The organism is Candidatus Lokiarchaeum ossiferum, assembly GCA_025839675.1.
In the GTDB taxonomy this organism is placed as follows: domain Archaea; phylum Asgardarchaeota; class Lokiarchaeia; order Sigyniarchaeales; family Promethearchaeaceae; genus Lokiarchaeum; species Lokiarchaeum ossiferum.
The window spans coordinates 4,842,590-5,073,275 of record CP104013.1; the positions used below are offsets into that span (position 1 = coordinate 4,842,590).

General features: G+C 31.9%; 190 protein-coding genes and 1 tRNA gene (2 of these 191 cut by a window edge). 97 read left to right on the forward strand and 94 right to left on the reverse strand.

Going from position 1 to position 230,686, the window contains the following annotated elements:
- The 5 genes from NEF87_RS20760 to NEF87_RS20780 form a co-directional block, all read left to right on the forward strand.
- Positions 1-894, forward strand: the final stretch of a protein-coding gene (locus tag NEF87_RS20760) for a V-type ATP synthase subunit I (protein ID WP_457917325.1). It extends 1,230 nt beyond the left edge of the window; 894 of the gene's 2,124 nt are visible here — the last part of the coding sequence; its start codon lies beyond the left edge, outside the window; its stop codon occupies positions 892-894.
- 14 nt (positions 895-908) lie between these two features.
- Entirely contained in the window at positions 909-1,325 is a 417-nt protein-coding gene (locus NEF87_RS20765) for a hypothetical protein (RefSeq protein ID WP_457917326.1), read from the forward strand.
- 70 nt (positions 1,326-1,395) lie between these two features.
- Complete coding sequence (gene endA / locus NEF87_RS20770; protein ID WP_457917327.1) at positions 1,396-2,022, forward strand: tRNA-intron lyase; 627 nt, start codon at positions 1,396-1,398, stop codon at positions 2,020-2,022.
- A 5-nt stretch (positions 2,023-2,027) separates the two neighbouring features.
- Positions 2,028-2,855, forward strand: coding sequence for a carbon-nitrogen hydrolase family protein (locus tag NEF87_RS20775; RefSeq protein ID WP_457917328.1), 828 nt, complete (start codon positions 2,028-2,030; stop codon positions 2,853-2,855).
- Between the two features lie 78 nt (positions 2,856-2,933).
- A complete protein-coding gene (locus NEF87_RS20780; protein ID WP_457917329.1) occupies positions 2,934-4,016 on the forward strand; it encodes a 4Fe-4S dicluster domain-containing protein in 1,083 nt (360 codons plus the stop codon).
- 33 nt (positions 4,017-4,049) lie between these two features.
- Here NEF87_RS20780 and NEF87_RS20785 read toward each other — a convergent pair whose 3' ends face one another.
- Entirely contained in the window at positions 4,050-5,216 is a 1,167-nt protein-coding gene (locus NEF87_RS20785) for a hypothetical protein (protein ID WP_457917330.1), read from the reverse strand.
- A 44-nt stretch (positions 5,217-5,260) separates the two neighbouring features.
- Between NEF87_RS20785 and NEF87_RS20790 the strand changes: the two genes are divergently transcribed.
- Positions 5,261-5,878 (forward strand): hypothetical protein, encoded by a 618-nt coding sequence (locus NEF87_RS20790; RefSeq protein WP_457917331.1) that lies wholly within the window; start codon positions 5,261-5,263, stop codon positions 5,876-5,878.
- A 22-nt stretch (positions 5,879-5,900) separates the two neighbouring features.
- Complete coding sequence (locus NEF87_RS20795) at positions 5,901-6,800, forward strand: YlqF/YawG family GTPase (RefSeq protein ID WP_457917332.1); 900 nt, start codon at positions 5,901-5,903, stop codon at positions 6,798-6,800.
- On the opposite strand, the gene amrB is transcribed toward NEF87_RS20795, so the two are convergent.
- Positions 6,792-7,718: an AmmeMemoRadiSam system protein B gene (amrB, locus tag NEF87_RS20800; RefSeq protein WP_457917333.1), complete on the reverse strand. Its 927-nt coding sequence runs from the start codon at positions 7,716-7,718 to the stop codon at positions 6,792-6,794. The two genes, NEF87_RS20795 and amrB, sit on opposite strands and share 9 nt — an antisense overlap.
- A gap of 92 nt (positions 7,719-7,810) precedes the next feature.
- Here amrB and NEF87_RS20805 point away from each other — a divergent pair, with 92 nt between their 5' ends.
- The 4 genes from NEF87_RS20805 to NEF87_RS20820 all read left to right on the forward strand — a co-directional run bounded on the left by NEF87_RS20805 (position 7,811) and on the right by NEF87_RS20820 (position 11,099).
- A complete protein-coding gene (locus NEF87_RS20805) occupies positions 7,811-8,824 on the forward strand; it encodes a PfkB family carbohydrate kinase (RefSeq protein ID WP_457917334.1) in 1,014 nt (337 codons plus the stop codon).
- Positions 8,825-8,834: 10 nt separating this feature from the next.
- Positions 8,835-9,533: a CPBP family intramembrane glutamic endopeptidase gene (locus NEF87_RS20810; protein ID WP_457917335.1), complete on the forward strand. Its 699-nt coding sequence runs from the start codon at positions 8,835-8,837 to the stop codon at positions 9,531-9,533.
- Positions 9,534-9,641: 108 nt separating this feature from the next.
- Complete coding sequence (locus NEF87_RS20815) at positions 9,642-10,457, forward strand: metallophosphoesterase family protein (protein ID WP_457917336.1); 816 nt, start codon at positions 9,642-9,644, stop codon at positions 10,455-10,457.
- 27 nt (positions 10,458-10,484) lie between these two features.
- Complete coding sequence (locus tag NEF87_RS20820; RefSeq protein WP_457917337.1) at positions 10,485-11,099, forward strand: HD domain-containing protein; 615 nt, start codon at positions 10,485-10,487, stop codon at positions 11,097-11,099.
- Here NEF87_RS20820 and NEF87_RS20825 read toward each other — a convergent pair.
- The 8 genes from NEF87_RS20825 to NEF87_RS20860 form a co-directional block, all read right to left on the reverse strand.
- Positions 11,088-14,012: an ABC transporter permease gene (locus tag NEF87_RS20825; RefSeq protein ID WP_457917338.1), complete on the reverse strand. Its 2,925-nt coding sequence runs from the start codon at positions 14,010-14,012 to the stop codon at positions 11,088-11,090. The two genes, NEF87_RS20820 and NEF87_RS20825, sit on opposite strands and share 12 nt — an antisense overlap.
- The gene (locus tag NEF87_RS20830) at positions 13,999-19,086 is read right to left on the reverse strand and encodes a S8 family serine peptidase (protein ID WP_457917339.1); all 5,088 of its coding nucleotides are present in this window, start codon (positions 19,084-19,086) and stop codon (positions 13,999-14,001) included. Before NEF87_RS20830 ends, NEF87_RS20825 begins: the two co-directional genes overlap by 14 nt.
- The gene (locus NEF87_RS20835; protein WP_457917340.1) at positions 19,023-23,015 is read right to left on the reverse strand and encodes a hypothetical protein; all 3,993 of its coding nucleotides are present in this window, start codon (positions 23,013-23,015) and stop codon (positions 19,023-19,025) included. The genes NEF87_RS20830 and NEF87_RS20835 overlap by 64 nt, the downstream gene beginning before the upstream one ends.
- 17 nt (positions 23,016-23,032) lie before the next feature.
- A complete protein-coding gene (locus NEF87_RS20840; protein WP_457917341.1) occupies positions 23,033-25,897 on the reverse strand; it encodes an ABC transporter permease in 2,865 nt (954 codons plus the stop codon).
- Positions 25,898-25,911: 14 nt separating this feature from the next.
- Positions 25,912-26,940 (reverse strand): ABC transporter ATP-binding protein, encoded by a 1,029-nt coding sequence (locus tag NEF87_RS20845; RefSeq protein WP_457917342.1) that lies wholly within the window; start codon positions 26,938-26,940, stop codon positions 25,912-25,914.
- A 340-nt stretch (positions 26,941-27,280) separates the two neighbouring features.
- Positions 27,281-28,822, reverse strand: a complete 1,542-nt coding sequence (locus NEF87_RS20850) for an ADP-ribosylation factor-like protein (protein WP_457917343.1) — start codon at positions 28,820-28,822, stop codon at positions 27,281-27,283.
- Between the two features lies 1 nt (position 28,823).
- Positions 28,824-29,177 carry a hypothetical protein gene (locus tag NEF87_RS20855; RefSeq protein ID WP_371803448.1) on the reverse strand — a complete coding sequence of 118 codons (354 nt, stop codon included), beginning with the start codon at positions 29,175-29,177 and terminating at the stop codon, positions 28,824-28,826.
- 118 nt (positions 29,178-29,295) lie between these two features.
- Positions 29,296-30,759, reverse strand: coding sequence for a CoA-binding protein (locus tag NEF87_RS20860; RefSeq protein ID WP_457917344.1), 1,464 nt, complete (start codon positions 30,757-30,759; stop codon positions 29,296-29,298).
- Between the two features lie 319 nt (positions 30,760-31,078).
- Between NEF87_RS20860 and NEF87_RS20865 the strand changes: the two genes are divergently transcribed.
- The 5 genes from NEF87_RS20865 to NEF87_RS20885 all read left to right on the forward strand — a co-directional run bounded on the left by NEF87_RS20865 (position 31,079) and on the right by NEF87_RS20885 (position 35,725).
- Positions 31,079-31,321 (forward strand): hypothetical protein, encoded by a 243-nt coding sequence (locus NEF87_RS20865; RefSeq protein WP_371803450.1) that lies wholly within the window; start codon positions 31,079-31,081, stop codon positions 31,319-31,321.
- 140 nt (positions 31,322-31,461) lie between these two features.
- Entirely contained in the window at positions 31,462-32,931 is a 1,470-nt protein-coding gene (locus NEF87_RS20870) for an RAD55 family ATPase (RefSeq protein ID WP_371803451.1), read from the forward strand.
- 14 nt (positions 32,932-32,945) lie between these two features.
- Positions 32,946-33,446 (forward strand): Rab family GTPase, encoded by a 501-nt coding sequence (locus NEF87_RS20875; RefSeq protein ID WP_457917345.1) that lies wholly within the window; start codon positions 32,946-32,948, stop codon positions 33,444-33,446.
- 272 nt (positions 33,447-33,718) lie between these two features.
- Positions 33,719-35,050, forward strand: coding sequence for an ADP-ribosylation factor-like protein (locus NEF87_RS20880; protein WP_457917346.1), 1,332 nt, complete (start codon positions 33,719-33,721; stop codon positions 35,048-35,050).
- A gap of 12 nt (positions 35,051-35,062) precedes the next feature.
- Positions 35,063-35,725, forward strand: a complete 663-nt coding sequence (locus tag NEF87_RS20885) for a TATA-box-binding protein (RefSeq protein ID WP_457917347.1) — start codon at positions 35,063-35,065, stop codon at positions 35,723-35,725.
- Here NEF87_RS20885 and NEF87_RS20890 read toward each other — a convergent pair.
- The 5 genes from NEF87_RS20890 to NEF87_RS20910 all read right to left on the reverse strand — a co-directional run bounded on the left by NEF87_RS20890 (position 35,722) and on the right by NEF87_RS20910 (position 39,492).
- The gene (locus NEF87_RS20890; protein ID WP_371803455.1) at positions 35,722-36,069 is read right to left on the reverse strand and encodes a cupin domain-containing protein; all 348 of its coding nucleotides are present in this window, start codon (positions 36,067-36,069) and stop codon (positions 35,722-35,724) included. The genes NEF87_RS20885 and NEF87_RS20890 overlap by 4 nt on opposite strands.
- Before the next feature lie 5 nt (positions 36,070-36,074).
- Positions 36,075-37,748: a hypothetical protein gene (locus NEF87_RS20895; RefSeq protein ID WP_457917348.1), complete on the reverse strand. Its 1,674-nt coding sequence runs from the start codon at positions 37,746-37,748 to the stop codon at positions 36,075-36,077.
- Between the two features lie 12 nt (positions 37,749-37,760).
- Positions 37,761-38,186, reverse strand: a complete 426-nt coding sequence (locus NEF87_RS20900; RefSeq protein ID WP_457917349.1) for a hypothetical protein — start codon at positions 38,184-38,186, stop codon at positions 37,761-37,763.
- A gap of 80 nt (positions 38,187-38,266) precedes the next feature.
- Positions 38,267-38,935, reverse strand: coding sequence for a TBP family protein (locus tag NEF87_RS20905; protein WP_371803458.1), 669 nt, complete (start codon positions 38,933-38,935; stop codon positions 38,267-38,269).
- A gap of 278 nt (positions 38,936-39,213) precedes the next feature.
- Positions 39,214-39,492, reverse strand: coding sequence for a hypothetical protein (locus NEF87_RS20910; protein WP_371803459.1), 279 nt, complete (start codon positions 39,490-39,492; stop codon positions 39,214-39,216).
- Between the two features lie 370 nt (positions 39,493-39,862).
- Here NEF87_RS20910 and NEF87_RS20915 point away from each other — a divergent pair, with 370 nt between their 5' ends.
- The 3 genes from NEF87_RS20915 to NEF87_RS20925 are packed head-to-tail and all read left to right on the forward strand — an operon-like array spanning position 39,863 to position 42,711.
- Positions 39,863-40,621 carry a glycerophosphodiester phosphodiesterase gene (locus NEF87_RS20915; protein WP_457917350.1) on the forward strand — a complete coding sequence of 253 codons (759 nt, stop codon included), beginning with the start codon at positions 39,863-39,865 and terminating at the stop codon, positions 40,619-40,621.
- A gap of 60 nt (positions 40,622-40,681) precedes the next feature.
- A complete protein-coding gene (locus NEF87_RS20920) occupies positions 40,682-41,524 on the forward strand; it encodes a hypothetical protein (RefSeq protein ID WP_457917351.1) in 843 nt (280 codons plus the stop codon).
- A 59-nt stretch (positions 41,525-41,583) separates the two neighbouring features.
- A complete protein-coding gene (locus tag NEF87_RS20925; RefSeq protein WP_457917352.1) occupies positions 41,584-42,711 on the forward strand; it encodes a GDP-mannose 4,6-dehydratase in 1,128 nt (375 codons plus the stop codon).
- A 43-nt stretch (positions 42,712-42,754) separates the two neighbouring features.
- Here NEF87_RS20925 and NEF87_RS20930 read toward each other — a convergent pair whose 3' ends face one another.
- The 3 genes from NEF87_RS20930 to NEF87_RS20940 are packed head-to-tail and all read right to left on the reverse strand — an operon-like array spanning position 42,755 to position 46,127.
- A complete protein-coding gene (locus NEF87_RS20930) occupies positions 42,755-43,315 on the reverse strand; it encodes a DUF1667 domain-containing protein (protein ID WP_371803463.1) in 561 nt (186 codons plus the stop codon).
- Between the two features lie 2 nt (positions 43,316-43,317).
- Positions 43,318-44,646, reverse strand: coding sequence for an NAD(P)/FAD-dependent oxidoreductase (locus NEF87_RS20935; RefSeq protein ID WP_457917353.1), 1,329 nt, complete (start codon positions 44,644-44,646; stop codon positions 43,318-43,320).
- Between the two features lie 14 nt (positions 44,647-44,660).
- On the reverse strand, positions 44,661-46,127 hold the full coding sequence (locus NEF87_RS20940) for an NAD(P)/FAD-dependent oxidoreductase (RefSeq protein WP_371803465.1): 1,467 nt from the start codon (positions 46,125-46,127) through the stop codon (positions 44,661-44,663).
- Positions 46,128-46,335: 208 nt separating this feature from the next.
- Here NEF87_RS20940 and NEF87_RS20945 point away from each other — a divergent pair, with 208 nt between their 5' ends.
- The 8 genes from NEF87_RS20945 (at position 46,336) to NEF87_RS20980 (ending at position 55,677) form a co-directional block, all read left to right on the forward strand.
- Positions 46,336-47,694: an NAD(P)-dependent malic enzyme gene (locus tag NEF87_RS20945; protein WP_457917354.1), complete on the forward strand. Its 1,359-nt coding sequence runs from the start codon at positions 46,336-46,338 to the stop codon at positions 47,692-47,694.
- A 260-nt stretch (positions 47,695-47,954) separates the two neighbouring features.
- Complete coding sequence (locus tag NEF87_RS20950) at positions 47,955-48,446, forward strand: hypothetical protein (RefSeq protein WP_371803467.1); 492 nt, start codon at positions 47,955-47,957, stop codon at positions 48,444-48,446.
- Between the two features lie 226 nt (positions 48,447-48,672).
- A complete protein-coding gene (locus NEF87_RS20955; protein ID WP_457917355.1) occupies positions 48,673-49,845 on the forward strand; it encodes an Ldh family oxidoreductase in 1,173 nt (390 codons plus the stop codon).
- A gap of 78 nt (positions 49,846-49,923) precedes the next feature.
- Positions 49,924-51,480, forward strand: a complete 1,557-nt coding sequence (locus NEF87_RS20960; protein ID WP_457917356.1) for an NAD(P)H-hydrate dehydratase — start codon at positions 49,924-49,926, stop codon at positions 51,478-51,480.
- Between the two features lie 52 nt (positions 51,481-51,532).
- Positions 51,533-52,312 (forward strand): hypothetical protein, encoded by a 780-nt coding sequence (locus tag NEF87_RS20965; protein ID WP_371803470.1) that lies wholly within the window; start codon positions 51,533-51,535, stop codon positions 52,310-52,312.
- 38 nt (positions 52,313-52,350) lie between these two features.
- Positions 52,351-52,764, forward strand: coding sequence for a hypothetical protein (locus NEF87_RS20970; RefSeq protein WP_457917357.1), 414 nt, complete (start codon positions 52,351-52,353; stop codon positions 52,762-52,764).
- A gap of 96 nt (positions 52,765-52,860) precedes the next feature.
- Positions 52,861-55,152 carry a VWA domain-containing protein gene (locus NEF87_RS20975; protein ID WP_457917358.1) on the forward strand — a complete coding sequence of 764 codons (2,292 nt, stop codon included), beginning with the start codon at positions 52,861-52,863 and terminating at the stop codon, positions 55,150-55,152.
- Positions 55,153-55,188: 36 nt separating this feature from the next.
- On the forward strand, positions 55,189-55,677 hold the full coding sequence (locus tag NEF87_RS20980; RefSeq protein WP_457917359.1) for a ribonuclease H family protein: 489 nt from the start codon (positions 55,189-55,191) through the stop codon (positions 55,675-55,677).
- Between the two features lie 14 nt (positions 55,678-55,691).
- Here the strand turns inward: NEF87_RS20980 and NEF87_RS20985 are convergent, their stop codons facing one another.
- On the reverse strand, positions 55,692-56,342 hold the full coding sequence (locus NEF87_RS20985; protein WP_457917360.1) for a hypothetical protein: 651 nt from the start codon (positions 56,340-56,342) through the stop codon (positions 55,692-55,694).
- A gap of 90 nt (positions 56,343-56,432) precedes the next feature.
- Here NEF87_RS20985 and NEF87_RS20990 point away from each other — a divergent pair, with 90 nt between their 5' ends.
- From NEF87_RS20990 to NEF87_RS21010, 5 genes are read left to right on the forward strand one after another with little or no spacing between them, the layout of a single operon-like run.
- Positions 56,433-56,939, forward strand: coding sequence for a hypothetical protein (locus NEF87_RS20990; protein ID WP_457917361.1), 507 nt, complete (start codon positions 56,433-56,435; stop codon positions 56,937-56,939).
- A gap of 5 nt (positions 56,940-56,944) precedes the next feature.
- Positions 56,945-58,882: a hypothetical protein gene (locus tag NEF87_RS20995; protein WP_457917362.1), complete on the forward strand. Its 1,938-nt coding sequence runs from the start codon at positions 56,945-56,947 to the stop codon at positions 58,880-58,882.
- A 20-nt stretch (positions 58,883-58,902) separates the two neighbouring features.
- The gene (locus NEF87_RS21000; RefSeq protein WP_457917363.1) at positions 58,903-60,666 is read left to right on the forward strand and encodes a hypothetical protein; all 1,764 of its coding nucleotides are present in this window, start codon (positions 58,903-58,905) and stop codon (positions 60,664-60,666) included.
- Positions 60,667-60,711: 45 nt separating this feature from the next.
- Positions 60,712-62,295 carry an amidohydrolase family protein gene (locus NEF87_RS21005; protein ID WP_457917364.1) on the forward strand — a complete coding sequence of 528 codons (1,584 nt, stop codon included), beginning with the start codon at positions 60,712-60,714 and terminating at the stop codon, positions 62,293-62,295.
- Between the two features lie 56 nt (positions 62,296-62,351).
- A complete protein-coding gene (locus tag NEF87_RS21010; RefSeq protein WP_457917365.1) occupies positions 62,352-63,026 on the forward strand; it encodes a DUF998 domain-containing protein in 675 nt (224 codons plus the stop codon).
- Between the two features lie 54 nt (positions 63,027-63,080).
- Here the strand turns inward: NEF87_RS21010 and NEF87_RS21015 are convergent, their stop codons facing one another.
- Entirely contained in the window at positions 63,081-63,863 is a 783-nt protein-coding gene (locus NEF87_RS21015) for a hypothetical protein (protein WP_457917366.1), read from the reverse strand.
- Positions 63,864-63,922: 59 nt separating this feature from the next.
- Between NEF87_RS21015 and NEF87_RS21020 the strand changes: the two genes are divergently transcribed.
- Positions 63,923-65,065 (forward strand): hypothetical protein, encoded by a 1,143-nt coding sequence (locus NEF87_RS21020; protein WP_457917367.1) that lies wholly within the window; start codon positions 63,923-63,925, stop codon positions 65,063-65,065.
- 28 nt (positions 65,066-65,093) lie between these two features.
- Here the strand turns inward: NEF87_RS21020 and NEF87_RS21025 are convergent, their stop codons facing one another.
- A complete protein-coding gene (locus tag NEF87_RS21025) occupies positions 65,094-66,860 on the reverse strand; it encodes a hypothetical protein (RefSeq protein ID WP_457917368.1) in 1,767 nt (588 codons plus the stop codon).
- A 65-nt stretch (positions 66,861-66,925) separates the two neighbouring features.
- Positions 66,926-67,849, reverse strand: coding sequence for a DMT family transporter (locus NEF87_RS21030; protein WP_457917369.1), 924 nt, complete (start codon positions 67,847-67,849; stop codon positions 66,926-66,928).
- Positions 67,850-67,930: 81 nt separating this feature from the next.
- Between NEF87_RS21030 and map the strand changes: the two genes are divergently transcribed.
- Together map and NEF87_RS21040 are read left to right on the forward strand one after the other, a co-directional pair.
- On the forward strand, positions 67,931-68,896 hold the full coding sequence (map, locus tag NEF87_RS21035; protein ID WP_371803484.1) for a type II methionyl aminopeptidase: 966 nt from the start codon (positions 67,931-67,933) through the stop codon (positions 68,894-68,896).
- A 14-nt stretch (positions 68,897-68,910) separates the two neighbouring features.
- Positions 68,911-69,690 (forward strand): NTP transferase domain-containing protein, encoded by a 780-nt coding sequence (locus NEF87_RS21040; protein WP_457917370.1) that lies wholly within the window; start codon positions 68,911-68,913, stop codon positions 69,688-69,690.
- A 10-nt stretch (positions 69,691-69,700) separates the two neighbouring features.
- Here NEF87_RS21040 and NEF87_RS21045 read toward each other — a convergent pair whose 3' ends face one another.
- On the reverse strand, positions 69,701-70,885 hold the full coding sequence (locus tag NEF87_RS21045) for an FAD-dependent monooxygenase (protein WP_457917371.1): 1,185 nt from the start codon (positions 70,883-70,885) through the stop codon (positions 69,701-69,703).
- Between the two features lie 98 nt (positions 70,886-70,983).
- Here NEF87_RS21045 and NEF87_RS21050 point away from each other — a divergent pair, with 98 nt between their 5' ends.
- Positions 70,984-71,151 (forward strand): hypothetical protein, encoded by a 168-nt coding sequence (locus NEF87_RS21050; protein WP_371803487.1) that lies wholly within the window; start codon positions 70,984-70,986, stop codon positions 71,149-71,151.
- A 1-nt stretch (position 71,152) separates the two neighbouring features.
- On the opposite strand, the gene NEF87_RS21055 is transcribed toward NEF87_RS21050, so the two are convergent.
- Positions 71,153-72,529 (reverse strand): C45 family autoproteolytic acyltransferase/hydolase, encoded by a 1,377-nt coding sequence (locus NEF87_RS21055; RefSeq protein ID WP_457917372.1) that lies wholly within the window; start codon positions 72,527-72,529, stop codon positions 71,153-71,155.
- A 177-nt stretch (positions 72,530-72,706) separates the two neighbouring features.
- Between NEF87_RS21055 and NEF87_RS21060 the strand changes: the two genes are divergently transcribed.
- Complete coding sequence (locus NEF87_RS21060; RefSeq protein ID WP_457917373.1) at positions 72,707-75,421, forward strand: Ig-like domain-containing protein; 2,715 nt, start codon at positions 72,707-72,709, stop codon at positions 75,419-75,421.
- 136 nt (positions 75,422-75,557) lie between these two features.
- On the opposite strand, the gene NEF87_RS21065 is transcribed toward NEF87_RS21060, so the two are convergent.
- Positions 75,558-75,634 (reverse strand) — tRNA-Arg (locus NEF87_RS21065).
- 75 nt (positions 75,635-75,709) lie between these two features.
- Between NEF87_RS21065 and NEF87_RS21070 the strand changes: the two genes are divergently transcribed.
- Complete coding sequence (locus NEF87_RS21070; RefSeq protein WP_371803490.1) at positions 75,710-76,918, forward strand: alpha-hydroxy-acid oxidizing protein; 1,209 nt, start codon at positions 75,710-75,712, stop codon at positions 76,916-76,918.
- A 5-nt stretch (positions 76,919-76,923) separates the two neighbouring features.
- On the opposite strand, the gene NEF87_RS21075 is transcribed toward NEF87_RS21070, so the two are convergent.
- On the reverse strand, positions 76,924-79,242 hold the full coding sequence (locus tag NEF87_RS21075; RefSeq protein ID WP_457917374.1) for an N-6 DNA methylase: 2,319 nt from the start codon (positions 79,240-79,242) through the stop codon (positions 76,924-76,926).
- 100 nt (positions 79,243-79,342) lie between these two features.
- On the opposite strand from NEF87_RS21075, the gene NEF87_RS21080 reads away from it, so the two are divergent.
- From NEF87_RS21080 to NEF87_RS21105, 6 genes are all read left to right on the forward strand, one after another.
- Entirely contained in the window at positions 79,343-79,969 is a 627-nt protein-coding gene (locus NEF87_RS21080; RefSeq protein WP_457917375.1) for a histidine phosphatase family protein, read from the forward strand.
- Between the two features lie 245 nt (positions 79,970-80,214).
- On the forward strand, positions 80,215-80,709 hold the full coding sequence (locus NEF87_RS21085; protein ID WP_371803493.1) for a 50S ribosomal protein L11: 495 nt from the start codon (positions 80,215-80,217) through the stop codon (positions 80,707-80,709).
- A gap of 1 nt (position 80,710) precedes the next feature.
- Positions 80,711-81,436 carry an uL1 family ribosomal protein gene (locus NEF87_RS21090; RefSeq protein ID WP_371803494.1) on the forward strand — a complete coding sequence of 242 codons (726 nt, stop codon included), beginning with the start codon at positions 80,711-80,713 and terminating at the stop codon, positions 81,434-81,436.
- Positions 81,437-81,443: 7 nt separating this feature from the next.
- Positions 81,444-82,403 carry a 50S ribosomal protein L10 gene (gene rplJ, locus NEF87_RS21095; protein ID WP_457917376.1) on the forward strand — a complete coding sequence of 320 codons (960 nt, stop codon included), beginning with the start codon at positions 81,444-81,446 and terminating at the stop codon, positions 82,401-82,403.
- 49 nt (positions 82,404-82,452) lie between these two features.
- On the forward strand, positions 82,453-82,749 hold the full coding sequence (rpl12p, locus tag NEF87_RS21100; RefSeq protein WP_371803496.1) for a P1/P2 acidic ribosomal protein: 297 nt from the start codon (positions 82,453-82,455) through the stop codon (positions 82,747-82,749).
- A 248-nt stretch (positions 82,750-82,997) separates the two neighbouring features.
- Complete coding sequence (locus tag NEF87_RS21105; RefSeq protein ID WP_457917377.1) at positions 82,998-84,059, forward strand: hypothetical protein; 1,062 nt, start codon at positions 82,998-83,000, stop codon at positions 84,057-84,059.
- Positions 84,060-84,080: 21 nt separating this feature from the next.
- On the opposite strand, the gene NEF87_RS21110 is transcribed toward NEF87_RS21105, so the two are convergent.
- From NEF87_RS21110 to NEF87_RS21120, 3 genes are all read right to left on the reverse strand, one after another.
- Positions 84,081-84,875 carry a winged helix-turn-helix transcriptional regulator gene (locus NEF87_RS21110; RefSeq protein WP_457917378.1) on the reverse strand — a complete coding sequence of 265 codons (795 nt, stop codon included), beginning with the start codon at positions 84,873-84,875 and terminating at the stop codon, positions 84,081-84,083.
- Between the two features lie 110 nt (positions 84,876-84,985).
- Entirely contained in the window at positions 84,986-85,363 is a 378-nt protein-coding gene (locus tag NEF87_RS21115; RefSeq protein WP_457917379.1) for a hypothetical protein, read from the reverse strand.
- Positions 85,364-85,462: 99 nt separating this feature from the next.
- Positions 85,463-86,581, reverse strand: a complete 1,119-nt coding sequence (locus NEF87_RS21120; protein ID WP_457917380.1) for a nucleotidyltransferase domain-containing protein — start codon at positions 86,579-86,581, stop codon at positions 85,463-85,465.
- Positions 86,582-86,651: 70 nt separating this feature from the next.
- Here NEF87_RS21120 and folE point away from each other — a divergent pair, with 70 nt between their 5' ends.
- Entirely contained in the window at positions 86,652-87,194 is a 543-nt protein-coding gene (gene folE / locus NEF87_RS21125; RefSeq protein ID WP_457917381.1) for a GTP cyclohydrolase I FolE, read from the forward strand.
- An 11-nt stretch (positions 87,195-87,205) separates the two neighbouring features.
- Here folE and NEF87_RS21130 read toward each other — a convergent pair whose 3' ends face one another.
- Genes NEF87_RS21130 through aepX form a run of 4 tightly spaced genes read right to left on the reverse strand, consistent with a single transcriptional unit; the run spans position 87,206 to position 91,566 of the window.
- The gene (locus NEF87_RS21130; protein WP_457917382.1) at positions 87,206-87,931 is read right to left on the reverse strand and encodes a phosphocholine cytidylyltransferase family protein; all 726 of its coding nucleotides are present in this window, start codon (positions 87,929-87,931) and stop codon (positions 87,206-87,208) included.
- A gap of 16 nt (positions 87,932-87,947) precedes the next feature.
- A complete protein-coding gene (locus tag NEF87_RS21135; protein ID WP_457917383.1) occupies positions 87,948-89,117 on the reverse strand; it encodes an iron-containing alcohol dehydrogenase in 1,170 nt (389 codons plus the stop codon).
- A 16-nt stretch (positions 89,118-89,133) separates the two neighbouring features.
- Positions 89,134-90,264: a phosphonopyruvate decarboxylase gene (gene aepY, locus NEF87_RS21140; protein WP_457917384.1), complete on the reverse strand. Its 1,131-nt coding sequence runs from the start codon at positions 90,262-90,264 to the stop codon at positions 89,134-89,136.
- The gene (gene aepX, locus NEF87_RS21145) at positions 90,265-91,566 is read right to left on the reverse strand and encodes a phosphoenolpyruvate mutase (RefSeq protein WP_457917385.1); all 1,302 of its coding nucleotides are present in this window, start codon (positions 91,564-91,566) and stop codon (positions 90,265-90,267) included.
- Positions 91,567-91,942: 376 nt separating this feature from the next.
- On the opposite strand from aepX, the gene NEF87_RS21150 reads away from it, so the two are divergent.
- Positions 91,943-92,875, forward strand: a complete 933-nt coding sequence (locus tag NEF87_RS21150) for a phosphocholine cytidylyltransferase family protein (RefSeq protein ID WP_457917386.1) — start codon at positions 91,943-91,945, stop codon at positions 92,873-92,875.
- A 1-nt stretch (position 92,876) separates the two neighbouring features.
- Positions 92,877-94,187: an MFS transporter gene (locus NEF87_RS21155; protein WP_457917387.1), complete on the forward strand. Its 1,311-nt coding sequence runs from the start codon at positions 92,877-92,879 to the stop codon at positions 94,185-94,187.
- 124 nt (positions 94,188-94,311) lie between these two features.
- Here the strand turns inward: NEF87_RS21155 and NEF87_RS21160 are convergent, their stop codons facing one another.
- The 5 genes from NEF87_RS21160 to NEF87_RS21180 are packed head-to-tail and all read right to left on the reverse strand — an operon-like array spanning position 94,312 to position 98,978.
- A complete protein-coding gene (locus NEF87_RS21160; RefSeq protein ID WP_371803510.1) occupies positions 94,312-94,899 on the reverse strand; it encodes an NUDIX domain-containing protein in 588 nt (195 codons plus the stop codon).
- Complete coding sequence (locus NEF87_RS21165) at positions 94,884-95,654, reverse strand: alpha/beta hydrolase family protein (protein WP_457917388.1); 771 nt, start codon at positions 95,652-95,654, stop codon at positions 94,884-94,886. Before NEF87_RS21165 ends, NEF87_RS21160 begins: the two co-directional genes overlap by 16 nt.
- 31 nt (positions 95,655-95,685) lie before the next feature.
- On the reverse strand, positions 95,686-97,311 hold the full coding sequence (locus NEF87_RS21170) for a DUF4346 domain-containing protein (protein ID WP_457917389.1): 1,626 nt from the start codon (positions 97,309-97,311) through the stop codon (positions 95,686-95,688).
- 8 nt (positions 97,312-97,319) lie between these two features.
- Positions 97,320-97,889 carry a flavoprotein gene (locus NEF87_RS21175; protein WP_457917390.1) on the reverse strand — a complete coding sequence of 190 codons (570 nt, stop codon included), beginning with the start codon at positions 97,887-97,889 and terminating at the stop codon, positions 97,320-97,322.
- Positions 97,890-97,910: 21 nt separating this feature from the next.
- Positions 97,911-98,978: a DUF1464 family protein gene (locus NEF87_RS21180; protein ID WP_457917391.1), complete on the reverse strand. Its 1,068-nt coding sequence runs from the start codon at positions 98,976-98,978 to the stop codon at positions 97,911-97,913.
- 86 nt (positions 98,979-99,064) lie between these two features.
- Between NEF87_RS21180 and NEF87_RS21185 the strand changes: the two genes are divergently transcribed.
- The gene (locus tag NEF87_RS21185) at positions 99,065-99,775 is read left to right on the forward strand and encodes a hypothetical protein (protein WP_457917392.1); all 711 of its coding nucleotides are present in this window, start codon (positions 99,065-99,067) and stop codon (positions 99,773-99,775) included.
- On the opposite strand, the gene NEF87_RS21190 is transcribed toward NEF87_RS21185, so the two are convergent.
- Positions 99,765-100,172 (reverse strand): dihydroneopterin aldolase family protein, encoded by a 408-nt coding sequence (locus NEF87_RS21190; protein ID WP_457917393.1) that lies wholly within the window; start codon positions 100,170-100,172, stop codon positions 99,765-99,767. The two genes, NEF87_RS21185 and NEF87_RS21190, sit on opposite strands and share 11 nt — an antisense overlap.
- Before the next feature lie 49 nt (positions 100,173-100,221).
- Complete coding sequence (locus NEF87_RS21195) at positions 100,222-101,226, reverse strand: beta-ribofuranosylaminobenzene 5'-phosphate synthase family protein (RefSeq protein WP_457917394.1); 1,005 nt, start codon at positions 101,224-101,226, stop codon at positions 100,222-100,224.
- An 83-nt stretch (positions 101,227-101,309) separates the two neighbouring features.
- Here NEF87_RS21195 and NEF87_RS21200 point away from each other — a divergent pair, with 83 nt between their 5' ends.
- On the forward strand, positions 101,310-102,701 hold the full coding sequence (locus tag NEF87_RS21200; protein WP_457917395.1) for an AIR synthase-related protein: 1,392 nt from the start codon (positions 101,310-101,312) through the stop codon (positions 102,699-102,701).
- Positions 102,702-102,718: 17 nt separating this feature from the next.
- Here NEF87_RS21200 and NEF87_RS21205 read toward each other — a convergent pair whose 3' ends face one another.
- Entirely contained in the window at positions 102,719-103,246 is a 528-nt protein-coding gene (locus NEF87_RS21205) for an arsenate reductase/protein-tyrosine-phosphatase family protein (RefSeq protein ID WP_371803519.1), read from the reverse strand.
- Between the two features lie 154 nt (positions 103,247-103,400).
- A complete protein-coding gene (gene rpsB / locus NEF87_RS21210; protein ID WP_371803520.1) occupies positions 103,401-104,159 on the reverse strand; it encodes a 30S ribosomal protein S2 in 759 nt (252 codons plus the stop codon).
- A gap of 254 nt (positions 104,160-104,413) precedes the next feature.
- Between rpsB and NEF87_RS21215 the strand changes: the two genes are divergently transcribed.
- From NEF87_RS21215 to NEF87_RS21230, 4 genes are all read left to right on the forward strand, one after another.
- Complete coding sequence (locus NEF87_RS21215; RefSeq protein WP_457917396.1) at positions 104,414-104,962, forward strand: hypothetical protein; 549 nt, start codon at positions 104,414-104,416, stop codon at positions 104,960-104,962.
- 97 nt (positions 104,963-105,059) lie between these two features.
- Positions 105,060-106,595 (forward strand): acetyl-CoA decarbonylase/synthase complex subunit gamma, encoded by a 1,536-nt coding sequence (acsC, locus tag NEF87_RS21220; RefSeq protein ID WP_457917397.1) that lies wholly within the window; start codon positions 105,060-105,062, stop codon positions 106,593-106,595.
- Between the two features lie 55 nt (positions 106,596-106,650).
- Positions 106,651-108,681 carry a glycoside hydrolase family 127 protein gene (locus NEF87_RS21225; protein WP_457917398.1) on the forward strand — a complete coding sequence of 677 codons (2,031 nt, stop codon included), beginning with the start codon at positions 106,651-106,653 and terminating at the stop codon, positions 108,679-108,681.
- A gap of 46 nt (positions 108,682-108,727) precedes the next feature.
- The gene (locus tag NEF87_RS21230; RefSeq protein WP_371803524.1) at positions 108,728-109,123 is read left to right on the forward strand and encodes a signal recognition particle subunit SRP19/SEC65 family protein; all 396 of its coding nucleotides are present in this window, start codon (positions 108,728-108,730) and stop codon (positions 109,121-109,123) included.
- Between the two features lie 121 nt (positions 109,124-109,244).
- On the opposite strand, the gene NEF87_RS21235 is transcribed toward NEF87_RS21230, so the two are convergent.
- From NEF87_RS21235 to NEF87_RS21250, 4 genes are all read right to left on the reverse strand, one after another.
- Complete coding sequence (locus NEF87_RS21235; RefSeq protein WP_371803525.1) at positions 109,245-109,625, reverse strand: 30S ribosomal protein S8e; 381 nt, start codon at positions 109,623-109,625, stop codon at positions 109,245-109,247.
- Positions 109,626-109,729: 104 nt separating this feature from the next.
- Positions 109,730-110,977 carry a hypothetical protein gene (locus tag NEF87_RS21240; RefSeq protein ID WP_457917399.1) on the reverse strand — a complete coding sequence of 416 codons (1,248 nt, stop codon included), beginning with the start codon at positions 110,975-110,977 and terminating at the stop codon, positions 109,730-109,732.
- 63 nt (positions 110,978-111,040) lie between these two features.
- Positions 111,041-111,733 (reverse strand): HAD hydrolase family protein, encoded by a 693-nt coding sequence (locus NEF87_RS21245; RefSeq protein ID WP_457917400.1) that lies wholly within the window; start codon positions 111,731-111,733, stop codon positions 111,041-111,043.
- A 116-nt stretch (positions 111,734-111,849) separates the two neighbouring features.
- Positions 111,850-112,959 (reverse strand): glycosyltransferase family 4 protein, encoded by a 1,110-nt coding sequence (locus NEF87_RS21250; protein WP_457917401.1) that lies wholly within the window; start codon positions 112,957-112,959, stop codon positions 111,850-111,852.
- Positions 112,960-113,012: 53 nt separating this feature from the next.
- On the opposite strand from NEF87_RS21250, the gene NEF87_RS21255 reads away from it, so the two are divergent.
- From NEF87_RS21255 to NEF87_RS21265, 3 genes are read left to right on the forward strand one after another with little or no spacing between them, the layout of a single operon-like run.
- Positions 113,013-114,038: a mannose-1-phosphate guanylyltransferase gene (locus tag NEF87_RS21255; RefSeq protein ID WP_457917402.1), complete on the forward strand. Its 1,026-nt coding sequence runs from the start codon at positions 113,013-113,015 to the stop codon at positions 114,036-114,038.
- A gap of 42 nt (positions 114,039-114,080) precedes the next feature.
- Complete coding sequence (locus tag NEF87_RS21260) at positions 114,081-114,632, forward strand: AAA family ATPase (RefSeq protein ID WP_371803530.1); 552 nt, start codon at positions 114,081-114,083, stop codon at positions 114,630-114,632.
- Positions 114,619-115,065 (forward strand): RNA-binding domain-containing protein, encoded by a 447-nt coding sequence (locus tag NEF87_RS21265; protein ID WP_371803531.1) that lies wholly within the window; start codon positions 114,619-114,621, stop codon positions 115,063-115,065. Before NEF87_RS21260 ends, NEF87_RS21265 begins: the two co-directional genes overlap by 14 nt.
- A gap of 24 nt (positions 115,066-115,089) precedes the next feature.
- On the opposite strand, the gene prs is transcribed toward NEF87_RS21265, so the two are convergent.
- Entirely contained in the window at positions 115,090-116,001 is a 912-nt protein-coding gene (prs, locus tag NEF87_RS21270) for a ribose-phosphate diphosphokinase (protein WP_371803532.1), read from the reverse strand.
- 74 nt (positions 116,002-116,075) lie between these two features.
- On the opposite strand from prs, the gene NEF87_RS21275 reads away from it, so the two are divergent.
- Entirely contained in the window at positions 116,076-116,483 is a 408-nt protein-coding gene (locus tag NEF87_RS21275; RefSeq protein WP_457917403.1) for a hypothetical protein, read from the forward strand.
- Between the two features lie 20 nt (positions 116,484-116,503).
- Here the strand turns inward: NEF87_RS21275 and NEF87_RS21280 are convergent, their stop codons facing one another.
- Together NEF87_RS21280 and NEF87_RS21285 are read right to left on the reverse strand one after the other, a co-directional pair.
- The gene (locus NEF87_RS21280) at positions 116,504-119,407 is read right to left on the reverse strand and encodes a cation-translocating P-type ATPase (RefSeq protein ID WP_457917404.1); all 2,904 of its coding nucleotides are present in this window, start codon (positions 119,405-119,407) and stop codon (positions 116,504-116,506) included.
- A gap of 150 nt (positions 119,408-119,557) precedes the next feature.
- Positions 119,558-119,983 (reverse strand): adenylyltransferase/cytidyltransferase family protein, encoded by a 426-nt coding sequence (locus NEF87_RS21285; protein WP_457917405.1) that lies wholly within the window; start codon positions 119,981-119,983, stop codon positions 119,558-119,560.
- A gap of 407 nt (positions 119,984-120,390) precedes the next feature.
- On the opposite strand from NEF87_RS21285, the gene NEF87_RS21290 reads away from it, so the two are divergent.
- Positions 120,391-122,358: a transketolase C-terminal domain-containing protein gene (locus NEF87_RS21290; RefSeq protein WP_457917406.1), complete on the forward strand. Its 1,968-nt coding sequence runs from the start codon at positions 120,391-120,393 to the stop codon at positions 122,356-122,358.
- A 65-nt stretch (positions 122,359-122,423) separates the two neighbouring features.
- Here the strand turns inward: NEF87_RS21290 and NEF87_RS21295 are convergent, their stop codons facing one another.
- Positions 122,424-123,521 carry an NAD-dependent epimerase/dehydratase family protein gene (locus NEF87_RS21295; protein WP_457917407.1) on the reverse strand — a complete coding sequence of 366 codons (1,098 nt, stop codon included), beginning with the start codon at positions 123,519-123,521 and terminating at the stop codon, positions 122,424-122,426.
- Positions 123,522-123,531: 10 nt separating this feature from the next.
- Positions 123,532-124,179, reverse strand: coding sequence for a hypothetical protein (locus NEF87_RS21300; RefSeq protein ID WP_457917408.1), 648 nt, complete (start codon positions 124,177-124,179; stop codon positions 123,532-123,534).
- A gap of 130 nt (positions 124,180-124,309) precedes the next feature.
- Here NEF87_RS21300 and rpe point away from each other — a divergent pair, with 130 nt between their 5' ends.
- Both rpe and NEF87_RS21310 read left to right on the forward strand, forming a co-directional pair.
- Positions 124,310-124,963, forward strand: coding sequence for a ribulose-phosphate 3-epimerase (gene rpe, locus NEF87_RS21305; protein ID WP_457917409.1), 654 nt, complete (start codon positions 124,310-124,312; stop codon positions 124,961-124,963).
- A gap of 114 nt (positions 124,964-125,077) precedes the next feature.
- Positions 125,078-125,869, forward strand: coding sequence for a hypothetical protein (locus NEF87_RS21310; RefSeq protein WP_457917410.1), 792 nt, complete (start codon positions 125,078-125,080; stop codon positions 125,867-125,869).
- Positions 125,870-125,971: 102 nt separating this feature from the next.
- Here NEF87_RS21310 and NEF87_RS21315 read toward each other — a convergent pair whose 3' ends face one another.
- The 3 genes from NEF87_RS21315 to NEF87_RS21325 all read right to left on the reverse strand — a co-directional run bounded on the left by NEF87_RS21315 (position 125,972) and on the right by NEF87_RS21325 (position 128,076).
- On the reverse strand, positions 125,972-126,592 hold the full coding sequence (locus NEF87_RS21315) for a Rab family GTPase (RefSeq protein WP_457920142.1): 621 nt from the start codon (positions 126,590-126,592) through the stop codon (positions 125,972-125,974).
- A 141-nt stretch (positions 126,593-126,733) separates the two neighbouring features.
- Positions 126,734-127,621, reverse strand: a complete 888-nt coding sequence (locus tag NEF87_RS21320; RefSeq protein ID WP_371803542.1) for a hypothetical protein — start codon at positions 127,619-127,621, stop codon at positions 126,734-126,736.
- Positions 127,622-127,797: 176 nt separating this feature from the next.
- Positions 127,798-128,076 (reverse strand): hypothetical protein, encoded by a 279-nt coding sequence (locus NEF87_RS21325; RefSeq protein ID WP_457917411.1) that lies wholly within the window; start codon positions 128,074-128,076, stop codon positions 127,798-127,800.
- A gap of 157 nt (positions 128,077-128,233) precedes the next feature.
- Between NEF87_RS21325 and NEF87_RS21330 the strand changes: the two genes are divergently transcribed.
- Together NEF87_RS21330 and NEF87_RS21335 are read left to right on the forward strand one after the other, a co-directional pair.
- A complete protein-coding gene (locus NEF87_RS21330) occupies positions 128,234-128,473 on the forward strand; it encodes a hypothetical protein (RefSeq protein WP_457917412.1) in 240 nt (79 codons plus the stop codon).
- Between the two features lie 19 nt (positions 128,474-128,492).
- Entirely contained in the window at positions 128,493-129,134 is a 642-nt protein-coding gene (locus NEF87_RS21335) for a CDP-alcohol phosphatidyltransferase family protein (protein ID WP_457917413.1), read from the forward strand.
- Between the two features lie 36 nt (positions 129,135-129,170).
- Here the strand turns inward: NEF87_RS21335 and NEF87_RS21340 are convergent, their stop codons facing one another.
- A complete protein-coding gene (locus tag NEF87_RS21340; RefSeq protein WP_457917414.1) occupies positions 129,171-130,202 on the reverse strand; it encodes a Rab family GTPase in 1,032 nt (343 codons plus the stop codon).
- Between the two features lie 320 nt (positions 130,203-130,522).
- Here NEF87_RS21340 and NEF87_RS21345 point away from each other — a divergent pair, with 320 nt between their 5' ends.
- Complete coding sequence (locus NEF87_RS21345) at positions 130,523-131,359, forward strand: glycosyltransferase family 2 protein (RefSeq protein WP_457917415.1); 837 nt, start codon at positions 130,523-130,525, stop codon at positions 131,357-131,359.
- Here the strand turns inward: NEF87_RS21345 and NEF87_RS21350 are convergent.
- The 8 genes from NEF87_RS21350 to NEF87_RS21385 form a co-directional block, all read right to left on the reverse strand.
- The gene (locus NEF87_RS21350) at positions 131,351-132,526 is read right to left on the reverse strand and encodes a glycosyltransferase family 4 protein (protein WP_457917416.1); all 1,176 of its coding nucleotides are present in this window, start codon (positions 132,524-132,526) and stop codon (positions 131,351-131,353) included. The genes NEF87_RS21345 and NEF87_RS21350 overlap by 9 nt on opposite strands.
- A gap of 5 nt (positions 132,527-132,531) precedes the next feature.
- The gene (locus tag NEF87_RS21355; RefSeq protein WP_457917417.1) at positions 132,532-133,647 is read right to left on the reverse strand and encodes a glycosyltransferase; all 1,116 of its coding nucleotides are present in this window, start codon (positions 133,645-133,647) and stop codon (positions 132,532-132,534) included.
- A gap of 21 nt (positions 133,648-133,668) precedes the next feature.
- Complete coding sequence (locus NEF87_RS21360; RefSeq protein WP_457917418.1) at positions 133,669-135,066, reverse strand: phenylacetate--CoA ligase family protein; 1,398 nt, start codon at positions 135,064-135,066, stop codon at positions 133,669-133,671.
- A gap of 136 nt (positions 135,067-135,202) precedes the next feature.
- On the reverse strand, positions 135,203-136,210 hold the full coding sequence (locus NEF87_RS21365) for a glycosyltransferase family 2 protein (RefSeq protein WP_457917419.1): 1,008 nt from the start codon (positions 136,208-136,210) through the stop codon (positions 135,203-135,205).
- A 106-nt stretch (positions 136,211-136,316) separates the two neighbouring features.
- A complete protein-coding gene (locus tag NEF87_RS21370; RefSeq protein ID WP_457917420.1) occupies positions 136,317-137,816 on the reverse strand; it encodes a lipopolysaccharide biosynthesis protein in 1,500 nt (499 codons plus the stop codon).
- A gap of 8 nt (positions 137,817-137,824) precedes the next feature.
- Positions 137,825-138,898, reverse strand: a complete 1,074-nt coding sequence (locus NEF87_RS21375; protein WP_457917421.1) for a glycosyltransferase — start codon at positions 138,896-138,898, stop codon at positions 137,825-137,827.
- Positions 138,895-142,488, reverse strand: a complete 3,594-nt coding sequence (locus tag NEF87_RS21380; RefSeq protein WP_457917422.1) for a hypothetical protein — start codon at positions 142,486-142,488, stop codon at positions 138,895-138,897. Before NEF87_RS21380 ends, NEF87_RS21375 begins: the two co-directional genes overlap by 4 nt.
- Positions 142,489-142,710: 222 nt before the next feature.
- On the reverse strand, positions 142,711-143,727 hold the full coding sequence (locus NEF87_RS21385; RefSeq protein WP_457917423.1) for a glycosyltransferase family 2 protein: 1,017 nt from the start codon (positions 143,725-143,727) through the stop codon (positions 142,711-142,713).
- A gap of 271 nt (positions 143,728-143,998) precedes the next feature.
- On the opposite strand from NEF87_RS21385, the gene NEF87_RS21390 reads away from it, so the two are divergent.
- The 3 genes from NEF87_RS21390 (at position 143,999) to glf (ending at position 148,431) form a co-directional block, all read left to right on the forward strand.
- Positions 143,999-145,786, forward strand: a complete 1,788-nt coding sequence (locus tag NEF87_RS21390; protein WP_457917424.1) for a right-handed parallel beta-helix repeat-containing protein — start codon at positions 143,999-144,001, stop codon at positions 145,784-145,786.
- Between the two features lie 604 nt (positions 145,787-146,390).
- Positions 146,391-147,320 carry a hypothetical protein gene (locus NEF87_RS21395; protein ID WP_457917425.1) on the forward strand — a complete coding sequence of 310 codons (930 nt, stop codon included), beginning with the start codon at positions 146,391-146,393 and terminating at the stop codon, positions 147,318-147,320.
- Positions 147,313-148,431 carry a UDP-galactopyranose mutase gene (gene glf / locus NEF87_RS21400; protein ID WP_457917426.1) on the forward strand — a complete coding sequence of 373 codons (1,119 nt, stop codon included), beginning with the start codon at positions 147,313-147,315 and terminating at the stop codon, positions 148,429-148,431. The genes NEF87_RS21395 and glf overlap by 8 nt, the downstream gene beginning before the upstream one ends.
- Position 148,432: 1 nt before the next feature.
- On the opposite strand, the gene galE is transcribed toward glf, so the two are convergent.
- The 3 genes from galE to NEF87_RS21415 all read right to left on the reverse strand — a co-directional run bounded on the left by galE (position 148,433) and on the right by NEF87_RS21415 (position 152,047).
- Positions 148,433-149,407, reverse strand: coding sequence for a UDP-glucose 4-epimerase GalE (gene galE / locus NEF87_RS21405; protein ID WP_457917427.1), 975 nt, complete (start codon positions 149,405-149,407; stop codon positions 148,433-148,435).
- 172 nt (positions 149,408-149,579) lie between these two features.
- Positions 149,580-150,806 (reverse strand): glycosyltransferase, encoded by a 1,227-nt coding sequence (locus NEF87_RS21410; protein WP_457917428.1) that lies wholly within the window; start codon positions 150,804-150,806, stop codon positions 149,580-149,582.
- 170 nt (positions 150,807-150,976) lie between these two features.
- Positions 150,977-152,047, reverse strand: coding sequence for a glycosyl transferase family 90 (locus tag NEF87_RS21415; protein ID WP_457917429.1), 1,071 nt, complete (start codon positions 152,045-152,047; stop codon positions 150,977-150,979).
- A gap of 94 nt (positions 152,048-152,141) precedes the next feature.
- On the opposite strand from NEF87_RS21415, the gene NEF87_RS21420 reads away from it, so the two are divergent.
- Complete coding sequence (locus NEF87_RS21420) at positions 152,142-153,374, forward strand: glycosyltransferase family 4 protein (protein ID WP_457917430.1); 1,233 nt, start codon at positions 152,142-152,144, stop codon at positions 153,372-153,374.
- 3 nt (positions 153,375-153,377) lie between these two features.
- Here NEF87_RS21420 and NEF87_RS21425 read toward each other — a convergent pair whose 3' ends face one another.
- Positions 153,378-154,139, reverse strand: coding sequence for an ABC transporter ATP-binding protein (locus NEF87_RS21425; RefSeq protein ID WP_457917431.1), 762 nt, complete (start codon positions 154,137-154,139; stop codon positions 153,378-153,380).
- Complete coding sequence (locus NEF87_RS21430; RefSeq protein WP_457917432.1) at positions 154,140-154,994, reverse strand: ABC transporter permease; 855 nt, start codon at positions 154,992-154,994, stop codon at positions 154,140-154,142.
- Positions 154,995-155,295: 301 nt separating this feature from the next.
- On the opposite strand from NEF87_RS21430, the gene NEF87_RS21435 reads away from it, so the two are divergent.
- Positions 155,296-156,555 carry a glycosyltransferase family 4 protein gene (locus NEF87_RS21435; protein ID WP_457917433.1) on the forward strand — a complete coding sequence of 420 codons (1,260 nt, stop codon included), beginning with the start codon at positions 155,296-155,298 and terminating at the stop codon, positions 156,553-156,555.
- A 58-nt stretch (positions 156,556-156,613) separates the two neighbouring features.
- Positions 156,614-157,807, forward strand: coding sequence for a glycosyltransferase family 4 protein (locus NEF87_RS21440; RefSeq protein ID WP_457917434.1), 1,194 nt, complete (start codon positions 156,614-156,616; stop codon positions 157,805-157,807).
- A 110-nt stretch (positions 157,808-157,917) separates the two neighbouring features.
- Here the strand turns inward: NEF87_RS21440 and NEF87_RS21445 are convergent, their stop codons facing one another.
- From NEF87_RS21445 to NEF87_RS21470, 6 genes are all read right to left on the reverse strand, one after another.
- The gene (locus tag NEF87_RS21445) at positions 157,918-158,868 is read right to left on the reverse strand and encodes a hypothetical protein (RefSeq protein WP_457917435.1); all 951 of its coding nucleotides are present in this window, start codon (positions 158,866-158,868) and stop codon (positions 157,918-157,920) included.
- A gap of 451 nt (positions 158,869-159,319) precedes the next feature.
- The gene (locus NEF87_RS21450) at positions 159,320-159,724 is read right to left on the reverse strand and encodes a hypothetical protein (protein WP_457917436.1); all 405 of its coding nucleotides are present in this window, start codon (positions 159,722-159,724) and stop codon (positions 159,320-159,322) included.
- Between the two features lie 8 nt (positions 159,725-159,732).
- Positions 159,733-160,347 (reverse strand): hypothetical protein, encoded by a 615-nt coding sequence (locus NEF87_RS21455; RefSeq protein WP_457917437.1) that lies wholly within the window; start codon positions 160,345-160,347, stop codon positions 159,733-159,735.
- Positions 160,348-160,350: 3 nt separating this feature from the next.
- Complete coding sequence (locus tag NEF87_RS21460) at positions 160,351-160,584, reverse strand: hypothetical protein (protein ID WP_457917438.1); 234 nt, start codon at positions 160,582-160,584, stop codon at positions 160,351-160,353.
- Positions 160,585-160,711: 127 nt separating this feature from the next.
- The gene (locus tag NEF87_RS21465) at positions 160,712-164,392 is read right to left on the reverse strand and encodes a hypothetical protein (RefSeq protein WP_457917439.1); all 3,681 of its coding nucleotides are present in this window, start codon (positions 164,390-164,392) and stop codon (positions 160,712-160,714) included.
- 262 nt (positions 164,393-164,654) lie between these two features.
- Positions 164,655-165,890: a right-handed parallel beta-helix repeat-containing protein gene (locus NEF87_RS21470; RefSeq protein ID WP_457917440.1), complete on the reverse strand. Its 1,236-nt coding sequence runs from the start codon at positions 165,888-165,890 to the stop codon at positions 164,655-164,657.
- Positions 165,891-166,109: 219 nt separating this feature from the next.
- Between NEF87_RS21470 and NEF87_RS21475 the strand changes: the two genes are divergently transcribed.
- The 6 genes from NEF87_RS21475 to NEF87_RS21500 all read left to right on the forward strand — a co-directional run bounded on the left by NEF87_RS21475 (position 166,110) and on the right by NEF87_RS21500 (position 174,233).
- Positions 166,110-167,144, forward strand: coding sequence for a glycosyltransferase family 2 protein (locus NEF87_RS21475; protein WP_457917441.1), 1,035 nt, complete (start codon positions 166,110-166,112; stop codon positions 167,142-167,144).
- Positions 167,145-167,248: 104 nt separating this feature from the next.
- On the forward strand, positions 167,249-168,352 hold the full coding sequence (locus NEF87_RS21480; RefSeq protein ID WP_457917442.1) for a glycosyltransferase: 1,104 nt from the start codon (positions 167,249-167,251) through the stop codon (positions 168,350-168,352).
- Positions 168,353-168,549: 197 nt separating this feature from the next.
- On the forward strand, positions 168,550-169,287 hold the full coding sequence (locus NEF87_RS21485; RefSeq protein ID WP_457917443.1) for a VTC domain-containing protein: 738 nt from the start codon (positions 168,550-168,552) through the stop codon (positions 169,285-169,287).
- Positions 169,288-169,308: 21 nt separating this feature from the next.
- Positions 169,309-172,158 (forward strand): CotH kinase family protein, encoded by a 2,850-nt coding sequence (locus tag NEF87_RS21490; RefSeq protein WP_457917444.1) that lies wholly within the window; start codon positions 169,309-169,311, stop codon positions 172,156-172,158.
- A gap of 113 nt (positions 172,159-172,271) precedes the next feature.
- The gene (locus NEF87_RS21495; protein WP_457917445.1) at positions 172,272-173,054 is read left to right on the forward strand and encodes a DUF4956 domain-containing protein; all 783 of its coding nucleotides are present in this window, start codon (positions 172,272-172,274) and stop codon (positions 173,052-173,054) included.
- A gap of 111 nt (positions 173,055-173,165) precedes the next feature.
- Complete coding sequence (locus NEF87_RS21500; RefSeq protein WP_457917446.1) at positions 173,166-174,233, forward strand: glycosyltransferase family 2 protein; 1,068 nt, start codon at positions 173,166-173,168, stop codon at positions 174,231-174,233.
- 9 nt (positions 174,234-174,242) lie between these two features.
- On the opposite strand, the gene NEF87_RS21505 is transcribed toward NEF87_RS21500, so the two are convergent.
- The 3 genes from NEF87_RS21505 to NEF87_RS21515 form a co-directional block, all read right to left on the reverse strand.
- Positions 174,243-175,475, reverse strand: coding sequence for a glycosyltransferase family 4 protein (locus NEF87_RS21505; protein ID WP_457917447.1), 1,233 nt, complete (start codon positions 175,473-175,475; stop codon positions 174,243-174,245).
- Positions 175,465-178,005 carry a hypothetical protein gene (locus tag NEF87_RS21510; RefSeq protein WP_457917448.1) on the reverse strand — a complete coding sequence of 847 codons (2,541 nt, stop codon included), beginning with the start codon at positions 178,003-178,005 and terminating at the stop codon, positions 175,465-175,467. Before NEF87_RS21510 ends, NEF87_RS21505 begins: the two co-directional genes overlap by 11 nt.
- Positions 178,006-178,466: 461 nt before the next feature.
- The gene (locus tag NEF87_RS21515; RefSeq protein ID WP_457917449.1) at positions 178,467-179,585 is read right to left on the reverse strand and encodes a hypothetical protein; all 1,119 of its coding nucleotides are present in this window, start codon (positions 179,583-179,585) and stop codon (positions 178,467-178,469) included.
- A gap of 1,420 nt (positions 179,586-181,005) precedes the next feature.
- Here NEF87_RS21515 and NEF87_RS21520 point away from each other — a divergent pair.
- The 4 genes from NEF87_RS21520 (at position 181,006) to NEF87_RS21535 (ending at position 188,290) form a co-directional block, all read left to right on the forward strand.
- Entirely contained in the window at positions 181,006-182,151 is a 1,146-nt protein-coding gene (locus tag NEF87_RS21520) for a glycosyltransferase family 4 protein (protein ID WP_457917450.1), read from the forward strand.
- 662 nt (positions 182,152-182,813) lie between these two features.
- A complete protein-coding gene (locus tag NEF87_RS21525; RefSeq protein ID WP_457917451.1) occupies positions 182,814-183,941 on the forward strand; it encodes a glycosyltransferase in 1,128 nt (375 codons plus the stop codon).
- A gap of 14 nt (positions 183,942-183,955) precedes the next feature.
- Positions 183,956-184,981: an ATP-grasp domain-containing protein gene (locus NEF87_RS21530; RefSeq protein WP_457917452.1), complete on the forward strand. Its 1,026-nt coding sequence runs from the start codon at positions 183,956-183,958 to the stop codon at positions 184,979-184,981.
- A gap of 738 nt (positions 184,982-185,719) precedes the next feature.
- Positions 185,720-188,290: a right-handed parallel beta-helix repeat-containing protein gene (locus tag NEF87_RS21535; protein WP_457917453.1), complete on the forward strand. Its 2,571-nt coding sequence runs from the start codon at positions 185,720-185,722 to the stop codon at positions 188,288-188,290.
- A 146-nt stretch (positions 188,291-188,436) separates the two neighbouring features.
- Here NEF87_RS21535 and NEF87_RS21540 read toward each other — a convergent pair whose 3' ends face one another.
- From NEF87_RS21540 to NEF87_RS21570, 7 genes are all read right to left on the reverse strand, one after another.
- Positions 188,437-188,754, reverse strand: a complete 318-nt coding sequence (locus NEF87_RS21540) for a hypothetical protein (protein ID WP_457917454.1) — start codon at positions 188,752-188,754, stop codon at positions 188,437-188,439.
- A gap of 145 nt (positions 188,755-188,899) precedes the next feature.
- Positions 188,900-189,322, reverse strand: a complete 423-nt coding sequence (locus tag NEF87_RS21545; protein WP_457917455.1) for a hypothetical protein — start codon at positions 189,320-189,322, stop codon at positions 188,900-188,902.
- 6 nt (positions 189,323-189,328) lie between these two features.
- Positions 189,329-190,594, reverse strand: a complete 1,266-nt coding sequence (locus NEF87_RS21550) for an IS110 family transposase (RefSeq protein WP_457917456.1) — start codon at positions 190,592-190,594, stop codon at positions 189,329-189,331.
- A 1,111-nt stretch (positions 190,595-191,705) separates the two neighbouring features.
- Complete coding sequence (locus NEF87_RS21555) at positions 191,706-191,831, reverse strand: hypothetical protein (protein ID WP_457917457.1); 126 nt, start codon at positions 191,829-191,831, stop codon at positions 191,706-191,708.
- 387 nt (positions 191,832-192,218) lie between these two features.
- Complete coding sequence (locus NEF87_RS21560) at positions 192,219-192,458, reverse strand: hypothetical protein (protein WP_457917458.1); 240 nt, start codon at positions 192,456-192,458, stop codon at positions 192,219-192,221.
- A gap of 493 nt (positions 192,459-192,951) precedes the next feature.
- Positions 192,952-194,622, reverse strand: a complete 1,671-nt coding sequence (locus NEF87_RS21565; protein ID WP_457917459.1) for a hypothetical protein — start codon at positions 194,620-194,622, stop codon at positions 192,952-192,954.
- A gap of 117 nt (positions 194,623-194,739) precedes the next feature.
- Positions 194,740-195,711 carry a class I SAM-dependent methyltransferase gene (locus tag NEF87_RS21570; RefSeq protein ID WP_457917460.1) on the reverse strand — a complete coding sequence of 324 codons (972 nt, stop codon included), beginning with the start codon at positions 195,709-195,711 and terminating at the stop codon, positions 194,740-194,742.
- Between the two features lie 1,395 nt (positions 195,712-197,106).
- Between NEF87_RS21570 and NEF87_RS21575 the strand changes: the two genes are divergently transcribed.
- Complete coding sequence (locus NEF87_RS21575; RefSeq protein ID WP_457917461.1) at positions 197,107-198,078, forward strand: hypothetical protein; 972 nt, start codon at positions 197,107-197,109, stop codon at positions 198,076-198,078.
- Between the two features lie 28 nt (positions 198,079-198,106).
- On the forward strand, positions 198,107-199,252 hold the full coding sequence (locus tag NEF87_RS21580; RefSeq protein WP_457917462.1) for a CapA family protein: 1,146 nt from the start codon (positions 198,107-198,109) through the stop codon (positions 199,250-199,252).
- A gap of 643 nt (positions 199,253-199,895) precedes the next feature.
- Here the strand turns inward: NEF87_RS21580 and NEF87_RS21585 are convergent.
- On the reverse strand, positions 199,896-200,822 hold the full coding sequence (locus tag NEF87_RS21585) for a glycosyltransferase family 2 protein (RefSeq protein ID WP_457917463.1): 927 nt from the start codon (positions 200,820-200,822) through the stop codon (positions 199,896-199,898).
- Positions 200,823-201,039: 217 nt separating this feature from the next.
- A complete protein-coding gene (locus NEF87_RS21590; protein ID WP_457917464.1) occupies positions 201,040-202,473 on the reverse strand; it encodes a lipopolysaccharide biosynthesis protein in 1,434 nt (477 codons plus the stop codon).
- 203 nt (positions 202,474-202,676) lie between these two features.
- Here NEF87_RS21590 and NEF87_RS21595 point away from each other — a divergent pair, with 203 nt between their 5' ends.
- From NEF87_RS21595 to NEF87_RS21605, 3 genes are all read left to right on the forward strand, one after another.
- Positions 202,677-203,642: an NAD-dependent epimerase/dehydratase family protein gene (locus NEF87_RS21595; RefSeq protein WP_457917465.1), complete on the forward strand. Its 966-nt coding sequence runs from the start codon at positions 202,677-202,679 to the stop codon at positions 203,640-203,642.
- Between the two features lie 217 nt (positions 203,643-203,859).
- Positions 203,860-204,801, forward strand: coding sequence for an NAD-dependent epimerase/dehydratase family protein (locus tag NEF87_RS21600; RefSeq protein ID WP_457917466.1), 942 nt, complete (start codon positions 203,860-203,862; stop codon positions 204,799-204,801).
- Positions 204,802-204,813: 12 nt separating this feature from the next.
- Positions 204,814-205,848 (forward strand): NAD-dependent epimerase/dehydratase family protein, encoded by a 1,035-nt coding sequence (locus NEF87_RS21605; RefSeq protein WP_457917467.1) that lies wholly within the window; start codon positions 204,814-204,816, stop codon positions 205,846-205,848.
- 5 nt (positions 205,849-205,853) lie between these two features.
- On the opposite strand, the gene wecB is transcribed toward NEF87_RS21605, so the two are convergent.
- Entirely contained in the window at positions 205,854-207,194 is a 1,341-nt protein-coding gene (wecB, locus tag NEF87_RS21610; protein ID WP_457917468.1) for a non-hydrolyzing UDP-N-acetylglucosamine 2-epimerase, read from the reverse strand.
- Between the two features lie 174 nt (positions 207,195-207,368).
- On the opposite strand from wecB, the gene NEF87_RS21615 reads away from it, so the two are divergent.
- Together NEF87_RS21615 and NEF87_RS21620 are read left to right on the forward strand one after the other, a co-directional pair.
- Positions 207,369-208,541: a glycosyltransferase gene (locus NEF87_RS21615; RefSeq protein ID WP_457917469.1), complete on the forward strand. Its 1,173-nt coding sequence runs from the start codon at positions 207,369-207,371 to the stop codon at positions 208,539-208,541.
- 163 nt (positions 208,542-208,704) lie between these two features.
- Positions 208,705-210,258 carry a glycosyltransferase family 2 protein gene (locus NEF87_RS21620; RefSeq protein ID WP_457920143.1) on the forward strand — a complete coding sequence of 518 codons (1,554 nt, stop codon included), beginning with the start codon at positions 208,705-208,707 and terminating at the stop codon, positions 210,256-210,258.
- 259 nt (positions 210,259-210,517) lie between these two features.
- On the opposite strand, the gene NEF87_RS21625 is transcribed toward NEF87_RS21620, so the two are convergent.
- The 5 genes from NEF87_RS21625 to rfbC form a co-directional block, all read right to left on the reverse strand.
- Positions 210,518-211,336, reverse strand: coding sequence for a glycosyltransferase family 2 protein (locus tag NEF87_RS21625; RefSeq protein ID WP_457917470.1), 819 nt, complete (start codon positions 211,334-211,336; stop codon positions 210,518-210,520).
- Between the two features lie 336 nt (positions 211,337-211,672).
- Positions 211,673-213,028, reverse strand: a complete 1,356-nt coding sequence (locus tag NEF87_RS21630) for a nucleotide sugar dehydrogenase (RefSeq protein ID WP_457917471.1) — start codon at positions 213,026-213,028, stop codon at positions 211,673-211,675.
- A 110-nt stretch (positions 213,029-213,138) separates the two neighbouring features.
- A complete protein-coding gene (locus NEF87_RS21635; protein WP_457917472.1) occupies positions 213,139-214,992 on the reverse strand; it encodes a hypothetical protein in 1,854 nt (617 codons plus the stop codon).
- A gap of 376 nt (positions 214,993-215,368) precedes the next feature.
- Positions 215,369-216,322, reverse strand: a complete 954-nt coding sequence (locus tag NEF87_RS21640) for an SDR family NAD(P)-dependent oxidoreductase (protein ID WP_457917473.1) — start codon at positions 216,320-216,322, stop codon at positions 215,369-215,371.
- 181 nt (positions 216,323-216,503) lie between these two features.
- Positions 216,504-217,046 (reverse strand): dTDP-4-dehydrorhamnose 3,5-epimerase, encoded by a 543-nt coding sequence (gene rfbC / locus NEF87_RS21645; protein ID WP_457917474.1) that lies wholly within the window; start codon positions 217,044-217,046, stop codon positions 216,504-216,506.
- A gap of 432 nt (positions 217,047-217,478) precedes the next feature.
- Between rfbC and gmd the strand changes: the two genes are divergently transcribed.
- Together gmd and NEF87_RS21655 are read left to right on the forward strand one after the other, a co-directional pair.
- Positions 217,479-218,543 carry a GDP-mannose 4,6-dehydratase gene (gene gmd / locus NEF87_RS21650; protein ID WP_457917475.1) on the forward strand — a complete coding sequence of 355 codons (1,065 nt, stop codon included), beginning with the start codon at positions 217,479-217,481 and terminating at the stop codon, positions 218,541-218,543.
- An 87-nt stretch (positions 218,544-218,630) separates the two neighbouring features.
- Positions 218,631-219,575 carry a GDP-mannose 4,6-dehydratase gene (locus NEF87_RS21655; RefSeq protein WP_457917476.1) on the forward strand — a complete coding sequence of 315 codons (945 nt, stop codon included), beginning with the start codon at positions 218,631-218,633 and terminating at the stop codon, positions 219,573-219,575.
- A 141-nt stretch (positions 219,576-219,716) separates the two neighbouring features.
- On the opposite strand, the gene NEF87_RS21660 is transcribed toward NEF87_RS21655, so the two are convergent.
- Entirely contained in the window at positions 219,717-220,601 is an 885-nt protein-coding gene (locus NEF87_RS21660; protein ID WP_457917477.1) for an SDR family oxidoreductase, read from the reverse strand.
- Between the two features lie 219 nt (positions 220,602-220,820).
- Between NEF87_RS21660 and rfbA the strand changes: the two genes are divergently transcribed.
- On the forward strand, positions 220,821-221,696 hold the full coding sequence (gene rfbA, locus NEF87_RS21665) for a glucose-1-phosphate thymidylyltransferase RfbA (protein ID WP_457917478.1): 876 nt from the start codon (positions 220,821-220,823) through the stop codon (positions 221,694-221,696).
- 44 nt (positions 221,697-221,740) lie between these two features.
- On the opposite strand, the gene rfbB is transcribed toward rfbA, so the two are convergent.
- Positions 221,741-222,757, reverse strand: a complete 1,017-nt coding sequence (rfbB, locus tag NEF87_RS21670; protein ID WP_457917479.1) for a dTDP-glucose 4,6-dehydratase — start codon at positions 222,755-222,757, stop codon at positions 221,741-221,743.
- A 172-nt stretch (positions 222,758-222,929) separates the two neighbouring features.
- On the opposite strand from rfbB, the gene NEF87_RS21675 reads away from it, so the two are divergent.
- From NEF87_RS21675 to NEF87_RS21710, 8 genes are all read left to right on the forward strand, one after another.
- Entirely contained in the window at positions 222,930-224,372 is a 1,443-nt protein-coding gene (locus tag NEF87_RS21675; RefSeq protein ID WP_457917480.1) for an acyltransferase family protein, read from the forward strand.
- A 416-nt stretch (positions 224,373-224,788) separates the two neighbouring features.
- The gene (locus NEF87_RS21680; RefSeq protein ID WP_371803617.1) at positions 224,789-225,418 is read left to right on the forward strand and encodes a class I SAM-dependent methyltransferase; all 630 of its coding nucleotides are present in this window, start codon (positions 224,789-224,791) and stop codon (positions 225,416-225,418) included.
- A gap of 38 nt (positions 225,419-225,456) precedes the next feature.
- Complete coding sequence (locus tag NEF87_RS21685) at positions 225,457-226,566, forward strand: TIGR00180 family glycosyltransferase (RefSeq protein ID WP_457917481.1); 1,110 nt, start codon at positions 225,457-225,459, stop codon at positions 226,564-226,566.
- 94 nt (positions 226,567-226,660) lie between these two features.
- The gene (locus NEF87_RS21690; protein WP_371803619.1) at positions 226,661-227,695 is read left to right on the forward strand and encodes an NAD-dependent epimerase/dehydratase family protein; all 1,035 of its coding nucleotides are present in this window, start codon (positions 226,661-226,663) and stop codon (positions 227,693-227,695) included.
- Between the two features lie 4 nt (positions 227,696-227,699).
- The gene (gene rfbD / locus NEF87_RS21695; RefSeq protein WP_457917482.1) at positions 227,700-228,569 is read left to right on the forward strand and encodes a dTDP-4-dehydrorhamnose reductase; all 870 of its coding nucleotides are present in this window, start codon (positions 227,700-227,702) and stop codon (positions 228,567-228,569) included.
- A 191-nt stretch (positions 228,570-228,760) separates the two neighbouring features.
- Positions 228,761-229,210: a dTDP-4-dehydrorhamnose 3,5-epimerase family protein gene (locus tag NEF87_RS21700; protein ID WP_371803621.1), complete on the forward strand. Its 450-nt coding sequence runs from the start codon at positions 228,761-228,763 to the stop codon at positions 229,208-229,210.
- A 28-nt stretch (positions 229,211-229,238) separates the two neighbouring features.
- Complete coding sequence (locus NEF87_RS21705) at positions 229,239-230,465, forward strand: class I SAM-dependent methyltransferase (RefSeq protein WP_457917483.1); 1,227 nt, start codon at positions 229,239-229,241, stop codon at positions 230,463-230,465.
- A gap of 92 nt (positions 230,466-230,557) precedes the next feature.
- On the forward strand, positions 230,558-230,686 hold the 5' portion of the coding sequence (locus NEF87_RS21710; RefSeq protein WP_457917484.1) for a sugar phosphate nucleotidyltransferase. The gene runs 642 nt beyond the window's last position; the window shows 129 of its 771 coding nt (coding positions 1-129); the start codon lies at positions 230,558-230,560; its stop codon lies beyond the right edge, outside the window.

Consider the following 230,686-nt stretch of genomic DNA (forward strand, 5'->3'; position numbering starts at 1 on the left):
CTTCTTTTTGGATTTATGTTCGGTGATATAGGTCATGGATTGATCTTGTGTACAGTAGGTTTAGTCTTAATTTTTCTAAATAGATCGGACAAAGAAAATTCCATGTATGATGCAGGTTTCTTGTTCATATGGCTTGGAATTGCTGCAACTGGTGCAGGTGCATTATACGGTGAGTTTTTCGGATTTCCACTTGCTTATGCTGAGCATCTTGGATTTAATCCAATGCATGAAATTATTCCAGTTTTGAAAATTTTTGTTTTAGTGGGTGTTGCTCATATCTCATTAGGATGGTTATTATCTATGATCAATTTCATTCAAAAGAAAAGAGTATTCCTCGCAATTGCTGATCCATTCTTAAAGATTTTAATTCTTATTGGAGGAACCATAATGATTTTCACCTATATGTTCGAAATTTCTGCTTGGGTTGCACCTCCATATCCAATATTACTTCCTGTAATCCCTACGCTATTGTTTGTTATTGTTAAACCTCTTGGCCGGATTTTTGGTATAAAGTATCTTCAAAAAGATTCTGTTGGTGAATTATTTGGAGAACAAGCTTTAGATTTGAGTGAAACTTATTTAGGTATTGTATCAAATGTAGCAAGTTACTCGCGTCTTCTTGCTCTTTCATTGGTTCATATGAGTTTAATGCTTGTTTTCACAACAATTGCGGATATTATATTGGAAAATGAATTTTTCGGGGATATTGTGGTTGTGTCAATTGTTCTAGTTATCGGAAACATTTTTGTTATTGTTTTAGAAACTCTGATGGCAGGTATTCATGCTTTACGGTTGACTTTTTATGAATTTTTTGGAAAATTTTTCCATGCTGATGGAGTTCCTTATTCATTCACAACAATTGATTCCGATTTTAGTTCTATCGAATTTGTGTAAGGGGAAAAAAAAGATTGACCAAAGAAAAAGAATCTCCGAAAAAAAAAAAGAAGAATGCTCTTTTTTTCTTGTCTTCCATTTTTTCATTAATCCTTACATTTGTACTAATTACCTTGCTAATTCAAAACGTTGAAGCATTTTCTCATGGAGAATCTTCGGGTAGTTTGATAATCTATACTCTTCTTGAAGCTATTGGGTTATTTTTTATTCCAATCATATTCAATCCAAGAGCTGTAAAAAAAAGATTAAATCGAAATTCAAAATCTCCAAAATCTAAAGCAAAAAGTGATCTTGATCTCCGAATTGCTCGAATGGTCCGCTTGAATCCAAAATACAGCCCAAATTTAATTGTTAAATGCCCTAAGTGTGGTTTTGATAATCCTTCCAAGACTAAAATTTGTTTCAATTGTGCCTTCAATTTAAATTTCTAATTCCTTCTTTATTGCTCTGGTTTTTCTATACCATTAAATTTATTCCAATGAAAACATTATTTGTAGGTATATGTGTCCTTTATCCTACCAAGGTGAAACAGTCGAGGATCAATTGACAAATGCACAACTGCTCGAATCAGGGGAGTTCCCATTGACTCCTATATCTGTTTCTCTGCTTGGAACTAAACTCGTTGTTTTCAATAATATTCATGGCTCCTTATTGTATGGATATGGGAGATATTTTGGAATCCCAACGGGAATTCGAAAACCTCGGAATCATATTTTCGATCGACCCCTAGAACTCACCTTATTTGAGGGTGTTTATCTCTTGAAGCATAAAAAAATCGCTGTTAGAGACCATGATTCTTCGGGTTTCATAACCTTTGAAGATCTTTATGCTTTGGCTGAGACAAAATTTCCAGAATTTACGGATAAATACTTAATTTATGAAGATTTACGCAATAAGAAGTACATTCCCCGCCCAGGGCAAAAATTTGGTGCAGATTTTATCGTTTATCGTCAAGGGCCTGGTATCGATCATTCCAGTTTTTGTATTCAAGTGTTATCTAAACACACTAAAATTTCTTCAATTGATGTTGTACGGAGTGCTCGATTAGCCACTAGTGTCAAAAAACGTTTTATTTTAGCAAATCCCGTGAATAAATCTTATTTTTCATTCAAATGGTTTAAACCGTGATTTATATGAAACCACCTAAAGAAATTACAATTAGTCTTATCCAACCTTTCGTAGATCAAGATAATTCTAAGAATTTCCAAAAAATGGAAATGCTTATTGGATCTGCTATAAAGGATGGGGCTAAAATAATTTGTCTTCCTGAACGGTGGTTTTTCTTAGATTTTTCAAAAGGTCTAAATGAATATATCCAACCGATTCAAGGTATTCAGTACCAATATGTGAAAAAATGGTCCAAAATGTTTCAAACTTCAATTATTTCAGGAGGAATTTGGGAACACCATGAAAATACCAAGCAATCTTTTGTATCTTCCTATTATTTTAAAAATGGTGAGGAAATCTTCCGACAGGACAAAATTCATCTCTATGGAGCTGAAAAATCCATACTTACTCCAGGGTCTGAACTTGTTTGTTTTTATGATTCTGAGTTTGATGTAACATTTTGCATTCTAATTTGTTTTGACCTACACATTTCTTCATCTCTCTCTTCCATGGCTGTGAAAAATAATTGTGAGATTATTTTTTCCCCAACATTGATCCGGAACGATGGAGAAAATAACTGGAAAACTTATGTACAAGCGCGTAGTTTGGAAAATCGTATTCCGATCGTGTCTTGTAATTCTATTTTTAATCAATTAGGTAGGGATTTCTGTGGAAAAAGTAAAATTATTCATTTTAATCAAGGATTATCTAGTCCAGTTACGCTTGTTTCTGAAGAAGCATCAACTAGTGAAGAAGTTCTTACTCGTACAATAAATTTGGAATTTTGCAATAAACTAAGAATTGATCGTATGAAAGATATTGTTGATCCAAATTCAATATTGGTGATAAAATAGGAATATTGCATTCCTTTTGGGAATAAGAAAGATTTTTGAAGAATCACTAGTTGGTTTTCTCATTGGAAAGTGACTTTAATGGGAAAAACAACTGCTGAAATATTTGAGCTCGATACTGATCAATATCAAAGATTTCCGGAAGAAAATAATTGTTTCTTACGGGCACTATATGATAAAGAATTTCCCTCTTATCAGAAAGATCTTCTAACAAATATGGTCGAACTGGTGGATTCGGGTGAAAAAGGGTATCGTCGTCTCGATTTAGCCCTATATGCGGCTTCTTGGACTATTGATCAACATATGCCATTTGCGGCTAAGTGGTTTCCAAAACCCTCATCCAATGATTATATTCCTATTGATATTGTTAAACGACCTCCTGATAATATACCTGTTGATGAATTAACAAAATATACCAAACGTGCAGCGAGATTTTTGGGTGCTTCAGATGTTGGTATTGCGAAGGTAGATCCAAATTGGATCTTGAAAAATTCAGCAAAAGCAATGGGTCCTGCAGATGAATTAACGAAAGAAAAATTGCGATTAACTAATGTTGAATTACCCGAAGGGGTAACAAATTGTATTGTGTGCGCCATTGAAATGGATCCCTCAGGTATTAGAAATGCTCCAAATTTCTTAGAAGTCGCAAGTGTTGGAATGGGTTATTCAAATATGACTGCTCTTTCTGTGAGCGTTGCTCAATTTATTCGAAACTTAGGTTATATTGCAATTCCTTCCACAAATGATACGGGTTTTTCAATTCCTCTAGCAATTGATGCTGGTTTAGGTGCTTTTGGGCGTAACGGACTTTTGATTCATAAAAAATGGGGGCCGCGTATTCGGTTGTGCAAAATTTTTACTAATATGCCTCTAAACACGGATGAACCTGATTATGGATATATTGGTAAAATTGCACAATATTGTAAAGGATGTCGAAAATGTGCTGAAGAGTGTGAAGCTGAAGCAATTTCCTTTGCTGATGGGCCCGATCGTAGAGTACGCTGTTCTTCAAATAATCCGGGGGTAAAAAAATGGTATGTTGACACAAATGCGTGCTATGGAATTTGGGTAAAACATGGAACGGATTGCGGAAATTGTATTCAAGTCTGTCCCTTTAGTAAAACCCCAAATAAACTTACTCCCGATGAATTTTGGGACATGTAAGTTCTTATATCTTTCTTTTTTTTTCTTTAATGTTTATGGGAAGAGGAAATCATTCATTTCTTTGAGATCATTTTCAAGATTTTGACCCCAAGCATGGATCCCACTCCGAAATTTATTTCCTACAACAATTGCACGTTGTTTGATGATAACTGGTTTACCATGAATGTCTTGATACACAACCGGAACTGGTTTTTCAGTAATTCCCCAGAGTAATAGCAATCCAGTCGGTTCTAACGTGCAATAAAAATAATCATCCAGCACTTTCATTGCATCTTGAATATGTTTTGCTGTCATCGGTTGATTTGATTTTGGAGTAACTCCTTCACTCAAAGCAAGTAAACTTCCTTCATCGAGGGTGTTTATTTGTTCTATGCTATCCATATAATCGACTTCAATTAAACTTCCTCGGTAAGTTTGATGAACTTTTGAGTCCATCATTAGTTGAATTGCTCCCGATTGCCATCCAGCATATTTTTTTTCATGAGAATCCCGATCGACAAAGGTTAGGTCTGCGGGATGGGTATCATTAATATGCGGGAGTTTATTCTTTTGATTTAAAAACAAATTACTGCAGAATTGAAAGTTATAACCTCGGGCGCTAACAAGGTTCGTTGGAACAGTGGTTTGTTTTGCAATTAATTCTCCCAAGGATTTATGAAATTGATCTTGTCGAATTTTAAATCGGTTGTGAATTTCGCTTATTGGAGGGTTATTATCATCGTGGGTTGTATACCAATAACGGGTGGCTCTTATAGGATTTTGTTCACTTTTATCAATAAATTCATGATACCAATCAATAAAATCAAGTTCAATTAGGGGGACTTTATATTTATCGCAAACCTCTGAAGCATTGCATGATCGGTCTTTAGATTTATTACTAACAATTCCTTGTAATACAATTGGAGAATTCAAGGTATAAGATTTAACTTTTTCATACTGTTTTGCTTGAAATTCGCCTGTCGAAAAACTTCCTGAACCAAATATTAGATTTGAAATTGGTTGGTTTTCTTCAAGTGAAATTAATGGCACGATAGAACAATTTAGATCACCGCTCATTTCATCCCATATATCTAAGCATTTATTACGCAATTCTATGGGCGCCCATGCACGATTTTCCCATATTTTTTTGCTTAAATGATGTATTTTCTTTATACGTTCTTCGCTTTTTAATTTAGTTTCAGCCAGAAATTCTTCCATCATGAATACATAATTTTTTCACATATTTTGCTTTTACTAATTTATAAATGCATTCATCAGTACATTGGGGGCTTGGAATAATTATTGCTGGAATCACATCCTTATATATTTCAGTTAATTTTTGGATTGTTGGTTTAATTATTTTGAGTTCAATTTTCGCGGATTTTGATATATTTTTAAGAAAATATGCCCAAAATGGCAATCACCGCATGCTCTTTACTCATTCTATTTATCTTCCTATGATCCTAATATTAATTGGATTTCTTTCTTCAAAAATTGTTATTATTGTAATGGGTTTTTCGTATTTAATCCATATTTTGATTGATCTTCTGGATTGGGGGACCAACGCCCTTTTTACAAATAGAATTTTTGGGATTCGCTTTTTACTTAAGAGAGATGAGCATTTGAGAGTCCCTGAGATAATAGATCAAGAAAAAATACCTCAATGGTTTTTTGTTAAACGATACTATAACTCTGTCATTATGATTGGTATTGAAGTTTTTGTGAGCATTATCATGTTTATTACCTTATTTCTCTATATTCCCCAGTTTTGGTATTTTCTGGCAGGTTATTTTTTGACAATGATATTTCACATCAGCGAATACCTTGAATTAAAACATTTGAGCCAAGGAGGCTCTCCACGTATAAAATTACTCAAACATTAATATTAATTTCACAAGTGATTACATGAAAACCGGAAAACATTGGCAAGATATATTTGCAACTGTGATAAAAGAGACTGACTTTGTTCTTGAGATTTTAGATTCTCGGAACCCCATCGGTACACATAACAAGATGATTGAAACTTTTTTACTAAAGAATCGACCTGAAATCCAGCTCATTCTTATACTAAATAAATCTGACATTATCCCTCGAGAAGTTTTGAAAGAATGGAAACTTTATTTCAAGTCCCAAGGGTATAAAGTCTTTAGCTGTAGTGCAAAACATCATAAAGGTGTCATGAACTTATTGAAAGAAATTCGACATCTTGGAACTCGTCCAAATACAAATATGCTTATTGTAGGATATCCAAATACTGGAAAGTCGACCCTAATTGAATCACTAACCAAGAATGAAAAGAAAGTGGGAACTTCTGCTCGTGCAGGATTTACCCGGGTAATACAAAAAATTAGATTAACTAATAATGTTTTTTTAATTGATACTCCTGGAGTTATTCCAATCAATGAAAAGGATGAAACTGATATGGCCATCAAAGCTTGTATGGTGGCTGATAAGGTTAATGATCCTATGGGGGTGGTTGAAGCTATTTTTAAATTACTACCAAAGAAACAATTCAATTCCATCTACGGGATAAATCTCGACAAAAATGATGGACCTGAAAAGTTAGTTTTTGAAGTGGGAAAAAAATCGGGATTATTGATCTCAGGGGGAAAAATTAATGAGCCAGAAGCTCAAAAGCTTTTAATTAGGGACTGGCAATCTAATAAACTGAAATACTACTCTCTTCCTCCATCCATGATAAAAAAAGAAAAATCGGAACCAATCCTTACAGAACAACCTAAATATCAGAAAAATGCCCAAGGTATACCCAAATCATTGAGAAAAAGAAAAAAAAAGTCATCTTGAAATAATCCCTGAAAAATATCCGACGCTATAATCACTGGGGCCTGTCCCGCCTATTTTTTCATAACTTGTATAATATTGCAGTTTTTTTGCGGTGGTATAACCCATTTCTTTTCCTATTATCATTAAGGTTGCTATACATTGAGGTCCGCACACTGATGTATCGGTCGCTTTTTCCAAAGTTTTTTGCCAATTAAATTGTTCAAAGGCTTCCATCACTGCTTCATCTCGCTTGTGTTGAATTTGAAGTATTTCTTCTTTGGGATTTCGAGGATTTTGGGGTTGATAGTGCGTCATATCTGAAGAAGCAATAATTGCAATGTCCTTATTGTTATTTGAATCCAAAACTGAAGCTATATCCTTTCCTAAGGTTTCTAAGACATTTTGATTCATTTTTCCAATTTTAATTGGAAGAATTTTAACCGATTTTTGAGCCTTTGTTGCTGCATATTGAATGAAGGGGATTTGAACTTCAATATTGTGTTCTCGTCCATGGGGGAAACCATTAAAGGCTGAATCATCTTCTTTAACTACTTTTGATTCTTTTAATAACTGGATTGCCAAATCTGTATCAATATCCAAAGTCCCAAATGGAGTTTTCCAAGCGCCTTCTTTCATGATTCCAATTTCGTAATAACCAGTATGTTGTGTTCCTAAAATTATAACTGTGTCTGGAACTTTTTGACCAAAAACTTCTTGAATTGTATGAGCAGTCGCACTTCCGCTATACATATATCCCGCATGGGGGCTAACTCCTCCTAGTACTTTTCTATCTCCTCCATTATTATCTGTTGTTAGATTGAGATCGTGGGATAAGCCAAAAGAAGAATTAACAAAATTCTCATGAATTGTGTCTAGAAGTTCCCCTTTGAAACGGGGGTAAAATCTTCCTGCTGCTGAAGGGTTTCTTATGATCGCCATAAAATAAATCTCCTAAGTTTACTTTAAATCTTATCCTAAAAAAAGCTAATATAAGCTTTAATTGAAATGCCGAATTTTCAATTTTAATTGCAATGGAAAAATCAAATGATAGTAATACACCTTTTGATTTAGTTTTAGTTGGCCATTTTGCCTTTGATACTATTGTTCTTCAAAATCCTTATTCAAAATCTCAATCTTTAGGTGGGGGGGTCACATATGGTAGTTTAGCGGCAAGGTTCTACCAGTCAGATGCACTCATAGGGATAATTTCAAAAATTAAAGCAAATGAATCCCTCAATTGTTTAAAGCCAATTTCCAAAAATAAGATAAATATTGATGGTGTACGACAAGAAGGCTCATATAATACAGAATATTTGCTAAAATATCATGATCATGGAAGAGATTTACAGCTAATTTCCAAGGCAAATGAAATTGATATTCATGATTTTCCTCCATCGTATTTTAACACTCGAGCAATCCATCTTACTCCTATCGCTGATGAATTTACCCCAGAATTTCTAAACGATCTGTCAAAACATCAAGAAATTCAAGATGCTATTATTGGAGTGGATGTTCAAGGGTTCATTCGAGGGTTCGATGAATGCGGAAATATAACTATCAAAAATGGAACCGCAGATCACCAACAAATATTTGATATGTTGAGTAAATTCGGTTCGCGAATGTTCTTTAAAGCAAGTGATCTTGAAGCTCAAGGTGTTACCCATGAAAAAGACTTGAAAAAAGCAACTGAGTTATTAGGTTTAACCGGCGCTTACATTTTGACTACTTTAGGAGATAAAGGGCTCTATTTTAAAGCTCCAAACCATCCATTAATTCACATCAATGCTTATCGTCCCATCCAGTGTGTTGATGAGACAGGTGCTGGAGATTGTTTTATGGCTGTTTTATTATTACAAATCGGACAAATTGCTCCAAATGAACGTTCTTTCGAAAATATCGTTGAAGCAATACAGATTGCTTCAAGTGCTTCATCATTTCTAATTGAAAAAAAAGGTCCAAATGGTTTCCAAACCAAATGGAAGATTCTTTCCCGAATTAAGGCTGAAAATGAAATTTTGTTTAAAGAAGATAACCTTAAATCATAGTTTTTTTTCTATGTTCATATTAATGGATGTGGCTTCCTCAAATTTAGCTTTTTTACTGTTTAGCGTTGGTGAGATCATTTTCGTCATTATTCCAATGATTGTTTTCAAGTTACAGAAAAAAGATCTCAAGTATGAATTTCGCCATCGCATAATTCCCAATGAAATGCTCACTCGATCAAAATACTTACGTTTTTTAGATATTTTAATTGGTATATCAGTAGGAATTTTATTTTACTTTTTTGGGGGGTATCTGACGATAACAATACGAAAAGTTATTGTTGAAACCAAAGGGGAAGAATATTATGAAACCGCATCTGAAGGATCTGTAAATACTACTCCACCACCTCCTGAATCTCCAAATAACACCTTAATTTGGTTTTTGATTATCATAGGTGTTGTAATAATGTTCTGCTTTGTAGCATTATCGGAAGAATTCTGTTTTCGTGGAGTTCTACAAAAAGAATTTGGTCACATTTCTCCAATTCTTGGTATTTTGCTGAGCAGTTTTTTTTTCATGATATATCATGTCTTTCCAGGGGTAGTGCCTTGGGTGACCTTTCTTACTTTTTGGCTCTATTATTTGGCTTTCGGAATTCTTCTTGCTTTGATCACTTATTTTCAGAAAGGAGATTTAGTCATTTCAATTATTGCCCATGGAACGTTTAATTCTATTTTATGGGTTCAGCTTTATTTGCCCTATCTTCAATAATCTTATCAAAGAAAATTACTTCTCAGTTTAAATGTTTTAAAGCAAATCAAAACACACTTAAACATTTAATGACTATTTTATTTTTAACAGAAAATAACGGTATCCAACATGGTAGAACATAAAAAAATCCTCGTGATTTCGGATGTGCATGGAAAAATTCCAGAAATGATCGATTTTATGAATATGATGATAAATACTAAAGGAGAAAAGATCGATTTTGCAGTCCATTTAGGGGATTTTTGGTCTGGAAGGAATTACGACCCTCGAAGTGGAGAACAAATTCGAGGGGAATTTCAAGAATTCGACCTTTTTAAAAAGTTACCAATGCCCTTGTACTGTTTACGTGGAAATGAAGATTTGATACAACCAGAAGATGTTTGGCACTTAGAGAATCTATGGTTGATGGAGGATCAAGAAATATTTAAAATGAATGATTGGAATGTTTTGTCTATTGATTATCAATACCCTGGCGAACCCAGTGATTCTGAACCGAAGCATATAGATTACTCTTCGAAAGATGAAATTGATTTCATTTTCTCTCATCGACCTCCGTATGGCATTTTGGATGATACACTTCATTTTAAAACTCATAAAAAGTTAAAAAACACTGGTTCCCCCATGGTTCGTTCGTATTATGATGCCTTGAAACCATCTCTCTTCCTTTTTGGACATTTTCATTATTCAAATTTCTTTCAAACAGACTGTGGATTAGTTGCTTGTTTAGATAAACTTGTTCGGCTTGGAGGTGCTAACCAAGATGAGTTCAAATATTCTTATGCTTTATTAGATCCATTTGACCAATCTCTCGAAGTTTATTGGAAAAATCGGTTATTTTTCAAGTATAGCATCTTGGAACAAAAATTATCCGATGTTTCTCATTTTGATAAGCGAAATCTTTATTTTAGAAGGCGAAGAAGAAAGTAAATATAGTCTTTTTGTCTTTTTTTAGGTATGGTCATAGAAAAAGGAAATAATCCCTTTGATTTATTTGAAGTGTTTCAAGAAGCGTTTCCTGGTGAAATATCTTCCATTTTTAAAGTTTATTTGCAATTCAATCACTTAAAACGTGTTTATCGAAAAGGTTGGCTAAAAAGTGGAATTTCGCCTCAAATTTGTGAATCTGATGCGGATCACTCCTTAGGCGTTGCTTTCTTGGGATTAATTTTAGCACAAAAATACGCCCCATCATTAAATCAAGCGAAACTTTTGAAAATGGCAATTATCCATGAATTAGGAGAAACCGTAGTTGGAGATATCACCCCTGATGAGGATTATCCTACCCGAAAACAAGAAGAATTTTCAGTCGTCCAAAAAATTCTACACGATTTACCAAATAGTAGAGAATTGGTTGGACTCTACTCAGAATTTGAGAATAAATCGTCTCCAGAAGGAAAGTTTATGAAGGAAATTGATTCGCTAGAAATGGTCTTTCAAGCCTTGATTTACGAAAAGGAGTTTAATTTTGACTCTATTCAATTTTTAGAGTCTGTGCAAAAAAAAATTATGAACCCACATCTAAAAACAGTATTCGAGCAAATTAAAAAAATTAAAAAATTAGAAAGTTGAGCGCAGAACTTCAATAATGCTCCATTTTTCCACTTTTCTGGTAATAAAGAACATTCCTACTATGGAGATTGTAATTGACACTAAGAATGTGCTTAGGAGTGTACCGATATTCACTGCTGTCACCACTGGCATTTCTGAAATGATGGCAACATTGGTTTGCATTAAATATGCAATTAACCATCCTACAACAGCTCCTAATGAACCGGATGATAACATCACAGTTACTGCTTCAAACATCAACATTGATCGCATTTCATGGGGTTTCAACCCCATTGCACGCATTATTCCGATCTCATACATTCTTTCCATTAAGGTTGAGTACATCGATGCAATAAGTCCAAATAAACTCACTAAAATCGAGAAGAAAAGGATGGCTTGCATGATCAAATTTGAAGTATTGTTATTTTCTTCCATCATGTTGATCAAGGTAACTGATTCTTCCAAAAGAAAGTCATAATCGTCTCCAAAGTAGTTTTCAATGTATGTTTGAACATCTTGAATGTTTTCATAATCATTATTGGCTAAATTAATAAGGATTTTGTCAATTACCATTTCTGGATCTGTTGGTTCACCCCAATTCATGAGACGGCTATAATCTTCAAGATTTACTAATATTCCTGCACCAGTGTTTAAACTTAATTCAGAAGAACGAAAATTCCAGACTCCGGGCATTCCTCTTGATACGCCCACAACGGTAAAGACTGAAATGTTTTTGTAACCTCCATTGTCTGGATCGCTCATTGTAATACGAATATCTGCAGGTAATTCAGTTATTCCTAAATGATCCGCTAAAATCTTGGCAATAATACAATGATTTGAATTTTGCATTACTTGATTTATTGCTTCAGCGGAGCTTCCAGTATCCCGATCCCACATTAAAAGAGATTGATCAACGGTTTCATAATAATTCTCATCAATTCCAATTAAACTACTATAAAAACTATTATATCCTCCGATATCACCTATATATGCTTCATATTTCGGAATGTCACCAAATAAATTCCCAAAGAAATCTCCCATATCGCCATCAAATCCATCTTCCGACATAGAAAATATCATGGATGTTAGTCTGGTCATATCTAATGAATTATGGTTGATAATGGCTGTATTTTTAATTCCCGGCAATTCTTGAAGTTCTTCATATAATTTCATGTTGACTGCATCATTTTGATCAGGATTGCCAGAATTCGACATGACCAGATCTGCTCCATATTGAAATTGAAGGTTCATGGCTGAATTTGCAGATTGCATTTCTAATTGGGATGATATAAAGAATATAAATGAGAAGGTTAATGAAAACATGACAATTGTGGAAAGATTACGTCTTCGATATCGATAAAGATTAATTCTATACACTGGATAATATTTTCGCATAAAGGGTTTGAAAATGTTTGCAATTAATCCTTCTAGGACAGGAACAAAACCGATCGTAGCAAAAACTAACCCAATTAATACAGCAAGTAACAATCCTATCAATACATAATTGGTTACATTGGGTCCACCAGATCCTGTAAGTAATCGGGGGAGAATTAAGAAGAGAAAAATCCCCACTGCTGCTATTCCTAATCCAATTCCCATTAATTTTCCATTAATAGTTCCTTCTTTAGTAATTTTATATTCATCTTTGGTTGAATTTCGACTTGGATCTATCGCATCAGAAATTACCACTTTACCTGCTTTCATTGCTGGGATGATAGATACGATAGATGTGACCCCTACTCCAATAAGAATAGATCGTAATATTGTGATAGGAAGGATTATGAAATCTAATGAAATTCTCCACAACTGAAAATACGTAAATGTCCAAGTTAATAAGGGCGGTGCCGCAAGAGCTCCTACCAGTGTACCTATAAATGTGCCCAATATTGACATGATAATCCCCGAAATCAACACCATTTTAAATGTGAATTTTCGCTTTCCCCCTAAAACACGTAAAACTCCAAATTCTCTAACTCTTTCTTCAACCGATGTGGTCAAAATTGAATTAATTAAGATTCCCGTTATTAACATTGAAAAGAATGAAATAAAACTGAAAGTCATTGTCAAAGTCATTGTCTGCTGTTCAGAGTTCTGTAATTCTTGTAGTTTAGGAAGAGTGACACTAAATTCAAAACCTACTTCTATTTGGATTTGCTCGGCTATTAATCTCATTTCTCGCGTTGTTCCCTGAACATCTCGGGTATCATAGATCAATTCTGGATTTGCTAAAGTGGTGTGTATGGAATTTACCTTTCCTATTTGATTCATAAATTGTTGTAACCAATGTAATTCGAAAATAATAAGGGTTGATTCGATGCGTGAAAATCTTAGGTCTTGATCAACAATGGCTTGGATTGACAACGATGCCTCGTAGCTCGCATATTTGATATCAATAACATCTCCGACCTTTAAATTAAATAATCTGGCGGCTCCACGTGTCAGAATACATGAGCCATCCTTTATTGGACCTTTAAAAAGTTCATCGATTCTATCATATTCTGCATTATCGTCGCATAACCAAAGGTTTCCCATTGCTCCAGAATCTTGTTCCAAAGTAGAATTAATTCCATAGCCAATAATTTGTTTTTTAATTGTTTTATTAATCTCATTATCAAAATGTGATATTGAGATAAAAGTGTTCAATCTCGGATAATAAGTCTCAATTCCTTCAATTTTACCCCTTAATCGGTCTTCCACAATATTTTGATCGAAATATGGGTCAAAATTGAAATCTTGAGCAGAAAGTTTTTGAAAAACAATATCACTTGAACCCGATTCATTTGTTGCTTGATCAAGATATGAATAGCTTAGAGAATCTGCCAAACATCCTACAATTGTCAGTAATAAGATTGAGATTGCGATCCCACTGATACCAAAAATAGTTTTGACTTTTTGTCGTTTTAGATCTTGTAATGCGTATTTAAACACGTCCATTGTTGCTGTTATCCTCCTTTTTGCTTATAATTTTCTCTGTAATCTCTTTAAATTGCTTCGTTGGTATCTTATTTGCTATATCCTCAATTAATTCTTCTTCTTTTTCAAATGAATCAGTGATTTGATTGTCGTGTTCTCGGGAAGATATGATCTCTTGTTTCGCCTTTGAAAAGTCTTTCAGGAGTAATAGTTCACACGATTTACATTTATGGCCTGTGGATTCTTCGTCAAAATAACTCCACTTCTTACAAGCGGGACAAAATTTGGCAATGAACAAATTATCTTTCTTACATGACGGACAAAATATTTCAAAATCAGGGGCCAAATAGTATTTTTTGCATTTCTTGCAATAGAGTTTATAGGGTTGGTCTTTTTCCCAATTTGGATCGGTTTGACTTGAGATTATTTCAGCTTCTTGAAAATTCTGATTTTTCTCAAATTTCCGTTGATTATACCGCTCTATCATTGATAGGCTTTTAATAATTTCACCCGCTAAAAGTTTCTTCTTAATTTTTCTCTCATGAAGAATTTTTGCTCCTACCATTATTCCGATAAGTGCGATTCCTGCTGAAATCATTACTATTCCAAGTGTGGATATCGGATTGTGAACTTCTACGACTATTTTTTCTACCTCACGATTTCCTTGGATATCTACAACAACACAAATAATTTCTATTTTTTCTCCATTTTCAAATTCAGTGGTATCTAAACTATATATTATTTTATTATCAATTATATCAACTTCATAGAGGTTATTATTTATCCAAAATTCTGTTCGACTGTTATCTATGGATGAATCATCTAGAATTAATATTTCAATAGAAATTTCTCCCGAAATTTCATCTCCACTTTCAAGTCCGATGAATTGAATTGTTGGGGGTAAATAATCTTTCGTATGGTTCATATCTATGACTAAATTAGAAATTTTCCAGCCAGAATTCGCAATTTGGGTTCCAATATCATCTGAGGTAAATTTAAACCGGAAAATTGCTTCACTTCCCATAAAATCGGATATATCAATCGAAACCTTCTCTATACCTGTTCCTTTTGTGTCTTCATCATAGGTGTGTAATCGTTTCCATGATTTTCCAACATCAACTGAAATAAAAACTTCTGCATAATCTCCATATTCTTCTCCATCTGTCTCAAAACGAAGTCGATGTTCAAAGTTCAAGAAAATTTCATTCGTTCCTTCCAATTTTATTAGAGGTGAGATCAAATTTGCAGTTATATTATGTCCATAACCCAAGTAATTTCCTTCTCCGCAGTACCAGCTTCCTTGAACTTTCTTGTTTTCGAAAATTGTTGGTTGATGCCAGCTACTATTAGATTTAACCCACAATGACGGTGTGTTTGGAGAATTTGCTTCGATTATTGTCCATAATTCAGGTTTTATTTCCGTTGTTATTGGAAAATTTTCTGCAGTGGCTTCTTTAAATTGAAGTTCTGATTGCCATGCTGTAGATTTTTCATATTTACCATCAAAAGCAATAAATCTAAAACTTGTGTTATGCATTAAATACACTGAAATTACACAAACAAACACAATTTCATTCCGAATATCCATTGAATTCATTTTCTTTGGATTATATCGACCATATTTGTTTGTCATGTTATAAATATTCTCGTCAATTTCGAGATTTACCCATAAAGGCATATCACCATCTAAATCAGAATACGCAACTTGGAAGGTATAGGTTCCGAATTTCGTTTCTGTATTAGATTCAAAGAAAGGTTGGTCAACATTAGGTTGCGATAAATCATGAACAGGTGAAAGAATTGGAGAATACATATTTATACCAGAAATATCCTCTATTGTAAAATGATCTAACATTACTCCTCCGCCATATACTTCATTTTTATTTTCCCAATGTGTGAGGAACCGAATTTGAGTGTAGTTGTTCATATGTTCGGATAAATCATATTCTCGATAAATCCAATCACTTTCTATATCGCTAAAATAATCAAGTTGTTCCCATCCGGTTCGATTTATTCTAATTTCGATTGAAAAATCATCCAGTTCTCCAAGACTTAAACGGAATCCAATTTTTAATGTGGGGTTGATCGATTCACTCTCATTTAAAAATACAATAGGGGATGTTAATTCATAGGTTTCGGAAGTATTGCCAGTATAATATATGGGTTTTTGGTCTATTTCAAATACTGATCCATTAAAACCTTCTAAGTGAGAATATCCACAATATAATGCTTTCCATGAATTCTCGCTTTCCGACACATTGCGAAATTCTAACGTGTCTGAAACCGAAATATGGTTCCATCCTGCAACGGAAGGTGTTGTCATATCTTGAAATATTATGTTTTTTTGTTCATTATCCAGATCCCAAAGTTTATCTTCATGATCAAAATCTGTTGTATATCCATAATCTGCTTGATTATGAATTGGGTTGATAAAAATCACATTTTCGTCTGGATCTACATAATCTGTCTGATATTCTCCTATAATAGATGTGAAATTATATGAAAATGAACCTGATTGTGGAAAATCCAGTAGGGCATAGTAAAGGCATCCATTAGTATAATTTCTATCAGAAGCGATTCTTTTTATCATAGGTACGGGTCCCATTGAATTATTGAAATGTATATATAATTCACTTGCGGGATAATTTTCTGCATTGGTATAGTTTACTTCAAAATAATAGCTGTCTAGAATATCTTGATATTCGTAGGAAGATTCAATTGTGTAATTTGCATTTTGTAATATGGTAGTGTTAGAATAGAGTTGTTCTGTTACATTTAATTCTGCGGTACCCTCTCCAGATATTGCCTTGGCGATCAAATAATATGTACTAGTTTCATGAAGGTTGGAATAGTAAAAATATTCATCTATGCCACCTGTTTGAGGTTCTGCTGCAAGAATCACCGGTCGACCATATTGATCTCCTAAACTATCATACAAGTAGAGATCTGCATCCAAGTCCGCAAAAAATCCGCCTTCAATATTTAATTCGAATCGATATAGTTTATATTGTTCTAAAGTTATATTAATTGCATAAACATGGGTTGCTTGAGGGTCGTCAGATGAACTTGTTAAAGAAATGCCTATAGTATCATTAATGGGGTAACTTCGCGTAAATAGATCACCAATTGCTGAAGGGTTTACTCTTCCATAACCCTCATTTAAATCGGCAGTACCACGATTAATTTCTGGTGATTCCAAGGATTCATCGTAAGAAGTGCTTGGATCATCTTCTCGTTGCAAATTTGTTTCTGAAGCTGTCATGAGAAGCAATGCTTTTGCTCTTAAAGCATCATAACCTGCAGTAGAATTCCCATTTTGCCACATTCCAAAGAGTTCGACTATATTGCTGTATATACCTGCGACAATTCCCGCAGATACGGAAGTTCCACATATCGGAGATATGTCATTAAGTATCTCTTCGGTAATTTGTCCATTATCTTCTCCATCATTAGTGTCTGCGGCTAAAATCATTGCGGAATTTTGTAAATAACTCCCTCCTGGTGCGACGATATCAGGTTTAGCTACATCGTCTGAATCATACCAAAACTTACCTTGACCATCCAAATTTTCACCTTGACTACTATAATAGGTAATTTGATCTTGATCATTTGTTGCTCCTACAACAATTGCCTTTTGATTTTTTGCAAGCATATTCATGTTGGAATTGATTCCGTTATTGCCTGCTGCAATAATCACCATTGTACCATTATCAATGACGTTATCTATCAAACTTGATATTTTTTGAGCAAGTAATTCATCCATATCGAAATTTCCAACGCTAAGAACCGTCACAAAAATACGATATTTCGTATTGTTATGCCAGACCCATTCTAAAGCAGAAAGTAAATCTGATGAATATCCTAGCCCAGTCGAATTTAAAACTTTTAATGAAGTTATTTTAGTTTCTGGGGCAATACCAGCGAAATTTGCAAATCCCTTTTCATAATTTTCAGGAGTAAAGGTAATATTAAGTTGGAGATCAAATTGAGGGTTTTTTCCCAGTTCTACTGAATATACAATGTAGATGTCAAATAAACCCACTTTTTTACTTTCATCAAAAGGTCCAGAAGTATCCCAAGATACGTCTAAAGAATTAGATGCGCTAGTATTAATTAATTGACCATCTTTATAAAATTTTAAATTATATTTCGAGAGATCGATTATATTACTCATCTTTCCCTTAATTTCAAGGTTATCTAATGCTTCAGAGTCCATTTCAAAGGAAGCTAATTTAAGAGAATAGTCTTGGGGAATAATGTGATGAGGGTAAAAAAGATCAAAATGATTAAACCTACCTCCAACGCTTATATAATATCCATCCCCGCTGTGATTCATCTCAAAAGATTTATTTGCAGATCCAACTGCAATGGATGCAATGCTAGTTCCATGTCCATTAGAATCAATTGGTTCTGTCTCATTTTCTTCTGAAAAATCTTTCCAACCAATAATAGATCTAGAGAAGTTTAAGTCTCCAAACCCATTTTCAAATCCAATGAATGCATCATCAATACCAGTATCTAAAAATGCAATCGAACCATTAGATGTTCCATTAAATATCATATTATCTCCTACTGTTGCAGGATAGATATTCAGCTGGTCATGAACTGTATTCATCTGAGTTTGGATCATTGAATCTTCTACAACTGTCATATTAGGGGTTTGAGATGTAAATAATTTTAAGTTACCTTCAGAATTATTTATCTGGCCAGCAAAACCAACGATATTTTCCCAAGGACCTTCCATCAAAATACCCCCACAATTGGAAAAGTTGCTTAAAATGTCATTCATATTAGATTCCATAGAATCAAACAAAAAGACATATCTATGAGATTCATTATCATAAACTGAGTTATCTTCTAAAATACTCTGAGATTGAATTTGTGTTACTGGAGTTATTATCTCTTCACTTAATTCTATATTTTTGTTGGTGGAATAATCCAATGCTTCTGTCAAATCAAAAATTGGTGTTGAAAAGAGAATCATTACAAATATTATGATTATATTCATAGGCTTTTTTTTAGACAATGCTTTCATGATCCATTCTCCTCCGTTGTGAGTTCTTCTAAGAATTCTTTTAGATTTTTCTTTTTCCATGCAATATCTCTCAAGGATTGGCCAAAAAGGAGAGATTCCCTTCTCTCTAATTCTAAATCTTCCCTTGAATATTGTGATTTTTTATAATATGTAAATCCGATTACACTCGCTCCCACAATTATAGGAAGAATTATAATCAAAATGGATTCAAAATAAGATTGCCTAACCATTATTGTCATAACTGGGCTTTCGATAGTCCTTTTATAAATATAACAATAGTTTAATTCTGCAGGGTTGATCTGATAGATTCCATTTTTGTTTAAGGTTCGTAAATGATATGTGAAGGTGATAGAATCACCCGGTTTTAACAATTCATAATTTCTAATCATACTTCCATCTTCCAACGTAAATCCTTCTGCACTATAACATCGTGTATCATCGATTGTAAAATTACCCATATCAATATTTCCAGTATTGATTAAGGTTACAGTAATAGAAATGATATCTCTATGCACTGCATTCACAGTATTTAGATCTTTTGACAGAGATGCATTAAAAACTCCTAAATGGAGCAGATTACTGAATGACTGCTTCATAAATTTTGTTTCTATTTTTGAATTTATTGTCAATTGAGGGAGTGTGTATCCTCTATAGTTATCTTTCCGATAACTTAAAGTGATTAATCGGTCTTCTGATGGGACTAAAGAAGATATCCAGATTAAATCGGTCTCATTTAGAAGTGTAAATCCCGTGATATTAGAGTTAAGAGGTATTTCAATATCTAAGAATGTTGTGGGTTCCAAATTCTTTATTCTAATTTGAACTTCAAATACATCATTTATTTCTGGCGCATTTTGGTCAAAATTGGAGATATATTCAATGCTTAGGGCATGTTTATGCGGAGTATCACTCGCTGAAAAGTATCTCACAGGTGCGGAGAGGTATTGGTTATTACTCTGTACTCTTTTTATGGTGGAATTTTCCATTCTTTCTTCATCTTGCCAAGTTACTGTTGCACTTGGTAAAATTCTGCTATTAGGAACAATAAAATCGAAGGTAATATTTTCATATGAATCTCCTGCATTTAGAAAATCAAAATAAATGAACAATTTATCACCTATTAATGTAAAATTTCCTGCTGTTGCAACTAAATAGTAACTTTCATCTGTAAATACTTCGGCAATATTGTTAATTTCTTTGATTTTACCTGGTAAATCCAGTTCTAAGCTTATATTTTTTGCAGAAGTCATCCCTACATTTGAGATCGATATATTGTAGGTCATTGTTTCTCCAATTTTTTTATTATATTCATCCATATGCACGAGGGTATTGAGAGAACTTCTATCATCAGTATTTAAAATAAAACTATTAGAATGACTTAGATATTGTGTTCCTAACTCCGAACAATATTGAATAATCGCTTGATCATGAAAGATTTCTTGATTGAGTCTCGTTTGAAAAAGCAGCTGAAAATAATCAATATCTACTGTAAATTTTTCAGAATTTTCAAATGTAACACGAAGAATTATCGAATAATTTTGATTTTCTCGGTAAAATTCTGAAAGTTCATAATTAATGCTAGAAATTGTGAAGTTAATTTTTTCAGGCTCATTTACAGAATAAATTCCAGGAATTGAGATAAATTCATCCCCTTCCTCCCCAGTATCCTGATCAAAATTATAAATCTCCAAAGATAAAGTTGTTGAGTTTAATGAATTTTTAAAATACGCTTCAATACCTAACCCATCCAAGCTATTACTTGAATTAATATCAAAACTACTTTCATTTTGGAACATAAAATATGTTTGAATTTGATAGGAAGACCCAATTTTTTGAGATTGAAGATTTAAGGTCGTCGAATCATTTTCTTGATATGTTCCAGAAATATAAGTATTATCAATTATCGAACCGTATGAAATGACGGGCGATATCCCTTCTATTGAAGAAATATTTAGTGAATTGAATGATTCAAATTGATCTTCTAAATTTCCTGTTGCTGCAGATATAGGAATTGTAAAATTATCTCCAGGCATAATTTTCCAATTAGATGGATTAAAAATACTGTCCGAAGAATTAAAGGATTGAGGATTGTTTGCAATGGTACCAAATGCCTCTGGATTGTCTTCTAAGATTTCTGCAAATTCTGGAGAATAAGGATAGATCATTTCTAAATTTGTTAGAATATTTGTCATTTGAGGGTATGTAATATCATAAGTGCCCGAATTATTTGAATCTATATTGAAAAATCGAGGTTCTTCATTGTGAAAAAGATCAGTTAAATTATATCCAAGGGTTTCAGTAGTATGAATAATGGCATCACTATCATAACCCAAAAGCTCAAAGAAATTTTGATTAATATCTAAAAGAGTGATTTCTTTTGTTGGATCATTAGTTATACCTAAATTGGAAATATCTCTTTTTTGACCCCAAATTTCATCCAATCCACGATTTTCCACAAATATTTCGATTGATGGTTGTTCATCATCAAATAATACATTAGATGCGTTTCCTTCTGCTATTTTTTTTTCAATATATAATGAAGGTTCATTTATAATAGGGCGATAGATACAAACAAATTGATCCAGTGGGGCGATCGTTGAACCTGGAATTCCGAAATTACTTCCAATTCCGCCTAATAGGCTAAGAAAATTAATCGGATCTGAATCATTTGCCAAGTTTTGGACCGTTGTTGTCAATCGCGTCAAAGATTCGTTTGTTGACCACTGAATCTTGAAGGAATAATTCTTAAAACTCGATAAATCAAATTCATCATCAAATAAAAATAGAATACTTTCTATCCGTTGGAGATTATAATCTTCAAAGTCAAAGTAACTCGGTTGAGTGGAAATGATTTCAGATGAGATAAACCCAATGTCAATTAAACTAAGTGAGATTCCATCCATGGAATTGAAACATTTTGAAGAAATTGCTAAATTTTCTCCTTTATAATTGAGTGCTGTAAATAGATCAAATTTATATTCATGTTCCCCCACTTCTGAAAATCCTTCTTTATTGCCTTCGTATTGAACTGAATAAATTACAACGTTATCCAGTTCATCTAAATAGGATATTGTGTTATCGTCTTCTTCATCTTCTTCCTCAATTTCTTCTTCTTCTGGAGGTAATAATTCATTGGGTGAAATATTATCATTGGATGGCCCTTGGGATGAACCTCCACCATCCAGTCCAAAATTAAATAGTGATGATGAAGTATCAATTGCTGATAGATCCATATTAATTGGAGTATTATAGGGAGCAATTGCTTCTAATTCATTTTCCAACATCGAATAATGTTTCAAGAATAGAAGACTTGAGCTGAGATGCTGATTATCTAGATAATTTTGGCTTAGAAGTCGATTATCATCGAAAGCACCCCAGTATCCATCTTGAGGGGTATTTGAAATTGTCGTTTCAAAATAATTTTTCCAATTTGGGGTGGCACCGTAAAAAGGATAGAAATATCCTCGTTGAGAATCTTCAATAACATCATGAAACAAGAGATCTACTTCAAATAAATCCTGAAATATATCTAACGCTCGGGTTTTACGGGTCTGAACTAAATCGTAGGTGGATCTATTGTCATAATATAAAAAGCCCGTTAAGGATAAATATGAGAGTTCAATGGTCTTCAAATCATTGGTGGTTGCCAATTCCGGATTAAGTACTGGTGAAATTCCATTAGAGATAGAAAAATAGAATGAACTCCGGAAAAAAGCTGGATCTGAAAGATCGACTCGTTCAAAAATATTTGTGTCATTTGTGATATAAGATTGACGCACTAAGCTCTCTTTACCTGCTATATTTACAGCAATTTGTTCCGCAAATAATTCATTACCTGATATATCTGATGTTTTTGGGGATTGATGTCTTTCACTATCCTTTACTGGAATAATTTGTTCAATATTTTCTGTAATTGCAATAGAACTCAATGGAAATATGCATAAGACCATCAAAAGGATTCTAAGATATTTTAATTTGGTTGATTTCACTTTTCATTTTCCCCTCCCTATAATGTTTCCCTAAATATTTCAATTAGGTTTTTATTCCGAAGTTTTCTCATAATTAACTTCAACCCTAAGTAAAGTGATAATATTGACACCCCGTAAATAATTCCAACAATATCCCATGGTATTTTTATCATTTGGGGTGTCTGTGTAAATAATGTCATGTTTTCAGATAATCCTAAAGCCATAATTGTTCCAATTATTCCTCCCGAAGTAGAGGATGCCAATAGAATAATCAAGTTTTCTACTAAAAACAAATTTTCTACTTCACGACCATGCAAACCTAAGGTTCTTAAAATTCCTATTTCACGAGTTCTCTCTAAAATAGATGAGTAGGCAGAAGTCAAGAGTCCAAAGATAGCAATAATAATTGTTCCTAATTGAATTAACAAAAACATATATTTGATTACTAAAAATTCAGACTCGGCGTATTCGATGTCCTCGCTTGTTCTATCAATTCTGAGATTTTCTTCTTCAAAAATAGTTTCTAAATTTTGTTCAATTATGGTGTGATTATATCCTTCTTTGACTTTAACAAAAATCTTGTCTACAAATGCATCATCTCCGCCTGGAATATTTAAACATTTTATATAATTTATATTGGACATGATAACTCCTCCTGTTCCTCCTCCAAAAAGGCCTGCTTCTCTAATCCGGGATAAACCTGGACAATTTTTAAGAACACCTACTACTTTACAAATATATGCGCTTTCTTCTGTTCCTCGAGTGAAGGTTAATCTTGCAAGATCATCTTTTCGGATTTTTAATTGACTTGCAGTTGATGAAGATATAATGATGTTAATGATCTCTTGATTTTCCTCAAAAATCTGGCTGAATGCTTCATCTTTGTTTCCAGTGGCAAAAACCAAATGAGACTGCATCTCTGTTGAGATTGTATCCTTAAAATTTTTATCTATTCCATAGAGCCATATATTGGTGGATGTAAAATCGATATAATCCCCCATGGTGACTCCAAAATCTTTATTTTCTTCTGAGTAAATATTTTCAAGATCATTTGTTGATGCTAGTAAGGATGATGCTCTCTCAATACCCTCGACTTGCATTATTTGCTCTTGCAATTCAACAGTGGGTGCATTAATATTATAAGTGCGGGGGCGAATCACAATATCAGATCCACTTTCATAGGCAATTAAGCCTCCAATTTGATTTACTTGAATTTCCACCATACTAGTCGCGAACATGATGAAACTGAAACTAAGTATAAACATAATAATTGTGCTTAAATTTCGACGTTGGTGGCGATGAATTGTGATTTTAACAATATTCATAATTTTTTGCATCAAAGGTTCGAAAATCATCACCAGCAATTTTAAAAAGAAGGGCATTATTCCAACTGCCATTAAAGATACTCCAACTAAAAATGTAACAAGTGTTCCCACTAAGATACTTGCTAATAATGCAATTTTAAGTGACAGCATTATTTTTGGAAGTAAAAAGAATACAAAACCACTGTTGGCAGCTACAAAGAATCCAAAGACAATCAATTTTACATTTGCACTACCTTCTTTTTTAATTTTATATAATTCATCACTATGACGATAAGGGTTTATGGATTCTACTATGCTCATTCGCATTACTTTTACTGCGGGGGCTATTGATACAATTAGACTAACGCCGATACCGATTAAATAACTCATCAAAATGGATGTTGGTTGTGCCACAAAAACAATATTTGACGCATAACCGTCAGGTATTTCTCTTTCTAACAATGTAAGCGCGACTTTATCAACAAATATTCCTGCGCCGAATATTCCCAATGTGGTTCCAATTAAAATTATGAGCATTGCTTGCAAAACAACTAACTTTATGTTGTAACTCTTTCTGGCTCCTAAAACTCGATTGATCCCATATTCTCGTATTCGCTCTTCAACCGATGTAGATAAAATTCCATTTATTAAAATTCCGCTGATCAACATTGAAACAAATCCAATTACGACAAATAATATATTCATTCCCAATGAGAACATTTCAGAGACATAAAGTAATTCTAACTTTGGATACTCAATATTCCATGGATCCAATCCGATTAATAATTGCATGTCTGCCCCTAATTTAGTTATTAAAGCTTCTGTGTTTTCAATATCTCGAATATCATAAATATCTTCACCATTTTTGAATATCATGACGAGTGAATTTGTTTTATTAACCCAATCCATTTCTCTATATGCAACATTATAGAGTTGATTTGCTGTCTCACCCCACCAACTCATATCTACGACTATATCACTTTCGCGTCCAAGTGGAAATTTCAAATCGGAATTAAATCTGCTTAGAATTGTTAAATTTACAGAAGAATTTAACCCTGGTAAAAAAATATTAAATATTTGTCCTTCAGTTAGATTAAATCTCTCCGCAAATTCCATTTCCACTAAACAACTATTCACCGGGATACCTTCACTTAAATTAAGGGTTGGGGATATATCTATGAATGAACCGAACGAAATATCCTCTTCAAGCTTTACATCAAGCGCCCCAAGTTGAGCCCACCTTTCATCTTCCATCGGATTTGATATTGACCCATTTGTTCGGCCCCACATTGTTGTTCTTGGGAGAAAATGTTCTATTTCGTCAAATTCCTCATGAATTAAGGCTTTAATATTGGGATAATCAAAATAATCTGATCTATTTTCTTCTTCCCCTGCATAATGTCGAACCGAGAGTCGTAGGTCTTGGTTTCCGCAATCTGCCGTTAAAAAATCAATAAATCCGTATGAAACAGAATCTGTTATAAAAGAGACGGAGGTAAGCAAGAATAAACTAACTGCAATCCCCATTACTCCTAAAATTGTTCGAGTTTTTTGTCTAAATAAATCTTTAAAGGCGTACGAATAGAGAAATGAATCCATTTTGCTTTCCTCAATCAATCATCGAGATTTGATCTTTCCTTGGATATGTATAAAACACCGCTGTTGATTTTTCCTTTGATATCTTCCTTCTCAACTAATTCTGCCATTAGATCATCAAAATGTAATGGGAGATTGCTGATAATATCTGGATTTATTTGTTCTCTAATTTTAGAGAATCTTATCTCATAATTATGGTCTTTAATAGACTCGCGAACTGTTTTTAATATTTCAACTTCACATTTTTCCTTGTATTTTGCTTGTAAATCCAATCTCGCAGAGCGCATTTCTTCTGTCTCTTTTAATCCCGAAACTTCGAGTCCTTTAACTATTTTCCCATCTCTAATATGGACAATACGCGTGCAATATTCTGAAACTGCTGCATCATGGGTTGCAGCAATAAATGTGGCTCCTTTTCTATTTAAATCTCTTAATAAGTTAAGAATTTCAATTCCTGTTTTTGAATCTAAATCACCCGTAGGCTCGTCCAGCATAACAATGGACGGATCATTAGCAAAAGCACGGGCAATGGCAACTCTTTGTTGTTCTCCTCCTGATAACTCGGATGGTGTGTGGTGTGCCCGTTCATCTAACTTTACTAATTTTAAAAGTTCCATTGCCTTGCGTTTACGTGCTCTTTTAGATAATGTACCTTGAAAATGTAATGGGATCATAACATTTTCCAATGCGCTCAAAAGGGGTAAGAGATTATAAAATTGGAAAACATAACCGATCTTATCTCGTCGTAAATCCGCAAGTTGATTTTCATTCAATCGGCTCATGTCCTGTCCATCAAGATAGATTTTACCCCGAGTGGGATAATCTAAACCACCAATTAAGTTGAGGAGAGTTGTTTTTCCACATCCGCTAGGTCCCATTAGCCCGGTAAATTCTCCCGGTTTAATTTTTAAATCGATTCCTCGAAGTGCAGGAACGGCAGTAGCCCCGAGAAGGTAAGTTTTATGCACTCCTTCTACTAAGATTTTATAAGGCGTATTGATGGTTGAAATATCATCAGTTTTACTAATTGGTTTTTTGATTACCATGGAGAGTCATCTTTTTTTTTATCAATGGATCAGATATATAGATTCAATCCTAAATGCATTATTTTATTTAAGACATCACTAAAAAATGACATTGATCGGTTTTTATTAAATGAAAAAAAGTTGATCTAGTTAAAAAACTTATTTCCTTCATTTTTTAAGAAAAAAAGGGGTGAATTTGTTATGCTTTTAACTTAAATAAAAAAGATAAATATTTTGCAGAATTATAAAATATTCGTTCTGTCGATAATCTTCTCTAAAATCTCAGAAATCTTCCGATTGGATTATTTGAGAAAAATTGATAAAAATAAAAATGATTTGGGAAAATTATGTTCTCTTTTCATTAAATAAATTGCAGTACATCTTTTTCAATAAGTGAGAAACCTTGTGCATCTTCAGCCAAAATTGTTTCTAATAATTTCACCTTCAGTGATTTTATCTGCAATTGGCTTTCCATGCTAAGAGCATTTTCATCAACTTGATTAAGTTTACTGTATATTCCTTTTGCCTCATTTAAATCAAAGGGAGTAATGTCTGACGTTATTTTCAAATACTTTGCAACAATGGATTTAATGAGATCAACAGCATCAGGAATAAAATCCAAAAATTTCGTGGCATTGCCTGTTTTCATAAAACTCGCTAAATAAGGCTCATAATTCTGCATAAAATCTTCAAACATTATCGAAAAATCTTCCTTAACAAACTCCATATCCAAATCTGGGTGGGTGAAAATTGTTAAAGTTAGATTTTTTTTCGAGAGTGAAGACATTTTTATATTCCCTCCTTGAACTCGAAAGCTAGATAGATCTTGAACATTTATTTCTTCAGCAAATTTAGACATTGCATTCAAAAACATTGGAATTAATTCTAAATCAAATTGGGGATTATCGGCTTTATTCAATGCGTCTCTCAAAGAACATTTCTTTGTTTCTGCAACAATCAACGTTTTTCCATTAGAATCACTGATCATAATGCCGTAAATTAATTTTTCTGGTTCAAATTTCTGGTCTTCACTCACTGGGGCTGCTTTTTTGCTAGCCAGATCCTTATTAGAGAGATCCAAGAATGATTTTAAGACTTGTTCGTAATATACCTCACCTTTTTCTGTTAAATAGACCAGGGTTTGTTTATCCATTTTTTTAGTTCTTAGAAAATTTGCTGTCTCATAAGAGCTAATTAAGGTTTGTAAAGTTGATTTTGAAGTTTCAAGATTCGATATCAGCCGTTCTAAACTTAAAACTTTTTGAGTTTTCAATGTATTGAAGAGATTAATATTTAATTGAATAAGTTTTGTGTCCATTTCACCTTCATTATCAAGTCCCGATTTTCTGAAAACATCTACAAATGCATTGATTGTTGTGTAAAGATGTTCTGGCTTAATGGAAGTATAATATATGTTTAAATCTGTTTTGTAGTTCTTTTTTATTTCCTTTTTATAAGCTTCAATATGATCTTTAATTTTTAATAATTGAATTTCATCAATTAAATCAATTTTATGGATAAGAAAGAAAATATTTGCTTGTTTGGATTGAACTGGTTGTAAAGCAATTGCTTTTCTTATATAATCAACAGTGATTTTTGGAGCATGCCTTGAATCCAAGATATTTAAAATTATATCACTATCATTGAAAACATTTTTATCTTCAGAAAACCATCTTTCTTGTTCTTGACCTGCTAAGTCAAAAACACCTAAGTTTTGTAATAAATTATACGAATAGTTTTCAAATCCATAAGTTGGTTCAATAGGATTTTCTAACAACTTAAATAATGATTCTCCTTCAAATAACCATTTCCGGATAGTTGATTTTCCAACACCCGAAGGTCCAACAAATACAATTTTTTTTGACAGTATAGATCTCTTCCTTTTAATTGAATGTAATAACAACTTATTGATTCTTTTTTTTCAAATCTGTAATTGAACTTTTTAAATCGGATATCCCATCACGATATTTTTGATTTAATCGTTTAAATTCTTGTTCAAGTTTGATTATCTCATTTAGTAGGGGGTTTTTAATAATTTCTGTTTTATATTTTGATATAACTTTTTTCAATTTATAATTTTGGTCTACATAAATGATGGAACAAATTTCTTCGCTTGATAAATCTTTTTTGTGAATGTGAACTACTGGAAATGGTTTTTTTTTAAATTTTGGGTTGTTGGAGTGTAAAATCTTGTGAGTATGTTCTTTTTTACATAATTCACAAAAATATGTAATATTTATCTCTTTCTCAACAGCCATTCAAAAACTTCCTATTTTTATACCTTTGTTTGGTCCTAACTTTGTTTTATTTATTGCTTTTAGAAATCTTTTGAGAAAAATTAGAAAATATTTTGTAAATTAAAAATTAGAGAAAAAATTAGTTATTTGAATTCCAGGACATTTTCTTTCGAATACCACCTATGCCTTTTAATTTCAATGCGTTGGCCATTTGAACGGTTTCTTCAATCGTATGAGCACATGGAATGTGCTGAAGTTCTAAAGCGTCTCGAATTAAGTCATATTTTGGAGTCCAAGGAACATAGGCAATGATTGGTTTTTTGTATTTATTTCCAACTTTGTTGATAGCTCTCCCTAAACCCATGGTTAACTGCGGTACTTGAGGTACCAATAAAGTTAGTATCATTTCAACATTTGGAGCATTAAACAAGTATTCCAGAATATTCACAATATCGTCGTCTGTTCCTGATCCAGTAATATCTATTGGATTGTTAAGTCCTGCAATTCGAGATGCAATTGGATTCAATAAAAATGATATGTCTTCTTTTTGTCTTTCTGTGAATTTTGTAAGGCCTAAACCATATTTGTCCAAGAGATCTGCACAAAGAACGCCGTGTCCTCCTGATACTGATAAAACTGCAATTCTATCCCCATGAATGGCCATAGTTGAATATTTTCTGAATGGATTTGCAAGCATAGAGTAGGTTTTCAATGTCATCTGCAGATCTTGTTCGTTAATTGGGTTTACAATACTATATTGTTTGTAAGCTCCCTTCATAATGCTACCGTCTGCGGCTAAAGAGCCTGTGTGTGAACCTGCTGCCGCTTTTCCTGCAGAAGTTGTCCCTCCCGAATAAACAACCACGTCTTTTCGAGATTTTCGTGCCTCTTCACAGAAACGTCTTCCATCTCCCAAATGAAAGCCTTCCAAGTAAAATGTGATGACGTCTGTGGTATTATCTTTTTCAAAATATTTAAGGAGCATCGCTTCGTTCACCATTGCTTTGTTCCCAATGGATACAGCTGTGCTTACACCAATATTTCGTTCTTTGAGACTAATAAAAAATTGATCAATTAAAACTCCTCCACTTTGGCTAATTACAGCAACATTTCCCGCTTTTGGTTTAACCAATCGTTCAGATGGGAGAAATAATGTGTCTAATATCGGAGGACTGTATATACCGACGCAATTTGGGCCTATGAAAGGCATATTATAATCAGAGCATATCTTAACTAATTCATTTTGCATTTTCATACCTTCCCGCCCTGCTTCACTGAACCCTCCTGCAATAATAACTGCTCCCTTAACACCTAATTCTGCTGCCTCTTGAATCACACTTTTAGTATTCTTGGCGCTAACGGCAACTACTGCTAGATCTGGAATTTCTGGTAACTTATCAAATGACCGGTAAACTTTATGGCCATCAATTTCATCAGCACGTGGTGTTATTCCATAGGTTTTAACACTCATTTCCATAAGATTTTTAGAAAATATGGCATTTCCAGGGTTGTCCGAATTTCTGGTCGAGAGGCCTATTACGGCCATTGACTTAGGTTTAAAGATGAAATCCAAATTATATTGCTGATCGTCATCTGATGGCATAAAGAAAATAAATCTTGCGCAAAAATTAAATCTTCCGAACTAATATCCTTAACATTGAATTTACGTGCAATTTGAATGAAACCGAAATAAGTTTCGTATTAAGTGATCAAAAAACCAAATTACCATCGGAAAAAAATTGAAAAAATTCTGTTGAAAAACTTAGAAATCTTTTACTTTTTAATGGAATTTTCCATCAAAAAGTTTGCAAACAGATGGTATTAAATATTTTGTTGAAAAAAAAAACTTAGGAAACTCAACATACAAAAAATGGAATTTCAAATGAGATTGTTTTTTTTTTGTACCGAAATGTTGCAAACAGATGGAAACACTTGATAAAGGCGAGAAAATGACTAAAAATTTGAATTTGAAGGTTGATGAAAGTTTATTTTATGAATTTCATAGACTTAAAGGATTATTAAGGGCGGGAACAAATCAAGATTGTTTAAGGAAATTACTTCAGATATCGGATGAAAAAATGAAAGATTTTGAGTTTAAACCAGATCGGGATGAGTATTTAAAAACTTTGGATCTGAAATATGTTCCTCTTTCTGAGAAAATTTAAAGATATCTTGTAGATCTAATTTTTTTTTTTCCATAGTTTTATTCAAAACTTTTTCTCACATTACTTACATTGGTTTATGAAAATGTTTATAGGGTTCGTAATTCATGTTTCATTATAGAAAAAGAAAGGTATAGTAAAAAATGTCTAATCTTAATTCGAATGAAGTTTCCATTCCACCAGAAATTATTGATACTTTTAAAAAAACGGGGTTAGGATATTCTTGGTTGATCAAAGGACAAGCGGGAGTAGGGAAAACAACCTTCGCTCTTAGTCTATTACACTTTTTTAAAAAATATGAGCCTATATATTTATCCACGCGTGTGGCTCCTGCGAGCATATATGCACAATTTCCTTTTTTGGAAGGCAGATTGCAGGATTTTAACATTTTGGATGCAACAAGGACTTATATTCCTCCCGTAAATCAACCTGAGCGTATGAAAGATCATTTGAACAATACTCTTAGGTTTTCATCAGTTCCCGATTTCTTAAAAATAATATACGAAAAAGTGGCACAATATGAATCCCCCGTTATAGTAATTGATTCTTGGGATGCGATTGTTGGTCAAAGTAATGATGAAAGGAAAAATATTGAAACCTTATTAACTGAATACATCCGCAACACTAATGCAAAATTGATCTTTATTGCTGAATCTGATAGTATAAGCCTTTTGGATTTTATTGTTGATGGTATTCTTACTCTCAAGGATGAATCCGTCGCGGGAAGAACCCTTCGAACAATCGAAATAAATAAAATTCGTGCTGTGGAACGCCGTCAAAAAGCGTATGCATATACTTTATTCAATAATCAATTCCAATATATTTCTCTCTTTGAAAAGGATAAACAAATCCCAATAACACCTTTTGAAATAACAACGGATAAAAACGATTTATTTTCAACAGGAAATGCACCTTTAGATGAGATTTATAATGGAGGTTTACGTCCAGGAACTTTTAATTTATTAGAAGTAGAATCAACCGTTCCAATATCATCAATTTCATCGATCTTCATTGGCATGTTATGTCAATTTATTCAACAAGGAAGAGGTGCTATTGTACACACGACTGATGGGATTAATTCTGATTTAATTGACAAGAAACGCCTATTTCTCTATTTACAAACAGATACCATTAGTAGAAACATGCGAATACTACAAACTCAAATCAGCGATAGAAAAGAGATTCGCCCTTATATTCGGTTGGTTGACGATGTTTCATACAATGATATCTTTTTTGATACATATTCGAAATTATCAAGTATTTCCAAATTTCAACCTGTATTTGCTGGAATTTCTTATGATTCCTTACAGTTTATGGTCGATTTTAATAAAGCAATGCGCGATTTCGAGAATCATTTAAAATTAATTAGGAATTCCAATGTGATTGAATTAGGTATCATTAATTCTACTTCCCCAGGGCAAGCTAAAGCGTCTCAAGATTTGGGAGCATTAACAACAAATTTATCATATATTGCTTCTACACATATAAAAGTGATAGAAAGACACGGCTCCATATTTTTGTATGCGATTAAGCCAAGAAGCTCTTGTCTTTTTGCTATGAAGACAAATTATGATAAAGGGTTTCCTCAGATTGAATTGTTACCTGTTGTTTAAGACGAGGTGAGAAAATGAATATACAAAGAAAAGTGTGCCTTCTTGGTTCTGATGGTGTTGGAAAAACTTCTATTATTGTCAGATATACTAAGGGAACTTTTTCAAATTCTTATCTAGTAACTCTAGGCGTTGACTTTTACGAAGTGAAATTTTCCAATCCAAAAACCTCTGATATGCTTTCAACCCAAATTTGGGATTTGGCATCACAGAAAAATTTTCAATTCATGAGAGCACAGTATCTTTCCTATGCAAATTATATTATTATTGTAGTCGATGCGATGAGGCATGCTGATGAATATATTGTCCCATGGATTAACGATGTTCGGAAACATGCTGGTAAAGAAGTTCCTTATATAATAGTTTTAAACAAAGTTGATTTGATAGATGCTGAGACATCTAAAAATTTGGTTTTAAGATTGAAAAATCAATTCAATGTTCCTATTTTTAATACTTCCGCTAAAACAGGGGAAAATATTCATGAAATCTTTGAATATGTCGCTGAATGTCTTTGGTAACGAATCTTTTTTAAATGCAATATTTTTGTTAAGATATTTCTAATTAAAATTCTTATCAAAAAATCACTCTTTTTCTTAAAATTTAAGTATATAATCAATTGGTTCTAAATTCTTTATGAAAGTGGTTTAAAGGAAAAATGGTAGACTGTTGATTATCATTTTTAATCATCTATTTAAATTGAAATTTAAAGTCTCCCTTCAATATTTAAAAACCCATCCTTAAATAATAGTTCATCTCCAAAAAAAATAATTTGTATCAGGATAGAATGGAAATGGTAATTGGATTAGTATTAACTCATTGGGACACCCAGTTAGGTCCTTTAATAATGGCAAGATATCCAAATAATTTTCAAGTATCTAAAGATGAAATCAACAAAATATTAATGACACATTCAATTTCTAAAGAGATGACAAATGAAATAGTCGAAATTCGTTTGAAAGAAAAAATTTTTCTCAGTTATTGTCCAAAAAAGCAAATTCCAGTCAATGGATATTCTATGATGATTATTGTTCTCCATTTAAATGAAGAATTATTGTTTGATGGAATAAAAAATCAATTAAATGAAATTGGTGAAAATTTATTCAATCGTTCTGGTAATGAGCAAATTAAAGAATTTCACCAGTATGCATCCAAATTTTTTCAAAAAAAATCATCACGAAAAATATTATTTATAGGATCTAGCGCAGTAGGTAAAACTTCAATTAAAAAACTATTTTTTGAGGGAATACCTTCTGAATCTCTTTTGGATTTGCCCCTTGAACCAACTTATGGATTAGTACAATTTAATTATGATTGGCTAGATTTGGATCTTGGTGTTGCAGATCTGGCAGGTCAGGAAATGGACCATTTTTTAAACGAATCATTCGAATCGGAGATTGATCCATTTGATTCTGTTGATGCAATTCTCTACATCTTCGATTCAACTTATTGGGATACAAATTCTCGTGAAATCGTACAACATATACAGAAGATTCTAGACATAAATACAAGTAGAGATCTAAAATCCCAGTTTTTTGTTTTTTGTCACAAACTGGATTTAATTCCAACTTATGATCAACAATCCTTCAAGAATGAAATAAAATATACCTTGCCAGCATCGGTTCAGTCTAATCTCTTTTTTACAAGCATTAAATCTGACATGCTCCATCAACTAATTAGATCAATGCAAGTAGTAATTGGTACCCTCTCACCACAAACCAATTATCTCGAAGAAATATTATTTGAGACTATTTCAGAAAAAAGGAATACTGCAGTAATTATTTTAAATGAAAAAAGAATTTTACTAAGTGCTTCGACTGAAGATTTTAAAATAATTAACTATTCTCACATCTTTTCATTCATTTCATCAATGAATTTGCTTCTCGATGATTTCAAAAGTGAATTCACTCAATTACAACTTAAAGGAAACCGTTTTAATTTGCATTTTTCCTCGATAGAATGGTTGTCAGAGGGTGAATGTATCATTTTAATTAGTGAATGCTTATCTTTTAAGGAATTAAGTCTACTAAAAGAGAGTATTCAATATAGTTTAATATATTTAGAAACTTCCTACGAAAAATCTTCAGATAATCTAAACATAGATCAAAAAAATTCATCCAAATAAAGGTAAATCCAAATGAGCATTAATAAAAACAATTCAAAATTAAAAAAAAATTCCGATATTGCAGTTCCCAGAGAAGTTAAAAATAAGGTAACTTTGCGAATTGAAAATGTCGTAGCTAGCGTAAAAGTGGGCACTTTTATAGATCTCAATAAACTATTAGAAAAATATAAAGATATTGAAAAGAAAGAAAATTTTCCAGGATTAGTCGTAAAAATGAAAAATCCTAAGGCAACCATATTGATTTTCTCTTCTGGTAAGATGGTGGCCACAGGTGTTCGACTTGTCAAACATCTTCCCATAGTTGTGGAAAAAGTCGTCAAAAAGATGGAAAATGCAGGGATTGAAATTGAGATGGAACCAGAGGTAAAAATTGAAAATATCGTTGTGCGTGGAGATTTCCATCAAACTATAAATCTCGATTTAACCTCCTTATCTTTAACTCGGGCAATTTATGAACCTGAAGTTTTTCCTGGATTAATTTATAAAATACCTGATCCAAAAATATGCTTCCTCATTTTTAGTTCAGGTCGAATTATCTGTACAGGTGCGAGTGATGAAAATGTTATCCGAAGTTCAGTAAAAAAACTTGCTTTAGATTTAAAACGGCAAGGTGTACTCGGAAATACTAAAAAAAAAGTAGGTCAATTAGATCTTGATTTACTGGACTTGTTCTAATGGTTTTTTTTTGGTATCATGCATATAAATGATACAGGTACTTCATTCTCATTAACATAGCCATGAGGTTCATTTGGTGGCATATAAACAAATTCGTTCTTAACAAGTTTTTCTTTTTCTCCATCGTTTGTTAGTAGGAACATTTCCCCAGAAAGAATATACATTTCATGTTCCCAAGGATGTTGATGGATCCCAATTTTTCCACCTGGGGCTATTTCAAATCTCCGCATTATAAAATTTGGGGCTTCTTCTTCCGAAATAAATACTCGAATATTGGTGCCTGTGGACTCAAATGCTGTTACTTCTGTAGGTTCAATTTTTTTGAAATGAAAGTGTTTTGCCATTGTTTTTATTCTCCTTTATCCAAATTCTGTGTCTGGTTTTCCAAGTCACTCAAAGTAGATTCGCGTTCTTTAATTATTTCTTCAATATGTGTCTGAATTTCATTCTTTTCTTCAGTTTTTTGTGATATTTCATGTTCTTTTTTTTCAATATCGCTTTCCAATTCAAAGATGCGGTCTTGGAGCTCAGTTAACATTATTTCCAAATTTAATTTCTCATTTAATACCTTTTGCCTATCATCATTAATTGTTTTTATCTGAGCAGTGAGCATTTTGTTTTTTTCATCTGTTTCCTTAATGGATTGTGCTAATAGATTATTCTCTTCAAAATATTCATTAATAGTTTCTCTTAATTTTTCCATTTCTTCCCCATGGTTATTCTCAATTTGGACTTTCTGCTCTTTTTCTGATTCTATAGCTGCTAAATTCTTTATCAAATCTTCGTTGGCATTAGTAAGTTTATTAATGATAAATTGGAATTTTTCTTCTTTTTTCTTGGAAAGTTGGTTAACTTCATTTAACTGAAAATCAAGTTTTTCTTTTTGTTTTTGAATTTCTTTAATTTTTGTATCTTTCTGTGCGAGTTGGAGAGTTAAACTATCAGTAACCAACAAAATTTGATCTTGTAATCGAGAGTTTTCTTCTTCTAAGTGATCATATTTTTGAATTTTCTGCCGAAGTTCTATGATTTCCGTTCTTAACTTTTCTAAATTTGGAGTGTTATCAATTTGATTTGGTTGTTCTGAAAGCAAATCTGCATCTTTTGGTGACATTTGAGGGGTTATTAATGGTGCAGGTGCCGGTTTCGGCTTTGGAGTTGATTTAATTCCATCTCCTGAAAGTGGTATTGGATCTGGATTGCTTGGGCTAACATTAGCTGGAAGAGGCCTTCCAAATAAATCTCTTTTAATAGTGGCAGATTCTTGTTGTTCTGCTTCAGGTCTAGGATTAAAATCAATAATTGTTTCTAAATCTAATTCATTTTCAATCTCATCTTGGATTTTTTTTTGTTTAATACTTTCACGAAATTTAGCCACTGTTTCTGGTTCTTGTTTTTCTTCCTCATTATCATCGAGGGGTGATTTTCGGGGATGAAATTCTGTTTCACCTGTTCGTATTGCTGGTAGATTTTTAATCTGAACTGGATCCTTTCCATTTTTAATTTCAGTAATTATATATTCCATTTGACGTTCATGAGCTAAAATCAAACCCTGTTCTTCAATATCCACTATATTTATATAAAATGCAAATTGGCCTTTGACAATTGTATCATATACAATTATTTGGGGCTCAATTGGATTTTTGAACACGTATTTCATATTTTCCATTGGAATTAATTCTAATCGTAATCCTGCCATCAGTTTTTGGAGATATTGAAGCAATTCAGCACGAGGTTTTATTATTTTGGAGAATTCACTTGATAGATAAGATACTATATTTGGAAAATCTTTTGGAAGGATACATTTTCCAGTGTTTTCACTTTTCTCAATTGCCTTATCATAATCTTTTTTCTTTCCTTTTACTTTTTTTACTGGGGGTTCCAATACAATAAATAATAAACCACTACCTGATCGAGTGTTGTATCTTTCAATTTTATATCCAAAACCTGGTGCTGGTGTTGAATTCGATGCTATACGGACATAAAGGTGATGTATTCGGCTGATTGCGGTAGTTAGATCCATTTTTTTCCCTATTTATTTTTCATTACAAAATATTTGACAGATATTTGTTAATTCTTCTTGCAAAAATTCAATTGGTAATTCTTTGAAATTTTCTAAAAGTACAACCCTATCTGAATCCGAAATTGCTTCCAATTCTTTCAAAAATTGATTTAATATTATTTCCTTTTGTTCTGGTGCAATTTTAATCTGCTTCAAGGTTTTGGCTACTTTGATGACATAATTTATATCGTTTTGACTTAACGATTTTCCTTCAGGTGATATTTCTGAAATTTGATTAAAATTGAGCCAAGGTGCAATTTGATTTATCGACATTGAATAACTATTACGAATCATCTCTTCTCTTGTGTCTTGTTCAATTTTGGAAAGATTCTTTAGTAGTTTTTTTTGAAAATTTCGTAACTGTTCAATATTTTTTCTGATTGCATCTTTAGAAGACATTATATTATCTATCCATTTGCTCATTTTTAATTTTTTGATGAAATTGTTATCTCAAAAAGGAGTAAAAAGGATAATTTATCCTAAAAAAAGAGTTGATCATCATCAAATGGATCATCATCATTAACGCGAATAAAAAGATCATTCTCAAAAATATCTGAAATAAGATTTTTTAACGAGTTTTTAACCATATCCATTGATTTCATACCCAATCCAATGATTTTACTATTAGAAAAGATTAAAAATGTCCCGCCTGTCGTTGGTTTGATAATTGCTGCTGGAAATTGTTCAGGTTCATATAAGCAATTTGTTAAAGTTAAACAAGCCATTTCTAAATTAATTATTTTTCCTAATTGGGACATTACTACCAGATTTTGAATCTCTGTTGTCATTTCTGAAAATTCGAGCTTACCCTTATTACGCAAGTGATCGATTATTTTTAATCGTAAAGGCTCAATAGTTTCTCTTTTTTTAATACCTGTTAAAATTAATTTACCATTTTTAAATAAAATAACTGAAATTTCATCAATTTTGAATAAAACGCATGGAAATCTATTCAGTCTTTTGACAGTAATCCGCTTTTCTAGTTCTTCGAAATTTATTTTAGATTCAGGATCTGGACGCGTCATCTTCGCTAAACACACAATATTAATTATTTTGTATGGAAAATTGGTTGCATCGTCTGTTAAAGTTTCTTCTAATGATCCAGGATAAACATCGATTTGATTTGGGGGTAATTCTATAAGTTCCATTTTGTTAATACTCCTTTATATTTTTTAAGTTTTAGTTTTTAATGCATTTCTGCATTTTAGTTTAAATTTCTTTGTTTGAGAGTATGTAGTTCTTGTGAAAACCAACTAATAAATATCTTTTGCAATTGGAATAATATCTTCGTATTTGTAATAATTCTAGCACAAAGTTTTGTAATGATTACAACTTGTCTTTGAGGCATAAAAATTATTCTATAGGAGAGATCATTCTATGCCCATAAGAAAATAAGGATAAAACTTTTTTTTAATTAATTAAAAAATTAATCTCCGGACATTTCTAGTAATTCTCCGAAGGCTTCACGTTCATCTTCTGTCATAGATTTATTTTTTTTATTTTGTTCTTCAATCACTGCAGTCCGAAGTGCTCGTTGTTTTTCTGTTTTTTTACTTTTTTTAGCGGCAGCTGCTTTCTTATATTGATCGAGTTTTACTTTTTCCTTTTCCTTTATTGGGATGCTTGTTTTACAAACTCGACAGAACAACTCATTTGTTCTTTTCTTTGGGAGTAAAATATTCCCACATTCGGCACAAAATTCCATTTATATGTTTCTCCGGGGATAATCGCTTGTTCCTTTTTCGGGGTTTATTAAATATATATTGTTTTTAAACTATCCTCTCTATTTAAATGTATTCACAACCGACTTTTTCAAATAGTTCCAACAAATTTTACTAATCGAAAATCCTAAATTGGAAGAAATTCAAACTCAAAGTGGCATAGTTGTTTTAAAGTGGTTCATGGAAAAAACATTGCTTTTTCTTTATCAAAAATTATTTTTTTATTTCCTATTAAGGAAAAAATTAATGTTTTTGATAAAAATTTAGAACATATTTGAGAAAAGACCGTCATTTTCATTTTTTAAAATGGAATAGAAGAAAAATCATTAAATCGGAATTCGTTCTATTAACATTATGGGAGTAAAACCAATCAAAAAAACTTTTTCAGTATCGATACAAGCTCACCGGGGGTTTAATAAACGATACCCTGAAAATACTCTTCTTGCTTTTCAAAAAGCAATTGAAGCTAAAGCTGATTATGTTGAATTGGATGTTCATTTAACTGTGGATCATCATATTGTTGTGACTCATGATTATCAAACACAAAGAGTCGCAGATCAAGATTTGATCGTTGCAAAATCTACTTTGAAGCAGCTGAAAACCTTAGATTTTGGACAAAAACAGAAAATTCCGACTTTACAAGAAGTATTTGATTTATGCAAAGGGAAAATTGGAATCAATATTGAAATAAAACATTCTGGATTGGCAAGGCCTGTAAATGATTTAATTATTGCAAATGAAATGGAAAACCAAGTGATCATCTCTTCTTTTGTTCACTCTGAAATTGCTGCGATTAAAAAATTAAATTCCAATTTAATTTGTGCTTCCTTAGAACCAACCGCTTCAAGTAAACTTGGATATCTTCTATCCATTTTCAAGCGCAAATCTTTCATTGAAAATGCTAAAAGATTGAATGCCGATGCAACTCATCCTTATACAAAGCTTGTAAACAAAAAGTTCTGTGCATTGGCTCATGCAAACAATTTGCTTGTAAATCCTTGGACTAGCGATTCCCCTAAGGAATGGCAGCGTCTGATTGATGTTGGTGTAGATTCCATTATTACAAACGATCCTCTATCACTTTATGCTTTTCTGGAACAAGCTTCAAAATAATAATTTCTAACATGAGGTAAGCAAATCTTTTTTTTGTTTGTTTTCTATCTTATAATATCCATGTCAAAACATTTGACTCCCGAAGAAATTGCTGATAAATGGGCTGAGAATGAAGTCCAATTACCTCGAATTCCATTCTTTTTGATAAATTTGTATCAATTTATTATGCCAATCTTTGTTATCATGCTCGTGGATGGAATAATATTTTATTGTTATGAAACTTTTCAAGTTTCTATACTGCTCCAAATTATCATATTTCCATTTCTTTTCATCTCCAATATATATTTGAGCATTTGGTCAATGTCAAAATTTTGTAAAATCTTGCATAAATATTGGGATCGAAAAAGTCCAGCAAGAGAGGCGGTATATTCACGTAAATTTAAAAATGGTAATGTTACGGATCCAGCGGTACATTATTATCACCTTAGAGGATTTATGTATAAATGGCCTGTATGGGTGGCAAAAAAATCATTTTTTCCTTGGATGATTAATTTTGTTCTTCGAGATATGGCAGATAATAAGATTCACCGGAACGCAATGTACGGGGATTGTTATGTTTCCTTGGAATTCACTGATCTGCAAGATCAATCTGTTGTTATGGAAGGTTGCTGCATATCAAGTCATGTGGTAGATAGTATTTTTGGAAATTTAACTGTTCAAAAAGTTACAATTGAAAAACAAGGGGTTTTGCATGCTACGGGGGTAATGGCTCCGGGGGGAATTATTTCCGAAGGTATGGCCGTTGGTCCCCGTTCCTTTGTTGTAAAAAGACAACATGTGAGAAATGAAAATGCGAACTTTGTTTGGGGCACTCCTGCACGCAAATTTGAATATCGATCATTTTATGATTTGATACCTGAAGATTTCAAATCTCGAGCACGAATCGTGTCTAATGAAGAATAAATCAAAATTCAATCATTTTATCAATTTCAGGGTGAATTAGAATCTTAACAAAAAAAATCTTGATTACTGGAGGTGCTGGATTTATAGGAAGTCATTTAGCGGATTTTTTGCTCCATAAAGGCCATGAAATAATTGTTTTTGATTCTTTAGATCCACAAGTCCATCATGGACGGAATCTACCTCCTGACTACCTTTCGAAACAAGTTAAATTTATTCATGGGGATGTTAGAAATAGCGAACAACTTGCAGAAAGTCTCCAAGATATTGATGTTGTTTACCATCTTGCTGCCGCTGTTGGTGTAGCGCAATCAATGTATCAAGTTCAAAAATTTATTGATGTTAATTCCCATGGAACAGCAAATTTACTGGATGTGCTAATTAATAAACCCAATCATGTTAAAAAATTAATTGTTGCTTCTTCGATGTCCATATATGGGGAAGGATCCTACAATTGTCCGACGTGTAAAAAGATTGTAAATCCCAAAGTTCGACAGTTTGTCACTGAAAAAACAAAAGATTGGGAATATTCATGTCCTATATGTCAAAATAAATTAATTCCGTTCCCAACTAGGGAAAACAAACCTGCCGATTGCTCTACTGTATATGCTCTCTCTAAAAAAGAACAGGAAGATCTTTGTATGATGATCGGCAAGACATATGGTCTGAATACTACTGTATTACGTTTTTTTGGAACTTATGGAAGCCGTCAAGCATTGTCCAATCCCTACACTGGCGTGTGCGCGATTTTTTCCACTGCTCTCTTATCAAATAATCGTCCTATTGTATATGAAGATGGGAATCAAAGTAGGGATTTAATTCATGTTAAAGACATTGTTCAAGCTTTAAATCTTTCAATGGAACGCTCAGAATCAAAACATGAAATCTTTAATGTTGGAACTGGGAAATCCGTTTCAATTTCTGAAGTTGCTACAATTTTAAGTAATGCATTGGGAAAAAAAATTCATCCTGAAATTTCCTATAAATTTCGATCAGGCGACGTTCGACATATATGTGCTGACATATCAAAGATTTCAGAAAAACTTGGATTTAAACCTCAATATTCATTTTCTGAAGGTATTTCTGAATTAATCCCTTGGATCAAAGAAAAATTTATTCTCAATGGTGGAAATATTGTTGATAATTCAGTTAAAGCAAAGTTAGAATTAGAGAAAAAAGGGTTAATATAGAAAAAAATGAAAACATAAAAAAATTTTCAAAGAGATACGGGATTTATTCCGTTTGCAAACCAAATTTCTTCAAACGATTAATTATGATTTTTTCTGCTTCTTCTATTTTTAATCGATCTTCGGCAGAAATCTGTGTGTTTCCCCCATAAAAAGTATCGACTAATGTGTGGAAAATTGTTTCATTAAGATCATTTTTGTTATATCTATGTATTCTTTTGGATGTTCCCTCAAAAGTATCCATACTGCGGGAAGCAATTACATCTATTCCTGTGCCTAAGATGTTTTTTATAAGAACATCTCCCATTTTGATAGGTGCTTGGCAAACTACATCATTTACAACTTTGATGCTTCGTAATAGATGTTGTTTTGGAATAGGTTCCACACTTCTTACTGGAATTACTGGGAGTGTCGCACCTTCTATCCGCATAGTAGTAATCAGCATGCGAACTGGATTAGTATATTCACTTTCTCCATATGTTAATCCACGCGGGCATTGATTTCCCTTAATGTGCAACTCGCCCTCTTTATCACGCCAAACTGTTAAACGACATGAATTAGGACATATTACACATATGATTTCGCGTTCATTTATTCGTTCTTCCATTTTTAGTCACCCTCCAACATCGTTTTTTCAATGATATTTATTGTCTGCTTCTTCTCTGTAACATTCACTGTGATTTCATCTCCAACATCTTCTGGGTTTAGCTTAGCATTGATATTGATCATTTCTGATGGTAGAACAAATTTGTGTCTCCTTGAATAAATAACCTTCCCCTTTGAAATTATTTGGGTACGTATATTCGATCTTGGATTTTTTACTCGATAAGAAAATTTAATGACTTTTTCGGATGTGAGATCATCAATCCGTTCTGGTACGGTATAGCCTACATTTGTCCCCGGCTTAATCGTAACTGATCTACATGTTTCAAGAGTGGGTATTAGTAACTCCTTTTTCGCGTATAGGGCTGCATTTTTTCCTGCTTGTTCCGCTTCTTCTGTTACCCAATCAACTAAGTCGTGAACTTGTAATACATTTCCACATGCAAAAATTCCCGGTATTGTGGTTTGAAGATACTCATTTACATTAGGACCTCCATTATTTGCAATATCACATCCTGCTGTCGCGGAAAGTTCATTTTCGGGGATTAGTCCTACACTAAAGAGAATTGTATCACAATCGAAATGCTTTTCCGTCCCAGGAATTGGGCGCCATTTTTCATCAATTTCTGCAATTGTTGCACCTTCTACGCGTTCTTTTCCCCGAATATCAATGATTGTATGCCGTAAATATAAGGGTATTCCATAATCATCAAGGCATTGGACTTGATTTCGTTTCAAACCGCTTGGATAGGGAAGCACTTCGGATACTGCGAGCACTTTCATCCCTTCTAATATACATCTCCGTGCCATGATCATACCTATATCTCCAGATCCCAAGATTAATACTCGGTGTCCTGGAATATATCCTTCCATATTGATAAAACGCTGGGCTTGACCTGCTGGAAAAATACCTGCTGGACGGGAACCTGGGATGTTAATGGCGCCTCTGGTGCGCTCTCTACATCCCATGGCCAAAATTATTGCTTTTGTTTTGACATGGAATAATCCTGTTTTAGAATTAATAACTGATACAATTTTATTTGGTGTTAAGTTAATAACCATTGATTTCAGCATAATTTTTACATTCGATTGACCAATCATGTCAATAAATCGCTGAGCATATTCAGGTCCTGTTAATTCTTCTTTGAAATGTTTTAATCCAAAGCCATTATGGATACATTGTTGAAGAATTCCTCCCAATTCATTATCACGCTCTAAAACTAGTACAGAACATCCTTCTTGGTCTGCTTTCAAAGCTGCAGCAAGACCTGCAGGACCTCCTCCAATAACTACAACATCATATTGAATTTCTTTAATCTCATTATTTGCGCTCATAATTATTCTTCCTCCTATAGATTTTCTCCTTGATATATTTCCGAATTCAAGTTCTTAGAACGTTTAAATACAACTTGTGAATCTCCGCCGGTTTTAGTGATCTGCTCATAGATCATTTCACATTCCCGTGATATAATCTTCATGATTTTTGCTTGGCAGAATCCTCCTTGACATCTCCCCATCCCTGGACGTAATCGCCGTTTGACCATATCTGTATTTGTACACGGGATAAGTGTATGGCAAGATTTGACTATTTCTGCTTCTGTAACTAATTCACAGCGACAAATCATATTTCCCCATTGTGGATTTTCTTCGATTTTTTTGGCTAATTGAGCTTCCGATAAATCAGCATAGCGAACCTGTTTTTTACGGGTAGCAATATAATTGTCTTTTTCTACTAAAACATATTTACATTCATTTTTAATTATCGTCTCTACTTTCTCTGCAATCGCTAAACATGAAGATAATCCTGGTGAATCAATTCCTGCCGCATGGATGAAGTTAGTAACTGAAGAAAGTTCAACGATGAAATCGTGACGTAATGTGCTTGCACGAATGCCTGCAAAATTGGTGATGTGTTTTCGGAATGGAAGATCTACCAATTTCATACCTCCTGTTAAAATTTCATTTAATCCTTCGGTAGTAGTCTGATTTCCTTCCACATCATTAATTTCATCGGCATTTGGTCCTACATAAAAATTTCCATGGAGAGTTGGACCTACAACAATTCCTTTAGAAACCACTGTTGGACATGGAAAAAGAATTTTTTTAAGTGGAAGGGAATTTTTATCGAACATAATATATTCTCCTCTGCGAGGAATGATGTTGAAACTTTCATCTCCGACCATTTTTGCGATTTTATCAGAATATATCCCTGCAGCATTAATAATGGTTCTAGCTGTTATTTTTCTTCCATCAGTCGAATGAATACTAAATTCATCTGCTTCACGTTTGATGAATCCAACATTATATTCTAAAAATAGTTTTACTCCATTGGCTACACTATTTTCTGCTAAGGCGATAGTAAGTTCCCATGGAACAATAATTCCAGCTGTTGGAAAATGTAGTACTGCTATAACTTCATTTTTCAGATTAGGTTCTAATTCCTTGATTTTGATAGGATCGTCAATAAATTCGACTTCAACATTACGATTTATACTTTTAGTAAGTTCTCCTTGTAATGTCTTAACTTCATTTTGATTCGTTGCGCAAAATAATGCCCCTGTGCGTTTATAATCTACGCCAAGCTGAGGACAGATTTCATCAAATAATTCATTTCCACGAAGACTTAAGGATTCTTTCAAAGATCCTTTGGCAGTAAAATATCCTTGATGGATAATACCACTATTTGCTTTGCTTGTCCCCATAGCAACATCTGCGTCTTTTTCAATTAAGGCTATTTTTAAATTATACTTGGCCAAACGTTGAGCGATTGAAGTGCCCACGCATCCAGCACCAATGATTGCAATATCATAATCCATTTTCATTTCAACTCTATTACTATCGAAAATTATTTTGTCACTAATAAATTCTGTGGGATTTTTTTCGGAAAAAAAGTAAAAAAATCACTTAATTCTTCGTTATCCCCGCGATATCATATTTTTTATGTTTTGAGATGGTTAGATTCCTTTATTATTTTTTAGAAAAAGATGAAATTGAGTTCATAAATGATCATGGGCGTGATCACCTATGGAAACCAAACTTACCAAGGAAGAACTAATTGAGAAGTCCAAAATCCCTTCAAAAAATGCGATGAAAATGCATCCATTTTATAAAGGGAAATTACAAGTAATGCCTCGTTGCTCCGTACGCGATTTTCAAGATTTTGGGATCTGGTATAGTCCAGGTGTAGCAGCACCTTGTAATGATATTTATCAGAATCCAGAAACCGTTTACAAACATACAAGTAAGTGGAATTATGTGGCGGTGGTTAGTGATGGGACTCGCGTGTTAGGTTTAGGAAATATTGGGCCAGAAGCGGGATTGCCTGTAATGGAAGGGAAGGCCTTGTTGTTCAAATATTTGGGTGGTGTTGATGCATTTCCCTTATGTGTTGGGCCTAATATGGATGCTGAACAAATAATCCAATTAGTGAAATGGATTCAACCAACCTTTGGGGGAATAAATTTGGAAGATATTCAAAAACCTAAATGTTTCAAGGTATTAGATGCCCTTCGGAAAGATCCTGATATTCATATTCCGGTTTGGCATGACGATCAGCAAGGAACTGCGTGTGTTACTGTTGCAGGAATGATTAATGCTTTGAAAGTAGTAGGCAAAAAGCGAAAGGATGTAAAAATTGTGTTTAATGGTGTGGGAGCAAGTAATTTTGCTATACAACGATTGCTAGGAACTGCCGGATTTAATACAAGAAGTGCTCTATACGTTGATTCTCGAGGTATTCTTTATAAAGAACGGGAAGATCTTCTTTCTCCTGACAATTATAAATATGAAATTGCGCAAAGAAGCAATCGTGAACAAATTCAAGGTGATTGTGGAACTGCTCTTGAAGGAGCGGATGTTCTGATCTCATTATCCAGATCTGGTCCCGGAGTTATCCAAAAAGAATGGATTTCAAAAATGGCAAATGATGCTGTGGTATTCACTTGTGCAAATCCTGTTCCTGAAATATTTCCATGGGATTCAAAAGAGGCGGGTGCACGAATTGTGGCGACTGGAAGATCTGATTTTCCAAATCAAGTTAACAATTCAGTTGGATTCCCTGGAATATTTCGTGGTACTTTAGATGTTAGAGCAACAACAATTACTGATGAGATGTGTATTGCAGCCGCTGAAGAACTTGCCAAATTTGCTGCTCACAAGGGTATTAGTGAGAATTATATCATTCCTACTATGGAAGATATGCAAGTTTTTATTGATGAGGCAGTTGCTGTTGGTCAAAAAGCAATTGAACAGAATGTTGCTCGAATTCGACTTTCTGCGGATGAAGCAAGGGATATTGCCACCAAACTCATTACTGATTCCCACGATCAAACAAAATTGTTAATGAAAGAAGGATTTATTCCAGAATATCCAAATTATCTTTAATTCTTTTGGTGTAATTTTTTTTTTTTTTAAATTTAATTATTTGTTAAAATAATTCTAATTACAAAAATGGAAAAAAAAACGTTCGATTAAATGGAAGATTTGGTCTTTTAACGAATGTCATTTGATAGCTATTTATAACCTTAGGTTAAAACTATTCCAATTGCTCACCCATAAATGAGATTTCTTCCACATCTATTTTAAAGAATTAATATGTATTCTTTTGAATGAATTCATCATCCGAGGGATAGGAACACGAATCTATGTCTTCACATGACATCACTGATATGGAAATTGGTATTGCTTTAAGCCATTATCATCATAAACTTGGGCCCCAATTTGTTGGAATTAGTTTCAACTTTACTTCATTTGATTCCATCAGTCAGTATAATATTCTTCAAGATTCAATATCCTCACGATCGAATGACCTTGCCTTATTTGTGAACAATAAGGAAGGAACCCCCTATACTATCCGAATTAAGAAAATTAAAATATTGGATCCCTTAGCTCGGGGCGGGGTACAAAGATATGCTGTAGTACTATTAATTCCAAGTGATTTACAAAAATTTGATTTTAATATCGAGGAAATTGCAGAAGATTTAATAGATAAATTGTCCCAAGGTGCCAACATTCATCAATCTTTAAATGCATGGCATACATTATTGAATGATCAATTTGGGGCAATCAAACCTGATGAAGAGCTTAAAATTGTACGACGTATTAAACCCAAAACTCAAACTTTAGACTTATTTTAATTTTTTTTTATTATTTTTGATTACGTTGCTTCCTATCCTTCTAAACGTCTATTATTCTTCTTAAATTCTTATTTGGTAAATTATTTTGAAAGTGATTTTGAATCATCGATTTGATATTATTCAGAATGGATGAGGTCAAATTTGATTATTATTCATCTTATTCTAAAATAATGATGAAATTCATTTTAAGTTCAACTGTCTTTTCTAGTCAATAACAGTGATTTCTATGGGAAATGAAAAATATACGTATGTACCATTCGAAGCATTATGGCAACTCGAAAAAGATTCTTTTATTGGCATGGGTGTTCCAGATGAGGATGCAAAAATTTGTGCGGATGTGTTATTTGAAGCGGATAAACGAGGTATTGATAGTCACGGTGTTGGACGACTATTTATGTATTATGCACGTGTTCGCCGAGGACAACAAAAAGCTACCACAAAAATAACGGTGGAACGTGAGAAAGCTGGAACTGCTCGATTGGCTGCTGATAATGGTATGGGGCAACCTGTATCTCATAAAGCGATGCAAATGGCGATTGATAAAGCAAAAAAATGTGGAATTGGGATGGTGACTGTTGGAGAATCTAATCATTATGGGATTGCAGGTTATTATTCTCTTATGGCTTCAGAACAAGGGTGTATTGGTATAACTGGTACAAACGCACGTCCATCTATCGCTCCAACTTGGTCTGTTGAACCGATGCTTGGAACAAATCCCCTTACTATTGCATTTCCAACAGATTATGAACCTACGGGAGGTCATTGGTTTGCTGATCATGCCACAAGCATTACTCAACGAGGAAAAATTGAGTGGTATGCGCGATTAAATAAACCTGCTCCAAAAGGTTGGGTGATAAACTCTTCTGGAGAGAATCCTACTGATACAAACCAAATTCTTAAAGATATGTTAGCAAAAAAAGCTGCTCTTACTCCTCTTGGAGGTAGTGGTGAAGAATTGGGTGGTTACAAAGGTTATAACTATGCCACTTTTGTTGAAGTGCTTTCGGCTGGATTATGTTCTGCGAATTTCCTTCAAAATTGCCTTGGATTTCATTATGAAGGCGAAACGCAAGTATTTGATCCTTATCGATTGGGTCATTTCTTTATTGCCGTTGATATTGAAGCTTTTGAAGATCTTAACACTTTTAAGAAAACATCTGGTGAGATTTTACGTTCTTGTGCTAATGCTAAAAAACAACCAGGTGCCGATCATATTTATGTTGCTGGCGAAAAAGAATATACTACAATTTTGGAACGTGAAAAAACAGGTATTCCGTTATCCGAAGCGACTCAACTTCAATTACTTGAAATGATGGATGAGTTGAAAATGGATAAATCTAATTATCCTATAAAATGGACTGTTGAATATTCTGGAAAAGCCGATGCCCAAGGATGGTAATAAGTATCCAAATTTTTCATTTGAAATTTTTTTTTTGCAATACATTCAAATCCTTTTTTAGCTAAATTATATTTATCAATGGTAGATTTTCCCAATAATCCCGTAAAAGCTGAAGATATTAGTCGATTGGATGAAAATTCTGTTAATCTTGGTATTCCGAAGTCATTTCTCATGGAATGTGCTGGATTACAAGCGACTAACAAACTTATGGAGATGTATAACCTAAATTCCAGTTCCAAAGTAATTATTTTTGCTGGAACCGGTAATAATGGGGGTGATGGGCTTGTTATTGCACGTCATCTTGCTACACGAGGCATAAATGTCATAGTTGCTCTAATTGGAGGGGCTTCCAAAATTCGAACAGAAGAATCTCAAAGAAATTGGCATATCTTAAGTTCGCTTGTTTTAACTTGTCAGATTGAAGAAATAGTCGATTCTTCCAATATTAAATTATTTGTTGATAAAAATTCCAAGGCTGATATTATAGTGGATGCGTTGTTAGGCACGGGAGTAAAAGGAAAAATTCGTGAACCGATTGCCAGTATAATCGATGTTTATAATCAATATAAGTGTCCTAAAATTTCTATCGATATTCCCACTGGAATTGATCCAAACACAGGTAAAATTTTCCAAAAAGCAGTAAACTGGGATTTCAGGATCGCCTTCCATCGAGATAAAATTGGAATCTATAAATTTCCAAATTCTTGGATTGCTCCAATTGGAATTCCTGTTGAAGCTCATGTAATAATAGGTGAAGGCGATCTGCAACAATGCTTGAAATTAAGATCTCGTTCAAATCACAAAGGTGAATATGGAAAATTACTTATCATTGGCGGGTCTGAAAATTTTTCTGGTGCTCCCGCCTTAGCTGCTTTAATCGCCATTGAATTTGGTATTGATTTAGTAAATGTTTTGGTTCCCAAAAATATTGCAAATACAGTGCGTCAATATTCTCCTAATCTTATTGTCCGTGAGGGAATAAATAAAAATTTATGTATAGATGATTTTTTCATGGCAAAAGAACTTTCAAATTGGGCGGATGCAATTGTAATTGGTCCCGGATTGGGAAAATCTGAAGAAACCACTTCCTTTTTTAAGAAATATGTTTCTTGGTTGCTTACTTCGAAAAAACCTTGTATCATTGATGCTGATGGGATTGGGCTTCTTGGTGAATTAATTGCTACAGAACAAGTTAACCTTTTGAACTCTAATTGTCTTATCACACCTCACAAAAATGAACTAAACTCGATTATATCCATAGAAAAAATTCCTGCTAATGATTCATATTTTGCATCGTGCGATTTTTTCTACAAAAATTTAGCTAAAATTGGCGGAAATTATTTAATAAAAGGAGTGAATGATTATATTATACCTCAAGGCTGTCAAAATCCAAAGGAGATTAGAATTAATCGTACTGGATGTCCTGAAATGGCTGTAGGTGGAACGGGGGATGTATTAGCGGGACTATGTGGTTCTTTTGCAGCTCTTGGAAATTCTCTCGCACATAGTGCTGGTTGTGCTGCTTTTCTAAATGGATTGCTTGGTGAATACACAAAAAAAATACTCGGTTCCCGCATAAAAGCATCCGATTTAATCTTACATTTACGTTCTTTTTTAAAAAGTAAAAATTTATGAACTTGCGTTGCAAGAAAAAACTAATAGGTATTACTAAACAAAGTGAAGCATAATGCAAATTTTTCAAGTTATTCCTAATGGTGAAGTGCACGAAATTCTTGATGCGGATAAACCGATTGTTGATCTCTTAGATTCAAACGAATCTTACATAATGTGTGATGATGATGCTCGGATTGTTTATTTATGGAAAGGTCGGGAATCTAAAGTTCGATCAAAGTTCATTGGTGCACGAAAGTTGCAAGATGTAAGAAGTCAAGTTGGCCTAAATTATCGAAGTACTTCAATGGATGAAGACGATGTGCTTGCTGGTGAATTTCCAGAATTTAGCGAAGCTATTATGAATCCTCGTTCCGATGGATTCGCACGTGAAATTCGTGAAGATGGAGATGATGTTCAATATAAAATTGAAAATGGAAATCCGCCTCCAAAACCTAAATCCTACTCGAATTTAAATGCCAATAATTTAAATGAAAATCTCCAACAAACAGGACCAATTTATACTGGCGATGAAGGTGGCTTTTCCTCATATTCTTTGGCTCAACAATCCGGTGCTAAACCATATTCTAAGGTGGAATTAGAAAAAATAATTGATATTCTAGACGAAGAAGAAATTCCTGCTGGTTTTGAACGAGAAATGGTTATAATTGGTGATAAAAGTTATTCAGTTACCGAAAAAGTTCAATCATTTTTAGGAAAAAAAACTGTTGAACATCAATTGGAACCTATCAGCACTTTACCCGAAGGTGTATTTTTTGCTGAAGGGTACGTTCCACGTGTTTTAGTTCAAGATCAAACGGTTGTTGCAATTGAATTCTTGCGTAAAATAGAATAATTTTTTTTTTCCAAAAAATGATATTTTTTTAACTTCCAATGTCTTATTTTACATCAAGGAACAAATTAATTATGTCTCTAAATCAAACTGATGCCCAACAATTATCTGCTTATTTAGCAAACATCACTCAAAATACTGAGTTGGATGCACTTGCTTTGGTAACTCGAGAAGGTATGCGGTTAGCTTATTCAGCTGTTCCTGGGTATGAAGTAAGTCCAGATAATTTATCCGCAATGGGGGCAGTATTGCTTCAATCCGGTAATGATTCTGTCACAAAAATTGGGTATAACAAATTGATTGAAGTTGTTCTTCGTGGAAAAAAGAGTTTTTTAGTTGTCTCAGCAGCAGGACGTTTCTTTTTGATTGGAGCATCTCGCTCAATTCGTGATTTAGGGAAGACAGTCACGGTTTTCCGTTATTATTCTAAAAAGATAGGGGAAACTTATCAATAAATTTTTTACTTCACTAAACAATTTTTCTTTAATCTTTAATCGTACCAATTTATTGAGTTTACATTTTTATTTGGTAATAACCAATATTCAAGTGACATGGAACTCAAACTTTTTGTAGAGATTGTGAGTAATATTAGTCAAAAATGCATTCTAAGTGTGAAAAATGCTGCGAATCTAGGGCTACCTCAAGGGGGGTCTGTCATTTTAGTAGATCCCGCATTGAATACAAATATTGCATGCACAATGGAACCAGATTCCGAAGTTCTCGATTTCAGTGTTCGTGTAGCTAAGGATGTATTAACTCAAATTAATTTTACTGGGTTAGAAATAATCATTTTAAGTAATGATGATCAGAATGGGGCGTCAATTCCTGCTCCAAATAATAAATCCCAGCCTCCGATTAACATTCCTCCTAGCCCTATCCTACCTCCTACACCGAGCACTTCGAATTTTCCAACTATTGATTTAAATTTAAATTCATCAACTGCACCAGCCCCAAATGTACCTTCGATGCAAACTCCTCAAGTTCCTCCGATGCAAGCACCTCAAGTTCCTCCGATGCAAACACCTCAAGTTCCTCCGATGCAAACACCTCAAGTTCCTCCGATGCAAACACCTCAAGTTCCTCCGATGCAAACACCTCAAGTTCCTCCGATGCAAACACCTCAAGTTCCTCCGATGCAAACACCTCAAGTTCCTCCGATGCAAACACCTCCGATGCCCGTATCTCAAATGCCTCCAATGCAAGCCCCACCTGTGCCCAATTCTCAAATGTCTGCACCTCAATCTTCCGTTCCTCAAAGCCTACCTCCATTAATTGAGGTGGATCCTTATCCTAATCGAATTCCTATTTCACAACTTGCTAATCAAACACCAAATTCCGCAATTTTAATTCCGAAAATTTCTAAAAAATCTCTTTCTGGAAAAATTGTTATTAATGCTAAAACTGCTACTCAGCTAAATTTGTATCCTAATGCGATTGCAGGATGGGAAGATCACTTAACTCGTTCTACTGGATCTGCACGTGTTGAAATCATGGAATTGGGTGATGGGAATGTTGGTATGGATGAAAATACGATATTTGATACCAATGTGAAAGCTCCCCAATTAGTTGTATATTCTTTAGAGCCTCCAATTGTACCTGTTGAATCTTTAAGTCTTGAAGTTGAGTCTAAACCCGATTTAGGTGGATTTATTGAAATAAATCATCGTAATGCTCAAACCTTGCAAGTTACTGAAGGAGACATTTTATCTTTTGAAGATGAATTGACAGGTGCCTTTGGTGCAGGAAAAGTTCGGTTCAATCCTAATGTTCAAGAATCTAATGCCATAATTGACCAAGAATTAGTAGAAGCAAGTGGAGTTGGGAGCTTTGAGGTAGAATTGAAAAAAAATATTCGGCAAATTATCCCTCTTCAATCCATTGAACTGGGTGTTTCGCCAATCAGTGGAGAAAATGTCTGGGAAATAATTTCCATGGCACGGGAAAATATAGATGTTGTTAAAAAATGGTTGAGCAATTATATCATTTATAAAGGAATTAAATTAAGGTGGAAGTCTGCAAATATCGCCATTGAAGTGCTTAACACGGTACCGGACTTGAGTGGTGATGTTCTTGCCTCTATTTCGCCTTCAACTGCCATTGAATTGAAGCCTGTTAGTTTAATTACTTTTAATGCTATTCTTGTGATTGATATAAGCCGTTCTATGATGGCTCGGGATGTTCGGGTCACCAATATCGGTCCTGCTTTGGAAGGTATAAAATCTGCTATGCATGATCCTGAAATCCAAGACTTTTTGGCAAAATTTAAACCTGGAACCAATGTTCCGCGAAGATTATCTGCAGCTTTTTCAGCAATTTTGTTCTTATCTGAAAAAGTTGGAAGAGGTTTTGGAGAGCGTGTAAGTGTAATAAGGTTCGCTGATGAAGCTCAAATTTTACCAATGTCTGCTGGAAAACTGTGGATGGATTCTTCATCTGGTCAAAAGGGTGAACTCGAAAATTGTGCCCGTTTGATCGTTCGAGAAATTGGTAATGCTTATGGACAAGCTACAAATATGGGATTAGCGATGCAAAAAGCACAAGAATTATTAAATCAATTCTCAATCGATCAGCCTGATCAACCTACAATGATTGTTCTACTGACTGATGGAAATCCAACTGATGGAACTGCTTTTTTGGATGCTATTGACAAGATTTCTGAAAATCAAAATGTCGTTCTCTATATAATTGGACTTGGAAATTTAGATGATGGAATGATGAAGAAAGCAGCAGTGAAATGTGCTGGTGAATACTTTAAACCCGAAGATTCGGGAGAATTACTTGTTTGGTATAGTAAAAGAGCTCGAGATCTCACATTAAAACTTCGAAGAGAAGAGAAAAAATAACATAAAATTTTTGTTTTTTCTATTTTTTACCTAATTGTGAATCAAACTTCATCTATACTTCAGGTTTATACTGACGGAGCGTGCGAAGGAAATCAATTCGATCAAAATTATGGAGGATGGGCTGCAATAATTTTAGAAAACAATTCCATTTTACATCAAACTTCCGGTTCTACAAAAAATACTACGAACAATCGAATGGAATTATTGGCTGTTATTCGAGCTCTACAGATTATTGTTAGAAATAAATTACATGAATCCCATATTATCCACATTTTTTCCGATTCTGCATATATTGTTAATTGTTTTGCACAAAAATGGTACATCAAGTGGAAGAAAAATAATTGGAGTAATTCTCAAGGAAAACCCGTTTTAAATCCTGATCTTTGGAAAGCTTTATTATCTCTCGTTGAAAGATGTAATTTTCAATTTATTAAAGTGAAAGGACACTCTGGGAATAAGTATAATGAAATGGTTGATCAACTAGCTGTGAGCGCTATAAAGGAATTAAAATTATTGGGAAAATGAAATTCTTCCCACACTTATATCCATTTTCCCTTCAATTCCTCAGAATTAGAAGAATTTTTTTTTTTAACCTTTTTCCCCGTTAATTCTCGTGTTTCTATTATATTTTTCTTCGTAGCATCATCGATGTGCATACTATGTTTCTTTATCCAAGAACCTGGCTTATATAAATGACTTGTTATAATCTTCTGTAAATCTTTCCACTTATTTGTAGATGATTGTAAATAGTTTTTTAATTGTTCATGACGATCTTGTAGATATTGAAAGTATTTTGCTTCGGATTGAAAAGATTTTTCCACTTCTTCAGCGAAATTATAGAATGTTGAGACATTGCCGCTAAATTCCTTATCGAAGTATTTATGATATTTTTCATCGAACTTAATTTGTAGATTTTTTAGCTGTTTCATGGTGATATCGTGAGATTTTTCACCCAAAATTACTATTACCATAATATATTTTTCAGAAATACTAAATGTAAAACGTAAATCTTCGAGTTGAAGAAAACTCACTTGTCGATGTGCAATTTCTGAGGAAAATGTCATAATAGCATATAAATAGCCCGTAATAATTCCCGAATCTACATCGGTGGGTAATTCTTGAAATGTCTGCTCAAAAATACACATTCCGCTTTCTTTATGGATGATCCAGAATTTTACAACATCCTTCATTAGCATATTTAATGTTTTTTTCCCAATAAATTAAGCTAAATGTGAAAGTATGAGTAAATATTTTATTTATCAAGAACTAATGGATGATCAATGAGTTATATCTCTGAACGGAATAATATTGGAAAAATAGCGTTGCATCTTGATCAAATAAATATTCCTTACCGATTTCAAGATATTGGTGATCAGGAAGATAAAATTTTTCCTGCATTAATTTGTACATTCCGTGTTGAAAATCTCGAATTTGATGTTATTATATATAATTTAAATAAGTGGATTCATGTCAAAACCCTTGTAATGGATACTGCAGATCTTTCTTCTGACATTCTGCTGAAAGTTTATGAATTGTGTTTAGAATTAAACTATGATCTCCCCGAAGTTACTTTTTCTGCTTTTCAAAAAAATATCTTTATTGAGGTTGATTGTCTGGTCGATGTGGATTTTGATGATTTTAAAGCGGAATTTCTATCTATTGGAGATGGAATTGAAGCTTTTATTAGTACAATTAAACAAAGACAAAACATTTCCATCCAAAGCACGAAAGGATTTGTACCTGATAAAAATTCAAAAATGCGAAGAAAAAAAATAAAAACCTTCTGAATAATATGACAATTGAAACCTCCCCTCTTGTATCACTTAATTTACTAAATTTTCCTCAACAATTGTTGATTGGAAAAAAAAATTATTTGTTGAACTTTGAAATCACTAATCTCGTGGCAACTAAAGAAGATTGTGTCATAAATTTTACGGGAGCTCATTGTAAAATATTAAATGTTTCATCTAATTCAATTAAATTTTCATTGAATCCGTCTGAAAAAAAATCTTTTAATTTGGAGATAACACCCACGCATAATGGCGCAATAAATCTCAATTTTGAAGTTATTCATCAAAAAAAGGAAGAATATCAGGAAATATTTTGGGAAGTAAAAAAAAAAATCGAAAAAACCTTAATACAAACAATTATTAACGAAAAACCTATTGAAAATTTTGACATTGATGCATTCATCTCGAAAATCCCAACTTCAATAGAATTAAACGGCATCGAGACTGTTACTTCAGAGCAAGCTCATCATATTTTAAATGAAATCCAATCTCCACCCAAAGCACCTCCTCCACGAAAAATAATTCGATCTATTGAAAAAGTAATACCTTCTAATTCTAAAGAAGAAGATCAACATCCTTCTGAAATTGAAACGAAAATAATTCATGAATCAGTTATTGAATATGTACAAGATCCTGCTCCTCCTTCCTTAACAATTGAGGAAAAAGATTCCCTATATTCGGATCTTGTCATCAAGGTTGCACAACATGATATTGAATGCGCACTTGAAACAATAAAACTAATTTCCAAAGAAGATATAAGGAAATCTCTCTATAAACAAATAGTTCCTTTAGGATATTCCCAAAATTATTCTTTTATATTGAAAGAAGTTTTAACAATTCCTTTTACTGACTTGAAAAATCATTTTTTATCGGAAATGGCTTATTTTCGAGTAAAAACTGATCCGAATGAATCCGCAATGGTCCTTCTTAATATTAGTGATGATAATATGCGTGATAGCGTTCTTTCTCATATCATTTTTTATATTTCTACAACCCAACCTAGTCTTGCTTCAAAACTAGTGTATCAAATTTCAACTCCAGAATTGCAACATAAGATTCTATTTGCCTTAATTAAAATCTGGAGTGAGAAGAACAGACAAATTGCTATATCTTCCCTCAAGAGTTTGATCGAGACAATTTTAACTAAAACTAACACAGAGCTTATCCGATCCTGTATGATTTTACTTGCACATCTGACTAATCCTCCTGCAGTAGTTGAACTTATTGAAAATATGAAAGTTGAGGAAGACAAAATTTGGTTAAAAAATTTACTGAAAAAGGATTTAAAAGAAAAATCAAAACGGACTACCGTTAGAATGATTCCACAAATTGTTCAAACCTTATTTTATAGTTTTCCTTGTGCTACAACTAATATTACTTCTTCTTTAGATTATCTTTCAAAAATTGGAGGTAATTTGAGCATAAATCTTTTAGATAATGTTCAATCTCCTCAAGTGATTTTCCTTTGTCCATTCAAACATAACTTTTCTCTCTATTCAAGTATCCAACAAGTCTATTTTTCTGTTGAAAGTGAGATAAAGAAATCTTTTGGCTTTATTCTATTTCCTGAAGATGATCTTTTGGCAGAATCGAATTGGGTTCATTTGAAAGATCTATTGGGAAAATTTATCATTCAAAATCCAAATCCAACTCATCTGATTTTATTGGATTTTATTCCCTATATGTCAAAACCTTCCGTTTTTTATTCTTCAAACGAAATTAATCAAAATTCATCAATTTATACAAAATTATATTCAATTCAACAATATGGAATCAATCTCTTTCATAATACACACTTTTTCCATGAAGGAGAGATTCTTAACAAAATTCAATCTCAAATCTCAAATTCTAATCTGAAATTTATTAATATGGTCTTAACATATAATTTTCTTAGAGACCTCCCATTTCTGAATCTGCTTTTCAAAACAATCGTTCAATAAATGAATAAAACGTGTGAATTATGGCTAAAAAAAAGAAAAAGAATGATGCTTTACCCGATCTGTTTGGATCAGTCTTATCTAAAACACCAACGAATGATTCTAAATCAATTAATGCGGAATCATCTACTAAAAGCTCCCCGGTATCTGCTTCTTCATCAAAAAAAAAGAAGAAATTTAAATCACTTTCGAATAAATCGAAGCAAAATCCATCCATAACAGCCCATGAAAAAGATAACCAAATATTTGATTCTTCTTCAATGCGTGAGATTAATATTGATTCTCGCTCTTGGGAATCAATGTTAGCTGACACAAATTCATGGAAGTGGCTTCCATATTCTCATGGAATGGAACTAGAACTTGTAATTTGCGATAAAGACGGACATTACTTGGAAGGAGAGCAAATTGTTTTTATTCTCAAAGAATTGGTAACTGACGCAACTAAAGCGATGAAGGCTATTATAAAAAATGAACATAATGCTTTCCCCCCAATGCCAGAATACATTCGTTCCAAAATAAAAAAATTTCCCTATAATCGGACCGATAAAGAGAAGGGATTTTTAATGTGTTTCGATTATGAGATAAACAACTCAAATCTGAACAAAGTGATCCCAGTTGATAGTTTTGGTCGGGATGGAAATGTAACCATGAGCACAATAATATTAGAATTGGTCACTCCTCCATGCCAATATGCTGAAGAATTGGCATATTGGGCCAGTACATTATTTAATTTAGCAAAAACAGTTCTACCTAAAGGAAAAAATGCACTCTTTATTATGTCCACTGCTTTGAATCCAACAGTGAAAGAATATACTGCTGGATTATCGCATGGGGACCATCACCATATTGGATCATTTTATGATGATCGAGAAAAAGTACAATGCTATGACATGGTGCGCAATTTTTTACCCCATCTAATAGCATTATCTGTTAATTCCCCTATGATTAACATGGCACCTACAGATTCCATTAAATCAAAACTTATAGATGGAAAACCGCGGTACACTGCTCCTAAATGTATTAGGTCAATAAGATTACAGAATAATACTACTATGTTAAGTAATAGTGCTGATTCTGCAAAGTATTTACCCTATCTGGCCACGGGAGATCAATCTGACAAAGATCTCCTTTTGAAAACTCTTGAAAAAGCATCAATTGAAGATGCACGTTTTCAAGATGTTTACCCATTCACTAAATATGGTACTGTTGAGGTGCGAGTTATGGATGCTCAACTTTCTATTGCTCGGAGAATTGGTTTAGCTTTATTATTAGAAACCATGTTTTATAAAGCGAGGAAACTCTATTATGGGGGTAAATGGGTCCCCAATGTTAACTCTGAAACAATCTGCTTTAATAGAAGGATGGCTATTGAACGTGGGATGATTGGATTATTTAAAGGGGTTAATTCTGATAATCAACAATTGGCTGCCCAAGGTGATCAATTTTTTGCTGATTGTTATTTTGGTACCCAAGATAAACCCCACAGGTTTATGTTCCAAGCAGTTCAACAAATGTTTCATTATTTAAAGGAAGATCTAATAGAATTAGGATATCTTGATTCTCCCTTCATGAAACCATTATTACAATCTGTTTTTGGTGATATTTCATATGCTCAAACACCTATGACTGAAGCAGAATATCAATTATGCCTTTATGATTGGAAAGTAAAACAAAATGAGATTCCAGACATTGTGAACACCCTAATATATTATACTGGGGAATATTCTAAGGATCCACTTCAACAACCCTTAACGGGAAACTTAAATCTTCCAAATTATATGCTCTAATGGAAGAAATTCTTTTTTATATTCATCGACTGGTGAAATTAAACAATGCTGCGAGTCAAAACAGAAATTGATGGAAAAATCGAAATTTTAGATATGATTGTAATTGATGCTCATTCACATTTAGGTATTGATGAAGATGGGACTGCCATGCAAAATCCTTTGGCTCCCGGGCAAGGAACCTTTGATTTTTGGGGAAAAATTGAAAATATGATTCGAAGTGATTGGAACGAAGGAAAAATGTTGCAATCCTACAACACCCGAATTAATAGTATTCCCACGAAATTATCTTTTGAGTTTATTCAATTACCACTATTTTCAAAAATTACAAAAGCTTTAAAAAATAGTACATTACAGTCAAATTATAGTGGACTCGCTGATCGCTTTCAATATCAAAATTTAATAGATCAAGGTGTTGTATTTCCTTTCCAAGATGTATTTCGGAAAAAAAAACCTGCAGCTATTTTTCGAGCCAGTAATATCAATGTTGCTCGACATGTCTCTCAATTTCCAGTGTCATTGAGATTAAATGGATATATTCGATGTGTTCCTTGGGAGGGGCAAAAAGCTCTTGATGAAGTCGATTTTTGGATGAACCAGACTGCAAATATTCGAGGTATCAAATTACATCCGCGTTCTGATGGTTGGTTAGATTCTGTTTCTTCTTCTCAAGTCATTGAAGTTGTGAAAAAAGCCGCTTTTTACAACTTACCTGTAATATTTGATACACGAGGAAAGCAAACAATAATGGATTTGGCAGAATTAATTAAAAAAACACGTGATAATCTTAGAAGACAATCTCCTGAATTAATTCCTCAATTTAAAGCAATAATTGCCCATGCGGCCGCCGGGAACGTGAATGATGAAGATGTATATGCTGCAATCGCTCAACCTAATACTTATATGGACATGTCTCTATGTCAAGGAAAAACCGTTGAGCAATTTTTCCTCACCTTTAGATTATGGTGTGAGCGGAATCAAATTGCACAGAAAACTGGTCGTACTTGGTCAGAGTTTTGTTTATATGCCTCAGACTATCCATATTTCCAAGAATTGCATGCCAAATCCCTTATTCAAAATTTAATCGATCCAATATTCTTTGAAAATGGAGGAAATTTACAAGATCTGCGAAATATTTTGGGTCTAAACCAATTAAAGCTATTTCCCGAATACGGAAAATTTATCAAATTTCCTCCGACGGTTCCCATTTCTCTAATGGTGGAAAGTTCACAAAAATCTGCTCCTAATGCTTCTAAGGATCCAAATTTGGGATTTAATACACAAGATATTATGTGTCAGTCAATAGCCAAATTAATTGAAGAAAATCAAATAAATATTAAAAAGGTTGTATTTCAGTTTGAAGAAACCTGGAAATCCTATAAAAATGAGGCTATACTCTATACTTCTCCAAAAAAAAATCCTGAAAATATCATTCCTCTATTGTTGATGAATATCCAAGATGATAATCTAGGTTTGATTACGACGATCCCAGATCAGTTTGATTGGAACCCATTAGGTTCCAAATTTTATGATGCATCAACAAACAAAATATTTCGTAAAATAATCAGTAGATCTAATACCAGTAATAATGCAGTCCATGCAAAAGATCTCCTTTCTCATATTTACACTTAGTTTGATATATTACTATATTACCAAAACTTCAAAAAATCTGGTTCTAAATCTAACATGTGATAGATAAGGCTAAGTTATTATTGAAAGGAAAAGCCTCCAAAAAAAACCAAGGGATCTATTTATTTGGTCTTCTTTTCTTCTGCGTTATTTTTTTTACAATTTCCATCATAATTTATCCAAATTATTCCATATTTCAGGAAAGTATTAGCAGTTTGGGGATTCCAAATGAGAACCCCGATGGATATTTTTATTGGTCCATTGGGATGATGGTTTTAGGATTGCTTTTTATTCCTCATTTGCTCTATTTTTATAGAGTTCTACACCCCACGGCTTATAAAACTTCGATCATTAGTCTTATTCTTTCCATAATTGCAAGTTTAGGCTTGGTGGGTGTGGGTTATTTTCCTGAAGATACAATTTATCCACATTATACATGTGCAACTATTGCCTTTCTCGGATATTTCAGTTCTTTTTGCTGCAATCTCTATATTCTAAATAAAAAAATTAAAGATCAGGAACCTTGGCCGAAAAAATGGCAAGTTTTTCTTCTCTATTTCCAACTCTTTGGAATTATGTTCTTGTTCATAAGTGCTTTTATCATTTTTGGATTGTTTTACTTCTATGGGATTTATTGGATTGCTCCAAATTTGCCTTTCCTCGAATGGGCTGTTTTTATCTCTAATTTGCTTTATATTATTGGACTTTTTTTAATTATTCCAGATCCATCATGATTAAGACTTGTGTTAATAAAGTCAAAATCTATGTATTTTAGATAATTTTCTGAATTATCGTTTTTCTCTCGACTTTAGCTGATGAGTTTCTCGTTTTTCAACTTCTGGAATTGTATTGGGAAGTCTTAAAGCTAAATAATATATTATCGCAGCAAATATGCATGCTAAAGACCACTCCCAAAATGTAAATGATAGTAGTCCTGGACCTGGCCAAGGATACCCCTTTTTTTCCACGATCTCCTGGGAGATTAACATTCCAAATCCTCCATATACGAGCAAAAGGAACATTGGAAATGTAATTGGTTTTGGATATAATTCGTCCTTATTTACTCGGCACTTTGGAAAGTGATCAATGATAAAGAGTACCCCAAAATGAGTTAGTCCAATTATTAACCCGAACATCGCAAATAATGCAACAATATTATGGGCCTTTCCCATAGAAACATCTTCTAAAAAGTTATCTCCATAAACATCAGGGAAAAAACCCACAAGAATTGTTCCCAAACATCCGATCTGGGCAAATATTATTCCTGATTTTGCAAGCCACGGTAAAATTAACACTTCTCGATTGTAAATATACATCAAAAAATTGGAGAAACTAAAACCCATGATTATCATTGCAATGCTAAAATAATACCAACCTCGAGGATTTCTTATATAATCTCCAAGATATGAAAGAGTATGAGTGAAAATTGTATAATTACTTTCTTTAGGGTAGAGTATATATGCGATCACCATGCATAGTGTCGAAATACAGAATGTAACTACCAAATAAATTTTTAATTCTTTAGGTTCAAATTCGCCTCTCAGAAATCGGTAAATTCTGTATTCCTTCATCATGTTTTGTAGTTTTGCATAAATTAAAAATCCCAAGATAATTAATTTTACTTAATTTTATGAAAGGAATTGTCATTTTATCGTATCACAAAAATCCGGGAGCTTATGTTGATTGTGAATTTCCCAAAGGAATTAGTTCATCTGTTGAGCTCACTTCCATAGAACATAATAAGATATACACCTTTAATCGAATGAAGGAATCTGGTCCGAATTATGTGTATATAAATACAAAAAACCAACAGATCGCATCTTTTTTTACTGGATTAGACCCTATTATTTGTACTGGGGTTCCAAATCATTGTGTTTATTTAATTTTGGATCGTGAGGACCCAACAAAATGGGAAGCTGAATTGAAACAAATTGCTCTTGAATTACTTCCTCTTTATTATTCAACCAATAATACCTCTGATACTGATGAAATTTTAGTAAATTTGGAGAATCAAGAATTTTTTGAGCATTTACAGCGAAAATTCTTAGATCTAAAGAAAATGGAATATTCCGATCATCTCGTTGAGAAAATGATTGCAGAAATCGATGATGATTATTCCAATCCAGAAAAAAATCAAGAATCTGAACAAATGGATGGAAAAATGGCATTGATGGAACTTGAAGTCTGGCGAGATAGAGTTGAGAAATTGTCTCAAGAAAAAACGGATTTGACTAAAGAAATTGAAAAATTAAAGATTAAAATTAGTGAATTAGAAGATAAAGTACAAACCGCTTCTGAATATGCCAGTGGAGAATCCATCGAGAAGGTTCACAAATTGAGTACTCATCTCGAAGAAGCGAATCAGAAAGCAAAAAGACAATTAGAAGAACTTACGGTACAAAAAAAATCTATTAGCCAAATTGAGATAAATAATAAAAAATTGCAAGAAGAATGCTCTTCAATCCGTTCAGAATATGAGAAATATCAAAAATCTACCTTATCAACAATTGAAGCAAAAAATGAAGAAATTCGAATATTATCTCAGAGAATTCAAAAACAAGATGAAAAAATCAGTTCCCTGACTCAAAATGATCAAAATGAGTCTAAACATCCATTTGAAGTTAAAAATGGGAATCTTGCTTTAGAAAATGAAATAAAAGCTCTTAAATATGAACTCCAGATTAAAAAGAAAGAAATTATAGAAACAAAAAAAATTAATAAAGTTCAAGAGAGAGAGGTCCTCAATCTTCGGGAACTCCTTGATTTAAATTAAAAATTAGACCCTCTGTGTAATATTTCTCTCATTTTTTCAATGATAAAGCTATTTGATTAATTGAATTTTTTACTCTTTGATCTTCCATGGATATTATTTTTTTTTCCAGGATACTTTGAGTTATCTGGGCTTCCTTTTTATTTAAGGATAAAATTTGTTCAACAGAGTGTATTGTCTTTTCAGATAGACTGCTTCGCGTTTTTAAATAAAAATTAAAGCATGCAATTAAAAATATGGGTAAATAAAGTATAGCTGGGGCAAGCCATTTATTAAAATATATGAGAAATAATTGCATGGAAATGGTTTCGATAATATGAAATATGGATCCTCCTCCGAAAACTTGAAATCTCAACTTCCTTGGATCTCGAATTAATTCTTTTATAGAGTATTTTGTTGATCGTTTCCACTTTTGATGATTGAATCCAGAAAATCCTCCAAAAATGGCCCATGTTGGTGTTAGACTAACAAAATAATATTTGTATATCCCTATTTTAACAAACATTATTGCTGCAAATCCGCAAAGGGAACCTACATACCACATCATCCAGTAAAACTCTTGATCTGTTTGATAACGTTGGTTTTTAATCAAGCGCCAATATAGCAGGAAAATAATTGCAATAGAAATCATCAAAAAAAACTGAAAATGAAATAATATAGCAAAAAGTGAAGTGAATGCAGTGGGGATTCCTAATCTATTTCCAATCCATGCGAAAGCAACATCTAAAACTGCTCGAAAATTTACTTGATAAGGATCATTCCCCTCGCCTAATGTTAAATCGGGAAAATATCCCACTAATATGTCTCCATTATAGACTGGTTCTATATGGCTGAAGATCAACGATAACCATTCTGCATTTGGGGTGGAATAGCTACCCAATAATGCTCCAAAAAATTTGTCTGGAACTGTAAAAATGTAAGGCGAAGAACAAATAATAAATACCAAGCACGGGATTGCAGCATAATAAAGTAATTCAGACCATGGAATCGATTTAATATATTGAACAATGGTCCATTTATGCATCCATTTCTCCTTGGGTTTAAAATATAATTTGTAAATTATTCCAAATAGAAATATTGGCATGTAAAATGCTGCGACATGTTTTATACTGATTGCTATACCCAACCAGAACATCCCCCATTTGTATTTCTCTTTACTGATCATCAACATACTTAATACAAGAAAAGTGGTATAAACACCCGTATTTTGCCAGATAAAATCGGAATAGAATAGATTAATGGGGGAAAGTAAGGTTAATCCCATCATTACTTTAGCTGCTTTCCCAGTTGCCCCAAAACTTTTAGCTAAATGAAAAATTAAAAACCCCGTGGTTATATTGCAAATCAACATGACAATCGGTGCAGAATATATGGTCCAACGAGCGAAAATATGTATTATATAATAAAATAGGGGAGGGTATAGATATCGCCCATTAAATGCATCTGTATAAAGTGCTTCGCCATTCAACCAATTTTTCCGAAACATTATATAATCGCCATTAAAATCGCACAACCCTTCAGTTGTCCACCAAAAATCACCCCATTTTGCAAAAATACTGGTGATGGTTCGATTTAACCCTTCTTCATAGAAAAACATCCCATAGAAAAAAAAGCCCACTTTTATCACAATTGCTAAAGTGAATAGCCATAGCATTCTATCTGGAAATAGCTTTTTCATCCAATGGGTCTTTACAGGAATTCGGAGATCAAATTCATTATAATATTCCTTAGCATCATGATTGACATCAAAAAGTGTACTTTTTTTTATATCTTGTAGTATGGAGGAAATTTTTTTCAATGCGAACAGCTCAACATTGTTAATTTATTCTGACATCGCTTAAATCTTTCGAAATTCATTATAGATTATTCTCTAGTAATTAATATAAGTGCTATTATTTCGATTACGATACCGATGAGAAGAAAATAGGTTGGTTCCTCATTTAAAATAAAATACGAAAGAATTGTCGCGAAAATGGGCTTAAAGTAGAATAAATTGATCCCTTTGGATGCTTCTATCATATCAATTCCTTTGAAAAATAAAATATAACCCAATCCTGTTGTGATGATTCCTAGATACAACATACCTATCCATGTTGTCCAAGTGAAATTAGTTATAATTTGCCACTGATTGTCATAAAAAAGCAAAGGAATATATATTAACGTTGCAAAAATGAATGTAACCAGGTTAAAATCGAGTGAATCTATTTGAATGTCTTCTTCTGAAGATAATACAAGTCTTTTTTTCATTAATTCTTTGCCAATAATGACATCTATGCACCAAAGGGCCATTCCAAAAAAGACTAAAATATTTCCAAGGAAAAAATCACTATTGAGGATTGCCTTAAACTGAAATTCTGTAACAATTACTAAAACACCTACAAAACCCAGAAGTATTCCGATTATTTTCTTCTTATTCTTTTTTTCATTTCGAAATAAAATCATAAATAAAGAAATAATAATCGGATTCGAACTGAAAATTGTCGCTGCAAAAGATGCATCCGTATATGTTGTGCCGATAGCAAAAAGAATCATTCCTATGACCAAACCTAATAAAGAAGCAGGAATGTAATATTTTGGGTATTGTTTTATAAGTAATACTAACGATCTAGTACGCTTAGTAATTAAAGCATAAAGCAACAAAATCACTGCGCCAACGGAAAACCGGAAAAAATTCAAAGTAATGGGTGAACTCTCATTTTGAATCAATTTAATGGTAAGTTCAATTGTACTCCACGTAAAAATTCCAACAATCATATAACCATAACCGATTTTCGTTTTTTTTTCCATTATAAAGAATAAGGTAGGCTTCGTTTTAAAACAAGTATTTAAGTTGATTCCCACCTTATTTCATTAAAGGAGAGAAGTGAGTTGGAAATAAAGGGGTTAGATGATCATTCAATCGATTGTTATTTAAGGGTTGGAAAAGCTGTAGGGCATGCGTTAGCTTTAGGTCAAAAAATCGCACGCCCAGGTACAAATATTAAAGATTTAGCTGAAATTTTAGAACAAGATATTCTTGATCAAGGTGCAGATGGTTGGGCTTTCCCTGCGAATATTGGTTTGGATCATTACGCTGCCCATTATTCTCCAGTAATCGAAGATCCTTTTATTCTTCCTGAAGAAGGGTTGTTAAAAATTGATCTTGGGGGGCAAGTAGATGGTTTTATTGCAGATGCTGCGGTAACTGTTAATTTGGGAAAATCAGAAGGATTATATGCTGATTTATGCAAAGCCGTAATCGATGCCTTGTACGCTGCAATTAAAATTGCTAAACCGGGTGTCAATATAAAGAGTATAGGTGCAGTCATTCAAACAGAAATTGAAAAATACCATGATATTAGACCTATTTCTAATTTGGGGGGTCATCGTGTGAGTCAATGGGATCTCCATGGGGCTCCTTTTATTCCAAATGTTGCCAATTCTGGAGATGATTATCTTTTAAAAGAAGGCGATCAGATTGCAATTGAGCCCTTTGCTACAAATGGCTATGGAGCGATAAAAAACGGAAAGGATTTAACTATTTTTGAAGTGAAGAATATACATAAAAAGAAAAATCTTCCACAACTTGAAAAACTTCGATTACAGAAGTTCAAGAAAAAATTTGGAAAATTACCCTTTTCCCCTCGGTGGATCGATTTTATGCCCCAAAATCAAATAAATGCAGCGATTTTAAAATATTATCGCCAAGGAATTTTAGACGGTTATCATGTTTTCGAAGAAAGAGCCCAAGGAATAGTGTCACAACAAGAACATACCTTGCTAATTACAAAAGAAGGCGCAATTCCGACTACATGGTGGGAAGATTTTGATTACCGGACTTTATGGACAAACTAAAAATTGAAAGTATCATGAAATGTTTGATCTTAGCTGCGGGTTATGGCTCTCGCCTCGCTTCTTTTTTAAAAAATCTGCCAAAACCCCTTTATCCCCTTAATTCTCATGGAGATACTTGTCTTTCACTGATGTTGGATGGTTTAGTGCGTTCAAAGTGTTCTGATATACATATTGTTGGAGGGCATCAAATTGAAAAAATCCGTGATTTTCAAAAAACCCTTGAAGAAGAAAAACAGATTTCTTTTAATTTAATTGATGCAACGAACTATTATCACCGAGGACCACTCTTTTCATTTTTGACTGCCGAGAACGCATTAAATTCACAGAAATATTTTGCAGTTTTTCCTGGTGACACAGTTTTTCATCCCATTGTTTATCAATATCTTGAAAAATTGAATTTTAGCGCGTTTGAGTTTAATTCGATCCATCTTTTCTATTGTAAGTCATCAAATTTTAGTTCTTGGGGTAATATTTGTCTGAAAATAAATAATCTTGGATCAAATTCTTATGTTGAGGCATTTAATCCCTTGTCTGCTGGTTCAAACTTTAAAAATAAAGGTGTGGGACCTATGAACATAATGATCCCCATCTTAATTCTTCCAGGAACAATATTTCTACAGATCAAATCTATCATGCATCCCTCTAATACTACTCTTTTTCATGTTTTACAAACAATTTGCATGAAATCTCTCTTAAAAATCATCCCTCATCAGATTTCTGAAATATCTTGCCCCTTTAAAGATTTTGATCTCATAGAAGATCTTTCATTAATTCAAAGCATAATTGAGAAGTAATGTAAAAAAATTAAGCGATTTTATACATGGATTTAATAATATTCCACCGTTTATTGATTTCTTCTGCCGTTCTCATTTTAACCAACAGCCATTTCAATCCGGTCCTATACATTCCATAGATTTTTTTAATATGTTTATAATCTTTGGTTTTTTTAAGCCCCTTGGAATATAATTTTGCGAGGGATTTTGTCCAAAGATCCTCATTATGTTGTTTCGCAAAATCTGCACTAAATTTTGCCATGCGCATCGAAGATGCAATTCCTGAAGCGCCTGATGCCTCCACATATCCAATAGCACCTCCTATTAACATTAATCCTGGACGAGGCATTATATTTTCATGCAAAGCTCCAGTGTTGATACAAGAAACTCCTTCAAATTCCACAACAGTATTTTTCATCAAATCTGAGAAATGGGGATAATGTTCAATTAACTCGTACCAAACTCTTTTTAATTCTTCGTCATCAGGCATATCACAAAAATCTCGTAATTGCAAAGCCTCTGGGGTAAAAACCATTAATCCAATCTCACATTCATCGTTACCACGGGGAAAAATAAAAATGATTGCAGGCGGAAATCTTGGAGCATATTTTAACATACCAGCAGAAATGAAGAAATATTCAAAACCTTTATATTCCCCTTTGAAATTTGAAATTTTTCTTTTTACTATTGGACATTGAATCATTTCATAAGGGACACCCATGGTCCTACCAATATTGCTTTTATAACCATCACAAGCCATAACCGTCTTTCCATAAATTTTTTCACCAGATTTTAGTTGAACTCCAACACAAACTTTTTTATCAATTAGTGGATAAACAACTTCTGAATTACACCGAATTTCGGTTTCTGTTTCATTGACGCGATTAATTAATAAATTGATGAAGGTATCCCATTCATAAACAATAGAAGGTGAATCACGATAAATCTCAAAATTATTTTTTGCATTTGGGCTATTGAATTTCCGTGCTGCTGTTATATGTTTAGAGAGCATATTCAACACGTTAGATCCAAGAACCTCGGTGAAGATACGGGCTGCATGTAACGTTTCTCCTCGTGGAAATGGGGATGGTCGGTCTTCTTTTTCTAAGATCAATGTGGATAAGCGATGGCGACCACATAGAATACCAGCAGTTAAACCCGCTGGACCTGCACCACTGATGATCACATCGTAAGGATTTTCTTTTGTTCCTTTCATTTTATATAAATATAATACATATCATCCTTAATTAAAAGCCATTGAAAGAAATTAACTAAAAATAAGGAAACCTTAAAAGATCATTGAGGTTAATTGTTATGGAAATTGTAAAAAATGGAATTTGTATTCAAGAAAAACAGTTAAGTGAGCGGTGTGGGCAGTGTGGTGAATGGTTGGTTCATTGTGTTTATAAATATCAATCAAAAAAATTAAAGCACGTTATTCGGTGTAAAAAATGCAATAGCGCCTCACGAATCAAGAAATAAATTATAAAAAAAGACTTGGAATTTTTCCTAGCCCATCGTATGCGTTTCCAAGGCCAAAATAAGTATTCGTCATAAAAGCGAGTGTGATTGAATTAGCCAAACCTTCATCTTCACGCGTGATTGCTGGTGTCGTGTCTGTTCCTCGATATTTTAATAGATCTAATAAGTTTTGTTCTGTAAAATGTGATGTTGAATTAAAAATGTCTTCAACATAAGCTTCCAGATATTGTTGTCGATCCAATGAATAATTTCCCCTCGTAAAACATGCTTCGTTCCACGTTTCATTAATGTACCGATTAGTGCTTACAAATGGGGATGCATATAATTGATATTTTTCAGGATAGCATTGCATTCCAATAATGGATGTGTCATCAATAATCATAACATTAAACGAACAAGGTATTTTTGGTGAATTAAAATCTTCTATTATCATTTCTACGATTTCTTGACTGGTTTTTCCACTTTCCAAGGCTTTTCGACTTAGAATCCCCGTTGGAGTTTGATATTCTCCAGAAGCATTACTATGGACAATGTTCACAAAGGTTTTAATTCCATAAGAATTCATTGCACAAGGCATATTCAACATACCTCCCATCCGGAGACCAAATATTTCTGCTTTGCCAGGCATTTTAGTGTGGACCCATGCCAATCCCGGCAAGTATCCTTTTTCTCCCCACCCTTTATTATTAATCACACGTGGAAAGTCAAAATTTTGTCCATAGGTCTTGGTCGAATTGTTTTCTTTAACTCCCACCACCGAACATGCAATTTCCGCTCCTGGTTCATCCATCGTAGGATAGATTTGGGCATAAATAATATCAATAAAAGTGTTTTGGATAAGAATATCTTCAAAGGTTACTAAACTTCCGGTTTTTGCAGTTGCTCCTTTTGCCATTCCTTGCATTTCTTCAATGTAGTCTGAAGGAATAAATTCTTGGTATTTTGCTGCTTCTACCTTATAATATGCATAATCATAGCCAGAAATCATAAGAGAAATGAGAATTTCAATTGAGAGAATCTCACTCCCGAGATTATATCCTTCGTGATATCCTAAATCGTAATAATTTTCTGCTTCTACATAGAGATACTGCTGATTATTTCCTGCATCTCGCCATTCAGAATACCCTGTGGGATTATAGTGATTAAATAATCCTGTGAAGAAAAAAGGACAAAATCCAATTATGGCAATTAGGACGATGGCTGCAATTGGTCGAGCGAATTTGTTAAAACTTCCAAATAAAGCTTTATCTTTCTTCTTTAAAACAATTAAAACTAAAGTTAAAGTAAAAATAAGACTCAACGATATAATTATGCTTAATAGTATCATTACAATAATATTATCTTCCATTATTATAAACTGCGATGAAGAAACTTGCACAACATAGTGGAAAATATGTATCAAAAATACTTAAATAAACTTTTTTTGAATGAATTTTCATTTGATTGGTAGAAATTTCACAATATTTAAATCTTGTCTGAACAAATTATCATTATTGGTTTCCGTACCTATTTATGGAAATCAATTTGAAATTAGAAATTACAATTTGTGGTTGAAATGATTAAAAATGTTAAAATTGTGAGGATTATACTTCTTGTCTTCATAGGGTCTATTATCGCAACTATTCCTACTGCACTAAGTCCAGAATCAAACATCGTTAATTCTGACATTGTAGAATATAAGGAAATAGATTATGGGACGGAATTAAGGTCATTGAATATGGATAATATTCTTTTAAGCAATCCTTCCTTAATGCCATCATCCTCAAGCGAAGATGAAATGATACCGTTATCAAGTGCTGCCAGTGTGGGGGATATTTTAAACTGGTATACAATTGATTCAACAAGTTCAAGCCAATTAGTTACTGCATCTTTTAAGTTACGTGCCATTGGGAGTCACACTGAAGTTTGGGTTCAACAAGATCTATCTTACCCCGATTCTCGACCAACTCCTGTAATTACAGATACCCAGTTAAATTATTTATTATCTGAATTCGAAAATACAATTTATCCAATCGATACAGAATATTTTGGTGATCCTGATTTTCATGATGGGACTGGGTCCTACTACAATGCTGACGGCAGAGATGTTGTGTTAGTCTCAAATATACGTGATGATATGTATTATGATGATACTTATCCTTATTATATCGCTGGGTTCTATTGGAGTTATTTTGAAAGTACTTATGATCGAAACATAATTTCGATTGATTGTCGTAATTTTGATGATAAAGTAGGGACTGTAGCACATGAATATCAACATTTAATTCATGATGATTATAATACCAATGATGACACCTTTATGAATGAAGGTTGTTCAATGTATGCAGAATTGTTATGTGGATATGAAGTACCTGCAGGGTATACAACCGCATTCTTCACTACTCCTGATAATTCCTTAACCGATTGGAAAGATCAAGGTGATTTAAATTCAATTGCTGATTATGGATGCGTTTTCCTATGGACAACTTACTTAGCAGATCATTTTGGAGGGGCTGATTTAATTAGCTATTTTGTTCAAAATGGGGTTGCTGGGGTGAATGGTATCAATCAAGCTTTATCGCATTTTGGATATTCCGAAACTTTTGATGAAATTTTCCGAGATTGGACCATTGCAAATTACTTGTTAACTGATGCAATTGGTGGTGGAAAATATAACTACGATAGTATTACTATAGAAGAAGAATTACGAGTTTATAATGTTGCCTCTCAAACAATCACTGATAAAACTGGCTCAAGTTTTGGGGAAACTATAACTTATAACGATGATGGGACCGGTATCTATGAAATTTCTTCATATGGTTCTGATTATATTGAATTAACTGGAGTGGCCTCAAATCTTAATCAATATTTCACTTTTGATGGGGATAATATTGCTGGATCCGATGGATTCTATTTAACATTAGTTAGTCTTGAATCTGGAGTTCCTACTGGAATTGAATTTGTTTCTCTCGATTCAAGTTATGAAACCACCTTATCTCCTTTTGCTTTGTCTGCCATGACTGATGGAGATGTTGCTATGATTGTCTCCACAACTTCTGGATTGTCCGATTATAAATTTAGCATTTATCAAGAAGTCGATAACCCTCCAACCGTTGATATTACCAGTCCCGCTAATGGCGCCACTGTGGGTGACATAGTTTTAATTTCAGCTGAAGCTACCGATGGGGAAGGCATTGATTATGTCCGTTATCAAATTGATGGGGGATCATGGATTGTAGATAACACTGCTCCATATCAATGGTCTTGGGATACCACTGGATTAGTCGATGGACAATCTTATACAATAAATGTGCAAGCTTTTGATACTGATGGAAACACTGCTGAAGATAGCATTACTGTTGTAGTTGATAATCGTGAAATTTACCACACCGAAGTTGAATATACTGGTGCCGTTGCTGGATATGAAGTTGACTATTATCCAATTCAAGCTCAACCTGGAGCCATGACAGTTAGCGTTTCTTGGAGTGCTAGCAATGATATTGATTGCTATATCTGTACTGCCGAAGATTATTCAAACTATCTTGCTCGAGGTTATACTACTAATAATCCAGAATCTTGTTCTTATACCATTACAAGTGCTGGAACCTATTATGTTGCAGTTCGAATGTATACCAGTAGTGCTTCATCTACCGCCTATACATTAACGGTAGGATATTATACTGGAAGTATTGAAGATCAAACTCCTTCTGTTTCTATTACTGGACCTACAGATGGTGAAACAGTCACTGGTGATGTCATTATTACAGCTGATGCTACCGATGATATTGGAATTGATTATGTCCAATACCAAATCAATGGCGGTTCTTGGATTACCGACACTTCGGCACCTTTCCAATGGGCTTGGGACACAACCGGACTTGTCGACGGTCAAACATATACTATAGTAGTCCGAGCTTACGATACTGCTGGTCAATACGCGGAAGATTCTATTTCAGTTATTGTTGATAATGAAATCAGTGTAATTCATGTCACCGAAGAATTTTCAGGTAGTGTTAGCGCTCGCCAAGTACTCTATTTTGCAATTACTGCTGAACCTGGATTGGTAGAAGTATCGGCTTCTTGGGGAAATAGTTATGATATTGATGTATATATTTGTCAAAGTCAGAGTTATACTAGTTACTTAGCACGCGGATATACAACCAACAACCCTGAAACATGCAGTTATGACTTACAATCTGCTGGAACATACTACATCGCTGTAAGAATGTATTCTTCATCTGCTCCAAGCACTACATTTGCACTAACAGTCTCATATTATAAACTTGCATAAAAATATCAACCTTTTCTAGTTTTTTTCTTTTTTCAACCTTTTTTTCGTTTTACTTTATTTGGGGTGTCCGAAGGTTATTTTCTTATAGAGATTTCTATTTTTATTATTAACATATAAAAAACTTTTGGGATATATATGGCGGACCCGGAGCGATTCGAACGCTCGGCTTGTACCTTAGGAGGGTACCGCCCTATCCAGCTAGGCCACGGGTCCAAAATGAAAATTAAAAAGAATTAATATTTCTAATATTTCATCTCAAAAAAATTTTTCTTCAGAGAAATTTACCAGATGGATATTTATGATTGGAATCGGAACCTTCTAAAGATCAATCGACTAAATAATAAATATCACATGAAACCCGATGAATTTCTTAAATATCAATTCAGAACTTTAGAAGTTGTGCTTAAAGAAGATGTCCAGTATGATGGTAAAGATTATTTTAAGGACGTCTACTTTGTTCCGAACAATTTAACGACTGTTTCAATTTCTGACGTGGATTTATCTTCCACTTTTATGGGGAAACGTTTGCAATACCCAATTTGTGTCGCTTCTTTAACTGGAGGCGACAAAAAATTGACAGAGATTAATAAAACCATTGGCGCTTTTGCGAACGAATATCAAATTGCTCAAGGGATTGGAGACCAAATTCATTGTGTCCAACCCAATGTTTCAAAAGAGGTTATAGAAAGCTATTCCATTGTTCGTGAACAAAATCCTAATGGTATGATTTTTGCAAATCTTTCTGGGAAATATTTGATTAAATCTAAGACATATATTAATGATGTCCGAAAAGCTATTGAAACTATTAATGCTGATGCTCTTGAAATTTATATTGAGCCCTTATTAAACATTTTATGGTCTCGGGAATCTCCTGGAACTCTTGGGTTTTTAGAACGGTTAAAAAAGGTGATTCTCAGTACCGATATTCCCGTATTTGTAAAGACAGTTAGTACGGGTTTGAGTAGTGAAGATGTTCGACAACTTTGGGATGCTGGTGTTGCAGGAATTAATATTCAAGGCATAGGGGGAACAAGTTTTGCTCGAATTGAAACCTTGAAACGCCTTACACTTTCTCAAAAGCAAGCTGTTCCTACTGTAAAACGTCCTTTTGATTATTTTGGGACTCCCACCGTTTGGAGTTTGTTGGATGTGAAACTACGTCCCGAAAATAAGGACATCCCCTTAATTCTTGGAGGGGGTATCCGTGATGGAAGACAGGCGGTTAAAGCATTAGCGTTTGGTGCAGATATCATTAGTCTCGGATATCCTGTATTAATCAAGCTTACGGAAGATTTTGGCTATCCTGAAGAACATAATTTGGAGCGATGGTTTACACGTTTTATTCACCAGATGAAAATGACCATGTGCTTATTGGGGGCTCGTAATATTGATGAATTACGTGAAATTGTCCGCAGTAGGGTCGTTATATTTGGAAAAACCAAAGAATGGCTCGAAGGGCGAAATTTGTCATTTCCACCTAAAAATAAACATTTGTAGCCTTTTTACATTGAAGCTCTATTTTTTAATATTTTTTCCACTTTGTGATCCAGTTGATTTAAAAAGGACAAATAAGCAGTTGATTTAAACAAGCGATTCTGGATGGTTTTTGGTTTGTCAATCAAGCTTTGATCTTGTTTACACAACGTAGCAATAAATTTCAAGATGAATTCTTCTAGTTCCTTTGCAAAACTGCTAAGCTCCAGATGGTTCAAGTCTTTAGAACAATATTCTGGGATGTTAACGTCCAATGGATGCTTATGAATGTTTCGAAGACTTCCGGATGCTCCAGTACTGCCTACCTTCTTAACTCGTCTTGTAATATATGGACTATTTAAAATTCCCAGCAGAAAATATGCTTCTGGAAGTGTTTCAGGTATAAAAAAGTAGAGGGATGTGTCAATAATCGCAGGATCTGTTATTATGGCGGCTTTTACGATACTTCCAATTCCATTGTATACTACTTTTGGCTGCATAAATTGGCGAGGGTCACTCAGAGCTTTCCCATAGTTAAGTCGTTGAAGTAAATTTGAGATTTGAGCTCCATCTTTCTTGTGTTCTTGATACAATTTGGTAAGCAATTGGTAGTGTTTTTTAGCAAAGGGTGTTTTTGGCGAATTTACTGTGTAAGAATGATCTGATTCTTTGTTCAAAGGCAAAAAGGCGTGATACTTTTGAATATACTGAAATGGGATTAATCCCGTACTTTTTGCTACTGAAAAACAGTATTTACTCTCAATTTGAGCGCGTTCAAAGGCTTTGAATTGCCAAGTGCTATACTTTTTGGATTGAATCCATCGGGATGGTTGAATTGTTATTATTTTTTGAACTCGGTCTTTTTCATTCGAAATAGGTTCTATAAACAGTAAATTTCTGGGAACTAACGACGCTCCCTGACGAAATTTCGACTTATATGAAGATTCTTGTTTTCCATTTTTTGAAATTCCATTTACAATGGCTGAAATCATTTTTTTTTGAGTGGTTGGATCAAAAGGAGCTAATCTTCCAACTAAGAACGAACAATCTGTTTTTATTGGGTTATAGGGGCTCTTTTCTATCTTTGAATCTTTGTTTGTGATACTCATTGGAAAATACCATTGGGTTGAAGCTAATTTTACAGAAAAGGGGTTTTCCACACAGTCAAAGATGTTCCATTTAATCTTCAATCGATCTTCTAAAGACATTTTTCCTTTCTCTGCTTTCATACAATGATTATGGATCCGAAAAACATCTTTGGTAAATGCCCAAAATTCAATATTTTTTAAACCTGTGAATTGACGAAACAGAGCATGCTGTCCCGCATTTGCTAAACTGGCCGGGGTCACAAAAAACATTTTTCCTCCCTCCTCCAAATTCTGTCGTTGAGAATGGGTGATAAAAATGGTTGTCAACTCTGTTGAAGTTGCTAATTTTCCCCCTAATAAGATTCCATAATCCATCCCTAATTTTTTGATTCTCGTTTTTTCTTCTTTTGACGAGATTCGATTTAATACAACCCAAGGAGGATTTCCTATAAGTAAATCCATTTTTACTTGTGAAACATGGTTTGTTGGATTTGAAGGAAAAAGAAAATTGTCGTGAATTATTTTGGGATCAATTAACTGATTCATTTGTTCTTCTTGGATTAAAATCAGATTTGCTCTTGCCATAAAACAAGCTAGGGGATTAATATCAATGCCATGTAGATTATTGTAAGCTTCTCTCTTTTCTACCATAGTTTTTTTTGAAGTGAATATTTTTTTAGCAATCTCACAAAGAAACGTGCCGGATCCGCATGAGGGATCTAAAACACGGTCACCAAACTCGTAAATGTCTCCCACCATCAAATGAGCTAACTCTGAATGGGTATAAAATTCCCCTTGGGGATGGCGAGTGGTGTTTGCAATCAATTCTTGATATATTTGCGTAAAAAGATCTTCTTTTTTAAATGAAACTGTCTTGAATGACTCTAATTTTTCATATTCTGCAAAGAAAATATTGATTATTTCTTGATTTTCAATAATCCACCTCATATATGACGGGATTTTTAATAATTTTTCCATACTGTGAAATTTATTCTGAACCGTGCTTATTTGATCCGCATTTTTTTTATTTGGATTCCTTTCTTGAAAGATATAGATTATAAAAAACACTGATGTTATCAATTGAACGTGTTTTACAAACAATTCTTGATTAACCTCATCTTGCAGATATAAATTTCGGAAGGATTCTTGCCATATTTTAAAATTGGCTTGGATCTTGTTGATTCCTCCCATTTGTAATTTCGAAGTTACTATTTTTTTCAGTTCTTTGCCGATTGGAGAAGAAGTTCCCCATTTTTCCATCAACCACGATCCACTGATCATAAAATTAAGTTTTTGCTCCTTCTCCATTAGCTATTATAATCCATGCTTTTATTTTAAACCCATTTTTTTATTGATCTTGATGGATGTAAAATATAGATTTACAATCGTTCGCCATGGTCAAACACCTGGAAACTCAAGTAATCGTTATCTTGGAATCACTGATGAAGATCTAAATTCAATAGGTGTTCAACAAGCTCGAAATGCGGCCCAATTTTTACTTCAGTGTCGAGAATCCTTTGACATTTGTTTCTCAAGTCCTTTAATACGCTGTGTCCACACTGCAAATATCCTAAAAACAAAAATGAATTTTGACTATCTCATTGAACCCAAGTTACGGGAAAGAAATTATGGAGTTTTTGAAGGCTTAACTCGAGATGAAGTGATGCAAAAATACCCTGATCTTCTTCAACAGTATAATCAAAATAAAGCTCGTATGATTTTGCCTCAGGGGGAATCTGCTCTTGATGTCGAATCAAGAATACATTCCTTCCTTTGGGAAGATCTTCCCCAAAAGTTCTCATCTGCACGTTCAGTTCTATTGATTACACATCTGAATCCCTTACGCGCGATTCTTCGTTTATTGAAATTAAAAACATGGGATATTTATTATACAAAATTTCAAAATGCCTCAATAACTCAAATACATACGGATCTTCAAGTAAGTGAATTAGTGCTCTTCAATAAAACCCCTGCCAATTCCCCTTAAATCTTGATATTTTTGATTATTGGCAATGTAATCCAAAATTTTTAATTATATGCTACTTTTTACTGGATTACTAGTCTCAATTTCTTGCAGATTAGGACGTATTTGAATACGGCTTTACTTCAATTTTTATTCCACTCGGAATAAAACAATCATTAGATTGCATGATGTAGGGTAGTTATATCAATTTGTTGCTTTATACAAGCGTCTTAATCACGGTTTATTGAGATAAACTTAGTGATGAAAATATGGCGGATATCTTAGAAGTCGCAGCCTTAGTTGAAGGAGGAAAAGCATCTGGTGGACCTCCAATCGGACCTGCAGTTGGTCCAACCGGAGTCCCCATCAAAAATGTTGTAGATACCATCAATGAAAAGACAAAGGATTTCAAAGGTCTAAAAGTCCCAGTAACCATCCTTATTAATAAAGAAGATAAAACATTCGAGATTAAAGTTTCCACACCTATGGCGTCAGCTTTACTCTTAAAAGAATGTGGTATCTCCAAAGGCTCTGGTGAACCTACAACCACTTTCGTAGGGGATTTATCATTCGAACAAATTTTAAAAATTGCTCGAATGAAACGAGATTCTTTAAATGCTTTGAATATGAAGACATGCGCAAAAACTATTATCGGTACTGCCTTTTCATGCGGAATTAAAATTGATGGAAAGACTGCTCGTGAAGTACTCAAAAATGTTGACGATGGTCAATATGATGATCAATTAGCGGAGGGCGAAAATTAAAATGAATGTAGATAAAAAAGAAATTAAAAAAGCCCTTTCTACAGCTATTGAGCAATCGGTTTTAAAAATGGAAGGCAAATCTGATAAACCCCGGAAATTTGATGAAACTATCGATTTAATTATAAATGTTCGAGATGTCGATATTAAAAATCCTAATAATCGAATTGATCAAGAACATTTGTTACCCCATGCAATCCCTGGTAATTACATCTCAAAAGATGTATGTTTTATCGCCAAGGATGATATGGAGGTCGCTTTAAAAGAAAAGGGATATACTGTATTAAATCCATCTGATTTGGACGATATGCAAAAACGTTCCAACAAAGATAAAAAAGTAATGGCCAAAAAGTACAAGTATTTCGTGGCTCGTGCTGATCTTATGCGAAATCTTGCAAAAGTTTTGGCCCGATTCCTCGGACAACAAGGAAAAATGCCGAAACCTCAACCAAAAGGATTTGGGGTTATTAAACCTGATGAAGATATTGATGAATACCTTACCAAATTGGGTCGGATCATCAAAATTTCCATGAAGAAACAATTATTGATGCAATTGAAAGTCGGTAAGAAATCTCAAAATGAAGATATTCTCTATGAAAACATTGAATCTGTCCTCAATTTTGTTGAAGGTAACTTACCTAATGGATTCAATAATATTAGCGGCATTTATCTCAAAACCACCATGGGTAAACCCGTGCCAGTGGCAGATACTGGAAAAAATCGACGGTGATTGAAAAATGGTTATGCATAAACCACACATTTCAAAAGCCAAAGCGGCTGAAGTTGAACGATTAACAGAACTTGTTGGACGTTATAATGTCATCGGGCTCGCTCGTATCAGCAAAGTACCTGCAAAAGCACTCCACGGACTTCGTGATACCCTTCGTGGTGATGTAGTAATTACCATGAGTAAGAAGAAATTAATTCTGAAGGCATTTGAAGCTGCTGGAAAAAACAATCTTCAACATTTAGCTGAAGAAATTGATGGAATCACAGCACTCTTATTTACCGACATGAATCCAATTAAGCTTGCTCAGTTTCTCGAATCTAAAGCTGTAAAAGGACCCGCAAAACCTGGTGATATTGCTCCAATGGAGATCATTGTAAAAGCAGGAGATACCAAAATTGCACCTGGTCCAATAATTAGTGAATTGAATCAGAATTTGAAAGCGCCAACCATGATCAAAAATGGGACCGTGCACATTCGAAATGATACAGTTACTCATAAAGTCGGAGATTTAATTGATGCTAAACAAGCCCAATTGCTCGCTCGTTTAGGTGTTGAACCTATGACGATTAAATTGGACTTTTACTCCGCATGGGAAGACGGTGAAATTATTCCAGAAGCAGTACTCCATCTTGATATGGAAGAAATCTTAGGAAATGTTCAATTGGCTGCAAGCCAAGCTTTGAACCTTGCCTTAGGAATTGGAATGATTACCTCCGAAACAGTTGAACCGATGATTGCTAAAGCACATCGATCAGCCGTTGCAGTTGCCCTTGAATTACCAATCATTATTCCTGATCTTGTAGATCAATACCTTGCAAAAGCCACTCGAATCGCAAATGCTGTAAATGCGTCTGCATTAGGATTGGAAGTTGCTCCAGTGGTAGAAGAATCTGCAGCTGAACCTGAAAAGGAAGAAGAAAAGGAAGAAGAAGAAGAACCGGCAGGTCTTGGAGCTTTGTTCGGTTAAAATCTCTATCAATTTTTTAAACTAAATAAAATAACAAACGTGAAAAATTATGGAATCTGTATACGCAGCCCTTTTATTACACAAAGCAGACAAGACTGTTGATGAAAAATCCATCGAAAAAGTCTTGAAAGCCGCCGATGTAGAAGTTGACAAGAATCAAATCAAAGCACTCGTTGCTGGATTAGATGGAAAAAATATTGACGAATTAATTGCCAATGCATCCGCAGCTCCTGTTGCCGCAGCTCCTGCAGCTGGTGCACCAGCCGCTAAGGCAGAAAAGAAAGAAGAAAAAGTTGAAGAAAAGAAAGAAGAAGAACCTGCTGGCTTAGGTGCCTTATTTGGTTAAGAATTTTTCTACATCATCTACTTAACTCCAATTTCTTTGAACCAATGCTTTCCAATATCGGAAAGCATCCCTTTTTTATCGTTTTTTCTTTAAATTTTGCTTTATATTAGAATTTATGAAAACAGTTATTTTGAAAGAAAAAATATTTAGATGTTAAGAATTAATAAAAAGTTACAAACATTTAAATACTTTTAAGATACACACTATATATACATAAAATACTATTATATAAAGTAAAGTGAAAAAAAATGCCTGAAGAAGAATATAACGAAGATGGAGATTGGGAAGAAGATGAAAATAAACTTCCTGAATTTAAAATTAGCGGGGCTTCAACTATTCCCGGTGGGGTCATGAATCGAGATATAAAGATTTCCGGTTCTGGGAGAATTGAATCTGATCTTGAATGTGGATTTCTGAAATGTTCCGGAAGTATGCGTGCAGTGGGTAATGTTGTTGCACATGATGGAGTTCGAACTTCTGGAAGCTTGAATATAAAAGGTTCTCTTATGTCAGATACTTATGCAAAGTTTTCAAGTTCTGCGGAAATCGGTGGAAATTTGGATGTTGTAGAAGCAGTTAATTCCTCAGGTTCCCTAGTTATTGGAGGACAATTGTCGGTAGAAGGGCATTCCAAACATTCCGGATCTACAATAATTACAGGAGATGCAGTTGTTGGGTCAATTCATGCTTCTGGATCATTTAAATGTGGAGGATTATTAAATGCTGAAGGATTAGCTCACTTTAGTTCCCAAGCCAAAGTGGGAGGTGAAATTGTTGTGGGGTCTATTCGGGCATCCGGTTCTTTTCGGGGAGGTAAAGCATTAGAAGTGGAAGAAGATGCTCATTTCAGCAGTTCTGCGAAAATAGAACTGGGAACAAGTGTAAATGGGAGATTGAGTACTTCTGGGTCATTCTCTTCAGGTGGAAATATTGAATGTGAACAAGGAGGACATTTTTCAGGGCAACTCGAAACTCCAGAAAGTTTATACTCCAAAGGGACCATAGATATTACCGGAAAAGCAAAAATTGGAAAACACATTACGGGTGCAGATATTTTTATCGGAGTATCAAGAACAAGTGTTATTAAAACCCATCGCCCAAGAGATGCATCCTTGATTGGAGGTAATTTAAGAGCTGAAAATCTTGTGGATATTGAAGATGCTTACATTGATGGTGATATTTATGGAAGAGTTGTGCGATTAGGCCCCAATACAAAAGTTTTAGGAACAGTCTATTTTGTAGATGATTTCGTAGTAGATAAAAAAGCGGAATTTGCTGGCAACCAACAAATTACAAATGAAGAATTATAAACCAATTTTTTTTTTCTTACCTTATAGGGACTCAATAAGTTCCTTTTTTACATATAATTGTATATTTCTACCGACTTTCATGGTAGTAATAAGATCTCCTACGAGTAATTTATCCGTATGATATTTTACGGAATTTCGTTTTAAATTTAATCGTTTGGCAATTTGACTTGGGTTTATCCCAGGATTGTCTTCGATTATTTCCAATATTTGATAGGTCATCGGTGATTTTTGCAGAGAAAGGCTGAGATTGCTCTTCAATTGATCATTGAAAGAAGTAAAATAGATCACATAGCGTCCCATTTTTTTCTTCCGAATAACGCCATACTGAATTAAGACGCTTAAATGCCATTGCAATTGTCCTGGTTGCAATCCACTGTGTTTTCGTAATTTATTGTAATGGATGCCTGGATTTAAATCAATTAAGGAAATAATAATCTGGCGATTTTCATTCTCAAATACATCATCATTACTTAATCGATGAATTCCTTTTTCTGAAATTGTATATTGGCGAAACAGGGTCTTGTAACTTGTAAAATCGATTTCCAAAAAGAAAAATGCAATTCCCATTACTGCTAAGAAACTAGCCTTGAGTTCCAAATGGGGATTATATGGGCCCGTCATTTCATAACTTGGTGAAATAACGCTTTCATAGTCAAATAAATATAATAATTCTGTCCAATTGGAAATTAGAAAGTTGTTTAGACAATAAAAGAAAATTAAAAGTAAGAGAATTTGAACTTTATTAAACGGGCGTCTTAATAGATCTGCATGCGTTTCGTTATTTGGAAATTCTGCAAATGAATTTGAAATAGACATGATATTAGCCCTCATATTAACTAAAGATGTGTGAGCATATAAATAGTAAGGTCAACTCCTAGAACAATTAAAAAAAATGCCCTTAAAAAAAAGCATCCAGAGAAGTGCGTTTATACAGCAGATGTCGAAATTTTTTGGGCTTCTTTGCAGCGCAAATCAATTTTTGTTTTCGTATATTTTCCCACCCGATAGATTGATCTCGCGCCTAAAATTCCCATATAAGCAAAAATTATAATAGACCAAAATGTTCCCATGCAACTTGTAAAATATTTATAAAATTGGGGTAAAAGGGGAAGATCTAAACCTAACCGCTCCTTGTTATCAAGATAGGTTTGATAAGTTGAGTCTGTAATTTTTCCATTTTGTAATAAATATTCATATGGATTCCCAGGCATAGCACGAGTTAGTGCAAAACTAATAAGCATAACTCCAAATAGGATTGGAATAACGCCCAAAAGTCGACGAATAGTGTAATTTAACATACTCATTTTTTCCACTTAAGAATACCAGATGAATTTACATTTATAAGGCATGAGGAAAGGAATTGGAACAATTCTCCAAAGAAGCATTCCTACAAGTAAAAATTGCTATTGCAAAATCAAATAGTCTTCTGGATGAGATCCTAAAGAAAGCTGAAGATATGCTTGTTGATTGCGGATATAAACTACTTCAAGGGATCCTCTCGCTTGAAAATGCTCTAAAAGTCTAACATTTTCCGTAAATCTTCCCCTTAAAGTAAAAGTTGATGAAATATCACTTAGTTCTAAATTGTTTTCTTTCAACATTTGGAGGTAGTCTTCCTTTAGATCAGTTTTACTCAAAATTTTAACGTTTGTGATCTCTAATTCCGATGGAGTTGTCCACCAATTCTGGTCTCCTGCAACTTGACCCTGAAGGGAAATTCTTCCCAGCGTTTGAATGCACCGAGTGGAAAATAAATTTCTTTGGGCATAGATGAAACGATCTGAGAACGGTAAAAAGCGGATGAAGAACTCTCGATTTCGGAATTTTCCTTGGTGAAGTTTGCGAGATTCATATTTCAAGAAAGTATAAAAGGAAATTGTCTGGGTAGGAACTCGAAAAGTGTAATGATCTCTTAATTCATCAATATTGTAGGCTCTAATTTCTGTAGTAGAAGGATTATTTTCGAAAATTTGTCGGAGGCATTCTCTAATTTTAGCGGAATGTTCAAAACCATAGATTATTATGTCTATATCTGAATCGGGGGTTTCTAATCCTACCAAAGTGGATCCTGTAACTCCAAAATGGTCTAAAGGTACTTGGGATAGTTCAGAGAGGCATTTACAAAAATCATATGTATCACGTTGGACGGAAGAAGAAGATTCTTGGGTGGAGAGATGGGATGAACAAAGAAATTTCTCCGGTTTATAGTGTTTTATTATCCTACAATTGGGGACCGCTTGCAATGGAAAATAATATTTTTCCGAAATATATTCATATTCCGGATAATTTTGACGCACATATTTCAGTTTGTCTGATAATTCATAGATTTTTTGATAATTTTGCATTTTGTTTGTTTGAAGATTTATTTTCTGTCTATCTAAGGAACTGATTGAATCGGTTGGATGATACCGAATAAAACAAACGATTTCATTTTGAGGTTGATGAAAACCCTTGATTTCAAAAATATTTCCCATGAGATCCTCAATAAAATCACCTTCGATACAATATTCTAAATCTGACATTATCTTCTTGCTCTCTTTTAATTTAGGATTTCATTAATTTTTTTTTGAATCTTCCATTGCTAACTGTATAATGCAAAAACTATTTCGCCAATTATTGATCGAATTGGGAGAAGATCCCGATCGAGAAGGATTAAAGGATACCCCTAAACGGGTCACCACATCATACAAATTTCTGACCCAAGGCTATCGGCAAAGTGTTAAGGAAGTCATTAATGGGGCTTTATTTGAGAGCGAATCCGATGAAATGATTGTTGTGAAAGATATCGAATTATACTCGTTATGTGAACATCATATGCTCCCCTTCATCGGCAAATGTCATTTGGGGTACATACCTAATGGCAAAATCATAGGTCTATCTAAAACCGCTCGAATTGTTGACGTTTTTGCACGAAGGTTACAAATCCAAGAACGCCTAACAAAGCAAATTGGAAACGCAATAATGGAACATACTGGAGCACGAGGTGTTGCTGTGGTGATTGAAGCAAAACACCTTTGTATGATGATGCGTGGTGTGGAAAAACAAAACTCATCTATGAAAACATCCTATATGACCGGTATCTTCCGAAGTGATATGCGGACTCGATCGGAATTCATGAGTTTAATAAAAGATTAAGGAAGAAAAAACTAAAATAAGCGTTTTTTTGGTAATTTAAGCAATTTATTCGCTTTTTGTAAATCTTCGTAGGTATCAATTTCCATACAGATTTCATTTTTTATCGCAAGTGGATGTAGATGGATTTCGGAAGAGATCTGATTGAATGCATTTTCTGCATAACAATTAGTTTCATGTTGTTCCACAAATGAGTTTATTTCCCTCATCCACCGCTCCATATCTGCTTGGATCCAATAATATAAAGGTAGTAAGAACGCGGCATTTTCCCCAAAAATATCCAGACCTATTTGCTTAATTTCATTGTCGATAATCAATCCCTTAAAATCTTTTTCTGGTAATGGTTCATCAAAATCAACAATCACCGAACTTTTTTCTTGTTTAATTATTTTTTCAACGACGGAATCTTCAAATACCAAATCTCCGTGAAGCAGGATGATATCATCATGCATTTTTTCTCGAGCTAACCACATTGAATAAATATAATTTGTTTTATCATATAATGGGTTATTCACATAGGTTACCGTTATATTGGGAAATTTTTCCTTGATATGAGCTTGAATTTTGTCTTCAAAAGGTCCAGTTGTAATTAAAAAGTCCATAAATCCACATTTGACAAAAGTTTCTATTTGTCGTTCTAAGATGGTCTTATTCCCTACTTGAAGAAGAGATTTATGGGTATTATCAGTTAAGGGCTTTAACCTTCGGGCCAATCCCGAGTTCAGTATCATAATTTTCATAGTAATCAGTTTTTTTTTATTTAATATTATGTAAAATTTCCCGCAGATCTTCTTTGGTAACTAATCGAGGATTATGTTTGACTCGATCTGGGGTAAAACCTTCCGCAATAATTTTCTCAATTCCATTTTCATCAATATTGAATTGGGATAACTTCGTTTCCAAAGCCATTTCTTTCATTATCATGGTCAATTTCAATGCTGCTTCTTCTGCAGTTTTGGTTTTGAAAAGAGAAATAATTGTTTGTAGTCTTTGCGGTGCTTCTAAAGTATTATTTGGCGTTTCAAGGGCATTAAACTTGATAAATTCTCCTAGGGTGAGAGCACATGCTAATCCATGCGGAATGTTAAAATGGAGCGTCATTGGGTATGAAACAGAGTGAACTGCTGTTGTTTTTGTATTACTAAATGCTAACCCCGAAAACATACTCCCTAAGGCCATTTGCGTTCGGTAGGAGAGATCGGAAGGGTTATGAAACATTTTGGTAATATTTTCCAGGATTAACTCAATAGACTTAAGAGCAAATTCATCCGAGACTGGATTATGATTTTTAGACCAATAGGCTTCAATCGCTTGACTAAGTGCGTCCAAACCTGTCATTGCGCTCATTTTTGGAGGTAATTTTAGTAATAGGGTAGGATCGATTATCGAAGCTTTTGCAAACATTTTAGGATCTGAGAGTGAAAATTTCTTAAAAAAATCCCCTAAATCCCAGACTGTGGCCCACCGAGTAACTTCACTCCCGGTTCCAGCGGTTGTAGGAACTAATATTAATGGAACTCCTGTTTTTTCTAAAGATTTTCCTTTTTTTAGGTAGTCATTAATGCTTCCATTATTTCTCCCCAAAATGGCCATACATTTTGCCGTATCCATGGCAGATCCTCCTCCTATTCCAATTATCAACCCATATTGGTGCTTTCTTACACGTTCTGCACCCCTATCAATAATACTGATAGATGAATATTTTCCAGGTTTCTCAAAAAAATCTGCTGTATAACCGTTTGCTTTTAATAAAGTGTGGAGGTTTTCATGAATGCCAAGTATATTTAATAGATTTTCATCCGATACAATCAAAATATGGTTATTCTGCACATATTTTTGAATCGTGGGAAGAATTTTTTTAAAAGCATGTACCCCAAATATAGTTTCAACAGGATTATAATAGGAATAGGAGATATTTGTTGTCATTAACTTCTTCTCGGTTTTATTTGTTTAATTCTTCTAAGTAATTCATGAAATATTGTTTATTTTCGATGGGTGTTGTTGTAGGTCGGCCCAAATCTGCTCGTGCACCCGGTTTCACTTTAACAATGATCATTGCGGGTCCTGGTTTCAAGAAAACTTTCTTCACAGTCTCCGATAGTTTTTCTTTGTCAGAGATGGTTATTACTGAAGCATATCCACAAGCTTCCGCCAATTTTTCCAATTTTATTGTGTCTGACACTGTGGGTTGGCCTCCCGTCGAATCATGGACATTATTATCAAAGAGAAAATGGTAATAATTAGATGGTTTGTAATGGCCAATCGTCGCTAAGGATCCCATTTGCATGATCATCGCTCCATCCCCATCCAATATAACTGTTTTTTTTTTGGAATTTAAAGCAATTCCGAGTCCAATCGCTGATGCGCATCCCATGGATCCAACTGTGTAAAAATCTCTGGGATCTTCTCGACGAGAAATCCGTGTTTCAAATAACTCCCGTGAGGTTTTACCTGTAGTTGAAATGATCACTTCTTGCCCTTCTAATTGTGAAATAATTGCTTGGATTGCTTCTTCTCGAGAGAAATTCGATTTAGGCTCCTTCGTTTTCTGGCTCTTATAGGGATCTAGTGTATTTTTTTTGATGATAAATGCAAAAGGAGAATTTTTCTCCTTAATGTATGTGAGGGCTTTACTCAACTCTAGTTCTAAATCTTTTGGATTATCCGGAAATATGGTGTGGCGGATTTCCAAAGTGTCTAACAGTGGAATTGTAATTCTCCCCATTTTTTTATGTTGTGGTTCATCTTTTTTGCCTGGTTCTCCTCGCCATCCTATAAGCATCAATAGAGGGATAGAATAAACTTCGGGGTCGGCCAACGATGTTATCGGATTAACGGTCTTTCCTAAACCAGAATTCTGCATATAAACAATACCACACTTTTTCGTGGCCAGATGATAACCCGAAGCAATTGCTAATGCTTCACATTCATTTGCTGCGATTACATTTTGTAGTACCTTCCCGTTCATATCATCTAAGAAACTCATCCATGATTTGAAGGTTGAATCGGGGACTCCTGTAAAAAAGTCTAATCCTTTTTTCTGAAAAATATTCCACATTTCATGAGGATTCATTTATTTTCCTCCCGGAATAAGTTCAAGGATTTCTTTAATGGGCATACAAAATTTCTCAGATGCTTCTTTAGCTCGCTCATTTTGTAAAATGGACTTTGCTGTGGCCACCATATTTGGATAGGCACTGCGTAAGAGATGATTTGCATAAATGACTATTTTTATACCCGCTTTGATTAATTCGTCTTCGGTTATTTGACAATATGTTGAAGGAACAACTACAATCGGGACTCTTTCCTCCAATTTAGCAAACTCTTTGCAAAAATCCAAAATTTCGGTTGGTTCTTTTTCTTTACTATGGATCATAATCGCATCTGCACCCGCTTTGATATAAGCTTTAGCTCGGGCCAATGCATCGGCTTGTCCTTGTTTCAAAATCAAACTTTCAATTCGTGCGATGATCATGAAATGAGGTGTAATTTGTGCTTTTTTTCCCGCATTGATTTTTGCAGCAAAATTTTCAATGGAATCTTGAGTTTGTTTTACATCGGTTCCAAATAGAGAATTTCTTTTAGGTCCCACTTTATCCTCAATAATTACCGCAGAAACCCCCAACCGTTCAAGTTTTTTCACTGTAAAAATAAAATGTTCTGTCAAACCCCCACTATCGGCATCAACAATCATTGGTTTTGTGGTGACCTCTAAAATTTCATCGATATTTTTTAATCTGGATGTGATATCGACTGCACCCGTATCAGGTTTCCCTTTGGATGTTGAATCTGTTAAACTACTTTCCCACATCCCATCAAATTCTTTCACCATTTCTCCTTTAACAATTCGAGTTTCTTCCACGATCCGGCCTGTTAAGCCATTATGGACTTCTAAAATTCGAACTATTGGTTTTAATTCAATCAATTGTCGGAGTTTTCGTAAACGTAATTCCGGAGTTGTTCCGATACCAAATTTATCACGAAATAATTCATCTGAATTATATTCTTGGGAATATTCTGGTTCTATTAGTTTTCCTCCCCATTCATTTAAGATATTGATTACTTTTTCTCTGATATGTCGTTGAGGTCCTTCTTTCCAGTTGGTTCCATGAACTACATAATCAGGTTTTATTTTATATAGGTTTTCTGAATAATCGAGAGTTTTCTGGGGAATAATTTCTGAAATTCCTTCAATAATCGAGATAATTTCTTTACGTTGCTCATAGTTCAGAACGGGAATTCTTCTATATGTGGCAATTGCTTCATCTGTAAGCATGCCAATTATTATTGTTCCAAGCTTTCTTGCTTCTTTTATTATTTTAATGTGACCTGGATGAATGAAATCTGCACTCATCGCAACATAAACTTTTGTCATGAGATTTTACCTATCCATAATCAAGGTGTCCTTGATTTAAAATTTGTCTAAATGGTTGCTTACTAATAAGAAATAAGATTCCTTGTTATATTTCTGTCAAATTGTTGTTCAATTGAATGAAAATCCTAAATGATCTAAATTTGTTTAGGGTTCAATCAAATTTACATTAAATATTAGAGATTTGATTTTTAATCTGTGTTAAATTTCATCGCAAAAATACTATATCTTACCTTATGATTTCTACTAAAATACATCTACTTACCTATATGAAATTTGATTTTCTTTCATCTTAATTTCAAAATAAGTTATATTAAAGATATTATAATTTTTATTAGGTATGCGTTCCAAGATTGTATTAATCAATTCTGTGAGAAAAATGGCTAAACGAAAATATACCGATATTGAAAAAATCAAAGCAATATATGAAAGTGTTAAAAAAAATGGATACAAGAAGACTTCGGAGATATTTGATGAACATATTTCTCTTTTAGAACGAATTGTAATGCGATATCAAAATAATATAGTTGATAATAAAATGAAAGTAATAATAATTGCTGCTGGAATGGGGTCCCGTCTTAAAGAAATGACAAAGTACCTCCCAAAACCATTGGTGGAGATTGAAGAAAACAAATCTCTTATTGAACGAGAGATTGAAACTCTTCACAAAGTTGGATTAAATGATATTGCCATTGTTCGAGGATATCAAAAAGATAAATTCACCATTAAAAACGTGGAATATTATGATAATGATGTTTATACAGAGAATAATATTTTAGAATCACTCTTCTTTGCAGAAGATGCTATGGAAGATGGATTTATTTGTACCTATGCTGATAGTATTTTTTCCCAAGAAATCTTCCAGAAAATTTTGGATGCTCCCTATGATATGTGTATTGGAGTGGAACCAGATTGGAGAAAAAGATATGCAAAACGCGATGAACATCCTACCGATGAAGCAGAATTAGTTAAACTTGAAGATGGGAAAATTACTTCCATTTCCAAATTCTGCAATCCTGATACTTACGATGGGGAATTTATTGGAGTCGCAAAATTTACAAAAAAAGGGGCAGAAATCCTACGACGAAATTATCATCGAGCTCGGGAAAGTAAAACCTGTCGGTTTGAAGATCATCAACGATTTCATGATGCTGTATCAATACGAAAGGCTTATTTGACGGATATGTTTCAAGAATTAATTGATCGGGGTTATCCAATTCATGCTGTCAAAGTTAATCATGGGTGGGTCGAAATAGACACTCAACAAGATTTTGATTATGCTAAAAAATTGATAGAAAATGGTGAATTATAAGATGAGTGAAATAAGTTCTGAAAATATTTCCTCGGATGTTCCCGAAGAGTTAAAAAGTCGAAGAATTCAGATTTTTTTCACCGTTTGGGTCACTTATATGATTTACTATATAGGAAGATCTAATATCAGTGTTGCTAAACCGTTTATGATGGAAGAATATGGGATTTCCACCACTATTTTTGGATCTATCGGCTCTGCCTTCTTTTATGCCTACGCATTTGGACAATTCTTCAATGGGTTTTTAGGAGATAAATTGGGTGCCCGAAGGATGGTTTCATTGGGTTTGGTGGTTTCTTCCATATTTAATATCTTAATTGGGGGATTTGGACAAAATGTATGGTTATTTGGTATTTTCTGGGGGTTAAATGGATTTTTCCAAGCTATGGGATGGGCTCCTTCTGTTAAAACCATTGCAAATTGGTTTCCTCCAAAGGAACGTGGAAAATGGTCGAGTCGGTTAGGAACGTCGTATATGATCGGTGGATCACTTGCATGGGTAATTGCTATCTTAATTTCAAATACATTTGGTTTGTCATGGAGATTTGTGTTTATAATTCCCGCCATTCTTATGGCTATAATTGGTGTTTTTAACTATATCAATGTCCGTAATGCTCCTGAAGAAGCGGGATTTTCCACAATTGAAGAAGAAAGTGAAGGGAATGTTAAAAAAGGTGAGTCCAAAACAGATGAATATTTAGGATTCAAGTATACTCTCAAGGCTATCTTTACAAATAAAACCATATTATTTGCTGCATTTGGACTTTTTTGTTTAAATATGGTTCGCTATGGCATAACTGAGTGGCTTCCAACTCTAATTGCTTTTGAATCAACAGATCAATTGACAATCTGGAAAATTGTTGCTTTCCCTGTTGGTGGGGCAATTGGTGCCCTAACATGTGCTAAGATTTCTGATAAATATTTGAAACAAAGAAGAATGCCGATAATTTCTGTATTATTTGGATTATTAGCTCTTTCCTTATTTATTTATAGCAAGATTCCTCAAGTTAATCTAATAATTGGAGTACCTTTATTAACAATAATTGGATTTTTAACCTTTGGACCTCATGCTCTATTAGTTTCCACAATACCTATGGAATTTGGAACGCGTAAGGCTGCTTCATCTGCAACTGGCTTCATTGATGGGTGGGGTTATGTCGGAGCTGCAATCTCTACACAGATTGTGGGTATTATTTTAGAATCTGAAGGGGGATTGCAAACAGCCTATCTATTTTGGATTATCGCTGCATTAGCTGCTTGTGTGATCCTTATGTTTAACTGGAAAAGTGTACCGAAGAAAAAAGAATTTTTATAAACTTGCGATTCATCAATTGAATTGAAGTTAAGCGGGTTTCTTTCCCACTTTTTTTATCATTTATCATTTTTATTAATTTGCTTGTTAAAGTAGTAAATGAAATTATCTCTCTCAAAATCAAGAATTAGTCTTGATGTTTTAACCCTTTGAAATAAAACCAGACATTGCTTTCAATTATGAAATTATCTCTCTCAAAATCAAGAATTTTTTTTTGAAAATCACTCTTTTCAACCCAGAATGGAATAATTTCTTCTGCCTCCTCGTGTTTTGTTAACCCAATGTTTTCTTCAATAATTTCAAGTTCCACGATAGAAGTCGTTTCGTCTGTTAAATAAGCACTAGTTGCCATGAAGGGATGAATTTCAATGATTTTTCCATCATAACCTGTTTCTTCTTTTAATTCGCGGATTGCTGCATCTGTGATTGATTCACCCTCGTTTATTAATCCTTTTGGAAATTCGATTACCCATTTATTTAATGGGACTCGGAATTCTTTGAGAAGTAATATTTTTGTCATATTTATCGAATGACAAAGCAAAATGACGATTTTTTGGTTATTTTTCCGTGAAACATAATCCCATTTGAAGTGATCTCCATCCTTACTCAAGCAAGATGCTTGTTTAAGTGCTAACCACTCTGTACCATGTAATTGTTTGATATCCGTAATTTTCATACCATTTTCCTCAATATATATTTCTATTTTTTGTTCCATTCATTTAGCCAATTAATAGAGTGCTCAATAAACAGATCTAAATATTTACCATCAAAATTATGGCCGGTCCCTTCGATTTCCACTCGTTTTTTCTTAAGTTTTGCAGGCATGTGTTGAAAAGCTTCAATAATAACTTTTGGGTATATGGTTGTATCTTTATTTCCATGAATTATTAAAGAAGGAACTTCCATATTTTCCAAGTATTGATTTGGATTTTTCATTTTTTCATCAGAAATAAATGTATAATCCATAAGAACTGGATGATTGTTTAAGGATTCTCTTTTTATTGGAGGGCGTTTAAAGATATAGGCCAATTTCAAAAGAAATTTGTGAAATTTAGGAATTAAACGAAATATATAGAAAGCGGGTGCCCAAAAAATATATGATACAATATCGGGAATTTGGGTCACCAAGGCGGTTAATCCTCCAAAACTTAGCCCCAGTATATTTATTTTAACATAACCTTTTTCTTTTAAATAATTGTAAATATCTTTCAAGTCTTGGGATTGTTTGGATAATGTAATAGGTTCTCGGATGTTCTTCCCCGAACCTGAAAAATCGAATGTTATGGCATCATATCCGTTTTGATTTAAAATGGTCGCCGTTTTCTCAAACCTTCCCCATTCTGTCTGATCCCCTGTAAATCCATGACAAAGAACTACAATCGGCGTTATTAAAGGATCTTTCTCTGTTGTATAAATTGTTGCGTGTAAAAACCCATCAATGGATCGAGAAACTTGAATTTTTTTTAACATCAATTTATATAAGTTATTTTAACTGAAAAAATTATTCTTGGATATATTTACTACCTTTTTGAAGAGCTAATTCTGCTCGAGCAAGTTCTCTCCCCAAATAAGCTGCATGATCTAGCCTCGAAATTAAGTTTTGTTTGATCATTTCTTTGCATATTGCTTCTGCATTTACCCCAGAAAAAACATCAGTCCCTGTAATTTGGTTATTAAAAAGAATATGATGGCTAACAATGATTTTTTTTTCCAGTTCATCGAGATAGATCTTAAAAAAACCGTTGGGATCCATTATTGCGTCTGTTTTAAGTGGAGGTATTTCGATGAAAGATTTCCGATTTTCCATGAATTCAGGATATAAGTCTTTGAATTTAAAACTAAATGCATCTACTCCAAGATTGATCGGAGGTTGATCTAATTTTTTAGCCAGAAAAGCTAATTTTTTACTTCGATTTATTTCTTCAAAAGAGTGGCGTGTTTTATTGGATGCTTCAGTGCTCAATATTGCTGCAATATTTAACTCTGCTCCCAATAATGATAGAAGTGTGTTTATTCCTGGAGAATCTCCATCGGTTAATTCCGTAACATTTCCAAATCCCATCATAATTTGAGATTGAGGGTGATTTTCTGGCAGGTTATTTCGATATTCAAAATTCTGTAATTTTTCATTCAAAATTTGTAAAACGTGAATTGATGAAGTTAATCCTGGTGAAATGGGTGATTGTGTTATTGGATCTAACAAAATCCGCTTAAATCCCGCCTGACGCAATTTTTCTTCAATGAAAAATAATCTATCAACTATTTCTTTGGAGTTAGTTAAAGAAATTGGATATTTACTTGAAAAAGGGATAATTACTAAAGTAATTTCTTTGGAGAAATCAAGCAATTTCTTATAGTTATCAATAGTAACACTGAGAACCAAATCAACACCTGCCTTAACTGCTGTAACTATTTCATCTGCATTAAGGCTATCAATGCTAATTGGTGTTTTTAATTGAGATTTAATTAATCTAATAATTTCCGGAATTCTTGCACTATGATTCTCATTTGCAATACAACCCAAATCTATTACATTTACACCTTGTTGAACGTAGTTTGATGCAATTTTTAATAAAATTTCATTCGTTTTTTTTGGGAAATCAACAATTTCACCAATAAGTAGGGGCGGTAAAAAAGAACTGACCAAAACAGTTGGAAATTGATCGGAAAGATTAAAATAATTTTTGCTATTTTCGGATATTAATGTTTCTCTGGAGTTACAGATGAGTTCTTCCATTTTGGTCTGTCCTTGATTTTCTAATTTGATGTTTGCTGGATATTTGGCTGAAAAATCTGAAATGTTTAGCTTTTTAAGTACTTCTGGAAAAGTGCCAAAAAATTTCGGACCTTTTTTTATTCTTCCCTGAAATGGCCCTTTAATTTCATCTAAATCCCATGGAATTAATCCTGATACTAAAATGAAGTGAAATTCTTCCTTCTTAAATTGATTTAAGTAATTTTCCAACTCTATTTTTGTGAGGAACGCAATGGTTCCAATTGGGATCTTGGCAATTTGGAATTGATATTTGGCCTGAAAGTGATCTAAATTTACATTTTTTATGTAATCAAAGGCATTTTCTCCAGTGATCAAAAGAATTTTTTGTGGATTTTCAGATTTTAGTCTCATCGCGCTATTCAAGTCTCTTTTTTTTCCAAAATATAAGTCATTATTTCTTGTGGATTGGAGAAAACAAGAGTGTTTGGAAATTTTGTCAAAGAATTTGCATTTTTACTATTAAATTCATCGATCGTAATTTCTATGGTGCCTCCTTGAGGGATTTCTGTTTGGATTTTCCCGTGGACTATGTCAGTTGGAACCAAAAGAATTTTTCCCCTTCCCTTAATCATCTGAGAAAAAATATTGGTGATCAAAGAATCTGCAATTCCACATCGCATTTTTGCTACGGAATTCGAAGTCACAGGACTTATCACAAGAAAATCATAGAATCCTAAATTAAATTTGGCACAAATTGGAAAACCTGGCTTTTGAGTCCGACCATAATAGATTTTTTTTACTTGATTTGGGTTCTCTTTTTGAATTTTATCTAACCGAGATTTCAAAGAATACATATTAATTACTATTTCTGCTGCTTGGGATATAAATAAATCAATATTTTCCCCATTTTGCACTAATTTTTCAATTATTCCAATACTATTCTTTAATTGATGCCCTGCACCTGTTATCCCCCACGCGATTTTCATCATCATTACTCCCAAATTTCTATCCTAATTTTTCTCAATCTCAAGATCATAAAAAATGTTATCCCATACATGCCCAGTTGCTTTATCAATCAATAAATTTTTAACCACTTCTTTTGAAGGACCGTCATTTAACCCTTCTGCGATATAAGCTGCACCTTGGGCCGCTCTTTTTGCATTTTTTGCATTATTCTTCATAATACGCAAAGGTGCTAGCATGAAAAGTTTTCTTTCAAGAATATCCTGCAGATATGGTTCAGCAGCTAATTTTCCTGATAAAAGAATATAGGTTGGAGGGTTTTCAGGTGAAAATATGCTACGAATCGCGTGAACATGCTTAACTATATCTTCTATATATGCATTTAGTGCTTTTCTGGTAATGAATTTGGTTTTTGATTCACGCAGAAGATGTTCCATAGTGAATTTCGGATCATTAACAACAGACAATACCCCACCTTTTTGAATTGTTTCTTTAGTTACAATATTTAGGAGATATGCCAGCTCCCCATCTAAAGCACCTCCTGCTCGAAATCCAAATAAATTTGAACCTCCAATGGAATCTATAATTTTTCCTTTTTCAATAGCCATTATTGAATTAAATGCACTTCCTAATTCTACAAAAATGGCATTTACTTCGCTGCATTTGATCTGGTTTCGAAGCATGATGTCTTTTATCCCAACTACAACCGTACACAATTTATCTGCTGTTCCCATATCGATTTTATTTATTTTTCTATATGCAGGAATTGTCGGAAGATGTTTAATTCCAGGCAAAATTAAGGCATTCCAACTTTTTTTTTGCATTTTATAAAGCAAGTTTTGAAGTCCCATTACTTTTTTTGAAGATTTCTTCCTTAACGTGATTTCAAATATATCTTCGGGAGTTAGATCTTGAACTTTTTTTATTGGGATTCCAAATCCACTGGGGGCTGCCAAAAAATCAAATGGTTCAAATTTTGATATTTCCACTATGATTCTCTCTGGATTATCTATGATTTGGGCTGATGGGATACTTTTATCCGCAAAAACCTCATTATTGTTTGTATCATATCCAAAAATATCCCATGAACTCGTTCCAGGATCTATTCCTATCACTTTCACATTGAATCATTTAGATAATGGATATGAAAAATAAAGACTTTTTTTATTTGGAATCCAAATACTTCATAGCTGGTAAAGATATGAATGAACCACAAGAAAATACGAATACTGTTCAATTTGAACCTCTAATAAATTATGAATCAATTATCTGTGTACGATTTCTTGATAATCCCCAAAAGATAAATGCTGCATGCATAGGTGTTCATTTTACTTCGAATAATGAAGTATATATTCATGCATATTCTGATACTCACACCCGAGCGATTTTACAGCCTGGGGTAACGTTTGTTATTAATTTTTCAGAATGTTTTTATGAATTCGTCATAGCAGGATTAAAAACGAAAGGGATTGATGAACGTGTGGACGAACTACCCATTTCTGCTTATCGAGATGATTTTTCGGTTCCAGTATTAAAATCATCATGGTGTGCAGTAGAATGTGAGGTCATCCCTATGCCGTCGAAAATTTTATCTAAACCTGAATGTCGCAGAAGAGAAGCTCCAAATATTAGGGCTAAAATCAAATCTATTCACACTTTTCACTACCCGCATATTTTCAATAATCGTTCTATGAATCTTGCTATAGAAGCATTAATTTATGCTACTCGAATCCCCCTTTATGAAAAATATTCAAAGGAATATAAGGAGAGCCTTACCTCCTACCTTACAATTAAGAAAAAAATTACGGAATGGCGTGATATGGATCGCTTTGAAGAATCCTTTACAGTGATTGATAATTTTCTGATCGATCGAAATGTTAAGGTACAAGAACTATTTGATTTCAGTCACTAATTTTTTTAATGCTCTTCATATACATAAGAGGATAATTTAATTGCTCAATCCATTCTAAATGTCCAACTATGGACCATTCTTTATAACTGAGTTCTACCTCCGCTATTAAATTTCTCCCAGAAATCACAGTATAATCATATTCATGACTTTTTGAAAATTTTTCTTCTTCAAAATCATCTAAAGCTTTGAAAGCGATACGAACCTCTTTAACGAATGGTTGACATTTGATGGAAGCAATAATCCCCTCTGCAATTTTGGTTTGAATTGTTTCATCACAACAAATTGGAGTTCCTGAAAACTGATGAAAAATTGCTGCAAGTTTGATCCCAGTCTCAAAAATAGCTTGGTCTCTGTTTGAAACCTCGGGTATTCTATAAGAATCTGCAATTTTTTCCATATAACTTAACATAGTCCCTAAACCTAAAAAAGCATATTAAAATAATGTACTACAAAAATTCGATTTTATGACCTTTATTATTTGGTTTTGTTTCAATAAATGCACATTCTGGCGAATTTAATTCATTTTCTAACACATTTTGGACATAACTTTTAATGGAGATCATTAAACTATTTGAATCACAAATTGTAAAAATTGTTGGCCCAAAAGAAGACATTCCGACTGGAACACTGAATTTTTGATATATTTTTTCAATTAAAATGCTCACCAAAGAATTTTGCAAACTAATCTCTACTTTTTTGAATCCATGATTGTTAATGAAGTGTAAGCTTTGGGCCATTAAGCTAATATTGTTTTCAATGAATCCGGGAAGGAATTGCATTAATATTCGGTGACTTATTTTTTCAACATCAGAAAGTTTTAAGGGAGTATATTTTTGAAAAATATTGATTTCTTCTTCTTTATTCGCTCCTTGTTTCACATTGAGCTGAATCAATAATATTCTCCAATTAGTTGGACATTTATTCAGATAAAAGGGCAATGCTGGAGGTGAAGCACTTGCTGAAGAGGGTAAAAACGATTGTTTATCTTTTCCCTTTCCAAAGGAATGACCTAAATCAAATACAAATCCTCCATTGAAGAATGTTTGATAGCCTATTCCAGATGTTCCTCCTCTACCAATTAGAACGGCCATTTGGTGAGGGGTCATTTCTGTTTCATATAACATACACATTCCTTTGGCTATAGTAAGGAGGAATTGAGTTTTTGAACCAAGTCCTTGATGTTCTGCTACGAATTTTTGAATCTTTACTGCAATTGGCTTTGGAACAATATTAAATTTTTCATAGAATTTGATAGCAAATTCTTCGAAATAATTTTTGTGTTGTTGGGGTCCCGAGAATACAAATAAATCTGAGGTTTCATCTGAAAATTCTATTTTAAGTTGAGGGTTATTAACACATATCCCTAATCCTCCGTCTACTCTATCTAAACTCCCGTTCAAATCAATTAAGGATAAATGGATACGGGCTGGAGTAGATATTTGAAATTTCATTAAAATAACCTCAAGAAAAATAGTGCAAAATTTGATAAATTTTTTTTCTTTTTCAAGGATAATTAAAATCTTGGAAAGAAAAAATGGCCGATTTAGAAGGAATTGCAAAAAAATTATTGCAAAAAGGAATTGCCGATGAAAAAATCATTCATAATTTAATTGATCAATACAAAATTTATAAATCGTTCCCGGATAATGTTCTAAGAAAGATGGCTGCTGCCATTCTTAAAGAAAGTAAGATAAGTTTATCCGCTACAAGTCAATCTGAATTAAATCAAAAAATAGTAATCAATAAATTGTTAGGTATTCCTCAGGCAGATATTACGATGGGCCAAGGTGGTGTAGGTTGTAGAGGACAAGGTGATTTTTATGTACATGATTTATTGGCTAAATTATCCCAAACTTCCGTAAAACCCCATATTTCTCCTTTGTCTTTGGATGATACGGGGGCAATAGACCTTAATTTTAATTCATCTGCTATTAGTAAATCTAAGATCATTTTAACAAAGATGGAAGGGATGCATAGTCGTCTAAGTGATTATCCCTTTCTTGCGGGATTTCATGTGACTCGCGCAGCTTTGAGAGATATTTATGTGAAAGGTGGAAATCCTCTTTCGATTATGGTGGATGTTCATCTCGCTGATGATGGTGATATTGGAAAATTATTTGATTTTCAAGCGGGTATTGCTTGTGTTGCGGAAGTTGCGAAAGTACCCATCACTGCGGGTTCAACTTTACGAATTGGTGGTGATATGGTCATTGGAGATAGATTAACTGGAGGTATTGCAGCAATTGGTCAAATGGAATATTCATTTTTTAGGAAAAATATTCAAAATGGGGATATCATTTTGATGACTGAAGGCGCAGGAGGAGGAACTATTACAACATCTGCTCTTTATTCCGGTCAACCGGAAGTAATTCTAAAAACGTTAAATCTAAAATTCCTGAAGGCTTGTAAATTATTATTTCAAAACCCATCAATATGTTCTGGAATTCATTCAATGGCCGATGTAACCAATGGAGGACTTCGCGGTGATTTGTATGAAATTAACAATGAATCTCAATTGGGAGCGCGAATTCGCCCAGAATTTGTAAAAAGTCTTGTTGACCCTAAAATTTTAGAAATGTTGGAAAGTAATAATATTGATTTTCTTGGTGTATCTTTAGATGCTCTTCTAATATTTTCTTCAGCCGAAGTTGCTCCAAAGATAATTGATCTACTTCAGAGTAATGGGATAAAAACATCTATCGTCGGAGAAGTTACTCCTAATCCCGAGATTATATTTGTATCACCCGATGGAGAAGAAAAAATTATTCCTCGATTTCGAGAATCTGCTTATACTCCAATAAAACAAGTCGTTGATAAAGATTCTATGAATTCAGCAAAAAATGAAATCAGAATCCTTCAAGCATATCAAAAAGCTCAAGAAAAAAGAAAATATTTTGAAACAATGCTGAAACATAATTCAAATTAACTGGATTGAATTTTTAATTAAAATCCCTTTTCTTCAAGCAATTTGATGAAAGTTTTAAGATAATCGGTAATTTTTTGCATTATTTGTTTATATTCCTCAAAATTCTCAATTAATGCGGGATCCGGAATATCGATTTCTTTCCCATCTAAGGCAATTGCAGACAATAATATTGTTTTATCCCGATATTTGGCGGGCATTTGAATATCTCGATGAGATTGAGCCATAACAATTAAAGCTGTTGCATCCAGGAGATCTTCTTTATGCTTTCGTAATCTTCTTGGAAAATGTTGCTCAATTCTTTCGATTGGAATTTGCTCTTCTAATAAGGCTCTCTCTGTCATTGGATGGATCCGAACATCTTTCTGATGGATAAACCCTCCGCTCTGGATAATAAATTCGTGTTTTCTTTTAACTTCTGATTGTTGCAATAATTGTTCAAACTTCATTTGAGCAAACGGGGACCGACAGATGTTTCCCAAACACACAAAAATTAATTTGGGATTGGTTGACAATTTTAAAGCATTCCAAAAAGATTCTATCTTCATTATTTAATGGTTTGAATTTCCTTTTTTATATAATATTTTTTCTATTATTGTAAAATAAAATGAGCTCATAATCATTGACATTATGATAATTAATACTTCAGTCGCTTATGAAATAGAAGGAAGTGATAAAAAAAATTAAAATTGCACGAAATTGTTAAACTTTACCGTGTTTCTTTTTCTTTTCGTTGTAATTTTCTGTTTCAGCAGAAACAGAACGTTGGATTTTGGATTCAAAATCTTCAACGCTTAATTCGATATCACCATCAGGTGCGATCTTTCCTCTTTCTCGCATGATCTGGCGAGCTAAGATCCATAACATTTTGGAAAGACTTTTTCGACCCCGATTATTGCTTGGAATGGCTAAATCGATGTTATATAAGTAATCATCTGTATCAATGAAAGAAACGACTGGAATTCGGGCTAATCGAGCTTCTGCTAATGCTTGTTTATCTGCATGTGGATCGATCATAATGAGTACATCGGCTTCACTAAATTGGTCGATCATTGGATTTGTAAGAGTTCCTGGAATGAATCGCTCTGCTAATGCTTTAGCACCGGTTACTTTACAGAATGCTTTTACTGGAGCACGCCCATATCTTCGGACTGAACATACCATAATTCGATCTGGATCGAATGATGCAAGGAATTTTCCTGCAATTCTTACTCGATCATCAGTGGCAGTTAAATCTATTACATATAACCCATAGCTGGTTGTTCGATAAATCCATTTTTCACTGTGAGCTGTTTTTAATTTTGTACCAATGTGAATTCCGTGGCTTAAATATTCATCACGAGGAATTAAGAGATTATCTTCTTTTTCCTCTTGTAAAACAACGGTTTCATCATCGATAGCTAGAACTTCATCAGAATTTTCTTCTGATTCTAATCTTTCTTTGATATTTTTACTGGACATTTGTTATTCACCAATTTTTTCGTTTCATTGATTCAATTCCATCTTGCGTGAATCTCGCGAACGCCTAGAACCTTTTTTTCCAATGAATCATAAAATGATCCATCTGCTAGACGATTTAATCTATCTAAAGAAGGATGAATTAATAATTTTTTGATTAAATCGCCAAAAAACGGTTTTTACGTAGGAATACTAATATTACCTTGAGGAAAGGAATAACTTTTTACTGTAAAAATTAAATATATTTTTTGAGATATATGCAATTTCAACAAAAATATGTTAGAGTTTTAGGTGCTGTTTTATTCGCTTTATTCTTTTCTTTATTTGGTGTATTTATATTCAGTGATTTTATTTATCGGGGTATTTCAATTGGGGGTGATATTGTACCCCTACTTCAATCGGGGTCTTTTAATACCTTTTTTCAAGGGTTATATATGTTATTTGGTTCTGGATTTCAAGCAGATTGGTTCGGGGAGTTTTCTCAAAATAATATTCAAGAGTCGTCCCTTGGATTCATTTTATTTGGTGAAACTATATGGCCTGCAATTCTCACATGGTTTACGGTAGGAATTTTGTCTGGAACCATTATTAAAGGTGTGAAACGTGGGTTAATTTTTAGTTTGATCTGGTTTGCTTCCATTTTCATCATCTGGGCTATCATTGGAATGTTTGCAGGAGCGGATTTTAGTTCCATGTTTATAAGGAATCTTGGCAATACAATGGGATCTTTGTTCACAATTTTCATTTTTTTAATTTTTGGAGGCGTCCTTGGAGGATTGATCAGCGGCCCCGCTAATTTCGATTAAATTTTTTTTTCCTTAACTTCTTTATTTTTTTATTAAGTCTACAACAACTTTTATAGCATCTTAAACTATCTTATTTAAGTCGTTTTGAGGAATAGGAATGAAAAATCGCGCCACACCCTTACAAATCTTTAAATTTTTAGATAAAACGAATTGCAAATTATGTGGAAAAGAAAGTTGTTTAGAATTTGCCACAGATGTTTTAGAACGAAACATTGCACTGAAAAAGTGTGAACATTTACAATTTCCAGAACAGCAAATGAATTATCATCAAATTCGTAAATTATTATTGCCTCCACAAAAAGAAGTTATTTTTGGAACAGGCACACGAAAATGTAAAATTGGCGGGGAAGAAGTTCTATATCGGCATCAAAGAACATTTTACAATCCTACTGCGATAGCGGTGGAAATTTCGGATAATATTTCTGATTGGAAAGAATTTGAAAAGAAAATCCAATATTTAACAGATCTATCTATAATCAGAATTGGTGAAAAATTAACTTTGGATGCATTGGCTATCCGATATACTTCCCAAATTCCCGAAAATTATATAAAAGTTGTTGAACTTGTTTTTAAAATTTCCAATTTACCCGTAATATTATGTTGCCTGGACCCATCTATAGTAGAAGGAATTTTAGAACATTTCCATGCTCATAGGCCTCTTATCTATGCTGCAAATTCTCAGAATGCTGATACATTTGCTAAAATCTCTCGGAAATATGATGTACCTCTTGCATGTTTTGCGCCTGATTTATCTTCATTAGTCAACTTGATTTCCTCTCTTGAAAAATTTGGGGTGACTGATATTGTAATTGATCCCGGAACTTTTTTCACTTCTGGGGGAAAATTTTTCACTTTGAATCGAATTCAAGAGATAAGGTACAATATTTTTGAAAATCACCATAGTTTAATGGGATATCCGTTAATGGGTGTTCCTGCAGTATTATGGAGCCAAAACCAAACAAACATATCTTCTGTAGAAGAATTATCGGCAGGGTTTAATTTAACTCCTGAAATCCAAAAAATATTTGAAGATCAATCTCAAGCATCGACTTCCTTGTGGAAGAAACAATATGAAGAAGTTTTAATGGGTATTTTACTTCAAACCATTGACTCCAATCTTATTATTTCTCATGTTGGACAAAATGCTGAAGAAATTTGGGGGTTGATGGCGTTAATGACCTACAGACAGAATATATTCACTGATCCCCGCGTGTATCCTCGCGTAGATCCGGGTTTAACTATTATAAATTCACCTTCTGAATGGTCTCCTGTCTATGTGACTTCTAACTATCGAATGACTAAAATCCCTGTTGAACAAGATTTAATTGATGCCAATCTGGATGGTTATCTCGTGGTTGTTGATACTGAAGGAATTGGAATTGAAAGTGCTACTGCTGGAGGTCAATTTAATGAAGAGCAGATAAAAAAAACCCTTGATAAACACAATATTTTTAATAAAATTAGACATCGAATTATCATCATTCCTGGAATGGCTGCACGACTAAAAGCACCCTTGGAAGATCTCGCAAAATGTGAAGTATGGGTAGGTCCCCGGGATTCATCGTCTATTCCTTCTTTTATTCAAGAAAAATGGAAAATTGACGAGATAAAGGCTAAATATTCCCAAACTTAGGAATGTTATTTTTTCCAAATTTTCTTAAAGCTAAAAGTTGAAAATATCATATAGAATGATACCGCAAATTTCTTCCTACCAAAAGAATTCTGAATTACCATATAGGAATGTTGAATTAAAGAAGGGGTTTTGGAAAGATCGGAATCGAACCAATCAAGAAATAAGTATTTTTTATCAATGGGATCAATTGGAAAAAGCGGGAAGTGTTGATAATTTCCGAATTGTGGGTAATCTTAAGAAAGGATTTCGCAAAGGATTTTTTTATTGCGATTCTGATGTCCATAAATGGGCGGATGCTGCATCAATTATTCTTGCTTCCCATTATGATGGGAAATTAAATGACATAATTGATGAGTATATTGCGATTATGGAACATGCTCAGTTACCTGATGGGTATCTCTACACATATAATCAATTTCACTTTCCTGATCGCCGCTGGGCTAATATACAAATTGAACATGAGCTCTATTGTCTGGGTCATTTCATAGAAGCGGGAATTTCGCATTTTCAAGCCACCCACTCAAAAAAATTATTGGATATCGTATCTAAATCGGCCGATTTAATCGTTGATTCCTTCCAGAATTGCTCTCCACTCATGACACCAGGACATCCAGAAATTGAAATTGCTTTACTTAAGTTATATCAAATCACCCAAAATAAAAAATATTTGAATATGGCCCAACATTTTATTGAACAACGTGGGAAATCGCACAATTTCATATTTAACTTAGTGAAACAAAATTTTGATCAAAATCGGAGGAATAAATTAATAGAGATCCAGAAAAATGAATTAAATTTTGTAGAGAAACAATACCATGGTTTCGATTTTAATGAAATGGCACAAAAGAAGGAACCATTTGCCATGGCATTTAGATCTCTGGTTTCTTTTCTCTCAGGTAAATATTTTCAACAACATAAACCTCTAAGGAAATGGAAATCACCGGTTGGTCACTCCGTCAGATTTGGTTATTTCGTAACTGCTGCAACAAAATTATATCTTGAAAATGGTGATTCTACTCTGCTATCCACTTTAGAACGATTATGGGACAAAATGGTTAGTAGAAGAATGTATATTACGGGAGGTGTGGGCTCTCTTCCGATCATTGAAGGATTTGGGCGGGATTATGAATTAAATAATTCTTACGCATATTGTGAGACTTGTGCCGCAATTGCCTCCATATTTTGGTCATGGGAAATGGCTTTAGCGACAAGTGAGCCTAAATACCATGATTTAATTGAACGTCAATTATATAATGCGGCTTCGGTCGGCATTTCTCTTGATGGAACAAAATACTTATACCGCAATATTTTGGAATCTGAAGGGCATTTTGAAAGAAAACCGTGGTTTGATACACCTTGTTGTCCTTCTAATATTTCACGTTTGTGGGGACATTTAGGTAAATACATCTATTCAAGTAGTAACAATTCCATCTGGGTAAATCAATACATCGAATCAGAAACAAGGTTCAAATTAAATGATTCTAAAGAAGGTAAGATGCAAGAAGTAAAGATTCAAATGGCTTCCCAATTTCCTTGGGGAGGAAAAAGCAATATTCAATTTCGCATGGCTTCTTCCCATGAGTTTAATCTTATTCTAAGAATCCCAAGTTGGGTTGAACATTTTGAACTGAAGTGCAATGATTCATCCATACCCTATACACTTCTCAATAATCCCAGTTCAAATTCTCAAATATTTCCCGATCGCTTGTTGCACAATTCTTACTATATTAATGTTTTACGCACATGGCAACCCGATGATGTGATATCAATTAATTTTCCAATGAAAGTCCAGATAAATTATTCAAATCCTAAAGTACGATCTAATAATCACAAGATCGCTCTTTCTCGAGGTCCCCTAATTTATTGTCTTGAAGATATCGATAATTTAAATGAAGATATGTCTAATGTGAAAGTAGATTTGAATGAACCAATTCAAATTGAATTCAACGATTCTCTTCTAAAAGGAGTCACCACTCTTCAAGCTCGTTCAAATAAAAGTACTCCTTTAAATTTTGTTCCCTATTTTACGTGGTTAAACCGTAAAAAGTCAAAGATGCAAGTTTGGATTCGGACAAATAATTCGTAAAATATATTATTTTGCGTTTCTTTTTTTTCTACAAGGTATAAAATTTATGCGAAGAAAAGGATTAACAATATTTTGGCCACAATATTTCGATAAATCGCGTACAGTTAATATGGGTCGCAAAATTTCACTCGAAAGTGCAACAGAAAAACCAATACTTAAAGATTTAGCTACTGCGGCTCAAAAATTAAAATTTAAATATGAAATTGATCCTCGAAGTAAATATCCCCGCTCAACTTGGGATGAACCGGGATTATTACTCGTAGACACATTAGGCCAAAAAAAAAATGATGTATTAAAGAAAATGGCTCCTGAAATCCAAAAAGCTCGCACTAATCGGTTGAAACAGTTGAAAGAAAGTAAAGTCAAAAAGAAACATAAGAAAAAAGCCCAACAAGCAGACATTCTCCGGCAAAAAATTGCGCAACAACGCAAGAAGAAATAAAATCCAAAACATCTTTTTCTTTATTCTATTTTCCAGTTAATTAAAATAGTGTATGTAATTTGAATTTCAAATAAATATATTGAGAATAGAGTTAAAAAAGATGAATTTATTGTGTATTTAATTATTCTAATAAAACACCATTAATATGTCCATGTTGCCCCGGTCGACTGGTAATTCTAACCTTACCAAGCTCGGTTTCAACAATTGCGCCTTTGGTTAAAATACTTCGACGCTGATAATCCACAGAAGCTTTATTCTCCTCAAGTCCTTTAATTGATACTTTTTGGGTTGTATTCTTTTTTGCATCTGTAACATTAATCATATCAATAGAATAAGCCTTAATCTTAATATTCCCACCTTGGGTTCGAACTATTTTTTTTCGTTCTTCACCAATTTTGGTTTCGATTGGATCTCGACCCATTCGAGATTTTCGTTTTTTATGGGCCGAATGGATTTTCGCTCCAGTAGATCTCCTTTTTGATCGTTCTTGATATTGTACCACTTTATATCACTAAGTTGTTCAATTTTTCGTTAATATTAAATTTTTCGATTAACCTTCCTTCCTTACTCCCTAAAAAACCTTTGTGATAATAGATATTTCCCATCTTATTCTGCCGCTTCTATTTTATCATCTATTCGTTTATCTAATGAAAAAATCGTATTATAGAAGAATTCTTTGAGATCAGAAATGATTTGATAATTTGATAATGAACATTTCTCCTCTGTTTTTCCGAAATTCAATTTTATTTTGTTTTGCTTTTTTGGCGCGGTTATTAAGAAGTAATTGAGATTTGGGCCATGAAGGTTTTTTGCAAATCGAAATTCTGGAACTTTTTTCTTATTTTTTCTTAACGGACATTTCATTTTTGACAAATGATGCTTGAAAATGTTGTCAATCTCATTTTTTGTCTTTGTTTGTTGGAGGATATTTGACATGGAATTATATTCCATTTGTTGATCCATTTGTTTCAAATCAAAAACATATATATCTTTGTAGGATTGCAGCAAATTTCTCTGAGAAATAAAAAATGATCGTTTTCCATATAAGCCTTGCTCTTCTGCCCCAGGAAAAAGAAATTTGATGTCAGACCATTGAAAAATATCATGCTTATCCAAAATTTCTTCTAAAAGAGCTTGGAAGCAAATTATTCCCATTGCATTATTTTTTAATCCATCGGATTTATTGTTCAAAGTATTTGCTTTAAGAAAAGTTAATGTCCCAATTTCAAGAACACTAAGGAGTAGTATTATTCCTATGAAAAAATAAAATAAACTTGAACGAGTAAAATTGCTCTGGTTTACCTTGAACAAAATAATGACGAATGACAAAAGGTGCATATCATATATTATTATATTTTCACAGATGGATGTATATTTCGATGCAAATTTATTCCCCGTAGAATCATAATGGGCAATTAGAAGAATTAACCCCATCTTCATTTCAAAATTCTCATTTTTCTTTGAGTTTAGGTGGGTAGAGATATTTTTAGACTTCTTCTTCTTTTTACTCTCTTTGGGAATCAATTTCTCTTGGATATTTGGCCATAGTTGAAATCCTAGCCAGATGAATAAGATAAATCCAATTGAAAGTATAGTATTCGCTATTAATTGGATAAAAAAATTGACAAGAAGTAAAATTGAAAAAATATTTCCTCGATATTTTTTTATTTTATCAGTCCAATTTTCATACTCAAAGGTCTCCACAGTTGTTGGTAAGTTTTTTCTCTTCAATAAATTATAAAGATAATTCTGCGCTTTGATTTCTCCCTCGGTTCCTGTTAACCGCGGGAAAGCAATCTTTTGCAAATCTTCATTCATTTTCTCGGAGAGAGATTTGAATTTGGAAGAGACCATTTTTTCTAAATAAAAGAAAAGAAAACAGTTATAAAAAAAGATTTGGATCTCAATTAGCATTCACTACACAATATTCACTAATAATTTTTGAGTTTCTTGCCAATTTTCGACTTGCGACACTTTATGGGGTGGAGATAACAGCTGACTTGCAATAGCATAATCATTCCCTCCCTTCTGAGTTTTATCTCCAAAGAAGTGGATGGGTCCTTGAATTAATTTAATAATTTGCGCTTTATTTTTACCTTTTTCATAAATATCTATACTTATTTGCCCTCCAACTGTTGCTTCTATAGAAGGAAATTTTTCCATAATTATTTTACAGAAATTTTCTCTTTCACCTTTTTCATTATCATATTTATTATAATCTAACCGTTGTTTTTGGGTACAATTTCGTCCCACAATGGAAAAATTTAACATCCCTACTCGATGTTCCATGTGATTTCCTGCTCGGATAGGGTATTCGCTTTCTTTTAAAAATTTTGAAAGAAGATCAATCAATTCTGGAGGTGCATGCCATTCGTTGCGGTAAACTTCTTTACCTTTGACATACTGAATATTTCCTGCTGTATTGTAACACGCGTTGACCGATTCGCAGATCTTTTGTCCGACTTGTTCCACAGACTTTGGGTAATCGGACCCCGTCACCAAATATACATTTTTATCTTTGATCCAATCTAAAAAGAATGTTTCAAATACAGGATCAATTTTCAACCGCGAAGGGGTTAACGTTCCATCAATATCAAATACATAGTTCATTTTTTTTCTCTTCTATCGTTTTGTTTTTTTTTGCAAATAATAGTAATTTGAAGTAGAATTTATAAAATTGATAAAACTCAATTGAAAAAAAGAGTTCTATCACTTTCGTTTTATTATTATTTGTTCTTTTGCAAATAATCTTGATACACATTTTCCACTCTATCTGTCACAGCATCCCAAGTGTATTTTTTAATATATTCTGATGCTTTTACTAACATTTCTTGACTTTTATCTGGTGTTTGGAAAAAATTGACAAAAGCTTTTGCAAGTAAATCAGGTCTTTGACGTTCTACAAAAATTGCATTGTCTTGTAATATTTCTTGATACGCGGGCATCGTTGAACAAATTACGGGTGTCCCGCATGCTATTGCTTCAATTGGTGTGATTCCAAATCCTTCTGCTGCATATGAATATGTTACAAATACATCTGCCATGGAATAATAACTCGCCATGTCCTCTTCTTTGACTATTCCAATAAAATGTACTTCTGGATATTTTTGTTTCCATTGTTCATAGATAGGGCGCATTTTTAATGTTGGTTTTCCTCCAATAACTAAATTTAAGTCTTTAATTTCCTTTTTTGCTTCTTTGAAAGCTTCAATTATATGATCTACTCCTTTATAGAATGCAATTCTACCCACATAGTAAATTGTGGGTCCGGATATATTCAGATTTGCTCGAATTTTATCTCGTTCATCCATTCTAGGGTGAAATTCCGTATCATATCCACAATATACCGTGGTTATTTTATCTTCCGCGACTCCCATAAATTCAACAATTCCTTCCTTTATAATATTTGAAATTGTAAGAATGCTCTCTGATTTTTGAGCATTACGCCTTTCTAACCATTTCAAGACTGGAATCTTGACAAAATCTGCTTCGAAAGGACCTAAATCGTGAATTGAAGTTATAAATTTTTGTTTTGAAAAGGTCAAAGGTAGGTACCCTCTTGATCCGTTTGTATGTATGATATCAAAATGATTGTTTTTCAAATATTTCCGAACTTTTCGATAAAAGCTGGGAACCCAAAAGAGTCTGGATTTTGGGATTTTGAATGCTATAATATTTGGATCTGAAAATCCATCTTCCCACTGTCCTGTAAGCATTGTTACTTCATGACCTCGGGCTTTAAGACTATCAAATAATCCACGGATTAGTTTTGCGGCACCATCCTTATGATCAGGGAAAACTCCAAGGGAAATTATGCAGATTTTTTTTTTTTCCATAGTTAAAATACTATATACATCTTTATTTGGATTACGATCTTTTCATGACACATATGAAGATCATCACTTTGATTTTAGCGGGAGGGCGCGGAGAACGATTTTGGCCACTTTCTCGGATTGCACGTCCAAAGCAAAGTTTACCGCTCATTTCAGATAAACCTATGATTCTGGAAACGTATGATCGATTGAAATCGTTGGGTGATTTTGCAATTGTGGCAAATTCTGATTTATGTCAACAATTTAAAGATGTTTTACCCTCGAGTTTATTTTATATTGAAGAGCCTTGTGCACGAAATACTGCGCCTGCAATAGGTTTTGCTTGCCAAAAAATTATGCACACATACGGAGATTGTATTATTTTTATCGAAACTGCAGATCATTTTTACAAAGATATCGAAAATTATTTATCAGAAATACAAAAAGCGTGCATCTTTGCCGAAAAAGAAAACAAAATTGTGCTTATTGGAATTAACCCAACAGAACCACATACTGGTTATGGGTACATAGAAGAAGGGAATAAAATAATTGATAATTTCTATTCTGTTTCTTCCTTCAAAGAAAAACCATCACTTGATCTTGCTAAACATTATTTAAAACAAGGAACATTTTCGTGGAATTCAGGAATGTTCATTGCGAAATGCTCGGTATTACTAAAGGAATTTAAGAAATATTTACCTTCAATGTATGAATCTTTTCAAACCATGGACGATCAAGATTATAAGGAGGAAACCGTTCAAAAAATATTTCCATTATTACAAAGAATTTCGATTGATTATGGTATCATGGAGAAGAGCATAAATACTGTTGTCTTAAGAAGTAATATGCATTGGGATGATATTGGTGATTTTAATGCTATTAGTCGGGTTCATTCGGTTCGAAAAAATGGAAATTACTACCATGATGAAGTAGTAGCTCTTGATTCTCAAGAGAATATTATAATTTCTGAAAAACTCGTTGCGTTAATTGGTGTAGAAAACCTTGTTGTTGTCGATACACCTGACGCATTATTAATATGCGATCGGAATGAAACTCAAAAAATCAGGACTATTTTGAAGGATCTTGATGAAAAATATTTGTAATTCTTTTTTAAAATCTCTAATTCTAATTTATTGATGATAATCATGAAGTATATTATTGGTTTGGTGGGTATGCCTGGATCGGGGAAGTCTACGGCATTGGAAATTGCAAAACAATTCGGTGAAGTAGTAGTCATGGGGGATGTTGTGAGAGAAGAGGCAAAAAATCGCAATATACCCATAAATTCACAAAATCTTGGACAGTTGGCAAAATCATTAAGAAATCAATATGGACCAGATGCCATTGCTCAAAAGTGTATCCAGAAAATGCAATCAATTACAAATGATTTTTGTTTTCTTGACGGAATTCGATCGAAGCATGAAATGACTGTTTTTGCTGAAAAATATTTGATAAAAGTTGTTGCAATTATTGTACCTGATCATATCCGACATCAATGGCTTATTTCTCGAAATCGACAAGATGATTCCTCATCAATAGATGATATTTTAGAACGTGATAAAAGAGAACTTGATTTTGGAGTCCAAACAGTGATTGAAAATGCAGATTTCCAAATTGAAAATCTTGGCACGATTGAAGAATTAAAATTAAATTGTGAGAAGACCTTTAAGGAATTGATATTCAATGATTTTAGTTAACATTTCAACACAAGTTTTTCCCACAGAGGATCTGGAAGTGATACATAAGATTTTTAATTATTTCTCAGATTTTGACGAATTGGAAGAAACAATTCCCAATGAAAAAGGAGTTATTGAAGTTTCTGCCAAAATGGAAGGGTTATCGGGATTGACTTTTCTTTATAGACAATCCCGTAAGCAAAGGATTGTTCAAGCTATTCGTAATCATGTCGAAAATCTTATGGATTTGCATGCCAATACTTGTGTTTTTATGTTAAACAAACAAGCACTCACACAAGGGTATATTGGAATTTGTCAAACACCAAGTGAATCCCCTCTTGGTCCAATCCACGTAAAAATTTCTGCTACTAACATCGAACGCGTTATCAACTATCTTTTTCCACCAACTGAGAAAGGTCACGTATTGGAAGTCGATTATACGCCAACTGAATAAAACAAAAAATAAATATAAATAAAATTAATTCTTTTTTATGGCCTTTCCAATCACTTCCGCCATTGAAGCTTGCATAGCAATGGAATCAATTGTATCGGAACCAATGATTTCAGTAGTTCCGGCCTTTAATAGTTTATATGTGGCATTTTTTATAAGTAGAGGATGTGTTCCAACCGCATAAATCGATTTAGCGCCTGCCTTTTTCGCAATTCCTAAGGCTCTTGCCATGGTTCCACCCGTTGCAATGATATCATCGGCAATAATGACTTCTCGTCCATTAACATCTATATCCCCTTCCATCGTAATCTCTCCTGTTTTTACATCTCGTGTTTTGTTAAATTGGACGACTGGAATATCTTCGCCCAAATAGCGAGCAAAAGCCCTGGAACGTTCATAAGCTCCTTTATCTGGACAAATTACTATCGGATTTATAACATTACGATCTTTCACGATTTGAGCTAATATTTCCATGGGGTCTAAGTTGAAGGTCGGAATGTCCACGGCATCAAAAATTGTTTCAGCATGGATATCGATTGTATAAAATTCTGTGGCTCCTGCTCGTTCAATCCATTTTAATACCTCCGTGGCAAAAAGACATTCTCCGGGACGAAATGCTTTATCTTGACGTGAATATGCAAAATAGGGGTTGATAACGCGAATTTTCGATGCTTTGGCTCGTTTAGCTGCACTGATCATCATTATTAATTCCATGATCCGCTGATTTTGATCTCCTGCAGCATTCGCTCCAGTGGTTTGAACAATGAGTACATCAGCATCCTCCAAAACCGTATCATTTTCAATATCAATACGTAAATAACATTCTCCATCTGGAAACACTTTATTTTCTGTCGCATATACTTGGACATCTAAATAATTTGCCAGGTTCACAGCTAAACCTTGGGAAGATGGTCCAGCAATCACAATTTGATTTGACATAAATTTCACTTCTAATGAAAATCTCTAAGTTACATTAACTTTAATAAAGAAAAAAAATTTCCTAAAACGAAAAAATGTCTTCTCAATCAAAATTTGAAATTATTTTTACTTTTGTTGGAACGGATAGTGTCGTCATCGGGGAAATTATTCGATTTCAAGCACCCCAAACCTTTGAAGCTTTACAAGATAAAACGCGTGAGAAAGGATTCTATACGGTAAGAAGTCGCGCCAATATTGGGAGGGTAAAATCCTATTGGATGGTGCTTGTAGATCTTCAACGAGGGGGGGAAAAAAACGAATACAAAGAAAGTCAAATTGGTGATATTGTCTATTGTCCACGACAAGATGCGATCTATTTAATTTATGACACTCCAACTTTAACTTTGCCCGTCTATTATCTTGGAAAAATAAAATCGGGCATAGAATCTTTGCCAAACATGCGGAATGGAACTATGGTAAAAATTACGTTTAAAGAAATCTAAAAAAAAGTGTCCAAAATCAATTAAAATACAATTTTTTTACGCCTGGCGATATATCTGATGATCTCAAAGCCAAGTAAGGCGGGTAGGCAGAGACCAAGGCAAATAAGCCAATCTGTGAAATTCAGAAACATGAAATTACAATTGATTGTAGTTCCAATGTTACTTCCTATTAGTTCTTGAATTCCGGGGCTGTAAATCATGATCACTAAAATCACAATCGAGAGAAGATAGAACGAAAATTCTCGAAGGAATTTAATATCTTTTAATGAATCAATTATGGAATGGTTTATTCTTCGGATTTGCAAAGGCATTATTAGCGATTCTGTAATAAACAAGACTACCAATGCCATTGTACGAGCTTTTATTTTTGGAATTGATGGATTGACTTCTATTTGGGATCCATTATATCCGATTATACTATTGATTCCATCTATTCCAATTTTTTCATTTAAAGTCAAATAATATGCGAGAACTATTCCTAATCCGAGTAATATAATTTGAATGAAAATCAAGCCAAATAATTTTTTTCCAATAATTTCAGCAGAATCTCGTGGTTTTTCGTTCATAATGTCTTTTGAAATCGTACTAAAGGTAAAACCTAGGGATGGAAATGCATGGGCCGTAACATATAGAATGTTCAGTTGCCCATAATCCCACATTTGAAATTCTGGATCGTTAAATAGCAGCGTACTTGAGAATAAAATGATGGCTTCCATTACCGATACAAGAATAAAGAAATAAATTATCATCCGGATCTTCATAAATAATCCTCGACCTTCGCGAATACCCGTAACAATAGTGCTAAAGGAATCATCTGTGATTATCATATCTGCGGCTTCTTTCGCCACTTCGGTACCTTGGATTCCCATGGCTAAACCACAATCTGCCATTGATAGCGCTAGGGCATCATTCACCCCATCTCCGCTCATTGAAACAATCTTGTTCTTTGCTTGATAGCGGCTTACAATGATTTGTTTATGGTCAGGAGATACACGTCCATACACTGTTGTTTTGAGAAAATCAGTGTCAGAAAGAGTTTCTATATCTATCCCTTCTTTAGCTAAGTTTATATTTTCTTGATAAATTCCAAGCTGTTTTCCAATTGCCTTAGCGGTTGAAATATTATCACCCGTAATCATAATTGGAGTGATGCTTGCACTTTTACATTCTTCTATCGCTTGAAATACATCATCGCGAGGAGGATCTAAAATTACCACAAATCCAAGATAAATGAGGTTTTTTTCAAAATTTTCTCTTGCATCTTCCACTTCAAGCATATTATAGGTCGTATCCGAAGGTAAAGTGCGGGATGTTATACTTAAGATCCGATATCCCTCGGAAGCATATTTATTCATGTTGGACATTATGGTTTTATGCATATCTTCAGTCAAATCGATGACTTTCCCATCGATTTGAATTCGAGTGCATAAAGGTAAAATCCATTCTGTGGCTCCTTTGCAATAAAGCGTCATGGTATTATTTTTTTGAAAAACTTTACTCATTCGCTTAATTGCAGAATCAAAATTGAATTCATAAATAAATTGATGATCCTCAATTAGCATATCTACATTTGGGTCATATTTCTTCGCCACAACTTTTAACGCAGCTTCCGTTGGGAGACCAATTATTGACCAGTTAGATCGCGTTATATTTTTCCGCAGCGTTTTAACTTTTTCTTCTTTCAGAATACAATTATTGTTCAAATACCCTGAAAGAATTAAAGATTCTAAATCTTGATTTTTGACGGCAATTTTTTCTGCTTCATTTGTCCCGATAACACCTGCAACATCATATCCATACCCAGATACTGAATATTCTTGAGTAGGGGTCCAGATCTTTTCAACTGTCATTTCATTTTTTGTTAAAGTTCCTGTTTTATCAGAACAGACTACTGAAACTCTCCCCAAACTCTCGGTGCGTGAAATCTCTCTAACAATGACTCCTTTTTGGGCCATTGCCAAAACCCCTGTGAGTAATACGATCGTCGTTAATACTGGGAGGTTTATGGGCATAACTTTCATTCCTAAATCAATTGAATTTACCAAAACCTGATTTACAGTTAATCCTTCGGGCAAACCTCCGTTGGCTGAATAGTAAATGAATTTAAAAATTACTGATGAAATTAACAAGATCAGAACACCAATTCCCAAAACGATGGCGATATGATTCATTTTTTTCCGAAGTGGGATGTCTCCTGTCGAACTTTCTTCCAGTTTGACCGAGATCTTCCCAATCTCTGTGGATGAACCGATTTGCACGACAATTGCTTTGCATTGACCTGCCGATATATAGGTTCCCAAAAACAACATATTTTTCTGCTCTTGTAAAGAAAGTTCTGACCTATCAATTCGATCTCGCGTGGAATTTTTCTTGACGGGATCCGATTCTCCGGTTAAACTCGCTTCATCAACGGACAAATTCATACTTGAAACAATCCGACAATCCGCTGGAACTTTATCTCCTTGATTAAGAACTATAAGATCGCCCTTAACAATTTGATTTGTGGATAAAACTTCTTCTTTCCCGTTTCGAATCACAGTAGCTGTCGCTTCACTTAGTTTCTTTAGGGCTTCCATTTGTTTTTCTGCGCGAAACTGCTGTACAATTGCAACTAATGCATTAGCTCCTAATATTAGAAAAGTTGGTGCCGTTCTGGCTGCAGCTCCTAATATTAACATGAAAACCGCGCTAACTAAATAGATGATAATCAGCAAGTTGATGATCGGGGCAAGAAAAACTTTAAAGAAAGATCTCTTTACCTTCTTTAACTCATTTGGACCATAGATTTCTAAAGATTTATTTGCTTGCTCTGTAGATAATCCAGTCTCAATATTAACCTCCAATTCCTTGATAATGTCTTCAAAAGGTTTTTGATAATAATTATCTAAGGCATTTTCAGTCGGGGGGATTGTTACCGTACTCATTTAATTCTCTCCAAAATATCTGAATTGTCGAATTTCACTTTAGTATAAATAATGATATTAGGAACAATGCTATATAATTATCGTTTTAACACGATCCTTTTCGATAATCAAAATCGTATCAAAAATTAGAGGGAATTTTGGTGAAAATCATTAGTTATAGTCAATTATTTTCTTCTTAATAGCAGAAGAGCTGGTGAGCGGATAATCTGTATAGAATTGCTCCAATCGTCTGACTTGTATATGGCTTGCATTATTTTTTTGGAGCATCTGTTCAAGAGAATCAATGTGAATTCGTTGATTTGGTCCAAGAAGGATGATGTTGGGTTCCAAATCTAGTGCTTTTCGAATAAAATTATTATTTTCATTCCCCAATTGAGCAAAAGTAACATATTTAATTGCTTGAATTACAGCTAATCTTTGTTCCTCGGGAATTGTTGGATTTTTCTTTTTGTATTTCTTGATTGTTGAATCTCGCGCTACAATAACATAGACCTCGCCTAATTTTGCGCCTTCTTTCAATAAAAAGATATGTCCTGGATGAATTATGTCAAAACAACCTGTGATTAGCACTCTCATTATTAATTCTCAACTATTTTTCCTTCAATGTGAAGTCTACTTGAACTATATAATCGCCGATTTCATTTAACCATATTGGGTAGACTTTTTGTTAATCGGTTAATCAACATAAAAATCATGAGGATAATCAGAGAAGATTTAGTAAATCAAAATAAAGAAATATGTTATTTTCATAAGAAAAATCTTGTTAATTATGGTTTTCAATTGTATAAATATAGAATTTTGAAGATTTTGAGTTTAATCCCTATTCTCCTCTGATTACAAAATCATGATAAAATTATTTAAAATTAAAGAACCTTTGGGTTAAAGTAGAAGTGAAATAAAAATATTTTTCAGTAAATCCCAAGATTTCGCTTGAAAAGCTTTATTTCATGCATTATATGTTCCTAATTCTTGAGGAAAAGAATATGCCTTCAGTACAAAAATTTCCCATTGACATGAGCGGGTATAAACCCGTAATTTTGGATTTATCACAACCTGATTTATCAAACGATGAAGTTAATCAACTTGAAAAAAATGTACAATTGGCTCGCGATGCCATCATTTTCTTTACTGCTTATGCTGGAGTAAAGCGGCTGGGTGGTCATACTGGTGGAGCCTATGATATTGTTCCTGAAATGTTAATTGCAGATAGTTTAAAGATAGGAAGAAACAAAATCCATCCTGTTATTTTTGACGAAGCAGGACATCGGGTAGCTGTGCACTATTTACTCGCCGCTTTAAATGGCTTTATGCCTCTTGAAGATTTACTTCACTACCGCCAAGCTTACTGTTGGCTTCCAGGCCATCCTGAAAAAGGATACACTCCAGGGATTGAGTTTAGTTCTGGGAGATTAGGACATATGTGGTCCTTTGTTAACGGCGTTGCTCTGGCTAATCCGACTCAGAAAATACTCATGATGGGCAGCGATGGATCCCAACAAGAAGGTACTAATGCTGAAGCTGCTCGATTTGCAGTCACCAATAACCTTGAAGTGAAATTATTCATCGATGATAATGATATGACCATAGCGGGACATCCTAGCAATTATTTAGCAGGATATAATATTGATAGAACCCTAAAAGGCCATGGGATGTCTTCGGAAGTATGTGAAGATCCAGAAAATATCCGATTGCTCTATCGACATATGGTGCGTTGTATTACTACTAAGGGGCCGGCTGCTGTTGTGTGTAAAAGAAAGATGGCACAAGGCATCCCTGGAATTGAAGATACTTCCAAGGGTCATGATGTTATTCCAGAAGAAGCTGCTATTGCCTATTTGACAAAGCGAGGATATACTAAAGCAGTGGAAATGATTCAAAATGCCGAAAAGGAAAAAGCAATCTTCGATTATTTAGGGTCTACAAAAGAATTTCGTAAACCTCGGGATAAATTCGGAAAAGTAGTGTGTGAGATTCTTGGAAAAATGACCTTAAAAGAACGGTTACATAAAGTTCGTGTAATTGATAATGATTTGCTCGGGTCATGTGGGCTTCATTTTGTAAAAAATGAGTTTCCTGAAGTGTTCATTTCTGGTGGAATTATGGAGCGGAATAATTATACCGTCGCGGCAGGGTTCGGATCCACTCCTGGACGCCAGGGAATAACTGCGACATTTTCGGCCTTTTTAGAGATGCTTCCGTCAGAAATAACCATGGCGCGATATAATGATGCAAATGTTCTCGCTCACTTTTCCCATGCTGGAGTGGATTGGATGGCTGATAACAATTGTCACTTTGGTATTAATAATTTCTTTGCCGACAATGGGATTGCGGAAAAAGATACCACTCGACTTTATTTTCCAGCCGACTATCATCAAATGGGGGCGATTGTAAAAGAAGTGTTTAACGATCCTGGTTTGCGTTTTGTCTTTTCAACACGATCCCCTTCTCCTTTTATCTTGGATGAGAATGGAAATCGATTCTTTGATATAAAGAATGGTTATAAGTTCAAACCTAAAAAAGATGAATTAATCCGAGAAGGGACGGATGGGTATATTGTTGCTTATGGTGAAATGCTTCATCGATGTTTGGATGTTGTTGAATCGCTGAAAAAGGAAGGTAAATACGTGGGATTGATTAATAAACCGACGCTTAATAAAGCTGACAAAGCCATGATGGCGAAAATCGGGGAAGCTCCATTTATTTTGGTGGTTGAAAGCCAAAACTATAAAACAGGCCTTGGGGCTCGGTTCGGGACTTGGTTGCTTGAATCAGGTTATTCTCCTGTTTATCAACATCTTGGGGTTACAAAATTGGGTGTGACTGGTCTTTGGGAACAAATTGACCATCAAGGCTTGGATCCTTACAATATTGCAAAAGTTACCCGAAGATTAGTATTAAATACCAAGAAAGGCAAGGGCAAAGATCTCACCCAATGGTTAAAAAATGAGTAAGGTGGATTTTTCACCGTTTTTTTTTAATAAATTTAAACTTTTTACCTCTTTTTTGTATCCCATTCTCAGCTAAATAATTCAATGTGATTTTGGGTCCAAACTATTAAATTTTTGAGTCCCTTAAGTGCGTCTATTTGAGGTTGCCAGGAAAATGCCTTGGAAACTTTAGAAATATCCGTTACATAATATTTTTGATCGGCCGGACGCCAGATTTGAGATGAAAGCATGATTTTTTTACCCAATTGGTCTTCTATTATATCAATAAGTTCTAGAAGTGAGATGGTATTTTCTTTTCCCCCTCCAACATTGAAAACTTTGTTTGCTTCTTGATCTAAGAACTCTTGAGATTCCGAATTTTCCATTTTTTGAAGGTATGTCATTACCAAATCCACTAAATCGTCAATATATAAAATATCACGAACCTGCTTTCCATTTCCATAAATGGTGATTTCTTTATTTAGGAGCGCTTGGATAACAAAATGAGATACCCACCCTTGTTCCTCAAATCCAAATTGTCTATCTCCATAAATGCATGAAAGACGGAAAACACACGTATCCATATTATAGAGTTTTCCATATTCTTGGACATATAAATCTCCTGTTAATTTTGAAATGCCATAGGGGGTGTGTTTTGTTTGATCTATCGAACTATTTTCGGCGATCCCCATCGTTTTTGGATTACTTGGAAAGTATCGTAAATCTCCTTCAGTCAAAGATACATTATTTGGAGCTGTTCCATACACCTTATTGGTTGAAAAATAAATGAACGTAGTTCTGTTCAAACTTTGACGACAACACTCCAAAATATTAAACAAACCTATTACGTTATTTTGAAAATCAAATTCTGGATTTGAGATGGAATCAATCGCTGAAGTCTGCCCTGCTGCATGGATAACTATGGATGGTTGAATTTCCGCAAAAATTTGCTGAAGAGTCTCCTTGTTACGAATATCTTTCACATAAATTCTAATTGAAGGATATTTTTCTTGAATTAAATTTCGAGTAAAAAATTTGGTCTTCTCTTTGTTATTATTTTGGGGTGAAGTTGGCCGAGATAAATTATCTATAATGGAAACTCGATATCCTTGTTGAATTGCTTCTATAGCTATGTGGGATCCGATAAATCCTAATCCTCCGGTTATTAATATCGATTTTTGATTCATAATACCATCTTTATAATTTGCTTACTTCATCTTTTTGAGATAATCTCAAATTTGAATTTAACTTGATAATATTTATTGAAACGGTTACATCTCCTTCAGTTTTAGCTAAAATATTCCGCGCCATATCCGTTTTTTTCCGTAATCCTGGAACAAGACCATTAGGATAATCAAGTGTAAATAAATATGAATAAATTTCATCCATGTGAGACAATCCCCATAAGGCCTTTGAGAGATTTTCGTTTCTTATACAATTCAATACATAGCGACGTAATTCACCTACAACATCTGCTAATGCAAACGCATAGTCGGTTAATTCGATGCTACACTCTTCTGGTTTTGGAAAACTATCGTTAACTACGAGATTGTACAAAATTACTGCTTCTCCAAATTCCTGTTTCACAATTTGGATATAATCTTTGGAAAATGATGCGGGGGCGTCATCGAGCAATTGTTGCATAACAAGTAAGTTTTTTCTGGCTTTTTCGATTTTTGCAGGGATTGAGGAAATTTCTCCCCGATGTACATTTTTAATAATTTCACTGCACCATCGTACCGTTTGGCGTTGGATAGGTAAGAGTTTTTCACGAATGAGATCCATGGCATCAAGATGCTCTCGTAAATGTACGAATATGGGTTTTAACGGATGATTTTGTTCCATAATTATTCCTCCCTTTCATTTAGCTTCTATGAAAATGAGTATCATTGGTTTAAAAGCGTGCTTCCCAAAAAAATTAATTATCCAAGTATGAAATTTTAAAGACTGCTCCTCCTTCTAGATCCTTAAGAAAATGTTGGTTGCCCCCTCCATATTAGCCGCAGACTTCAGTAAATTAGGCCAAGAAATCCGTGATGTTGATCAAGCCGGTGCCGATTGGATCCATTTAGATGTCATGGATGGACAATTTGTCCAAAATTTGACTTTTGGTGCTCCGATTATCAAAAAAGTGCGTTCTTGCACTTCTAAGATTTTTGATGTCCATTTAATGATTGTGAATCCGGAAAACCTCCTTGATTCGTTTCTGGACGCTGGAGCTGATTTAATCACTGTTCATTATGAAGCCACATCCAAATTGGATGACATTATTTCCCGTGTGAAAGCAGCGGGGAAAAAAATTGGCATATCCCTAAAACCGAATTCTCCTGTCGATGTGTTGGATCCCTATCTTGATCAAATTGATCTAATTCTTATAATGTCCGTCGAACCTGGTTGGGGAGGGCAATCGTTTATGGAATCAATGTTAGACAAAGTGTCCTATCTTTCTTCGCTTAGAAATAAAAATCCCTCAAAATTTCATTTTCAAATTCAGATGGATGGAGGAATAAAAGATTCAAATATTGAAAGGGTTAAAAAAGCCGGTTGTGATGTGGTGGTGGCTGGTTCTTATGTGTTCAAGTGTGAAGATTATTCCATTCCCATCGGTATTTTACATGAAAATTCCTAAATATTAAAAATCAAGTGTAATTTAATCTCAAGTTCCATCTATAAATAGGGATCGATCCAACAAGAATCTTAAAAACATTTTAATAAACATTTTTGTTTTTAATAAATAAAGATCATGAAATCAAAAAGAAGAAATGTTAAAAAACAGATTTACTGGATACTCTTGGTTAGTATCTTTATTGTCAATTTTTTTCCATCCATTTCATGCATTGAGAATTTAAATTATAACTACAGACCTGATGGACACTATCAAACACCTTTCCAGAAAATAATCTTAAATAATTCTATTGATAATTTTACTTATTCTGATGATTGTTTATACTCTTTTTCTCGAGAAAACCCATTAAATCATACCTCTGCATTGATAATAAAGAATGAAGTAACTGATGAAGAAATCATCACCACATCCTACCCTTGGAATTATTCCATTTATGGTGTTGATTATGGAGATCCTGATTCGCATTATTTTGGTTATAGTTCTGATCCCTCAACTTCTATTGGCTGGTATTTTGAAGAACGCTCCAGCTTTAAAACTCACGACATTAACGGTATGCTAGTATTGGGTGTTGAATTTTATTTTTATGTGGTAAATCTCACAAATGGATTAAGATTGTGGTGGTCAGTGGATATTGGAAGGGGAGATGATCAGATTGTCTATTATAATCAAAATTCAACTGATTCATTGGCAAAATTCTTTTTTTATGATAATAATTGCCATGAAATCATCATATTTTCTTTAGAACTTCTTGGTGAAGGTGAGTATCATCCTCCCAAATACTTTGGATGGCAATATACATTTAAAATACGGCTAGAAATACTTTCTTCAATAATGGGGGTAAGTTTAGGGTATTCTATCTTGAACATAATTATTAGGAAGAAAAAAGGAAGCAAACTCGTTATTAATTAATTTTTATAAACAATTAATAATTTAGCCTTTTACAGTACATAAAAATTCTCGAAGGTTGGGTTTTTACCAAAAGGTCAAAAAAAACTAATCCATATCTGATTCTTATTCGAAATTCTGGTCTGCTTCAATCCGCTTTGCATTCTCATAACATTGACGGGCGATTTCCATAAACATTTCTTCCACATTTGTCCCATCCTTGGCTGAAGTTTCAATGTGGGTTGCATTTAATCGACTGGTTAAATCCTCTGCTTCTTCCCGATTAACGCGCCTCTCTTCCTCAGCAATGTCTATCTTATTTCCAATTACGATCAATGGTATATTTCCAGCTGCATTTTGCATGGTGGTGGTCCATCCTGGTAATCTAAGTAATGATTCGGGCATTGTGATGTCATATACTCCAATGGCCCCTTGACTTCCCTTAAAATAAATGTTTCGCATCGTGGAAAATTGCGCTTGGCCGCCAATATCCCAAATCATCAGACGGATATCGTTTCCCTCAATTTCAACATCTTTAATAAGGAAATTCGTTCCGATTGTCTGTTTGAGATCTAAGGAAAAAGAATGTTTAATAAACCTGAGAATTAAACTGGTTTTTCCAACATTTTGGCTTCCGAATAAGGGTATTTTGAACTTGTATTGTTTTCGCTGTGTGCTAATGGTTATCTCCTCATAATTTCTGTTTGTGCTGTAATCATCAATAGTTAGATTTTTTCTATAATATATTTATTTTCTTTAGTAGTATTAAATAATCCATTTTCTAACCCTTCTGTCAATAAAAGCTTTTTTAAAAGAGGATTGAAAATAGTTGGATATTAAATAGTAGTTTAAAAAAGAGCTTATTTTGTTCCCTTCATGTTTCTTCTTTTAGTTCTCATGCAACAAATCAATTTCGATCAATTTAATCTCATCCACATCGCGAATTTGGCGTAATCGTTCCTTGGTCTCGTCAAAATTATCAAAATTCAGCGGATTGAGATAAACCTCATAGATACATTTTCCCCCCTGTTGACAAATCCCAGAAGTGTAAACAAACGGAAGTTGAAGTTCTTGAAAGACTATACTAATTTCCTTCAATGTATCTGGACTTAATTGCCCATTGAAAATAACCGCAATCTTCACTACCCGTTCTTGATCGTAAGGGATAATATCTACCTTAAAATTTTCTTTCCGTTTTTGAAAAACAACAAAATAATTTTTGCGGGTTTCAATAAAAGATTCGAGATCTCGGACTATCTTGATAGGTAGGTGTAAAGATTGCTTCTTGCGAAGATCTTGAAAGGGAACCAATATTCCGTGGGTTTGGGCTTGTCCAATGGCAAAAAACTTAGCCAATATTTCAAATTCCTTGGTGAGGTATTCGAACTCTCCCTTAATTTCTTCCTCGTAATTTAACGGGGGATTATTGATATAGAGGGCTTTATAAATCTCTTTTCGCTTTTCCTTAATGATTTTCACAAATTCTTTGAATTCATGTTCATAGGAATTAAAATTGGGGGATTCTTCTTCAATTATCTTGGTTATCATTACCATCTCTTGCTTTCCCCGCGCCCACGCAGAAGGGATCATGAAGAAATAATTTGCGGTATTAAGTTCGGCAGAAAACGCATGGGTGAAAAAGCCCGGAGTTGCTGCATCCATCAACCGTTTAATCTGGTTAATATCATCCTCTGACACAATATCCGTAATATTTTTTGGGACGCTGTAAAGGATGTCGGGTCCGATGATGGGATTGAAGTAAGTTAAGATGAGCATTTTAGACCGGATTTGAAGTTAGTGATATAATTAAATAAAGAAGCTTTTAAAGCTTTTATTTCTGGAATATTTCCTATTCTTGGTGAAAATGGGATAATACATTATCGACATAAACAATTACTCCCCTTTCTATGAAATAAAAAGACGCAATTTCGATTTTTCCTATCGTTCATGTCTTATTTCAAACTTTTTGTAATTTCCTCCATTATAGGCGAAGGAAACTCTGCTTGATTGTTCCGATATTGGTAATTGGAGTATTGAATCTTTTTTATGAGTAAATTTTTCTTCGCCATTTCAATCGCTTGAGGTTTGGATTTTTTTCCCGACCAAAAATAGATCCGATTCTGTGTTTGATCGACCACTATTGCGATATCATCGTTTAGCAATTGTTCCGTCTGTATCCACCCCTTTTGTTGAAATTTATACACTTTCAGCTTATTTTCTTTCGTTTCCATTTACTTGTTCACATCAAATAACCATTGTTTGTGTTTATGAGTTTTCCTACTTGCTCCATTCTTCGAAATTACTTCAAGTGAATAAAGCGGAAAACCAAAAGTTATTAATTATTTAATGCTTTTCAAAAATATAAATATCTGCGCAATGGGATGCATCGTGAAATTCCGACTCGTTTTTGAAACCACAACTAAGCATGGAAAGAAAGTGCAATTGAAGTTTAAAGTCCCCCCCTCCAAACATTTGGGCTTGATGAATTTTCTAAAGATCGCTATGGAAGGCGATGAGGACATTCAATTTGCTGTTGAAAAAATCTCTGAAGATAAACATGACCTCAGTAAAGCTAAGGGGACTTTCCGCTTAGTGCAAGATGATTCTGACGAATCGATCACCGATTAACCCCTTTCTGGGATTTTTTATGCCTTCTCGTTTCCGCCTCCGTAAAATTTTTGCCCCTGTAGTCAACTTTATGGCCAAAGGCTTTATCAAATTACAAGTCACTCCTAATATTGCCACTCTTTTGATGCTTTTTTGTGCCTGTATGAGTGCTTTGTCTTTGATTTTATGGGAGAGTTTACTATGGTATGGGATTTGGATTTTTATTACTGGGTTGATGGATGGTGTCGATGGGGCTATAGCTCGACTCACTGGTCGAAAGAGCAAATTTGGGGCGTTTTTTGATTCTTCCATGGATCGCTTGTCTGAAGGAATAATTTATTCCGCCTTATTAGTAAAAATGGATTTGCTGTTTGATATTCCTGAAATTTGGAGCGTTCTTTTAATTGGGATGTGTTTATTATTTTCTTTTCTAATTAGCTACACTCGAGCCAGGTTAGAATTAATTGGAAAAAGGGAAAAAATTAACTTTGATTCTAATATTGGTTTAATGGGTCGTTCGGAACGATTGTTTTACTTATTTCTCTCAAGTATGATTGTGGGATTTTTTCATATTGGCCTTCTTATTTTTATAATCACTTATTTCGTTTTAATTTTGACTACCGCCATCTATCGTTTCATAAAATATCAACAATTCATCGAGTCTATTGAAAAAAAGTTATGATATTACTTGACATCCAATTTCAGAGGAGTGTTATTTTCATTCTGCTTTCGTTTCAAAAAATAATTCGATTCCCATCAAAGAGAATAGATCCTTAACATTCTCTCCCGTTTTTGCCGAAGTTTCAATAAATAAGCAATTTAATTCTTTTGCGAGAAGTCTTCCTTCTTCTTCAGTTACTTGTCTTTCTTCAACAAGATCGCATTTATTGCCAACAATCACAATCGGTGCATCATGAACTATGCAACGAATATCTTCTAGCCAATATTTTATCCGTTCTTCAAAAGTGTTTCGTCTTGTTATATCATATAAAATAAACGCGGCTCGTGCTCCAGAATAATATGTTTTTCGTACCCGATGAAAAATTTTTTGTCCTGCAATGTCCCAAATTATGAATTCTACGACTTTATTTTTTAATCCCTGTAAATTATTGGTCCGATTGGATATGGAAAATCCCAATGTTGGTTTATACTCTTTTTGATATCGATTGGTGACAAATTGCTGAATTAAACTCGTTTTTCCTACGGCTTGATCCCCTAAAACACAAAATTTATACACCAATTTTTCATCTTCTGTACATTGAAACGAGATTTTCTCCTCAAAATTCTGAAATTTACTCTTTGAAATTGTATGTGTTTTTTCTCCCACATTTAGATTGGGGATAGAAAGAGCTACTTTTTCTTCAGAATTGTCCATAAGTTGAACTATTTTTTCTGTAATCAAGAAAATGTTTGGCATTTCATCATTTATCTCTGGATCGTGTTCATATACACAGAGTAAAATTGCTTTTGATCCAGCCTCTGTGAATATAAATTTATGATCTTCTGTTTCAAACATTCCTGTACCGAAAGATCCAGGATATTCAAGTGAGATTTGTTTTAGTGTTGATTCTACACTATTCGCAACTGATCCGTAAATATTGTGTTCTGTATTTGTATTTTCCTCGTGTTTTATCTGGTTGAGAATTAAGGTTCCATCACGTTCAAATAAATGGATCTCCAATAATCTATTTGAGGATGTTTTGAAGAAGTTTTGGAAGAGAATAGTTAACTTTTCATTAATTTTTGACATTATCTTTCCCTTTTCTTGATGCATCAACTATTTCTTTTTCAGTTAATAAATGTTTTCTTAACCAATTATCACGACTTGAGTCAATTAAATTTCCGTTTTAACTCAATATTAGGATTCAGAAATTAAAATGATGAGATTTAATAATTTTTGAAACAAATACTGAAAATTACATAAAAATGTTAAAAATTATAAGTGGAAACACTGCCCTCAAAAAGCAAAAACAAAATAAATTGCTATCTATTTTTTTGGATAATAATTGATTTCATAAATATTTTATATCACCACAACAAGAATCTATATAACAACAGAGATAGATCGTAATGCAACAAATTATTTCAACCCAGATTCCCTTAAGTTCTAATGGAATTTTTAACAATCATAAACATTATCCTCCTCTTCATATTATCATTCCTGCATATAATGAATCTCGTTCTATCATCTCAGTAATTAGGCGCATTGAATCATCTTTAATGTTGTATCCCTACCAATTTAGGATCACTGTCATTGATGATGGCAGTTCTGACTCAACATATGAAATATTACAAAATTCCAATTTGAACATCTCATTGAAAAAAAATCATCAAAATCTTGGTAAAGGAAAAACTATGAGAAGGGGAATCTTACAGAGTAAAAAAGAAGAAATTGTTGTTATGATAGACGGAGATGGAGAACACATTCCAGAAGATATTTCTAGATTAATAGATCCCATATTGACAGGAAAAGCAGACTGTGTAATTGGTTCTCGTTTTTTACCAAGAAATTCAAGTATCACTTTATCGGGTTCCTATTTAAAAAACCAAAAGAAACATAGCTATTTCCGTAAAGCAGGAAATAATCTCATTTCCTTCTTAATTTATACGTTTTTTAGAAGATGGATCACCGATTCTCAATGCGGGTTTAGAGCTTTTGCCCCTGATATCGCAAAACTTTATAAACCTACATATTCTGGTTTCGAAATTGAAACAGAAATGACTTTGTTTTATATACTCAACAACTTTAAAATTGTAGAAATACCGATCGATACTGGCTTGAATACTCGAGAATCCCATATGAATATCTTAAAAGATAGTATGAAAATTCTCTTTGTAATCCTGTCTCTGCGATTTAAGAAATTCGATAATGTATATCAAAAAATTCGAACAAAAATATTAAAATGATTCACTTTCTTCGATTATATTTTGAAAGATATCAATTCTCTCAAACCATGTCATTTCTTTTTTCTTTTTCAAAATATTCGATTTAATCTTTTCGTAAATTCCTTCATTTTGCAATAAATAATTAACCGCATAGACTATTTCACAAGAATTTCCGGGTTTAATTAAAACCCCTGTTTTTTCATGAACTATCAATTCTTTAATTCCCCCGACATTACTACCGATAACTGGGATATTAAATCCGAATGCTTCAAGCAACACATTTGGACAGCCATCATATAAAGAAGGAATTATTATCAAATCCGCTTGTCTATAATATTTCACAATTTCTTTACTTGGTAAATAACCTCGACATTTTATCCGAGTAATGTTATTTTCTTTAATATATTTTAATATGGAATGATATAATGGCCCATCTCCGACAATATTGAATGTTAAATCTATATGTTTTTGAGAAATTTCATGGAAAGCATTTATTAAAATTTCACTTCCTTTTAATTCCGTTAGTGACCCTACAAAAAGTATTGATTTTATTCCCTTGCGAGATAAAATAGGGGGATTCTCATCCATTTTTTCAATTCCATTAGGACTATGGGTTGATTTCGTGTTTTCTATATTGTAATATTTGGAAACGACTAAAGATTCGAATTTTGACACCGATATTATTTTTTCAGCCTTTTGAAACAATCTTTTTTCTAAAAAATAAATTAGAAAGTAAAAAAGTTTAAAGTAAAACTGGTAAGGCGAATCTAAAGAATTATTTGAAATTTTAGCAATATAATTGCAGCCTCCATTTTTTATTGAATAGGGTATGTTTTTTGGTGAGTAATATATCGCCGGGGATATTATGAATATATAATCTGGTTTTTCAGTTCTTAAATACTTTGAAATTTTTATTGAATGAACCAGATTTTGAAATAGAGGTACTTTTGGAACTTGCATTCGATAAATTTTCCACTTGGAACCAATTTCAACATAATCCTTTTTAAAAAAGGGGAGTAGTATTTCTCTTACTGGAGAAATATTAAAGGAATGCATACGATCCCCCGTTATAATTGAAATTTCGTGTTTATATTTTAAATTTAAGTATTTAGCTAATCTATAAGCACTTTTTCCTGTACCTTTAGAGTGTGGGGGAAAATCTCCTGATAGAATTACTATTTTTGCCATTATTTTTACTGTATCCTCTTATAGATGATCAATAGTTTTTTGATTACTTCTTTCGAAGAATAATTTAGTTCAATATCATTTCTCGCACTTTCACGCATTTTTTCTGCAAAATTTTGATCATTGATATATTTTTCCATATTATTGGATAAATTTTTCACAGAATCTACTTGAAATACCAATCCATTTCTGTGATTTTTAATTAATTGCATATTTCCTGCAATGTTTGATACTATTACTGGAATTCCAAGGGCCATTGCTTCAAGTAAAGAATTACTTAACCCTTCACTTTCCGAAGGTAATATAAAACAGTCAAAACTTGAATATATTTCATGAGCATTGGTTTGGAATCCTTTAAGTTTTATAACATTCTCCAATTGTTTTGATTTTATATATGAATCAATTTGATTATATAATGTGCCTAATCCATATAATTGGAGTGTAATTTCACAATTTTTCTGTAGAACAATCTCAAACGCTTCAAGCATCAAAAAGATATTCTTGACCTTCTCAAGTCTTCCTACATAACCAAAACGGGTTATTTTTTTCATTTTTTTTATGTATTTAAAGTCGTCCAGATTAATTGCATTTGGAATCAAATGGATTTTTTCGGTAGGAACATTGTAGTTTCTTTGTAAATCTTCTTTTATTCTATTATTCAATGCCTGAAAATGATTGGAATTTTCGATCAAAAATTTTACAAAAATTTTATCTAGAGCTTTAATCAAATGATTTTTAGTTCTTGTATTGATCAATTGATAAATTTCACCACTGATTTTAGTCATTATTTGGGTTTTTACAAACATTTTGAAGAATATACATGGAATTATAGTAATCCCTAAAATATGAGGATTTAAAATTGTGATTTCTTGTTTCTTATTGATGGAAAATAATCTGAAAAAGGTTTGGATAACAAAAAGAATTGAATTGCTTGAAAGCTGATGAATAATGATATTATTGGAATGTGGGATATACTTGGTATATTTTGTGATTAAATCAATCTTGATTTCCTTGTGGTTTGCATAAGTTGGAAGCAAACGTAAAATTTGTTTCTCCGCTCCACCAATTCTTAAATTCTTGCCCAAATTTTCATCCGTATTTGGAATTAATATTACGATATGCATTGCGTGAAACTCCTAGGCATTTCAGATGGAAAAATCTAAATTGGAAATAATGCATTTTCGTTTTCCAGAAGCCAGAGAAGGAATAGATTTAACCTCATTAAAAGATACATTCAGTTGATGATCTAAGTCCTTTTTTATGATTTTTATAATTTTAGTTTTTAGTTTTTTTAATTTTTCTTGGGTGGAATTCTGATTAAATACATAATTTATTTGAATATGATCCAATCTATCTTGTATGACCTGAAAATCTAAAATTGATGTCTGATGGTAGAAAAGGAATGTAAAAAATAAACTATGTGCGAGTTTTCCTGAAGGTGTCGGCATAAAATCTGATTTACGACCGTGTATTGTCTTCAAACGTTTTAAATTTCTTCCACATTTACATTTATGATTTGAAAACTCACCAATATCTTCATTTTGATATCTTATAAATGGAAACGTGTAATTAACTAAGTCTGTGAGAATAATATGCCCAATTTCCGAGTTTTCTTTTTCCTTTTTTATTTCAACATGTCGTATCTCTTCACTAATATGTAAACCATCTTTATATTTGCATTCATGTGCAATACTCGATATCTCTCTACTCCCATAGCTATTAAATACATTCGTTTGGAACATTCTTTCAATAGTGTTTCTCATTTCGGGGTATAAATTTTCTGCGGCAGATTGAATATTAAATTTAAAATGACTGCAATCAAAGTTATTTTTTTCCAAAAATTGAGCAAAAGTATTAAGTGCATTTGCGTAGCCTATTAATATTTTTGGCTGGAACTTGGTAAGTTTATTGTAAAAAGATTGCATTTTATTTTGATCCATACTAAAAGAATTTAAAAAAATCTCTCCAGATACTAATTCGCGAAATCCTTGAAGTTTTCTATCCTTAAAATTCATATAATCTTTATGCGATCCCCAAATATATGCCTTTTTTTCCCATAAGTGCCAATCACACCATTGAAAGTGTCTTAATCGATCAGCAAATGTCCAAGTATGATAATATCTATCTTGAAAAAAATTCAAGGGGTTTCCTGTGGAACCACCTGTGGAATTTTGATATTCAGGAGGATAAGCAATAAATTTGGAGTGCAATTTGTGAGAATTTTTCTGAATTTCGCTTTTTGTTATTATAGGAAGAATTTCTTCAAAAGATTCAATATCTTTAATATTGGAAATTCGAATTTTTAATCGCTCAATAAGTTCTTGATAAAATGGATTATGTTTAGAACAGAAACGCAATAATTTTACTATTTTATCATATTTTAATTCATATATTTCTTGTTCTGAATAATATTGGGTTTGATTTAAAATGTTGAGATATTTCAAATAATTTTGCTTTTTAAAAAGATTATTATTATAGAGGTGCATCATTTTCTTCCTCAAATTGGATTGAATGAGATCGAAGCTTGAATTATTTGAAACCATTTTTGATTATTCTAAATTAAGTTATGGACTTAAAATTTATTAGATGAATTTTATTTCACAATTCAAAAAAAAAAGATACTATCTTAAAATATCCTGGATTGAACCAAATGAGAAATTTCAGATTCATATTACAAGATTACGAGGTTATGTGAATACTATTCAAATATTTTATATTGGGAATTAACCATCCAACTTGGAATTTTTTTTTTTTTAAGTATTTTACAGCCAATAGCAATAAATTTTCTTTAAACAAGCAAAAGAAAGGCTTTAGTAAAAAAGAATTGATAAATATGAAAATATAACTTTCCAATCTTTTGGATTGGATTGCGATCGATGCAAAATAAAATTTATTGGCTAATTTTAAACTATTATTCATTAATAATCTAAAGGCTAAATTATTTAATTGATAAGAGAGAATTTCAGGATATTTGTTATATTGAATATAATTTTTTATTAGAATTTTCAAAATACCCCTCACTTTTTTAAAATAATTTGATGAAATACTTTGATTTTGAATATAATAATTAACTAAATGTTCATTAACGAATTTTATTTTATATTTCTGAATTAATCTTATCCACAAATCCCAATCTTGTGCTGAATCTAAGTTATCATCAAATCCATTTACTTCATGGATATATTTTGTTCTAATCAAGGGGTAACTACAGCTGCCTATAAAATTAGTTTCTAATATTTTTTTTTTGGGGTTTTTTATTTGGGCAGGCAATTTTTTCTCATAAATAATTTGGTTTGATTCGAGTTTTTTGATAAAACCGCAATAAACTATGCCTATTTCAGGAGAATTCATATTGAAAATTTGATATTGCTTCATGAGTTTATTTGGGAAAAATTCATCATCATCATCCAAAAATGCAATATATTTTCCCTTAGCTAGTTTTATTCCTAAATTCCTTGCTGCTGGTGCTCCATGTTTACCTTTTAAACTTTGGAAAATGATGTTTTTTTCTTTAAAAATGCCTAATTCTTCTTGTACACTATAATCTGAATGATCATCTATGACAATTATTTCAGTAGATGGATAATTTTGACGAATTACGCTTTTTATGGCTCGTTTCAATTGTTTAAACCTGTTATGGGTCGGAATTATAACTGATATAAGTGGATATTCCATGAGAATTTCCATTACCCTATTTATTTCTTTATTCAAAATTAATTTTTTTCATTTATTACTTGAACTACTACTTGACATCGTTTTACTATTTATTTTCCCATGAATTGATCCCAAACAATTATTTCATAGAAAACTCATCTTTTAATCCTTTTTTATAATTTTTTAAGTTGAATAAATCCAAAAAGAATGAAATATCATCCCTATTAATAAAATGGCATATTATTAAGCTTATAATAAAAAAAATAAATGATATTAGCGAAGATAATACAAGAAGAATGAGTTGTGACTCAATAACTTCGATTAATAAGTATTTCAGTAGATAACTGATTAAAAATGTCAAGAAAGAAAGAGGTAATATGAAAAATAATTTGTTTTCACCTTCAATACCAAAATATTTTTTAGAAAAATATCGATAAAATGCATAATCAATGATATTGAACGTCAAATTTAAAAAACAATAACCAATTACTCCAAATCCAAGCAAATTTATCCCCCATATGTTTTCCGGAATTATGATCACAATTAGGATTAAAAAACACACACTTCTTATGGAAAGATATCTTGAAATTACTCCTTGTTTCTTCCCTGCATACAAATGCTTATTGTAAGGCCGACTCAAACTGCTGAATAATGGAATAAAAACTAAGATTTGCAAAATTGGGATGGAATCTATATAATTTGGTAAAAAAATTTGGAAAGCGATTTCTGCATTTAATAATGTGAGGATTGCCACCGCACAATAAAAAATCGCAGAATATTTTTCGATTTTCTGTGTCATTTTTTGAATTTCTTTGTATTTATTGTTGACAAACCATTTCGCAAAATAACTCTCGTATATTACACCGATCGATAGTGTCACGGTGGTTAAAGTTACGATTATAAATGATTTGACGAAAAAATAATAAGCAAATTGTTCTGTTCCATAAAAGTGATCAATTATTAAATTTCCAATATTATCATTGAAGATTAGAATTAAAGATGTAAAAATGAGTGGTTTAGTTTCTTTCAACAGCTGGAAAATTCTACTTTTAGAGATTTTCGTTCGAGTTCTTTCTCCTTTAGATATGTAAAGTGTAAAAAATAGATTAATTCCAGCAAATAATAGTGATACCGCACCATATACTATTAATGGGTTCGAAAATTTGTTTAAATTGATCGAGATAATTGTTTTTACTATTGCGTTCAAAAAACCAATTACAAAACTTGGAATTTCGGCTTTATATATTTTCAATTTTGCTCTGAGGTGAGTATTTACAACAATTGAATATTTTGTTATTAATTCAGTTAAAGAAATGAGCAGGAAATATCCTTTATATTGAAAATCAATTAAGAAAATGAAAAATAAGAGAGAAATAAATGATAAAAATATAATGGACAATTTAATAAACATAAAATTTGAATAATAAGATTCAAAATTGGAATCTCCACTATGTTGAATATAAATGGATTCAATTCCAATTGATAAGAACATAGTGAATATTCCAATATAACTCGAAACTTCTCCAGTAACTCCCATTAATTCTAATGACAAGTATTTTGCAAAAAAGTAGGCCGCAAAGATGTTTAGAAACTGAAGTCCTACCTGAAAAATCATTCTAATTATAAATTTATCCTTCATATTATCATCTATTTTTGCAAAGTTTCTCTGAATATTTTCTTTAGTTGATTTCCTATTTTTTTTGGCGTACAATACTGAAGATATGTTTTATATCCTTCATGAGCAATTTTGGTTCTCAATATTGAATTTGTATATAAAGTAAGAATTGAATTTGCAAGTGATTCTGGATCTTCCGCTTTACAGAGTATTGCATTATGTCCGTTTGTGAATAACTCCCGAATTGCTGGGTGATTGGATGATATAATTGCCTTTTCCAATGCTATTGCAGCATAAATCTTATTTGGAATTACAATCTGAGACTTAATAGAATTACCAAAAATACCCAAAATGATATCCGCTCTATTCAATTCATTGATCAATTGAGTTTCTTGCATGAAAGGAATTATTTCTACATTGTTTAAATTATTTTTTAACTTGAATTCAAGCATTTCTCTGAACAGAATCTTTTTTGGATTTCCGCCGATTATTTTAAAATGGATTTCAGTTTGATTTAACAAAATTTTTGCAGCTTGGAATATAATCGGTATTCCTTGTAATGGAATATAGCTACCAAAGAAAGTAACTTGAAAATGTTGAGTTTTTGATTTTGAAATGCTATTTTCTTTTTCATAATCAGAACCAACGAAAACTCTGTGAATTTTTGATTTTGGTACTTGAATTTCTTCTGAAAAATAATTTCCATGGATCTTGGTGTCCGATATTAGTACATCGGCCATATTAAACGATAGGTTTTCAACAAATCGCAAGATATTTCCACGTAGACTATGTTTCGGAAACATATGGTAGTCGTTTACTTTAGTATTATATTGTGATATCAGCGGGTCATAAACAATTTTCTTTCTCTTTACACATTTGAGCAAAAGTGCTATGGGCATTGCTAAAATACTTGCTGGAAATCCAATAAATATGATGTTATATTCTTCATTTAATGCTTTTTTAAGAAGCAGCCATTTTCTTTTGAAACTCCTTACATTGAAAATGTTACAATGAATTACTTCGATTGAGTTTGCTTGTAATCCTTTCAAAATTATTCTATTTCTTGAATAATTTTGATGATAGGAACCAAAAAATAGTGCTTTCACTCCCTCACATCCATATTATTTCGCTTATTCTCAATTTTCTGATACCAGAAATAAATTACTCCTAATATTATTGCAGACAATAAATAGAAAGGGAGGGCATGAATATCATCATAAAATGGATTTCGTTCATTAGTTTCATTTTCATTGAAAACGATTTCTTCCATTTCTCCTTGAATTACTTCAATATTTCGTATAATTATAAACGGATCCCCAAGATCGAGCGTTGTTTTTATATTTCCTAAGTATATACGGTTTCTTAATTCAGACGATGTCTCATAAAAACTGTTTCGCCAATTTATGAATTGCATTTTTTTTGCATTAATTTCAGGTTCTCTTATGTAACAATAAGATTGGTCTGAATTAATTTGTATACTTTCAATACTTGTAAACAAATGAGTTTTATTTTGATTCTCGAAAGAAATTACAGAATCCAATGCATTCTGGAAATTAATGCCAATTTGAGTAAAGAAACTTTCAATATAATAGCTAATTCCGGTAGACAAATTCATTTCTGTCCCCAAAATTGTAAAATTTGATGATCTTAAATCTAAATTCGACAAATTTGAAAAGGATTCTGAAGTTTTATTATTATATTGTATTATAATCTCATCAAAAATCATATCTTGCGGAAATAAAATGACATCCGTTTGTATTTCAGGATCATCAATTATAATTTGATCTGCCATTCCAATATACTGGTCATTCCAATCATTATTTGTCATCTTCGTTAAATTAACCATTTGAAACAGTTCTTCATAAAAATTATATTCTTCATAAAATGATTCATTTAATTTATCAAAAGCTTGTAAAAATGGAACTAAATTCAAATATGATATTGTTCCTAAGCCTAAATCTTTTTCAATCATATATGGAGATATTTCATTATTTCCTGCTTTAAAATTCCATATTTTTGTTAAATTTTCTAGTGTCAATAATTTTTTTTGTGGAACTGAGATTTCAGTTGGTAGATTTATCGAAATACTTTGATTATTTTCTATAATATTTGAGCTAATGGTGGAATTTTCATTTGAGAATAAGAAATCGGAAAAATAACCGTCTTCTTGAGTATTTAATACTATTAGATCTCCTCCGTTGTTAACAAAATCCATGAATCGTGACATTTCGCCAAAATTTGTAATATTTGGTTCGAGTTCTAAGGGATCAGTTGGAAGGATTATTGTTTTTTTATCATAAATTTGTGAATCAGAACTCAAATATGCTGAGTAGTTGATGAACGAAAGCGATAGGAAAAGATATCCAAGATATTGATCTGAAAAGTTTCCAACCTCATTCGAAGGTAAGATGAGCGCATTTTCACTTCTAATTAAAGGAAAAGATGGTTTGGTTGAATTAAAGATCTCAATTTCTGCATTTTGAAATAAAATTTGTTGAGAATTAATATAATCAAGAAGAAAACTGCTCGAGCGATTTGCCAATGATATGCTTTCATTTGAAGAAAGAAAGATGTAGGGATGTTCAACTTCTGTTGACTTAAATAAATAACGCAGATCCATATCTGGTGTTGTGGCATTGTATAATTTATCATTATATTGATACATATTTGCATACCCTGCCGAATACACTGTTCTTTGTGATTTTCTCTCCAAAGTAACTACCCAAGAATTAACATCCGTATTCCCGATTTTAATTAGATTATCCACAGCTTCCAATTCGTTATCAGTAAGCTGATATTCTGATTGAAAACGATCTAAAGTCTCGTTTTCAATGTTGAATACTGCCATTAATGAATTTGATGTTATGATCATTCCTAAAAATAAAGTTGAAATGAAAGTCTTCTTATTTATTTTCCAACTACTTTTCAATTGAATATCTTTTAGGAAATCTATAATTGCATATGGTGCAATTAGACATAATCCAAGAAAAATGAATAGTAAAAACCGATTTTCATAATACCCCGTAGAAAAGATAAAAACATTAATGAAAGATACGAATCGACCAAATAAAAATGCGTAAAGAACGAATATGAATATAATGATCATTTCTGCTTTCATTTTTCCTTCTTTGTACAAAAATAACATTCCTAATAACCCAAATAAACCCGTAAATCCCAGTTTAAATGAATATGTAAATAATGGTAGGATGGAATTTGAATTAAGTAAGTAGGCGTTAAACCAATAAGCATACATTCCTGCCGTAATCATACCAACAACATAGAGTGTAGTTATGATTTTTAACATTTTGATAAATTTTTCATCCCATCCCGGTAATTCTAGAGTATTTTGAATTTTATCTTCATATTTTCTTAACCATTTTCTTGAAACAAATTCAGTTATGACCAAAAATAAAATTAAACCAAGTATTATTAAGAGTACCTTATTATCTATAAGATAGTCAAAGAAACTTGATGAAATGAGTGAATAGATCATATAAATTGGTGTAAGAAAACCGAGAGAGATTATTATTGTATGATTAATTTTTGTGGTTTTTAATTTTGGTATGATATTTAAAATACCTAAAAACCCACAAAATAGAATTCCTTCCGCGATATGAGTAAGAAAAATGCCAACAAACAATAGAGCAACTATCAAATGGTTACAAAATGCTTGAATTTTTGAGATTTGTTTATTCTGAGTCTCGTCTTTGATGGATTTCAATATTATGGAAAATAGAAACAAAAGCATGTTAAAGGCCATAATGGAAGGCACATTCCACAATCCATATAGAGAATTTATTGAGAAATAGGTAACCGCATTTGTCACACCGTATAGAAAGGTTTGCGATATCGAAGGAATTAAAACTTTTAAAATTATTACAAAAAAAAACCCTATTCCTCCACTATTATTGCTGAAAAATAACCATGTTGCAAACATTGGTATTCTATAATCCAATTTTGAGAATAAAACCGATGCAAATTGATAAAAAGATAAAATAAGGGTTAAATTTGAAAAAATGAGGATAGTGTTGATTTTTAAATAAGTGGAATTTGAAATGAAAATAAAAGCCGACTCATATAAATTTGCAAGGAGATAAGGCATCCGATATTCCGAAGGTTTTTTTCCCAAAATGACACTCCAACCGAAATGTCGAGAAATATCAGCTGAAACACTTCGGGCGATGTTTGGATATAAGACAATATAAATAGATATAAAAAAACCAATAATCAGTAATAAACCGGTTAATTCTGCAACTTTCAATTCTATTTTTGAATTGGGATCATTTATGGACTCTGCTTTTTTTTGATTTGAAAATTCAACATAAGTCGAAAATATACTACAAAGCAACAGAAGTAAAATAAAAATAATTGTTCTTAATGAAAAATCCATCCAAATTAACGATAGCCACATAAGACCAGATAAGATATAACTAACAAAGAGTAATATCAAGAATGATTGAATTCTCGTAAATTTTGCATGCTTTTTAATTAGTTGAAGAATTAAATTTCCGGGAATAACTGATATTGCAAGATAGGATAATATTCCAGATATGACGGTTGGATATACTTTAAAAATGTGAAATGAAAGAAGAATACTTGGGATGGATATTATAAGGAAATACTTGATAAATTGAAGATATCTATTTGAAACCCTCTTAAAATGGTATGTTCGATTTAGAAAAGACGAGGGATCCAAATAAAAATGAAAGAATACAATAAAACAAGTTTGAAAAATTATATAAATATACTTTAGAGGAGATCCGACCAGCCAGACCATTATAAGTGAAAAGAAGCCACAAAGGATGAAAATGATTGAAAATTTGTTCTTTGAAATCTTTGACAATTTCTTGATTCCTCTTAAAATTAATATTGCTCTTTTTTTAAAAAAGTTTATACCTCATGAAGCTAACCATTTTATCTAAAGTTTATAAAGATAAAAAAGCAACTTTGCATAAAAATTGAGGAATCTGAATGTTATTGATTTAGAATCCACTTCATTGAATATCCCTTCCATACTATAGTAATTATCGAAGATATTATTTTGCTTTTCCTTTGATCGCCATATTTTCAACATATTTTTGACAAGATACTGAAAAATTTTTATTCTTTCTCTCAAAAATCCTTTGCCAATTGCGAAAACCAAATGAAAAGGCTCAAATAACAACTGCACTAATAACATTTTCTTTCGATTTTGTGCATGTTCTAAACACATCATTAATCGATTGCGTTCATGATAAAAGTATTTGAATTTACCTAATTTATATCCTTCATCATTTTTCAGATGGAGTAATCTTATTGAATTGTCCACATATTGCATGCAATCTATCATTGATGCTCGTATTGAAAAATCGATATCCTCGTGATACATGAAATATTCTTCATCAAATCCATGCAGTCTTTGAAATAATTGCTTTTCTATCAAGAAGCAACATCCTGAGGTAATCATCGTTCTGCGGATTTTACTTGTTTTAGAGTAATCTGGATTTGAAAACCCTAAGAAATTGATTGTTCTTCTCGAAAACTCTAAAATCCCTGTAGGATTGCAAATTCTTGGACCAATAATTATTTTTTCCGTTCTTTTTTCTCTTTTTAATCGCAAATATGTATTAAACAACTTTTCGATGAAATTAGGGGATATTTCAACATCTGGATTTATAATTATTACATAATCACCATTTGCTTTTTCTACTGCTATATTATATCCAATGGAAAATCCTAAATTCTCTTCAAATCCATAAATACGTATCTTTTCTGTATTGAGCTTATTCTCAGTTAAATAGGATTGAATGTTTAGTATCGGATCTTTTTTGCTCCACACCAAAACGATCTCATAATTATTATATAATTGTGTGGTTAAAGTTTGCATGCATTTAATGAAATTATTGTCTTGATAAAATCCTACTACTACAAAGGATATTAGTGGTTCATTTTTCATGCTCTATTATCATAATCCTTCTCAAATAATAAAATTATAAGTTTTTCTTTTCCTAATTAAAATTGATTTTTCAATGAAATTCAATAGAGCAAATTCTCTGATAAGAGAAAAGTGAATTTTGAGTATGAAATTAGTTAAAATGCTTAAATTTTTATTACATTCCAAAGGATTTAAGAAGAGAAAAAAAACTCTTATAATAATTCACAAAATGAGAAAAAATTAAAAAACAATAATTTTACATAAATTATAGGAAATCATAAAAGGGCAAATCATGAAAACTTTAAAAAAGAATCTTCCTATTGCAATAATTTCAATTATCTTCCTTTCCATGGCTATTTTCTGGATGGGAAAGAGCGATAATTTAGAAAATAATTCAATTAAAATTAATCCTGCTGAGTTAAAAGATAAATCTCCCAATTTCATTCAAGAAATTCATTCTTCCATTTCAATTCAAGGAAATGATCAATTGGAAATTTTTATTGCAAATAACGGTTTAAATGGGGAGGGTTCAGCTTCATCACCATATATCATTGAAAATTATATAATTGATGCTACTTCATCTCACGGTATTTCTATACAGAATATAACTAAGAATTTAATCATAAGAGAATGCGATATTCAAGATGGTTTTGACAACGGTAAATTTGGAATTTATTTAAGCAATTCAAGTAATATCTTAATTCATGACAATCATTTTACCAGCAATTATTATGCCGTGATGCTATTCAAGTCTACTATCATCAATATTACAAACAATGTGATTTCACAAGCGGGAATTTATTTTAATGATTCTAATGAATGTTCTCTCTCTTATAATGAATTTAATCGCGCGAATTCTGCAACTGGGGGTGTTTGGTTACAAAATTCGGACAATAATTTAATTCAATTTAATGAAATTAAAGATTTAGAGTATCGTAAAGGCATATGTCTTTTTGATTCTCATTACAATATACTTAATGCAAATAAAATAAGCAATATCTATATGGAACACGCGATTGATATCAGAAGATCTCATTCTAATATCATAACTTCAAATCAAATTAATAAATCTGTATGGATTAGTGCTATATATTTGCATGAATCACAAAAAGCACATATAGAGAATAATTATATCTACGAAAATGGTGGAATGGGAATTTTACTCTATTATTCTGATTTCTTCAATATAACAGGAAACATCATACGGTTCAATCTTGATTCTGGGATTTGTGTTGATCATACAATGGAAAGTTCCCTAACATTTAACTTAGTTACTGATAACGATGGTTTTGGGATTCATTTACTCTCCTTTATAAATCTTTTTCTTGAAGGTAATGAAGGAATCATCGGGTACGGTGATGATATACCTCCTGAAACAGATCCCATAATTACAAGTGATTCATCCACTATTACACCTCCATCTACTTCTACTTCTTCATCTAACACTTCGTCTTCATCTATTTCTCAATCTATTGAAGAAAGTCGTCCCTCATGGGTTGAACTATTTCTAATATTCACTACATTTTTTGTGATTTTCATTTTAATTTCACTTGTTTCATCCAAAAAAGACCAAAGCAACGAAAATCTGAATAATCAAGAAGTGGAAGAATTAGAATATTCCCTAGATAAAACAGTGGAGAATAATAATATGGAAAATTGGGAAATAGAGTCTATTTTTAATGATAATGTCTCTGATTCGCCTATAATAGAAGAGCTAGAACCGAGAAATAGGATCGAAACCAAATTATTATCACCGGAACTTGATATCAAAGCAAATATTCAACCTCAAATTTCCTCTGATCATGAAATCCATATCTCGACTCAAAAGCATCTATTGGGGAATTTTAAAGATATTTTAAATGAAAAAAGAAAAATAGAAATTCCAATCCTAGCGTCTTTATTAAATATTAGTGAAAAAGAATTATTGCTAAATCTTGTTTCATGGAGTCGAATCATCCCCTTTAAAATAGAAAATGGCATTATTGAAATGGAAATTCTCTCCAATTTCATTGGGCTACTTGATAAACAATTTCAGGATTGGACTAAAAAAGGACCTAATGATAAGAAAATGGAAAAGTGATGTGTTCTTTTTATTATGGAATTAGTTTAAATCCTTAAATTTTTATTGCATTCCAAAGGACTTCAGATGAGAAAAAAATATTCGCCTATACTAAATTCACAAAATGTGAAAAAATTAAAATAAAAGAATTCTCTGCAAAATTGAAGAATCTGAAAAAAATGGACTTGGATTAAAAAAGAAATCCTACGAAATATTGATATATACTTGGTGGAACGAGTTAGAACAAGACCAATTCCCAGATAAATGCATTGGTTTTTTGTTGGACAATCAAGACGATTAAAGATAAGATGAAAAAAAAGAAAAATATCTCTAATGAAGGATAATCTGAAAGATTGGTGTAAAGCTTTTTTAATCAAGGGATGCAAAATGCAAGGGATCACAGGAAACTAAATCAAGAATATGTAGAAGCTCTCAATTCATGAAGCCTTAAATTTATGATATTTTTAAAAAGAAAAATAATAAGCCTCACAATGAAGCTAAGAAAAACGGAAAACTCTAAACTTTTAAAATGCACTCAATTATTCAACTTATTAGAAAATTATCTAGTTATTTAAAATTAGAAAACAACTTTCCAATGTTCTAAAATTATTTAAGAGTAATGAAAATGAAAAAAAGAAATAATATTGATAAAAATCCTTATGAAAACCCCATTCTAATTAACTTATTTGCGAAATATGATACTTTATGGGAACTATGCCCAAAAAAAGTAATGAGATTCCTTGAAAAAAAAATAAAACCATATGTAAAAAGAAATATTCAATATTTAGGTGAATTTGGTTATGAGTTGATTGCAGTTATTCCTTTTGCTTACTGGTTACATTTAAATGGAAAACTTCTTTCGACAAGAAGTGCAAAGGATACAAAATGTTTGTACTATTTCTCAAAGTATCATGTAGAAATAAATAAAAAGAGGAAGTTTATCAAAGTTTCAAATTTTCCTCTGAAAGATATCCATATTCCTTCAATAAATACAAGTAAATGGTGTCCTCCCCCATATAAAAAAATTTATAGAAATTCTAAATTCCTTTGGGGAAAACCAATTTGTGTAATTTGCAATAAATTTACGGAAGAATGGGGCGGGAAACCTATCAATTTTTTATCTATTGAAATTTTGAAAGAAATATTTGATTTATTGAAATCAAAATATCAAATTATATACAATCGCCCTTTAAGCAAAAATATTGTTGCAGATGATCAAAAAGAAATAAGTTTTCCCGATATGCAATTAATAGAAGAAAAATATCCAGATATTCAAACTATACAAGATTTGGCAATTAATAATGAAGATTTATCATTCAACGTTCTTCAAATGATGCTTTATGCAAATTGCGATCATTTTATTTCCGTTCAAGGCGGAAGCTCTGTATTTTCAAGCTTTTTTGGAGGTAAAAACATCATTTTTGCAAAAGAAGGAGGAGAATTGAGGCATAATTCATTTAAGTGGTACAATAAATTTTCAGGATCAACCATTTTCCATTTGAACGATTATTCAAAACTAATTGAAACACTAAAACGAGAGTATTTAAATGAATGATATATTGATTGTAGGTGCAGGTTTCACAGGTTCAGTTTTAGCAGAAAGAATTAGTTCAAAACTGAATAAAAAATTACTTCTAATTGATAGAAGAGATCATGTTGGAGGAAATAGTTTTGATTATTATAATGATAATGGTGTTTTAATTCATAAATATGGTCCCCATTACTTTAGGACTAATTCTGATAAGGTTTTTCAATATCTTTCCCAATTTACTAAATGGAGACATGTAGAATATAGGGTACGGACTTCAGTTGATGGAAATCTATATCCAATTCCAATAAATCGGGATACAATTAATCAATTTTTTAAGATTCATTTGAAAAACGAGCAACAAACTAAAGAATACCTAAATAGTATTAGAGTAGAAATTGAAAAACCAAAAAATTCCGAAGAAATTGTTATTTCAAAAGTTGGAAAAGAAATTTATGAAAAATTTTTCAAAAATTATACATTCAAACAATGGAATTTATATCCAAAGGATTTAGATCCAGAAGTGTGTGCAAGAATTCCGATTAGAATAAATACAGATGATAGGTATTTTACTGATGAAATTCAAGCTATGCCTGTTGATGGCTATCATTCTCTCTTTAATCGAATGTTGAAAAATCCTAAAATAACTGTTAAATTGAATACAGATTTTAAAGAAATCAAAAATTTAGATGATTTTAAACTTATAATATTTACTGGCTGCATTGATGAATTCTTTAATTTCAAATTTGGCCGATTACCATATCGTTCCTTAAGATTTGAAATAGAAAATCATCAGCAAGAATTTTATCAAAATTGGAGTCAAATTAATTATCCTAATGATTTCGATTATACCCGAATTGTCGAGATAAAGCATGTGACTGGTCAAAAAATTCCTAATACTACAATTGTGAAAGAATATCCAGAAGCCGAAGGTGATCCTTTTTATCCAATTCCTCGTAAGCAAAATCATGAAATATATAAAAAATATGAGGATGAAGCCAAATCTCTTAAAAAAATAATTTTTGTAGGAAGATTAGCCCAATACAAATATCTAAATATGGATCAAGTTGTTGCAAATAGTTTAGAATTATTCGAAAAAATTCTTTTGAAAAAAGAAATCTTGGGTAAGGGAAGTTAATTTAAGAATGGTTTTGCCAGTCAAAAACATCTTGAATGATATTTAACATATTCTTTTTAGCTTTCCAGTCAAGCAATTTTTCTGCTTTGTCGGGATTAGCAACAAGAATTGCAGGATCTCCAAGTCTTTCTTTGCAAAAATTTATTCTAATATTCTTCTTTGAAACCTCTTCAATAATTCTTATGATTTCTAAAATACTATTTCCTTTACCAGTTCCCAAATTGAAATAATTTGACTTTTTTGTTTTTTTAAGATATTCAAGCGCTTTCAAGTGCCCTTCTGCGAGATCTAAAACATGAATATAATCACGTATGCACGTTCCATCTTTAGTAGAATAAGAATTACCAAATACATTGATTTCCTTAGTTTTTTCGAATACTACATCAAAAATTAGCGGGATTAAATGGGTTTCTGGATCATGTAATTCTCCGATTCCATATGCTGCTCCTGCTGCATTAAAATATCTCATTGAAATTGATTTGATTCCATAAATTTGATCATACCAGTGAAGATATCTCTCAAATATTAACTTACTTTCTCCATATGGATTAATGGGTTTTTTTACAGATTCTTCATCTATTGGTAGATATTCAGGTTGTCCATAAATCGCGCATGATGATGAAAAAACAATTTTGTTGCATGAATGTTTTCTCATTGATTCCAGCAAATTTAATCCACCATTTACATTATTATTGAAGTATAAACTTGGGTTTTTCATGCTTTCTCCAACATAAGCATAAGCCGCAAAATGTAAAACAGATTCAATTTCATTCTTAATGAAAACTTCTTCTATTGCATCTACATTGAGAAGATCTCCCTTAATAATTTGAATTCCTTCTGGGAGTGATTCTCGATGACCATATTTTAAATTATCAAAAACAATTAACTGATCAAGTGAGTAACCATTTTTAAGAAAGTAATGAATTGTATGGCTACCGATATATCCCGCACCGCCTGTAAAAAGTATTTTCTTCATTTTACAATCCTTTTTTTTTTTAAAAATAATGAATTATTAAATATTTGAGAAATTAAGAAGTTGATTAATTTTTGCAGTTTCTTCAGTTCAAAAGTAATAAATACTCGAATATTTCTCTTTTCTGTGATTGTCAGTTAAATCAAAGTTCTATTTTGTACTGATTATCTTTATACTAAGAAGAATGTTTTTTATTAATCAATTTTTGAATCTCATTAATTCGCTTTTCATAACTCCTTGAAATTGCTTCAAAACTGTGATATTTTTTAATATCTTCTTGTGCTTTGATTTGTAATTTATTTCTATAATTTTTATCATAAAACAATTTCCTCATGTAAGAAGTTGCTTCAGATAAGTCTGGATCTGCCCAAACCATCCCTTGTTTATAGTGGAGGTATTCTCCCTTCTTTAATTCAATTAGTTTGTAAGGAACCAAACAAGAATTATCTGCATTCATAAAATCAACATTGCCGGAATAATTGGTGCCAATGACATTTTTTCCCATATACATGGCTTCCGCTAATCCCAATCCAAACCCTTCGGACCGATGGAGTGATACATAAACATCGCAAGAGTTGATTAGGCCGAGCATTTTCTCACGTTCCAAAACTTCATCAATGGTATATATATTATTAGCATTAAAACTGTTAATAAATTCATTAAAATCTATTTCTTGTTTTAAATCATTTTTAATTTTTTGGAGTTTTATTACCAAACCAACTTTTTCTGAATCATTGTCTGAAAAAGCATTTTTGAAACACTGAATCACTGCTTCTGGATTTTTTCTAGTTATATATGAGGACATATCGAAGCTAAAGAGAAATAGAAATTTATTTTTAGGCAGATTAAAATCTTTTCTGGATATATGATGGGGAATTTGGAATTCCACCGGAATTGGCATATGGAATACGGGAAGATTCGTACTGTGTTTCATTGTGTCATAAATAAATTTGGAGGGCGCCCAAACTTCATCGAGATACTTAAACTGTTTTGTAAAAATTTTTGGTAAAGTTGATAATTCCCAATAGCCGTACCCAATATTATATTGAGATTTAATAATTTCGTTTAATCTTCTTGTCATGTAAAGCCAAACTTGGGTTCCATTCATACAAAAAAGATTGATATTGTATTTATTTTCCTTTGAAATAAAATTTTTAACTTCATTATTTGAATGTGAATGTTGAATCGCTAGATCTGATTCATTAACACAAAAATTTACTGTTAATTTTGTAAATGCATTAGTTACTAATCGAATATGTTGCCCAATTCCAAAATCTCCATTTGGAAATCCGATTAGATTAACACCATCATTCTTTTTTAGATTTTTAAATCGTTTCAATAAATTATAGAAATTAACCAAGAAGAATACGTAAATCAGATAAAAAAATTCCTTAATTTTCATAAAGTAATTATTTGTTGCCTAAATTTTAATTTTATGGTATATAGGAAGCTTTACAGCATAATCCTCATTAATTTTAGATGTAAAGATGTATAAATGAATTATTTTCAGTTTTACTTGTTCAAAAAAACTCGAATAGTAATATCAATTTGAAGTAAAAGTCTTCCTTTTCTTTACAATTCAATCTTAATATTTTTACAGTATATCTTTAATATTTTTAATAAGATTGCATTTTCTTGCTCTAAATCAATGAATTTTTCCATATATTTTGTTGCATTAGATGCAATTTTTTTACATTTCTTATCGTTAGACACGCACCATTTATATATTTCTTCCAGATTATCTAATTTATCATTTAATGGAACATAATGAACATACGGTTTCAATTTTCCTTCCATCAACCAACTTTCTACAGAAGGTTTTGGCATTAAAACAAGGGAATTAGAATATAGCCCCCATTTCAAATTTGTTGCAACATCATTTCCTTCAATGCTAATAATATATTTATACTGAAGCTGTTCTTTAATAGACATAAATCCTTTAACATTTTTGCTCAGATGTTGTTGTTCTTGGCATATTTCATTAAATCCTATATTAAAAACAAGATAATTGTCACATTTTTTTTTAAGAAAAGAACTAAAATATGAAATTAATTTCAATGGGATCATTCGGCTTATACAAGCAATTATTCGATTTAATTTAAAAAAACTTTTTTTTAAGAGTCTGAATTTGTCAGATATAAAATATTTGTCCATATAGGTCCTAACTAAACGATATCTTGGATTATTTTCACCATATCCTGTTGTAATTCCTCGCCAAACAATTCTGCTACTTTTTTCATCCCATGAAACATCATTTTGGTTTATATCATCAAAAAAAAGCCAATGTCGAAAAATATTAAGTTTGAAAACAATTGAATTATCTTTCATTTTATCGGGTGATGATGAAAGGGTTCTATATTTCATTATCACAGGTAAATCTGGAAAATGAGATGAAATATCTCCAAATTGAACAATAAATTTATTGTTTTTGTTCGGAATTGACAGTAAGTTCAAAATTCTTTGAAAATCTTTGATATAAGGAATACTGTGATATTTTTTAAAAATATGATCATTGTATAGGACAGTTAAATCGTTCCAATGTGGTAAAGTTTCTGAAAATTTTTCAACCTGTCTGCGATCAATAACAAGGTCTGTATTCCACCATTTTCCCATATAATATTGAACTCTTTCATCAATATTCATAATAAATTGAATTATAGAATAAATAATAAATTTTTGAAATCAATTGACATTTGTTTCAAAAAAATATTATTATTTGAATATTTCAGATTACTTGATGTTAATAAAATCTATGAAAAATTTCTTGTATACGTATTTTTATTATAAACCCTACAGTTATTTGAAATATTACTATTACAAATTAAAAAAAAATCGAAGAAATGATAAGAAACTATTAGGGGTTAACATAGTTGGTCTTCCAAAAGGAGATTTTGGAATGGGGGAACATATTCGATTAGTTTCTCATTCATTTGAAAAAACTAACCTGAATTTCATAGTAAATGATACGAAACTTGAGTATAATAATCCTAATAATAATAATAATATAGATTATTTAATATCTCATGAAAATCTATATGATATAAATTTAATTTGCCTTAATGCACCTCGATTAATAACGTATATAACAATCACAGTAAACGATTTCGTAAAAACTCAATATAATATTGGGTACGGTTATTGGGAACTTCCAATATTGCCAAAAAAATACCTCAAGCAATTTAAGTATCTCGATGAGGTTTGGGCCCCCTCCAAATTTATTTATGATACAATGAAACAAAGTACGGATCTTCCCGTGTATCATATGCCAATTCCCGTGGAATTCGATATTCCTCATCATATTTCCAGAAAAGATTTTAATCTGCCTGAAAATAAATTTCTATTTCTCTTTAGCTTCGATATGGGTTCCAGTGTGATTAGAAAAAATCCCGAAGCTGTAATCCAGTCATTTAAAAAAGCTTTTAATAATAAAAACATCAATGATGTCGGTTTGATAATCAAATTTCAAAGAATGAAGGGTATTAAAAGATTTGATGAATCCTATCACAGTCTCATGCTTCATACAAATGCACCTAATATATATATTGTTGATGAATTATTGGATCGCGAAAAAATGTTAGGTTTAATTAATTGTTGCGATGTATATATATCGTTACATCGTTCAGAAGGGTTTGGTTTGGGATTAGCGGAAGCCATGTATATGGGAAAAAATGTCATTGGCACCAATTATTCCGGCAATGTTGATTTTATGAATGCAGATAATTCTTGTTTGGTTCCTTACAAACTAATTCCAGTGGAAAAAAATCAATATCCCTATGTTGAAAAAGGATCAGTATGGGCTGAACCAGAACTGGATGCGGCTGCAAAATTTATGCTTAAATTATACAATGATAAAGACTTTAGGGAAAAACAAGCTAAAAACGCATTTGATCATATGCGAAAGTTCTACAGTTTCAATGCAATTGGCAAGAAATATGAAGAACGTATAGTTAAGATAAAAAATAATGGATAAATGTTATTTCATAGTGTCTAAATAATGCTTAATTCCAAGAGAAGGATCTTCTTCAAACATTGTTAAATGTCCGTGATCCATGACTCCAACTTTAGTTGCTAATTTTTTGACCATATTCATGTCATGGGTCACCAATATTATTGCAGAACGTTCCTTATATCTATTAATTGCTTGATAACATTTTGCGCGAAATTTTTCATCACCTACTGCTAAAACCTCGTCTATTAGTAAAATATCTGGTTCCATTTGGTATGATATGGCAAAACCTAATCGAATATACATCCCGGAAGAGTAATGTTTAACTGGTGTGTCGATGAAATCCCCAATGTCCGCAAATTCAATGATTTCATTATATTTTGCATCAATTGTTTTTTTCGACATTCCAAGTATTGCTCCGTTCACATAAATATTTTCACTTCCTGTTAAATCTGGGTGGAATCCTGCGCCTACTCCGATCAAAGCACCCATTTCACCTCTGTATTTAATGGTTCCTTTATCGGGGGTGTAGATTCCATTCAATATTTGAAGAAGTGTTGTTTTCCCTGATCCATTATGACCAATAAGTGCCAATGTTTCTCCCTTTTTAAGTTGGAAAGATACATTGCTTACAGACCAAAATTCATCTTTTCTCAATTTCTCAGAATGTGTTTTTAATCCAAAGATTTTCCTCAATACATCTTTCATTGTATAAACCATCGATTTGGAAAGTGTTTTACAAAATTTCTTTGAAACATTATTTACTTGAAATACAACATTTTCATCCATTTATAATATCTCCTTTATCCGTTTCTCAGTAACATGGAAAGCCGTTAATAAAATCCAAAAACAAACAATAGAAAATACAACGGTGATAAAATATTCCGTAGTAAGTGATGATGAAGAAAATAATATTAAATCCCTTGGGAATGAAATCAAATAATAGACTGGGTTAATAGTTGATAAAAATTTAATTATACCTGTTTCAGGCACAATATAAAGGACTGGGGTAATTAACATTAAAAAGGGAAGAATTGCAGTAAGTATTGATGCAACATCGTGCGCAATTGTATTAAAAATTGCAAATATTAGTCCAAAACCCGTTGAAAGAAATATGATCGGAATTATAAAAACAATTGATGCCAAAAGAGCAACTATATTTGGTACATAGCCATAAATTAATAGCAATATGACAACTAAGAGAGTTTGAGTGAAGAAAGTGATGACAGAATATCCAATTGATGAGAAAACTATAGGTTTTAACGAGAAATTTATTTTTTTAATCATTCCCCCCGTACTAATGATGGAATATGTACATGCCATTATTGATGAGGAGAATAATTGCCAGTAAGCCATTCCCAAAGTGGCATAAATCGGATAAGGGACTTCACTTACTCCAGAAATGAATATTCCAGATTCATTCAAAAAAACAAATGTTAAAACATTCAAAATTGGAAATATAAATGCCCATAAAAACCCTAGAAAGGATTGTTTATGAATAGAAAGGAAATTTCTTTTAATAAATTGAGCAGTAAGCCATTTATTTTTTTTTAAATCATCAATTATTTCCTTTTGTGTTTCAAAAATGCTTAAATGAGTCAGATCTTTCGGTTTAATTACAGTTATATTACCTTTATCCTCCATATATTAACCCTAAATTATTTATAAAAGAAAAATTTTTCTTTATTCCTTTTACTTTTTTAATATCTAAATTGGAAATAAACCATTTTCATAAATTTAATTGATTCAATCATTAATCATTGGAGTAATCAATAATTGATCATTGAATTGGTAAGATTTTTTTCTTGGTTTTTCGAGAACGTTATCTTCTAGATTTTCATTAAATGATTGTTCTTACATGCGTTTCAAAAAACCAAATTCACCGGTAGATCATATAAAACTTGAAAGAAAAAAGTTAAGAAAGAAATTACGTTCTTTCTTTTATATGAAGTTAAAAGATTTTAAGAATCTCATATACACATTTGGTTATTATTATCCGTATCGTTTCTTTACTATTAAAATTCCAGTTCAATTTCATGAATTTAAAAAGAGATTAAAAAAAAAAAAAAATGAGTTTGGTGTTAATATTATTGGTTATCCAAAAGGCGATTTTGGAATAGGACAACACATGAGACTTGTGACTCAAGCATTTATAAGAAGTAATTTGCAATTTTCAGTTATAAATTCCATTTTACCCGGCCAAACTCACACTGATAATACATTAACTTCTTTTATTACAGATAGAGGTAAATACTCCATTAATTTATTTTGTATGAATGCTCCACAATTAGTCGAATTACGAACAAACATAAAAAACGATATTCACACATCCCAGTATAATATTGGTTATGGCTATTGGGAATTGTCAATTTTCCCAAGATCTTTTAGAAAACAATTTAAATATCTTGATGAAATATGGGCACCTTCAAAATTTATTTATAATGCAATTAAAAAAACTACAAATAAACCTGTATACTATATGCCTATTCCTGTAGATTTTTCAATTCCCAGTCAAATTTCTCGAAAAACCTTCAATTTACCTGCAGATAAATTTCTCTTTATTTTTAGCTTTGATATGTCATCATATATTGATAGAAAAAATCCTAGTGCAATCATTAGATGCTTTATTGAAGCATTTGATGAAAAAAATTCTGAGAACGTAGGGTTAGTTATTAAGTGTCATCGTTTAAAGGGAAATTTAGACCAAGAAAATGCATTAAATAATCTCATTTCGCAACGAAAAAATAATATTTATATTATTGATGAATTATTAGACCGCGAAAATATGCTCGGCCTAATCAATTGTTGTGATGTGTATGTATCACTCCATCGGTCCGAAGGGTTTGGATTGGGATTAGCGGAAGCTATGTTCATGGGAAAAAATGTAATTGGAACCAATTACTCAGGGAATTGTGATTTTATGAAAGATGATAATTCATGTTTAGTTCCATATACTTTGATTCCTGTCGAAAAGGGGCAATATCCCTATTCCGATAAAAATTCTGTTTGGGCTGAACCTGATTTGGATGTAGCAATAAAATATATGCAATTACTATACAATGATGTCATTTATAGAAAGAAATTGTCAAAGAATGCTCAAGAGTATATTAAGAAATATCATAGTTTCGCAGCAATTGCAAAGAAATATGAACTGCATATTAATCAAACCAAATCAAAACTTAAAGAAAAAATACAAAAGTCTTAATTTAATTATCTGGGTAATAAAAATATACCTCATCTATTAAAAAAGTAGGAAATATCAAATGAAAATTGCAGTTTATCACAATTTACCATCTGGAGGGGCCAAACGTGCTTTATATAACAATATTAAATATTTAAAAGCTCGAAGAAATGAAATTGACTTATACATTCCATCTACTGCCAATGAGGACTATCTTCCATTAAAAAATATCGTTGATAATTTTTTCTCATTTCCTGTCAATCCATCATTTAGGACTTTTCTCGTTTCCTTATTCAAATATAAGGTTCCAAGCAAAATTCTCTCTGCCGTGGAAGAGGTTGATAAAAATATTGCATGCCTCATAAATAAAAAGGATTATGACATCGTTATTTGTGAACAAGATCAGTTTTTCTTTTCTCCTTTCATATTAAAATATATTACAAAGCCAATGCTTTATTTTTGTCAGCAACCATCCAGAGAAAATGAAGCGATAGTTCATCATCTTATGAAAGAAGGAAAATTACCCAAGAAAAATCATTTTCATCGTTTTATAGATAGAAAATTATATGAAATTGAATTAAAAAATGTTTCAAATGTAAAAAATATTTTAGCAAATTCTTTTTTTTCAAAAGAATCAATTTTAAGAAAATATGGATTAAATGCACAAGTTTCTTATTTGGGAATTGATTTAGACGTTTTTTCTCCCAAAAAAATACAAAGACAATCATTTTTATTGTCTGTTGGTAGCTGCACACCAGCAAAGGGGTTTGATTTTCTGATCAAGTCTTTATCCTTTATCCCAAAAAATAAAAGACCTCTTTTAATTTTGGTTTCAAATAATGTAAATCAGAAATGGAAAGAATATTTATTGGGTTTAGCTAAAAGTAAAGCAGTAGAAATTGAAATAAGAAGCAATATTGGGCATGAAGAATTACTCGATTTATATCGGACTACTTCTATCCTATTATATTCTCCCTATTTGGAACCTTTTGGGCTAGTTCCTCTCGAAGCGCTTGCTTGTGGGACGCCTATTATCGGTGTTAGGGAGGGAGGAATTAGAGAAAGTTTGGGTGCATTTCAATCTGGCATTCTAATTGAACGGATTGAAAAAAAATTTGGAAATGCAATTGAATCCTTATTAAATGATCAAACAGATGATCCTCAATCAAATATTGATAGACGTAATTATGTTGAAGAGTTTTGGGGTTTAAAGAAGGCTGGTGAGCGTTTTCTTTCCCATATCCAAAGGATTATAATGGATTCAAAAACAAACTAAAAATTCATTGAATCATTTTTTTTATCTGATTTAACATTATTGCTAAGGTCCAGATTGAAGAAAAATTTCGGCAATGTCTCCATAAAGATTAAATTACCAACATTTTGGATTTATTTCCTATAAGATTTTATCAATTTTACCCAAAATTTCAAGTATAATCTTTTTTTACTATCATTTTTTTTTTCATATATTGATGTAAATTTTTCTAAGTTTTCCTTCGTTAAATCCTCCCAAGAATCTAAGATTAATACGGGCAAATCTTTATATATTGAATCAATTGTGCTACTTTTTATTATTGGGACACAATTTAAATATAATGCTTCCCATGTTCGATGACAATCTAACCCATTACCATGGGGTGAAATAATGTACTTGAATTTTGCTTGGAGTATCCATGTTTGCGCCCTAGGTAATGGTTTTTTAAGAAAAACATTGAAATCTACTTTTTTAAGTTGATCCAAAGCTCGATGTCGATCTTCGTTATGCCTATCAAATAATTTGAACTGAAAGTATGAAAAACTTGCATTTTTTTTTTCTCTCCACAAATTATTTTTTTTTGAAATTTTTTTCAATAATTTCTCTTGTTGTCTCGCATAAGATTGTGGTCCCCATATATATTCCCTTTTTTGAAGAGTGTGATAATCAATTCCTAAGGGAATAGGGGTAATTTTGTGATGGTTGGGTAGATCACAATTTTGAGTAAACCAATGGATTATTGTATTAGAATTCGCAATTTTTTCGATATAATTAATTGAGTGTTCTTTTGATAATTCATTTGGGACACTAATAACACATGCTCCTGTAACCAAAATAATCTTAATACCATTTCTCATAAGATTTGGGAATATTTTAAAATAGAAATTCGTTAAGGCTGATGAAACAACATAAACTGTATCCATATTTTTAATTTTTTTATAGTCATCTAGATTTAGACTTTGAGAATCAGAAATGATGTCGCGTGGAAACACGTCACAATGTTGGGCAATTCCTCTTGATGAAACAAATTTACAATATTTTTCTTTTTGCCACCTATTTTTTAATATTATTACACTGTTATCCATAAAATTTTTCACAAATACAATTAAATTATATAGTTTTAAAGAAAGCTTATTTTTCTGCATTATACCTAAAACATATTTCATGTTACCCTAAGCCCGTTCCATTGAAGAAGTTCGATTTATTTTATAAAGGATTTTGTATCCATATAGTCCAATTAATGATCAATTAAATTCCTATCTTCTTCAATTTAGATGGATTAAAGTAAGTATTGTTTTCATAATGGACTTAATTTGAAAAATGAAGAGGTAGAAAAATGATGAAAATTTGGTTATTGAAAGAAGTATAACTCGCAATTGGAAGATTTATTGCTATTAAGAAACCACAATGTTGTTTGATAATCTAAGATATTTCGATATATCAATGCAAACTTGCAAGAAATAAAACAGTTCCCAATGAAATATCCATTTTTACATTTTTATGCCCCATCATTAACTTATTGACTAAATATTTGAGTTATAGGTTGATTGAATCAGAAAATTCATCGATGAGCCAATCTCGATATTCTTGGAATGTTATGGCTTTATTGGAGTCTAATTCACCTCGTTCGATTTGCCAAAAATTGAAGAGCAAATATTTCCCAATTTCCGCAAATAATCGTATTCCATCATAATTCGACCGCCATATCCCTTTATGATCATCTACATCTCTAAAAGCGGTCTCAATTTGCCATTTCATTTTATAATACCGCTTGATGGTATATACGAATGATTTTGAATGGAATTGAGGGGCAATTGTGGTGATCAATGCATAAATTTGCTCTGATGCATCAGTCAAACTTAAATTATTTTGGCGATAGGCATTTTTAATTGCTGCTAAGGATTGATTTCCACGGGCAAACAGGAGTACCCAACATCGCATTTTTTGCGTTATACCCCTTTTTTTGCTTTTGTTCCTATCTCGTATTGTTGAGTGCGCCCCTTTTTTTGATCTAAGTAATGCCGCTTGCAATTTTTTAATTGCGAATAGTCCTTTGCGGGTGTGATAACATCAACATTGCAAATTTTGAAAGATTTGAGCACATTATGTCGATAATATTCCCGATCTACAACACAGACTTTGATATTTAATCCAAGTTCTAAAAGCCAATCAGTAATCTGAAGCATAAAGGGAATTTTTGATTCCCCTTTGGCGACGTAGTGGCATCCAATAAATAATGATTTCTTGCTGCCATGGATCATAGCTCCATGATAATGACAAATACGTCTTGTACCTTTAACCATTTTACTTCCTTTGATTAATGGATCCCATCTTCGTCCCCAATAACCAAGATAGGTTAAATCAAACTCTAAAACAAAATTAGTTTTTCGTGCCTCGGCAAGAAATATAAGATGTATCATCTTTTCAAACACCAATTTATAGATTTTTTCTACTGATACCAAGGTTTGGTCTCTTAGCCAGTCATTTATAGTCGTTTGGTGAGGAAATGCACGCGATTGGCGTCCATCTAAAAAAATTTGGGGTGTAAATCCAGAATATTTCATTGCTCAACGGTTCAACTTTTCAGATGCATGATGGATGGAGACTCCACGAATCCAACCATAATAGAGAATTGCAATGATGTCATCCAATACCCATTTCCGTCCGATGAGAGTTGTCGGAAGACCAAGAGCATATCTGACTGACTTAGCAAGATTTTTGAAGAAAGAAATCTTATTAAAATTAGGATAACGTGTTCTAAATTGGGGAATTTGGTGCACGGCTTGAGTGCATTGGTTCATACGATTACTCAAGCATCCTTTTATTTTGAGTGCATTGATGCAAATACTAGATAAATTATTTATGGTCAATTACGATATTTTTGTCGAATCAGTTGGAACTGATAAAAAAAGGAAGAAATAATTCTCTTTAGTATGTGAGATATGGAATATCCAGATTAACTACCCTCAAAATATCTTCATAATACGGAATTCCTGTTTCTTGGTAAATTTTTAATTGAATTGCTTTAAAAATGGGATATATATTTATGTAGTAGAGATTCCCCATACCGATTGGTTGAGTAATAATGAACGGAACTTCTTCATCGTATGAATTTGAATAAGAAGCTAAGATTGAAGCATTTGCTGGTGTAACACTTAATAGAATCAATTCGATTTCATACAAAAGATCAATAGATTCAGTTTCACCTATCAGCTTATTAGATGCACTCGTACTAAATGACATTTCTATCATTTCTTTAGCGAATGCATTATATCCATTTGAGTTAAAAATGATTAAGTCTCCTCCATTCTCGATATAATCATAATAATCTTCGATGTTTCTACTGGATTTAACTGCATAAAATGCTTCAAAATCTCGAAGATCAAAATTGACAATAAAACTAGTGGAATAGGTCGTGTATTGGATTCCAAAAACATTCGAATTTGAAGTATTATTGTTTGTTGCATGAAAATTATTTAGCGAAAAATCTATTCCTTGTTCATTTATTGATATATCTACAATTAGATGATCCCTTAATTTCCAATTTATGCTTGTATTAACGCCCGGCCATGTTTGAGGTAATATTTGATCTCCAACAATGAAATAATAATGAATAAAACCCGAAGGTGAAAATAAGTACACTATTTTGTTGAAACTCATGTCATCATTCTGGGAAAAAACAAACTCTAGGTAATTATTTACATTTTTATCCATATCTGCTATTGAAATTTGAAACCTGGCAGTTAAATTGGAAATGGGATAAGGACACATTAAAGTTCCACTTGAAACATATGGATCTTTAGAATAAGAGTTAATATTGAACTCAGTTGCTGTTTGAAAATCAAAATTTCCTCCACAACTTTCCCATTCATAAAAGGATGGGGTAATATTCAAAGAATCATCATTTAGGGGGTCGAAAGCTAAAAATAATTTATCATAATCAAACAAAGATCCATCTAAATCATTGATTGTCGAGAAATTTCTATATGCTTGGCTGAATAGATTCATATTTTGGACTTTTTGGGAAAAAGGAAGATAATTATCCTGAGGAAAAACTATTTTCAAATCACTATTCGATTGAGGTGGTGAAATTTTCGGAATGCGGTAAATGGTGTAATCTTCTTCACTATAAACTTTATGGAAAATATTTAACATCTCTTTGAAATAATCATGGTATCGCTCGTTGATTTTAGAAACATTTCCTTGGGTTAAATATAAATAGGAATTTTCAAATCCTTCATTTTTCATGGTATATTGCTGTAAAAATATGCTCTCTGTGAGTGTATTGTAAGAAAGTTTTTCTCCAAGAACTAAATTTAACACTATGCGTGAATTTGATTCAGATTTATTAATCATTTGATAAGTGAATTCATCCAGTGTAATAATATAAGCTGAATTATCTTCTTCAAGAAGAGTTCTAATTGCATTTATTCCCATTTTGTCCTCATCCCATAAAACCGGTAAGTATTGTTTGGCATTTTCCCCATTTCGATAACTATATTCTAACCCAAATAACACTGTTGAATAATTGGATATCAAGAGAAAGAATAGAACGAGATATTTGTATAACGATCTGAAATGTATTTCGTTTAATTGTAGATTTTTTAATTTGTGTTTGTCAAAATGTATCAAACCATAATAAATCCCTGTAGCAATAAATGGAATGATTATAAACACTCCCAATCTTCTCTCAAAATAGTAGATTGGTCCGGTTAATATATGTAATCGAACATAAGTTAGCACAATTCCAAAACCCATACAGAAGATACCAAAAATCAGTAAGAAATTATATTTAAAATCAATATTTTTATTTTTAACACTAAAATACAGATATAGTAATCCAAATAATCCATAAAATCCCAGTCTAACCGGATGGAAAAACCAAAGAACTTGTCCTGATTCTAAGAAATTCTCTATGCTTAGTGATTCAGAATCCCAAACAAAAGTCCAGTACACTAACCCGCTGATAAGTAATAGCAAAGCAAATAAAATTAAGATTTTGACTACCTTATGCCATCTTTCATGGGGAAAATATCGATTATCTGCTGGTGATTTTTCAATTCTGATTAAATAATTTGTTAATCTTGTGTTAGTGATCTTTTCCTTATTCCTTACAATAAATTTCCATCCAAGATGAATAATCATAGTTAGAATTAGAAAAGCCAAGGTAACATATAGTAAATAGAAGTAAAGAGGAAAAATCCACTCTTCTATTGCTTTTGACAAATAATTATATAATTTATAAAATATTATGATGCTTATATAGGAAAGAATCATAGAAAACAATGTTTCGGTTGATTTGATCCCTTTCCCTTTAAAGAAAAATAAGAATACTCCCAAAAATATTCCAAAAATGGTAGCTTCAGCCACATGGGATAGGAACATTCCAACTTGCATAATTGTCAATAATGGAATAAATAATTTCCCGGGAATTGAATCAATCTGAATTAATGTCATAATTCCAAACAAAATAATAAATGATGGAATAATGGGTGTGTAGTAAGATGGAGAAAATCCATAATATAATGAGTTTAATGTTTGGGAATTTGCGAGATTCAAAGCATTAGAAAAAGGAAGCTGATTGATTAACCTAAGTTTAATGAAATATATCCATCCAAGTCCTCCCGTTGCACCAAGCATGTAAGCCCAAGTCGCAAGAATTGGAATTCTTTTATCAATTTTATTAAAGAAACGTTTCATCGCAGTATAGAAGACAATGGGTAAGATATAATTTATTAATAACAAAGTAGTCTGATTCACTACTATTGAACCGTTAGATAAAAAGATAAATGCTGATTCATGTGAATGGGCCACTGTATAGAACCAAGAATAATATTGAAGAAAATAATCATTTATTGATTCTCCAAATAGCACACTATATGAATAATGGCGATATATGTCAGGAGAAATTGAATAGACAATTTGCGGGTAGAGAAGTAAACTTGAAAAAATATACATCATATAAATTATCGCAAAACCCATCCAATCATTTTTAGAGGCAAAAGATTCAATTTTTGGATAAGAAATTTCTTTGTTCGTGAATAGAATGGTTCCTCCAACTAAAATCAATAATAAAACCAAGAAAATAGTATTTCTGTTCGCTATTTTTGATATAACTAATATAAACCATAGAATGGCTGTAAAAATATAACTTGTGATAAATGAAAACGCTATCATTTCTATTCTGGAAAATTTTGTTCTTATTTTTGTAATTGCAAGAATACAATATCCGGGTAGAAAAGAAGTGTTAAGTAATGCAATAATGGAAGAAAGAAATCCCAGATTTATTGTTAATATTGATAAAATTACTTGAATTGTTGGCAAAGAACACAAGAATACATTTTTGAGTATTTTTGAATTAAATTTTCCAACAATCTTCTTAAATTGGAGCAGTGATATTGGAATATTCACATCATTCAAAATAATGTACAGGAATAGTAAAGTAATAAAAGTGATAAATAGAAAGGGGATCTTGATCCATGTGGGGATAAGCCATAAGAAATAGGCCGAAAGAAGTGTAAAAGGGACGCAGAATACAAGAATTGCTTTAAATTTTTTTGATTTAAAAAAATTCCTTATATTTTCTTCATTTTTTTTTTTAATTTCCATTATTGATTAATCTAATTAATTGATAATAAAAAAGATAACAATAAGATTGAAGAATTGAGGATTTGAAAATTATTTTCTCAAGTGAAGCATGTATTCAAAGAGGTTAAATTTTAAAAAAATATTCTAAATGAGTATTGTGAATCAATTTTTTCTTCTTTGTCATCGTGGTATGCTTGTTATTCGATATTTAAGACTTTTCTTGATGAAATTGCGATTTTTCTGTGCAAAAAAGTGATTCAGATCAAAACAGCATTGAAGACATTCAATTTTTGAATTTCTTTTCTCCTTCATTTGTTTTCCATTCTTGAAACGAATTATCAAGTTTTTCTAAAAATTCCTCAAGATTGTTTTTATCAATTGTACCTGGATAGTTGTTTTTTGGACCCGGTTTATTATTTTTCACGATAATGCGTGCAAAGAGAGAAATAAAGATAAGTAAGCCTATTGAACCTAATACAATGAATATAACAGTGTTTTCAGAAATAATCGAGGTGCCCGAAGAATTACTATCCAGATTCGTCTGACTGGATGAAGTGGAACTTTCTCCATCCGAATTTTCTGAAATGGGGTTTTGGGGATCAGATGTAGAAGTTGTATATGTTGTAGATGTTGGGGTTGTCCAAGTTGTATCATATCCATTTCTATCATAGAACTCTTGTGAGAAATAAAACTCATTTAAACTTATATTATGAAATATATTATCTACCAAATTTACGTCTGAACTATCACCAAAATAAATCCCGTAATCTGATAAAGAAATCATATTTCTTTGTATCAAATGATCTGAGTCGCAGACTATAATACCACGTTCTCGATTATTGTATATCACATTATCTTGTATAATATGGTTCGTTCCACTAAGTAAAATGCCGCAATATGGGTTGTTAGATATATAATTATTGCTTATGGTACAATATATGGATGTCCCTATACCAATTCCATAGTTTAGGTTATTAGAAACATTGCTATTTGATATTGTTATAAATTTGGAATTAGATATCCACATTCCTCCATGTGGACCATTTTCTAATATATTATAGGAAAAAACACAGTTCTCTGAAAAAAAAGTCCAAATACAATGTTCTTTTGAATCATTTATCAATGTATTTTCCACTTTTATATTTTTTGAATTCCAGATTTTAATTCCTGTCATCGAATTCAAAACTGTGCAATTTTTAATAATTCCATAGGCCGTCGAGCTATTAATAAATATACCATCTGATCCATTTCCATCTATAATCAAATCTGAAATCATATAAGGATTTTCAAAAGTTCCTAATCCTGAGGCTTCACAATAGATGCTCCAATTATTTCCATCAATACTTATGGGTGGATGAGTATTTCCTGCTATTGGAGAGTGGATATGGAATGTTTCAGAATTCTTGAATGGCTCTGTTTTAGAATTACTTTGGGTCAAATTGATTGATGATCTTATCGAGAAAATCGATAATATTACTAAAAATGAAATGATCACAGGTTTCAAAAATTTATTTTGCATCTTCAGAAGTATCATTGAGTTTTACCTTAAAAAATTAATCATGATCATGCCTTAATTTCCTATTTGTTGAGTAGAGTTATTCATGATTTCTCCCATTCATTATCGCTCCAATTATCCTAAAAGAAAATTTTTAAGTAATTGGTTTAATTTAAGCAATAATTAAATCCAAAGTATAATTATGAATCTTAATATCATAACATAATGGTTTAATTTTTCAATATGTCTCAAAATGGCTCAAAAAATATTGATATTTCTGTAATTATTGTTGCTTTTGGTTTTCCAGATGCAAAATTAAAAAAAACCCTCGCCAATATTACAAATCAATCTTATTCAAGTTATGAAATTGTGCTGATATGGGCAAAATTTCCAAAAACCCTTGATATTAATCAATATTTTAAATCCAACTCCATTAATTCTTCGAAAATTCAATTTCATCATTTTGAAGAAAATCTTGGATATGCTAAAGGAAATAACCTCGGGTCAAAATTTGCCAAAGGAGACAAAATTGTTATCATGAATCCCGATGTTGAAACGCTTCCAGCATTCCTCACAGAAATGGTACATACTTTTGCATACCTTCAAAAACTAAATCGAACGGATAAAATTGTTTTAAATCCCCGTATCTGTAATAGGTTCGGGAATATTGAATTTGCTAAAATATACTTGAACTTTTTAGGTTTCTCCAATAATAATTTTCCAATGTCTGATAAAATCCAAAGGACGATGATCTCTTCTGGATGCACATTTTTAATTTCCAAACGTTGTTTTCACCACTTTCATGGATTTGATGAATCTTATTTTATGTATCATGAAGATACGGATTTATCCTACCGTTTACAAAAAGCGGGATTTAAACTTTATGTGGATAATAATATCCCCGTTTGGCATCTAAAAACTGATTATGAATATAAAATGACCGACTTTAAATTCTTTTATTGGGAACGAAATCGCTTAAAATTCACGCTTGAAAACGCCTCTAACTTGAAACGGTTACTTCTCTGTCAACTGTTATTGGAACCCTTGATGTTCGTGTATGCACTTAAAGCTGGACTGATAAAACAAAAATTTATGATTTACAAATACTTCATTCGTAATTTTCTTTTACTTAATCACAAGAATCATAAAGGAGTTCTGAATTCCTATGAAAATTACTCTTCTATGGAAGGAATTATCAATGAAGTCCCTCCAAAATCCATTGTGTATCGATCAATTAAATTCTATGTGAAATTGCTATTTTATTTATATCATTCATAAATCATGGAATCCTTATTTTTCATAGATTACTAAGTCTTTTCCCATCATCAAATTTTATTCTCTGTTTAAGATGGGAATATACTTACAAAAATATGGGTCTTCTTATGAAAATTGCGTTTCTTTCGTATTTTTATCTCGGATTGGATAATTTCGGAGCCAGCACTTATGTGCAGAAGTATTTAAATGTTCTTTCGCGTATGAACAATGTTTCAATTGATTTTTATTGTCCGTATCCTATCCAATCGTTTAAAAAAATTAAAAATGTGCATTATATCTATATCAAAACCCTTAATATTCCTTTTATTCGATTCTTTCAGTTTGCTTTCAAAATATCTCAATTGCTTAAGCTCAGAAAGTATGATATCGTTCATTCCAGTTCAGGGGCGGGAATGTTTGTCAAAAATGTGGATTTTGAAACATTTTATCATTACGAACCATTTTCGATCCCTAACTTCAATGCGTGGATTGGTTATACCCTATCGCGTGTCAGTTTGAAACGAAGCCGCCATATTTTTGCAATCTCAGAACAATCAGTAACAGAACTAATTCAATTTGAAAATCGTCGCCGTGAGCTGATTTCTATTATAACAAATCCAATTGATTGCATGATTTTCAATCAAAATCATAATTTTTCTACCAAAAAGAAGGAAATACTGAAAGGAAAAGACGAAAAATTGATTCTTTCGGTTGGTCTTTTAATTAATCGGAAAAATCCCTTTTTGCTCATAAAAACTCTCGATTACATCATAAAAAAAGGAATTAATGCAAAATTACTTATTATTGGCAACGGTCCTCTAAAACAAAAAATGATTCTTGCTGCTAATGAGAAAAAAATTCTCGATAATATCATTTTTATACATTCTACGGGAGAAATTTACCCTTATTATTGCATGGCAGATCTCCTGCTCACTCCCAGCAAAAAAGAAGGATTTGGGTTCCTCTATCTGGAAGGACCTGCTTGTGGATGCAAATTTGTCGGATTTCCTACGGGAATATCTCCCGTTGCTGCTAAAAAAAATTTGGGCATTGTTGTGAATGATGAAGTGTCGTTTATGGAATCTGCACATCAAATATTGCTTTCTGGGGACCGAACCGGTCAAGAAGAGTTTAATTTCATCTATAATAATTTTTCCATGGAAAAATTTGGAAAAAGACTGATTTCCAGTTATCAGAAATATTTAAATATAAGAGATGGTCGAAAATTTTAATTTATTGTTAAAAATCTGACTCCACCTATCATTTAGTGATTTGCATTTGAAATTCCTGTTAGAATTGTGATTTGTTTATTAACGACATTTTTTGTGACGCTACTTCTTAAATGTATGTTAAATTTTTCTTTGTATCTCATTTTAGTACTGATTAAGCTGAAAATTTAAGAAGCGTGAAGATTTTACTCACAATATAGATGTTGCAAAAGTTTTTCAAACGTTTTGAAATTAAATATCAAATTTCTTTGCAAGAACGGGATAACTTCATTGCTCATATCAAACCTTTCATGCATCTTGATTCACATACTTCCAATAATTTTTCTTATGAGGTAAGGAGTTTATATTTTGATTCACGCACACATCATTCTTATTTTCAAAAAAATAATGGAACCAGCTATCGAAAAAAACTTCGAATTCGATATTATCCCGATTTTCAATCAATCGATGGAGAAACGGTTTTTATAGAGATAAAGAAAAAAAATAACGAAAATGTATCTAAGTCGAGAATAGTGGTTCCATTTGCTGATGCCATGAAAATTATTGATAATCACTCTCAAGAATCACAAATTTTTTATCAAAATTCTTCAATTCAAGATAAGCGAACCCTTTCTGAAATTTGGCTCTTAGTTAAAAAACATGCTTTAACACCCGTCTGTGTAGTAAGTTACAAACGACAAGCATTTGTAGGATTAGTAGAGTCACGTTTTAGGTTGACATTCGATACAAATATAAAAGTACGAAAACAGAATTATGACCTTCATAATGGGCATGGGATAAGTATCCTTTCTAAAAATGTTAGCGTGATGGAGATCAAATTTAACAATATCATTCCCCATTGGGCTATACGAATCGTTCAACGAAATAACCTCATACAACAAAAAATCTCAAAGTTTGCAAAGGGAATAAAAAAATCACGAAATTATTACCTAAACTGAAATAAATCAAAGTGTCATAAAATGAAAATTAAAGATAATAATTTCTTTGAATCCCAAATTAATTTTCAAAATCGGGTACCTTTATCAAAACAAAAAAAGGATTTCATTACTTTTGTTGTTATCTGCATTTTAACAGTAAATTTTTCCATTTTTTTCACTATCCTAGAACAACGGTCCAGCGAAGATGAACGAATACAAGAATTGTTTAATATTGATTACCAAAATTCTTTCTCATCCCAAATCGAGATTTGTTCTTCAAAATTTCATACTAATACCATGATTTTGGAATTTTTTTGTTTTGTTCCAAAAGGATCTGAAAAAGTATGGGTCAAATTGAATAATTCTGAGTGGATTCCCCTTCTTAAACAAGAAAATTTTATTCTCCAATCAAAGGAACCTTTTCAAAATGCTAGCCAATATTCAATTGAGTTAAAGTGTGATACAAAAAGTTTTGAGTTCACAACCAAAATTTATAAACAAGATCTCCCAACCATTCAAATATTTTCCAGTAACCCAAAGAAAATTATTTCAAATGAATCTGAAGAATGCCACTTTATTTTTCAGGCTAATTCGACTGTATTCAAGGAAACAGGCTATTTTTGTAGGGAAATCATTGGAACAATTCGAAATCGAAATTCTGGTAACGGCTTCTCAATTGAATTAAATCAACATGAATCCTTATTGGACATGAGAAAGGATGATGATTGGGTGCTTATTCCGAATCGTAACTATTTTAATGCTCTTCGGACTAAATTTGCGATGGATTTATTTAATTCTCTTTCACAATTGGATCCAATGTGTATTGCTCCAAAATCTGAACCCGTAGAAATATTTTTGAATGGATACTACTTAGGAGTTTATTTGTTGACCGAAAAAATAGATCGAAAACTTTTCAATCTTCCTGACAATCCGGCTGAAATTTCGGAAGAAAATTCGGTCGAAAACCCTATCGAAAATCTGGCAAAAAAAAGCGTGATCTTCAAATTGGAAGATTGGCAAGGCGATTTTTTTCACGCTACATCTCAAGGAAATGACAAGTGGGAACAAATTTATCCTAAGTCTTATCCATTTGACGATGAATATCTGAGATTGGAGGAATTCATTCAAACTAGCTCTGATGAGATGTTTTTCAATGAAATCTCGGGAATATTTTCGTTCGTTAATTATACTCAATTAATGGATTTTATTCTATTTGACATAATTTCAGGCCATAACAGCATCGAAGGATATAAATATTACCTTGTTCAAAACGAATTTACACAATCACAATTCTGTTTTATTCCATGGGATTTTGACATGAGTTGGGGGTTTACCAATAGCTTTATGTTATCTCCAGATTATTGGCTAAACCAAGATTCAAGTAACATTCAGTTCATTCGATGGAATAAATTAATTCAAAGAATTCTTTATCCTCAAAATACTTCCCTTAATACTCAATTTTTAACCGATCTTTCATTGCGCTGGGTATCAATACGAAATTCAATATGGACTTCTGAATATATTCAAGATTCTTTAACTTCTTTGTTTAATCAGATGTCAAATTCAATGCTTCGCCAAAATAAGTCAGAGGTGATTAATTTAATGTATACTCAAATGTCTGACTGGATCGATGTGCGATTACCTTTAATGGATCAAAAAAATTGGAGCCATAATAACGATGCTCTAAAAAATATTTCAACTTCTAATTTGCCATCGATTTCTCTTACATATAGTGCCATAATCTCTAAGGAAAGTTATGTTCAGTGCAATTTTGAGATGTTCAACTCAACCTTTGATAATAATGTACTCTCAATGAAAAGTAAAATAAAGATAAGAGGAAGGTCTGCATCTACTTTTCCAAAAAAAGGCTATCGGATTGAACTTGATAAAAAAGAATCACTATTGGGGATGAGATTTGATGATGATTGGTCTCTATTTGGAATGAATTCTGATTTCCCACGAATGCGTCTTAAAATATCGATGGATTTATGGCGTGGTCTCCAATCTAATTCTTCAACGGCGACCTTACCACAATCTGAATATGTAAATTTAGTTATCAATGGCGTATACCAAGGATTATATCTTTTAGCGGAAAAAAATGATCCTAAACTCTATAATTTGGATGATCCACAACCAAATATCAATTCTAGTTTGATCTTTCAAGCGATTACTTGGTCGTCTTTTCGAGAATACAAAAATTATTGTTGGGAGCAGGATTTTCCGGACATTGAAGATGGAAATATTATTGATGAAATCTTGACCGATTTAATTGCTTTTGTGAGTGATTCACCCGATGAAATTTTTTATAATGAAACTTTTGGGGTATATTCTATCTTTAATAAACAAAATCTTATTGATTATTACCTTTACAACGTCTTTATTGGACATCTCGATTTTTGGGGAAAAAATTACTACATCATACGAAATACCGCACCAAATCAATTTTTTTTTAATCCTTGGGATTTTGATGGAACTTTTGGACAATGGGGTTGGTGGTTAGGGGAGCTGAATGAGACTGAAGGAGCTATAGGGTGGTTTGGGGATGATATTCCAGGATTACATATTTTACGTCAAAGCCGGATTTACAATCGGTTACTGGAAAATTCAGCTTTTAGTCATGAAATAAAATTGCGCTGGAAAGATCTTCGAACCCGTTTATGGACTGAACAATATTTTCAAAATATGTATAATTCAAATTACAACAAAATCTCCCCTGTTCTCGCTCTCGATCTCCAACTTTGGAAACCCACCACTGTAGATACAGAATTACCTTTTGAATGGCCAAATTTTGTTCTTTACAGTACAGAGACTTTTGTTTTAAACACATATCTTGAACATCTTCAAAGATATTTTCCTCAAATGCTTTCGATAATGGACGATTATTGTGCATAATTGAATGGTAGCTCCCAAGGAAATGCACTGTTTTACGATATATTCTCATCTCCAGCCTCCGAGGAAATCCTCCCAAAATTTTAAAATTAATTAATCGTTTGGATTACATAACAATGAGTAGCATAGATGGTACTTTCTTTGAGAAATTCATTCAAGATTCATTTGATAGTCTCGGAACCAACGTTTCTTCGTTAGTTTTTTCTGATATTCTGATAGTAGTATTTTGGACAACAACATTATCTCTAATTATTGCTCTCACATATCGGGGAACACATAAGGGCATTTCCTATTCTCAAAATTTTACCCAAACTCTGGTACTGTTAGGGTTAATTGTAGGAACCATTATGATTATTGTTGGGTCTGATATCGCTCGAGCTTTCACGCTTGTTGGGGCTCTATCCATTGTTCGATTTCGAAATGCAATCAAAGATACCCGAGATGTAGGCTTCATTTTCTTCACTATGGCAATCGGGATGGCATGTGGGACTCGTTTTTACTCTGTCGCTATTTTTGTCACTTTATTCGGGTGTGGATTGATGTATTTAATGTCATTTCTTGAGTTTGGTAAAAAAGAGTTAGTTCAAGATATTCTGGAGATGAATCTACCAATATCCCAAGAATATGCTCAAATTCTCTCTCCTATTTTAATCAAGTACTTGAAATACTATTCTCTACTTGGAATTGATTCGATCGATGATAAAACAAATCGGATCAGTTTTATTGTGACTTTTAAGAAGAAAACAAAGGGATTCAATGTAATTTCCCAAATTATGAATAAAAATAAATATTCTGCTTCCGATTTGAACTCAAAAAATCTATTGTTAAAAGAACTTAATGAAAACGAATATGTTTCAGATATTAAAATTATTGAAGGGAATAATTCTACCGAAATTTAATTCTGGAAATTAATTTAGGGAACTTCAGATCAAATAATCTCAAAAAAATTACCCCAAAATCGATTCTTTTTTAAAAAAGCAGCTAATATTGCACAAATGTTGGAATAAATAATGGAAAATGAACAAATCTCTTCTAACTATAATCTTACCGTGATTTTTGTTAATTATCATTCCTTTTCTTTATTAAAAGCGGCCCTTAGTACTCTGGATGATCAAATCTATCATAATTTTCAAATTGCAATTGTTGATAACACCCCCGGAGTTGTTGAATATCAAAAATTGCAGCAGCTAGTTCAAAAAAGGAAAACGGATCGAAATCTTGCTACCATCCATTTGTTTAAACCGAAATTTAATCTCGGGTTTGCGGGAGGCAATAATTTTGCCATTAAACGGCTGAATTCTGATTTTTATTTTTTGTTAAATTGTGATACGGAGATTCCTACTCCCGACTTTTTATCTCAAATTATGGAATATTTGTACAATCATCCTGCCGTAGGGTTTTTATCACCCAAAATGCTTTTTTATGCTGCTCCTATGCGAATATGGTATGCGGGGGCTCAGATTGCTCCTTCCAAGTTTTCCTTTATCTCCCATAATGGATTATATAAATTAGATTCCTCAACATATTCCCAAATTCGTGAAACGGATTTTGCCTGTGGGGCGGCTATGTTTGTCTCCCATAAGGTTATCCAGAAAGTTGGCCTGCTCGACGAACTATTTTTTATGTATGCAGAAGAAACCGATTGGAATGTGCGAGCCAAACATGCAGGCTTTCAAATCATCTATTTTCCCCCTGTTTCACTTTTTCATAAAGTCGATTTATTTACGGAAAGCAATAAGTGGGGGTATCGGAAAAATTATTTCCAAGTCTATCTATACAACCGCAATAAGATTATTTTCATGCTAAAAAATTATGCCGGGCGAGAAATTTTCCTTTTTTTTACGCGTTATGAATTAAAAACGCTGGTGGCTGAACTTTATTTGGCCATCAAGATGAACCAACCGCTTTTTATCAAAGATTTTCTCCAATCTATCGTTCGGGGGGTTCAGATAGGAATTCGACGAAGAACTCATCGAACCTGCTCCACCCTTTTGCGGAAAGAAATGGCATTTTTATCACGGGTTCAGAAAGTATCACGCAGTACGTCTTCGTCCCAAAAAGTTGATTGCAATAATTAAAATCTGTGCTTATTGGTATTTCTTTTCGCACTCGTTGTAAATTTGAATAAATTGCTTAATAATAATGTCCCAATTATAATGGGCTCGAATTTTTTGGTGAGAATATTCGGAAAATAGCTGTTTTAACTGTTTATCTTTCAACTTTTCAAGATACTTTGCAATCTGTTTCTCATCGTGAGGGTTAACAAAATACCCGTTTTTGCTTTCCTCAATAAAATCACTCGCAAATCCCGTTCGGGTTGAAATAATGGGTAGACCGGATGCTGCCGCTTCTTGAATGGTTTGGCCAAAGTTTTCATAGAGTGAAGTATAGACAAACACATCTGCATTTTGAAATTCTTCTATGAGATCCTGATCATATTTAGGTCCGATAAATGTTATTTTATCTGATAAGTCATGATTTTGGACCCATTGCTGCAATTCATCCAAATAACCTCCTTTTAACATCCCTGATGTCTTCATTTCTGCCCCGATGATCCGAAGTTCGACATCTTTCACCAATAGCATCGCCCTTAAGATTGGTTCTAAATTTCGATTTCTGGACAAGCGCCCTACAAATATTATTTTCAATGGGTTTTTTGATGTTGATTCGTAGAAGGTTTTGGGTTTATAGTATTTAGCGGAGTCGATTCCCATCGGAATTAGAGCCAATTTTTCTTGCGATACTCCAAAGGTCAACGCTTCATCATATTCTAACTGTGATTCCACGATTATTTTATCTGCTCGTTTGATTATTTTTTTCCATGTTAGAATATCATATAAAATATATGGAAGCTGTTTAAACCCCGACACTACATGCTTATAACTTAATAATTGGCCACAGGGGTTGAAAATCAAAGGAATTTTTTTCTTTTTTGCTATTTTATACGCTATTTCGGTCTGAATACTCCGATAATTGAAGGCGTGGATTAAGTTTAAGTTTTTTTTCTTTAACTCTCCATACATTTGTGGGGTAAATACAAAGCGCATAATTTTTCCGTATATCTTGTAGCGTTTTACAGGAACTGCATCAAAAATTTCCTCATTTCTGCAGTCTTTTGTATCTAAATGAGAAGTAAAAATTGATGGTCTAAATCCATCGTGCACAATTCTTCGAGCAATTCCAAACGCCTCTTTATTGGGTCCCGTTATACTTGGAAAAAATGATTCGATGGTAAAAGCGATATTCCTTGGATTTTCTTTCATCAATTGCTCTATCAATATCAGTTTTTCATACTTTTTATCTTTTTCTTCAATAGGCATACTCCCAGAAAGTTGCAAGGATATTAATAACAATAATGAATGCTGAAAATAATAGTAGCACCCATGTTGGTTTTGATTGCCAGAACTGTATCCATATTTTTGTTGAGGTTTGTTCCGATAAAATTAACACAAAATGTCCCAACAGAAACCAATTGGCAAATCTATAGAAATATTCCATATAGGATCCCGGTCCCAAAGGTTGAACTAAAATGAAAGTTGATGAAACTACCACAAAAATGATATCAAAAATGATGAAGGGCATGAAGATATTAGGTTTTGATTTCATCAGATCCAAAAAACTCAGCAATACTTGGCTTAATACAATGATTTGTCCCATGAATAATATTGCCGATACAAATGGATACCAAGAAAGCGATTGATGCGAGTAAATTTGGTTTGCCAAAATGAGAACCGATCCAAAAATCCATGTTAGTGGTAAAATATTTTTCCTCATAGCAAAATTGATTTTAGAGATTAAAAAGCGCTGAATTCTACTGAGAAACTCCATTAGGATTATAAATAAACACTGAAGAAGGTATTCCAATCTTTCAAATATCCCAAATTTTTTTGTACAAAAGAGGATAAGTAGGATAATTATTGGAATTGCGAAGAATGTGGCTGAAAAAATATTTACTACTTGATTATTCAGCTGAGGGACTGTAAATAACGTAAATTCTCGAAGATAGTTTCGTGGAATGAATTTATCGAGTACTTGTAGGAAATAGTGTTCCAAGGAATTTGAAATTTCTAAGGAAATATAGCTCAGCCATGAAATTGTTAGAAGTAGGAAGAATTGTCCATAAAATTTGATATCCAGTAATAATGGTTTAGTTATTGGTGTCTTTGAATACTGGTAGATCAAATAAAATATTGAAACAGGAACCACTATGAAGGCATGGGAAAAATGAAATAACGAAAGAAGACAGGACAAAATAATGAAAATAACTCTATATTTTTCCACATCGTCATTTTTAGAAATCATTGAAAATAACAGGAGAATCAAAGATATGGTTCCTAATGTTTCCGAATTCCCTATGTGAGTAAATTTCCACTGAATTGGTGAAGTAACAAAAATAATTATTAGAAGTATAAATGCAAACCTTCTTTTTTTGCTGTCTATATTTTCATGATTTATTTGCCATTTTTTGAAGGAAATGTGAATGATTTGAGTGAGGATAATATAAATGATAGAATTTGTAATTGGTAATAGGAAAGTGATAAAAATTTGGGTCCCATTAATGCTGGACAAGAAAAAGGTTAGAAAAGAATACTGGGATGAAGAATAAAAAAAGAAAATTGCATAAAAATTGATAAAATAATTCTCTTTTTCAATAAAAAATGGATCAAGATGATTTACCAAATTCACAGCATCTATCCCACACCAATTCGTGGTGACATTGCCGGTGATGGAAATCAAAACTATTAAAATGAAAAGCTTTACTTGGATTTCTGATACATTGGGCTTAAATTGATAGATTTCATATAATAATAGAGTTATTAAAATTCCAAACAAAAATATTATATCTATGGGGATAAATTGGAAAATTACTAAATTATGCAGTATTTCATAGGGGTTTTGGATTTGATCGTGAGGATTTAGGAAAATGTAAATTAGTCGGATGAAAATAACCATCGCCATAAAATAAAAACTGATATTCAATAGAAATTTGATCTCAATTCTCCCAAATTTCTTTTTTATTTTGGTAATCGTTTTTCTGAAATTCTGTGGGTTGAAGAGACCGATAATTAGAATTGAAAGTAATAAATATAATATTCGGAAAAAAGAATAGATTGAAATTAGAAGAAAATATTTCGAAATTAATAATTCAATAAAACCAACCAATGATAAAAGCAGGATGATAGAAGAACATACAAATACTATTTTTATTTCTATTTTTTGTAAGAATTTATTGCTCAAATGGGTACAAATTAAACAGAGCTCAATAATGATTAAAAATCCTAATATATTTTGAGGTAGAATTATTCCTCCAAGGGTAATACACATCGGTAGCACGTATTTAAGCAAAAAAATCCATATAAATTTCTTTTCATGATATCTTGAATAAGTTTTTAAGTTATTGGGAGTAATTTTCTTTCCTTTACTCAATTTATTAATAAAATATTTAAATATTCGAGAAAGAAATTCTGATAGGTATTCTATTTTCCACAATCTTTTTTCGGTTTTTAATAATACTAAACAATATGATGCTTCAGTTCTCTTTTGTAGATATTCATGTTTTAAATGTTCTGTTTCAAAAGATTCTTCCTTTTTTGATTTTAAATATGCTCGATAGGCATTGATTTCTTTGATTCCATTTTTCATTGCCATTATTGTTGATAAAATGATATTTCCTTTCTGATTTAATTTGGAAATGTAGAAATTTATTCTATAATCATAGAAAATTAAATGTTTTGTATTTTTTTTTATCAAAAATTGGTGTTTTAACTTGTTCATATGATATTTAATTGGTTTATTTTGTAAATCTTCATTAAGTATTTCAGCTTTCCAATTATCTATTAAACTGAGCATTTTTACTTTTTTATTTTTATATTTGGTGATTAATATGAATTTTCTTTGATAAATGTGAAAAGAGAAAAAAGCTTTTAAAAAATTATTATATTCTCGAGAAATTTGATTTAATAGAGAGAAAAGTGTAGTTCCTATGATATAGAAACTTGAAATTATGATAAATTCTATGAAAAAATCCCGTGATTGAAATAAGATATAAAAAACTAATAAAAATACATAGGTAATATCGAGTATTTTTGAAAAATAATATAAAAATTTGCTCAAAACCATTTTTTTTCTAAATAATTTCCCGAAATTGCTGATTTTTGTGTATTCTAAAAATGAAAATTGATTAATCTCGTTTAATTTATCCATATTTCTAACCTTGAATCATTGTTCATTTGTTATTTTTTTTAATATCTAATTGAAATTAGTATATACGAATCTAAATACTATCAAATTCGAAAATTTTAACGATTTTGTTAGAATTTTAGTTTATTTTTGATAAGAATTGTGAAAACTCCTATGACTCCAAAAATAAGAAAGTTTTTCATATTGAAATTACTAAAAATATCTTTGAAGGTAGAAATTGCTGTTTTAGGAATGACTTTTATTTTCACTACATTAGATATGAATCCTCCATAGCCATCAATTAATTCGATTTTGTAAAAATATTCACCAATATCTAAATTATCTACATTAATCCTTATATGTTCATTAGAAATCCAAGAATGGGATGAGTTTTCAAGAATAAATGTCCCATTTCTATAGATCGTATATGTTGAGATTGATTCATTCACTACAAAATCTTTTATTATCCACTCAATAAAATTTCCTTTTGTACCTTTTTCATAAGTTAATGAATTAGGGATCTTTAAAAATTCAGGATTTTTAAAATTGCTTTTTACCCCTCCTATAGTTGAAAAAGCTTCTCCTTCAGAAATCCCGACATATAAAGCATCAATATATACGTGATAATTTGAATCAATTGGTGAACTTGCAAAATATGCATAAGAGACATTATGATCAGTGTCATTTCCTATATCTTCATACTCCAAAAAACCATCGATAAATACTTTGAGAGAATGAGTTTTACCATTAAAAGCATCTTTGATGCAAATATGATACCAAGTATTTGATTCAATTTCTGATATCATATTTTTTCCATTTTTTCCAGTAAAATAAAACCCAGAATTTTCGATACTAAAAACGAATAGTATTTTCTTCCATCCTTCAATTGAAGTTCTATAATAAAATCTATTTTCAGAATTATCAATTTGTATCCAAAACGAAGTAAAATATGTAGAATTTATATGAGAGGTATCAATTATAGCCAAATTGGAATTTTCAGAATTTTCATCACTTATATTGTCATAAAAATCTAATGGGTATTGATGACCATTTATTTCTGGAATTATTTCTATATATGATCTATCTTCAAACGGGCGTATATATGAAAATCCATTAGATGGGGCACCATTTTCACCCCATTGAATTATTCCTGGATGATTCTTAAAATTTTTAGTAGTTGATGCACTTATTGGCAAAAAAGTTGGAGAAATAAAACTTATAAAAATTAAAGCAATAGTAATATTTCTCATAAATCCCAACACGATTATCCTATTATCAAGTAATTTTCCAGACTTTAAAATTTTTTTTATGTAAAAACGAGTAATAAGACTTTTGGATGATGAAAAAAAATTTATTTGTTTTACTTTTCGATGATTGAAGGCCGAGTTTTCCCGAATCGTGAGAAATTAATCAATTATATTTTATAACCACTCCTACTGTAATTCGATAGATCAATCAAAAAATAATATGTTGATGACTTATTTTATCTCTATATTCATCATGAAGGGTGAATTCCATATTCTGCCCGAAATATCTATTCATTTCGATCCCAAAATTCCATTAATTGACAAGAACTTCATGAAATGTTTGAGAGCATGTTGATAAATATGACATTCAAATCTTAGGAATTATCATTGACAAGCAAAATATTACTGAGATGTTGCATCTGTTTTATGAAAAGTGTGAATAAGAATGTATATTTTGGAAGGGGTGATATTCAATCAGTAAAGGAAGTTTTTCAATCTATAGATAAAGATCTTCAAAAATTACAAAAGTCGGGAATTAACTCTTTAAACTGTTTCGTTGAGTGTGATAATATCAAGTAATACTAATAAAAGTTCAAGATATGTAAGATCTGACAAAACAAGTGGATTCTACAATATGAGTAATAAAAAATTTTTGCACGCATATGTACAATGTGAGGTATCCTACAATAATATTCTTTTCTTTTTGAGCAAAATTCTGAAATCACCGCTCTCTCAATTAAATTCTTAATATATGCTTATGGAAGCCCCTGCAAGTTAAGCTTCATAATTTGCCTCACTTTCGGAATGTTATCATTTTACTGCAATTTTTATAAATAGGCTTTAATAAATAGGTTCGAATTTAGGAAATGTGTGCATTTATGATAGATTATTGAAATATGCGATATAAAATGGTTTAGGCTTCATTCGGTCGAAAATATTTAATTTTACTTAAAGGTTCTTGTTGGATATAGTTTTATCTTGTTGAATCCTGCAATTATCAACTCCTTTAAAAATATATGCTGAATAACTATCCTTTTATGGTAGTAATTTTACTCCTACTTTCTTTAATACGTGATTTTATTAGTGTATTTGATTCTTAAAGCGTTGGAATTTTGTTATTGATGTTTTTTTATAGTTTTTTGTCTCCTAATAAATTTAATTTGTCTAGAATTAATTTCTAAAATTTAATCATTCAAATCCTATTCATTAATTTTTGATTTTTATTTACAATTTCTTTAAGCTGTCTTGGGTGTTTTTAATTTTTTAAAATTCTAGATAAAATTACAGAAAAAAATAAAAATAATTAATGAGACACCAAATATTGCATCCATTCTTAATTCTTATATTATTTGGAATATTTTATCAACTATATTTAGATTTTCTCTGCATTCAACAAAATAAAATTAACTGATGATTCGATAAAATGAAAAAAATAAAAATAATTTTTTACTTAAAAGGATATGGAAATGCAATTCCAGGTGCAGAATCTGCAGGATATCATATTTTGCAGTCGATTATTGACAGAAATGATTTGAAAATTATTATTGTTTCTGATCAAAAGGCAAAATGTCAAAGGAATGAGATCTTATTCAAACATAAAAATCTTCCAATAAATTTACCAATATTAAATTTTATAATTAATAATTTTTTTGCTAAACGAATGATTAAAAATGTTACAGAGATATTTTCACCGGATATAATTCACATTCAAGGCTTTTCAGGAAACTATCCAACACTTAAAACACAAATAAAAAAAATACTAACTTTACATGATGATCCTTCAATGGAAATCTATGATAGAAATAGAAATGATCCATTAAAATTTTTTGAATATTTTTGGTTTAAATTTATAAAATGGTCCATTTCAAAAGCAATTAGAAATTTTGACTTTTTTCATGTAGGTTCTTCGAAAATGATCAGAGCTCTCCAATATCAAGGGGTAACAAGCGAGCGAATTTATCAAATTCCAAATGGAAGAGATAACTTGATAAATAAAAAGGAAGAATTAGAATCAGAAACTAAGAAATCAATTAAGATAGCAGATAATTCAATAATTAAAATGATAATGGTTGGGACAATAGAGTATAGGAAAGGGACATTGAGTGTGGCACAAAGTTTAGAATATTTACCACCAAATTTCCATCTCCTACTTGTGGGAAAATCTCAACCCATTATTGGAATTCCATACTTGAAAAAAGTATTAAAAATTAATAGAAAAAAAATTCATTATTTAGGATATTTACAAAAGCAACAGTATTTATCCGTTTTGGAGATGGCAGATATTTATATATCTGCAAGCAATTATGAAGCGTGTCAATTGGTACCACTAGACGCGCTATTTTTAAGAAAAAAAGTAGTTACTACTACTGCTGGAGCAATTCCTGATTTTCTCTCAAAAGATTATCCATATTTTTTGAAATCTAATGATCCATCAGAAATTTCAAAAATTATTTTAAAAGCAAGATTGTCAAATCAGTATGAATCTAGTTTCATTAAATCTTATCCAAAAACTTGGAAAGTTATTGGTGAAGAAATATCCAAAATTTATGATTTTATCTTAAAAAGCTAACTTAAGGGAAGTAAGAAAAAAATCACTTAATTGATAATATACATTTATAAACAAATCACCCAGCCAGAAGAAAAGTTTTTCTTTTTCAATTTAAATTCTATGAGGTTCTATCAAGATTTATTAGATTAAATATTTTATCACCCTTGTGAAATTCATGCCGACTTATGAGCCATCTATCCCACTAATATACCAATTTAGATTTTTGATAAATCATTTCTAAGATGTTTATCTCGCTCAAATTCAATAAAAAAGGAGTACCTCTTAGATTTTTAAACATAAATCATACGTTCGATTTCATAAAAGGATCGAAATTTCAATTCGACAAAATTGAAAATTGGATAAATTCTCAAAACGGGTTAAGTAACTCGAAGTAAATCAAAAAAAGTTTAAATTGATAAATCTTGATAGATCCTCCTATAACATTTTGAGATAGATTGAATTAAATTTCAGTCAAATGTCATATATTTGTCAAGTGGGAAATTGTAATTAAAAATTAACACTTTTTTGATCTTAACTCAGGAAATTTAAATAGATAAGTAGAAAATTTGTTAATAGACATTAGTATTAATCTATGTAATGAATTTTTCAAAATTTGCTCAATTCATTTTTTTTTATTTATCAAAATTTTTTTTAAATAATTTACTTGTATGGTTTGTGATAAAATGAATAAAAATAAAGGAATTTGTGTTGTAAATTTTCCAATCTTAAAAACCGGAGTGAAGCCAGTATTTCAATTAATTCAGATAATTAAACAAGTTAAAGATACAAATTATTTAATATGTGGAAGTTTAGATAATCATTCCTTAGAAAAAATGATTCCAGACATACATTATATAAAAATTGACCACAGAAAAATGGAAAATTTCTTTTTTAGAATTGTTTCTTACATACGAACTCAGATATTGATGACAATCGAAATAATTAAATTGAAAAATGTTGTTGAAACTTATTTATTTTTTATTGGAACTGAAGATATGATAATTCCTCATTTAGTTAGTAAAATTTTGAGGAAGAAAACACTATTTCTACTCGCAGGATTCCCATCGAAAAGAAGTTATTCAAATAAAGATCTATTTTTCATATTTCAGAAAGCCTTATCTAAAATTAACTTCTTTTTAACCAATAAAGTATTGGTTTATTCAAAAGAAATAATTACTGAGCGGAATTTACATTATCTTGATAAAAAAATTGCTGTTTTTCAGAGACATTATATCCCCCATTCAGAAATTCTTTTTAAAAATATTAGCAAGAAAAAAGAAAATATTGGATTTCTTGGAGAAATTTGTTTACCAAAAGGGATTCAAAACTTGATAGTTGCTATAAAACAATTGAAAGATCAAAAAGTAAATGTAAATTTACACATTGGAGGTTTTGGGGAAAAAAAATTTGTAGATAAGCTAAAGAAATATATTGAAAAAACTGATTTGAAAAATCAAGTTTTTTTTCATGGTTGGATAAACAGAGAAGACATTCCCTTATTTTTGTCAAATATGAAATATTTCATATTACCTTCCTTAAGTGAAGGTTTACCGAATGTTTTATTAGAAGCGATGGGATGTGGATGTTGCGTCATTTCTACGAAAGTTGGGGGTATTCCAGATATTATAGTTGATTCGGTTAATGGAATATTATTGGAATCAAATTCAACAGATGCAATAGTTGATGGATTTCTTAGAACAAAATCATTAAATCTTGATATCTTGTCCAAAAATGCATCCGAATTTATTAAAAAGAAGTTTTCATTCAAATACTCAGTTGAGAATTTCCGCTCAATTTATAAAAAAATTTAAACAAGGTGAAAGAAGTGAAAATAGCTATACATTGTACTGAAAAAGAAAATTTCTGCCAGGATTGGATAAAATATTGTATAAATAATAAAATTAATTACAAAAAAGTTAATTGTCTTTCTGCAAATATTTTTAAAGATCTTGATGATTGTGATATTTTGTTGTGGCACTGGAATCATCTCAACTACTCTCAATATTTGATAGCAAAGGAATTTTTGTTTATCATCGAATTTTATTCAGATATTTCGATATTTCCAAATTTTAAAACTGGATGGCATTTTGATGATAAAATTGCCCAAAGTATTTTATTAGAAAGAATTCAAGCTCCGATTCCAAAATATTGGACATTTTTTGATGAGAAGTCTGCTTTGGAACATAAGAATGAAATCGAGTATCCTGTTGTATTTAAATTAAGAAAAGGATCAGGATCCTCTAATGTTAAATTAATTAAAAACAAAAGTATGTTTGAAAAAGAAGTTAAAATGATGTTTTCTATTGGAAAAAATCCTACAAATAATTATATTGGTGACGCTATAAAAAAAAAAGGGATTTTTACGTATTTAAAGCATATATTAAAAATTGGATTAGTAACAGCGATTAAAAGATATTTCAAATTTCAAAAAAAAACAAAATCCTTCCCGAAAGAGAGAGATTATTTTTATATTCAAGAATTTATAAAAGATTGTGATAGGGACTATCGAGTGATTGTTATTGGTGATTACGCGTATGCTTTTGAAAGATTTGTTAGAAAAAATGATTTTAGAGCATCAGGAAGTGGAAAATTTAGAATAGATCAACAATCCATTGATAAAAACTTGATAAACATTGGGTTCAAAATTGCAGATAAGCTGAACACCGACTGCATAACTTTTGATTTTGTAAAATCTGGTCGAGGGTATGTAATTCTAGAAATTAGCTATGGTTTCGTCCCTTGGAAATGGGAGTCATTTTGGAATAGAGAACTTAAAATTATTCAAGAACCATTAAATCCAGTAGATTTAATTATTAAAAACATTATTCAGAAACATAATTCAAATCACTAAGTTAAATTTACTTCTTTTATTTGTGTAATATGACTTTTAGTTGTGGACTTTTTTTTCTTCTAAGGAAATAAGTGGAAATAAATTTTTGAGCAATTATTGCATTTTATATACGTTTCTAAAGCTTTAATGATATAACCTATTCTCCTTCATTAGATAATTGAACAGGTGGCGACCAATATAATTATTTACTAATATTCTGAATCAATTTGTTTTCTAATTTCTCCAAACCGTTTTGTCTAAAAATTTTTAGATTCAATTCGATTATTGGTTGCACGTTTTTTACTAATAATTTGAATTATTCTTGATTTGATTCTCTATTTAATGGATGGATCAAATTAAATCATAAGAAAATAGTATTTCAAAAGGATTATTTTAATTAAAATTGCTAATAATTAAATCTCTCTTTTAGAAATTTTGCATAGGGATTTATAAAATAAATATAAATCAAAGCATTAGGTAATTTTTAATAAAGAAGGAATTTGACTTTAAGTAATGAAATTTCCTTCTTATGACGGATTTAAGAATTTATTCTTTTCTAATGTATTTAAAGATGTTCTTTATTCCTTTATCATGAGTGGGATTCTTTGTTTAATTATTTATTTCTTACCCATAACGGTATATTGTGCTCCTTATTTTAATATAATGGTAGTGTTTATACTTTTTTTTGGATTTTTTTTGATTCTTTTAGTTAATTTTATCCCCAATTTAAAATCGAAAATTGAGAAATATTCATGGAATATGATACTTTTTTCTTCTTTCAATGTTGCTCTCCTTTATTTTTTATTCCGTGAAACAGAGTTTGGATTATATGGTTTAAGTCCAGATCTAGATGTTTGGTTTAGAACAGCCTATATTAATAAAATAAGCTCACTGGGAAAATTAGGTGATTTTGCTTATAAAAACAAATCAATGTTTTATTCTCCATTCTACTGTTTAATTTTGGGAATTTGTTCAAATATATTTAATATTGAATCATATAAAATGATCAAATATGGTTTTCTTCTTGTCTATTGGCTAACCCCCATTCTCGCATACCATTCCTGGATAAAAATAATTAAGCCTTCAAGTTCATTTATCGTTTCAACAAGTTTTTTTGTTTTTATCGCAGATTTCAATGGTATTTATCAAATTGAAAAAAGAATTTCTCTTCTTTTTTTAATTCCATATATTTTGATTTTCTATGGAAATTATCATGATATCCAATTGCAAGGTAAGGGATTGATTAAAGCGGGGTTTTTTGGGTCAATACTTTTCTGTACATATTTTAGTTTATTTTTTGTTCTAATTCCCTTATTTATTATTGATTTTTTGATAAAACCTAAAGTTTTCTTAAAAAAAAAAGTGCTAAATATTATTAAAATTGGAACCATAATAGCTTTATTTTCAAGTTACTTCATTTTTCCATTATTTTTTGATTTAGTCAGATATGGTATGGAAAATCATCAAAATTTTAATATATCAGATGCATATATAAATCCACTAAATTTCATTCAAAACACACATATCTCCTTACTTAGTTTTGTTGGTTTCACTGTCCTTTTATCTAATTGTAAGTCAGAATTAATTAATGAATTAAGGAAATTATTTTTTGCCACTTTATCAATCATTCTTATTGGATATTTTGCATTTCTCTTTGATTTTCCCATTTTTCATCGCCAATTTTATCCAATGTTATCGTATATTCTAATTATTGCTGCAATAATTTATTTACTCGAAATATTTCCAAACGGATTAAAAGCTTTGATTTTTCGAATTAATAATCAAACAAAAAAATTGGATTATAAAAACAAAACAAAACATATTCAAAAATCAATTGTGAACACTTGTGTGATCTTTTGTTTCTTACTTGTTGGAACTCAAAATATTTCAAATGGAATAGATTTTTCTACCAGTCCAGGGTTTGAAGATTCAATCAATCAAGAAATTCCTGAGAATGAAATTGCAATTTTTAGTATTTTAGATTTTGAGAATAAAGTGTTTTTGACGAATAACCTGCAAGCAGTTCCGTATTTACCAATATATCTTTATTCAATTAATGCTCATTTTTCCCATCCAAGCTCATTATTAAATCAACGAAATGAATATTTGTTAAATAACCTTAGTAATTCAAAAAATGGGATAGATTTTTATAAAAATATATTACTCAATCCATATGATGTAATCGATTTCTTTTATCTAAATGAGTATAATGATACTCATTTATACTATAGTGCAAAATTTGAATACGGTTTTACCTATTATGCTCAAAATATATTCTTCAAAAAAACTTGGTTTGAAAATCAAACTTTATTTCAAACATTAGTTATTAATGGAAAAACGATATATAAAACTAATATAGAAGAAATTTCCTTCAATAATAATTTTGGATTATTAATTGATGGAAATGAAAAAATGGAACTAATTTTTAAAGATAGCAATACAACTGGACTGATAGACAATCCACACATTATTGATATGCAGATATTAGAAAAAAAAAAATCAAATCTTCATGTTAAAATTCAAAATACAACCAAATTTATAAAAATAACTAATTTATCTTTAAAAAATGTTGGTTTGTTTGATGAAGAAAGTGCTGGAATTAAAATTGTTAATTCAAGTAACATTATTATTGAAAATGTATCCATTAGAAATTGTGTAAATGGCATCTTAATTGATTCAAGTAATAATATCAGTTTATTCAACTCAAGATTTGATGAAAATAAACTCAATGGAATTTTTTTAGAGAACTCTGTACAGATAAAGATATCTAATTCAACTTTTAACAATAATCTTTTTTCTTCAATTAAAATGATTAGTAGCAATGATATTGAGGTAGAAAACAATTGCATTAGAAATACTAAATATGATGTGATTTCAAGGAAAGGGATCATCGCCATTAATTGCATTTTTACAGCAAATAATAATTATATTGATATGAAGAAGGGAATTGGTATGCTCCTAAAAGAAACAATGATGTCAATTATCTCAAATAATGAAATTACTCGATGCATTATTGGTATGATTTTAGACAATGGTGAAAAAAATTCAATATTTTTAAATAATTTTACTCAAAATCAAAAATTAGGGATCCAAATCTCTGGGAATTATAATTTAATTGATAGAAACAATTTTAGAAATAATGATCATTGTGGGATTTTTTTAAAAGATGGAAATTTTAACATTATTAATCGAAATGCATTAGAAAATAGTCTGCAATATGGAATAATTTTTTATAGTTCCTCAAATAATGAAGTAAAACAGAATATTTTTAAAAATATGCTTATTAAAAACATTTTTATTGATAAATATTCATTATTTAATAAATTTTAATGAAAAGTTGTCTTCATGATTCATATGATATACCCCTTTTTATTTCAGTCTTTAAGGCTAGTACTTAACTTCCAAAGTACGAGCTCCTTTTATCTGTCGCCCTGAAAAAAACCAGGCCGCACAGAGTAAAACAAAGTTGGACCATTCTAACTTTCCTTTTTTTGTACTTTTGCTGTTGTCTTCCTTTTTACCTCTCCTTTGGGTGAATTTATTCGCATTTTCACGAGTAACCATCCTCGTAACTTGATATTATGATAGGTTTTTCCATTTTTATGTTTTTCATTTTTTGTTCCTACTCCGTAAATAAAATGACCCATGTGGGAATTATAGAGATCTTTCATCTCTTCATCACCTATAACACTAACCGTCGATTTATTAAACCTAAATAGCATTGAAAATGCATTGCATTCTTCATTCACCGTAAAAAAGCGTGGATTTTCTGGAATCCGTAATGGATAAATCATATTGAGTTCATCAAATGGTTCACCTTCGAGAGGTATATAAGGAATGCGGGTTTTAACTTGTTAAATTCCATGTGACTTAATGGTAAACTCATTTGATATTCCTTAAGAGCACGTAATTCACTCCCATCGAATTCAATAATTCTTTTTATATCTTCACCTCCGTTTGCAGTTGATCAAAATCGGTTGGAAAATTGTATTTAAGCATAAATTGCTCGAAATACCGCTTAATTGCTGCTATTCTGTGATTTTCTTGACTCCACACATCAATTTTTGCCAAGAAACTTGCCATATCATTTTGCAGCAATTGTATTTTTTTATATGCCCAAGCTTGTCGTTTCCGTTTGGGTATAGTTCTTTGCAGACTTTTGTCTTTCTCCCCTTTGAAGATGAGCTTTCTATTATACTCGATATTTGGATCATAACTTTGATTGGTTTTCAAGCAAAAAAATATTTTTCGGGCTAATTTTGCCGCAATTTTAAACTTCAACTTTAATTTTGGACGCTTATCTTTAACAAACCGTTCATAATAACATACCATATCATTTGTAAATCCCTTTGAAGTCCCCATTTTAGCTTATCTCAACAAGGTACCCGTCGCTTGGACATAAAGAAGCTTCAAATGGTGATTCGAAAATTGATTGGGTTTAGCTTTGGAAACCACTTTTTCTTGTTCAGATTTTTCGTCCATATAACCACTGGTACCTTCACGTGGTGAAATTCCACAATACGAAAGATAATGGGCAACTGAATGAAATCGAGTAATATCTCCTGTTTCTAGAATGATTCCCGCTGCTGATAAAATTCCCAACCCATCACATTCCTTTAATAATGTGAATTTCTTTGTTAACTGTGGATCTTCATCAATCCTCTTTATAAGGGCTGTTTCTACAATTTCCAGGTTCACTTTTGCTTGTTTCATCATTCTGAATAAAAGAAGCACATTTGCCTTAAATCCAGTAGACATATTAAAATTCAACCAATTTTCGTACTTGGCTCTATTCTTGCTCATAAAATGATTCCCTTGATGAATTTCCACAGCTTCCCCCATAGTAACATCCATTTCCAAGAATGTCTGAATTATCTTCATTTCCCATTCTTTTGGAAAATCAAACTTATAAGTAAATCCAGCAGAAGCGAAAATCTTTCTACTGGCATTTTTTAGTCGAACATATTCCCGTACTATTTTAGACCGCTGTCGTAGTAACTCACGTAGTGCAAATTCCTCCTTGGTTGGAATATAGGTTGATTTGATAAAAACATCGAGTTGTGCCACTTGTGCAATTCGAACAGCATCAGCTTTATCATTTTTGGAGACTTTAGGCATATATTCTTTGATGGATAACGCATTCATCGCAATAATGTGACTCTTTGGGAACATATCTTGTAGCTGCCACACGATTGGAAAATTATATACTCCTGTTGTTTCCATCAAAAATCGTGTAATATTAAAACCATATCGGTCCAATTCTGCTTTAAATTGGATAAATTCTTGGGGATTATTATTTACCCTTAAAAGTGGTCCTAAATATTTTCGTCTGTGGTCTTTTCGGTGGCGTCCATAAATTGCCAGCACATCCTTATGTAAATGAACCTCTACCCCCACCATCCATTCTATTTCCCTCCATTCATTCTGGGAGATATGAGCATTATCCCAATATCGAGGGATGAAGTGTAAATTGTCTTCCGGAATCATTGTTTTCACATGCTTAAGAAGATATTTCATCCCATTATCAAATTTTCGAGTTGTTAATTCTTTCAAATCGGAATTAGCTTTGTATTTGCTAATGATTTTTCCTGGAATGTGAACTGTATTTGTAGTTGATTTTTTTTCCCTCACCATTTTTCCACCTCAGGAATTTCTATGTAAAAAATACTCAAGCAGGTCAAGTAAAGTTAACGTCAAAAACTTTATTGCGTCTAACACAAACCGAGTATTTCGGATTTTAACTATTTACCTCCCATGCTTGGTTTAAAAAAGGAGTTCAATTTTAGTTGATTTTCCTTTTGAAAATCATTGTAACAAGACAATTCCGCCTATTTAAACTATTTTATCTTTCTGAAATCATGATTTGAAGAATTTAATGGTAATAAGTTGACCTTACTTAACGTAATTAGAAGCTATTACTTGACCCATATCTTTTTAAGTCGTCAAACCCAAAACTAGAATTGTTGGGTTCTGTTTTGGTGTAGGTTGGTTCTTGAAATCAACTAATCACCTCCCTTTCCCACTAAGACGGGATGAGATGACTTTTTCTTTTAATTAATTACCTCATGAAATTACCACACGGCTTAAAATCCCGATTTTTTTCTTCAAATTACATTGACCTCACATTTATGAAGATTGTATCCTCGATTTCATAGCCCTTCATAATGGAGTCGGATAAATCATAAATAATGGAATGTTTTTCAATCAATGCTCCTAAAAAATTTCTAAAGTGGGGTTGATGTGCACTCATCTGAAACATAAGTTTCATCACTTTAACTCTGTGAAAGGGCTCAAACTGATTGATAAAAAAGAAGATGCAGTTTTTCCGCTTCATTCGCTCAATTCAGTTCTGACATGGTAGGATCATTAAAAATTAGGGAATATTGTCCCTAAATACTTTCCGAATGTTTATTTCTGCTGTCCAACTTTAAAGTTTTTCCTTTTTGTAAATATTTGAGTATTTATTGGCAAAAAATAATAATTTATTTTTCAATTTGAAATGGTGTTCGCCTCCTATATCAGAATGAGGTTAATTATTAGTGAAGGATCCCATTTATCAACTATTGATTGTGATAAAATTGTCATCCATTATGAATCGGTGCCCGAAGATATAATTTGGCTAAATGAGAAATAGGTTTTCGATATCAAAATTGTTCGTGGATTTTTTTCAAACAACAGAGGCCTGATTCTTGGTTCTATCTAATTTAATAAGTATAAATTAACCAACGAGCCTATTATCATTCATTTATTCAAGATCCTTGGGTCGTGACGAATGCTGAAAGTTGATGGAAGGCTTTATCGAACCTGAGTTGCCCTTTCCAAAATTAATCCGAATATTCCAAGCTGTTTGATCATCATGACCTACAACCACAATGATAATCCTCACCGAACTACGCCTTGGTTTAGTTCCTTTTTTCTGTTGAAATAGATATTCTGATATTAAAGAGCCCTTTTTCTCAAATATTCTTTAATTGTGCGTTTCACCTTGGGATATTTCTTAGAAGGCATAATTATTGGAACTAATTTATCTTTCAAATGATTGATTGACTGGAATCGATAGAATTCGCATTCTATCAACCCATAATTCAAGTTAAGTTCGTTCCTCTTTTACTAATCCGTTCTAGTTGGAATGGACAACCATAAACACGAGTTCTTTTTCAATAAATAGAAATTAGTAATTATAATAATATTCTGGAAATGAATGAGATGGTCTTGAAACAAGCAAATCATCTCAGTTACTATTTGTTTCTTGAATAATTTAGCTCATAAGGTGTGGAAGTATTTCCATAGGATGGTATTCCGTATTATCGACTAAAAATCGCCATTTTTGGGTTGGGCTAAGGTATAGGGCAATTATGCGGCACAAAGCCATATAAACATTAACAAAGAGATTTAGTATTTCTATTAAAGATAAACGCTTGTAAAATTTATCCGCATCCATCTGATGTGGGAAATCTCGGCGTTTACGATTTTGGTCTATAAGTTTCTTTTGTTTCAATGAATACTTCTCGGAAAAATGTTGAGTCCGAAAGGCGTTTAGTCCTTCAACAGTGACATGAACTTATCTTTCTAAATTATGCATTAATTTTTACTATAATGTGTTCTGTACACGTGTAGGGCCGAGGAAGAAATGATTTGGTGTGCCCACAGTACTTAATGCCATAAAATGTCTCCAAGTTCCACCTTGAAAAATTATCAGAATCCAATAAAATGATGCTGATATGTGAAAACGCATCAACAATACTTTAGCAGGACTATATATTTACAAAATTTACGTTTAGGATTATACCTGATCTAATTCTCGTTAGTACTTAACATAGGCAAAGGAGAGCGATGATAGAGTGCTCTAATTCTATGATGGTGATTCTTCTCCGTTTGGAACAAGAAAACCTTATCAGAAATGATAAAAAGATAAACCTTATAAACTGGAAAAAACGGGTTTTATTCATGATTTTTCAAGATAATCTTCCGTAGAATTTATGACATTTTTGTTAAAATGTCGGAATCCGATTTTTTACTCCATCATATCCTTCATAAGCCTTATCGCGAGTTCTCCAAGATTTAGCTTGATTGGATATCTCAGCTCTTAATTCTGTCCGTAGTTCATAGATCAAAGCTTGAGAAGATTCTTCAATAATATCCGTTTTTAATTCTTCTTCTGAACAATGGGTTAATCGCAGATAATCTTCACCTCTTGTCGCAATAATATGACATACAATACCTTTTCCTGCACGTGTTATGAGCATTTGCTTTTGCTTACTGAATGCGCGTTCATTTTCACCATTAGTTCGGAAATGACCTAGAAATTGCTCATACTTAAATAAACCAGAGAGGTATGAATTCCAAAGTCTACACCATTCCCCCTTTATTCTTAAAGGTTCCTTAATTTTTCCAGGAAGAAAGGATTTGCAGTCTTCAAGTTGAAATTGTGAGTCATTAGAACATATATTTTCATATACTTCCTTGAAGACACAATCAATTTGACGCTGTTTTTCTTGCCAGGCACTTTTAATGTCATTAAAAATTCCTCGTATCTGCTGAAACCAAAGGCTTAGTTGAAGTGTTTCATCATACCAAGGTTTTACCGCATCTAAAGCTTTAGATAAATTATCATAAATACGCTTCAATATTATCGCCACTCGAAATTCAGGATCAACTTCATCCATGCTTTTTCGACCTTTTTTGATATATTCGCCCAAGGTTTCATACAACCAAAGCCCTCGTAGTTCTTTGAATTTCTTATTTCTGGCTCGAATCATTGATTGAAAGTCGTCATCCATGGGTTTGAATATTTCCCTTACAGATCGTTTTCCAATATAGTCAAATTTCACTTCTTTGCTAGTGTCTGCGGTATGAATATACAATTTATTAATCAATTTCTTTAACGGCATGAAGATTTGGCTATCTACCACCTGAATATGATCCCACAAATGAGTTTGAAAGTGAAACTGACAATATTGATGTGGAATATCCTTATAATAAGTGTCATGACACTTCACGATGACATTTTGTTTATCAGTAACCCAACCAATAATTGGTACGCCATAAAATGCTTGAAGTGCTACAAGATATTCATGTAGAATTTGATAATTAAGAGTCTCGAATTTTGTAGTACTCAAAATCCGATTTGTCGTTAATTCCATAAAGGACCACAATGCAGGTGCGTTTCCTCCCGGATCTTGACCATCAAAACCAAGCAGTATGAAGCCTTGGTTTTGAATCATTTCAATAGTGTTTCGATCAATCGAAAAAGCCTTGATTTTTAATATATCGTCACACATTCGAGTGATGGTTTGTTCGGAAATATCTAAATTAGGATGCTTTAATCGAATACGGGTATGAATTTGACTTGGTTTCTGTTTTAATGGAGGGAGGAATTCATTGGCGACAAATCTAAATACATCAGCACCATAATATCGAGCACCATAATCAAATCGAGGTGTAGGGTTGAAATTCTTTTTTGAATAAAGACACTTCTCGTTTGTACAAATAAACAAATCAATTACTTGATAGATATCTTGTTCGAGGCAATGAATTAGTTTTCCACTATTAGAATAGGAAAATTCAACTGGAAGTTGGCATAGGATGCACTTTTTGTCTAAATTTGACGGATACCCAAACCTAACATATTCATAATCAGCAGATTTTGCAGGGAGATTCATAATTTGTTGAGGAATCGCCAAGTAAAAAATCTATCGTCTTGCAAGATTGTCATCGATCCGACGAAAGATGAACTTGAAAAATCATGTATTTTTTAATAATTTCGATTATTTACATAGTTAGGTTTTTTTCAAAATACAAATAATTTGATCCCCATTTTCTTGTTCATTCAAAGAATCTAGTTCTTCTGAAAAATTGATAATTTCATTATTAGAAAAAATATTTTTGTTTGATTTCCCATTTGTACATAATGGCAAGCCTCTCAGATATAATTCACTACCTAAGAATAAGTTGATCTTTGAATTGAATTTATAATTCTGAATTTTTAGACCTACTTTGTGAAGCAGAATTTTAAAACTTTTTAGAGTTTGTATACAAACATGTCTTGGAACATCTAACTGAACCCAATTAATACCATATTTTTCCCAAACATAATTTGTTTTAATGGGAATTGATAAAATTATAGATGAATTATCATTTTTTAATAGTTTTTTCATTTGCATTAAAGCTTTTTCTTGATTAGGCATATGTTCTAAAGAATGAGTTGAAAAAATATTATCAAAATGAACATCTTCCTTAACTAGGTCACTTAGGGATTTCTTAAAAACTTTATACTGCTTTGTAATAATATCCTTTTCGATGAATGGATCCACACCAACATTCTTAGTGAAACCAATATTGGCAAGAGTTTTTAAGAAATTCCCTGAACCCGATCCAATATCAAGAACTGTTGAATTGTCCAGATTAATATTTTTTAGTATATAGTGAAAATCGTCAAGATTTTCCATTGGATGATGATTGGCTACAATTTTACCAATCAGTGTCTTTTTATTTTGAAGAAGATATTTATCTCGATACAAAATTAAGAAATCTTTGATTTTTTGAATTATTGAATTGCTGGTTCTGAATGAATAATAATCTGAAGGATAATAACTAGCAATATCTTCAGGAATGATGCAAATTCTTAGCATACCACAGTTTTTACATTCATAATATCGAAATTTCTTTTTTGTTCCATACATTTTTTCAAATGCAACAAAATAATTTAATTCATCATTCTTGCAGATTAAACATTTATCCTTTTTTTCCATTAAATCCCAATTAGTATTAGTCTTAAATTATTTAAAAATGATAATGTTATCTTTTAACATTTTTTAGCACTTTTTACAGAGAATTTGTCTCGTTATAATTCAATAACGAGTTTGTTTCAACATTTTAAAAAAGTGTTTTCTATTTAATCTTGAAGATTTTGCTTATTTCTGTGGTAGATTCTATTTTTCTAAAAATTATTTTTATAATTAATTGGCTGATGAGATCATCTTTAGCATGATAATACATTTTTCAATTATATTTAATTTATGCTCCAGACGAACATTTTGTCCCGTATTTCTACTCTATCACCTGTATTATTGAATGATTTTAATGATGCGAGATAGTCAGGCATGATATCAAGAGAATATTATTTTATTATTACGATTAATCTCGTGGGCTCATTAACAATATTTTAGAATAATGTTATATAAAAAAAATATGTGTGCAACAAAAAAAAATTAAAGCAAAAATTACTACTTAGCATTTTTGGAATATCATTGTTAGTTATTTTGATGATTTCAAATATGTATAATCCTTTTGATACTTTTGGACTAATGAGTAGTATACCACCTTTTTCTGAAAAAATTTCTGACATATCAATTTTCTTAAAAATTCTAAAAACTACTCTCTCATCATTAAGTATCGCTAAAATTATATTGATTTTTTGGATTTTATTTATAAATTTCATGAGTTTGTTTCTCTGGGATTTAAATATTAAAGAAGAAAAAATCTTATATTTCTTCTTTACTTACATTTTATATTTTGTAATCATTGTCTCACCTAGTATTTTTTCAATGAAATTTTGGTCAACAGATAGTGCGTATCATCTACTTCTGGTAAAAAAATTAGCTACGAATTTGAATTACACAACAGGAAACTATTATGGGAATTTTTTGTTTCATAAATTCTTTGCATTATTATCAATTTTATTTCATATTGAAATTTATCAGATGCATAATATATTCCTATTTCTCCCACAATTTATAATGTCATTAACTTTTTTCATTGGATTATATTTTCTTATGTTCTCCCACAATTCTATTTTCGATTTTTCAATAAATAAAAAGAAAGAATTTTTTTTTTTACTAATTCTCTTCCATCCATTTCTTATTTTCAATTTTTCTTTTATGGCACCATTTTGTTTTGTTTTATCTTTTTCTCCCTTGATTTTTTATCTTTCAATTAATTATAAAAAATCATTAAATATTCTATTATTAAGCTTGATTATTTTAATTTGTATATGTTCTCATATTTTTGGCTTTTTTTATATTATAATTTCATTAATCATTATGATTTCATCCCAGATTTTTCATTGCAAAAATAAAAATAACCTTATTTTGGCTTGGAAAATCAATGTAATTTTTATTTGTTTATCTTTATTACTTTTATTTTTTATGAACAACCTGATATTACTTGTAGAATCGATATTTTCCAATATTTTTGCAGATAGTAGAACTTTATCTCGTTTTATTCAATCATTTGGGACTTCTGGGGTATTAAAGGAATATTATTTTAAATTTGAGTCGGTGTTTTCAACATTTAAATTATTTGAATTTATTATTCGTTTAGGTCCAATTTTTTTCATTATTGTTAATAATCAATTCTATTATTATAAAAATTATAAAAATAAAAATAAATTAAATAGAAAATCAGATATATTTCGAATATTCACAGATTTCTTCTTTCCATTCATTATTTTAAGTCTATTCTATGGTTATGTCTCTTCTTTTGATCGAATAATTATCATGGTAATTATAATTTATTATATATTATTTCTGGAAAACATAAATGTAAAAATTTTTATTAGGAAAATCGACGTCATCATATCAAGAATATTCAGTAAATTTCAACAGAAATGGAATGAAATTTTTAAAAAAAGATATGATGAAAAAAAAATAAAAAACATACGTTACACACAATATTTTGCTATTTGTCTCTTATTGATGTTATTTACAAATATGTTATATATTCAAAATAGACCTTATTCTGATGCTCAATATGAATCTATTAATTGGATTGCTTCACATACTCCAAGTGACTCAACTATCATAACAAATCATAAATTTAATTATTTAGTTGAAGCACTTTCTTCAAGGAATAGCACATATTATTGTCGTGATTTATTTAATAATGAAACTGATGAAAACCAACGAATAGAAGATTATTTAAACCTTTATGTAAGCAATGGAACCTTATTTCTCCTTCTTGATATAAATCCTTATTATAATTTCCTGCTTGAGACAAGAAATCATACTCGAATTGGTTTAAATGTTATAATACCAATAATTGAGAATTCAACTTACTTTCAGCTATTATATAACCAATCAGAAATTCTCATATATTATTTAAATTATAGTTTTTTTTAATTAATGGCACAGATAAAAGGTTTAATAAATGAGTTTAATAAATTTTCTCTTTTGTGGTGATGTTGCACCAATTAGAAGGTACAGTAATATCTCTGATGATCAAAGTATAAAACTATTTTCAGATGTCAAAGAATTACTCGATCAAAGTGATTTTTCTCTATTAAATTTGGAGAGTCCTTTAACTGATAAAAAACAAAAATTGAAAAAAAGTGGCCCTAACATTTCAGCAAGTCCTACTTTTTCCAGTACTCTCAATAAAATTGGTTTTAATGCTGTTGGATTAGCAAATAATCATATAATGGATATGGGAGAAAATGGTCTAATAGATACTATGGACTCATTGAAAAAAAATGAAATTTCATATTGTGGGGCAGGAAGAAATATTGAAGAAGCACAGAAATTATTAATACTCGAGAAAAATGGATTAAAAATTGGAATTATTGCTATTGCAGAAATTGAATTCAACGTGGCTAGCGGTAAAAAAGCAGGCGCTGCTCCATTAAATGCTATTACCAATTTCTATCAGATTGAAAAGGCTAAAAGTGAAGTGGATATTGTAATCATTTCTTTACATGGGGGAAATGAATTTTTTCCATATCCACGACCAAATTTAAGAAAGATTTGCCAATTTTTTATAGATTTGGGCGTTGAAGCTGTAATATGTCATCATTCTCACATTGCTGGGGCTTATGAAATGCATAAATCAAAACCTATAATATATAGTCTTGGTAATTTTTTATTTGATGATGCAAGAAATGAAGATAGTTTTTGGAATTATGGTTATATGGTCATGTTGAAAATTGATCCAATTAATAAAATTGTTGAATCAATGGAAATTATTCCGTATCATCAATCAATTTCAAATCCAGGAATAAAATTGCTACACGATGAAAAGAAAAAAGTCTTTATGAGAAAATTACTTGCATTAAATAGTAACCTTCTGGATTCCAGAAAATATACTAAAATATGGAAAAATTTTTGCATGAAGTCAGAAAATAATGTACTTTCATTACAATATTTACCTACAAATTTCTTTGGAATTTCAACATTGGCAAAATGTATTCCAATTTCACGATTTTTAGTATCAAAAAGAGAAATACCAACAAAACTGAATCTCATAAGATGTGATTCACACAGAGAATTATTAATTTCAGTTTTAGAACAAAAAATGTAAACACCTTTTTTATTTAAAAGTTAAAGGTTATTCTTCAGTAATCAAAATACTTACTCCTTTTTCTAAAACTCAAGCTTGCAGTTTCCGGGTGTAAGAATGTTATGTGGGAATCAAAAATCACCATAATTTCCATTTGGACCATTTTTTTTGTTACTTTCTAAGAAGCGGCTAAATCCATCTATGTGTTTGTTTATTAAAGTATAAATTACTTTTTTTCCATTTAAGATATTTTGTCCACTACGACTATGAATTCCCTTGGATGATCTTCTTACCATTCCACCAATTCCAAATCTCCTCCATTGTTAATTGGATCTGATTATAACGTAATCTCAACGAATGGACTTATTCCCCAAAGAAAACTTATGAATATATGGGGTAGTATTGATGGAAATAATCTACAGTATTCATCAAACGAAGTTTTTTTAATGAATAATCTGGAATCACATATAGAATTCTCTGATAATCGTTCAAGACTGTTGGTTTTATGAAAACCAAAATTATTTTGTAATTTAACTATTTTGAATTACAATTCAGAATGAATACCTAACATCCACTCGAATGTGCATACAAAAGGATGTTCACTCGAAAAGGAAATTAAAAAAAATATTTTCAAGATTACTATCTACTCAAACATTGTTCTTAATTATGTTATATTTATTATACTTCTTAGAGTTTTTAATAACATATATCCAAATTTTCCTGATCTAATAAGAATTATATATAAAATTGATCTGAAATCTTTTATCATCACATTTTTAATCATCATTATAGATTTTTGTATATAACCACTTGAAAAATAAAAAAAAGCTATTTGAACTTTTTTTTTTTCATACAAATGATATATTCTATAAACATTTTGATACTTTTCAAGAATATATTCAAGTTCTTTAAGATTGTTTACAATATTTTTTTTACTTAAATTATTTTCATGTATATCATATTTGAATAATACTTCATTTACCTTTACAAATTGAAATCCTTTTCTTGCAATTCTAATCCAAAAATCTTTATCATCAGTAATTTTTAGTTTTTCATCAAAAAGTCCAATTATATTAATTATTTTTCTTGAAATTATAACACTACTTGAACTTTGGATTGTATTTTCGAATAATAATTTTGGTAACATCTCATTGAACAATTTTGTGCGCATAATTTTTTTTTTTTTTCTAAAATGATCAATACCAATTGCATCACAACTTACTAAACCAATTTTTGAATTAGAAAGTAGAGGAATTTGCATTTCTAATTTATTTGGTTTCCAAATATCGTCATGATCCAAAAAAGCAATAATAGAACCAACAGATTTTTTTATTCCATAATTTTTTGGTCTTGAAGGTCCACCAGAGTTTTCAATATAATAATATTTTATTCTAGAATCTCGTTTTTTTAAATTGTTTATTAAAAGTGGAGTGTTATCCGTTGAACCATCGTCAACAATTATTAATTCGAGGTTTTTATGAGTTTGACGTAAAACGCTTTTAATTGTCTTATGAATTAAATTACCCCTATTGTATGTAGGTATAATTACTGAAACTTTCGTCTTTTCTACATCAATCAATAAATCTCTCATTATTATGTAATTCAAGAATTTAATACCTTTAAAACTTAGTTTTCAATTCCAAAATAAAATAAGAAATGAAACTATTTGTGTAAAAGTAATAAAGACCTAATAATCAAAGGAATCAGTTTGATTTTTCAATTGAAAGAGTTAATGGTCAATTTTTTGAAAAAAGTATGAATAAAGAAACTCTTTCATATCTTTTTTCAGAAAAAAAAAACACATTAAATTATTTTCTCTCCTTAATTTGCACAATTATAAGTTTAACAATTTCAATTATCGTTTTTCTCTTAATGAAGAAAACTACTAATGCACACAAAAGGTATAAAATGAAATCTAATGGAGATTCAAAAAATCTTGCTGTGATTATAAATGAAAAAATAATTCCGATTTCTACAATAAAATTCTCATTTTTTCTTTTTAAATTTAGATTTCTTTTAAGATATATTTCAGACGAATAACATCTCCACCCTAATGCAATAAATGTGCACCAAGCAATAACTTCAATTCTTCTATAGAAATAGAAGAATGAAAAACCGATAATGCAAAACAATATTACAGATAGTAAATTAGCATAAAGCAAAGCTCGTTCTTTTCTCAATCTTTTAAGATATGTATTAATAAGTATTTGCATTTTGCTCTGAAACGCTATTATTGGGAAAATTATATACAAATAGTTCAAAACTGGAATATATTGAATTAAGTAGTTGTTTATTATCCATTTTATTGGATAGTAAGAAAATAATAGAACTGTAATAATTGAAGTCGAGAGAATATTTAATTTATTGAAATAATCAGCCAAAAATTCTATTTTTATTCTACATATCATTGGATATATTACTAAACTTATCGCTGAAACGAAAACTATAACAATACTTGCGCTATTGTTTGCAAAGGAATAAAGTCCAAATTCTGAAACGCTTTGAAATCTTTCAACTATAATTTTGCCTAAACCCATTAATAACATTCCTAAAAAATTTGATATCATTAGAATACTTCCTACTTTAATATTTATCCAAGATTCCTTTATTCCTTGTTTTAATGGTATCTGCTTTCCAAATACTGTATCTCTACATAAGTATAAACTAATTGCTAATATTACAAGTTTTACTGAAAAGTCTGCTATGATAAGAGTTCTGAAATTTATTTTTTCTATAAAAATTAAAAAAATAACAGAAAAAAACAACAGAAATCCATTCAAAAATGTCAAAAAGGAATAATTTCTAAATTTATTTGTAACTTGGAAAATCATAACGAAAATATTATAGACACCAAGAACTACATTTAATGCAGCAAAAAATAAGGAAAATTTCTTTTCAACATCCTCTAACACGAATAAAATGAGTAGAAAAAGAATTAAAGTAAAGAAGAGTAGAATGAATAATAAAATTCTAAAAATGCTTCGAAATATTTCTTTTGGCAAATCCTCATAGTCATAATGACCATACCTTAAATAAATACCATCTAAAAGCCCCAAATGAAAAATTCCAGCGTAACTTGCATAAAATAAATAAATATTCCAATAACCAAATTGCTCAACACCTAAAATTTTTGGTATAAAAAATGACATTATCAACGAGAAAAACAATGAGAAAAACTGAGAAATTAATACAAAAATTGTGTTTTTTAACCCGGTATTGATCAAATTTTCTTTTCTTTTCATTTTACTCACGCTTATATATGAATATAAATTGATTATACTTAATCAAATTTACGTTTCAAATTGTAAAATTATCTAAAAATCCATTATGGACAAAATTGAAATATCTATTCAAACTTGAGATCGTTTTTTTTAAACCAGAATTTTAGTGTAAAATTTTTTTTAAGAAAAAAAACTATATCATTTACTATGCATTACTAAATTTAATGAAAAAGGAAGGCAGTTTTAAGAAAATTAAAAATAAAGTTCTAATAATTGGAGGATTAGGTTTTATTGGCAGTAATATGATCGATGAGCTTCTTAATAATGAGCAATATGAAATTCTTGTTTTTGAGTTTTCAGGTGTCACTATTAGAAATCCAAAAATTATTGGGAAAGTTAAGATCTATTATGGAGACTTTACAAATAAAAATGATTTAGAAAAAGTTTTTAGTGAAAATTTAGATATTTTTCTTGTAATACACTCATTAAGCACTACGGATCCTGCAAAATCAAATGATAATATGGAATATGATATAAAATCAAACTTAATTTCCTCAATTAACTTGTTAGAATTAATGAAAAAATACTTAATCCCAAAAATTTACTTTTTTTCATCAGGAGGGACTGTATATGGTAGGAACCTCCCTAAAAAAGTTAAAGAAGAAAATGAAAAAAACCCAATTTGTTCCTATGGAATTATCAAACTCACTATTGAAAAGTACATTACTTTATTTCACCAACTTTATGGTCTTGAATACATAATATTTAGGCTTTCAAACCCATATGGTATGTATCATAATTCTGATAGACAAGGATTGATAAACGTAATTCTAAAGAAGATCCTTAAAAAAGAAATTGTAGAAATTTGGGGTGATGGAGAAATCGTTAGGGATTACATTTATATCCAAGATCTCGTAAAGATTGTTTCAAGTTTTATTGAATCTGATATTAAAAATGAAATATTCAACCTTGGATCTGGAGATGGGTACTCGATAAATCAAATAATAGATATAATTACAAACATAGTTGGTCCATTTGAATTGAAATACTCTATGAAAAGAAATTTTGATATCAAAAATATTGTTCTAAATAATGAAAAAATAAAAACTTATTATCATTATAAATTAACTCCAATTCATGAAGGGATAATGGAAACATATAAATGGTTAAAAAAAATGGAAACAAGATAAAATGAATTTCAGTTTTTATATCAAATTTAATAAAACTTGATTAATACTCCGAAATTCTTTGGAAGTTCCATATCAATATTCACTTTATTGGGAGATTTCGCAATTTTAAAATTAGCTTTCCCCCAAATCTAAATTTTGATTTTTTTTTATTTTTAACAAACAAAATTTTTAAAGCATTTAAAATTCTGTTAAATTATAAGCAAAATAGGTTAAATCAATGAAGATATTAATAACTGGTGGGACTGGATTTATTGGAACGAACTTGTCAAATGAACTTAGATCTCGTGGACATGAAGTAATAACAGCGGATTTAACTCATAGCCCAGAGACCAAACGAACGCATTATAAATGTGATATTGCAGAATATAGGCATTTAGAACGTATTTTTGAAGCAAATGAATTTGATTTTGTTTTTAATCTTGCTGCTGAATATGGAAGGTGGAATGGTGAAGATTACTATGATATGTTATGGAGAACTAATTGCGTGGGAATGAAGAACATCTTAACTTTTCAGAAGAAGCATAAATTCAAGCTTACTACATTCAGTAGTGCAGAAGTATATGGGGATTATAGAGATGTTATGGCAGAAGATGTAATGGATAAAATCCCAATTAAACAAATGAATGATTATGCAATTTCAAAATGGGCAAATGAACTACAATGTTTAAATGCAGCGGAAATGTGGGGTAATGAAATTGTTCGTATCCGTCCTGTAAATTGCTATGGTCCACACGAAGAATATAGTCCTTATAGGGGTGTGATTCCCATATTGGTTTACCACGGTATGTTCAACCTTCCAGCTACTGTTTATAATGGTCATAAACGAATTTTTGATTATGTTTCTGATACAGTTCGGACTGTAGCCAATACTACAGAAAATTTTATTCCAGGCGAAGTATACAATATTGCGGCCAAAAAAGAAGTAGATATCAAATATATCTCGGATCTTATCGTAGAAAACTTGGGGATTGCAGATTCACACATAACTTATAAAGGTGCTGAGCCATTCACAACAATGGTTAAACCCATTGACTGTTCGAAGGCCTATAGAGATTTGGGGCATAAAATTGAAATTCCAGTAGATAAAGGGATTCCTCTTTATATTGAATGGATGAAAAAAAATTACCCTGATTATATCAACCATATAAAAACAAAATAAACCGTGATTACTATGGAAGAATACTTAAAACATTATAGTAGCAAAAGAATCATTGTGACAGGTGGAGCTGGTGCAATCGGTTCCAATTTAATTAGGAAACTTTTGGAGTTAGACGCGTTTGTGATAGTTGTTGATGATCTTTCTTCAGGTTATAAATGGAACTTGCCTCAAGATTCTCAAAATATGCTTTTTATCGAAGGGGATATTTCTGATGATATAATTTTAAAGCGATTGTTCAATGAAAAACCGGATATGTTGTTTCATTTAGCTGCCTTCTTTGCGAATCAAAATTCTGTTGACTATCCAGAAAAAGATTTAAACACAAATGGTTTTGGAACTTTAAAATTATTAGAATATTCTGCAATATACGGAAAGTTAGAAAGATTTGTTTATGCATCTTCTGGCTGTTCAATTTATCCTTCAAACGCAGAAATGCCCTATAAAGAAGAATTGACTAATATGTATATGACTACTCCTTATCAGATTACAAAAATGCTTGGAGAATTATATTGTAATTATTATTTTAAAATTCAAAAAGTACCTACCGTAAAAGCACGCTTTTTTAATTCCTTTGGTCCTGGAGAAGTACCTGGTCAATATAGAAATGTTATTCCAAATTTTATTTATTGGGCAAAATTGGGCTTACCACTACCAATTACGGGAACTGGGGAAGAAACGCGAGATTTTACTTTTGTTGGTGATATTGTTGATGGGTTAATTAGAATGGGTTATTATGAAGAGGCTATCGGTCAAGAAATGAATTTAGCTGCAGGTCGTGAAGTTAAAATTAAAGATTTAGCCGAACTTGTGAATACTGCTGCAAATAATGAAGCGGGGATTAAATTTCTGCCGAGAAGGAATTGGGATGCAAAAAGTAGAATGCTTGCTTCAAATGAAAAAGCAAAATCGATGATTAATTTCACTGCTAATCCAAATTTTTCTGAATGTCTTTCCCTCGCAGTTGATTGGTTCGATGAAAATTGGGATCAAATTGTCGAATCTGCTGATTTTCCACCCGGTACTTCATCTGCAGTGAGAGGAAAATAAAAAAATTAAATAAATCGGGCCTTTAACTTCATTTTTTTAGTAATTTCTAAATTTGGACTTGGAAAAATTGAATTCCCTTCATAATCGAATATTTCCAAAATGATGCAAGATTTTTCTTTTTCAAAATCACTAACCGTAATCAAATCTTCATCTAAACTAGATGTGTCTATAAGTTTGCAATGGGGAATAGTATTTTTAAATTCTATGAAGGGAATTTGCAATTTTCCCTTTTGATGGGCGTCTTTAATTATTTGAATCATTTTTTTTGATGAATTTCCATCTCCGAACGGATTTTCATGAGGGATCATGGATTTATAAAAAACTTTATTGGTCCATAAATTTGTAGAAACTGATTTTAGTTTTTGCATATCCGTTCCTACCAAAATATTTGCTCCCACTTCTATTGATTCTGGTCTTTCGGTGTTTTCTCTTAAAGTAATGCATGGTTTTTTCAAGATGACTGCTTCTTCTTGTAATCCTCCTGAATCTGTTAAAATAAAACTTGACAAATTCATCAATTTTAACATATCAAAATAATTAACTGGTTCTATCATTCGTATGTTTTTAGAAGTCTGGATTTCTTCATATAAATTGAATTTTTTAATATTCTTAACCGTTCTGGGATGAGCTGGGAAAATATAAAGGATTTCTTTGTTTTGTAATAAAGTTTCTATAATATTTTTTAGGTTTTCTCGATTATCAACATTAGATGGTCTATGCATTGTTAGAAGAACGAATTTCTTACCACTTTCAATTTCTAAATTTTGGTCAATCTTTGATTTCTTGTTGGCAATTTCAATATTTTCATGTACAGCATCTACAATAGGGTTGCCTACTAAAAAAATCCGATTCGGGAGAATTCCATTATCGATTAGATTATTTACCGAGAGCTGAGTAGGGGCAAAATTTAAAAGTGCACAACTTCCTGTCAATACTCTATTGATTTCTTCAGGCATTCGCATATCAAATGATCTAATTCCTGCCTCAATATGGCCAAATGGAATATTATTTTTAAATGATGTTAGTGCAGCGGCGAGTACTGTATTTGTATCGCCTTGGGCGAGTATCAAATCTGGTACAATTCGGTAAATTATATCATTAAGTGAAATTAGCATTTTTCCTGTTTGAACAGAATTTGGAAGTGATCCAACTTCTATATTATAATCTGGATTAGGTAAGTTAAGATCTCTTAAGAAAGATCCAAACATCAATTCATCATAATGCTGTCCACTATGAATGAAAGTTAATTGAATTTGTGGATCTTTTTTCATCAATTTCAGAAGAACACTCACTTTTATAAGTTCGGGGCGAGTTCCAGTTATTAAACAAATTTTTATTTTAGTCATTTTAGACACCATCAATCAAATTTTAATATCCCCCAGTAATATTAAATTTTAAAAAGAATTTATGATATCTACATTTAATTAAATCTACCCTTTATATAACAACCATTTTTTGATCAAATTGTTATTTTTGAGATTACAAATCTTAAATTTCATCAAAAATTATGAGAGATGAAGATGCGTTTTTTAATTATTCAAGAAACAGATTGGGAATTACGAGGTCCTCATCAACAACATCATTTAATGGAAAGACTTTCTGTAGAATCAAATGAAATAAAAGTTATTGATTATGAGTTTTTATGGCATCAGAAAAACAGAAGAAAGTATTTACAAAGGAAAAAAAGGTTTTTTAGTTCGCCCAAGATAATTAGAAATGCGAGAATTCAAGTCATTCGACCTGCATCATTAAGAATTCCAATTTTATGCTATATTTCAATACCCATTTTTCATTTTCCTGTAATATTCCGCGAAATTTTGAGATTTAAACCTAATTACATTATTGGTTTTGGGATATATACTTCTTTTATTGGAATGTTAATTGCAAAAATGTTTAAAATTCCTTTTTATTATTATATTATTGACCATTTGCATACTTTAGTCCCAATTAATTTATTTAAACCAATTTCTAAAGTAGTAGAATCAATCAATATTAAAATGGCAGATAAAATATTTGCGATAAATCAAGGTTTAATTGATTATTCTTTAGAACTTGGGGGTTCTGTGGATAAATGTTCACTAATACCTGGTGGTGTTGATTTAAAAAGATATTTACCCAACCAATTAGTTCGGGAACAAATTCGTGAAAAATTATGTATTAGCGAAACTGATATTATTATATTTTTTATGGGTTGGATCTATGATTTTTCTGGGATGAAGGAAATTACCGATTTTCTTCTAAAAAATCAAGATACTCATCAGAATTATAAATTGCTTATTGTTGGGGATGGAGATTTATTTTCATATATTAAACAAAAGAAAAAGGAATTACACAAGAAAAATCAAATAATTCTGACTGGTAAAATACCTTTTCAATCAATCCCTGAATATTTACAGGCTGCAGATTTTTGTGTTTTACCAGCTTATAAAAATAAAATCATGAATAATATAGTTCCAATAAAACTCTATGAATATATTGCTTCTGGCAATCCAGTTATAGCCACCAAATTATTAGGAGTCTATAAAGAGTTCAAAAATAATAACGGAATTATTTATATCAATGAACCAGAGGAAACTTTTGATATCATAAAAAATTATGATCAAAAATATAAGAATACAGTTAAAGAAGGGCAAAGGTTTGTAAAAGATTATGACTGGGATGCTATAGTTTCAAATTTTAAAAAAGCCTTATAATTTTAGTATTCATACAAATTTTTATATTATTTAATAAACTATTCTTTATATAAAGGTAGGGATAACCATTACATTACAATCAACAATCATTGCACGAGAGTCCATTTCAGATTACACAATTTCTCATGGAAAACGACCAAATAGTGCAAATATTCATGTAATTATTCCTGCTTATAATGAATCGAAAGCAATTATCAATATAATCCGTCGTATTCAACATGTTATGGATCCTTTATATAATTATTGTATTTCCGTGATTGATGACGGCAGTTCTGATGGTACTTATAACATTTTAAAGAATTCCAAGTTAAAAATTGAAGTAATCCAGAATTCCGAAAATTTAGGTAAAGGCAAAACTCTTCTGAAAGGATTTCAACTCGCAAACAAAAATGAAATCGTATTGGTGATTGATGGGGATGGAGAACATCCACCTGAAGATATTCCAAAATTGCTGCAACCAATTTTAGAGAAGAAAGCAGAGGTGGTCATAGGTTCAAGATTTTTACGATTAAATCAAGGGAGCAAATTAAAAGGCTCTTATTTAAAAAATCGTAAACAGTTCAGCTATTTTAGAAAATTGGGTAATAATTTTATTTCTCTGTTAATTTTTCTTTTTCATCGAAAGTATATTTCGGATTCACAATGCGGTTTTCGAGCATTTGCCCCTGGTGTGGCTTCTCTTTATAATCCCAGTTATTCTGGTTTTGAAGTTGAAACCGAAATGACGATTTTCTATATAAAAGAAGGTGTTAAATTACTCGAAATTCCGATGGATACCGGTCTAAGTACTCGAGAATCTCACATGAGTATTGTAAAAGATAGCTTCAAAATTTTGTTAGTTATTTTAGACATGTTAGCAGAACGTGGGTATTCTCAATTTCTTCATCGTTTATTTCCAAAATTCTTTCAAAATAATCTAAAAACTCAAAAATTGGAACACATGCAGGGGATTATTGAAAAACGAAAAAAGAATCATTTGCACGATATCCTGACAACAAGTATGCAATATAAAGTATCTTTTATAATTCCATGCTATAACGAATCAAGGACTTTACTTCAAGTTGTCCGGAAAATTCATGCAATCAAATTGTACAATTATGAAATAATTATTGTTGACGACGGCTCAAATGATAATCCGATTAGTCTGTTTAACAAAAATGATCTGAAAAATGTGAAGAATTATTTCCATGTGGAGAATCTCGGTTATGGCAAAACGGTGCTAGACGGGATAAGCAAATGTGCCGGTGATTTTATATGTACAATTGACTCCGATGGTCAACATGATCCTAATGATATATTCGATTTAATTTATCCAATTTATAATAAAAAAGCTGATATTGTTGTTGGTTCACGGTATTCTGGTAGATATTATTATCAAGTTCCACTTTTAAATCGAATTGGGGAATCCTTTATTGAAATAACTCTTAAATTTCTGTTCGGCCAAGCGATTAAAAACAATCAGGCGGGATTTAGAGTTTTTGATAAAAAAACAATCGGTCTTTTCAAAGGTATAAAATTTTTTGATATGGCGTTCACTACGGAAATTCTCATGAATGCGATTGTGAAAAATTACAAAATAGTTGAAGAACCTATCCATCTTTATGATAGATCCATTGGAAATTCAAGGGTTAAAAAAATTCCTCTCTTAATGGATGTTTTACACTCGACCATTTATTACTTTCCCAAATTTTTAATGAGAAAGTTTGATTTACTTTAACAATCATTAAAGCGAAACTTTTTGAAATAAATTTCGAACTTGATTAAACTTTAATTGTATCGTTATTTTTGACTTAATTTTAATGATCAAATTATTAACAAAATTTCAAGTATTCCAAAAATAGGCAGATAAATCAAATTTCCAGATATTTTCATAGTTTGATCATAAAAGATTTCAGAATACCCTGTGGTGCTTTATAAAACACCCAAAATTGATTGGAAATCAAAGAAACTAAAAATTAAAAATATCATAAAATTTTTTAAGATTTTTTGATGATTGGATATTTTTTTTTGTGATACTCAAGAATGTAATATAGAAATGAATGAAGAAGTGTCATAAACAGAGGTATTTTTTTTACTCGAGATTTTCCCTCTATTCTGCCAAATAAATGAATAGGCAAGGATTTTATCCGAAGTTTTTGCATTTTTGCCTTCATAATTAATTCAGTTGTAAAAGCCATACCATGAAACTTTATATCTTCAAATATAGAGAGCGAATTTCGGTGAAAAACACGAAATCCGCCTTGATTATTTTGTATTGACTCATTAAAAAAAATTTTTATTATAATCTCGATAAAAGCTTCACCAATTCTATTCATGAAAGGTAGGGAATAACAATATTTGCCTTGATATCGAGATCCGATCACAAAATCTGCGGATCCATCAATAACCGGCTTACATAATTGGGGTATATCTCTTGGATCGTGTTGTCCATCAGAATCCAAGGTAATAATAATATCTCCTGTTGAAAGAAAAATCCCATCCAGTAACGTCTTTCCGTATCCTTGATTACTTTTGTGCTTAAAGATGAATACATTGTCGAGATTTTTCAGTAATTCGGGTGATTGGTCTGTTGATGCATCATCAACAACGATTATTTCATAATTTTCCAATGAAAGAGAATTGATTTTTCGTATAACTGATAATACCGTTTTTGCTTCATTAAAACAAGGAAGAATAATTGAGATTCTATTGCTTTTTTTGCTCTGAGAAAATTTATATAAACCATAATTACTTTGAAAATTATTTTGATAGTGACTTAAAGTATCATTAATTATCATAGATTCGGATGAAGCCATAATTTTTTCTCTTAGATCGGTAATTATTTACTTCATTTATATTTTCCCGTCTTTCACAAGAAAATGATGAATTATTAAAAATTCAGAAGTATTTTAATAATAAAAGAAAATGATCACTTAAAAATTAGATCTCTTTGAACTTCACTTTGTTATATTAATTAGGTTCTAATGGGGAATTCTCGCATGACTAGTTCTACTGGTTAAATAAATTAGAATAATCATGCTGGTCTTTCTATTTTTATTTCAATGATTTCAATTTGGAAAATATAAAATAAAAGGTCAAACGAAGAAAATTTATCAACAAGTTATTCTGAAATAAAATGAAAAAAAGATAATTTAAAGTTTTTGAAGTTTTCTTCCTACTCCGCAATAAATAGTATCCTTTGGGAGTTTATTGCAGTCATAGATATTCCTACTGTCAACGATTACAAATTCTCCATTGGTTTGGTTCTTCAAAGAGTCAAAATTCAGATTGAAGAACTCTTTATGATCAGTTAAAATAACTACACAATCTGAATTCTCAAATGAATCACTTAAATTATCGGAAACCGTAAAATTGCCTATTTTTTCGCTTTTATAATATGGGTCCCATACTTGGATTCTAGCTTCTTTCATCTGAAGATATTCGATTACTTTCATGGCTGGAGATATTTGAATGTCCCGCACATTGGCTTTGTATGAAACACCTAAAACAGTGATCGTAGAATTCTTCAAACTCTTTCCCACATAGTTTAAGGCATTAATAATTAATTCCAAAACATTTTGGGGCATCCGATCATTAATTTCTCTTGAAACTCGAATTAAAAACGGGATATAATCCACTTTTTCTGCGTCTTGAATTATATAATAGGAATTCGCTGGAAGACATGGCCCTCCTACGCCCGGGCCAGGATAGTGTGGTTGAAAATTATATTTTGTGGAGGAACCTTCAATTACTTCCTTGACATCAATTCCTAATCGTTCATATAATACTGCAAATTCATTCATCAAGGCAATGTTGACATCTCTGAAGATATTTTCCGTCAATTTTACTGCATTTGCGGTTCCTGGTGTGCTTACTTGATATATTTGTGCCAGTGAGATTTGTTGGTACAACTTCACAATGGTTTTTCCAATTTCATCGGAACTACCACCGACAATTCGTGCAACTTTATTCCAATTCTCTACTATTTTTCCAGGGTCAGCCCTTTCTGGACAAGAACATATGCCAAAATCATCATTAACTTTTAGATGACTTTCATGTTCTATTATTGGAGTTATAATTGTCTCAATTGTAGTTGGGCTTACCGAACTTTCATTAATGATAATTTTGTTCGGGGAAAGAAATTTTCCAATTTTTTGGGCAACATCTTTGATCGCTACATAGTTTGGAACCTTATTTATGCTTACAGGAGTTGGAACACATATCACAATTACATCCGAATTTTTGATAGCAAATTCGAAATTATCGGAAAAAGTGATTTTCTTCGAATCGACCATATCATTCAAAATTTCCGGTAATCCCGGTTCATCAATGAATGTCTTTTTTAATTTCAAATCTTCGATTAATTCGAGATTGATATCAATACCATTTACTTGGTAACCTCCCTTGGCATACATTAAAGCGGTAGGTAATCCAATCCTTCCCAATCCAAATACTGCTACTGTGAGTTTCTTTGACTCTATTATATCTTCCAAATATTCTATATTCATTTTAATCAATTCTTACAACAAAGATGTTATGGTGTACAGAAATTATGCATAATAAATAAAGAAAATGATTTACTTGAAATAAAATGCAAGAAAGATATATTGGAATTGACCTAAGAAATTACCCAAAATATACTCTTTTGGTGATTTGCTACTCCAATTCGATTGAGATAGACTGCATTATTTGTGAAGTCGAAATCATTATCGTCTAGTAACCCAAAATTTCCTCCATCCAAATATATTAATCCACGAGTAAGATCTATATCGCCTAATATAAGGTACATGTTTGTGTAATTATTGCGTGATTGATATGCCCGAAGTCGAATTATTTCAGTTCCATTTGAAGTCATTTTAGTATGATTTTCTGGTAGTAAATAATATCCAATCTCGTGATCAAACTGAATTACCGAATTATTCCCATAAAATCCAAAAGGATACGCCCAATGGAAGTTTCCTGTAACAATAGATTGGTCATCTGCCAATTTCTGGGGACTTTCATCATAATTCAAATCGAAATCGCTGGAGTAATATGCGAATTTTTCAATGAACCCACGGTCCGAGGATGAAATATAGTCAGCAAACAATGTCTGATACGAAATACTTGAAATTAGATTAATCGCGCAAAAAACGGTTAAAACCTTCCGATTTCTCTTTTTTAGCAGAATTCGAGATTGGTTATAAAAGAAATACCTTCCCACTCCGATAAAAATGAACGGTACGAATATTTCAATCATTCGAATGATAAAAGAAGGGATGATTGAGAGAACAATCGATGATAGAATTAATCCAACTATACATATCATGTAAAGAAAGTTAGATTTTCCTACTAAACTATAATTGCGGTAGAGAGAGAATCCAATGATACTGGCTGAGCAAAGAATTGCGATAATGATCGTTTCTATAACTGAAATGCCTATATTTGATGGAAAAAACCCTTTCTCTCTAATTATCAACACAATATACACGATTGGACCGATAAGAATTAGTGCTGGAATTAGGAATTTGAAATAATATTTTTTTTCAAAAATAATTGTCGTGTTTTCAGGATCAAAAAATTTAGGTGTTGGATTTTTGGTTGAGAAGGTATATCTGTGAATAAATTTTTCAATAAGGATGAAAACAAATACTATGGGAAGTATCGCGAGAAAAATCAAAGGATTTGTCGGGATATTAATATTTGATAGCACATATCGACTATAAGGATTCAAAAGCAAACTTGTTCCAGCTAAAACGAGGGACGAAATGAAATCCCATTTAAAATTTTTATCCCGTATAATTAAAAAGAATTCAATAAAAATTAATGGAGTTAAATAGATCAATGCGTTTATGACGTGAGTAAACGTGATAGCCAGTATTAGCATCGCTTTGATCGAAATAAATTTCCAAGTCTCCTCTATTGGAAGGAAGGAAGGAGAAGGGATTTTTTTAAGCCGTTGGATATATTGATGATAAAGTTCCAATCCAAAGAAAGTAGTTAGGGCGGTTGGCCAATATTGTGAAAGATTTAATATCGTTCCAAAAATTGTGATCGTAAATAATATTGTTGTAATGATTGAGATATTCTTATTTTTACTTATTCTTCGTGTAATGGTGTAAAAAAGGAGACATCCGAGGGGAAGTTGAAATAAACCAATAAATTTTGCAAGTATTTCAATACCAAACCCTGACATCAGAGAAAAGGATGCTCCGAGAAAATGGTAGGTTAATTTTCCGTAATATTCGGAATAATCTTCCAAAAATCCCGTGCGAATCAATTCTTGGGATAGGGTCATATGATACCAAGCATCATCAAATGCAACCACCGGAGAGCGCAAGGCACAAAATATGGATAATAAGACTAAAAAAATCTCCAGAAAAAACTGATTTGATTTGAAAATTTTCACAAATTCTTTTAACATTTTTTCTAAACTTAAAGATTGATGCCATATTGATGCAATATGCTTGGATTGAATCTTATAAAGAATCATTTCAATCAAAATAAGGGAGAAAATGAAGAAGAAATTTATGAGGGCTATCTTCCATCTAAATAGTTCCCATTCAAATATTAAAAAGATTTTTGCGATGAAAGTCCAAAAAATTAAAACGATAACTTGAGAAGTTAGAATTCTATCAAGCGCATTTTGTAATTTGAATAAAAACGAAAGCAAAATGATGGGAAATATTTCGCAAGTTAGAACAATCCAGATAATATTGATGAAGGGAGATGATGTAGTAAAAAAAATGTTCAATAGGGCTATGCAAATTAAAATTGCGAACGGAAAAAAGATAGTTATTTTTAGATTTGATCCCATCTTATGCTATCCTCATTATAGTTGTAAACAATATTTATTCAACTAAAAAATATTACAAATTAAACTTTGCTTTATAATAGTCTAAGTATTCTTTAAAGCCCGAAACCGCATCATATTGCGCTTCATACCCTAATAATTGTTTTGCTAAATTCATATCTCCATAACTATGAAGAATATCGCCATTTCGGACCGAAGTATATTCAATATCGATATTTTTTTTCCCAGATTCTTGAATCATAATTTTGGTTAATTCGGTTAGGCCTATTGGTTTTCCTGCTGCAATATTTAGTACTTTTCCTGCTGTTTCTTTTGAGAGGCCCGCTAATATGTTTGCTCTAACCACATCTTTGACGTATGTAAAATCTCGAGATTGTTTTCCATCCCCAAAAATGATAGGGTTCTTTCCCTCAAAAATTTGGGCAAGAAAGATAGCGATGACTCCACTGTAAGTTGAATCCTTCTGCCGAGGTCCAAAAACATTGAAATACCGTAGAGCGGTAGTATTTAAACCATACACCCGGTTATATGAAACTAAATACGCTTCTGCGGCTTGTTTTGCCACACCGTAGGGAGAAATAGGATCTAATTTCATATTTTCATGTTTTGGTAAAGTTGGTGTATCGCCGTAGACCGAAGAACTCGAAGCAAAAACAATTTTCTCTACATCTCGAATTCGTGCTGCGTTTAAAATGTTTAATGTTCCGGACACATTCACATCATTGCAAAGTTGAGGCATGATAATTGACTGTGGGACACTCGTAAATGCTGCTTCATGATAAACAATATCTATATCTCGCATCAAATGGAGGAGTCGATCGTAATCTCTAATGTCACCTTTATAGAAAGTAAATTTTTTGTTCTTTTGAGCGGATTCAAGATTTTCCATCCTTCCGTTAAACATGTTATCCAATCCAATGACTACTGCACCTTGGGATAATAGAGCATCTACTAAATTGCTACCAATGAACCCCGCAGCTCCAGTTACCAATATTCGTTTTCCTTCCATTATAGTTAATTAAAGAGGAGGAATCAAATAAATTTTTTTTCAATTTAGCTAATCAATTAACTCGTTTAACTTTTATTCCCGTTTTTTGAATCAAAATCGGTATTAATAGGTATTTGGAAGTATAGAAGAAGAAAACAAAAAAGCCAAGGAATTCAAAAACTCGAATTTATATAAAGTTGATTTATTTGTTTTGTTGTAAAAAGGTTTGTAGTGATGGGTTGGAAAGATCTCTTTCAGATAGGATCGGCTTATGTACTTTCCAATCTATTCCGAATGCTGGATCGTCCCATTGAATCCCTCGTTCGAGTTTAGGATCATAATAATTTGTAACTTTATATTCAACTTCCGCCCACTCTGAAAGAACTGCAAAACCGTGAGCAAATCCTACAGGAATTAAGATTTGCTTAAAATTTGTTTCGGTTAAATTTATTCCCATCCATTTCTTAAAAGTTTTAGATTCAGGACGAATATCTACTATAAGATCCCATATCTCCCCCTTCGTACATCGCACTAATTTTACTTGGCCTGGTGATAATTGGAAATGTAACCCTCTAACGGTATTTTTTACTGATTTTGAATGGTTATCTTGAATAAAATCATAAAATAGCCCAATAGATTCCATTTTTTTTTTTGAATATGATTCATAGAAGAATCCTCGACTATCTTGAAAAATTTTCGGCTCAAGAATCCAAACATCTGGAAAAATTGTTGCTATTTTCTTCATGTAAAGAACACTAATTATTTTAGAATTCTTACAAGTTTTTATTATTATTCAATTTTTCAGTTTTTCAATATTTAAATCTAAATTCGTGAGTTCGCTTTATGATCATTCAAATAGGAAATTCTTTTTTTTTAATATAACCTATTTTTATCTTGCTATACAATAAGTATATTAAAGCTTGTGAGAATAGTTTTTTCACTTACTAATAGTGAGCACGGGATAATAACCACTAACGTGGCAAGCACGGTCACCAAAGTCTTGACGTGAAAGGTTCGCCATAAAATCTAACCTATCTTGTAGTAGGAAATTGTTAGCATACAATTGAAAATATTTTTTTTTTTGTTATTGTTGCTGATAATCGATTATTTTTAATCAAATTACTCAAAAAATACTTATTGAAAAAAAAATTAACTATTTATCATTAAGGTAATTTTTATGAAAATCGCACTTATCACTGGAATAACGGGCCAAGATGGATCTTTTCTCGCTGAACTTCTATTAGATAAAGGATACGAAGTTCATGGCATCGTTAGAAGAAGTTCATCTTTCAATCGTGGTCGTATTGAACATCTATATATCGATGAGTATATTGAAGATATGAAATTGGAAAAACACCTCAAACTCCATTATGGGGATATGACGGATTCTACCAATCTGATTCGTTTGATTCGTGAAATCAAGCCAGATGAAATCTATAATCTTGCAGCTCAATCTCATGTGAAGGTGTCCTTTGAAGTGCCCGAGTATACGGCTGATACTGATGGGTTAGGGATGCTTCGATTGTTAGAGGCCGTACGCTTTTTGGGTTATGAAAAAACAACCCGGATTTATCAAGCATCGACATCTGAATTATTTGGAAAAGTATTGGAAGTCCCGCAAAGTGAAACAACTCCATTTTATCCGCGCAGTCCCTATGGGGTTGCAAAATTATACGCATATTGGATTGTAAAAAATTATCGCGAGGCCTATAACATGTTTGCTGTGAATGGTATCTTATTTAATCATGAATCCGAGCGACGTGGGGAAACTTTTGTGACTCGTAAAATTACTCTTGCTGCAGCTCGAATTGCTCAAGGAAAACAGAAAAAATTATATCTTGGGAATATGAACGCAAAACGTGATTGGGGGTATGCGCGAGATTATGTGGAATGCATGTGGTTAATGTTACAGCATGATGTGCCGGAAGATTTTGTGATAGCAACTGGTGAAATGCATACAGTCCGCGAATTTTGCACTTTAGCCTTCCGTGAAGCTGGGATTGATCTCCAATGGGAAGGAAAGGGAGTAGATGAAAAAGGAATTGATAAGGAATCAGGCAAAACGCTCATTGAAGTCGATCCAAAATATTTCCGACCCACAGAAGTGGAACAATTATTGGGTGACCCTCGGAAAGCTAAAAAAATATTAGGGTGGAATCCCACCTCAACTTCATTTGCACAACTTGTTAAGCTAATGGTGAAATCGGACATGGCAATTGTCCAAAATAATTCAAGATCCTAAAATTGGAGATCAGTAGGATTTTTTTTATTTTTATATGTAGATTTTTTAGTCGAAAAAGTAATGATTTAGTTAAGGAAGTTTGAGAAAATGAAAGCACTTATTACAGGAAGCGAAGGATTTGTCGGCCCTTACCTAGTTTCTTTGTTACAGCGCAAAGATTTTATTGTTTATGGAACAGATCTGGTAAATGAACAACGATCAACAGTAGACTATTATTATCGCTTGGACATCACAGATCCTGTTCAAATAAATGAGACCTTGTCCAAAATCTTACCCGATATTGTTTTTCATTTAGCGGGATTTAGCTCTGCTTCAAAAAGTTTTCAATTTCCGGACATCTGTCACAATGTCAATGTGGAAGGAACCCGCAATCTCTTAGATGCCATTGTTCAAACACAAAAGGAAGATATTAAAATCATAGTTATTAGTTCAGCCGAAGTATATGGGGATCCTCAAACGATTCCAATTTCTGAATCTCATCCAATTAGTGCTAAAAATCCATATGGAGAATCAAGAATTTTACAAGAGGAGCTTTGTCTCAAATATGTAAAAAACTATAACTTGAAAATTAATATTGCCCGAAGCTTCAATCATACTGGGCCCAATCAAACTGATACCTTTGTTATTTCGAGTTTTGCGAAGCAAATTGTCCAAATTGAAAATAAACGTCTTCAATCTCTCAAAGTCGGGAATTTAGATGCAATTCGTGATTTTTCAGACGTTCGTGATGTTGTTAATGCCTATTTTGAGTTAAGTCAATTAAGAACTTATGGGGGTATATACAATATCTGTTCTGGTAAAGGTTATTCAATCAAGTATTTATTACAGATCTTAATTGATAACGCAAAATGTGAAATCGATGTAAAACAAGATCCAAATCGGATGCGACCATCTGAAATTAAGGAATTAATTGGTGATAATTCTCGTATAAAAAGCATTTCGAGTTGGACACCAAAGTATAATATAGAAGACACCTTACTTGATATACTAAAAAATTTTCGAGTAAAAAATTCGAGTAGCAAGAATTTTTAGTGCAATATCGCTGAAAAATGGAAAATAGGTAAAAAGAAAAGATCGATTGAATCTCTGGACAATAAAGTGCATCCATAAAGTGATATTCAAAAAAAAGACTCTTCTGGAATATATTTCTCTTGTAAAATTGTTCGTACCTATTTATTGATGATTTATTTGTTTTAAATGTTGAAAACTGACTTCTATTCCTCGAAATCGGTGATAATTGGTTTGTTGAATTTTTTGGGTGTTAAGTGAAGAATTATCTGGTCGAGGGGCATTTTGCTTGAAAAAATCGACTGGTTCTAATAAATCAGGGCTAAATTTAAAAATATTCACTAATTTAGTAACAAAATCATATCGTGAGATAGCTTCTGGACCCGTAGTGTGGTAAATTTCTGTAGTTTTGAATTCTGAGACATCGTATAAAAATTTCACTAAATCATCAACCAATGTGGGAGTGGTAATTTGCCCCTTAATTATTTTAATGTGTTTTCCGTTATGAAATTGCTTATAGGCCCATGAGAAAAAATTATCACGTTGGTTTGCAGCAGGCCAACCGTATAGAACTGAAGTTCGGCAAATTAAAGCCGTTACTCCTGATTCAAGTACATTTTTTTCCCCCCGTAATTTGGATTCTCCGTAAACACCCAAAGGATTCGGTTCCTCCTCCTCAGTATAATTTCCTCTTTTTCCATCAAAAATGAAATCTGTTGAGATATGTATCAGACGGCCTTTATTCTCTTTAATTGCGTTTGCAACATTTAAGGGGCCAATAGCATTTATCAAATTTGCTTTTTCTGGGAAATCCTCGCATGCATCAACATTTGTCATGGCGGCAGTCAGTATTGTCAAGTTCGGTTTTAAACGATTAAAAACTGTCTTCACTTGTTCCGCATTTGTGATATCTAGTTGAATTGGATGAAATTTCTCATCAATTTCACTGATAGTGATGTCTGCTGCATATACATCATACTTATTTTCAAAAATTGGGAGAAGTTTTCCTCCCAAGAATCCATTTGCTCCAATAACAAGAATTTTTTCCATAACATCACCATGGGGTAAAAGAAATGTGGTTTAATCGCTTCCCATTTCAATATATGAAAGATTGTTATTAAAAATGATCTATATGGTGGTTTTAGGTGTTCAAAAGTAATCTCCCAATTTATTCTGTTCCTACAAGGTGAGTATTATTTATTTTTGTATATCTAAAATCTAAAGCGATAAACAGTAAATTATTTAATCCATTGGATTTAAAATATATTCATGAAAGGAATCATCTTAGCTGGCGGAAGCGGAACCCGTCTTTATCCAATTACCCATGTAATTAGCAAGCAATTATTACCAATCTATGATAAACCGATGGTCTACTATCCACTTTCCGTGTTAATGTTGGCCGAAATTCGTGAAATTTTGATTATTTCCGATCCAAAGAATTTGCCTCTCTATCAAGAATTGCTGGGAGATGGTTCCGAAATTGGATTGAAATTATCTTATAAAGTCCAAGAAGCTCCTAAAGGGATTGCAGAGGCGTTTATCTTAGGAGAAGAATTCATAAATGGGGATAAAGTCGCATTGATTCTTGGTGATAATGTGTTTTATGGCAGAGGTTTCAGTTCATTGCTCACAAGTGTAAGTGAATTGGATTCTGGAGCTTATATTTTTGGATATTATGTTAATAACCCCGAGGATTTTGGAGTTGCAGAATTTGATGATAATTTCAATGTTCTCTCAATCGAAGAGAAACCCAAAAAACCAAAATCGAATTATGCCATTCCTGGATTATATTTCTATGATGAAGATGTTGTATCCATTGCTAAATCGTTAACTCCATCAGCAAGAGGGGAACTCGAAATAACTGCGCTTAATAATGTTTATTTCAAGAAGGGGAAGTTAAAAGTGCAGATCTTGGGCCGTGGATTTGCGTGGCTGGATACCGGATCATATGATGGATTAGCCAATGCAACAGATTTTGTAAGGACTATTCAAAAGAGAACTGGGTTGAATATATCGTGTTTAGAAGAAATCGCCTATATGAAAAAATTCATTTCCCTCGGCCAATTGGTTAAACTTGGGAAAAAATATGAAAAAACGGATTATGGCAAATATATCTTGAAAATAGCAGCCCAAGAAAATCAATAGATCTTTCAGATATTATTTTTTCAGAAATCTCATTTCAATTTTTTTTATTTTTCAGAATTATACTGCTTTTTATAATAGTCTAAATAATCTCCAGAAGTGACATTATCGACCCAATCTTGATTGGAGAGATACCATTGAATCGTTTCACGCATACCATCTTCGAATTTATATTTTGGGGTCCACCCTAATTCTTTCTCTGCTTTAGAAAAGTTCATCGCATACCGAACATCATGACCGGGGCGATCTTTCACAAAGGTGATCAAATCTTCTCCTTTTCCCAATTCCTTTAACAGAAATTTGACCATATTAATGTTTGAGACTTCTGCATTACCGCCAAAATTATAGACTTCGCCAACTTTTCCTTTCATCAAAGTGGCATAGATCCCACGACAGTGATCCATCACATGAATCCAATCTCGAATATTAGTACCATCTCCATAAACAGGGAGCTTTTTCTCCATCTGGATATTCCGGATCATTAAAGGGATCAATTTTTCGGGGAATTGATATGCCCCATAATTGTTTGAACATCGTGTTATTACTGCAGGTAACTTGTATGTATGAACATATGAAAGCACTAACAAATCGGCAGCGGTTTTACTTGAAGAGTACGGACTTCTGGGACACAATTGGTTTTCTTCAGTAAAAGCAGGATCATCAAAAGAAAGGGAGCCATATACTTCATCAGTGGACACTTGCACAAATTTTTGAATGTTATTTGCTTTTGCAGCATTAAGTAAAGTCAATGTTCCACGAATATTGGTTTCAATAAAAATATCTGGATTTGATATTGAGCGATCCACGTGAGATTCGGCAGCAAAATGTACTATGTGAGTTATATGGTGTGTTTTTAACACATAATCTACAAGTTCATAATTGCATATGTTTCCTTTTACAAATTTGTACCTTGGATTCGATTCAATGGACTTTAGATTTTCTGGATTACCTGCATAAGTCATGCCATCTAAATTTACAATATTTACTTCTGGGTTTTCGTCAAGGATATAATGAATGAAATTACTACCAATAAACCCTAATCCACCAGTGATTAGTATTTTCATAGTAATTAATTATGATTTTTTGAAGTTTTTAATTTTTAGATATGCTTCATTAAAAACCATTTTAAAGTTTCATTTAGAAGAATCCTTCAATAGTCAAATTCCATATCATTTTTTTTTAAAATTGATAAATTAGTTACTGAAAATTAAAACCAACTAATTACTGGTTGGAAGAATGAAAATTCAAGATACAATTTTTCGAAAAGTTTATAATTACTTTAATATCAAAATTATCATGGAGACTTTGGTTGATCAAGGAAAACATGTTTCTTTCTCAGCCAATTCAAGATTCATTTTAAACTTAATTAGGGTATTTGCTTCTCAGATGGTTGTTATAGGGCATGGACTCAATTTTTTTGAAATAGGATCGAATTTAAAACCCCCTAAGATGCCTTATATGCAAAATATTGCAGTAGTTACATTTTTTCTTATAAGTGGCTTTTTGATCAGTAATTCCGCTTATGAAAAAAGACAGAAAGGAAATTATGTTTTTAAGGATTTTTGTTTTGATAGAACTGTTAGAATTTATGTTACTCTAATACCGATGTTATTGGTTATTGTTTTTCTGGATCTGGTGATTATTTACGTATTTAATGATGCATACTATCAAAATGCATTCAGATTAGATGTTTTTATTTCAAATTTTTTTATGTTACAAGATTCAATATCATTATCATCGAACTTTTCAGATTTCTCCCTTCTGGGAAACACAAGTTTTGGTTCAGCAAGACCGTTATGGACTATTCCTGTCGAATGGTGGATGTATTTCATATTTGGTTTTCTCCTACTTTATAATACTGAAGCTGAAGATCAAAAAGAATCATCCAAGAATCTTAAGGAAAAAATAATTGGTTTTATCATTTTTTTAGGTAGTGTGTTGTTTCTCGCAATCATTGCCTTGGGTCCTAGGAAACGCATTAAAATTCTTCTATTAACAACATGGATTATCGGTTATAGTTTCATGTTATTAATTAATATTCGGAATAAGCATCGAAATTATTCTTTTATACGTCCAATCTTGTTATTTATGATTATTTTAGGCTTTTTATTTTTTGAATTGACAAATATCATTGTTATAATATTTTTAGTCTTGATTGAGGTGGTTGGGATTTTTTTGTATATTTTTCATGTGAATTCGAAATCTCGATTAGGTATTATATTAGTCCAACTTGAAATAAAAATCAAGAATATTTTGGGAAATCTTATTGAGAAATTATCCAGTAAGAAGAAAATATTGTTCTTTTTTGTATTAATTTCAATTATAGGGTCAACAATTCGGATATTAGTTATGAAAGTAGCTTATGATCCATTATTTATATTATTATTTTCAATTTCATTCTATTTCATAATTCTTTTCTTTAATAGCTGTTCCTTTAAGATTCCTGAAACAATAATTAAGATATTTCAATTTCTTTCTTCCTATTCTTTCGTATTATATATTGTCCATTATTCCATTTTTATCGTTTTTCTGAATCTGGTAGATTATATTAATATATCATCAACCTTTCTTTTCTTCTTAGCCTTTATTGTAATTAATTTAATTTCCATATTATTGTCATTAATTACTGAAAGAAAAACTGGAATATTCAAAAAAAAACTAAAGAGTTTGTTTGATTGAAGTTAAACTCTAATTTTTATGCTAGTTTGACTCCTTATTTTTTCTCCACTTCAATCCTTTTATTTACAAAGGATCGATTGTAACAATGGTTTTGATAAGTTTTTGGTAAATTTGAAAAGTTTTTGAAATTAGAGATTAAAACCTCTTCTTACCATTATGCCGAACCGCTATGTTTTCATCAAGATTTTAACTTATAAGGATTTCAGAAAATTGTATGAATTCAATTATAAATGTTGCTGAATTTAAGTTAAAATATGAAGAATCAGAGTGCATTAAAAAGATTGATTATTAACCTCAAATATAACGGAATCAAAATAACATTCCAAAAAATGATATTTTTTAGTTTTTTGGGAGTTGGCAGATTATTTCGGTCAAATTTCCCAATTTCTAGGTTAATTAAAAAATATAAAAAAATAATGGCAGATGTTGACTCAATAGAAGAAATTTATGATAATGTTTGTCAAATCAAATATTTGAATGTCGATATCAAACCACTTCAAGTTAGGAAAGAAATTCTTGCTTTGCTTCAAAAAGTTAAAGATATCAAACCAAAAATCATTGTAGAAATTGGAACAAATAAGGGAGGCACTCTTGCCTTGTACACCAATGTTTCACAAAGTGATACAAAACTAATTAGCTTAGACCTACCATCTGGGCAATTTGGTGGTGGCTATCCAGAATGGAAAATTCCCCTTTACAAATCTTTTGCCCGAGAAAATCAACAAATAAAATTGATTCGAGCAGATTCTCATGAATTGGAATCTCTAGAAATTTTGAAAAATGAGTTGAATGGTCAAGAAATTGATTTTCTCTTTATTGATGGAGATCATACCTATGAAGGAATTAAGCAAGATTTTGAGATGTATTCCCCGCTTGTACGCTCAAAAGGAATGATTGCTTTTCATGATATTGTTGTACATGAAAATATAGACGAGGTGAATGTATTTCAATTTTGGAATGAGATTAAAGAGAATTATGAATATATTGAGAATGTCGAGGATTGGGATCAGAAATCTTGTGGAATTGGGATCATTATTAAACCATAAACTTTGTATCATTCATTGTTGCAAGGAGTGTCACTTTGATGTCAAGAAATGAAGAAAATTTAACAATAATTATTCCAACCTATAATAGACCTTTATACTTGGAAAGATGTTTGGGATATTTTAATTTTACAAAATGTAAGTATAAAATAATCGTTGCTGATTCCAGTTGTGAGAAAAATAAGGAATTAAACGAGATTATCATCGCAAAATTTCCTGATATTAATATTTGTTATAATAATTCTTTCACATTAGATACTATGCTTTTTAGAAAGATCAAAACTATCATTGATCAAATAGAAACTGAATATTGTGTCATTTGTGCTGATGACGACTTTATTATTCCCAATAAAATAAAAAATTCCTTAAATTTCTTGAATTCTAATCCATCTTTCACTGCTGTTGCTGGTTATAGCATAGTTTTTATTAATGAAAGAAACATTTTTAAAAAGCCAAAAGTTATTTGGCAAAATTACCATCAGCAATTGTTTCCCTATATGAATAATACTAATGAAAATATGAAGTTGAGATTAAATCAGACATTTTCTCACTATTTTCCAACGTTTTATTACTTTCACAGAACTAAATTTTTAAAAATGATTTTTGAAGAAACTTTGAAATTTACTAACGATTATCGATTTGGTGAACTATTTCCTGCTCTCACAACCACAATACATGGAAAAATTAAAACTTTAGACTTTTATTCTGGAGCGAGAGAATTTTTAGAACAATCTGATGGTAAAGTTGCAGAAAAAATAAGTGATTTTATAGAAAAAGGAACCTATGATCACAAATTTTCGAAATTCAAAGCGGGATTGGTTGAAAATATACTAAAAACCACAAATTTATCTAAAGTTGATGCAATTAGGCAAATAGATGAAGGAATGCAATTGTATCTTAAAATTGGGTCCAATTTAAAAAAAAAAAAAAATGGATCTTCAAGTTTTCTAACAGTTAAAATAAGAAAAATTGTTGTAAATATTATATTATCAATAAAAAATTCCAAAATCAATAAAATAATCAGAAAGAAGCGGTTTTGGGCCGAAAATTTTCCTGAAGAAGAATATTTTGATGATGTACGAGTTATTAAAAATTATTTAGTCCATTTTTACGAAATTCATGATTCAAAGGAAGGAACAAAAAAACTATAAATATCTGCTGATAGAATTGAATTAAAAAAATATAAATTTTCAAATAGAAAATCTATTATTTTAACTTAAATCTAAATCAAACGAGATTTTTAACATGAGAGTTATTGTTACAGGACATTTAGGATATATTGGAAGGGTTTTACTTCCGATTTTAATAGAAAGAGGGCATGAAGTAACTGGAATTGATATTGGATTATTTGAACAGTTCGATTTTATTGCTGAAAAACCTAAAATAAACGAGATTAGGAAAGATATTCGAAAAATTACTACCGATGATATAAAAAATCATGATGCAATTATCCACTTGGCCGCGTTATCCAATGATCCTATGGGTGAGCTTAACCCTGGTTTAACTGAAGAAATAAATCATGTTGCTAGTTTGAGATTAGCAAAAATGGCAAAAGAAGTTGGAATAAAAAGATTTATTTTCTCTTCTTCATGTAGTGTTTATGGAAGAGTTGAAGATGATTCAAAAATCTTATTTGAGACTGATAAGACATCCCCTATAACCGAATATGCAAAATCGAAAGTTAAAACTGAAAATGAAGTCAGTAGGCTTGCAGATAATGATTTTACTCCAATATTTCAAAGAAACGCAACTGTTTACGGATATTCTCACTCATTGAGATTAGATTTAGTTGTGAATAATTTAACTGCATCTGCTCTATACTCTAATGAAATCAATATTTTGAGTGATGGGCGCCCATGGCGTCCATTGATTCATGTAGAGGACCTTTCTCGAGTTTTTGCTGACATGTTAGATGCTCCAAAGGAAAAAGTTCATAATCAAATATTTAATGTCGGATTTAGTGAAGAGAATTATCAAGTTAAGGGGATTGCAAAGTTAATTCAAGAAAATATACCCGGAATGGGTATTTCTGTTGCTAAATCTTTTGATCCAGATTCTCGGAGTTATAATGTTAATTTTGACAAACTAAAAGATGCTTTAAATCTTAAAAATGAATGGAATGTAAAAAAAGGTTCTAAAGAAATATATGAAAACTTAAAAAACTCTTCAATCACCAAGCAAGATTTTGAAAACAAGGCATGTTATCGGTTGAAACAATTAGAGCAAGTTTTAGATCAATTTCCTAATTTTCTTTCAAAACAATTAGATGAGATTTGCTAAAATTATGAAGAAAATTGTAATAATTGGTTCAAATGGGCAATTAGGGCATGATATTAAAAAAATATTGAGTAATACATATGAAATCGTATCTTTAGAGCATAATAATTTTTCCATTGAAAATGAAGAGTTAGTGCAAAAAAAACTCAAAGAAATATCTCCCGAAATTGTGATAAATACTGCCGCATTCCACAATTTGAATTTATGTGAAATTGATGTCCAAAATGCTTTTTTGATTAATTCAATTGCCTTGAAATATCTATCTGATACGTGTAATCAAATTGAAGCAACCTTGGTACATTTTTCAACAGACTATGTTTTTGGTGGAGATTCTCAAAGAAATTCACCTTATCGCGAAAAAGATTTTCCCTACCCTATTCAAATTTACGGTATATCAAAATTGGCTGGTGAAAATATTATTCGTCAGTATTGTAAAAAATATTTCTGTATACGTGTGTCTGGTTTATATGGAAAAAAAGGGACTCGAGCAAAGAAATTCTCAAATTTTGTAGAAATGATGATTAAACTTGGAAGAGATGCAGAGAAAGCAAATGAAAAGCTACCTTCCGCAATGGATCAAGTCTTAACATTTAACCCAACTGTTGAAGTTGCAAAAGTGGTTGAAAAATTAATTAAAACTGATGCTTATGGATTGTATCATGCAACATGTGAAGGACAGTCAAGTAGGTTTGAGTTTTCCCAAGAGATATTTAAAATACTTGATATCAATGTTGAATTAGTTGGTGTAAAATCTAGCTATTTTTCACCTAAATACAACCAACCTCATTATTCCGTTTTAGATAATGAAAAATTAAGTGATCTAGGAATTGAAATGCCGCATTGGAAACCTGTTTTAAAAAAATATCTTAAAGATTGAAGGTTCCACTTTTTTATTCTTTTAAAAACAATAGTCTGCTTCACTTCAGCTAATAAAAAATCCTTAAAATAATTCCATGGACCTTCAAAATTCGGTATAGAAGGAACAATCAGAGTTTTTTCTGAGAAATTTTGTACTATGAAAACTTATATAAATTCTAGTATTGATTAGTTTTAACAGAGTTGAATAATATGATTGATGGTGTAGTTATCTATCCACTAAAACAAATTTGTGATGATCGTGGAAAAATCATGCATATGTTGAAATGCACTGATTCTCATTTTGAAGAATTTGGAGAAATTTATTTTTCCTTTATAAATCCAGGGATAATCAAAGGATGGCATTGGCATGAAAAAATGATCTTGAATTATGCCGTTCCAATTGGAATGATAAAGCTTGTCTTATTTGATGGTCGAGAAAATTCTCCCACGAAAGGAGAAATTCAAGAATTATATATCGGTGAATCAAATTATTGTTTAGTAAAAATACCAACTGGTGTGTGGAATGGAGTGATGTGCATTGGAACAAAAACAGCAATCATTGCTAATTGTGCTACTATTGATCATGATCCATCAGAAATGAAAAGAGCAGATCCACTTTCTGATTTTATTCCTTATGATTGGCAAATAAAAATGCGATAAAGAACACATGTAAGAGTTGAAATTTAATTTGAAAATAACTAAATGTAGAGTATGTAAGAATGATAATTTTCACCAAATCTTAGATTTGGGGGAAACTCCCTTAGCTAATGCGTTTATTGAGAAAAAATCTAAGAAAAAAGAGCATTTCTATCCATTAAACGTAGTTTGGTGTGATAAATGCGGATTGTTAATGATTGATGAAGTTGTACCACCTGAAATTATGTTTAAAAATTATATTTACGTATCTGGAACATCCCCTACTTTAAAAAAACATTTCGGTGACTTAGCTCGCGATGCAATTTCAACCTATAATGTTAAACCAGGAGAACTTGTTGTAGATATTGCAAGTAATGATGGAACTTTGCTCAAAGAATTTAAAAACCAAGGTTTAAGTGTACAAGGAATCGATCCTGCTGAGAATATCTCGGAAATTGCACGCAATTCAGGAATTCCTACTGAGACAGATTTTATTAACGAAAAAGTTGCATTGAAAGTCAAAAAAAATATTGGTGCTGCAAAATTGATTACTGCCACTAATGTTGTTGCTCACATTAATGATTTGGATGAGTTATTCCGTTCTATCAAAATTATGTTACAACCAGATGGAATTTTTATTATAGAAGTCCCTTATATGGTTGATTTAATTGAAAATGTCGAATTTGATACAATCTATCATGAACATCTATCCTATTTTGCAGTTGGACCAATAAAAATTCTGTTTGATAATAATGATTTTAAATTGATTCGAGTGAAGCATGTTTCAATTCATGGTGGAACTATTCGTCTATTTGGTGCACGAAAAAATTCTTCCTTAAATATTGATAAAAGCGTTGAAGAATTCCTTATTCGGGAAGAGAGCATGAATGTGAATAAAATTGAGTATTACAAAAATTTTGCTTTAAAAGTTGAAAATTTAAAAGTGAATTTATTGAAGACTCTCAAAGATATCAAAGAGAATGGTAAAAAAATTGCTGGATATGGAGCTTCTGCAAAAGGAAATACTCTTTTAAATTATTTTGGTATCGATAATTTGACTTTAGAATATATAGGGGATCTAAATAAACTAAAACAGAACCAAATTACCCCGGGAACTCACATTCCAGTGGTAAATCCAATATTAATCAAAGAGAATCAAATTGATTACCTCCTTATCTTGGCTTGGAATTTTAAAACTGAAATAATGAAACAACAAAATTATATTCGTGAATGGGGGGGGAAATTTATCATCCCAATCCCTCAAGTTGAAATCTTGTAAAATAACAAATTCTTTTTCAAATTATAAATACTCCTTTTTTTTTAAAAAAAATTAATAAACTAATCAATTGAATTTCAAATAGGTGAAAAAACTTGAAATGCGTTATATTTTGCGGTGGTAAAGGGACAAGATTGAGGGAAGAAACGAAATTTATCCCAAAACCTTTGGTAGAAGTTGGTGGGAGACCAATATTATGGCATATCATGAAAATTTATTCAAGT

What these genes read in the sequence shown, in the direction of transcription:
- NEF87_RS21000 (WP_457917363.1), top strand. Translation starts at nt 58,903, where the DNA reads ATGGCTAAAAAAAAGAAAAAGAATGATGCTTTACCCGATCTGTTTGGA.
- NEF87_RS21350 (WP_457917416.1), bottom strand. Translation starts at nt 132,526, where the DNA reads ATGGCAAAAATAGTAATTCTATCAGGAGATTTTCCCCCACACTCTAAA.
- NEF87_RS20870 (WP_371803451.1), top strand. Translation starts at nt 31,462, where the DNA reads ATGTCTAATCTTAATTCGAATGAAGTTTCCATTCCACCAGAAATTATT.
- NEF87_RS21505 (WP_457917447.1), bottom strand. Translation starts at nt 175,475, where the DNA reads ATGCCTATTGAAGAAAAAGATAAAAAGTATGAAAAACTGATATTGATA.
- rpe (WP_457917409.1), top strand. Translation starts at nt 124,310, where the DNA reads ATGTTGGTTGCCCCCTCCATATTAGCCGCAGACTTCAGTAAATTAGGC.
- NEF87_RS21535 (WP_457917453.1), top strand. Translation starts at nt 185,720, where the DNA reads ATGATACTTTTTTCTTCTTTCAATGTTGCTCTCCTTTATTTTTTATTC.
- NEF87_RS21120 (WP_457917380.1), bottom strand. Translation starts at nt 86,581, where the DNA reads ATGTCAGATTTAGAATATTGTATCGAAGGTGATTTTATTGAGGATCTC.
- NEF87_RS21420 (WP_457917430.1), top strand. Translation starts at nt 152,142, where the DNA reads ATGTTAATAAAATCTATGAAAAATTTCTTGTATACGTATTTTTATTAT.
- NEF87_RS21250 (WP_457917401.1), bottom strand. Translation starts at nt 112,959, where the DNA reads ATGGAAAAAAAAAAAATCTGCATAATTTCCCTTGGAGTTTTCCCTGAT.
- aepY (WP_457917384.1), bottom strand. Translation starts at nt 90,264, where the DNA reads ATGAATCCTCATGAAATGTGGAATATTTTTCAGAAAAAAGGATTAGAC.
- NEF87_RS21060 (WP_457917373.1), top strand. Translation starts at nt 72,707, where the DNA reads ATGATTAAAAATGTTAAAATTGTGAGGATTATACTTCTTGTCTTCATA.
- NEF87_RS21495 (WP_457917445.1), top strand. Translation starts at nt 172,272, where the DNA reads ATGAGTAGCATAGATGGTACTTTCTTTGAGAAATTCATTCAAGATTCA.
- NEF87_RS21390 (WP_457917424.1), top strand. Translation starts at nt 143,999, where the DNA reads ATGAAAACTTTAAAAAAGAATCTTCCTATTGCAATAATTTCAATTATC.
- glf (WP_457917426.1), top strand. Translation starts at nt 147,313, where the DNA reads ATGAATGATATATTGATTGTAGGTGCAGGTTTCACAGGTTCAGTTTTA.
- rpsB (WP_371803520.1), bottom strand. Translation starts at nt 104,159, where the DNA reads ATGTCCAGTAAAAATATCAAAGAAAGATTAGAATCAGAAGAAAATTCT.
- NEF87_RS21550 (WP_457917456.1), bottom strand. Translation starts at nt 190,594, where the DNA reads ATGGTGAGGGAAAAAAAATCAACTACAAATACAGTTCACATTCCAGGA.
- NEF87_RS21630 (WP_457917471.1), bottom strand. Translation starts at nt 213,028, where the DNA reads ATGAATATAGAATATTTGGAAGATATAATAGAGTCAAAGAAACTCACA.
- NEF87_RS21030 (WP_457917369.1), bottom strand. Translation starts at nt 67,849, where the DNA reads ATGGAAAAAAAAACGAAAATCGGTTATGGTTATATGATTGTTGGAATT.
- NEF87_RS21310 (WP_457917410.1), top strand. Translation starts at nt 125,078, where the DNA reads ATGAAATCAAAAAGAAGAAATGTTAAAAAACAGATTTACTGGATACTC.
- NEF87_RS20940 (WP_371803465.1), bottom strand. Translation starts at nt 46,127, where the DNA reads ATGGATTATGATATTGCAATCATTGGTGCTGGATGCGTGGGCACTTCA.
- NEF87_RS20840 (WP_457917341.1), bottom strand. Translation starts at nt 25,897, where the DNA reads ATGGATTCATTTCTCTATTCGTACGCCTTTAAAGATTTATTTAGACAA.
- NEF87_RS21275 (WP_457917403.1), top strand. Translation starts at nt 116,076, where the DNA reads ATGTCTTCTCAATCAAAATTTGAAATTATTTTTACTTTTGTTGGAACG.
- NEF87_RS21115 (WP_457917379.1), bottom strand. Translation starts at nt 85,363, where the DNA reads ATGAGTATGTTAAATTACACTATTCGTCGACTTTTGGGCGTTATTCCA.
- NEF87_RS20875 (WP_457917345.1), top strand. Translation starts at nt 32,946, where the DNA reads ATGAATATACAAAGAAAAGTGTGCCTTCTTGGTTCTGATGGTGTTGGA.
- NEF87_RS21015 (WP_457917366.1), bottom strand. Translation starts at nt 63,863, where the DNA reads ATGAAGGAATACAGAATTTACCGATTTCTGAGAGGCGAATTTGAACCT.
- NEF87_RS21450 (WP_457917436.1), bottom strand. Translation starts at nt 159,724, where the DNA reads ATGCGATGTTGGGTACTCCTGTTTGCCCGTGGAAATCAATCCTTAGCA.
- NEF87_RS21515 (WP_457917449.1), bottom strand. Translation starts at nt 179,585, where the DNA reads ATGAGAAATATTACTATTGCTTTAATTTTTATAAGTTTTATTTCTCCA.
- NEF87_RS21690 (WP_371803619.1), top strand. Translation starts at nt 226,661, where the DNA reads ATGAGAGTTATTGTTACAGGACATTTAGGATATATTGGAAGGGTTTTA.
- NEF87_RS21050 (WP_371803487.1), top strand. Translation starts at nt 70,984, where the DNA reads ATGGAAATTGTAAAAAATGGAATTTGTATTCAAGAAAAACAGTTAAGT.
- NEF87_RS20965 (WP_371803470.1), top strand. Translation starts at nt 51,533, where the DNA reads ATGCAAATTTTTCAAGTTATTCCTAATGGTGAAGTGCACGAAATTCTT.
- NEF87_RS21685 (WP_457917481.1), top strand. Translation starts at nt 225,457, where the DNA reads ATGTCAAGAAATGAAGAAAATTTAACAATAATTATTCCAACCTATAAT.
- NEF87_RS21510 (WP_457917448.1), bottom strand. Translation starts at nt 178,005, where the DNA reads ATGCTCAGTTTAATAGATAATTGGAAAGCTGAAATACTTAATGAAGAT.
- NEF87_RS20825 (WP_457917338.1), bottom strand. Translation starts at nt 14,012, where the DNA reads ATGGACGTGTTTAAATACGCATTACAAGATCTAAAACGACAAAAAGTC.
- NEF87_RS20900 (WP_457917349.1), bottom strand. Translation starts at nt 38,186, where the DNA reads ATGTCTTCTAAAGATGCAATCAGAAAAAATATTGAACAGTTACGAAAT.
- NEF87_RS21395 (WP_457917425.1), top strand. Translation starts at nt 146,391, where the DNA reads ATGAAAAAAAGAAATAATATTGATAAAAATCCTTATGAAAACCCCATT.
- NEF87_RS21345 (WP_457917415.1), top strand. Translation starts at nt 130,523, where the DNA reads ATGCAACAAATTATTTCAACCCAGATTCCCTTAAGTTCTAATGGAATT.
- NEF87_RS21195 (WP_457917394.1), bottom strand. Translation starts at nt 101,226, where the DNA reads ATGAAATTTCAAATATCTACTCCAGCCCGTATCCATTTATCCTTAATT.
- NEF87_RS21600 (WP_457917466.1), top strand. Translation starts at nt 203,860, where the DNA reads ATGAAGATATTAATAACTGGTGGGACTGGATTTATTGGAACGAACTTG.
- NEF87_RS20945 (WP_457917354.1), top strand. Translation starts at nt 46,336, where the DNA reads ATGGAAACCAAACTTACCAAGGAAGAACTAATTGAGAAGTCCAAAATC.
- NEF87_RS21205 (WP_371803519.1), bottom strand. Translation starts at nt 103,246, where the DNA reads ATGAAGATAGAATCTTTTTGGAATGCTTTAAAATTGTCAACCAATCCC.
- NEF87_RS21020 (WP_457917367.1), top strand. Translation starts at nt 63,923, where the DNA reads ATGAAAGGAATTGTCATTTTATCGTATCACAAAAATCCGGGAGCTTAT.
- NEF87_RS21700 (WP_371803621.1), top strand. Translation starts at nt 228,761, where the DNA reads ATGATTGATGGTGTAGTTATCTATCCACTAAAACAAATTTGTGATGAT.
- NEF87_RS21660 (WP_457917477.1), bottom strand. Translation starts at nt 220,601, where the DNA reads ATGGAAAAAATTCTTGTTATTGGAGCAAATGGATTCTTGGGAGGAAAA.
- NEF87_RS21340 (WP_457917414.1), bottom strand. Translation starts at nt 130,202, where the DNA reads ATGTCAAAAATTAATGAAAAGTTAACTATTCTCTTCCAAAACTTCTTC.
- NEF87_RS21165 (WP_457917388.1), bottom strand. Translation starts at nt 95,654, where the DNA reads ATGTTAAAAAAAATTCAAGTTTCTCGATCCATTGATGGGTTTTTACAC.
- NEF87_RS21640 (WP_457917473.1), bottom strand. Translation starts at nt 216,322, where the DNA reads ATGGAAGGAAAACGAATATTGGTAACTGGAGCTGCGGGGTTCATTGGT.
- NEF87_RS21445 (WP_457917435.1), bottom strand. Translation starts at nt 158,868, where the DNA reads ATGGATAACAGTGTAATAATATTAAAAAATAGGTGGCAAAAAGAAAAA.
- NEF87_RS21615 (WP_457917469.1), top strand. Translation starts at nt 207,369, where the DNA reads ATGCGTTTTTTAATTATTCAAGAAACAGATTGGGAATTACGAGGTCCT.
- NEF87_RS20935 (WP_457917353.1), bottom strand. Translation starts at nt 44,646, where the DNA reads ATGAGCGCAAATAATGAGATTAAAGAAATTCAATATGATGTTGTAGTT.
- NEF87_RS21240 (WP_457917399.1), bottom strand. Translation starts at nt 110,977, where the DNA reads ATGGTCTCTTCCAAATTCAAATCTCTCTCCGAGAAAATGAATGAAGAT.
- NEF87_RS21230 (WP_371803524.1), top strand. Translation starts at nt 108,728, where the DNA reads ATGCGAAGAAAAGGATTAACAATATTTTGGCCACAATATTTCGATAAA.
- NEF87_RS20855 (WP_371803448.1), bottom strand. Translation starts at nt 29,177, where the DNA reads ATGGCTGTTGAGAAAGAGATAAATATTACATATTTTTGTGAATTATGT.
- NEF87_RS21110 (WP_457917378.1), bottom strand. Translation starts at nt 84,875, where the DNA reads ATGTCTATTTCAAATTCATTTGCAGAATTTCCAAATAACGAAACGCAT.
- NEF87_RS21590 (WP_457917464.1), bottom strand. Translation starts at nt 202,473, where the DNA reads ATGAAAAGAAAAGAAAATTTGATCAATACCGGGTTAAAAAACACAATT.
- NEF87_RS21245 (WP_457917400.1), bottom strand. Translation starts at nt 111,733, where the DNA reads ATGAACTATGTATTTGATATTGATGGAACGTTAACCCCTTCGCGGTTG.
- NEF87_RS20890 (WP_371803455.1), bottom strand. Translation starts at nt 36,069, where the DNA reads ATGGCAAAACACTTTCATTTCAAAAAAATTGAACCTACAGAAGTAACA.
- NEF87_RS20805 (WP_457917334.1), top strand. Translation starts at nt 7,811, where the DNA reads ATGGAAAAATCAAATGATAGTAATACACCTTTTGATTTAGTTTTAGTT.
- rplJ (WP_457917376.1), top strand. Translation starts at nt 81,444, where the DNA reads ATGGTTATGCATAAACCACACATTTCAAAAGCCAAAGCGGCTGAAGTT.
- NEF87_RS21200 (WP_457917395.1), top strand. Translation starts at nt 101,310, where the DNA reads ATGGCCGATTTAGAAGGAATTGCAAAAAAATTATTGCAAAAAGGAATT.
- NEF87_RS21465 (WP_457917439.1), bottom strand. Translation starts at nt 164,392, where the DNA reads ATGGAAATTAAAAAAAAAAATGAAGAAAATATAAGGAATTTTTTTAAA.
- NEF87_RS21360 (WP_457917418.1), bottom strand. Translation starts at nt 135,066, where the DNA reads ATGGTTTCAAATAATTCAAGCTTCGATCTCATTCAATCCAATTTGAGG.
- NEF87_RS20845 (WP_457917342.1), bottom strand. Translation starts at nt 26,940, where the DNA reads ATGGTAATCAAAAAACCAATTAGTAAAACTGATGATATTTCAACCATC.
- NEF87_RS20790 (WP_457917331.1), top strand. Translation starts at nt 5,261, where the DNA reads ATGCATTCATCAGTACATTGGGGGCTTGGAATAATTATTGCTGGAATC.
- NEF87_RS20780 (WP_457917329.1), top strand. Translation starts at nt 2,934, where the DNA reads ATGGGAAAAACAACTGCTGAAATATTTGAGCTCGATACTGATCAATAT.
- NEF87_RS21430 (WP_457917432.1), bottom strand. Translation starts at nt 154,994, where the DNA reads ATGGAGGATAAAGGTAATATAACTGTAATTAAACCGAAAGATCTGACT.
- NEF87_RS21485 (WP_457917443.1), top strand. Translation starts at nt 168,550, where the DNA reads ATGTTGCAAAAGTTTTTCAAACGTTTTGAAATTAAATATCAAATTTCT.
- NEF87_RS21225 (WP_457917398.1), top strand. Translation starts at nt 106,651, where the DNA reads ATGATACCGCAAATTTCTTCCTACCAAAAGAATTCTGAATTACCATAT.
- NEF87_RS20910 (WP_371803459.1), bottom strand. Translation starts at nt 39,492, where the DNA reads ATGGAATTTTGTGCCGAATGTGGGAATATTTTACTCCCAAAGAAAAGA.
- NEF87_RS21580 (WP_457917462.1), top strand. Translation starts at nt 198,107, where the DNA reads ATGAGTTTAATAAATTTTCTCTTTTGTGGTGATGTTGCACCAATTAGA.
- NEF87_RS21170 (WP_457917389.1), bottom strand. Translation starts at nt 97,311, where the DNA reads ATGAGACTAAAATCTGAAAATCCACAAAAAATTCTTTTGATCACTGGA.
- NEF87_RS21605 (WP_457917467.1), top strand. Translation starts at nt 204,814, where the DNA reads ATGGAAGAATACTTAAAACATTATAGTAGCAAAAGAATCATTGTGACA.
- NEF87_RS21520 (WP_457917450.1), top strand. Translation starts at nt 181,006, where the DNA reads ATGAAAAAAATAAAAATAATTTTTTACTTAAAAGGATATGGAAATGCA.
- NEF87_RS21595 (WP_457917465.1), top strand. Translation starts at nt 202,677, where the DNA reads ATGAAAAAGGAAGGCAGTTTTAAGAAAATTAAAAATAAAGTTCTAATA.
- NEF87_RS21525 (WP_457917451.1), top strand. Translation starts at nt 182,814, where the DNA reads ATGAATAAAAATAAAGGAATTTGTGTTGTAAATTTTCCAATCTTAAAA.
- NEF87_RS21585 (WP_457917463.1), bottom strand. Translation starts at nt 200,822, where the DNA reads ATGAGAGATTTATTGATTGATGTAGAAAAGACGAAAGTTTCAGTAATT.
- NEF87_RS21455 (WP_457917437.1), bottom strand. Translation starts at nt 160,347, where the DNA reads ATGAAATATTCTGGATTTACACCCCAAATTTTTTTAGATGGACGCCAA.
- NEF87_RS21300 (WP_457917408.1), bottom strand. Translation starts at nt 124,179, where the DNA reads ATGGAACAAAATCATCCGTTAAAACCCATATTCGTACATTTACGAGAG.
- NEF87_RS20830 (WP_457917339.1), bottom strand. Translation starts at nt 19,086, where the DNA reads ATGGAAAAAGAAAAATCTAAAAGAATTCTTAGAAGAACTCACAACGGA.
- NEF87_RS21155 (WP_457917387.1), top strand. Translation starts at nt 92,877, where the DNA reads ATGAGTGAAATAAGTTCTGAAAATATTTCCTCGGATGTTCCCGAAGAG.
- NEF87_RS21075 (WP_457917374.1), bottom strand. Translation starts at nt 79,242, where the DNA reads ATGGAAAAATGGGGAACTTCTTCTCCAATCGGCAAAGAACTGAAAAAA.
- NEF87_RS21280 (WP_457917404.1), bottom strand. Translation starts at nt 119,407, where the DNA reads ATGAGTACGGTAACAATCCCCCCGACTGAAAATGCCTTAGATAATTAT.
- NEF87_RS20785 (WP_457917330.1), bottom strand. Translation starts at nt 5,216, where the DNA reads ATGATGGAAGAATTTCTGGCTGAAACTAAATTAAAAAGCGAAGAACGT.
- NEF87_RS21365 (WP_457917419.1), bottom strand. Translation starts at nt 136,210, where the DNA reads ATGGAAATTCTCATGGAATATCCACTTATATCAGTTATAATTCCGACC.
- NEF87_RS20820 (WP_457917337.1), top strand. Translation starts at nt 10,485, where the DNA reads ATGGTCATAGAAAAAGGAAATAATCCCTTTGATTTATTTGAAGTGTTT.
- NEF87_RS21160 (WP_371803510.1), bottom strand. Translation starts at nt 94,899, where the DNA reads ATGGAACAAAAAATAGAAATATATATTGAGGAAAATGGTATGAAAATT.
- NEF87_RS20930 (WP_371803463.1), bottom strand. Translation starts at nt 43,315, where the DNA reads ATGGAAGAACGAATAAATGAACGCGAAATCATATGTGTAATATGTCCT.
- NEF87_RS21130 (WP_457917382.1), bottom strand. Translation starts at nt 87,931, where the DNA reads ATGAAAATTATGATACTGAACTCGGGATTGGCCCGAAGGTTAAAGCCC.
- NEF87_RS20905 (WP_371803458.1), bottom strand. Translation starts at nt 38,935, where the DNA reads ATGGAACTTATAGAATTACCCCCAAATCAAATCGATGTTTATCCTGGA.
- NEF87_RS21135 (WP_457917383.1), bottom strand. Translation starts at nt 89,117, where the DNA reads ATGACAACAAATATCTCCTATTCCTATTATAATCCTGTTGAAACTATA.
- NEF87_RS21410 (WP_457917428.1), bottom strand. Translation starts at nt 150,806, where the DNA reads ATGAAAATTAAGGAATTTTTTTATCTGATTTACGTATTCTTCTTGGTT.
- NEF87_RS21260 (WP_371803530.1), top strand. Translation starts at nt 114,081, where the DNA reads ATGAAGTATATTATTGGTTTGGTGGGTATGCCTGGATCGGGGAAGTCT.
- NEF87_RS20955 (WP_457917355.1), top strand. Translation starts at nt 48,673, where the DNA reads ATGGGAAATGAAAAATATACGTATGTACCATTCGAAGCATTATGGCAA.
- folE (WP_457917381.1), top strand. Translation starts at nt 86,652, where the DNA reads ATGCAAAAACTATTTCGCCAATTATTGATCGAATTGGGAGAAGATCCC.
- wecB (WP_457917468.1), bottom strand. Translation starts at nt 207,194, where the DNA reads ATGACTAAAATAAAAATTTGTTTAATAACTGGAACTCGCCCCGAACTT.
- NEF87_RS21385 (WP_457917423.1), bottom strand. Translation starts at nt 143,727, where the DNA reads ATGAAAAATGAACCACTAATATCCTTTGTAGTAGTAGGATTTTATCAA.
- NEF87_RS21255 (WP_457917402.1), top strand. Translation starts at nt 113,013, where the DNA reads ATGAAGATCATCACTTTGATTTTAGCGGGAGGGCGCGGAGAACGATTT.
- amrB (WP_457917333.1), bottom strand. Translation starts at nt 7,718, where the DNA reads ATGGCGATCATAAGAAACCCTTCAGCAGCAGGAAGATTTTACCCCCGT.
- NEF87_RS21425 (WP_457917431.1), bottom strand. Translation starts at nt 154,139, where the DNA reads ATGGATGAAAATGTTGTATTTCAAGTAAATAATGTTTCAAAGAAATTT.
- NEF87_RS20920 (WP_457917351.1), top strand. Translation starts at nt 40,682, where the DNA reads ATGTCAAAACATTTGACTCCCGAAGAAATTGCTGATAAATGGGCTGAG.
- NEF87_RS21090 (WP_371803494.1), top strand. Translation starts at nt 80,711, where the DNA reads ATGAATGTAGATAAAAAAGAAATTAAAAAAGCCCTTTCTACAGCTATT.
- NEF87_RS20995 (WP_457917362.1), top strand. Translation starts at nt 56,945, where the DNA reads ATGACAATTGAAACCTCCCCTCTTGTATCACTTAATTTACTAAATTTT.
- rfbA (WP_457917478.1), top strand. Translation starts at nt 220,821, where the DNA reads ATGAAAGGAATCATCTTAGCTGGCGGAAGCGGAACCCGTCTTTATCCA.
- rfbD (WP_457917482.1), top strand. Translation starts at nt 227,700, where the DNA reads ATGAAGAAAATTGTAATAATTGGTTCAAATGGGCAATTAGGGCATGAT.
- NEF87_RS21625 (WP_457917470.1), bottom strand. Translation starts at nt 211,336, where the DNA reads ATGGCTTCATCCGAATCTATGATAATTAATGATACTTTAAGTCACTAT.
- NEF87_RS20885 (WP_457917347.1), top strand. Translation starts at nt 35,063, where the DNA reads ATGAGCATTAATAAAAACAATTCAAAATTAAAAAAAAATTCCGATATT.
- NEF87_RS21355 (WP_457917417.1), bottom strand. Translation starts at nt 133,647, where the DNA reads ATGCATATCGTAATATTAATTCCAAATACGGATGAAAATTTGGGCAAG.
- NEF87_RS20815 (WP_457917336.1), top strand. Translation starts at nt 9,642, where the DNA reads ATGGTAGAACATAAAAAAATCCTCGTGATTTCGGATGTGCATGGAAAA.
- NEF87_RS20880 (WP_457917346.1), top strand. Translation starts at nt 33,719, where the DNA reads ATGGTAATTGGATTAGTATTAACTCATTGGGACACCCAGTTAGGTCCT.
- NEF87_RS20970 (WP_457917357.1), top strand. Translation starts at nt 52,351, where the DNA reads ATGTCTTATTTTACATCAAGGAACAAATTAATTATGTCTCTAAATCAA.
- NEF87_RS21440 (WP_457917434.1), top strand. Translation starts at nt 156,614, where the DNA reads ATGAAAATTGCAGTTTATCACAATTTACCATCTGGAGGGGCCAAACGT.
- NEF87_RS21290 (WP_457917406.1), top strand. Translation starts at nt 120,391, where the DNA reads ATGCCTTCAGTACAAAAATTTCCCATTGACATGAGCGGGTATAAACCC.
- NEF87_RS20960 (WP_457917356.1), top strand. Translation starts at nt 49,924, where the DNA reads ATGGTAGATTTTCCCAATAATCCCGTAAAAGCTGAAGATATTAGTCGA.
- NEF87_RS20895 (WP_457917348.1), bottom strand. Translation starts at nt 37,748, where the DNA reads ATGGATCTAACTACCGCAATCAGCCGAATACATCACCTTTATGTCCGT.
- rfbB (WP_457917479.1), bottom strand. Translation starts at nt 222,757, where the DNA reads ATGAAAATACTAATCACTGGTGGATTAGGGTTTATTGGTAGTAATTTC.
- NEF87_RS21335 (WP_457917413.1), top strand. Translation starts at nt 128,493, where the DNA reads ATGCCTTCTCGTTTCCGCCTCCGTAAAATTTTTGCCCCTGTAGTCAAC.
- acsC (WP_457917397.1), top strand. Translation starts at nt 105,060, where the DNA reads ATGAAAAATCGCGCCACACCCTTACAAATCTTTAAATTTTTAGATAAA.
- NEF87_RS21490 (WP_457917444.1), top strand. Translation starts at nt 169,309, where the DNA reads ATGAAAATTAAAGATAATAATTTCTTTGAATCCCAAATTAATTTTCAA.
- NEF87_RS21285 (WP_457917405.1), bottom strand. Translation starts at nt 119,983, where the DNA reads ATGAGAGTGCTAATCACAGGTTGTTTTGACATAATTCATCCAGGACAT.
- NEF87_RS21105 (WP_457917377.1), top strand. Translation starts at nt 82,998, where the DNA reads ATGCCTGAAGAAGAATATAACGAAGATGGAGATTGGGAAGAAGATGAA.
- NEF87_RS20860 (WP_457917344.1), bottom strand. Translation starts at nt 30,759, where the DNA reads ATGCCATCAGATGACGATCAGCAATATAATTTGGATTTCATCTTTAAA.
- NEF87_RS21070 (WP_371803490.1), top strand. Translation starts at nt 75,710, where the DNA reads ATGGATATTTATGATTGGAATCGGAACCTTCTAAAGATCAATCGACTA.
- NEF87_RS21565 (WP_457917459.1), bottom strand. Translation starts at nt 194,622, where the DNA reads ATGAATCTCCCTGCAAAATCTGCTGATTATGAATATGTTAGGTTTGGG.
- NEF87_RS21295 (WP_457917407.1), bottom strand. Translation starts at nt 123,521, where the DNA reads ATGAATCAAAAATCGATATTAATAACCGGAGGATTAGGATTTATCGGA.
- NEF87_RS21675 (WP_457917480.1), top strand. Translation starts at nt 222,930, where the DNA reads ATGAAAATTCAAGATACAATTTTTCGAAAAGTTTATAATTACTTTAAT.
- endA (WP_457917327.1), top strand. Translation starts at nt 1,396, where the DNA reads ATGTGTCCTTTATCCTACCAAGGTGAAACAGTCGAGGATCAATTGACA.
- NEF87_RS21435 (WP_457917433.1), top strand. Translation starts at nt 155,296, where the DNA reads ATGAAGTTAAAAGATTTTAAGAATCTCATATACACATTTGGTTATTAT.
- NEF87_RS20985 (WP_457917360.1), bottom strand. Translation starts at nt 56,342, where the DNA reads ATGAAGGATGTTGTAAAATTCTGGATCATCCATAAAGAAAGCGGAATG.
- NEF87_RS21320 (WP_371803542.1), bottom strand. Translation starts at nt 127,621, where the DNA reads ATGCTCATCTTAACTTACTTCAATCCCATCATCGGACCCGACATCCTT.
- galE (WP_457917427.1), bottom strand. Translation starts at nt 149,407, where the DNA reads ATGAAGAAAATACTTTTTACAGGCGGTGCGGGATATATCGGTAGCCAT.
- NEF87_RS21470 (WP_457917440.1), bottom strand. Translation starts at nt 165,890, where the DNA reads ATGCAAAATAAATTTTTGAAACCTGTGATCATTTCATTTTTAGTAATA.
- NEF87_RS21370 (WP_457917420.1), bottom strand. Translation starts at nt 137,816, where the DNA reads ATGAAGGATAAATTTATAATTAGAATGATTTTTCAGGTAGGACTTCAG.
- NEF87_RS21005 (WP_457917364.1), top strand. Translation starts at nt 60,712, where the DNA reads ATGCTGCGAGTCAAAACAGAAATTGATGGAAAAATCGAAATTTTAGAT.
- NEF87_RS21545 (WP_457917455.1), bottom strand. Translation starts at nt 189,322, where the DNA reads ATGGGGACTTCAAAGGGATTTACAAATGATATGGTATGTTATTATGAA.
- NEF87_RS20795 (WP_457917332.1), top strand. Translation starts at nt 5,901, where the DNA reads ATGAAAACCGGAAAACATTGGCAAGATATATTTGCAACTGTGATAAAA.
- NEF87_RS21540 (WP_457917454.1), bottom strand. Translation starts at nt 188,754, where the DNA reads ATGATTTATCCATTACGGATTCCAGAAAATCCACGCTTTTTTACGGTG.
- NEF87_RS20990 (WP_457917361.1), top strand. Translation starts at nt 56,433, where the DNA reads ATGAGTTATATCTCTGAACGGAATAATATTGGAAAAATAGCGTTGCAT.
- NEF87_RS21575 (WP_457917461.1), top strand. Translation starts at nt 197,107, where the DNA reads ATGAACAACCTGATATTACTTGTAGAATCGATATTTTCCAATATTTTT.
- prs (WP_371803532.1), bottom strand. Translation starts at nt 116,001, where the DNA reads ATGTCAAATCAAATTGTGATTGCTGGACCATCTTCCCAAGGTTTAGCT.
- NEF87_RS21325 (WP_457917411.1), bottom strand. Translation starts at nt 128,076, where the DNA reads ATGGAAACGAAAGAAAATAAGCTGAAAGTGTATAAATTTCAACAAAAG.
- NEF87_RS21460 (WP_457917438.1), bottom strand. Translation starts at nt 160,584, where the DNA reads ATGAACCAATGCACTCAAGCCGTGCACCAAATTCCCCAATTTAGAACA.
- NEF87_RS20915 (WP_457917350.1), top strand. Translation starts at nt 39,863, where the DNA reads ATGGGAGTAAAACCAATCAAAAAAACTTTTTCAGTATCGATACAAGCT.
- NEF87_RS21080 (WP_457917375.1), top strand. Translation starts at nt 79,343, where the DNA reads ATGGATGTAAAATATAGATTTACAATCGTTCGCCATGGTCAAACACCT.
- NEF87_RS21085 (WP_371803493.1), top strand. Translation starts at nt 80,215, where the DNA reads ATGGCGGATATCTTAGAAGTCGCAGCCTTAGTTGAAGGAGGAAAAGCA.
- NEF87_RS21150 (WP_457917386.1), top strand. Translation starts at nt 91,943, where the DNA reads ATGGCTAAACGAAAATATACCGATATTGAAAAAATCAAAGCAATATAT.
- rfbC (WP_457917474.1), bottom strand. Translation starts at nt 217,046, where the DNA reads ATGAAGAAAATAGCAACAATTTTTCCAGATGTTTGGATTCTTGAGCCG.
- NEF87_RS20950 (WP_371803467.1), top strand. Translation starts at nt 47,955, where the DNA reads ATGTCTTCACATGACATCACTGATATGGAAATTGGTATTGCTTTAAGC.
- NEF87_RS21190 (WP_457917393.1), bottom strand. Translation starts at nt 100,172, where the DNA reads ATGGAAAAAATTGCAGATTCTTATAGAATACCCGAGGTTTCAAACAGA.
- NEF87_RS21635 (WP_457917472.1), bottom strand. Translation starts at nt 214,992, where the DNA reads ATGATTCTTTATAAGATTCAATCCAAGCATATTGCATCAATATGGCAT.
- NEF87_RS21045 (WP_457917371.1), bottom strand. Translation starts at nt 70,885, where the DNA reads ATGAAAGGAACAAAAGAAAATCCTTACGATGTGATCATCAGTGGTGCA.
- rpl12p (WP_371803496.1), top strand. Translation starts at nt 82,453, where the DNA reads ATGGAATCTGTATACGCAGCCCTTTTATTACACAAAGCAGACAAGACT.
- NEF87_RS20975 (WP_457917358.1), top strand. Translation starts at nt 52,861, where the DNA reads ATGGAACTCAAACTTTTTGTAGAGATTGTGAGTAATATTAGTCAAAAA.
- NEF87_RS20810 (WP_457917335.1), top strand. Translation starts at nt 8,835, where the DNA reads ATGTTCATATTAATGGATGTGGCTTCCTCAAATTTAGCTTTTTTACTG.
- NEF87_RS21040 (WP_457917370.1), top strand. Translation starts at nt 68,911, where the DNA reads ATGAAATGTTTGATCTTAGCTGCGGGTTATGGCTCTCGCCTCGCTTCT.
- NEF87_RS21265 (WP_371803531.1), top strand. Translation starts at nt 114,619, where the DNA reads ATGATTTTAGTTAACATTTCAACACAAGTTTTTCCCACAGAGGATCTG.
- NEF87_RS21475 (WP_457917441.1), top strand. Translation starts at nt 166,110, where the DNA reads ATGTCTCAAAATGGCTCAAAAAATATTGATATTTCTGTAATTATTGTT.
- NEF87_RS21570 (WP_457917460.1), bottom strand. Translation starts at nt 195,711, where the DNA reads ATGGAAAAAAAGGATAAATGTTTAATCTGCAAGAATGATGAATTAAAT.
- aepX (WP_457917385.1), bottom strand. Translation starts at nt 91,566, where the DNA reads ATGACAAAAGTTTATGTTGCGATGAGTGCAGATTTCATTCATCCAGGT.
- NEF87_RS21215 (WP_457917396.1), top strand. Translation starts at nt 104,414, where the DNA reads ATGCAATTTCAACAAAAATATGTTAGAGTTTTAGGTGCTGTTTTATTC.
- NEF87_RS21415 (WP_457917429.1), bottom strand. Translation starts at nt 152,047, where the DNA reads ATGAATATTGATGAAAGAGTTCAATATTATATGGGAAAATGGTGGAAT.
- NEF87_RS21480 (WP_457917442.1), top strand. Translation starts at nt 167,249, where the DNA reads ATGAAAATTGCGTTTCTTTCGTATTTTTATCTCGGATTGGATAATTTC.
- NEF87_RS21175 (WP_457917390.1), bottom strand. Translation starts at nt 97,889, where the DNA reads ATGATGAAAATCGCGTGGGGGATAACAGGTGCAGGGCATCAATTAAAG.
- NEF87_RS21185 (WP_457917392.1), top strand. Translation starts at nt 99,065, where the DNA reads ATGAATGAACCACAAGAAAATACGAATACTGTTCAATTTGAACCTCTA.
- NEF87_RS21655 (WP_457917476.1), top strand. Translation starts at nt 218,631, where the DNA reads ATGAAAGCACTTATTACAGGAAGCGAAGGATTTGTCGGCCCTTACCTA.
- NEF87_RS20775 (WP_457917328.1), top strand. Translation starts at nt 2,028, where the DNA reads ATGAAACCACCTAAAGAAATTACAATTAGTCTTATCCAACCTTTCGTA.
- gmd (WP_457917475.1), top strand. Translation starts at nt 217,479, where the DNA reads ATGAAAATCGCACTTATCACTGGAATAACGGGCCAAGATGGATCTTTT.
- NEF87_RS21500 (WP_457917446.1), top strand. Translation starts at nt 173,166, where the DNA reads ATGGAAAATGAACAAATCTCTTCTAACTATAATCTTACCGTGATTTTT.
- NEF87_RS20865 (WP_371803450.1), top strand. Translation starts at nt 31,079, where the DNA reads ATGGAAACACTTGATAAAGGCGAGAAAATGACTAAAAATTTGAATTTG.
- NEF87_RS21680 (WP_371803617.1), top strand. Translation starts at nt 224,789, where the DNA reads ATGGCAGATGTTGACTCAATAGAAGAAATTTATGATAATGTTTGTCAA.